This window comes from Escherichia sp. E14S1 (assembly GCF_004211995.1).
In the GTDB taxonomy this organism is placed as follows: Bacteria; Pseudomonadota; Gammaproteobacteria; order Enterobacterales; family Enterobacteriaceae; genus Escherichia.
In genome coordinates this window covers 1-230,686 of record NZ_RHJQ01000012.1, presented here as the reverse complement: position 1 = coordinate 230,686, position 230,686 = coordinate 1, and the positions used below count along the sequence as shown (strand labels likewise).

Annotated in this window: 231 protein-coding genes, 2 tRNA genes, 1 other RNA gene, 2 pseudogenes and 1 other annotated feature (1 of these 237 cut by a window edge); of the genes and pseudogenes, 125 read left to right on the top strand and 111 right to left on the bottom strand. The window is 49.9% G+C overall.

Going from position 1 to position 230,686, the window contains the following annotated elements; translation table 11 throughout:
• Both mepM and lpxM read left to right on the top strand, forming a co-directional pair.
• A protein-coding gene (mepM, locus tag D9734_RS14850; RefSeq protein ID WP_130208492.1) for a murein DD-endopeptidase MepM crosses the window boundary here: on the top strand, positions 1–502 show its 3' portion. 821 nt of this gene lie to the left of the window's left edge; 502 of the gene's 1,323 nt are visible here — the last part of the coding sequence; its start codon lies beyond the left edge, outside the window; its stop codon occupies positions 500–502.
• A gap of 118 nt (positions 503–620) precedes the next feature.
• Positions 621–1,592 carry a lauroyl-Kdo(2)-lipid IV(A) myristoyltransferase gene (lpxM, locus tag D9734_RS14845; protein ID WP_130208491.1) on the top strand — a complete coding sequence of 324 codons (972 nt, stop codon included), beginning with the start codon at positions 621–623 and terminating at the stop codon, positions 1,590–1,592.
• A 154-nt stretch (positions 1,593–1,746) separates the two neighbouring features.
• On the opposite strand, the gene pyk is transcribed toward lpxM, so the two are convergent.
• Positions 1,747–3,189 carry a pyruvate kinase gene (pyk, locus tag D9734_RS14840; RefSeq protein WP_130208490.1) on the bottom strand — a complete coding sequence of 481 codons (1,443 nt, stop codon included), beginning with the start codon at positions 3,187–3,189 and terminating at the stop codon, positions 1,747–1,749.
• A 125-nt stretch (positions 3,190–3,314) separates the two neighbouring features.
• Positions 3,315–4,184 carry a DNA-binding transcriptional regulator HexR gene (gene hexR, locus D9734_RS14835; protein ID WP_105289041.1) on the bottom strand — a complete coding sequence of 290 codons (870 nt, stop codon included), beginning with the start codon at positions 4,182–4,184 and terminating at the stop codon, positions 3,315–3,317.
• A gap of 336 nt (positions 4,185–4,520) precedes the next feature.
• Here hexR and zwf point away from each other — a divergent pair, with 336 nt between their 5' ends.
• The 3 genes from zwf to kdgA all read left to right on the top strand — a co-directional run bounded on the left by zwf (position 4,521) and on the right by kdgA (position 8,721).
• Entirely contained in the window at positions 4,521–5,996 is a 1,476-nt protein-coding gene (zwf, locus tag D9734_RS14830; RefSeq protein ID WP_130208489.1) for a glucose-6-phosphate dehydrogenase, read from the top strand.
• Positions 5,997–6,230: 234 nt separating this feature from the next.
• Positions 6,231–8,042, top strand: a complete 1,812-nt coding sequence (gene edd, locus D9734_RS14825; protein ID WP_130208487.1) for a phosphogluconate dehydratase — start codon at positions 6,231–6,233, stop codon at positions 8,040–8,042.
• Positions 8,043–8,079: 37 nt separating this feature from the next.
• Positions 8,080–8,721 (top strand): bifunctional 4-hydroxy-2-oxoglutarate aldolase/2-dehydro-3-deoxy-phosphogluconate aldolase, encoded by a 642-nt coding sequence (gene kdgA, locus D9734_RS14820; RefSeq protein WP_064529269.1) that lies wholly within the window; start codon positions 8,080–8,082, stop codon positions 8,719–8,721.
• 53 nt (positions 8,722–8,774) lie between these two features.
• Here kdgA and purT read toward each other — a convergent pair whose 3' ends face one another.
• Entirely contained in the window at positions 8,775–9,953 is a 1,179-nt protein-coding gene (gene purT / locus D9734_RS14815) for a formate-dependent phosphoribosylglycinamide formyltransferase (protein ID WP_130208485.1), read from the bottom strand.
• Between the two features lie 141 nt (positions 9,954–10,094).
• Between purT and yebG the strand changes: the two genes are divergently transcribed.
• From yebG to ptrB, 4 genes are all read left to right on the top strand, one after another.
• On the top strand, positions 10,095–10,385 hold the full coding sequence (gene yebG / locus D9734_RS14810; RefSeq protein WP_130208483.1) for a DNA damage-inducible protein YebG: 291 nt from the start codon (positions 10,095–10,097) through the stop codon (positions 10,383–10,385).
• 66 nt (positions 10,386–10,451) lie between these two features.
• Positions 10,452–10,808: a protein YebF gene (gene yebF, locus D9734_RS14805; protein ID WP_130208481.1), complete on the top strand. Its 357-nt coding sequence runs from the start codon at positions 10,452–10,454 to the stop codon at positions 10,806–10,808.
• 294 nt (positions 10,809–11,102) lie between these two features.
• Positions 11,103–11,759 (top strand): tellurite resistance TerB family protein, encoded by a 657-nt coding sequence (locus D9734_RS14800; protein WP_130208479.1) that lies wholly within the window; start codon positions 11,103–11,105, stop codon positions 11,757–11,759.
• 208 nt (positions 11,760–11,967) lie between these two features.
• Positions 11,968–14,028: an oligopeptidase B gene (gene ptrB, locus D9734_RS14795; RefSeq protein WP_130208477.1), complete on the top strand. Its 2,061-nt coding sequence runs from the start codon at positions 11,968–11,970 to the stop codon at positions 14,026–14,028.
• Here the strand turns inward: ptrB and exoX are convergent.
• The 3 genes from exoX to holE form a co-directional block, all read right to left on the bottom strand.
• On the bottom strand, positions 14,025–14,687 hold the full coding sequence (gene exoX / locus D9734_RS14790; RefSeq protein ID WP_130208475.1) for an exodeoxyribonuclease X: 663 nt from the start codon (positions 14,685–14,687) through the stop codon (positions 14,025–14,027). The two genes, ptrB and exoX, sit on opposite strands and share 4 nt — an antisense overlap.
• 24 nt (positions 14,688–14,711) lie before the next feature.
• Positions 14,712–15,368, bottom strand: coding sequence for a carbon-nitrogen hydrolase family protein YobB (gene yobB, locus D9734_RS14785; RefSeq protein ID WP_130208473.1), 657 nt, complete (start codon positions 15,366–15,368; stop codon positions 14,712–14,714).
• Between the two features lie 100 nt (positions 15,369–15,468).
• Entirely contained in the window at positions 15,469–15,699 is a 231-nt protein-coding gene (holE, locus tag D9734_RS14780; RefSeq protein ID WP_000916758.1) for a DNA polymerase III subunit theta, read from the bottom strand.
• 138 nt (positions 15,700–15,837) lie between these two features.
• Between holE and yobA the strand changes: the two genes are divergently transcribed.
• The 4 genes from yobA to pphA all read left to right on the top strand — a co-directional run bounded on the left by yobA (position 15,838) and on the right by pphA (position 18,507).
• Complete coding sequence (gene yobA, locus D9734_RS14775) at positions 15,838–16,212, top strand: CopC domain-containing protein YobA (protein ID WP_130208471.1); 375 nt, start codon at positions 15,838–15,840, stop codon at positions 16,210–16,212.
• 3 nt (positions 16,213–16,215) lie between these two features.
• On the top strand, positions 16,216–17,088 hold the full coding sequence (gene copD / locus D9734_RS14770) for a copper homeostasis membrane protein CopD (protein ID WP_130208469.1): 873 nt from the start codon (positions 16,216–16,218) through the stop codon (positions 17,086–17,088).
• A 13-nt stretch (positions 17,089–17,101) separates the two neighbouring features.
• Positions 17,102–17,443: a YebY family protein gene (locus D9734_RS14765; RefSeq protein WP_130208467.1), complete on the top strand. Its 342-nt coding sequence runs from the start codon at positions 17,102–17,104 to the stop codon at positions 17,441–17,443.
• A 407-nt stretch (positions 17,444–17,850) separates the two neighbouring features.
• Entirely contained in the window at positions 17,851–18,507 is a 657-nt protein-coding gene (gene pphA, locus D9734_RS14760; RefSeq protein ID WP_130208465.1) for a protein-serine/threonine phosphatase, read from the top strand.
• On the opposite strand, the gene D9734_RS14755 is transcribed toward pphA, so the two are convergent.
• From D9734_RS14755 to yebS, 5 genes are all read right to left on the bottom strand, one after another.
• On the bottom strand, positions 18,508–18,699 hold the full coding sequence (locus tag D9734_RS14755; protein WP_130208463.1) for a YebW family protein: 192 nt from the start codon (positions 18,697–18,699) through the stop codon (positions 18,508–18,510).
• Between the two features lie 105 nt (positions 18,700–18,804).
• Positions 18,805–19,041 carry a YebV family protein gene (locus tag D9734_RS14750; protein ID WP_002431586.1) on the bottom strand — a complete coding sequence of 79 codons (237 nt, stop codon included), beginning with the start codon at positions 19,039–19,041 and terminating at the stop codon, positions 18,805–18,807.
• A gap of 117 nt (positions 19,042–19,158) precedes the next feature.
• Positions 19,159–20,598 (bottom strand): 16S rRNA (cytosine(1407)-C(5))-methyltransferase RsmF, encoded by a 1,440-nt coding sequence (rsmF, locus tag D9734_RS14745; RefSeq protein WP_130208461.1) that lies wholly within the window; start codon positions 20,596–20,598, stop codon positions 19,159–19,161.
• 79 nt (positions 20,599–20,677) lie between these two features.
• Positions 20,678–23,311 (bottom strand): lipid-binding membrane homeostasis protein YebT, encoded by a 2,634-nt coding sequence (yebT, locus tag D9734_RS14740; RefSeq protein WP_130208459.1) that lies wholly within the window; start codon positions 23,309–23,311, stop codon positions 20,678–20,680.
• Positions 23,280–24,563, bottom strand: a complete 1,284-nt coding sequence (gene yebS, locus D9734_RS14735) for a membrane integrity lipid transport subunit YebS (protein WP_130208457.1) — start codon at positions 24,561–24,563, stop codon at positions 23,280–23,282. Before yebS ends, yebT begins: the two co-directional genes overlap by 32 nt.
• A gap of 129 nt (positions 24,564–24,692) precedes the next feature.
• Here yebS and msrC point away from each other — a divergent pair, with 129 nt between their 5' ends.
• From msrC to htpX, 4 genes are all read left to right on the top strand, one after another.
• A complete protein-coding gene (msrC, locus tag D9734_RS14730) occupies positions 24,693–25,190 on the top strand; it encodes an L-methionine (R)-S-oxide reductase (protein WP_130208455.1) in 498 nt (165 codons plus the stop codon).
• A 96-nt stretch (positions 25,191–25,286) separates the two neighbouring features.
• Positions 25,287–25,985: an RNA chaperone ProQ gene (proQ, locus tag D9734_RS14725; protein WP_000431365.1), complete on the top strand. Its 699-nt coding sequence runs from the start codon at positions 25,287–25,289 to the stop codon at positions 25,983–25,985.
• A 19-nt stretch (positions 25,986–26,004) separates the two neighbouring features.
• Complete coding sequence (gene prc / locus D9734_RS14720) at positions 26,005–28,053, top strand: carboxy terminal-processing peptidase (protein WP_130208453.1); 2,049 nt, start codon at positions 26,005–26,007, stop codon at positions 28,051–28,053.
• A 191-nt stretch (positions 28,054–28,244) separates the two neighbouring features.
• Positions 28,245–29,126, top strand: coding sequence for a protease HtpX (htpX, locus tag D9734_RS14715; protein WP_000984517.1), 882 nt, complete (start codon positions 28,245–28,247; stop codon positions 29,124–29,126).
• A gap of 47 nt (positions 29,127–29,173) precedes the next feature.
• On the opposite strand, the gene D9734_RS14710 is transcribed toward htpX, so the two are convergent.
• The gene (locus D9734_RS14710; protein WP_130208451.1) at positions 29,174–30,547 is read right to left on the bottom strand and encodes an MFS transporter; all 1,374 of its coding nucleotides are present in this window, start codon (positions 30,545–30,547) and stop codon (positions 29,174–29,176) included.
• Between the two features lie 176 nt (positions 30,548–30,723).
• Here D9734_RS14710 and kdgR point away from each other — a divergent pair, with 176 nt between their 5' ends.
• Positions 30,724–31,515, top strand: a complete 792-nt coding sequence (gene kdgR, locus D9734_RS14705; RefSeq protein ID WP_096849880.1) for a DNA-binding transcriptional regulator KdgR — start codon at positions 30,724–30,726, stop codon at positions 31,513–31,515.
• Positions 31,516–31,661: 146 nt separating this feature from the next.
• Here the strand turns inward: kdgR and D9734_RS14700 are convergent, their stop codons facing one another.
• The gene (locus D9734_RS14700) at positions 31,662–31,901 is read right to left on the bottom strand and encodes a YobH family protein (RefSeq protein WP_130208729.1); all 240 of its coding nucleotides are present in this window, start codon (positions 31,899–31,901) and stop codon (positions 31,662–31,664) included.
• A gap of 156 nt (positions 31,902–32,057) precedes the next feature.
• Here D9734_RS14700 and mgrB point away from each other — a divergent pair, with 156 nt between their 5' ends.
• The 5 genes from mgrB to rlmA all read left to right on the top strand — a co-directional run bounded on the left by mgrB (position 32,058) and on the right by rlmA (position 34,570).
• The gene (gene mgrB / locus D9734_RS14695; protein ID WP_130208449.1) at positions 32,058–32,201 is read left to right on the top strand and encodes a PhoP/PhoQ regulator MgrB; all 144 of its coding nucleotides are present in this window, start codon (positions 32,058–32,060) and stop codon (positions 32,199–32,201) included.
• A gap of 74 nt (positions 32,202–32,275) precedes the next feature.
• A complete protein-coding gene (locus D9734_RS14690) occupies positions 32,276–32,563 on the top strand; it encodes a YebO family protein (RefSeq protein WP_130208447.1) in 288 nt (95 codons plus the stop codon).
• A gap of 664 nt (positions 32,564–33,227) precedes the next feature.
• The gene (locus D9734_RS14685; RefSeq protein ID WP_064529246.1) at positions 33,228–33,344 is read left to right on the top strand and encodes a DUF2627 domain-containing protein; all 117 of its coding nucleotides are present in this window, start codon (positions 33,228–33,230) and stop codon (positions 33,342–33,344) included.
• 39 nt (positions 33,345–33,383) lie between these two features.
• Entirely contained in the window at positions 33,384–33,593 is a 210-nt protein-coding gene (gene cspE, locus D9734_RS14680) for a transcription antiterminator/RNA stability regulator CspE (protein ID WP_001062678.1), read from the top strand.
• A gap of 167 nt (positions 33,594–33,760) precedes the next feature.
• Positions 33,761–34,570 carry a 23S rRNA (guanine(745)-N(1))-methyltransferase gene (gene rlmA / locus D9734_RS14675; protein ID WP_130208445.1) on the top strand — a complete coding sequence of 270 codons (810 nt, stop codon included), beginning with the start codon at positions 33,761–33,763 and terminating at the stop codon, positions 34,568–34,570.
• On the opposite strand, the gene mntP is transcribed toward rlmA, so the two are convergent.
• From mntP to manX, 5 genes are all read right to left on the bottom strand, one after another.
• Positions 34,567–35,133 carry a manganese efflux pump MntP gene (mntP, locus tag D9734_RS14670; RefSeq protein ID WP_001353153.1) on the bottom strand — a complete coding sequence of 189 codons (567 nt, stop codon included), beginning with the start codon at positions 35,131–35,133 and terminating at the stop codon, positions 34,567–34,569. The two genes, rlmA and mntP, sit on opposite strands and share 4 nt — an antisense overlap.
• Positions 35,134–35,549: 416 nt before the next feature.
• Positions 35,550–36,008, bottom strand: coding sequence for a DUF986 family protein (locus tag D9734_RS14665; protein ID WP_130208443.1), 459 nt, complete (start codon positions 36,006–36,008; stop codon positions 35,550–35,552).
• Positions 36,009–36,062: 54 nt separating this feature from the next.
• Complete coding sequence (gene manZ / locus D9734_RS14660; protein ID WP_130208438.1) at positions 36,063–36,914, bottom strand: PTS mannose transporter subunit IID; 852 nt, start codon at positions 36,912–36,914, stop codon at positions 36,063–36,065.
• 12 nt (positions 36,915–36,926) lie between these two features.
• Entirely contained in the window at positions 36,927–37,727 is an 801-nt protein-coding gene (gene manY, locus D9734_RS14655) for a PTS mannose transporter subunit IIC (RefSeq protein WP_064529241.1), read from the bottom strand.
• 62 nt (positions 37,728–37,789) lie between these two features.
• Positions 37,790–38,761 carry a PTS mannose transporter subunit IIAB gene (gene manX / locus D9734_RS14650; protein WP_130208436.1) on the bottom strand — a complete coding sequence of 324 codons (972 nt, stop codon included), beginning with the start codon at positions 38,759–38,761 and terminating at the stop codon, positions 37,790–37,792.
• Between the two features lie 314 nt (positions 38,762–39,075).
• On the opposite strand from manX, the gene D9734_RS23745 reads away from it, so the two are divergent.
• Positions 39,076–39,234, top strand: a complete 159-nt coding sequence (locus tag D9734_RS23745; protein ID WP_276319693.1) for a hypothetical protein — start codon at positions 39,076–39,078, stop codon at positions 39,232–39,234.
• Positions 39,222–40,778 carry a CNNM family cation transport protein YoaE gene (gene yoaE, locus D9734_RS14645; RefSeq protein ID WP_130208434.1) on the top strand — a complete coding sequence of 519 codons (1,557 nt, stop codon included), beginning with the start codon at positions 39,222–39,224 and terminating at the stop codon, positions 40,776–40,778. The genes D9734_RS23745 and yoaE overlap by 13 nt, the downstream gene beginning before the upstream one ends.
• A gap of 3 nt (positions 40,779–40,781) precedes the next feature.
• On the opposite strand, the gene D9734_RS14640 is transcribed toward yoaE, so the two are convergent.
• The 4 genes from D9734_RS14640 to pabB all read right to left on the bottom strand — a co-directional run bounded on the left by D9734_RS14640 (position 40,782) and on the right by pabB (position 46,002).
• A complete protein-coding gene (locus D9734_RS14640) occupies positions 40,782–42,380 on the bottom strand; it encodes a cyclic diguanylate phosphodiesterase (protein ID WP_130208432.1) in 1,599 nt (532 codons plus the stop codon).
• Positions 42,381–42,510: 130 nt separating this feature from the next.
• Positions 42,511–43,875 carry an L-serine ammonia-lyase gene (sdaA, locus tag D9734_RS14635; RefSeq protein WP_130208430.1) on the bottom strand — a complete coding sequence of 455 codons (1,365 nt, stop codon included), beginning with the start codon at positions 43,873–43,875 and terminating at the stop codon, positions 42,511–42,513.
• Between the two features lie 183 nt (positions 43,876–44,058).
• Entirely contained in the window at positions 44,059–44,637 is a 579-nt protein-coding gene (locus D9734_RS14630) for a CoA pyrophosphatase (RefSeq protein WP_064529235.1), read from the bottom strand.
• Positions 44,638–44,640: 3 nt separating this feature from the next.
• Positions 44,641–46,002, bottom strand: a complete 1,362-nt coding sequence (gene pabB, locus D9734_RS14625; protein WP_130208428.1) for an aminodeoxychorismate synthase component 1 — start codon at positions 46,000–46,002, stop codon at positions 44,641–44,643.
• 73 nt (positions 46,003–46,075) lie between these two features.
• Here pabB and D9734_RS14620 point away from each other — a divergent pair, with 73 nt between their 5' ends.
• Together D9734_RS14620 and D9734_RS14615 are read left to right on the top strand one after the other, a co-directional pair.
• Positions 46,076–46,255 carry a YoaH family protein gene (locus D9734_RS14620; RefSeq protein WP_000457334.1) on the top strand — a complete coding sequence of 60 codons (180 nt, stop codon included), beginning with the start codon at positions 46,076–46,078 and terminating at the stop codon, positions 46,253–46,255.
• A gap of 6 nt (positions 46,256–46,261) precedes the next feature.
• Complete coding sequence (locus D9734_RS14615; RefSeq protein ID WP_240780543.1) at positions 46,262–46,414, top strand: hypothetical protein; 153 nt, start codon at positions 46,262–46,264, stop codon at positions 46,412–46,414.
• A gap of 124 nt (positions 46,415–46,538) precedes the next feature.
• Here D9734_RS14615 and D9734_RS14610 read toward each other — a convergent pair whose 3' ends face one another.
• The gene (locus D9734_RS14610; protein ID WP_130208426.1) at positions 46,539–46,838 is read right to left on the bottom strand and encodes a DUF1889 family protein; all 300 of its coding nucleotides are present in this window, start codon (positions 46,836–46,838) and stop codon (positions 46,539–46,541) included.
• A 433-nt stretch (positions 46,839–47,271) separates the two neighbouring features.
• Positions 47,272–47,616 (bottom strand): RidA family protein, encoded by a 345-nt coding sequence (locus D9734_RS14605; protein ID WP_010376144.1) that lies wholly within the window; start codon positions 47,614–47,616, stop codon positions 47,272–47,274.
• A 131-nt stretch (positions 47,617–47,747) separates the two neighbouring features.
• On the opposite strand from D9734_RS14605, the gene D9734_RS14600 reads away from it, so the two are divergent.
• From D9734_RS14600 to rnd, 5 genes are all read left to right on the top strand, one after another.
• Entirely contained in the window at positions 47,748–49,658 is a 1,911-nt protein-coding gene (locus tag D9734_RS14600; RefSeq protein ID WP_130208424.1) for an ATP-dependent DNA helicase, read from the top strand.
• Positions 49,659–49,715: 57 nt separating this feature from the next.
• Positions 49,716–50,411 (top strand): tRNA (adenosine(37)-N6)-threonylcarbamoyltransferase complex dimerization subunit type 1 TsaB, encoded by a 696-nt coding sequence (gene tsaB, locus D9734_RS14595; RefSeq protein WP_130208422.1) that lies wholly within the window; start codon positions 49,716–49,718, stop codon positions 50,409–50,411.
• A gap of 38 nt (positions 50,412–50,449) precedes the next feature.
• Positions 50,450–51,031: a Slp family lipoprotein YeaY gene (yeaY, locus tag D9734_RS14590; protein ID WP_130208420.1), complete on the top strand. Its 582-nt coding sequence runs from the start codon at positions 50,450–50,452 to the stop codon at positions 51,029–51,031.
• Positions 51,032–51,235: 204 nt separating this feature from the next.
• On the top strand, positions 51,236–52,921 hold the full coding sequence (fadD, locus tag D9734_RS14585; protein ID WP_130208418.1) for a long-chain-fatty-acid--CoA ligase FadD: 1,686 nt from the start codon (positions 51,236–51,238) through the stop codon (positions 52,919–52,921).
• Positions 52,922–53,002: 81 nt separating this feature from the next.
• Positions 53,003–54,118, top strand: a complete 1,116-nt coding sequence (rnd, locus tag D9734_RS14580) for a ribonuclease D (RefSeq protein WP_130208416.1) — start codon at positions 53,003–53,005, stop codon at positions 54,116–54,118.
• Positions 54,119–54,159: 41 nt separating this feature from the next.
• On the opposite strand, the gene yeaX is transcribed toward rnd, so the two are convergent.
• The 4 genes from yeaX to dmlA form a co-directional block, all read right to left on the bottom strand.
• Entirely contained in the window at positions 54,160–55,125 is a 966-nt protein-coding gene (yeaX, locus tag D9734_RS14575) for a carnitine monooxygenase reductase subunit YeaX (RefSeq protein WP_130208414.1), read from the bottom strand.
• A gap of 55 nt (positions 55,126–55,180) precedes the next feature.
• Positions 55,181–56,305, bottom strand: coding sequence for a carnitine monooxygenase, oxygenase subunit YeaW (gene yeaW / locus D9734_RS14570; protein WP_130208412.1), 1,125 nt, complete (start codon positions 56,303–56,305; stop codon positions 55,181–55,183).
• Positions 56,306–56,336: 31 nt separating this feature from the next.
• Complete coding sequence (gene yeaV / locus D9734_RS14565; protein ID WP_130208410.1) at positions 56,337–57,947, bottom strand: BCCT family transporter YeaV; 1,611 nt, start codon at positions 57,945–57,947, stop codon at positions 56,337–56,339.
• Between the two features lie 250 nt (positions 57,948–58,197).
• Positions 58,198–59,283 carry a multifunctional D-malate/3-isopropylmalate/tartarate dehydrogenase gene (gene dmlA / locus D9734_RS14560; RefSeq protein WP_130208408.1) on the bottom strand — a complete coding sequence of 362 codons (1,086 nt, stop codon included), beginning with the start codon at positions 59,281–59,283 and terminating at the stop codon, positions 58,198–58,200.
• A gap of 102 nt (positions 59,284–59,385) precedes the next feature.
• Between dmlA and dmlR the strand changes: the two genes are divergently transcribed.
• The 5 genes from dmlR (at position 59,386) to D9734_RS14535 (ending at position 62,189) form a co-directional block, all read left to right on the top strand.
• Entirely contained in the window at positions 59,386–60,309 is a 924-nt protein-coding gene (gene dmlR, locus D9734_RS14555; RefSeq protein ID WP_130208406.1) for a DNA-binding transcriptional regulator DmlR, read from the top strand.
• 126 nt (positions 60,310–60,435) lie between these two features.
• A complete protein-coding gene (gene leuE / locus D9734_RS14550) occupies positions 60,436–61,074 on the top strand; it encodes a leucine efflux protein LeuE (RefSeq protein ID WP_130208404.1) in 639 nt (212 codons plus the stop codon).
• A 181-nt stretch (positions 61,075–61,255) separates the two neighbouring features.
• Entirely contained in the window at positions 61,256–61,606 is a 351-nt protein-coding gene (gene yeaR, locus D9734_RS14545) for a DUF1971 domain-containing protein YeaR (RefSeq protein ID WP_240725503.1), read from the top strand.
• A 3-nt stretch (positions 61,607–61,609) separates the two neighbouring features.
• Positions 61,610–61,792 carry a DUF1869 domain-containing protein gene (locus D9734_RS14540; protein ID WP_064529220.1) on the top strand — a complete coding sequence of 61 codons (183 nt, stop codon included), beginning with the start codon at positions 61,610–61,612 and terminating at the stop codon, positions 61,790–61,792.
• Between the two features lie 148 nt (positions 61,793–61,940).
• Positions 61,941–62,189: a GlsB/YeaQ/YmgE family stress response membrane protein gene (locus tag D9734_RS14535; protein ID WP_064529219.1), complete on the top strand. Its 249-nt coding sequence runs from the start codon at positions 61,941–61,943 to the stop codon at positions 62,187–62,189.
• Between the two features lie 59 nt (positions 62,190–62,248).
• Here the strand turns inward: D9734_RS14535 and yoaJ are convergent, their stop codons facing one another.
• From yoaJ to D9734_RS14520, 3 genes are read right to left on the bottom strand one after another with little or no spacing between them, the layout of a single operon-like run.
• Positions 62,249–62,323 carry a protein YoaJ gene (gene yoaJ, locus D9734_RS14530; RefSeq protein ID WP_001386836.1) on the bottom strand — a complete coding sequence of 25 codons (75 nt, stop codon included), beginning with the start codon at positions 62,321–62,323 and terminating at the stop codon, positions 62,249–62,251.
• A 2-nt stretch (positions 62,324–62,325) separates the two neighbouring features.
• The gene (locus D9734_RS14525; RefSeq protein ID WP_001219350.1) at positions 62,326–62,424 is read right to left on the bottom strand and encodes a YoaK family small membrane protein; all 99 of its coding nucleotides are present in this window, start codon (positions 62,422–62,424) and stop codon (positions 62,326–62,328) included.
• A gap of 32 nt (positions 62,425–62,456) precedes the next feature.
• Positions 62,457–63,482: a sensor domain-containing diguanylate cyclase gene (locus tag D9734_RS14520; protein WP_130208400.1), complete on the bottom strand. Its 1,026-nt coding sequence runs from the start codon at positions 63,480–63,482 to the stop codon at positions 62,457–62,459.
• A gap of 184 nt (positions 63,483–63,666) precedes the next feature.
• Between D9734_RS14520 and D9734_RS14515 the strand changes: the two genes are divergently transcribed.
• Positions 63,667–63,921, top strand: coding sequence for a DUF333 domain-containing protein (locus D9734_RS14515; RefSeq protein WP_130208398.1), 255 nt, complete (start codon positions 63,667–63,669; stop codon positions 63,919–63,921).
• A gap of 21 nt (positions 63,922–63,942) precedes the next feature.
• On the opposite strand, the gene D9734_RS14510 is transcribed toward D9734_RS14515, so the two are convergent.
• The gene (locus D9734_RS14510; protein WP_064529217.1) at positions 63,943–64,290 is read right to left on the bottom strand and encodes a DUF488 domain-containing protein; all 348 of its coding nucleotides are present in this window, start codon (positions 64,288–64,290) and stop codon (positions 63,943–63,945) included.
• Between the two features lie 81 nt (positions 64,291–64,371).
• The gene (locus D9734_RS14505; RefSeq protein WP_130208396.1) at positions 64,372–64,818 is read right to left on the bottom strand and encodes a DUF441 domain-containing protein; all 447 of its coding nucleotides are present in this window, start codon (positions 64,816–64,818) and stop codon (positions 64,372–64,374) included.
• A 169-nt stretch (positions 64,819–64,987) separates the two neighbouring features.
• Between D9734_RS14505 and yoaI the strand changes: the two genes are divergently transcribed.
• Positions 64,988–65,092: a small membrane protein YoaI gene (gene yoaI, locus D9734_RS14500; protein ID WP_130208394.1), complete on the top strand. Its 105-nt coding sequence runs from the start codon at positions 64,988–64,990 to the stop codon at positions 65,090–65,092.
• On the opposite strand, the gene yeaK is transcribed toward yoaI, so the two are convergent.
• From yeaK to yeaG, 5 genes are all read right to left on the bottom strand, one after another.
• Positions 65,093–65,596 carry a mischarged aminoacyl-tRNA deacylase gene (gene yeaK, locus D9734_RS14495; RefSeq protein WP_130208392.1) on the bottom strand — a complete coding sequence of 168 codons (504 nt, stop codon included), beginning with the start codon at positions 65,594–65,596 and terminating at the stop codon, positions 65,093–65,095. It abuts the gene before it with no gap.
• Positions 65,597–65,638: 42 nt separating this feature from the next.
• Positions 65,639–67,129, bottom strand: coding sequence for a diguanylate cyclase DgcJ (dgcJ, locus tag D9734_RS14490; protein ID WP_130208727.1), 1,491 nt, complete (start codon positions 67,127–67,129; stop codon positions 65,639–65,641).
• Positions 67,130–67,309: 180 nt separating this feature from the next.
• Positions 67,310–68,785, bottom strand: a complete 1,476-nt coding sequence (locus tag D9734_RS14485) for a GGDEF domain-containing protein (protein ID WP_165383288.1) — start codon at positions 68,783–68,785, stop codon at positions 67,310–67,312.
• Positions 68,786–68,931: 146 nt separating this feature from the next.
• A complete protein-coding gene (locus D9734_RS14480; protein WP_130208390.1) occupies positions 68,932–70,215 on the bottom strand; it encodes a YeaH/YhbH family protein in 1,284 nt (427 codons plus the stop codon).
• Between the two features lie 111 nt (positions 70,216–70,326).
• Positions 70,327–72,261 (bottom strand): protein kinase YeaG, encoded by a 1,935-nt coding sequence (yeaG, locus tag D9734_RS14475; RefSeq protein WP_064529211.1) that lies wholly within the window; start codon positions 72,259–72,261, stop codon positions 70,327–70,329.
• A 435-nt stretch (positions 72,262–72,696) separates the two neighbouring features.
• Between yeaG and mipA the strand changes: the two genes are divergently transcribed.
• Both mipA and D9734_RS14465 read left to right on the top strand, forming a co-directional pair.
• Positions 72,697–73,443, top strand: coding sequence for a scaffolding protein MipA (gene mipA / locus D9734_RS14470; protein WP_130208388.1), 747 nt, complete (start codon positions 72,697–72,699; stop codon positions 73,441–73,443).
• An 89-nt stretch (positions 73,444–73,532) separates the two neighbouring features.
• A complete protein-coding gene (locus D9734_RS14465; RefSeq protein WP_130208386.1) occupies positions 73,533–74,387 on the top strand; it encodes an aldo/keto reductase in 855 nt (284 codons plus the stop codon).
• A gap of 48 nt (positions 74,388–74,435) precedes the next feature.
• On the opposite strand, the gene D9734_RS14460 is transcribed toward D9734_RS14465, so the two are convergent.
• Complete coding sequence (locus D9734_RS14460; RefSeq protein ID WP_130208384.1) at positions 74,436–75,320, bottom strand: D-hexose-6-phosphate mutarotase; 885 nt, start codon at positions 75,318–75,320, stop codon at positions 74,436–74,438.
• A gap of 83 nt (positions 75,321–75,403) precedes the next feature.
• Positions 75,404–76,399 carry a glyceraldehyde-3-phosphate dehydrogenase gene (gene gapA / locus D9734_RS14455; RefSeq protein ID WP_000153502.1) on the bottom strand — a complete coding sequence of 332 codons (996 nt, stop codon included), beginning with the start codon at positions 76,397–76,399 and terminating at the stop codon, positions 75,404–75,406.
• A 341-nt stretch (positions 76,400–76,740) separates the two neighbouring features.
• On the opposite strand from gapA, the gene msrB reads away from it, so the two are divergent.
• The 10 genes from msrB (at position 76,741) to D9734_RS14405 (ending at position 86,544) form a co-directional block, all read left to right on the top strand.
• On the top strand, positions 76,741–77,154 hold the full coding sequence (msrB, locus tag D9734_RS14450; protein ID WP_130208382.1) for a peptide-methionine (R)-S-oxide reductase MsrB: 414 nt from the start codon (positions 76,741–76,743) through the stop codon (positions 77,152–77,154).
• A 41-nt stretch (positions 77,155–77,195) separates the two neighbouring features.
• Positions 77,196–77,468, top strand: a complete 273-nt coding sequence (locus D9734_RS14445) for a YeaC family protein (RefSeq protein WP_130208380.1) — start codon at positions 77,196–77,198, stop codon at positions 77,466–77,468.
• Positions 77,469–77,829: 361 nt separating this feature from the next.
• Positions 77,830–78,906 carry a zinc-binding dehydrogenase gene (locus D9734_RS14440; protein WP_130208378.1) on the top strand — a complete coding sequence of 359 codons (1,077 nt, stop codon included), beginning with the start codon at positions 77,830–77,832 and terminating at the stop codon, positions 78,904–78,906.
• Positions 78,907–78,932: 26 nt separating this feature from the next.
• Positions 78,933–80,312: an MFS transporter gene (locus D9734_RS14435; protein WP_130208376.1), complete on the top strand. Its 1,380-nt coding sequence runs from the start codon at positions 78,933–78,935 to the stop codon at positions 80,310–80,312.
• A gap of 16 nt (positions 80,313–80,328) precedes the next feature.
• A complete protein-coding gene (locus D9734_RS14430; protein WP_130208374.1) occupies positions 80,329–81,372 on the top strand; it encodes an NAD(P)-dependent alcohol dehydrogenase in 1,044 nt (347 codons plus the stop codon).
• Positions 81,373–81,392: 20 nt separating this feature from the next.
• The gene (locus tag D9734_RS14425; protein WP_130208372.1) at positions 81,393–82,229 is read left to right on the top strand and encodes a ketose-bisphosphate aldolase; all 837 of its coding nucleotides are present in this window, start codon (positions 81,393–81,395) and stop codon (positions 82,227–82,229) included.
• 4 nt (positions 82,230–82,233) lie between these two features.
• Positions 82,234–83,181 (top strand): sugar kinase, encoded by a 948-nt coding sequence (locus tag D9734_RS14420; protein ID WP_130208370.1) that lies wholly within the window; start codon positions 82,234–82,236, stop codon positions 83,179–83,181.
• 9 nt (positions 83,182–83,190) lie between these two features.
• Positions 83,191–84,171 (top strand): NADH-dependent methylglyoxal reductase, encoded by a 981-nt coding sequence (gene ydjG / locus D9734_RS14415; protein ID WP_130208368.1) that lies wholly within the window; start codon positions 83,191–83,193, stop codon positions 84,169–84,171.
• 136 nt (positions 84,172–84,307) lie between these two features.
• Positions 84,308–85,066, top strand: coding sequence for a DeoR/GlpR family DNA-binding transcription regulator (locus tag D9734_RS14410; RefSeq protein ID WP_130208366.1), 759 nt, complete (start codon positions 84,308–84,310; stop codon positions 85,064–85,066).
• Positions 85,067–85,185: 119 nt separating this feature from the next.
• Positions 85,186–86,544, top strand: a complete 1,359-nt coding sequence (locus tag D9734_RS14405) for an MFS transporter (RefSeq protein ID WP_130208364.1) — start codon at positions 85,186–85,188, stop codon at positions 86,542–86,544.
• A 101-nt stretch (positions 86,545–86,645) separates the two neighbouring features.
• Here the strand turns inward: D9734_RS14405 and pncA are convergent, their stop codons facing one another.
• From pncA to sppA, 4 genes are all read right to left on the bottom strand, one after another.
• Complete coding sequence (gene pncA, locus D9734_RS14400; RefSeq protein WP_130208362.1) at positions 86,646–87,287, bottom strand: bifunctional nicotinamidase/pyrazinamidase; 642 nt, start codon at positions 87,285–87,287, stop codon at positions 86,646–86,648.
• Positions 87,288–87,297: 10 nt separating this feature from the next.
• The gene (gene ansA / locus D9734_RS14395) at positions 87,298–88,314 is read right to left on the bottom strand and encodes an asparaginase (protein WP_130208360.1); all 1,017 of its coding nucleotides are present in this window, start codon (positions 88,312–88,314) and stop codon (positions 87,298–87,300) included.
• A 131-nt stretch (positions 88,315–88,445) separates the two neighbouring features.
• The gene (locus tag D9734_RS14390) at positions 88,446–89,156 is read right to left on the bottom strand and encodes an SIMPL domain-containing protein (RefSeq protein WP_130208358.1); all 711 of its coding nucleotides are present in this window, start codon (positions 89,154–89,156) and stop codon (positions 88,446–88,448) included.
• Between the two features lie 115 nt (positions 89,157–89,271).
• A complete protein-coding gene (gene sppA / locus D9734_RS14385; protein ID WP_130208356.1) occupies positions 89,272–91,128 on the bottom strand; it encodes a signal peptide peptidase SppA in 1,857 nt (618 codons plus the stop codon).
• Between the two features lie 161 nt (positions 91,129–91,289).
• Here sppA and D9734_RS14380 point away from each other — a divergent pair, with 161 nt between their 5' ends.
• The 3 genes from D9734_RS14380 (at position 91,290) to topB (ending at position 94,967) form a co-directional block, all read left to right on the top strand.
• A complete protein-coding gene (locus tag D9734_RS14380) occupies positions 91,290–91,841 on the top strand; it encodes an NAD(P)H nitroreductase (protein WP_130208354.1) in 552 nt (183 codons plus the stop codon).
• A 116-nt stretch (positions 91,842–91,957) separates the two neighbouring features.
• The gene (selD, locus tag D9734_RS14375; protein ID WP_053881872.1) at positions 91,958–93,001 is read left to right on the top strand and encodes a selenide, water dikinase SelD; all 1,044 of its coding nucleotides are present in this window, start codon (positions 91,958–91,960) and stop codon (positions 92,999–93,001) included.
• Positions 93,002–93,005: 4 nt separating this feature from the next.
• On the top strand, positions 93,006–94,967 hold the full coding sequence (gene topB, locus D9734_RS14370; RefSeq protein ID WP_130208352.1) for a DNA topoisomerase III: 1,962 nt from the start codon (positions 93,006–93,008) through the stop codon (positions 94,965–94,967).
• 102 nt (positions 94,968–95,069) lie between these two features.
• On the opposite strand, the gene gdhA is transcribed toward topB, so the two are convergent.
• A complete protein-coding gene (gdhA, locus tag D9734_RS14365; protein ID WP_130208350.1) occupies positions 95,070–96,413 on the bottom strand; it encodes an NADP-specific glutamate dehydrogenase in 1,344 nt (447 codons plus the stop codon).
• 296 nt (positions 96,414–96,709) lie between these two features.
• Here gdhA and D9734_RS14360 point away from each other — a divergent pair, with 296 nt between their 5' ends.
• Positions 96,710–96,982 carry a YnjH family protein gene (locus D9734_RS14360; RefSeq protein ID WP_130208347.1) on the top strand — a complete coding sequence of 91 codons (273 nt, stop codon included), beginning with the start codon at positions 96,710–96,712 and terminating at the stop codon, positions 96,980–96,982.
• On the opposite strand, the gene D9734_RS14355 is transcribed toward D9734_RS14360, so the two are convergent.
• The gene (locus D9734_RS14355; protein WP_130208345.1) at positions 96,948–97,355 is read right to left on the bottom strand and encodes a pyrimidine (deoxy)nucleoside triphosphate diphosphatase; all 408 of its coding nucleotides are present in this window, start codon (positions 97,353–97,355) and stop codon (positions 96,948–96,950) included. The two genes, D9734_RS14360 and D9734_RS14355, sit on opposite strands and share 35 nt — an antisense overlap.
• An 87-nt stretch (positions 97,356–97,442) precedes the next feature.
• Here D9734_RS14355 and D9734_RS14350 point away from each other — a divergent pair, with 87 nt between their 5' ends.
• Entirely contained in the window at positions 97,443–98,063 is a 621-nt protein-coding gene (locus D9734_RS14350; protein ID WP_130208343.1) for a CDP-alcohol phosphatidyltransferase family protein, read from the top strand.
• 8 nt (positions 98,064–98,071) lie between these two features.
• Here D9734_RS14350 and ynjE read toward each other — a convergent pair whose 3' ends face one another.
• The 9 genes from ynjE to xthA all read right to left on the bottom strand — a co-directional run bounded on the left by ynjE (position 98,072) and on the right by xthA (position 106,418).
• Positions 98,072–99,379, bottom strand: a complete 1,308-nt coding sequence (gene ynjE / locus D9734_RS14345) for a thiosulfate sulfurtransferase YnjE (RefSeq protein ID WP_130208341.1) — start codon at positions 99,377–99,379, stop codon at positions 98,072–98,074.
• A gap of 66 nt (positions 99,380–99,445) precedes the next feature.
• Positions 99,446–100,099: an ATP-binding cassette domain-containing protein gene (locus D9734_RS14340; RefSeq protein WP_130208339.1), complete on the bottom strand. Its 654-nt coding sequence runs from the start codon at positions 100,097–100,099 to the stop codon at positions 99,446–99,448.
• Entirely contained in the window at positions 100,099–101,634 is a 1,536-nt protein-coding gene (locus D9734_RS14335; protein WP_130208337.1) for a thiamine ABC transporter permease, read from the bottom strand. Before D9734_RS14335 ends, D9734_RS14340 begins: the two co-directional genes overlap by 1 nt.
• A complete protein-coding gene (locus D9734_RS14330; RefSeq protein ID WP_130208723.1) occupies positions 101,607–102,773 on the bottom strand; it encodes an ABC transporter substrate-binding protein in 1,167 nt (388 codons plus the stop codon). Before D9734_RS14330 ends, D9734_RS14335 begins: the two co-directional genes overlap by 28 nt.
• A 9-nt stretch (positions 102,774–102,782) precedes the next feature.
• On the bottom strand, positions 102,783–103,331 hold the full coding sequence (locus D9734_RS14325; protein WP_130208335.1) for a carboxymuconolactone decarboxylase family protein: 549 nt from the start codon (positions 103,329–103,331) through the stop codon (positions 102,783–102,785).
• Positions 103,331–104,038, bottom strand: a complete 708-nt coding sequence (locus D9734_RS14320) for a TVP38/TMEM64 family protein (protein WP_130208333.1) — start codon at positions 104,036–104,038, stop codon at positions 103,331–103,333. Before D9734_RS14320 ends, D9734_RS14325 begins: the two co-directional genes overlap by 1 nt.
• 13 nt (positions 104,039–104,051) lie before the next feature.
• Entirely contained in the window at positions 104,052–104,729 is a 678-nt protein-coding gene (gene ydjY / locus D9734_RS14315; RefSeq protein ID WP_130208331.1) for a lipoprotein YdjY, read from the bottom strand.
• Between the two features lie 4 nt (positions 104,730–104,733).
• The gene (locus tag D9734_RS14310) at positions 104,734–105,444 is read right to left on the bottom strand and encodes a TVP38/TMEM64 family protein (protein ID WP_130208329.1); all 711 of its coding nucleotides are present in this window, start codon (positions 105,442–105,444) and stop codon (positions 104,734–104,736) included.
• A 167-nt stretch (positions 105,445–105,611) separates the two neighbouring features.
• Positions 105,612–106,418 (bottom strand): exodeoxyribonuclease III, encoded by an 807-nt coding sequence (gene xthA, locus D9734_RS14305; protein WP_130208327.1) that lies wholly within the window; start codon positions 106,416–106,418, stop codon positions 105,612–105,614.
• A 445-nt stretch (positions 106,419–106,863) separates the two neighbouring features.
• Between xthA and astC the strand changes: the two genes are divergently transcribed.
• The 7 genes from astC (at position 106,864) to ves (ending at position 114,478) form a co-directional block, all read left to right on the top strand.
• Positions 106,864–108,084, top strand: coding sequence for a succinylornithine/acetylornithine transaminase (astC, locus tag D9734_RS14300; protein ID WP_130208324.1), 1,221 nt, complete (start codon positions 106,864–106,866; stop codon positions 108,082–108,084).
• Complete coding sequence (astA, locus tag D9734_RS14295; protein ID WP_130208322.1) at positions 108,081–109,115, top strand: arginine N-succinyltransferase; 1,035 nt, start codon at positions 108,081–108,083, stop codon at positions 109,113–109,115. The genes astC and astA overlap by 4 nt, the downstream gene beginning before the upstream one ends.
• On the top strand, positions 109,112–110,590 hold the full coding sequence (astD, locus tag D9734_RS14290; protein WP_130208320.1) for a succinylglutamate-semialdehyde dehydrogenase: 1,479 nt from the start codon (positions 109,112–109,114) through the stop codon (positions 110,588–110,590). Before astA ends, astD begins: the two co-directional genes overlap by 4 nt.
• The gene (gene astB / locus D9734_RS14285; RefSeq protein ID WP_130208318.1) at positions 110,587–111,930 is read left to right on the top strand and encodes an N-succinylarginine dihydrolase; all 1,344 of its coding nucleotides are present in this window, start codon (positions 110,587–110,589) and stop codon (positions 111,928–111,930) included. The genes astD and astB overlap by 4 nt, the downstream gene beginning before the upstream one ends.
• Positions 111,923–112,891: a succinylglutamate desuccinylase gene (gene astE, locus D9734_RS14280; protein WP_130208316.1), complete on the top strand. Its 969-nt coding sequence runs from the start codon at positions 111,923–111,925 to the stop codon at positions 112,889–112,891. The genes astB and astE overlap by 8 nt, the downstream gene beginning before the upstream one ends.
• A gap of 328 nt (positions 112,892–113,219) precedes the next feature.
• Positions 113,220–113,705: an ATP-independent periplasmic protein-refolding chaperone Spy gene (spy, locus tag D9734_RS14275; RefSeq protein ID WP_130208314.1), complete on the top strand. Its 486-nt coding sequence runs from the start codon at positions 113,220–113,222 to the stop codon at positions 113,703–113,705.
• Between the two features lie 197 nt (positions 113,706–113,902).
• The gene (gene ves / locus D9734_RS14270) at positions 113,903–114,478 is read left to right on the top strand and encodes an environmental stress-induced protein Ves (RefSeq protein WP_130208312.1); all 576 of its coding nucleotides are present in this window, start codon (positions 113,903–113,905) and stop codon (positions 114,476–114,478) included.
• On the opposite strand, the gene cho is transcribed toward ves, so the two are convergent.
• Together cho and nadE are read right to left on the bottom strand one after the other, a co-directional pair.
• Positions 114,438–115,325, bottom strand: coding sequence for an excinuclease Cho (gene cho, locus D9734_RS14265; protein WP_130208310.1), 888 nt, complete (start codon positions 115,323–115,325; stop codon positions 114,438–114,440). The two genes, ves and cho, sit on opposite strands and share 41 nt — an antisense overlap.
• A 234-nt stretch (positions 115,326–115,559) precedes the next feature.
• Positions 115,560–116,387, bottom strand: coding sequence for an ammonia-dependent NAD(+) synthetase (gene nadE / locus D9734_RS14260; protein WP_064529168.1), 828 nt, complete (start codon positions 116,385–116,387; stop codon positions 115,560–115,562).
• Positions 116,388–116,587: 200 nt separating this feature from the next.
• Between nadE and osmE the strand changes: the two genes are divergently transcribed.
• The 7 genes from osmE to chbG all read left to right on the top strand — a co-directional run bounded on the left by osmE (position 116,588) and on the right by chbG (position 122,483).
• Positions 116,588–116,926 carry an osmotically-inducible lipoprotein OsmE gene (gene osmE, locus D9734_RS14255; RefSeq protein WP_064529167.1) on the top strand — a complete coding sequence of 113 codons (339 nt, stop codon included), beginning with the start codon at positions 116,588–116,590 and terminating at the stop codon, positions 116,924–116,926.
• A 299-nt stretch (positions 116,927–117,225) separates the two neighbouring features.
• Entirely contained in the window at positions 117,226–117,546 is a 321-nt protein-coding gene (chbB, locus tag D9734_RS14245; RefSeq protein ID WP_000412160.1) for a PTS N,N'-diacetylchitobiose transporter subunit IIB, read from the top strand.
• Between the two features lie 81 nt (positions 117,547–117,627).
• The gene (gene chbC, locus D9734_RS14240; protein ID WP_130208308.1) at positions 117,628–118,986 is read left to right on the top strand and encodes a PTS N,N'-diacetylchitobiose transporter subunit IIC; all 1,359 of its coding nucleotides are present in this window, start codon (positions 117,628–117,630) and stop codon (positions 118,984–118,986) included.
• A gap of 53 nt (positions 118,987–119,039) precedes the next feature.
• On the top strand, positions 119,040–119,390 hold the full coding sequence (chbA, locus tag D9734_RS14235) for a PTS N,N'-diacetylchitobiose transporter subunit IIA (RefSeq protein WP_064529165.1): 351 nt from the start codon (positions 119,040–119,042) through the stop codon (positions 119,388–119,390).
• A gap of 7 nt (positions 119,391–119,397) precedes the next feature.
• The gene (gene chbR / locus D9734_RS14230) at positions 119,398–120,240 is read left to right on the top strand and encodes a transcriptional regulator ChbR (protein WP_171021378.1); all 843 of its coding nucleotides are present in this window, start codon (positions 119,398–119,400) and stop codon (positions 120,238–120,240) included.
• Positions 120,241–120,359: 119 nt separating this feature from the next.
• A complete protein-coding gene (celF, locus tag D9734_RS14225; RefSeq protein WP_130208306.1) occupies positions 120,360–121,712 on the top strand; it encodes a 6-phospho-beta-glucosidase in 1,353 nt (450 codons plus the stop codon).
• Positions 121,713–121,724: 12 nt separating this feature from the next.
• On the top strand, positions 121,725–122,483 hold the full coding sequence (gene chbG / locus D9734_RS14220) for a chitin disaccharide deacetylase (protein WP_130208304.1): 759 nt from the start codon (positions 121,725–121,727) through the stop codon (positions 122,481–122,483).
• A 139-nt stretch (positions 122,484–122,622) separates the two neighbouring features.
• On the opposite strand, the gene katE is transcribed toward chbG, so the two are convergent.
• A complete protein-coding gene (katE, locus tag D9734_RS14215) occupies positions 122,623–124,884 on the bottom strand; it encodes a catalase HPII (RefSeq protein ID WP_130208302.1) in 2,262 nt (753 codons plus the stop codon).
• A 182-nt stretch (positions 124,885–125,066) separates the two neighbouring features.
• Between katE and cedA the strand changes: the two genes are divergently transcribed.
• A complete protein-coding gene (gene cedA, locus D9734_RS14210) occupies positions 125,067–125,330 on the top strand; it encodes a cell division activator CedA (RefSeq protein WP_130208300.1) in 264 nt (87 codons plus the stop codon).
• A 46-nt stretch (positions 125,331–125,376) separates the two neighbouring features.
• On the opposite strand, the gene tcyP is transcribed toward cedA, so the two are convergent.
• From tcyP to hxpB, 3 genes are all read right to left on the bottom strand, one after another.
• Entirely contained in the window at positions 125,377–126,768 is a 1,392-nt protein-coding gene (gene tcyP, locus D9734_RS14205) for a cystine/sulfocysteine:cation symporter (RefSeq protein WP_064529160.1), read from the bottom strand.
• Positions 126,769–126,900: 132 nt separating this feature from the next.
• The gene (locus tag D9734_RS14200; RefSeq protein ID WP_130208298.1) at positions 126,901–127,491 is read right to left on the bottom strand and encodes a metal-dependent hydrolase; all 591 of its coding nucleotides are present in this window, start codon (positions 127,489–127,491) and stop codon (positions 126,901–126,903) included.
• A gap of 161 nt (positions 127,492–127,652) precedes the next feature.
• Positions 127,653–128,321: a hexitol phosphatase HxpB gene (hxpB, locus tag D9734_RS14195; RefSeq protein ID WP_130208296.1), complete on the bottom strand. Its 669-nt coding sequence runs from the start codon at positions 128,319–128,321 to the stop codon at positions 127,653–127,655.
• Between the two features lie 146 nt (positions 128,322–128,467).
• Here hxpB and D9734_RS14190 point away from each other — a divergent pair, with 146 nt between their 5' ends.
• Positions 128,468–129,004 carry a YniB family protein gene (locus tag D9734_RS14190; protein ID WP_130208294.1) on the top strand — a complete coding sequence of 179 codons (537 nt, stop codon included), beginning with the start codon at positions 128,468–128,470 and terminating at the stop codon, positions 129,002–129,004.
• 40 nt (positions 129,005–129,044) lie between these two features.
• Here the strand turns inward: D9734_RS14190 and D9734_RS14185 are convergent, their stop codons facing one another.
• The 3 genes from D9734_RS14185 to pfkB form a co-directional block, all read right to left on the bottom strand.
• Positions 129,045–129,905, bottom strand: coding sequence for a fructosamine kinase family protein (locus tag D9734_RS14185; RefSeq protein ID WP_130208292.1), 861 nt, complete (start codon positions 129,903–129,905; stop codon positions 129,045–129,047).
• A gap of 104 nt (positions 129,906–130,009) precedes the next feature.
• Positions 130,010–130,297 carry a type V toxin-antitoxin system endoribonuclease antitoxin GhoS gene (ghoS, locus tag D9734_RS14180; RefSeq protein ID WP_130208290.1) on the bottom strand — a complete coding sequence of 96 codons (288 nt, stop codon included), beginning with the start codon at positions 130,295–130,297 and terminating at the stop codon, positions 130,010–130,012.
• Between the two features lie 101 nt (positions 130,298–130,398).
• Positions 130,399–131,328 carry a 6-phosphofructokinase II gene (pfkB, locus tag D9734_RS14175; RefSeq protein ID WP_130208719.1) on the bottom strand — a complete coding sequence of 310 codons (930 nt, stop codon included), beginning with the start codon at positions 131,326–131,328 and terminating at the stop codon, positions 130,399–130,401.
• Between the two features lie 286 nt (positions 131,329–131,614).
• On the opposite strand from pfkB, the gene D9734_RS14170 reads away from it, so the two are divergent.
• Entirely contained in the window at positions 131,615–132,373 is a 759-nt protein-coding gene (locus D9734_RS14170; protein ID WP_130208288.1) for a YdiY family protein, read from the top strand.
• Positions 132,374–132,433: 60 nt separating this feature from the next.
• On the opposite strand, the gene yniD is transcribed toward D9734_RS14170, so the two are convergent.
• Positions 132,434–132,541: a small membrane protein YniD gene (gene yniD, locus D9734_RS14165; RefSeq protein WP_064529152.1), complete on the bottom strand. Its 108-nt coding sequence runs from the start codon at positions 132,539–132,541 to the stop codon at positions 132,434–132,436.
• Between the two features lie 301 nt (positions 132,542–132,842).
• On the opposite strand from yniD, the gene thrS reads away from it, so the two are divergent.
• The 14 genes from thrS to selO all read left to right on the top strand — a co-directional run bounded on the left by thrS (position 132,843) and on the right by selO (position 145,603).
• Positions 132,843–134,771 (top strand): threonine--tRNA ligase, encoded by a 1,929-nt coding sequence (gene thrS / locus D9734_RS14160; RefSeq protein WP_130208286.1) that lies wholly within the window; start codon positions 132,843–132,845, stop codon positions 134,769–134,771.
• Between the two features lie 3 nt (positions 134,772–134,774).
• Positions 134,775–135,317, top strand: coding sequence for a translation initiation factor IF-3 (gene infC, locus D9734_RS14155; protein WP_001700733.1), 543 nt, complete (start codon positions 134,775–134,777; stop codon positions 135,315–135,317).
• 92 nt (positions 135,318–135,409) lie between these two features.
• On the top strand, positions 135,410–135,607 hold the full coding sequence (gene rpmI / locus D9734_RS14150) for a 50S ribosomal protein L35 (protein ID WP_001124225.1): 198 nt from the start codon (positions 135,410–135,412) through the stop codon (positions 135,605–135,607).
• Between the two features lie 53 nt (positions 135,608–135,660).
• Positions 135,661–136,017 carry a 50S ribosomal protein L20 gene (gene rplT / locus D9734_RS14145; protein WP_000124850.1) on the top strand — a complete coding sequence of 119 codons (357 nt, stop codon included), beginning with the start codon at positions 135,661–135,663 and terminating at the stop codon, positions 136,015–136,017.
• Between the two features lie 116 nt (positions 136,018–136,133).
• Positions 136,134–136,258 (top strand) — a sequence feature (Phe leader region).
• On the top strand, positions 136,140–136,184 hold the full coding sequence (gene pheM / locus D9734_RS14140; RefSeq protein WP_001386830.1) for a pheST operon leader peptide PheM: 45 nt from the start codon (positions 136,140–136,142) through the stop codon (positions 136,182–136,184). It overlaps the preceding feature by 45 nt.
• A 209-nt stretch (positions 136,259–136,467) precedes the next feature.
• Positions 136,468–137,451 carry a phenylalanine--tRNA ligase subunit alpha gene (pheS, locus tag D9734_RS14135; RefSeq protein WP_000018588.1) on the top strand — a complete coding sequence of 328 codons (984 nt, stop codon included), beginning with the start codon at positions 136,468–136,470 and terminating at the stop codon, positions 137,449–137,451.
• A 14-nt stretch (positions 137,452–137,465) separates the two neighbouring features.
• On the top strand, positions 137,466–139,853 hold the full coding sequence (gene pheT / locus D9734_RS14130; protein WP_130208284.1) for a phenylalanine--tRNA ligase subunit beta: 2,388 nt from the start codon (positions 137,466–137,468) through the stop codon (positions 139,851–139,853).
• A gap of 4 nt (positions 139,854–139,857) precedes the next feature.
• Positions 139,858–140,157, top strand: a complete 300-nt coding sequence (gene ihfA / locus D9734_RS14125; RefSeq protein ID WP_002440155.1) for an integration host factor subunit alpha — start codon at positions 139,858–139,860, stop codon at positions 140,155–140,157.
• A gap of 100 nt (positions 140,158–140,257) precedes the next feature.
• The gene (gene btuC / locus D9734_RS14120) at positions 140,258–141,238 is read left to right on the top strand and encodes a vitamin B12 ABC transporter permease BtuC (protein WP_130208282.1); all 981 of its coding nucleotides are present in this window, start codon (positions 140,258–140,260) and stop codon (positions 141,236–141,238) included.
• Positions 141,239–141,301: 63 nt separating this feature from the next.
• Positions 141,302–141,853, top strand: coding sequence for a bifunctional thioredoxin/glutathione peroxidase (btuE, locus tag D9734_RS14115; RefSeq protein WP_130208280.1), 552 nt, complete (start codon positions 141,302–141,304; stop codon positions 141,851–141,853).
• Positions 141,853–142,602, top strand: a complete 750-nt coding sequence (gene btuD, locus D9734_RS14110) for a vitamin B12 ABC transporter ATP-binding protein BtuD (RefSeq protein ID WP_130208278.1) — start codon at positions 141,853–141,855, stop codon at positions 142,600–142,602. Before btuE ends, btuD begins: the two co-directional genes overlap by 1 nt.
• 77 nt (positions 142,603–142,679) lie before the next feature.
• Entirely contained in the window at positions 142,680–143,144 is a 465-nt protein-coding gene (locus tag D9734_RS14105; RefSeq protein ID WP_130208276.1) for an NlpC/P60 family protein, read from the top strand.
• Positions 143,145–143,390: 246 nt separating this feature from the next.
• A complete protein-coding gene (locus tag D9734_RS14100) occupies positions 143,391–144,104 on the top strand; it encodes an EAL domain-containing protein (RefSeq protein ID WP_130208274.1) in 714 nt (237 codons plus the stop codon).
• Between the two features lie 62 nt (positions 144,105–144,166).
• A complete protein-coding gene (selO, locus tag D9734_RS14095) occupies positions 144,167–145,603 on the top strand; it encodes a protein adenylyltransferase SelO (protein WP_130208272.1) in 1,437 nt (478 codons plus the stop codon).
• A 3-nt stretch (positions 145,604–145,606) separates the two neighbouring features.
• Here selO and hemP read toward each other — a convergent pair whose 3' ends face one another.
• The 3 genes from hemP to ppsR all read right to left on the bottom strand — a co-directional run bounded on the left by hemP (position 145,607) and on the right by ppsR (position 147,966).
• Positions 145,607–145,798 (bottom strand): hemin uptake protein HemP, encoded by a 192-nt coding sequence (gene hemP, locus D9734_RS14090; protein ID WP_130208717.1) that lies wholly within the window; start codon positions 145,796–145,798, stop codon positions 145,607–145,609.
• Between the two features lie 131 nt (positions 145,799–145,929).
• The gene (aroH, locus tag D9734_RS14085; RefSeq protein WP_130208270.1) at positions 145,930–146,976 is read right to left on the bottom strand and encodes a 3-deoxy-7-phosphoheptulonate synthase AroH; all 1,047 of its coding nucleotides are present in this window, start codon (positions 146,974–146,976) and stop codon (positions 145,930–145,932) included.
• A 156-nt stretch (positions 146,977–147,132) separates the two neighbouring features.
• Positions 147,133–147,966, bottom strand: a complete 834-nt coding sequence (ppsR, locus tag D9734_RS14080) for a posphoenolpyruvate synthetase regulatory kinase/phosphorylase PpsR (RefSeq protein ID WP_000368046.1) — start codon at positions 147,964–147,966, stop codon at positions 147,133–147,135.
• Positions 147,967–148,298: 332 nt separating this feature from the next.
• Here ppsR and ppsA point away from each other — a divergent pair, with 332 nt between their 5' ends.
• The 5 genes from ppsA (at position 148,299) to D9734_RS14055 (ending at position 154,808) form a co-directional block, all read left to right on the top strand.
• Entirely contained in the window at positions 148,299–150,677 is a 2,379-nt protein-coding gene (gene ppsA / locus D9734_RS14075) for a phosphoenolpyruvate synthase (RefSeq protein ID WP_130208268.1), read from the top strand.
• Positions 150,678–151,166: 489 nt separating this feature from the next.
• Entirely contained in the window at positions 151,167–152,567 is a 1,401-nt protein-coding gene (locus D9734_RS14070; RefSeq protein ID WP_001278076.1) for an anion permease, read from the top strand.
• Positions 152,568–152,602: 35 nt separating this feature from the next.
• The gene (locus D9734_RS14065) at positions 152,603–153,562 is read left to right on the top strand and encodes a 2-hydroxyacid dehydrogenase (RefSeq protein WP_130208266.1); all 960 of its coding nucleotides are present in this window, start codon (positions 152,603–152,605) and stop codon (positions 153,560–153,562) included.
• 10 nt (positions 153,563–153,572) lie between these two features.
• Positions 153,573–154,052 (top strand): YhcH/YjgK/YiaL family protein, encoded by a 480-nt coding sequence (locus D9734_RS14060; RefSeq protein ID WP_130208264.1) that lies wholly within the window; start codon positions 153,573–153,575, stop codon positions 154,050–154,052.
• Positions 154,053–154,064: 12 nt separating this feature from the next.
• On the top strand, positions 154,065–154,808 hold the full coding sequence (locus D9734_RS14055) for an SDR family oxidoreductase (RefSeq protein WP_130208262.1): 744 nt from the start codon (positions 154,065–154,067) through the stop codon (positions 154,806–154,808).
• Between the two features lie 50 nt (positions 154,809–154,858).
• On the opposite strand, the gene fadK is transcribed toward D9734_RS14055, so the two are convergent.
• The 5 genes from fadK to D9734_RS14030 are packed head-to-tail and all read right to left on the bottom strand — an operon-like array spanning position 154,859 to position 159,912.
• Entirely contained in the window at positions 154,859–156,499 is a 1,641-nt protein-coding gene (gene fadK, locus D9734_RS14050; protein ID WP_130208260.1) for a medium-chain fatty-acid--CoA ligase, read from the bottom strand.
• A gap of 56 nt (positions 156,500–156,555) precedes the next feature.
• The gene (locus D9734_RS14045; RefSeq protein WP_000081086.1) at positions 156,556–156,849 is read right to left on the bottom strand and encodes a ferredoxin family protein; all 294 of its coding nucleotides are present in this window, start codon (positions 156,847–156,849) and stop codon (positions 156,556–156,558) included.
• Positions 156,846–158,135 carry an FAD-dependent oxidoreductase gene (locus D9734_RS14040; RefSeq protein ID WP_130208258.1) on the bottom strand — a complete coding sequence of 430 codons (1,290 nt, stop codon included), beginning with the start codon at positions 158,133–158,135 and terminating at the stop codon, positions 156,846–156,848. The genes D9734_RS14045 and D9734_RS14040 overlap by 4 nt, the downstream gene beginning before the upstream one ends.
• 54 nt (positions 158,136–158,189) lie before the next feature.
• Positions 158,190–159,128: an electron transfer flavoprotein subunit alpha gene (locus tag D9734_RS14035; protein WP_130208256.1), complete on the bottom strand. Its 939-nt coding sequence runs from the start codon at positions 159,126–159,128 to the stop codon at positions 158,190–158,192.
• A gap of 19 nt (positions 159,129–159,147) precedes the next feature.
• A complete protein-coding gene (locus D9734_RS14030) occupies positions 159,148–159,912 on the bottom strand; it encodes an electron transfer flavoprotein (RefSeq protein ID WP_130208254.1) in 765 nt (254 codons plus the stop codon).
• 315 nt (positions 159,913–160,227) lie between these two features.
• Between D9734_RS14030 and D9734_RS14025 the strand changes: the two genes are divergently transcribed.
• Entirely contained in the window at positions 160,228–161,139 is a 912-nt protein-coding gene (locus D9734_RS14025) for an AraC family transcriptional regulator (protein ID WP_130208252.1), read from the top strand.
• A gap of 43 nt (positions 161,140–161,182) precedes the next feature.
• Here the strand turns inward: D9734_RS14025 and D9734_RS14020 are convergent, their stop codons facing one another.
• From D9734_RS14020 to ydiK, 9 genes and pseudogenes are all read right to left on the bottom strand, one after another.
• Positions 161,183–162,334, bottom strand: coding sequence for an acyl-CoA dehydrogenase (locus D9734_RS14020; protein WP_000347861.1), 1,152 nt, complete (start codon positions 162,332–162,334; stop codon positions 161,183–161,185).
• Between the two features lie 13 nt (positions 162,335–162,347).
• On the bottom strand, positions 162,348–163,943 hold the full coding sequence (locus tag D9734_RS14015) for an acyl CoA:acetate/3-ketoacid CoA transferase (RefSeq protein ID WP_130208250.1): 1,596 nt from the start codon (positions 163,941–163,943) through the stop codon (positions 162,348–162,350).
• A gap of 145 nt (positions 163,944–164,088) precedes the next feature.
• Positions 164,089–164,847, bottom strand: coding sequence for a type I 3-dehydroquinate dehydratase (gene aroD / locus D9734_RS14010; protein WP_130208248.1), 759 nt, complete (start codon positions 164,845–164,847; stop codon positions 164,089–164,091).
• Positions 164,848–164,877: 30 nt separating this feature from the next.
• Positions 164,878–165,744, bottom strand: coding sequence for a quinate/shikimate dehydrogenase (ydiB, locus tag D9734_RS14005; RefSeq protein WP_130208246.1), 867 nt, complete (start codon positions 165,742–165,744; stop codon positions 164,878–164,880).
• An 11-nt stretch (positions 165,745–165,755) separates the two neighbouring features.
• Positions 165,756–167,022, bottom strand: a pseudogene (locus tag D9734_RS14000) (MFS transporter).
• Positions 167,023–167,248: 226 nt separating this feature from the next.
• Positions 167,249–168,463: an MFS transporter gene (locus D9734_RS13995; RefSeq protein WP_130208242.1), complete on the bottom strand. Its 1,215-nt coding sequence runs from the start codon at positions 168,461–168,463 to the stop codon at positions 167,249–167,251.
• A 97-nt stretch (positions 168,464–168,560) separates the two neighbouring features.
• A complete protein-coding gene (locus D9734_RS13990; protein ID WP_130208240.1) occupies positions 168,561–168,917 on the bottom strand; it encodes a YdiL family protein in 357 nt (118 codons plus the stop codon).
• A gap of 134 nt (positions 168,918–169,051) precedes the next feature.
• Positions 169,052–169,159, bottom strand: an RNA gene (gene rprA, locus D9734_RS13985) — antisense sRNA RprA.
• Between the two features lie 186 nt (positions 169,160–169,345).
• Positions 169,346–170,458, bottom strand: a complete 1,113-nt coding sequence (gene ydiK / locus D9734_RS13980; protein ID WP_000248636.1) for an AI-2E family transporter YdiK — start codon at positions 170,456–170,458, stop codon at positions 169,346–169,348.
• Positions 170,459–170,846: 388 nt separating this feature from the next.
• Here ydiK and D9734_RS13975 point away from each other — a divergent pair, with 388 nt between their 5' ends.
• The 10 genes from D9734_RS13975 (at position 170,847) to ldtE (ending at position 181,816) form a co-directional block, all read left to right on the top strand.
• Positions 170,847–173,903, top strand: a complete 3,057-nt coding sequence (locus tag D9734_RS13975; RefSeq protein WP_130208238.1) for an FAD-binding and (Fe-S)-binding domain-containing protein — start codon at positions 170,847–170,849, stop codon at positions 173,901–173,903.
• The gene (gene menI / locus D9734_RS13970) at positions 173,900–174,310 is read left to right on the top strand and encodes a 1,4-dihydroxy-2-naphthoyl-CoA hydrolase (protein WP_130208236.1); all 411 of its coding nucleotides are present in this window, start codon (positions 173,900–173,902) and stop codon (positions 174,308–174,310) included. The genes D9734_RS13975 and menI overlap by 4 nt, the downstream gene beginning before the upstream one ends.
• Before the next feature lie 98 nt (positions 174,311–174,408).
• Positions 174,409–174,597: a YdiH family protein gene (locus tag D9734_RS13965; protein WP_088376204.1), complete on the top strand. Its 189-nt coding sequence runs from the start codon at positions 174,409–174,411 to the stop codon at positions 174,595–174,597.
• 553 nt (positions 174,598–175,150) lie between these two features.
• Positions 175,151–175,519, top strand: coding sequence for a Fe-S cluster assembly scaffold SufA (sufA, locus tag D9734_RS13960; protein WP_130208234.1), 369 nt, complete (start codon positions 175,151–175,153; stop codon positions 175,517–175,519).
• Between the two features lie 8 nt (positions 175,520–175,527).
• Entirely contained in the window at positions 175,528–177,015 is a 1,488-nt protein-coding gene (sufB, locus tag D9734_RS13955) for a Fe-S cluster assembly protein SufB (protein WP_000089364.1), read from the top strand.
• 9 nt (positions 177,016–177,024) lie between these two features.
• Entirely contained in the window at positions 177,025–177,771 is a 747-nt protein-coding gene (sufC, locus tag D9734_RS13950) for a Fe-S cluster assembly ATPase SufC (protein ID WP_000948872.1), read from the top strand.
• On the top strand, positions 177,746–179,017 hold the full coding sequence (gene sufD, locus D9734_RS13945; protein ID WP_130208232.1) for a Fe-S cluster assembly protein SufD: 1,272 nt from the start codon (positions 177,746–177,748) through the stop codon (positions 179,015–179,017). The genes sufC and sufD overlap by 26 nt, the downstream gene beginning before the upstream one ends.
• Entirely contained in the window at positions 179,014–180,234 is a 1,221-nt protein-coding gene (gene sufS, locus D9734_RS13940) for a cysteine desulfurase SufS (RefSeq protein WP_130208230.1), read from the top strand. Before sufD ends, sufS begins: the two co-directional genes overlap by 4 nt.
• A 12-nt stretch (positions 180,235–180,246) precedes the next feature.
• Positions 180,247–180,663 carry a cysteine desulfuration protein SufE gene (gene sufE, locus D9734_RS13935; RefSeq protein ID WP_130208228.1) on the top strand — a complete coding sequence of 139 codons (417 nt, stop codon included), beginning with the start codon at positions 180,247–180,249 and terminating at the stop codon, positions 180,661–180,663.
• 148 nt (positions 180,664–180,811) lie between these two features.
• Complete coding sequence (ldtE, locus tag D9734_RS13930; protein ID WP_130208226.1) at positions 180,812–181,816, top strand: L,D-transpeptidase LdtE; 1,005 nt, start codon at positions 180,812–180,814, stop codon at positions 181,814–181,816.
• A 63-nt stretch (positions 181,817–181,879) separates the two neighbouring features.
• Here the strand turns inward: ldtE and lpp are convergent, their stop codons facing one another.
• The 3 genes from lpp to D9734_RS23740 all read right to left on the bottom strand — a co-directional run bounded on the left by lpp (position 181,880) and on the right by D9734_RS23740 (position 184,041).
• Positions 181,880–182,116 (bottom strand): murein lipoprotein Lpp, encoded by a 237-nt coding sequence (gene lpp, locus D9734_RS13925; RefSeq protein WP_000648420.1) that lies wholly within the window; start codon positions 182,114–182,116, stop codon positions 181,880–181,882.
• 310 nt (positions 182,117–182,426) lie between these two features.
• Positions 182,427–183,839 carry a pyruvate kinase PykF gene (gene pykF / locus D9734_RS13920; protein ID WP_064530058.1) on the bottom strand — a complete coding sequence of 471 codons (1,413 nt, stop codon included), beginning with the start codon at positions 183,837–183,839 and terminating at the stop codon, positions 182,427–182,429.
• A gap of 7 nt (positions 183,840–183,846) precedes the next feature.
• A complete protein-coding gene (locus tag D9734_RS23740; RefSeq protein WP_242664678.1) occupies positions 183,847–184,041 on the bottom strand; it encodes a hypothetical protein in 195 nt (64 codons plus the stop codon).
• Positions 184,042–184,391: 350 nt separating this feature from the next.
• On the opposite strand from D9734_RS23740, the gene fumD reads away from it, so the two are divergent.
• From fumD to ydhT, 7 genes are all read left to right on the top strand, one after another.
• Positions 184,392–184,601: a fumarate hydratase FumD gene (gene fumD / locus D9734_RS13915; RefSeq protein ID WP_000528337.1), complete on the top strand. Its 210-nt coding sequence runs from the start codon at positions 184,392–184,394 to the stop codon at positions 184,599–184,601.
• Positions 184,602–185,060: 459 nt separating this feature from the next.
• The gene (locus tag D9734_RS13910) at positions 185,061–185,687 is read left to right on the top strand and encodes a ferredoxin-like protein (protein WP_130208224.1); all 627 of its coding nucleotides are present in this window, start codon (positions 185,061–185,063) and stop codon (positions 185,685–185,687) included.
• Complete coding sequence (locus tag D9734_RS13905; RefSeq protein WP_240780542.1) at positions 185,624–187,810, top strand: aldehyde ferredoxin oxidoreductase; 2,187 nt, start codon at positions 185,624–185,626, stop codon at positions 187,808–187,810. The genes D9734_RS13910 and D9734_RS13905 overlap by 64 nt, the downstream gene beginning before the upstream one ends.
• A 12-nt stretch (positions 187,811–187,822) precedes the next feature.
• Complete coding sequence (locus tag D9734_RS13900; RefSeq protein WP_130208220.1) at positions 187,823–188,473, top strand: YdhW family putative oxidoreductase system protein; 651 nt, start codon at positions 187,823–187,825, stop codon at positions 188,471–188,473.
• Between the two features lie 63 nt (positions 188,474–188,536).
• The gene (locus tag D9734_RS13895; RefSeq protein ID WP_130208218.1) at positions 188,537–189,205 is read left to right on the top strand and encodes a 4Fe-4S dicluster domain-containing protein; all 669 of its coding nucleotides are present in this window, start codon (positions 188,537–188,539) and stop codon (positions 189,203–189,205) included.
• Positions 189,202–189,987: a thiosulfate reductase cytochrome B subunit gene (gene phsC, locus D9734_RS13890; protein WP_130208216.1), complete on the top strand. Its 786-nt coding sequence runs from the start codon at positions 189,202–189,204 to the stop codon at positions 189,985–189,987. The genes D9734_RS13895 and phsC overlap by 4 nt, the downstream gene beginning before the upstream one ends.
• A gap of 3 nt (positions 189,988–189,990) precedes the next feature.
• Positions 189,991–190,803 carry a protein YdhT gene (ydhT, locus tag D9734_RS13885; protein WP_130208214.1) on the top strand — a complete coding sequence of 271 codons (813 nt, stop codon included), beginning with the start codon at positions 189,991–189,993 and terminating at the stop codon, positions 190,801–190,803.
• Between the two features lie 10 nt (positions 190,804–190,813).
• Here the strand turns inward: ydhT and D9734_RS13880 are convergent, their stop codons facing one another.
• The 4 genes from D9734_RS13880 to D9734_RS13865 all read right to left on the bottom strand — a co-directional run bounded on the left by D9734_RS13880 (position 190,814) and on the right by D9734_RS13865 (position 193,120).
• Positions 190,814–192,418 (bottom strand): FAD-NAD(P)-binding protein, encoded by a 1,605-nt coding sequence (locus tag D9734_RS13880; protein WP_130208212.1) that lies wholly within the window; start codon positions 192,416–192,418, stop codon positions 190,814–190,816.
• 125 nt (positions 192,419–192,543) lie between these two features.
• Positions 192,544–192,849, bottom strand: a complete 306-nt coding sequence (locus tag D9734_RS13875) for a monooxygenase (RefSeq protein WP_130208210.1) — start codon at positions 192,847–192,849, stop codon at positions 192,544–192,546.
• Positions 192,850–192,962: 113 nt separating this feature from the next.
• Positions 192,963–193,039 (bottom strand) — tRNA-Val (locus tag D9734_RS13870).
• Positions 193,040–193,043: 4 nt separating this feature from the next.
• Positions 193,044–193,120 (bottom strand) — tRNA-Val (locus D9734_RS13865).
• Positions 193,121–193,428: 308 nt separating this feature from the next.
• Here D9734_RS13865 and D9734_RS13860 point away from each other — a divergent pair.
• Complete coding sequence (locus D9734_RS13860) at positions 193,429–194,685, top strand: AIDA repeat-containing protein (RefSeq protein WP_130208208.1); 1,257 nt, start codon at positions 193,429–193,431, stop codon at positions 194,683–194,685.
• 38 nt (positions 194,686–194,723) lie between these two features.
• Here D9734_RS13860 and mdtK read toward each other — a convergent pair whose 3' ends face one another.
• Complete coding sequence (gene mdtK, locus D9734_RS13855; protein ID WP_130208206.1) at positions 194,724–196,097, bottom strand: multidrug efflux MATE transporter MdtK; 1,374 nt, start codon at positions 196,095–196,097, stop codon at positions 194,724–194,726.
• Between the two features lie 215 nt (positions 196,098–196,312).
• Here mdtK and D9734_RS13850 point away from each other — a divergent pair, with 215 nt between their 5' ends.
• Positions 196,313–196,930 (top strand): riboflavin synthase, encoded by a 618-nt coding sequence (locus tag D9734_RS13850; protein ID WP_064530047.1) that lies wholly within the window; start codon positions 196,313–196,315, stop codon positions 196,928–196,930.
• A gap of 51 nt (positions 196,931–196,981) precedes the next feature.
• On the opposite strand, the gene cfa is transcribed toward D9734_RS13850, so the two are convergent.
• Both cfa and punC read right to left on the bottom strand, forming a co-directional pair.
• Complete coding sequence (gene cfa / locus D9734_RS13845) at positions 196,982–198,130, bottom strand: cyclopropane fatty acyl phospholipid synthase (protein WP_130208204.1); 1,149 nt, start codon at positions 198,128–198,130, stop codon at positions 196,982–196,984.
• A 288-nt stretch (positions 198,131–198,418) separates the two neighbouring features.
• Positions 198,419–199,630 carry a purine nucleoside transporter PunC gene (gene punC / locus D9734_RS13840; protein WP_130208202.1) on the bottom strand — a complete coding sequence of 404 codons (1,212 nt, stop codon included), beginning with the start codon at positions 199,628–199,630 and terminating at the stop codon, positions 198,419–198,421.
• A gap of 112 nt (positions 199,631–199,742) precedes the next feature.
• Here punC and punR point away from each other — a divergent pair, with 112 nt between their 5' ends.
• Positions 199,743–200,675 carry a DNA-binding transcriptional activator PunR gene (gene punR, locus D9734_RS13835; protein ID WP_130208200.1) on the top strand — a complete coding sequence of 311 codons (933 nt, stop codon included), beginning with the start codon at positions 199,743–199,745 and terminating at the stop codon, positions 200,673–200,675.
• Here the strand turns inward: punR and purR are convergent.
• Entirely contained in the window at positions 200,672–201,697 is a 1,026-nt protein-coding gene (gene purR / locus D9734_RS13830; RefSeq protein ID WP_000190978.1) for an HTH-type transcriptional repressor PurR, read from the bottom strand. The genes punR and purR overlap by 4 nt on opposite strands.
• Before the next feature lie 298 nt (positions 201,698–201,995).
• Here purR and cydH point away from each other — a divergent pair, with 298 nt between their 5' ends.
• Positions 201,996–202,085, top strand: coding sequence for a cytochrome bd-I accessory subunit CydH (gene cydH / locus D9734_RS13825; RefSeq protein WP_000102278.1), 90 nt, complete (start codon positions 201,996–201,998; stop codon positions 202,083–202,085).
• Between the two features lie 165 nt (positions 202,086–202,250).
• Positions 202,251–203,420 carry an MFS transporter gene (locus tag D9734_RS13820; RefSeq protein ID WP_130208198.1) on the top strand — a complete coding sequence of 390 codons (1,170 nt, stop codon included), beginning with the start codon at positions 202,251–202,253 and terminating at the stop codon, positions 203,418–203,420.
• Between the two features lie 145 nt (positions 203,421–203,565).
• Here the strand turns inward: D9734_RS13820 and sodB are convergent, their stop codons facing one another.
• On the bottom strand, positions 203,566–204,147 hold the full coding sequence (gene sodB, locus D9734_RS13815; RefSeq protein WP_130208196.1) for a superoxide dismutase [Fe]: 582 nt from the start codon (positions 204,145–204,147) through the stop codon (positions 203,566–203,568).
• Between the two features lie 127 nt (positions 204,148–204,274).
• Entirely contained in the window at positions 204,275–205,105 is an 831-nt protein-coding gene (mepH, locus tag D9734_RS13810) for a peptidoglycan DD-endopeptidase MepH (protein WP_130208194.1), read from the bottom strand.
• Positions 205,106–205,439: 334 nt separating this feature from the next.
• Here mepH and grxD point away from each other — a divergent pair, with 334 nt between their 5' ends.
• Positions 205,440–205,787: a monothiol glutaredoxin 4 gene (grxD, locus tag D9734_RS13805; protein WP_000108172.1), complete on the top strand. Its 348-nt coding sequence runs from the start codon at positions 205,440–205,442 to the stop codon at positions 205,785–205,787.
• Between the two features lie 48 nt (positions 205,788–205,835).
• Here grxD and D9734_RS13800 read toward each other — a convergent pair whose 3' ends face one another.
• The 5 genes from D9734_RS13800 to D9734_RS13780 form a co-directional block, all read right to left on the bottom strand.
• On the bottom strand, positions 205,836–210,440 hold the full coding sequence (locus tag D9734_RS13800) for an ATP-dependent helicase (RefSeq protein ID WP_130208192.1): 4,605 nt from the start codon (positions 210,438–210,440) through the stop codon (positions 205,836–205,838).
• A gap of 92 nt (positions 210,441–210,532) precedes the next feature.
• Positions 210,533–211,180: a ribonuclease T gene (gene rnt / locus D9734_RS13795; protein WP_001282281.1), complete on the bottom strand. Its 648-nt coding sequence runs from the start codon at positions 211,178–211,180 to the stop codon at positions 210,533–210,535.
• A gap of 102 nt (positions 211,181–211,282) precedes the next feature.
• The gene (gene gloA / locus D9734_RS13790) at positions 211,283–211,690 is read right to left on the bottom strand and encodes a lactoylglutathione lyase (protein WP_001237796.1); all 408 of its coding nucleotides are present in this window, start codon (positions 211,688–211,690) and stop codon (positions 211,283–211,285) included.
• A gap of 80 nt (positions 211,691–211,770) precedes the next feature.
• Positions 211,771–212,868, bottom strand: coding sequence for an alkene reductase (locus D9734_RS13785; protein WP_130208190.1), 1,098 nt, complete (start codon positions 212,866–212,868; stop codon positions 211,771–211,773).
• A 51-nt stretch (positions 212,869–212,919) separates the two neighbouring features.
• On the bottom strand, positions 212,920–213,519 hold the full coding sequence (locus D9734_RS13780; RefSeq protein WP_130208188.1) for a TetR/AcrR family transcriptional regulator: 600 nt from the start codon (positions 213,517–213,519) through the stop codon (positions 212,920–212,922).
• A gap of 130 nt (positions 213,520–213,649) precedes the next feature.
• Between D9734_RS13780 and D9734_RS13775 the strand changes: the two genes are divergently transcribed.
• From D9734_RS13775 to sodC, 3 genes are all read left to right on the top strand, one after another.
• Entirely contained in the window at positions 213,650–213,889 is a 240-nt protein-coding gene (locus D9734_RS13775) for a DUF1289 domain-containing protein (protein ID WP_024258169.1), read from the top strand.
• Positions 213,890–213,937: 48 nt separating this feature from the next.
• Complete coding sequence (locus D9734_RS13770) at positions 213,938–214,834, top strand: aldo/keto reductase family oxidoreductase (RefSeq protein ID WP_130208186.1); 897 nt, start codon at positions 213,938–213,940, stop codon at positions 214,832–214,834.
• Positions 214,835–214,913: 79 nt separating this feature from the next.
• Positions 214,914–215,435: a superoxide dismutase [Cu-Zn] SodC gene (sodC, locus tag D9734_RS13765; RefSeq protein ID WP_130208184.1), complete on the top strand. Its 522-nt coding sequence runs from the start codon at positions 214,914–214,916 to the stop codon at positions 215,433–215,435.
• On the opposite strand, the gene D9734_RS13760 is transcribed toward sodC, so the two are convergent.
• Genes D9734_RS13760 through D9734_RS13750 form a run of 3 tightly spaced genes read right to left on the bottom strand, consistent with a single transcriptional unit; the run spans position 215,436 to position 218,544 of the window.
• The gene (locus tag D9734_RS13760; RefSeq protein ID WP_130208182.1) at positions 215,436–217,448 is read right to left on the bottom strand and encodes an FUSC family protein; all 2,013 of its coding nucleotides are present in this window, start codon (positions 217,446–217,448) and stop codon (positions 215,436–215,438) included.
• Positions 217,448–218,305 carry an HlyD family secretion protein gene (locus D9734_RS13755; RefSeq protein ID WP_130208180.1) on the bottom strand — a complete coding sequence of 286 codons (858 nt, stop codon included), beginning with the start codon at positions 218,303–218,305 and terminating at the stop codon, positions 217,448–217,450. Before D9734_RS13755 ends, D9734_RS13760 begins: the two co-directional genes overlap by 1 nt.
• 2 nt (positions 218,306–218,307) lie before the next feature.
• Complete coding sequence (locus D9734_RS13750) at positions 218,308–218,544, bottom strand: DUF1656 domain-containing protein (RefSeq protein WP_130208178.1); 237 nt, start codon at positions 218,542–218,544, stop codon at positions 218,308–218,310.
• Between the two features lie 200 nt (positions 218,545–218,744).
• Here D9734_RS13750 and slyA point away from each other — a divergent pair, with 200 nt between their 5' ends.
• Positions 218,745–219,179: a transcriptional regulator SlyA gene (gene slyA, locus D9734_RS13745; protein ID WP_064530079.1), complete on the top strand. Its 435-nt coding sequence runs from the start codon at positions 218,745–218,747 to the stop codon at positions 219,177–219,179.
• Positions 219,180–219,225: 46 nt separating this feature from the next.
• On the opposite strand, the gene slyB is transcribed toward slyA, so the two are convergent.
• A complete protein-coding gene (gene slyB, locus D9734_RS13740; protein ID WP_064530029.1) occupies positions 219,226–219,693 on the bottom strand; it encodes an outer membrane lipoprotein SlyB in 468 nt (155 codons plus the stop codon).
• Between the two features lie 274 nt (positions 219,694–219,967).
• On the opposite strand from slyB, the gene anmK reads away from it, so the two are divergent.
• From anmK to pdxY, 5 genes are all read left to right on the top strand, one after another.
• Complete coding sequence (gene anmK, locus D9734_RS13735; RefSeq protein WP_130208176.1) at positions 219,968–221,089, top strand: anhydro-N-acetylmuramic acid kinase; 1,122 nt, start codon at positions 219,968–219,970, stop codon at positions 221,087–221,089.
• 85 nt (positions 221,090–221,174) lie between these two features.
• Positions 221,175–221,504 carry a C-type lysozyme inhibitor gene (mliC, locus tag D9734_RS13730; protein ID WP_130208174.1) on the top strand — a complete coding sequence of 110 codons (330 nt, stop codon included), beginning with the start codon at positions 221,175–221,177 and terminating at the stop codon, positions 221,502–221,504.
• Between the two features lie 58 nt (positions 221,505–221,562).
• Complete coding sequence (gene pdxH / locus D9734_RS13725) at positions 221,563–222,219, top strand: pyridoxamine 5'-phosphate oxidase (protein ID WP_064530026.1); 657 nt, start codon at positions 221,563–221,565, stop codon at positions 222,217–222,219.
• 128 nt (positions 222,220–222,347) lie between these two features.
• Positions 222,348–223,622, top strand: a complete 1,275-nt coding sequence (gene tyrS / locus D9734_RS13720) for a tyrosine--tRNA ligase (protein WP_053264059.1) — start codon at positions 222,348–222,350, stop codon at positions 223,620–223,622.
• Between the two features lie 61 nt (positions 223,623–223,683).
• Positions 223,684–224,544, top strand: coding sequence for a pyridoxal kinase PdxY (gene pdxY, locus D9734_RS13715; protein WP_130208172.1), 861 nt, complete (start codon positions 223,684–223,686; stop codon positions 224,542–224,544).
• A 43-nt stretch (positions 224,545–224,587) separates the two neighbouring features.
• On the opposite strand, the gene gstA is transcribed toward pdxY, so the two are convergent.
• From gstA to D9734_RS13680, 7 genes and pseudogenes are all read right to left on the bottom strand, one after another.
• Entirely contained in the window at positions 224,588–225,193 is a 606-nt protein-coding gene (gstA, locus tag D9734_RS13710; RefSeq protein ID WP_130208170.1) for a glutathione transferase GstA, read from the bottom strand.
• A 105-nt stretch (positions 225,194–225,298) separates the two neighbouring features.
• Positions 225,299–226,801: a dipeptide/tripeptide permease DtpA gene (gene dtpA / locus D9734_RS13705; RefSeq protein ID WP_064530078.1), complete on the bottom strand. Its 1,503-nt coding sequence runs from the start codon at positions 226,799–226,801 to the stop codon at positions 225,299–225,301.
• Between the two features lie 609 nt (positions 226,802–227,410).
• Positions 227,411–228,046 carry an endonuclease III gene (gene nth, locus D9734_RS13700; RefSeq protein ID WP_001030332.1) on the bottom strand — a complete coding sequence of 212 codons (636 nt, stop codon included), beginning with the start codon at positions 228,044–228,046 and terminating at the stop codon, positions 227,411–227,413.
• A complete protein-coding gene (gene rsxE, locus D9734_RS13695) occupies positions 228,046–228,741 on the bottom strand; it encodes an electron transport complex subunit RsxE (protein ID WP_130208168.1) in 696 nt (231 codons plus the stop codon). The genes nth and rsxE overlap by 1 nt, the downstream gene beginning before the upstream one ends.
• Before the next feature lie 3 nt (positions 228,742–228,744).
• Positions 228,745–229,365, bottom strand: coding sequence for an electron transport complex subunit RsxG (gene rsxG / locus D9734_RS13690; RefSeq protein ID WP_130208166.1), 621 nt, complete (start codon positions 229,363–229,365; stop codon positions 228,745–228,747).
• Positions 229,366–229,368: 3 nt separating this feature from the next.
• Complete coding sequence (gene rsxD, locus D9734_RS13685; protein ID WP_130208164.1) at positions 229,369–230,427, bottom strand: electron transport complex subunit RsxD; 1,059 nt, start codon at positions 230,425–230,427, stop codon at positions 229,369–229,371.
• Positions 230,428–230,686, bottom strand: a pseudogene (locus D9734_RS13680) (electron transport complex subunit RsxC); the annotation flags it as partial.

Sequence of the window (230,686 nt, the reverse complement as noted above, 5' to 3'; positions counted from 1 at the left end):
CCGCAACGGTACGGGCCTGGCGAAGGGATTCTTACGATTCCCGACGGCAAAACAGTTCCGCATTTCGTCTAACTTTAACCCGCGTCGTCTGAACCCGGTAACCGCTCGCATTGCGCCGCACAGAGGCGTTGATTTTGCGATGCCGCAGGGTACGCCGGTGCTTTCGGTGGGGGACGGTGAAGTGGTCGTTGCTAAACGCAGTGGCGCCGCTGGTTATTATGTCGCGATTCGTCATGGTCGCAGCTACACCACGCGTTATATGCATCTGCGTAAGATTCTGGTTAAACCGGGGCAGAAGGTGAAGCGTGGCGATCGTATCGCGCTTTCCGGTAACACCGGGCGTTCAACTGGGCCACATCTGCACTATGAAGTATGGATTAACCAACAGGCTGTGAACCCGTTGACAGCGAAACTGCCGCGTACTGAAGGGCTGACCGGTTCAGATCGTACCGATTTCCTGGCGAAGGCCAAGGAGATTGTACCGCAGCTACAGTTTGATTAATTAATACCCATTGGCAGCCGGTACGCAGTCAGTGCCGGCTTTTTTATTTGGTGCGGGGCAAGTTGCGCCGTTACACTACCACCAGATTGATTATTGCCTTATCCAAAACTGGAAAAGCATGGAAACGAAAAAAAATAATAGCGAATATATTCCTGAGTTTGATAAATCCTTTCGTCACCCTCGTTACTGGGGAGCCTGGTTGGGCGTGGCGGCAATGGCCGGTATTGCCTTAACACCAGCGAAATTCCGTGATCCCATCCTTGCGCGGTTGGGGCGTTTTGCCGGAAGACTGGGTAAAAGCTCACGTCGTCGGGCGTTGATCAATCTGTCTCTCTGCTTTCCAGAACGTAGCGAAGCCGAACGCGAAGCGATTGTTGATGAGATGTTTGCCACCGCGCCACAAGCGATGGCAATGATGGCTGAACTGGCGATACGTGGGCCGGAGAAAATCCAACCTCGCGTCGACTGGCAGGGGCTGGAGATCATCGAAGAGATGCGGCGTAACAACGAGAAAGTGATCTTTCTGGTACCGCACGGCTGGGCAGTTGATATCCCCGCTATGCTGATGGCCTCACAAGGGCAGAAAATGGCAGCGATGTTCCATAATCAGGGCAACCCGGTTTTTGATTATGTCTGGAACACGGTGCGTCGTCGTTTTGGCGGTCGTCTGCACGCGAGAAATGATGGTATTAAACCTTTCATCCAGTCGGTTCGTCAGGGCTACTGGGGCTATTATTTACCGGATCAGGATCATGGACCTGAACACAGCGAATTTGTTGATTTTTTCGCAACCTATAAAGCGACGCTGCCAGCAATTGGTCGCCTGATGAAAGTGTGTCGCGCGCGTGTCGTTCCGTTGTTCCCAATCTATGATGGCAAAACCCATCGTCTGACGATTCAGGTTCGTCCACCGATGGATGACCTGTTAGAGGCGGATGACGCTACCATTGCGCGGCGTATGAATGAAGAAGTTGAGATTTTTGTTGGTCCGCGACCAGAGCAGTACACCTGGATTTTAAAATTGCTGAAAACGCGCAAACCGGGCGAAATCCAGCCGTATAAGCGTAAAGATCTTTATCCCATCAAATAAAAAAAGCCTCTCGTGAGGAGAGGCTCTCGTCTAATGTTAAGTGCGCATTTGTTCTATGCGCATGCTTATCGGGCCTACAGGTTGATCGTAATTTATTGAATTATCACGGTCCTGTAGGCCGGATATGGCATTTATGCCGCATCCGGCAACTAACTTACTCTACCGTTAAAATACGCGTGGTATTCGTCGAACCCACGGTACTCATCACGTCGCCCTGGGTGACAATCACCAGATCACCAGACATCAGGTAGCCTTTATCGCGCAGCAGATTTACTGCTTCGCTGGCAGCAACTACGCCATCATTTGTACTGTCAAAATAGACCGGCGTAACACCACGATAAAGCGCAGTCAGGTTCAGCGTGCGTTCATGACGAGACATGGCGAAAATCGGCAGACCGGAGCTGATACGAGAAGTCATCAGCGCGGTACGACCAGATTCGGTCATGGTGATGATCGCGGTAACGCCTTTCAGGTGGTTAGCTGCGTACATTGCGGACATCGCGATAGCTTCTTCCACATTGTCGAACTGAACGTCCAGGCGGTGTTTAGACACATTGATGCTCGGGATTTTTTCGGCACCCAGGCAAACACGCGCCATTGCAGCAACGGTTTCAGATGGATATTGACCAGCGGCGGTTTCCGCAGACAACATTACGGCGTCAGTACCATCCAGAACGGCGTTCGCCACGTCCATGACTTCTGCACGCGTCGGCATTGGATTGGTAATCATCGATTCCATCATCTGGGTAGCAGTAATGACTGCGCGGTTCAGCTGACGCGCGCGACGAATCAGCGCTTTCTGAATCCCAACCAGTTCGGGATCGCCAATCTCTACGCCGAGGTCGCCACGTGCGACCATCACCACGTCAGAAGCGAGGATAATGTCGTCCATTGCATCCTGGCTACAAACGGCTTCCGCACGTTCAACTTTGGCGACAATTTTCGCATCACAACCCGCATCGCGCGCCAGGCGACGAGCATAATTCAGATCTTCGCCGCAGCGTGGGAAAGAGACAGCCAAATAATCTACGCCAATCAATGCCGCAGTTTTAATGTCTGCTTTGTCTTTCTCAGTCAGCGCTTCAGCCGACAGACCGCCGCCGAGTTTGTTGATCCCTTTATTGTTGGAGAGAGGGCCGCCGACGGTCACTTCGGTGAACACTTTCATGCCCTGAACTTCCAGCACTTTTAACTGTACGCGACCGTCGTCCAGCAGCAGAATGTCGCCAGGCACGACGTCAGAAGGCAGACCTTTATAGTCGATACCGACTTTTTCTTTATCGCCTTCACCTTTGCCCAGGTTGGCATCCAGCAGGAATTTATCCCCAATATTGAGGAAAACCTTACCTTCTTTAAAGGTAGATACGCGAATCTTTGGCCCCTGAAGGTCACCGAGAATAGCCACATGACGACCCAGTTTTGCGGCAATTTCACGAACTTTATCCGCGCGCATTTTATGGTCTTCAGGCGAGCCATGAGAAAAGTTCATTCGTACGACGTTTGCACCCGCTGCGATGACCTTTTCAAGGTTATTATCGCGATCGGTAGCCGGGCCTAACGTGGTAACGATTTTGGTTCTGCGAAGCCTTCTGGACATGTAATACTCCGTTGACTGAAACAACCAGGTGTTGCTTGAACATGAATTCGCATAAACTAAAACCATTATGGTTGTAATTTAAACACATGCGAATATCGTATAAAGATAGAACAGTGATAATCGATTTAGCGATCGTCACTCAATTTAAGTAACTGCTTATCAAAGCGCGATTCCTTGAGCGCTTCCTTGACCCGCTTCAAGTTATCTCTGAATTTTGTGCCGCGTCGCAAAGTAAATCCTGTTGCCAGCACATCTATCACGGTCAACTGCGCAAGTCGAGACACCATGGGCATATAAATGTCAGTATCTTCAGGTACGTCGAGGGTAATTGCCAGCGTTGCTTCCCGGGCGAGTGGCGTACCGGCGGAGGTGAGGGCAATTACCATCGCGTCGTTTTCCCGTGCTAACTGCGCCAGTTCAACCAGATTTTTGGTTCTTCCGGTGTGAGAAATCAGCACAACCACGTCTCCGTCGCTACAATTCATACAACTCATGCGTTGCAGCACGATATCGTCGGAGTAAACCACTGGAACATTAAAGCGAAAAAACTTATTCATCGCATCGTGGGCGACGGCGGCAGAAGAGCCCAGACCGAAAAAGGCGATTTTTTTGGCCTGAGTCAGGAGATCGACGGCACGATTGACGGCAGATTTGTCCAGCGAGTGACGGACGTGATCGAGCGTGGCCATTGCCGACTCAAATATTTTCCCCGTGTATGATTCAACGCTGTCATCTTCATTAACGTTGCGATTAACATAGGGCGTGCCATTTGCCAGGCTTTGTGCCAGATGAAGTTTGAAATCAGGAAAACCGCGGGTGTCCATGCTGCGACAGAAACGATTCACCGTTGGTTCGCTAACATTGGCCTCAAGCGCCAGAGCAGCAATACTCGAATGGATCGCGTTGTCAGGCGAAGCAAGAATGACCTCGGCGACTTTTCGTTCTGATTTGCTCAAATGTTCCAGTTGAGACTGGATTTTTTCCAGCATATTCATGATGTAAAGAGACTCACGGTAATGACGATTTCCACACTGAAAGAAATCGAAATGCAGTTTGGTCTGATATTACGCCTGTGTGTCGTATTAATGACAAAAGCGGATAAAAAAGTTGTCATTTTTTTTCATAACATGATCAGTGTCAGATTTTTACCCAATGGAAAACGATGATTTTTTTATCAGTTTTGCCGCACATTGCGCGCTTTTGCCGTAATCGCACGGGTGGATAAGCGTTTACAGTTTTCGCAAGCTCGTAAAAGCAGTACAGTGCACCGTAAGAAAATTACAAGTATACCCAGGCTTAAGTACCGGGTTAGTTAACTTAAGGAGAATGACATGGCGGTAACGCAAACAGCCCAGGCTTGTGACCTGGTCATTTTCGGCGCGAAAGGCGACCTTGCGCGTCGTAAATTGCTGCCTTCCCTGTATCAACTGGAAAAAGCCGGTCAGCTCAACCCGGATACCCGTATTATCGGCGTAGGGCGTGCTGACTGGGACAAAGCGGCATATACCAAAGTAGTCCGCGAAGCGCTGGAAACTTTCATGAAAGAAACTATTGATGAAGGTTTATGGGACACCCTGAGTGCACGTCTGGATTTTTGTAATCTCGATGTCAATGACACCGCTGCATTCAGCCGTCTTGGTGCGATGCTGGATCAAAAAAATCGTATCACCATTAACTACTTTGCCATGCCGCCAGGCACTTTTGGCGCAATCTGCAAAGGGCTTGGTGAGGCGAAACTGAACGGCAAACCGGCGCGCGTGGTGATGGAAAAACCGCTGGGTACGTCGCTGGCGACCTCGCAGGAAATCAACGATCAGGTTGGCGAATACTTCGAGGAGTGCCAAGTATACCGTATCGACCATTACCTTGGTAAAGAAACGGTGCTGAACCTGTTGGCGCTGCGTTTTGCTAACTCTCTGTTTGTGAACAACTGGGACAACCGCACTATTGATCATGTTGAGATTACCGTGGCAGAAGAAGTGGGGATCGAAGGGCGCTGGGGCTATTTTGATAAAGCCGGTCAGATGCGCGACATGATCCAGAATCACCTGTTACAAATTCTCTGCATGATTGCGATGTCTCCGCCGTCTGATCTAAGCGCAGACAGCATCCGCGATGAAAAAGTGAAAGTACTGAAGTCTCTGCGCCGCATTGACCGCTCCAACGTACGCGAAAAAACCGTACGCGGGCAATACACTGCGGGCTTCGCCCAAGGCAAAAAAGTGCCGGGCTACCTGGAAGAAGAGGGCGCAAACAAAAGCAGTAACACGGAAACCTTCGTGGCTATCCGTGTCGATATCGACAACTGGCGCTGGGCTGGCGTACCGTTCTACCTGCGTACCGGTAAACGTTTGCCGACCAAATGCTCTGAAGTGGTGGTCTATTTCAAAACGCCAGAGCTCAATCTGTTTAAAGAGTCGTGGCAGGACCTGCCACAGAACAAACTGACTATCCGTCTGCAACCTGATGAAGGCGTGGATATTCAAGTGTTGAACAAGGTCCCGGGTCTTGATCACAAACATAACCTGCAAATCACCAAGCTGGATCTGAGCTATTCAGAAACCTTTAATCAGACGCATCTGGCAGATGCCTATGAACGCCTGCTGCTGGAAACCATGCGCGGTATTCAGGCGCTGTTTGTACGTCGTGATGAAGTGGAAGAAGCGTGGAAATGGGTGGACTCCATTACCGAAGCATGGGCGATGGATAACGATGCGCCGAAACCGTATCAGGCCGGAACCTGGGGACCGGTTGCTTCGGTGGCGATGATTACCCGTGATGGCCGTTCCTGGAATGAGTTTGAGTAATAACTGCACTCATCCTTTATGGTTATTTTACCGGTAACATGATCTTGCACAGATTGTAGAACAATTTTTACACTTTCAGGCCTCGTGCGGATTCACCCGCGAGGCTTTTTTTATTACACTGACTGAAACGTTTCTGCCCTATGAGCTCCGGTTACAGGCGTTTCACTCATAAATCCTCTGAATGAAACGCGTTGTGAATCATCCTGCTCTGACAACTCAATTTCAGGAGCCTTTATGAATCCACAATTGTTACGCGTAACAAATCGAATCATTGAACGTTCGCGCGAGACTCGCTCTGCTTACCTCGCCCGGATCGAACAAGCGAAAACTTCGACCGTTCATCGTTCGCAGTTGGCATGCGGTAACCTGGCTCACGGTTTCGCAGCTTGCCAGCCAGAAGACAAAGCCTCCCTGAAAAGCATGTTGCGTAACAATATCGCTATCATCACCTCCTACAACGACATGCTCTCCGCTCACCAGCCTTATGAACATTATCCAGAGATTATTCGTAAAGCACTGCATGAAGCTAATGCGGTTGGCCAGGTTGCGGGTGGTGTTCCGGCGATGTGTGATGGTGTCACCCAGGGGCAGGATGGTATGGAACTGTCTCTGTTAAGCCGTGAAGTGATTGCGATGTCTGCGGCGGTGGGGCTGTCCCATAACATGTTTGATGGCGCGCTGTTCCTCGGCGTGTGCGATAAGATTGTCCCAGGGCTGACGATGGCCGCGCTGTCGTTCGGTCATCTGCCTGCGGTATTTGTGCCGTCAGGTCCGATGGCAAGCGGGTTGCCAAATAAAGAAAAAGTGCGCATTCGCCAGCTTTATGCCGAAGGGAAGGTGGATCGAATGGCACTGCTGGAGTCAGAGGCTGCGTCTTATCATGCCCCTGGTACATGTACTTTCTACGGTACTGCCAACACCAACCAGATGGTGGTGGAGTTTATGGGGATGCAGTTGCCGGGCTCTTCTTTTGTTCATCCAGACTCCCCGTTACGTGATGCATTAACCGCAGCCGCTGCGCGCCAGGTAACACGCATGACTGGCAACGGTAATGAATGGATGCCGATCGGTAAGATGATCGACGAGAAAGTGGTGGTGAACGGTATTGTTGCGCTGTTGGCGACCGGTGGCTCCACTAACCACACGATGCACCTGGTGGCGATGGCGCGAGCGGCGGGTATTCAGATCAACTGGGATGACTTCTCTGATCTTTCTGATGTTGTACCTCTGATGGCGCGTTTGTATCCAAACGGCCCGGCTGATATTAACCACTTCCAGGCGGCGGGTGGTGTACCGGTTCTGGTGCGTGAGCTGCTCAAGGCTGGCCTGTTGCATGAAGATGTCAATACGGTGGCGGGCTTTGGTCTTTCGCGCTATACCCTCGAACCATGGCTGAATAACGGCGAGCTGGACTGGCGCGAAGGTGCAGACAAATCGCTCGACAGCAATGTGATTGCTTCCTTTGAACAACCTTTCTCGCATCATGGCGGGACAAAAGTGTTAAGCGGCAACCTGGGCCGTGCCGTCATGAAAACCTCTGCAGTGCCGGTTGAAAACCAGGTGATTGAAGCGCCTGCTGTTGTTTTTGAGAGCCAGCATGACGTTATGCCTGCTTTTGAAGCGGGTATGCTGGACCGTGATTGTGTGGTTGTTGTCCGCCATCAGGGGCCAAAAGCGAACGGAATGCCAGAATTACATAAACTCATGCCGCCACTTGGTGTATTATTGGACCGGCGTTTCAAAATTGCGTTAGTTACCGATGGACGACTCTCTGGTGCTTCAGGTAAAGTGCCGTCAGCTATCCACGTAACACCAGAAGCCTACGATGGTGGGCTGCTGGCAAAAGTGCGCGATGGGGACATCATTCGTGTGAATGGACAGACAGGCGAACTGACGCTGCTGGTAGACGAAGCTGAACTGGCTGCTCGCGAACCGCACATTCCTGACCTGAGCGCGTCACGCGTGGGAACAGGACGTGAATTATTCAGCGCCTTGCGCGAAAAACTGTCCGGTGCCGAACAGGGCGCAACCTGTATCACTTTTTAAGACGACAAAATTTGTAATCAGGCGAGAGAAAACTCTGATGAAAAACTGGAAAACAAGTGCAGAATCAATCCTGACCACCGGCCCGGTTGTACCGGTTATCGTGGTAAATAAACTGGAACACGCGGTGCCAATGGCAAAAGCGTTGGTTGCTGGTGGGGTGCGCGTTCTGGAAGTGACTCTGCGTACGGCGTGTGCAGTTGATGCTATCCGCGCTATCGCCAAAGAAGTGCCGGAAGCGATTGTGGGTGCCGGTACGGTACTGAATCCGCAGCAACTGGCAGAAGTGACTGAAGCGGGCGCACAGTTCGCAATCAGCCCAGGTCTGACTGAACCACTGCTGAAAGCGGCGACAGAAGGGACTATTCCTCTGATTCCAGGTATCAGCACTGTTTCCGAACTGATGCTGGGTATGGACTACGGCCTGAAAGAATTCAAATTCTTCCCGGCAGAAGCTAATGGCGGCGTGAAAGCACTGCAGGCAATTGCGGGTCCGTTCTCTCAGGTTCGTTTCTGCCCGACTGGCGGTATTTCTCCGGCTAATTACCGTGATTACCTGGCGCTGAAAAGCGTACTGTGCATTGGTGGTTCCTGGCTGGTTCCGGCAGATGCGCTGGAAGCAGGCGATTACGACCGCATTACTAAGCTGGCGCGTGAAGCAGTAGAAGGCGCGAAGCTGTAACAGTCAAAATGCCCGATCGTGAATCGGGCATTTTTGTCGCGTTTTTGCCAGATTTAACCTTGTACTTTTACCTGTGCGGCGGCGTGCTTCGCGCGTTCAATCGCTTCATCAACACTTTCTGCTGTAGCCAGCGCAACCCCCAAACGACGGCTACCATCAATTTCCGGCTTACCAAATAAACGAATCTGCAAACCTGCGCCAACGGCCTCCTGCACGTTGTCAAACGTGACATTCTGGCTGGTCAGTTGCGGCAGGATAACGGCTGAAGCGGCAGGACCATACTGGCGAATCCCGCCCACCGGCAGTCCCAGGAAAGCACGCACATGCAGGGCAAACTCAGAAAGATCCTGAGAAATTAACGTCACCATCCCGGTGTCATGCGGGCGAGGGGAGACTTCACTAAAAATCACCTCATCCCCACAGACAAACAACTCGACACCAAACAGCCCATAACCACCCAGTGCAAGCACCACCTTGCGGGCAATCTCCTGCGCACGTTCGAGGGCCAGTGGGCTCATTTGCTGCGGTTGCCAGGATTCACGATAGTCACCATCTTCCTGGCGATGACCTACAGGCGCACAGAAATGAACACCATCCACCGCGCTGACGGTCAGCAGGGTAATTTCGAAATCAAACTTAACGACGCCTTCAACAATCACGCGACCCGCTCCGGCGCGACCACCTTGCTGGGCGTACTCCCATGCCTGAGCCAGTTGTTCGGCAGAGCGAATAAACGTCTGTCCCTTGCCGGAAGAACTCATCACCGGTTTAACAATGCAAGGATAGCCAATGGCGGCGACCGCCTCGCGGAAAAGGTCTTCGCTATCAGCGAAACGATAAGTTGAAGTGGGAAGCTGAAGCTCTTCCGCAGCCAGACGACGAATACCTTCGCGGTTCATCGTCAATTGTGTTGCTCGCGCGCAGGGGACAACATTTAGCCCTTCCTCTTCAAGCTGGATCAGCATATCGGTAGCAATAGCTTCGATCTCTGGCACGATATAATGTGGTTTTTCCAGTTCAACAACACGGCGCAATGCGTCGCCATCCAGCATATTAATGACATGGGCGCGATGCGCGACATGCATGGCGGGCGCGTCGGCATAGCGATCGACCGCAATCACCTCTACGCCGAGGCGTTGGCATTCGATAGCCACTTCTTTACCCAGTTCACCGGAGCCCAATAACATCACGCGAGTTGCTGCCGGACGCAGCGCAGTGCCTAATAACGTCATAACGAATATCCCCTGATTAATTCCGCGTGAAGTATAAACGAAAACGTTTGCGCATGTCTTTATTGCTTGATTGCTTGCGTTGATTTCTCGACTGAAAAGCAATATACTGTATAAAATTACAGTTATGGTGAGAGGCTGCAAATGGCGGTTGAAATTAAATACGTAGTCATTCGTGAGGGCGAAGAGAAGATGTCGTTTACCAGCAAAAAGGAAGCCGATGCTTATGACAAAATGCTCGATACAGCGGATCTACTCGACACATGGTTGGCGAATTCTCCGGTGACAATGGAAGACGAGCAGCGTGAGGCGCTTTCTTTGTGGTTGGCGGAACAGAAAGATGTGCTTAGTACCATTCTGAAAACCGGTAAATTACCTTCTCCCCAGGTGGTCGATACTGACACGGATGGGGAAGGTGAAACCCACGCCGCCTGAAGCAACTTGCGCTCCTGATAATTTGTACCATGCTTTCTCCTGAATCATTGTGCTATGGAGAAAAACATGAAAAAAAGAGGAGCGTTGTTGGGGCTGTTGTTGGTTTCCGCCTGTACATCAGTTTTCGCTGCCAATAACGAAACCAGCAAGTCGGTAACTTTCCCCAAATGTGAAGGTTTAGATGCAGCCGGAATCGCTGCGAGTGTAAAACGTGATTATCAGCAAAACCGCGTGGCGCGCTGGGCAGACGATCAAAAAATCGTCGGTCAGGCCGATCCGGTGGCGTGGGTTAGTTTGCAGGACATTCAGGGGAAAGATGATAAATGGTCGGTACCGCTGACCGTGCGTGGTAAAAGTGCCGATATTCATTATCTGGTTAATGTGGATTGTAAAGCGGGAATGGCGGAATATCAGCGGCGCTAATGGCTTCTGATAATTCGGCTGACCGTTGGCGGATGCGGCGCGAGCGCCTTATCCGCCCAACAATGTACCAGCCCCCACAAGCCTGATAAGAAGCGCCAGGTTCGCATCAGGCAATTACAATCAAATCTACAAGTTTCAAATTAATCACATCACCCGGCACCTTACATGACGCGAATTTCTTGTGAGGACTGCCTTCGGTTCTGCTTATTTGCGCATCTTTTGTCTCTATATACATTTTCTGACATCCTCATTCGCTATGCTGTTGCCATTAAAATAGTGAATCGAGGAGTAAATATGGCTAACTGGTTAAATCAACTGCAATCCCTTCTTGGGCAAAGCAGCGCTTCCTCTTCGTCTACAGATCAGGGATTGGGCAAACTTTTAGTACCCGGCGCATTAGGCGGGTTGGCAGGACTGCTGGTTGCCAATAAATCAGCACGTAAACTATTAACGAAATACGGCACAAACGCGTTGCTGGTTGGCGGCGGAGCGGTCGCCGGTACCGTACTGTGGAACAAATACAAAGATAAAATTCGTGCGGCGCATCAGAACGAACCGCAATTCGGCACCCAAAGTACGCCGCTGGATGAACGTACAGAACGTTTAATCCTCGCCCTGGTTTTTGCTGCCAAAAGCGATGGTCATATCGATAGTAAAGAACGCGCGGCTATCGACCAGCAATTGCGTGAAGCTGGTGTTGAAGAGCAGGGGCGTGTACTTATCGAACAGGCAATCGAGCAACCATTGGATCCGCAGCGCCTGGCCCAGGGGATTCGCAACGAAGAAGAGGCACTGGAGATCTATTTCCTGAGCTGTGCGGCTATTGATATTGACCATTTTATGGAGCGCAGTTACCTGAATGCACTGGGGGATGCGCTGAAAATTCCCCAGGAAGTCCGTGAAGGAATTGAACGCGATCTCGAACAGCAAAAACGCACTTTGTCTGAATAATATCTCACTCCGTATAGCCTGATATGCCTGTTTATCGGGCTATACAAAACCGCACAGCTATTTGAGCGAATTAATTTTCGCTGGCGACATCCTTTCGATTTTCACACCATTACCTGTCATCATCTATACAATGACCGCCCTGTTTCGCTTGCATCCCGGGTGAGTTTTGCCACCCTTATAAGATGTTTCAACCAGAAAGAACAATAACATGCTACCAAAAGCCGCCCGCATCCCCCATGCCATGACGCTTCATGGCGACACGCGCATCGATAATTACTACTGGCTGCGGGACGACACACGCTCGCAGCCGGAAGTGCTGGATTACCTGCAACAAGAAAATAGCTACGGTCATCAGGTCATGGCGTCGCAACAAGCTTTGCAGGATCGGATATTAAAAGAAATCATTGACCGCATACCGCAAAGAGAAGTCTCTGCACCTTACGTCAAAAATGGCTATCGCTACCGGCAAATTTATGAACCTGGTTGTGAATATGCAATCTACCAGCGTCAGTCGGCGTTCAGTGAAGAGTGGGACGAATGGGAGACTCTGCTCGATGCGAACAAACGGGCGGCGCACAGTGAATTTTATTCAATGGGCGGAATGGCGATTACGCCCGATAACACGATCATGGCACTTGCAGAAGATTTTCTTTCCCGACGCCAGTACGGTATCCGTTTTCGCAATCTGGAAACGGGCAACTGGTATCCCGAACTGTTGGATAACGTGGAACCCAGCTTTGTCTGGGCGAATGACTCCTGGACATTTTATTATGTTCGCAAGCATCCAGTGACGTTGTTGCCGTATCAGGTCTGGCGGCATGCCATTGGCACTCCAGCATCTGAAGACAAACTGATTTACGAAGAAAAAGACGATACCTTTTACGTCAGCCTACATAAAACGACGTCGAAACACTATGTGGTTATTCATCTTGCCAGCGCTACTACCAGTGAAGTTCGGCTGCTGGATGCAGAGCTGGCCGATGCCGAGCCGTTTGTCTTTTTACCGCGTCGCAAAGATCACGAATACAGTCTTGATCACTACCAGCATCGGTTTTATCTGCGCTCCAACCGCAACGGCAAAAATTTTGGCTTATACCGTACCCGTATGCGTGATGAGCAAGAGTGGGAAGAGTTAATCCCACCGCGCGATAACATCATGCTCGAAGGCTTTACGCTGTTTACTGACTGGTTGGTGGTTGAAGAGCGTCAGCGTGGGTTAACCAGTCTGCGGCAAATCAACCGCAAAACGCGGGAGGTTATCGGCATTGCCTTTGATGATCCGGCTTACGTTACCTGGATTGCCTATAACCCGGAACCTGAAACCTCACGATTGCGTTATGGCTATTCCTCCATGACTACGCCAGATACATTGTTTGAACTGGATATGGATACTGGAGAGCGTCGGGTATTAAAACAAACGGAAGTCCCCGGTTTCGATGCGGCGAATTACCGCAGCGAACACTTGTGGATCACTGCCCGTGATGGCGTCGAAGTGCCTGTTTCGCTGGTCTATCATCGCAAGCATTTCCAGAAAGGCCACAACCCGCTGCTGGTATATGGATATGGCTCTTACGGCGCAAGCATTGATGCCGATTTTAGTTTTAGCCGCCTGAGTTTGTTGGATCGCGGTTTTGTCTACGCCATTGTCCATGTCCGTGGTGGCGGCGAACTGGGGCAGCAATGGTACGAAGACGGTAAATTCCTGAAAAAGAAAAATACCTTTAATGACTATCTTGATGCCTGCGACGCATTGTTAAAACTGGGCTACGGTTCACCTTCACTCTGTTATGCGATGGGGGGCAGTGCTGGCGGTATGTTGATGGGCGTTGCAATTAATGAGCGCCCCGAGTTATTCCACGGCGTGATTGCCCAGGTACCGTTTGTTGATGTTGTAACAACGATGCTTGATGAGTCGATTCCTCTTACTACCGGCGAATTTGAAGAGTGGGGAAATCCGCAGGATCCGCAATATTATGAGTATATGAAAAGCTACAGCCCGTATGACAATGTCACGGCTCAGGCTTATCCGCATCTGCTGGTAACGACCGGATTACACGATTCACAGGTGCAATACTGGGAACCGGCAAAATGGGTGGCTAAGCTGCGCGAGCTTAAAACTGATAACCATCTATTATTGCTTTGTACCGACATGGATTCAGGGCATGGCGGTAAATCCGGACGTTTTAAATCCTACGAAGGTGTGGCGATGGAATATGCTTTTCTGATAGCCCTGGCGCAGGGGACATTACCAGGCCAATCAGCGGGTTAAACACTCTCCAGATAATGCTTCAAGGTTAAACGTAACTCCGGGCTCATACTGTCAAGGTTGTTAAACAACCAGCGCAGATAGCCCGGATCGCGCTTTGCAACGTCTGATACGGCTTTACCGCGATACTTGCCAAACGTGAACGTCGTCAACAACGACGGCCGCCCGGTGATATCCGCCATCTGCTCCGCCGTCCAGCCTGACGTGTTCATAATATCGATAAGCAGGGCTGCGGTAATATAGCAATCATACAGCGCGCGGTGGTGATGCAGACCCGATGGTGTCTGGACATTCAGCTTGCGCGATTTATACAGTGCCATATTGCTGTACTTGATTCCTGGCCACAAACGACGAGCCAGTTTCATGGTGCAAATCCACTCACCGGGCATTTCTGGCAACACCCGGCGGTCAAAGCTGGCATTGTGGGCGACATACCATTCGCTACCGTAATAGTGCGGGATAACTTCTTCAATCCACGGTTTGTCAGCAACCATGGACTCTGTAATACGGTGAATCGCCATGGCTTGTGGACTGATGGGACGGTCGGGACGCACCAGGTGGCTCATAGGGTTGACGATTTTCCCGTTAACAACATCAACAGAGGCAATTTCAACGATCCCTCCCTGCAAACCGCAGGTTTCTGTATCGATAATGCGCAACATGGTCATGCTCCAGGAAGAAAACGCCTAGCGTAATGGAATGATATCGCCTTGCCAACCCTGCGAAGAGCGCTGACCAACCAACAAAAGAGAACCGCGATCGGCGCGAACAATAAGGCGGCCATGTTCATCCCACAGTGCGCTGTTACCACGGGCGTTCGCCATTAGCACAGCGATGGAGTATTGATGTGAGAAAAACTCTAAACGTCGGGTCGAAGCCAATAGGTCAGGTTCACCGATGCATTGCCCGGTTGTAAAAAGTGAACAAGTCGGGTCCATATCAATACCTTCCGGTTGGCCATCCACTACAGTGATGGTTTCGGAACGTTGACCCAGGCATGCACCATGACTTTGATGATAAATTCCTGGCGTTTTCATCCAGGGGGCGAATACTGCAATACCGCGAATAAACCGCTCATTATATTCAACGGGAAGGCCAGCAATAATGGTCATTCGCGAGGTTGTTGCTGCATAACAAAGCGGGTCTAAAAGCGAGAGATCGGGCGGAGACGGAAGCGGACGACGTTTGTAATCGCATCCCAGTAGAGAAAGTGAGGGAAAAACCAACAGTTCGCACTGGTGCTTGGCGGCAGCCCTCACGAACTCCAGATGATGGGCTACCTGTTCAGTGAGTGAAGCATTACGAGGCTCATATTGTGCTGCTGCAACTTTCCAGTACGACATGATGACTTCCTTTTCATAGTGTCTGCGAATAATGGCGTGTATGAGAAAATACTTATAATTTAGCAGGCACCATGTAAGAAAGTGTAACTTAATATAAGGTTTATTTAAGTTTGGGCTCGTAAGGTAAACGTGACAGATTTACAGAGGCGAGACGGTGGGCGATAAGGCGCTCACGAAACCAGCCACGCAAGTGCTCCGGTTGTTCACGTTCAACCGCTTCAGCAATCACCGGCATATTGTACCGTTCTTTAAATGCCACTCCGGCAGCGGCCAGATCGACATTTACTTTATCCATTTCAGTTTGATCCAGTTTGGCCAGATTCTTCAGCATACGGTGTCTCCTCGTTAATTGCGGGCAAAAGTTACTAAGAGTCAGCCAGGATGGCAAGCCTGAATTGATGATCCTCGACTCTCTCATTAGACAAGGTTATGCTCTGTAAAAAACTCATTACAAAAAGGAATAGATAATATGGTTTCAACTGCGCGTTCTCTTCGTTATACACTGGCAATAATTGCCGGTTCGCTGGCGGCCCCTTCCGTCTGGGCTCATGCGCACCTGACTCACCAGTATCCTGCGGCGAATGCGGCGGTCACCGCTGCCCCACAGGCCATTACTTTAAATTTCTCTGAAGGTATTGAACCTGGATTCAGTGGGGCCAAAATCATCGGCCCGAAGAATGAAAATGTTAAAACATTACCCGCGAAACGTAATGAACAAGACAAAAAGCAATTGATCGTTCCGCTTGCCGATGCCCTGAATCCCGGAAGTTATACCGTTGACTGGCATGTTGTTTCGGTGGACGGACATAAAACCAAAGGGCAGTACACCTTTACAGTGAAATAAAGCATGCTAGCGCTTACCTGGGTCACACTGCGATTTATCCATTTTATCTCTCTGATGCTGGTTTTTGGCTTCGCGATGTACGGGGCATGGTTGGCACCAGTGACGATTCGTCGATTATTGACGAAGCGTTTTTTGCGTTTACAACAGCACGTAGCCGCATGGAGTTTGATCAGTGCCGCAGCGATGTTCGCCGTTCAGGGTGGGTTGATGGGCGCGGGATGGCCAGATGTCGTTTCGCTGAGCATCTGGCAGTCGGTGTTACAAACGCACTTCGGAGGCGTCTGGATCTGGCAAATCGTTCTCGCTCTCGTTACGTTGACCGTCGTTCTGATGCAACCACGGAATATGTTGCGGTTACTGTTCATGCTGACTACCGCGCAATTTATCCTGATGGCGGGTATGGGACACGCGACATTAAATGAAGGATTAACCGCAAAAATTCATCAGACCAATCATGCCGTACATCTTATCTGTGCTGCAGCATGGTTTGGAGGGCTACTGCCGGTTGTCTGGTGTATGCGGCTGGTGAAAGGGCGCTGGAGACGCCCGGCCATTCATGCGCTGATGCGTTTTTCCTGGTGCGGACATTTTGCTGTCATTGGCGTGCTAGTAAGTGGTGTGCTCAATGCATTACTAATCACGGGATTTCCCCCCACGCTTGCCACTTACTGGGGCCAGCTCTTATTGCTCAAAGTCATACTGGTAATGATTATGGTGGTTATCGCGCTGGCAAATCGTTATGTTCTGGTCCCGAGAATGCGGCATGATGAAGTCCGGGCTGTTCCCTGGTTTGTATGGATGACTCAACTCGAATGGGCGATAGGCGCGGTGGTACTGGTGATTATCAGCCTGCTAGCGACTCTGGAACCGTTTTGATGGATTACGATAAATGATGAAAAAAAGTATATTGGCGTTTTTGTTGCTCACCAGTTCCACTGCGGCGCTGGCGGCTCCTCAGGTGATTACCGTCAGCCGTTTTGAAATTGGCAAAGACAAATGGGCGTTTAATCGCGAAGAAGTGATGTTGACATGCCGACCAGGTAATGCGCTGTATGTCATTAACCCCAGCACCCTGGTGCAATACCCTTTGAACGATGTTGCGCAAAAAGAGGTTTCCAGTGGGAAGACTAAGGCCCAGCCTATTTCAGTGATCCAGATTGAAGATCCCAACAAACCCGGTGAAAAAATGAGCCTGATGCCATTTATAGAACGAGCTGAAAAACTTTGCTGATTACCTGAATTAGTCTTTTGATTTGCCAAAAAAAACGCCCAGGATCTTTTATCAGATTGGGCGTTTTTTTTACTTTTAAAACGATGATTAAGACGCTTTTTTCTGACCACTTTTCGTGTGGACTGGAAAACCTGGCGTCGTCATCTATTCTTAAAGGGCTAGGCAACTAAGCCTGCATTAATGCCAACTTTTAGCGCACGGCTCTCTCCCAAGAGCCATTTCCCTGGACCGAATACAGGAATCGTATTCGGTCTCTTTTTATCTATTAAGCCAGCGGATGAATACATCACTGTTTTCCCTGTGCTGACTTCACAATCAACCATAACACACACTCTACTGCTTCAGTCCAGCCTTTTTTAACATTTATGTTAAAATAATGTGACCTTCTGCGCGGGAGTAAAAAATTGATGAAAGAGGCAGGCCGCACCTATCAGAAAATTGATGGCAGCCATTGGCGACATATCTGGTTGGTGGGGGATATTCATGGCTGCCTTGGGCTACTGCGTATCAAATTATGGCATTGCCGTTTTGACCCGTGGCAAGACTTATTGATCTCGGTAGGAGATGTTATTGATCGTGGTCCGGAGAGTTTACGTTGTCTTCAACTACTGGAGCAACGCTGGGTCAGAGCGGTAAGAGGCAATCATGAGCAGATGGCGATAGATGCGCTGGCCGTGCAGCAGATGTCTTTATGGTATATGAACGGTGGCGACTGGTTTGCTGCGCTGGCAGATAAGCAACAGAAGCAAGCAGAAAGGGCGCTCAGCAAATGCCAGCATTTGCCTTTTATTCTTGAATTAAACAGTCGCACTGGCAAACACGTTATTGCCCATGCTGATTATCCTGACGACGTTTATCAATGGCAAAAGGACGTCGATTTGCACCAGGTATTGTGGAGTCGTTCGCGATTACGTGAAGGCCAAAAAGGGCAGGGAATTACCGGTGCTGACCATTTCTGGTTTGGACATACGCCGTTACCTCATCGAGTAGATATTGGAAACTTGCATTATATAGACACCGGCGCCGTCTTCGGAGGGACACTCACAATGGAACAACTCCAGTAATTAAAAGTCACTGTACTCCTGCGCGGGCCGCCAGAACCCATCAATAAAATCCTCAACAGGAAAGCAGCCGCCGTGGCGGATCCGTTGATCGTCCATTGAGTAGACGCACTGCTGTTCCGTGTTGTAAACATCAACAACAATATCTTCACAGCCAGCGTCCAGATAGCAAACAAAAAGTACCAGCGCGAACATTTCATCCTCGAAGTGTGGTGCCGTACCGTTAAGTTTAGGAGAGGATTTTACTTCGGGGAAATAACCAGAATAAATAACCCGTCATGCCGACGGGTTCTTTTTGGATCAGGCAAGACGCATAATCCAGGCATCAGACTTTTGATCGTAGCGGGTACGGTACAGGACAGAGTGTTCGCCGTTTAGTAGAGCTGGAATGCTGGTTTCGGCGTCCCAGGCATCCAGTTGCATACACAAATCGGGGTCAGATTTACAAGGAATTGTTAATGTTCGATCACCTGGCGATTCGCCGTGTAACTCGCCGTCATCGATTTCAAAAGCGCCTATGCGCACACTGGTTTTCATCTTCGTGCTCTCCATTTATCTGCCGGTTGTGGTACGACCAGTCCGATCGCACCATTTTTCAGCGTAGTTGAGGCAGGCGAATGTGCCAGTCAAAAAGTGCGCTTTTTTTGTGCGCTATCAGGCGTTACCGGTAAAAAGTTTCCCATCGCGCACCAGTTCACGCGGGTAACTGTTTTTCAGTCGCGAGCCAATACGTTTGGCTAAACCTATTGGCTGATGCTGGAAGGTTACCAGCACATCATCCGTAGTTGGCACGGTTTGCGGGTAAACATCGCGCCCGCGATACCACTCTTCCGCTTCCTGAGGCGTCAGTTCGAAAGCGTTCGTATGGTTGGGGGAGGCCAGGGCAATAACCGCTTCATGCTGCCAGCGATAACCTTTGTTATGCGTTTCAGCAAGCTTAATTCCCAGACGGGAAAATCGGACTTTACCGATCAGGGCTTCAATACCCGCAGGGAACAGCCAGAGTTCTTTATCGCGCTGCCAGAGGCGCAGATTTTCATCCCACTGTAAGCCAACGGCAGTCGCCGCCTGGCGAATTTGTGCGGCTTCGCGATCTTTGATTGGGCTAAACGGGAAATTACCCACTTTGTATTTCGGTGCGGGTAAGGCGGGAATCGACTGTGTTTTGCGTAACCGGGCAACGAAGAAGCCTTCGCAGTCGTAAATTTGCGGGAAAACGTGCAAAAAGCCTTCTTCGGTGAGTGCCTTGTCCGCACCAGGGAAGAGATCGCCCAGCGGTAAAAACTCTACTGCATCGGGGTAAGTCTCTTTCAGCCACAAGCAAACGGCTTCGTTTTCTTCCTTGTTTAAGGTACAGGTCGAGTAAACCAGCGTACCGCCAGGGCGTAATGCATGAAAGGCACTGTCGATCAGTTCCCGTTGGGTGGCAGCAATTTCCTGATTGCTTTCTGGTGACCAGTTTTTCAGTGCGTCGGGATCTTTACGCACCACGCCTTCGCCAGAGCAGGGGGCGTCCAGTAAAATGGCGTCGAACATTTCTGGTAACGCCGCACCAAAGACGCGGCCATCAAAATGAGTCAGAGACACGTTACGGATACCGCAGCGACTGATATTGGCATGTAACACTTTTACCCGGCTGGCGGAAAACTCATTGGCAAGAATCGCCCCTTCGTTATTCATGCGAGCGGCAATTTGTGTGGTTTTTGAACCAGGCGCGGCGGCGACATCCATCACCCGCTGTGGGGTATTATCGTCGGCAAACAATGCGGCAACGGGCAACATTGAACTGGCTTCCTGAATATAAAACAGGCCGCTTAAATGCTCGGCGGTACTGCCCAACGGCAAGGTTTCTTCATCATCGCGTTCAATCCAGAAACCTTCTTCACACCACGGAATCGGCGTTAGCGTCCAGCCGTAAGGGGCGGTTAATTGCAGGAAATCAGCAACGGAGATTTTCAGGGTATTTACGCGAATGCTGCGGCGCAACGGGCGCTGACAGGCGGCGAGAAAATCATCAAAAGAGAGCGTCGAAGGCATGGCTTCGCGCATTTGTGTCAGAAAGGCGTCCGGGAAATAAACGGTGTGTTGGGCCACGAGCATGTACCACTGGCAAAAAAACAGGCGCGCAGTTTAGCATAAACGCTCCGGCGCAGGCACGCCGGAGCAATGTGGCTTATCGGGGGAGTGCTGTTCCCCATTCACGCCACTCTTTCGGTTCACTTTCCTGCAACAGGAAGTGTTTGCCTTCCTGGGCTTTCGGTGCCAGCGGTGTACCTGGAGGCGTGGCGAAGGCGATACCCCCACGGATAAACTGGTTAAAGGTACCGGTTTTCACCACGCCGCCCGTCAGACCGAAGTCCAGACTGTAGCCCGAAGCTAGCCAGAAGACGGAATTGTTACGTACCAGGTGCTGGTAACGTTTACTGATGCGCATCGCAATCATCACGCGATCTGACAATGTCCCCAGCGTCATTCCGGTGACTGTACCTACTTCCAGACCACGGAACAGTACTGGCGTACCAACACCTAACGAACCGGCTTCCGGCGCTTCAACAATAATGCTTAAGCCATCAAGGTAACGCGAATCAGTAATGGTAGCTTCTTGCAATTCAAAGTCACGGCGAGGATTCCCCCGACCTGGTTCGACGTTGATATACGGCTGGAGGATCGTATCAAGATGCTCAACGCCTGCTGCCGAAATTTGCGGTGTGACCACTGAGAAGCGTGTACCACCGCGCGCAAAGGTCTGGACATATTCAGGATAGAGCACCGCCTTTGCCTGTACTTCATTGCGCGCGGTGATCAGATCCAGAGTCTGGATTTGCCCGATATCAATACCGAGATAGCGAATTGGCATACCGACCGCCAGTTTTCCGGCATCGAAAGCGTGGAGTGTAATCTGCCCGCCAACCGCACGAGCTGCTGTTTCGGAAGCATACAAAATCCGCTTATCGCCTTTACGTTGGCTGGCGCTGGCACCGCTGAGATTATCGAAGCTGATGGCTCCCTTTAACGCCCGCGAAAGCGGTGACGCCTGAACGGTCAGGCCGCTGCCGTTAAGTTGAACTTTCGCGCCACCTTCAGCCCAGAACACGCTGTTGCTGGTCAGCAGGTTGCGATATTCCGGTTTAATGTGCAGATCGATATCGAACGCATTGGCCCGTGGACGTACGGTAATCACTTCACCGACCTCAAATTTACGGTACAGCACTACCGACCCTGCCTGCACATCCGGCAGTGTCTCCGCACTTAAACTCACGGTCGTGGTAGGTAAATCGCTAAGACTATTTTCGAGGGCTTTTTCCAGATTGGCGTACAGTGGGTAACTGGTTTTCATCTCACCTTTGTCGCCTGGCAGAATACGGATCCCGCCGTTGAGCCATTCTGAGGCGCTGGCACCGAGAAACTCGACACCATCCAGACCCACTTTCACGTCGACACGACTATTAACGACAAATTTGCTGTCGCCTTTTACCAGTTCGCGATGCTGGGGTTCGATAGCGACGGTAAATGTCACGCCTTTGCTGGTGAGTTTACGGTCGATAACCTGACCTACCTGTACGCCGTGAAGAATGAGCGGCTGACCGGCATCAATTCCATAGCTTTCTGGTGCTGTCAGGGTTAGCGTCAGAACATCGGGTTCATGCAGTAAAGCTTTCTCGCCTGGCACAACGACAAACTCTTTGCGTGGTTCGCCATCACCCGGTACCAGTTCGAACGTTTTGCCGGTCAGCAGGGCGCTGAGATTGGCGTCGCTGAGGGATAACTTCGGGTTACGTAATTCGATGCGGGTGTTTTCACGAAGCAGAGTGACGACGCTGGGATCAACGGTCATTTCTCCGGTGACTTTGCCACCTGGGTTTAAATTCAGTTTGGTCAGTTGCCCGACTTCCAGTCCCTGGTACATGAGCGGCGTTGAATCGGCGTTTAATCCGGCTCCACCTGGTAGATCCAGCTTTATGATCACCCCACGCTGGCTGTGGGCGAGATCCTCATACAGACCAAAGGTATCTTCCGGATCGGCAGGTTTCGACTCTTCTGGTGAATCGAAGGCAATCGCACCGTTAACCAGGGCAGCCAGACTTTCCAGTTTTACCTTCGCGCCACTGATACTGACATTGGCATCAACGCCGGAAACGTTCCAGAAGCGGCTGCCTTTTTTCACCAAATCGGTGAAACGCCGCTCAATCAGGACATCAATCACTACGCCTTGCTTATTGGAATTGATCGCATAGTCATAGACGCGTCCCACCGGAATTTTACGGAAATAGACCAGCGAACCGCTGTTCAATGAACCGAGATCGGGGGCTTGCAGGTGGATCATCAGATCACCATTATCCAGCCGATACTTTGGCTGGGTATCGAGCGCCACAAAGTGATCCTGCTCTTTACCTTTACCCGGCATCATGCCGATATAGTTACCGCCGACCAGCGCATCCAGCCCGGAAACACCTGCCAGTGAGGCTTTCGGCGTCACCAGCCAGAACTGTGTCTCTTCGCGCAGGGCATCTTTCATATCGGACTTGATGCTGACCTTGACTTCAATCTTTCGTAGATCGTCGCTGAGGCTGACATCCTGCACCGTGCCGACTTCAACGCCTTGATAACGAACAGGCGTGCGACCCGGAACAATGCCGTCTGCCGACATAAAGTCGATGGTGACGGTATTGCCTCTATCCTGATAACTACCCCAAATCAGCCAACCGGCAATCATTAGCGCGATGAACGGCAACAGCCAGAAAGGTGAGATACGGCGTTTAGTTTTAATTTGCGCTTCAGTCGTCGAAGCGGGCGTTTCCTGACTCATGTGCATCCCAAAGTAAGCGGCTGTCCAGCCATTCCACAGCAAGAATAGTCAAAATAACCGCTGCGCCGAAATAAAACGCAGCGGGTCCCATAGTAAAAGCGAGGATCTGATCGCGATTAATCAGCGACATGGTTAATGAAATGACAAACAGATCGAGCATCGACCAACGGCCAATCCAGGTCACCATCCGCAACAGCAAAATCCGCGTGCGTAAGCCTTGCTGGCAGTTAAAATGAATGCTTACCAGTAAAGTAAACATGACGATCACTTTGGTGAACGGCACCAGGATACTGGCGATAAAAACAATTCCGGCAACAGCAATATTGCTGTTCGCCAGCGACATAATTCCGGAAAGAATCGTATCTTCTTGTCGTCCACCGTTCAGGTAGATGATCGAAATAGGCAGCAGGTTGGCAGGTAACAATAAGACAATTGAAGCCAAAAGAGCAGCCCAGCATTTTTGAATACTATGATGGCGACGCAAGCGAAGTGGGATATGGCAACGGGGACAACGACCGCGCGGATCGGGATAGCCGGTAAAGTGACAACCCAGGCAAACGCGTAATTTCTCGTCCCTACGCGTGGCAGGGTGCTGCGGATAAAATCGCTCCCACAGCTGTTCAACATTAAGATGTGACAATGTCACTGTTGTTAAAATCACCAGCGCGAAAAAAGAGAATAGCCCGACGCCCGCCTGGATATGGGCGTAATCCTGTACCTTTATAGAAGCAACGCCAATGCCGACCAGATAGATATCCAGCATTACCCACTCTTTTAGTCGCTCCAGCATCAGCAATACCGGGCGTAAATTCATTCCCAGCCGATTGCCAAACCATAAATAAGCAATAGAGGTCACCAGTATGAGAGGTGCACCTATAACGCAGAAAAACACCATTGCGCCGGTTATCGCATCGCCCTGTTTGGTCATTTGCCAGATGCCTTGCACTACATTGGCGTCGATACGGATACCTAACAGCCAGATATGTAATAGAGGTTCGCCCCAGGCAAACGGCATAAGCAACAACATAGTAAAAGCCATTGCAGCCAGCCTTGTGAGCGACCAGTCACGGCCATCGCGAATTTTTGCCTGACAGCGCGGGCAATAGGCACTCTGGTGAGAATTTATCTCGGGCAGGCTAAACAGCATGTCACATTGCGGGCAACGTTGATAATCACCACGCGGTAGTTCCTCGCCAATTGCGCTCACTGTTATCTTTTTTGTCGGCGTAATTTGTGGGGTGTTAAGAGCCATGACATGCCAAATGTAATAAGAATTAACATTTATCTTAACCCATGATGGGAATGATCTTGAGCATTAACGCATTTAATGCTTATTTTAATAGGCTGGCAGTTCCAGGTAAGACAACCAAGTGATTATATAATGAACAAAACAGAATTTTACGCGGACTTAAACCGTGACTTTAATGCGTTGATGGCGGGAGAAACCAGCTTTCTGGCAACGCTGGCGAATACCAGTGCTTTGTTATACGAGCGTCTGACTGACGTAAACTGGGCTGGGTTTTATTTACTTGAGGACGATACGCTGGTACTCGGGCCGTTTCAGGGCAAAATTGCCTGCGTACGGATCCCGGTAGGGCGTGGCGTGTGTGGCACTGCAGTTGCCCGCAATGAAGTACAGCGAATCGAGGATGTTCACGCCTTTGATGGGCATATCGCCTGTGATGCGGCGAGTAATTCTGAAATCGTTCTGCCGTTGGTGGTGAAAAATCAGATTATTGGCGTTCTCGATATCGACAGTACTGTCTTCGGTCGCTTTACAGACGAGGACGAGCAAGGCTTACGTCAGCTTGTGGCACAGCTTGAAAAGGTGCTTGCAACGACGGATTACAAAAAATTCTTTGCGAGCGTCGCAGGATAATCAACGGATAACGTAGCATTTACTGATGACGTCATTATAATGACGCCTGTTCATGCCTGCGCTTGTTGGCTACGTCCGTTGTAATCAGGAAATTTCATGGAAAATCAACCTAAGTTGAATAGCAGTAAAGAAGTAATCGCGTTTCTGGCCGAACGTTTTCCCCACTGTTTCAGTGCGGAAGGTGAAGCGCGTCCGCTGAAAATCGGTATTTTTCAGGATTTGGTCGATCGCGTTGCTGGGGAAATGAACCTTAGCAAAACGCAACTGCGATCCGCTTTACGTCTCTACACTTCGAGCTGGCGCTATCTGTATGGCGTTAAACCAGGCGCGACGCGTGTCGATCTCGACGGCAACCCATGCGGTGAGCTGGACGAGCAGCATGTAGAACATGCTCGCAAGCAGCTTGAAGAAGCGAAAGCGCGCGTCCAGGCGCAGCGTGCCGAACAGCAGGCGAAAAAACGCGAAGCTGCCGCAGCTGCAGGTGAGAAAGAAGACGCACCACGCCGCGAACGCAAGCCACGTCCTGCCGCGCAACGCCGTAAAGAAGGCGCCGAGCGCAAACCTCGCGCGCAGAAACCGGCTGAGAAAGCGCCAAAAACAGTAAAAGCACCTCGCGAAGAACAGCACACCCCAGTTTCTGACATATCAGCTCTGACTGTCGGACAAGCCCTGAAGGTGAAAGCTGGTCAAAATGCGATGGATGCCACCGTATTAGAAATCACCAAAGACGGCGTCCGCGTCCAGCTGAATTCGGGTATGTCTTTGATTGTGCGCGCAGAACACCTGGTGTTCTGAAACGGAGGCCGGGCCAGGCATGAACATGTTTTTTAGGCTTACCGCGTTAGCTGGCCTGCTTGCAATAGCAGGCCAGACCTTCGCAGTAGAAGATATTACGCGTGCTGATCAGATTCCGGTATTAAAGGAAGAGACGCAGCATGCGACGGTGAGTGAGCGCGTAACGTCGCGCTTTACCCGCTCCCATTATCGCCAGTTCGACCTCGATCAGGCATTCTCGGCCAAAATCTTTGACCGCTACCTGAACCTGCTTGATTACAGCCACAATGTGCTGCTGGCAAGCGATGTTGAACAGTTCGCGAAAAAGAAAAATGAGCTGGGCGATGAACTGCGCTCCGGTAAACTTGACGTTTTCTACGATCTTTACAATCTGGCGCAAAAACGCCGTTTTGAACGTTACCAGTACGCCTTATCGGTACTGGAAAAACCGATGGATTTTACCGGCAACGACACTTATAACCTGGACCGCAGCAAAGCGCCCTGGCCGAAAAACGAGGCCGAGTTGAACGCGCTGTGGGACAGCAAAGTCAAATTCGACGAGTTAAGTCTGAAGCTGACAGGAAAAACGGATAAAGAAATTCGTGAAACCCTGACTCGGCGCTACAAATTTGCCATTCGCCGTCTGGCACAAACTAACAGCGAAGATGTGTTCTCGCTGGCAATGACGGCGTTTGCGCGCGAAATTGATCCGCATACCAACTACCTTTCCCCGCGTAATACCGAACAGTTCAATACTGAAATGAGCTTGTCGTTGGAAGGTATTGGAGCGGTGCTGCAAATGGATGATGACTACACCGTTATCAATTCGATGGTGGCAGGTGGTCCGGCAGCGAAGAGTAAAGCTATCAGCGTTGGTGACAAAATTGTCGGTGTTGGTCAAACCGGCAAGCCGATGGTTGACGTGATTGGCTGGCGTCTTGATGATGTCGTCGCCTTAATCAAAGGGCCGAAAGGCAGTAAAGTTCGTTTAGAAATTTTACCTGCCGGTAAAGGGACTAAAACTCGTACGGTAACACTGACGCGTGAACGCATTCGTCTGGAAGACCGCGCAGTTAAAATGTCCGTGAAGACCGTCGGCAAAGAAAAAGTGGGCGTACTGGATATTCCAGGCTTCTATGTTGGCTTGACAGACGATGTCAAAGTTCAGTTGCAGAAGCTGGAAAAACAGAATGTCAGCAGCGTCGTCATCGACCTGCGTAGCAATGGCGGCGGGGCGCTGACCGAGGCAGTATCGCTCTCTGGTTTGTTCATTCCTTCCGGTCCGATTGTTCAGGTCCGTGATAACAATGGTAAAGTCCGCGAGGACAGTGATACCGACGGCCAGGTGTTCTATAAAGGCCCGCTGGTGGTATTGGTTGACCGATTCAGTGCTTCGGCTTCAGAAATCTTTGCCGCCGCGATGCAGGATTACGGTCGCGCGCTGGTTGTGGGCGAACCAACATTCGGCAAAGGCACTGTCCAGCAGTATCGTTCTCTGAATCGTATCTACGATCAGATGTTACGTCCTGAATGGCCGGCGCTGGGGTCAGTGCAGTATACAATCCAGAAATTCTATCGCGTTAACGGTGGCAGTACCCAACGTAAGGGGGTGACGCCTGATATCATCATGCCGACGGGCAATGAAGAGACGGAAACGGGAGAGAAATTCGAAGATAACGCGCTGCCGTGGGATAGCATTGATGCTGCAACCTATGTGAAATCAGGCGATTTATCGGCGTTTGAGCCGGAATTGCTGAAGGAACATAATGCGCGCATCGCGAAGGATCCTGAATTCCAGAACATCATGAAGGATATTGCTCGTTTCAATGCCATGAAGGACAAACGCAATATTGTTTCTCTGAATTACGCTGTGCGTGAGAAAGAGAACAATGAAGATGATGCGATGCGTCTGGCGCGCTTGAACGATCGCTTTAAACGCGAAGGCAAACCGGAGTTAAAGAAACTGGATGATTTGCCAAAAGATTACAAGGAGCCAGATCCGTATCTGGACGAGACAGTGAATATCGCACTCGATCTGGCGAAGCTGGAAAAATCCAGACCAGCGGAACAGCCCGCTCCCGTCAAGTAACATCAATCAGGCACAAGAAATTGTGCCTGATTTTTTAACAGTGGCAAGATGCCGTAAATCAGATGCTACAAAATGTAAAGTTGTGTCTTTCTGGTGACTTACGCTCTATCCAGACTTGAAAATAGTCGCGTAACCCATACGATGTGGGTATCGCATATTGCGTTTTGTTAAACTGAGGTAAAAAGAAAATTATGATGCGAATCGCGCTCTTCCTGCTAACGAACCTGGCCGTCATGGTCGTTTTCGGGCTGGTACTGAGCCTGACAGGGATACAGTCGAGCAGCGTTCAGGGGCTGATGATTATGGCCTTGCTGTTCGGTTTTGGTGGTTCCTTCGTTTCGCTTCTGATGTCCAAATGGATGGCATTACGATCTGTTGGCGGGGAAGTGATCGAGCAACCGCGTAACGAAAGGGAACGTTGGCTGGTCAATACTGTAGCAACCCAGGCCCGTCAGGCGGGGATTGCTATGCCGCAAGTAGCTATCTACCATGCGCCGGATATCAACGCCTTTGCGACAGGTGCTCGTCGTGATGCCTCTCTGGTTGCTGTCAGCACCGGTTTGCTGCAGAACATGAGCCCGGATGAAGCCGAGGCGGTAATTGCCCACGAAATTAGCCACATTGCGAATGGTGACATGGTTACCATGACGCTGATTCAGGGCGTGGTAAACACCTTCGTTATCTTTATTTCACGTATTCTGGCGCAGCTTGCCGCGGGCTTTATGGGCGGTAACCGTGATGAAGGTGAAGAGAGCAACGGTAACCCGCTGATCTACTTTGCGGTTGCGACGGTTCTGGAGCTGGTATTTGGTATTCTGGCGAGCATTATCACCATGTGGTTCTCGCGTCACCGTGAATTCCATGCCGATGCAGGTTCAGCCAAACTGGTTGGTCGTGAGAAAATGATTGCTGCGCTGCAGCGTCTGAAAACCAGCTATGAGCCGCAGGAAGCAACCAGCATGATGGCATTTTGTATCAATGGTAAGTCCAAATCGCTGAGTGAGCTGTTCATGACTCACCCACCGCTGGATAAACGTATTGAAGCCCTGCGTACCGGTGAATACCTGAAGTAATTTGCAGTAAATTATAAAAAAGCGCGTCCTGGTTGACGCGCTTTTTTTTAGCCTTGTGCGCGCGGTTGGGTAATGCGTAAACCACTGACACAGGCGGCGATCACTGCCAGAATAGCCGCAGCCGTCAGCGAGACGTGCGTACCATTATCACCAAACTGATTCAACATCAGCGCCACCAGAGCTGCACCGCTACTCTGACCAAGCAGACGCGCTGTACCCAACATTCCACTGGCGCCACCGCTACGCTCACGCGGGGCGGAGGTAATAATGGTGTGATTATTGGGGGACTGGAATAACCCAAAGCCTGCACCGCATAAGATCATCGGCCAGATGATATTGATATCGGCAGGCGAAGCTGGCAACAGGACCAGAGAAAAAAGTCCCGCGGCCATGATGAACAGCCCTAAAGCACCAAGCAATCCTGCATGGACGCGCTCTATCAAATAACCTGCCAGCGGAGCCATTACCATCGTTGCCAACGGCCACGGGGTCAGGAGCAAACCTGTCTCAACTTCACTACGTCCAAGTACGGTTTGCAGATAAAAAGGCAGGGAAACCATCGCCAGCATTTGCGCGCAGAAAGAACAAATGGAGGTACAAATTGATAGTGTAAACAGCGGAATACGCAGTAAATCCACCGGTAGCAGTGGAACAGGAAGGGAAAGCTGGCGGCGAATAAAGAAAATACCAACAATAATCATTACCGCCAGTTCAGCACCGATCAGCGTCAGTGATTGCCCCTGAGCAAAACCACTCAATGCGGTAATAAGCAGGCCAAATGTCAGCGCATTCATCACGGCGCTGGGCAGGTCAAACCGCGGCTTACTGGCACGAGAACCATTTGGCGGCAGAAAACGCATTGCCAGGAGTAGGGCGATAATACCCAACGGTACGTTAATTAAAAATAACCACTTCCAGGACGCAATTGAAAGGATTGCGGCGGCGATCGTCGGCCCGGCAGCGGAGGAGACGGCGACGATAAAAGAGTTAATTCCCATCCCTCGCCCCAGAAAACGTTGTGGGTAGATTAAGCGGATGAGTGCAGTATTGACGCTCATTAACGCCGCGCCGCCAAAACCTTGTATTACACGCGCCAGGGTTAGCATTTGCAGTGAATCAGAAAGAGCGCAGAACAACGATGAGAGCAGAAAAACCACCAGACCGAATTTATAAATTCGTCGATAGCCAAACATATCGCCCAAAAAAGAGAACGAGAGTAAGGAGATAACAATCGCGATTTGGTAGGCATTCACCACCCAGATGGAACTGGCTGGTGTGGCGTGGAGATCGGTTGCAATGGTTGGCAAGGCGACATTAGCGATAGCGCCGTCGAGAACCGCCATCGAAATACCAATAATAATGGTTAATATTGCGCCGTACCGCTGAGGCAACGGCAGGCCATCGGCCTGAACTTTTGGCATAGGAATTTTATATCTTTTGGTAATAATCAACAGGGGTATGATTTTAGCACTGATATTCACGGTGAATGTCGCAGAATTGTAACTAACCGGCAAAAGATGGATTGCGACCACCCTGGCGCGAAATTATAATAAAAAACAGTTCTAATTTTTATAAAACACTCGCAATGAGGTGATAAATGGCTAACGCAGATCTGGATAAACAACCTGATTCTGTATCTTCTGTACTGAAGGTTTTTGGCATTTTGCAGGCGCTGGGCGAAGAGCGCGAAATAGGGATAACCGAGCTGTCACAGCGCGTCATGATGTCAAAAAGCACCGTTTATCGCTTTTTACAGACCATGAAAACCTTGGGCTATGTCGCGCAGGAAGGGGAGTCGGAGAAATACTCTCTGACCCTGAAATTATTTGAGCTGGGCGCTCGTGCGCTACAAAACGTCGATCTTATTCGCAGTGCTGATATCCAGATGCGTGAGATCTCCCGTTTGACCAAAGAAACCATTCATCTTGGCGCACTGGATGAAGACAGTATCGTTTACATCCACAAAATTGACTCTATGTACAATTTGCGCATGTATTCACGGATTGGCCGTCGTAATCCGCTGTACAGCACTGCGATTGGTAAGGTGCTGCTGGCATGGCGCGATCGCGATGAAGTGAAGCAAATTCTTGAGGGCGTGGAATATAAACGCAGCACCGATCGGACCATCACTAGCACAGAGGCGTTATTACCCGTGTTAGATCAGGTCCGTGAGCAGGGATACGGCGAAGATAACGAAGAACAGGAAGAAGGACTGCGCTGCATCGCCGTTCCGGTGTTTGACCGCTTTGGTGTCGTGATTGCCGGCTTGAGTATTTCCTTCCCGACGCTGCGTTTTTCTGAAGAACGTTTGCAGGAGTATGTGGCTATGTTGCATACGGCAGCGCGCAAAATATCCGCACAAATGGGGTATCACGACTATCCATTCTGATTAAAATAAGAACCTGTCTGCATAAAATTCAGACAGGTTCTTCATTTAGCGTGGATTAAATAATGTTAATAGTGATATCGTTCGGGCAGAAGATGAAAGTACTTTATATCCATTAGTTTTGATGTGGATATTTGTACCGTTATCTATCAATCATTATCGACGACGATATTGCTTTTACGTAGCAGCGGGCAATCTGTAATCCCCAAAAATCCACTTTTAGTATGCAGATATTGCACCGTGCTTGTGCTTCGGGCGGTGAGATATGTGCATTGCAGCCCTAACCCGGCAGCATTTTCCTTGCTTCCAATCAGAACGCCATATCCGCTGAGTAATAATCCTGTCCATACCAGTGCTATCAAGATAATTGTGCGAATGATGAATCGCATTACGACCTCTTCTCTTTTTGTTTGCTTAATCGTAGCGGCAATATGGACTGAAGCAAGCGTATCATTCCGAAAAAGCACGAATATCGACATGGTTAGACGTTGTTTAACTAACGCATGATAGTTTAAAGGCAGAAGATAGGTTAAACGGAGATTGGAGTGAAAAAGTTTCGATGGGTCGTTCTGGTTGCCGCTGTGCTGGCTTTCTTGCTGCTATGGATGCAGGTATTCAACATAATGTGCGATCAGGATGTGCAATTTTTCAGCGGAATTTGTGCCATCAATCAGTTCATCCCATGGTGATATCATTTTTTCATCAGTAGATTTCCTTCCTGCGTAGCAGTGGTAAAATGGCGCCTCTACTTAGAGGTGGTTAAATGAACGAAGTTGTAAATTCAGGCGTGATGAACATTGCGTCTTTGGTTGTATCGGTAGTAGTTCTTATTATTGGGCTCATCTTGTGGTTTTTCATCAACCGTGCCAGTTCCCGGACTAACGAACAGATTGAACTGCTTGAGGCATTGCTGGATCAGCAAAAACGGCAGAATGTACTGTTACGCCGCTTGTGCGAAGCTAACGAACCTGAAAAAGCCGATGAAAAGGTTACTGAGAACCAAAAAACGGGTGAAGATGAAGATATTATTCGTCTGGTAGCAGAACGGTAATCCTTCCTGCAATTTGAGTAACCCTGTGTTGATGGGTTACTCATCTCATCATTCTTACATGCACTATAATGATGCAATTGATTAAAATTAATCCTTTATTGGATTTTGATTATTTTATCTGTTATTTATTCATTTATTTTGACATCAGAAAAAGTTATTTTTTGTACTTGCTGATTGGGATGTTTGCATCGGAATATTGATTAATTACAGCATTGTTTATAAGCGAAACGTTTCTCTTCTCATTTTTTATCATTCATCATTTTTTCTTATTTTACATTATTAATATGCTTTGAGTATGGCATCGGCATTGCATCTATGTATGTTGTTAACTGACTGTTTTATGAGATAAAGTTATATAACACTTTATCATTACATAGTATAAAAAGTGATATCACACACATTGTGGAATTAAATTGTATTTCTGAACTGGAAGATTAGAACTTATTGAACTATGTTAGAAACCACATCAGTTCAGGCATCTGTTTGTACTGGTATGCTTAAGTGTCTCGATATATCGACACGCAGTTCGTTGCATAAATGTGCAAAAAAAGTGGAAGGCGCATCGAGATTTGTGCAGCTGATCGAGACATGTTTAAAAATGGCTTGCCATAATTAACGTTGTATGTGATAACAGCTTTGGGTTAAACGAGGTACAGTTCTGTTTATGTGTGGCATTTTCAGTAAAGAAGTCCTGAGTAAACACGTTGTCGTTGAATACCGCTTCTCTGCCGAACCTTATATTAGTGCCTCAAGCAGTAATGTGTCAGTTTTATCTCTGTAATGCCTGCGGGCGAAGAAAACAATCTAAGGAATTTTTCAAATGGCAAAGATTAAAGGTCAGGTTAAGTGGTTCAACGAGTCTAAAGGTTTTGGCTTCATTACTCCGGCTGATGGCAGCAAAGATGTGTTCGTACACTTCTCCGCTATCCAGGGTAATGGCTTCAAAACTCTGGCCGAAGGCCAGAACGTTGAGTTCGAAATTCAGGACGGCCAGAAAGGTCCGGCAGCTGTTAACGTAACCGCTATCTGATCGAATTCACTGATCTGAAGTGTTAACGCACTTCAATCTCGCTATAAAGCCTCGTCGAAAAAGCGAGGCTTTTTACTTTGTTTAATGCTCCCTTACGATCTTCGAATATTTGCCCGCAGCGCGATTCGCGTTACACTTGCGGCATTTAGTATCCCGCCGGAGTTTTCATGTCGTTTTCCTGTCCACTTTGCCACCAGCCTCTATCTCTTGAAAAAAATAGCTATATCTGTCCGCAGCGGCATCAATTTGATATGGCGAAAGAGGGATATGTCAATCTGCTACCCGTTCAATATAAACGATCCCGCGATCCTGGAGACAGCGCGGAAATGATGCAGGCGCGACGTGCGTTTTTAGATGCCGGTCATTACCAGCCGCTTCGTGATGCGATAGTCGCTCAATTGCGTGGATGTCTTAATGAGCACGCAACAGCGGTACTGGATATTGGCTGTGGGGAAGGGTATTACACTCATGCTTTTGCCGATGCCTTGCCAGTAGTGACAACCTTTGGTCTTGATGTCTCTAAGGTCGCAATTAAAGCTGCGGCGAAACGCTATAAGCAGGTTACCTTTTGTGTCGCTTCCAGCCACCGTCTGCCTTTTGCCGATGCCAGTATGGATGCCATTATTCGCATCTACGCGCCATGTAAAGCAGAAGAGTTAGCGCGTGTCGTCAAACCAGGAGGGTGGGTAATTACCGTTACTCCAGGGCCACGACATTTAATGGAGTTGAAAGGGCTGATTTACGACGAAGTACTTCTGCATGCCCCCCATACTGAACAACTGGAAGGTTTTGCATTACAGCAGAGCGATGAACTGCGGTATCCGATGCGTCTTCGCGGCGATGAAGCTGTTGCATTGTTGCAGATGACGCCGTTTGCCTGGCGTGCGAAGCCTGATGTCTGGCAAACGTTGGCGGCAAAAGAAGTATTCGACTGCCAGACGGACTTTAATATTCACCTCTGGCAGCGAACAAATTAACCGTGGTAGTGCGTCCAGAGGATCTGGACGCCGATGCCGATCAGTACCAGCCCGCCGAGAATTTCCGCTTTTTTCCCAATAATTGAGCCGATAAAGCGCCCAACCATCATCCCTAATGTCGACATAATCAAGGTTGCACAACCAATGGCCAATGCGGTCGCGATAATGTTGACCTGCAGGAAGGCAAGACCTACACCAACAGCCATGGCATCCAGGCTGGTGGCAATCGCGGTGGTTACCAGTAGCCAGAAACCGTGTCGACGGCGCGGTTCTTCATCTTCATCATCTGCGCCACGAAAACCCTCAATAATCATTCGCCCGCCGAGGAATATCAGCAGCACAAACGCAATCCAGTGGTTCCATTCGAGGACAAAGCGGCTGGCTAACATGCCCATACCCCAGCCGATCAGCGGCGTCAGGGTTTCGACGGCACCAAAAATAAGGCCGGTTCGCAACGCTTCAGAAAATTTCGGTTTATGGAGGGTGGCACCTTTACCGATTGATGCAGCAAATGCATCCATCGACATACCAAACGCAAGAAGAACAGTAGCAGTGATATTCATGACAACGTCCTGACCGGGGTATCCATAAAACACATCTTCGCCCCCCGCAAACATGCACACATGAACGACAAGAGGCGCTCATGCAGGCATAGCGATTGATGTGCATATGGTCTCGCCTGACTGAAAATGTTCAGTCCGTACGTGCCACGTTTTGCAACGAGTATGTTGACACGTACATTTCCGGAGTCTGGAAATCGGCTACTCCCCAAATGAGGGCGCAACCTTAACATATTTTGAGAATATAAAACAACTGTTGGAATATATTATTTCATTACTTCATTGATAACGATTTTCATTTAGATTTATATATAAATGAAACGTTAAAATAAATAACAAATGATCGAAGAGATAATATAGCCTAAGCTATGTCTGGTTATTAAAAACACACTTAACATAGCTTTGGCTAAAGATATAACCTATTGAGTTGAAACAAGAAGTTTATAAATCTTTTCCAGATCGTCGATATTTCGAACGCGGATTAACAACCGACGCTGTTCTAATTGCATAACCAGGACACCATCTTCCGATAAGTTCATTGCTTTTATCCGGCTATATTCAATCCAGACATTGGCGAAGAAAAAACCTTTCTGTTTAAAGATGATCTTCGGAACGCGGATCCAGAATATATAAAAACCCATCAGCGCCAGAGCACTTAATAACCAGGTGGTAATTTGTGCGCCATGACTGGTCACATTATTGTAGATAAGAATGACAATCAGCCCGACGAAGATAACGCTGTCGATGCGACCGCGCCGCAGCAAAGGAATTGCCAGCAGGGTGGGGCCATTGCGGCGGGGCATAATGAACTGATCGTATATCGCAAAGGCAAGCAGTGCGGCGATGAACAGAATCAGCACCAGTTCCGTGATTGTCATTAATCCTCCAGATAAAAAAACGGGGCCAAAAGGCCCCGGTAGTGTACAACAGTCTTACAGTCCAAGCAGGCCGCAAGCGTAACCAGCGATACCGATGACGAAGAAGCCAACGATGATCCACAGCGGGTTCACTTTTTTGCGCAGCAGCCACATACAGGCGAAGGTCAGCAGCAGCGGTACCAGGCCCGGCATTAACTGGTCAAGAATGGTCTGTACAGTGGTAACGTGCTCTTTACCCGTCTGGTCAGTGATGCGTGAGACGACCAGCGGGATATTGACATGTGTCCACTTGTTAACCAATGCCCCCATGACAAACAGGCCGAGAATAGACGCCCCTTCCGTCAGTTTTTGCAGGAAGCCGCCGCCCATATCTTTAACGATATCGATGCCCTTGGAGTAACCATATGCTACGCCGTAGTAACGCGTTGCCAGACGTACCAGGTTAAACAGGATAAAGAACAGCAACGGACCTAACAGGCTGCCGCTCATCGCGATACCGGCGCCCAGCGCTGCAAATACGGGACGTACCGTACCCCAGAAGATTGGGTCGCCTACACCTGCCAGCGGACCCATCAGACCTACTTTGATACCGTTGATTGCACCATCGTCGATCTCTGCACCGTTAGCACGCTGTTCTTCCAGCGCCAGGGTTACGCCCAGAATTGGCGCCGCCACGAACGGTTGGGTGTTAAAGAATTCGAGGTGACGTTTAATCGCCTGTTTACGGGCATCGTTATTTTCCGGGTAGAGGCGACGAATTGCCGGCACCATAGAGAAGCAGAAGCCCAGCGCCTGCATACGCTCGAAGTTCCATGAACCCTGGAAAAGGTTAGAACGCAGGAAGACGCCACGAATATCACTCTTAGTGAGTTTTTTCTCAGTGGTAGTTTGAGTTGTATCAACCATTTCGCTCACCTGTTAGTCCAGTTCGTTGTCGAGATCGTTGTTACCAGCAGCCTGAACTGGCGCACCGGCGACACGGTTATATTTCGGGCTCAGCTGAATGTAGAGCACCGCCATAACGGTACCGATGACACCCAGAGCAACCAGGTTAAAGTTGGTGAATGCTGCGGTTACGAAGCCGAGGTAGAAGAAAGGCATCAGGTAGCCAGCACGCATCATGTTGATAACCATCGCATAACCAACTACCACGATCATGCCACCGGCAATGTTCAGACCATTGGTCACCACTTCCGGAATGGCGTTCAGCATGTTTTGAACTTCACTGGTACCAACAGAAAGCGCAACGATAACGGCCGGAATAGCCACACGCATAGCTTGCAGGAACAGAGACGAAACGTGGATCCATGAAATCGCCGTCAGGTTACCGTTTTCAGCTGCTTTATCCGCAGCGTGCTGGAAGGCAACGGTAATAGTACGAACGATAATGGTCAGCACCTGGCCTGCTGCTGCCAGAGGGATTGCCAGCGCGATACCGGCACCGATGCTCTGATGACCAGCAATAACCAGAATGGTAGAAATAATAGAAGCCAGGGCGGCGTCAGGTGCAACAGCGGCACCGATGTTCATCCAACCCAGCGCGATCATTTCAAGGGTACCACCGATAATAATACCGGTTTTCATATCCCCAAGAACGATACCCACCAGGGTACACGCGATTAGCGGACGGTGAAACTGAAATTCATCGAGGATTGATCCCATACCTGCGATACAGGCTACGATAAATACCAGCACAATTTGAAGAGCGGTAATCTCCATTGTACTTCTCCTGTTTACGTAAGACTTAAGTGTGAAAACTGAGTGATAATCAACACAATACGTTACTTATCGATTTTGCTGATCAGATCCATCATTTTCAGTTTCTGGTCGGTGGAAACCTTACGGACTTCCAGCTCGATACCGCGCGCATTCAGTTTCTTGAACGCTTCGATATCTTTTTCATCAACCGAAACCGCGTTATTCACCTGAGTTTTGCCCTGACGGAATGCCATACCACCGACGTTGACTGAGGTGATTTTCACGCCGCCTTCAACGAGACGCTCAACATCTGTCGGGTTGGTAAATAACAGCATCACGCGTTCGCCCGCATATTTCGGGTTGTTGTAGACGCGAATCATTTTGGCGACATCAACTACATGCGCTGTTACGCCGGGAGGTGCAACCTGGGTGAGCAGTGTCTTACGAACGGTATCCGCAGCCACTTCGTCACTAACTACGATGATACGGGAGACATTAGTTTCTTTGGTCCAGCGGGTAGCAACCTGACCGTGAATCAAACGATCGTCGATACGCGCGAGGCCAATTACCATATAGTCGTTTGGTCCCATCGGTTTTGCTGGTGCAGGAGCCGCTTTCGGTGCCGCTGCGGCGGGGGCAGGTGCTGCTTTTTCAACTGGTTTCGCTTTCAGTGCTTTCACACCTTCGCGGCCTGTTTCTAGGGCCAGTGCTACCAGTTCGTCAAAGCTTGGGTCATCATCACGAGCCATTAACGTTTCCACTAACATTGGAATGTTAACGCCTGCGATCACTTCATAATGCTCTTTGTCGACGACAATGCGGCTGGCAGCATTGAACGGACTGCCTCCCCATGTATCAACGAGAAACAGCACGCCTTTAGTGGTGTCGAGTTTTGCCAACTGAGCGTTGTACTTTTCGATTAGCGTTTCGGCATTTTCGCCAGGAACAAAATCGATCCAGCCAACGTTTTCCTGCTCGCCTAACAGCATCTCTGCCGTTTTAAGCAACTGCTCTGCAGCCCAACCATGTGTGCCTATAACAATAGCAATGGTCACTTGCTACCTCCTTATTATTGTTAACATCTCAACGTGCCAGATGTATTTTTGAATCGTCGTCCACAATCGAATCGATTCAGATAAGGGCTACAACCAGAAACCCCCTGTGCCTCGCGATTTATTTTAGATATCGAAAAAAATATTTTATGTGATGAAGATCCGTAAATTAACTTTGAATTGACAAAATTCCGAAAGAGTAAAAATGTTGTCACATTCATTTGCAAAGGAAGGTAAATCTTTGCCAAATCAGAGATCTCTCTGATATGTTTAACTCCCGTTTAACAACCAAGGAGTATAGGGCTGCAGCCCGCAGTATGGATCGTCACCGACGTCACTTCAGCATCAGGCCATATAGCGCCTGCCTTACTGGCATTTTTTGCCGCACCTTTTGTTTGTATTTTCTCGTTTCGCCTGCATTATTTCTGGCGCCGATTAGCTATTCCTTAAGCAGGAGCTTGTCATGGAATTCTTAATGGATCCCTCGATTTGGGCGGGGCTGCTCACGCTTGTCGTCCTTGAAATCGTGCTGGGTATCGATAACCTGGTTTTTATCGCCATCCTTGCCGATAAACTGCCGCCGAAACAACGTGATAAAGCGCGTTTGTTGGGGCTGTCACTGGCGTTGATTATGCGCCTGGGGCTGTTATCGCTGATTTCATGGATGGTCACGCTGACCAAACCACTATTTACCGTAATGGATTTTTCTTTCTCCGGGCGCGATCTGATTATGCTGTTCGGGGGGATATTCTTGCTGTTCAAAGCGACAACCGAGTTGCATGAGCGGCTGGAAAACCGCGATCATGACTCTGGTCACGGTAAAGGTTATGCCAGTTTCTGGGTGGTCGTCACACAGATTGTCATCCTTGACGCTGTCTTCTCGCTGGATGCAGTGATTACTGCCGTAGGGATGGTCAACCATCTACCGGTAATGATGGCTGCGGTAGTGATTGCGATGGCAGTTATGTTGCTGGCATCGAAACCGCTGACGCGATTCGTTAACCAGCATCCAACAGTTGTAGTGCTCTGTTTGAGCTTCCTGTTGATGATTGGTCTGAGTCTCGTAGCTGAAGGTTTTGGTTTCCATATTCCAAAAGGCTACCTGTATGCAGCAATTGGTTTCTCGATCATCATCGAAGTGTTTAACCAGATTGCGCGTCGTAACTTTATTCGTCATCAGTCTACCTTACCGCTGCGTGCGCGTACCGCCGATGCCATTCTGCGTTTGATGGGGGGTAAACGTCAGGCAAGCATTCAACACGATGCCGATAACCCAGTGCCAATTCCGGTTCCAGAAGGTGCCTTTGCCGAAGAAGAGCGTTATATGATTAACGGCGTACTGACTTTGGCGTCACGCTCTCTGCGCGGCATTATGACGCCACGCGGTGAGATCAGTTGGGTAGATGCTAACCTTGGCGTTGATGAAATCCGCCAGCAACTGCTCTCTTCACCGCACAGCCTGTTTCCGGTGTGTCGTGGTGAGCTGGATGAAATCATCGGTATCGTGCGTGCCAAAGAACTGCTGGTGGCACTGGAAGTCGGTGTCGACGTGACGGCAATTGCTTCGGCTTCTCCGGCGATAATCGTTCCGGAAACCCTCGACCCGATCAACCTGCTGGGCGTGTTGCGTCGTGCTCGCGGTAGTTTTGTTATCGTCACCAACGAGTTTGGTGTGGTGCAAGGTCTGGTTACGCCGCTGGATGTACTGGAAGCCATTGCTGGTGAGTTCCCGGATGCAGATGAAACGCCGGAAATTGTTATCGATGGCGACGGTTGGCTGGTAAAAGGTGGTACAGACTTACATGCCTTACAGCAGGCGCTTGATGTTGAGCACCTTACCGATGATGATGATATTGCGACGGTTGCAGGTCTGGTAATTTCGGCAAATGGTCACATTCCTCGCGCAGGCGACGTGATCGATGTTGGACCGCTGCATATCACCATCGTAGAAGCCAATGATTATCGTGTTGATCTGGTTCGCATTGTTAAAGAGCAACCGGCGCACGATGAAGACGAGTAAGCGTTAACGTAACGGTATAATGGGTGTGATGCGCCCATTATGCCGGGTGGGCGGCGGTTGGCTGCCCGCCAGCCATTTCGGGAAATCACGCAGCGGCATGGGTTGCGCGTACAAATACCCTTGTAAAATATGCACGCCATGACGGCGCAAATACTTCGCTTGTTCTTGCGTTTCCACACCTTCTGCCACCAGTTCAATATTCAGTCTTTGCCCCAGCGCGATGATGATATCGGTCACCGTTGAGTTAACCGCGTCAGAACCGATAGCTGCGGTAAATGACTTATCAATTTTCAGCACGTCAGGACGTAACGTTTCCAGCCAGGAAAACGAACTGTTGCCGGTGCCGAAGTCATCAATCGCCAGTTTGACGTTTTTACGATGCAGTTCGCGGGCAATCCGATAATCAACATCCAGTAAGGCATCGCGCTCGGTAATTTCGAGGATTAGTGGCTGAATCGGGTTAGCACTAAACCAGTAACGATTGAGATCTTTTAACAATACGCCACGGCGAAAATGGCTGGGGGCGACGTTAATGCCGATGTGGAACTGGCTGCTCATTGGAAAAACGTGGAGTTGACGGATGGTTTCCATCATCACATAACGGGTAAGTGGCACTATCAGGTGATGTTCTTCCGCAATGGGGATAAAAACATCCGGCGAGATCCATCCCTGACGCGGATTATTCCAGCGCAGCAATATCTCTACACCAATACATTGCTGCGAGCGCGCGTTGAGCAGGGGCTGACAAAATAACTCAAATTCGCGCTGCGCCAGCCCGAGATTTATCTCGCGTGAAAAGCTCATTCTATGGGCCGTGGCCAACCATGCGATGTACCCCACCAGTAAACTCAACAGTACCGCTAGTGGAAACTGGCTGGGAAGATATTGCAACGCCAGGGCTGTCGCACCAGGTCCACTAACGCTGATGATAAAAGGAAAATTCTGCGATGAAACCTGGTAACGTTCATTGCCATTAAGCGGAGGTAAAGAATCAACCAGACCATCATCATAGAGTAAATGGCGATCGGCTACCGTCAGGCTGGCCGTTCTTATTTGCGGTAATTGCGGCTCCAGCAACATTGCCATCAACAGGTCGATGTTGATCATCTCCATCACACCATCTCGACCATTGCCCGGTAAAGGTGTCCACTGAATCAATACCGGGCTGTCTTTAATTAATACGCGGTCGGTAGTTAAGCGTAAAAGGGGCTGCGGCGCGGGTAAATCAGCCTGGATATCTTCAGCAGGAACATTGCGATAACCAAAAATGCTGGAACAATAAAGCGAGCCGTCTTGCACCAGGCCAATTGACCGTACAGTTTGCAGTTTTGCCGCCTGTTTGCGTAAGGGGAGATGGGCGACTGAGCAGGGGAGTCCAATCAGGGGAAGCAGTACGTTGTTACCCGCCTGAAGTGGAAGCAGGACTTTGTCTAATTCCTCAACGGCGTGATTGGCAAAGAGCACTACCCGCTGCTGATTTAAGTTCCGCTGTGAAATAAATCGCACGCTCAGTGTTGCCACAAACGTAAAGAGTGCGCAAATCGTACAAACAATCATTCGATTACGGCGATAGGTTTTAATGATCCGTTGTGCTTTTTGCATGCGGGCCACCCGGTAAGCGTATGGCGACAAACGCCTGACGCAACAGTGGAAGTGTAGTGGGGAAAATTACAGCAGACGAGAAAGCGAGGATAAATTCGCCCATCCGTTGCAGATGGGCGAGGATAAAGTATTAGTCACACTGGACTTTAATCGCCAGACCACCGCGTGAGGTTTCGCGATATTTAGCGTTCATATCCTTTCCTGTTTCGTACATCGTTTCGATGACTTTATCCAGTGAGACGCGTGGTGCACTAGTACGACGCAGAGCCATCCGCGCGGCGTTAATCGCCTTCACTGATGCAATAGCGTTACGTTCAATGCACGGAACCTGAACCTGACCTGCAACCGGGTCGCAAGTCAGACCAAGGTTGTGTTCCATGCCAATTTCCGCCGCCACGCAAACCTGTTCAGGGCTACCGCCCAACAGTTCTGCAAGACCCGCCGCAGCCATTGAACAGGCAACGCCCACTTCGCCCTGGCAACCGACTTCCGCACCGGAAATAGACGCGTTCATTTTGTACAGTGCGCCAATCGCTCCGGCCGCCATAAAGTAGCGGGTATAAATATCAGGGCTGACCGATTCAATAAAGTGGTCATAGTATGCCAGCACTGCCGGAACGATGCCGCAAGCACCGTTAGTCGGTGCAGTTACCACACGCCCCCCCGCTGCGTTTTCTTCGTTAACTGCCAGCGCAAACATGTTTACCCAGTCGATGACATTCATCGGATCGTTAGACAGTTTATCGCTGGAAACCAGCATACGGCGCAGGGCAGACGCACGGCGCGGAACACGCAGCGGGCCAGGCAATACGCCTTCGGTGTTCATGCCGCGATCGATACATGCCTGCATGGTTTGCCAGACATGAGCGAAATACTCGTCGATCTCTTTCTTACTGTGCAGCGCCAGTTCGTTCTGCATTGCCAGACCGGAAAGGGAATAACCGGTTTCATTACAGTATGCCAGCAGCTCGGTGGCGGATTTAAACGGATACGGCACACTGACTTCGTTGGCGGCATCGTGACCAAAATGTTCTTCATCGACGATAAAACCGCCGCCGATGGAATAATAAGTTTTGCTGTAAACAACTGTATCGCCGTTATAGGCGTGGATTTGCATGCCGTTTTCATGCAGCGGCAGGTTACCGTTATGAAAACGCATCCCGTTATCGCGTGGGAAATCCACTTCATGCCGTCCCTGTGCCAGCAGCAGACGTTCGCGCTCTTCTACGTCGCGAATAAAACCGGGAATACTGTCGATATCCACGGTGGCAGGTTCGTTACCTGCAAGACCCATAATAATGGCGATATCGGTGTGGTGGCCTTTACCCGTCAGCGACAGTGAACCATAAACGTCCACGGCAACGCGGGTAACGCTATCCAGTAAGCCTTTTTCGACCAGATCATCGACGAACTGTTTACCCGCCTTCATAGGCCCTACAGTATGGGAAGATGAGGGACCAATCCCCACCTTAAACATGTCGAATAGACTAATCACGATAATACTCCTGACAAGGTGACTGGACTTCCAGTAACGAACTAATAACAGCGCATAGTGTAAGAGGGAACGCGGCGACAGGCTTAACTATTCACATGAATTAAACTAATCAAAAACCGCGATTTAACTAATATTGCGATGATTGTCTCAAGTAGTGTTTTGTAGATGTAAAGATAAGTATAGTCAGGGTTTCACACCAATTTGCAGCGCCAGTTCACGAATTATGCCTGCGGTCATTCCCCATACAAAATACTGTTCGTACCAGGAAAGCCATACCCGATGCGAATCGCCACGGCGGTAGATATCCAAAGGATGATAACGGCCCAAATGTAACGCCTGGGCGAGCGGCATTTCAAATACTGCGGAGACTTCATCTTCACTGGCGCGATACGGTAAATCAGGCGGGATAATGCCAACCACGGGAGTGACCTGGTAGCCCGTAACGCTATCGACAGGGGGTAACACGCCGATAACCTCAACGGCTGAAGGCGGTATGGCGACCTCTTCTTCGGCTTCACGCAGCGCAGCGGCGATAACTGACGCGTCCGTGTCATCGACTGCACCTCCAGGGAATGCGACTTGTCCAGCATGTTTGCGCAGATGAATGGAACGCTGAGTCAGCAGCAAGCCTGGTTGCGGTCGGCGGACAATGGGGATTAACACGGCAGCCTGACGATGATTTAAGGTTTCCCGGTTAATTTGCGGACGCAATAGTTGAAATCGCGATAAAAAATCATCAAGCGTCAGGCCACGGTATTCCACGTCTTACTTCTCCAGTTGCTTCAGGATACGATTAACTTTATCAAAAGTTTCCTGATATTCCGCTTCTTCCTGGCTATCAGCAACGATGCCGCCACCAGCGGAACAGTAAATCTGCCCGTTAACCGCCGTTAGCGTGCGGATGGTGATGCTGGTATCCATATTGCCGCAGAAGCTTAAATAGCCAATGCTGCCGCACCAGGCATTGCGTCGCTGCGGTTCCAGTTCATCAATAATTTCCATTGCCCGCACTTTCGGCGCGCCGGTGATTGAACCACCAGGAAAAGCCGCGCGCAGCAGATCGCTGGCGTGTAACTGTTCTGGTAGTTGCGCCGTTATGGTGCTGACCAGATGATGCACGGCAGGGAAGGGTTCTACTACAAACAGTTCAGGCACTTTTACTGAGCCTGGTACAGCAACGCGACCGATGTCATTGCGCATTAAATCGACAATCATCAGGTTTTCGGCGCGATCTTTCGGTGAGTTCGCCAGTTTTTCAGCTTGTTTGCTATCTTCCTGAGGATCGGACAAGCGTGGGAGCGTGCCTTTAATCGGGCGGGTCTGGAGCTCACCACCATCACAAAGAATAAACCGTTCTGGTGAAAGGCTTAAAATCACACCTTGTTCCAGACGCAGGAAGGCACTGAACGGTGCGCGGTTGGCCTGATTAAGCTGAACGAACGCCTGCCATTCATCGCCAGAATAGGTCGCGTGAAAACGCTGGGCGAGATTCACCTGATAGCAATCGCCGCTGTGCAGATATTCCTGTACCTGGCGAAATTTCTCGCCATACTGCTCGCGGTTCATATTGGATTGCCAGGCGGATGTTAACTGGAAATCTTGCTGTGGTGCTATTTGCTGGCTATCCAGCCACGCCAGACGGGCATTGACATCACGATGGCTGAGTAGCGAAATACGCTGGCGCTGGTGATCGACGATCAGCGCCCAGTCGTAGATACCAACCGCCATATCAGGCAGGTCGATATCTCTCAGCGCCACTTCCGGCAGTGACTCAAAACGGCGGCCCAGATCGTAGCCAAACAGCCCCAGTGCGCCGCCCTGAAATGGCAAATCACCATTATGCGACGGGTGAATGTTTGCTCGGTCCAGTGCCTGCTGGAGCGCTTTGAGCGGATCGTCAGTGGTCGTTGTGCTGATTTCTCCTTCACATACCACGGTTTCATTATCGTGAGTGGTTAAAGTGCAAACGGGGTCAGCCACCACAATATCAAAGCGGCTATGCGGATGGTCGGCATAGCCGGAGTGCAACAACATCGCCCACGGCAGGTGGCTTAAGCGGGAGAAATAAAATTCAGCGGCGTCCTGACGCCAGGGTAAAGTAATCACAGCGGGAGATAACGTCTTCATCAGTCCTGACTCTACTGGCTATGTGCCGGGTAGCATGAAATAATTAGCGCCAACAATTTAGCAGGAGTTAACAATGTTTGCAGGTTTACCTTCACTCACCCATGAACAGCAGCAAAAAGCCGTTGAGCGTATTCAGGAACTGATGGCACAGGGTATGAGCAGTGGTCAGGCCATCGCGCTGGTGGCAGAAGAGTTGCGTGCCAACCATTCCGGTGAGCGGATTGTGGCGCGTTTTGAGGATGAAGACGAGTAACACAAAATGATCCGTATCGATTTCGTCACGGATGACGTCCTGTATCTTGATACGGATAGCCTCATCGGCAGAGATTTTTCCGGCATGAACTTACATCGTGCCATTTTTGACGGTATGTGCCTGGACGGCGCGCGTTATGACAATGGTCCGCTGTGTTGAAACAAAAATCACGGGGCCATATCTGTTGGTTAATTTTGGCTGTGTTTATGATGACGAGAAAAAAGGACGCTTTTTTGAGGTCAATGAAAGCGTCCGGATTGATTTTTAAAGCTGGAGTTTTAACTCACACAAGGGCTTTAAGTTCTTCCTGCATATAAGACGAGAAGTATTCAGGGTTTTTAATCACCACGCGTTCGCCAGAATCCATCTTTTTTGCCCATCCCACCATTTTTTCCGTGAATCCAGGATTCCAGCCTTCCTGTTCAGCTCGCGCAGTAATATCGGCGGTACTCGCGGGGACTCCCAGGTCATGCAAATATTTAAATATTCCTTTCGCCGTACTTTCATTCATCGAGCTTGGTGTTGATGCTGATACATCCATGGCACTAATGAAATCCAGGGCTTTATCTATTGCAGCAGGCATATTCTTGTCCTTAAATTAACCACGTTTTCGATAAGGCTATATATGACATTAAATTGCATCTAATATCAAAGGGATTATAACGATATCTCATTAGTTAACCTGTTGACATTCAGGTATTTTAAAGGTAGCAGGTCATGGCGGGTTTTCTAGTGATATGGCAAAAAATTAACGGTAAATCGCCGCGCTCCAGCCAGATTGTTAAGGGCAGAAAAGTCAGAGTAAACGGCTCGGGGAGTTAACAGAATGGTTTAATTTGGGTGATTAATATCATTTTTGTATAGATGCAGTTGAAATCATAAAAATAAGTTACCTGACGGATTTCATTATTTATCTAAAGTATCCTCTTAAACACTGGCCGATTTGTTTATAACCGACCAGTATTTTCGAACAATTATCGTCTGATTTTTACTTTGATAGAATTCTTTTTCAGGAATTAAACCGCAGCGATAATCTTAATTTCAACCTTGTACTGCGGATTCATCAGCCCCGCCTGCACCGTGCAGCGCACCGGCGCGTGACCCGCTACAACCCAGGCATCCCATGCTTTATTCATTGCCGCAAAGTCGTTTTTATCGGCAAGGAAAATGGTGGCATCCAGAATGCTCGATTTATTGCTGCCCTGTTTTTCCAGCACGGCGTCAATTTGCGCCAGCGTGTTGGCGGTTTGTTCAAAAGCATCGGCATCGAGGTTTTCTGGTACGCCAGTGTAGTAGAGCGTGTTGTTGTGGATCACCACATCAGACCAGCGGGCTTCAGCGTCGATACGAACGATAGTCATCATTATGTCCTCATTAACTTTCCATTTTTGTGCTGCAAAGACTGCCACAATGTGAGGTTGCCGTCACCACTTCAACTGGCGAAAACCAGCCTGGCCTGACATAATCCCTGTTCAAATCAACAGGGGGTAGTGTGACGGACGATTTTGCACCAGACGGTCAACTGGCGAAAGCGATACCAGGCTTTAAGCCGCGTGAACCACAGCGACAGATGGCAGTCGCTGTGACCCAGGCGATTGAAAAAAGCCAGCCGCTGGTGGTGGAAGCGGGAACCGGTACGGGTAAAACCTATGCCTACCTTGCTCCTGCACTGCGGGCGAAAAAGAAAGTCATAATTTCAACTGGCTCAAAAGCGTTGCAGGATCAGCTCTACAGCCGCGATTTGCCGACGGTGGCAAAGGCGCTGAAATACACTGGCAACGTGGCGTTGCTGAAAGGGCGCTCAAACTACCTCTGCCTCGAACGACTGGAACAGCAGGCACTGGCGGGCGGAGATTTGCCAGTACAAACCTTAAGCGATGTGATCCTCCTGCGTTCATGGTCAAATCAGACGGTAGATGGCGATATCAGCACCTGCGTTAGCGTGGCGGAAGACTCGCAGGCGTGGCCGCTGGTCACCAGCACCAACGACAACTGTCTTGGCAGCGACTGCCCGATGTATAAAGATTGCTTTGTGGTCAAAGCGCGTAAAAAAGCGATGGATGCTGATGTGGTTGTGGTGAACCATCATCTGTTTCTGGCGGATATGGTGGTTAAAGAAAGTGGATTTGGCGAGTTGATCCCGGAAGCAGACGTGATGATCTTCGACGAAGCCCACCAGCTGCCGGACATTGCCAGCCAGTACTTTGGACAGTCGCTCTCCAGCCGACAACTGCTCGATCTGGCAAAAGACATCACCATCGCCTATCGCACCGAATTAAAAGACACTCAACAGTTACAAAAATGCGCCGACCGTCTTGCCCAGAGCGCGCAGGATTTTCGTCTGCAACTCGGCGAGCCAGGTTATCGCGGTAATCTGCGCGAACTGTTAGCCAACCCACAAATTCAGCGGGCGTTTTTACTGCTCGATGACACCCTTGAACTCTGTTACGACGTGGCGAAACTGTCTTTGGGGCGTTCCGCCTTGCTGGATGCGGCATTTGAACGCGCCACGTTATATCGTACACGTCTGAAGCGGCTGAAAGAGATCAACCAACCAGGCTACAGCTACTGGTACGAATGCACTTCGCGCCATTTTACTTTGGCGCTCACGCCGCTTAGCGTGGCGGATAAATTTAAAGAGCTAATGGCGCAAAAGCCCGGAAGCTGGATCTTTACCTCGGCAACGTTGTCGGTGAATGACGATCTGCATCATTTCACCTCGCGGCTTGGCATCGAACAGGCCGAGTCGTTGCTGTTGCCAAGCCCCTTTGATTACAGCCGCCAGGCGTTACTCTGTGTGCCGCGCAACCTGCCGCAAACCAACCAGCCAGGTTCTGCTCGCCAGTTAGCGGCAATGCTGCGACCGATCATCGAAGCCAACAACGGTCGTTGCTTTATGCTTTGTACCTCGCACGCCATGATGCGCGATCTGGCCGAGCAGTTCCGCGCTACCATGACGCTTCCCGTTTTGTTGCAGGGAGAAACCAGCAAAGGCCAACTGTTGCAGCAGTTTGTCAGTGCCGGTAACGCGCTTCTTGTGGCAACCAGCAGCTTCTGGGAAGGGGTGGACGTTCGTGGCGATACATTGTCATTGGTGATTATCGACAAATTGCCGTTTACCTCGCCGGATGATCCACTGTTAAAAGCGCGCATGGAAGATTGCCGTTTGCGTGGTGGTGACCCGTTCGATGAAGTGCAACTACCAGATGCCGTCATTACTCTCAAACAGGGAGTAGGGCGACTGATTCGCGACGCCGACGATCGCGGCGTGCTGGTGATTTGCGACAATCGGTTGGTGATGCGCCCTTATGGCGCCACTTTCCTTGCCAGCCTGCCGCCCGCGCCGCGTACCCGTGATATTGCCCGTGCGGTTCGTTTCCTTGCGATACCATCCTCCAGGTAATTTGTGATGGAGTATGGTATGATGCGCGCCTTTTTATTGATCTAAGCACGAAGACCCATGCGAATTCTGGCTATCGATACCGCGACAGAGGCCTGCTCTGTCGCCCTGTGGAACGACGGTACTGTCAATGCTCATTTCGAGCTTTGCCCACGTGAACATACTCAACGAATCTTACCGATGGTGCAGGATATCCTGACCGCCAGCGGAACCTCCCTGACTGACATTAACGCTCTGGCTTACGGGCGCGGCCCCGGTAGTTTCACCGGCGTACGCATCGGTATTGGCATCGCGCAAGGACTGGCACTTGGTGCGGAGCTACCGATGATTGGCGTCTCCACGCTAATGACGATGGCGCAAGGGGCGTGGCGCAAAAACGGCGCAACCCGCGTGCTGGCAGCCATTGACGCGCGAATGGGCGAAGTTTACTGGGCCGAATATCAGCGTGATGAAAACGGTGTCTGGCATGGTGAAGAAACCGAAGCCGTACTCAAACCAGAACTCGTTCATGAACGGATGCAACAGCTTTCCGGTGAATGGGCGACCGTGGGTACAGGCTGGCAAGCCTGGCCGGATCTCGGTAAAGAGAGCGGTCTGGTTTTGCGCGATGGCGAAGTGTTACTGCCCGCTGCAGAAGATATGCTGCCGATTGCCTGTCAGATGTTTGCCGAGGGTAAAACGGTGGCAGTGGAACATGCCGAGCCGGTTTATTTGCGTAACAACGTCGCATGGAAGAAACTTCCGGGCAAAGAATGAATCTTAAGAGTATGCCCTGAGAAAAAAGGAGTCGCATCATGGCGGTTCAAAACAATGTTATCAAAGGCATACTGGCAGGTACGTTTGCGCTAATACTGAGCGGTTGTGTCACTGTGCCGGACGCCATTAAAGGCAGTAGCCCAACGCCGCAACAAGATTTAGTTCGGGTGATGAGTGCGCCGCAGCTGTACGTTGGTCAGGAAGCGCGATTTGGCGGTAAAGTGGTTGCGGTGCAAAACCAGCAAGGGAAAACCCGCCTGGAAATTGCCACTGTACCACTCGACAGCGGAGCAAGGCCGACGCTGGGAGAACCGTCGCGTGGGCGCATTTATGCCGATGTGAATGGTTTTCTTGATCCGGTCGATTTCCGAGGACAGCTGGTGACAGTTGTCGGGCCAATCACCGGTACGGTTGACGGAAAAATCGGCAACACGCCATATAAATTTATGGTAATGCAGGCAACGGGTTACAAACGTTGGCATTTAACCCAGCAGGTGATTATGCCGCCACAGCCGATTGATCCCTGGTTTTATGGTGGGCGAGGCTGGCCCTATGGCTACGGCGGATGGGGCTGGTATAATCCCGGCCCCGCGAGAGTACAAACAGTTGTAACTGAATAATTGCTTGTTTTTAAAGAAAAAGAAACAGCGGCTGGTCCGCTGTTTCTGCATTCTTACGGTAAAGATAAAAATAAATAGTGACGCGCTTCGCAACCTTTTCGTTGGGTAATTATCAAGCTGGTAAGATGAGTTAATATTATGTTAACAACATGTTTATCACTTGGGGTTGCGATGACGACGAACACGCATTTTAGAGGTGAAGAATTGAAGAAGGTTTGGCTTAACCGTTATCCCGCGGATGTTCCGACGGAGATCAACCCTGACCGTTATCAATCTCTGGTAGATATGTTTGAGCAGTCGGTCACGCGCTACGCCGATCAGCCCGCGTTTATGAATATGGGGGAGGTAATGACCTTCCGCAAGCTGGAAGAACGCAGTCGCGCGTTTGCCGCTTATTTGCAACAAGGGTTGGGGCTGAAGAAAGGCGATCGCGTTGCGCTGATGATGCCTAACTTATTGCAATATCCAGTGGCGCTGTTCGGCATTTTGCGCGCCGGGATGATTGTCGTAAACGTCAACCCGTTGTATACCCCGCGCGAGCTTGAGCATCAGCTTAACGATAGTGGCGCATCGGCGATTGTTATCGTGTCTAACTTTGCTCACACCCTGGAAAAAGTGGTTGATAAAACTGCAATCCAGCACGTTATTCTGACTCGTATGGGCGATCAACTTTCTACGGCAAAAGGCACGGTAGTCAATTTCGTTGTTAAATACATCAAGCGTCTGGTGCCGAAATACCATCTGCCAGATGCCATTTCATTTCGTAGCGCCCTGCATAACGGCTACCGGATGCAGTACGTCAAACCCGAACTGGTGCCGGAAGATTTAGCCTTCCTGCAATATACCGGCGGCACCACAGGCGTGGCGAAAGGCGCGATGCTGACTCACCGCAATATGCTGGCGAACCTGGAACAGGTCAACGCCACCTATGGGCCGTTGCTGCATCCAGGTAAAGAACTGGTAGTAACGGCACTGCCGCTCTATCACATTTTTGCACTGACCATTAACTGTCTGCTGTTTATTGAACTGGGCGGGCAGAACCTGCTTATTACTAACCCACGTGATATTCCGGGGCTGGTGAAAGAGCTGGCGAAATATCCGTTTACCGCTATCACCGGCGTAAACACCTTGTTCAATGCGTTGCTGAACAATAAAGAGTTCCAGCAACTGGATTTCTCCAGTCTGCACCTTTCCGCAGGCGGTGGGATGCCTGTTCAACAAGTGGTGGCAGAACGCTGGGTGAAACTGACCGGACAGTATCTGCTGGAAGGTTATGGCCTGACCGAGTGCGCGCCGCTGGTCAGCGTTAACCCGTATGATATTGATTATCATAGCGGTAGCATCGGTTTGCCGGTACCGTCGACGGAAGCCAAACTGGTGGATGACGACGACAACGAAGTACCACCGGGTCAACCGGGTGAGCTTTGTGTCAAAGGACCGCAGGTGATGCTGGGGTACTGGCAGCGTCCGGATGCTACCGATGAGATCATCAAAAATGGCTGGTTACACACTGGCGACATCGCGGTGATGGATGAAGAAGGATTCCTGCGTATTGTCGATCGCAAAAAAGACATGATTCTGGTTTCCGGTTTTAACGTTTATCCCAACGAGATTGAAGATGTCGTCATGCAGCATCCTGGCGTACAGGAAGTCGCGGCGGTTGGCGTACCTTCCGGCTCCAGTGGTGAAGCGGTGAAAATCTTCGTAGTGAAAAAAGATCCATCGCTTACCGAAGAGTCACTGGTGACCTTTTGCCGCCGTCAGCTCACGGGCTACAAAGTACCGAAGCTGGTGGAGTTTCGTGATGAGTTACCGAAATCTAACGTCGGAAAAATTTTGCGACGAGAATTACGTGACGAAGCGCGCGGCAAAGTGGACAATAAAGCCTGAGCGTTAAGTCAGTCGTCAGACGCCGGTTAATCCGGCGTTTTTTTTGACGCCCACTAAAGAGAATACAATTTGAATTACCAAATGATTACCACGGACGATGCGCTGGCTTCTTTGTGTGAAGCCGTCCGTGCCTTTCCGGCGATAGCCCTGGATACTGAATTTGTTCGTACGCGCACTTATTACCCGCAGCTGGGGTTGATTCAACTTTTCGATGGCGAGCATCTGGCGCTAATCGATCCGCTCGGGATCACCGACTGGTCACCGCTGAAAGCGATCCTGCGTGATCCGTCCATTACCAAATTTCTCCATGCGGGCAGTGAGGATCTGGAAGTGTTCCTCAATGTCTTTGGCGAATTACCACAACCCCTGATTGACACGCAAATCCTCGCTGCTTTCTGCGGACGCCCGATGTCGTGGGGATTTGCTTCCATGGTGGAAGAGTACACCGGCGTTACGCTCGACAAGAGTGAATCGCGCACCGACTGGGTGGCAAGACCGCTAACCGAACGTCAATGCGAATACGCGGCAGCGGACGTCTGGTATTTGTTACCGATCACCGCAAAGCTAATGGTAGAAACGGAAGCCTCTGGCTGGTTACCTGCGGCCCTGGATGAATGCCGCCTGATGCAAATGCGTCGTCAGGAAGTCGTTGCGCCGGAAGATGCATGGCGTGATATCACCAATGCCTGGCAGTTACGCACACGCCAACTGGCCTGTCTGCAACTGTTAGCCGACTGGCGCCTGCGTAAAGCGCGGGAGCGCGATCTGGCGGTTAACTTTGTCGTGCGTGAAGAGCATTTGTGGTCGGTGGCGCGTTATATGCCGGGGAGTTTGGGCGAGCTGGGCAGTCTGGGTTTATCCGGTAGCGAAATCCGCTTTCACGGTAAAACGCTGCTGGCGCTGGTGGAAAAAGCGCAGGCATTGCCGGAAGAGGCCTTACCGCAGCCGATGCTTAACCTGATGGATATGCCCGGTTATCGCAAAGCGTTTAAAGCGATTAAGTCGCTGATCACTGACGTGAGCGAAATACACAAGATCAGCGTCGAATTGCTGGCATCGCGTCGGCAAATCAACCAACTGCTGAACTGGCACTGGAAACTGAAACCGCAGAACAATTTGCCGGAGCTGATTTCCGGCTGGCGCGGTGAGCTGATGGCAGAAGCATTGCACAATTTATTGCAGGAATATCCGCAGTAAAACCTTCCTGAGCCGGACAGGTGCGTCCGGCTTCAGGCAAACTACAAATCCAACACCAGGCGTTTACCCTTCGCGCGTGAACAACAGATCAACATACTTTGCTGGCTGGCGCGTTCTTCATCGCTAAAATACTGGTCCCGATGGTCAGCTTCACCTTCCAGAATCGCCGTTTCGCAGGTCCCGCATACCCCTTCACGACATAAACATTCCACTTTTGCCGCTTTATTATTTTCAATAACCTGCAAAATGCTCATCTCTTCCGGCACCACAAACTCTTTACCGGAACGGGCGAGCACTAGTGTAAACGCATCGCCGGTTTTGTCTTCAATAGCAAACTGCTCAAAATGCAGCGTATCGGCGGCGATGTCCAGACGTGCAGCTTCACTTCTTACCGCTTCATTTAGCGCCTCGGGGCCACAGGTATAAACGTGTGTGCCAGGTTCGATATCCGCCAATAATCGCGCTAATTCAAGTCGCGTTCCGATCGATGAGTGATGAAAATGGATTTTATCAGTCTGCGGATGCTGGACTAGCTCATCACGAAATGCGCAACTTTCTGGATTTCGCGAGCAGTAATGTAGCTGCCAGTCGACGTCGCTGTGTTGCAACTCTGCCATATGCGACAGGAAAGGGGTGATACCAATACCGCCCGCGATAAACAGATGCTTTCTGGCCGAGGGAATTAGCGCAAACAGATTATTAGGCGTCGAAATGGTCAACCGATCGCCAGCTTTCACCTGCTGATGCAAAAAGCGCGAACCACCGCGCGAGTTTTCTTCCAGTCGAACGGCAATCTGATAATGAGTTGTATCGAGCGGCGAACTCAGCAGCGAATACGCATTGCTGTACTGGTTATCACCATCGCTCATCTGCACAATGACGTGACTTCCTCCGGTGAACGCAGGTAATGGTTTGCCATCGGTTGTCACCAGCGTGAAGCGTTTCACCTGCTCGGTAAGCGGTTCTACCTGACTCACCTGTACTTCAAACATTTGATAGTCTGACATTGCTGTACTCCATCAAAAATCAGCCCGGCGGCGGAATAGACCGCCGCCGATGTCATTAGTCCTTAAATACCTGCGCCAGCAGATTATGGAAATGGGCGATACCGTGTTCGGAAATCCCGCTACCGCTACTGTCGGCCATGATGCGCCCCTGACCACGATAGCCACGCGATTTCAGCCCTTTCTGTACGCTTTCAACCAGACGTAAATCCTCCGGACGGAACACATCGCGATACCACTCAATCAGCGATTTTTGCTCGTCGGTTAACTCTTCATTGGTGAAGTAAATATCGTAGTTTTGCAGGGTGGTTTCAGAATCCACCGGGAATTCATAAATGACCGTCATCATCCCTTTGATCGGTGTGACGTTCAGCATAGTGCACGGCCACAGCCAGAAACCGTGGAATGCCGCATCCGTACCCTCTTCAAATTTAAACGACTGTTCTGACGGTTTGGCGAAACCGTATTGCAGTGTCCAGTTGCCGTGCATGGTGTGCCAGTAACGATCAACCTGAACGGAGTCGGAGAAACCTGGATGCGCCGGACCACAGTGATAGCACTCGAGATAGTTATCGACAATGTTCTTCCAGTTGGCAGGCGTGCGGGTGGTAAAGCGGGCCGCCAGTTTCAGGTCGTGGACTTCCGGGCAGGCTTCCAGCACTTTCGCGCCCAGACCGGGTAACTGATCTTCAACGCTGGTGGCGTTGGGGTCCATGTTGATGAAGACGAATCCGGCATATTCTTCCAGACGCACCGGGACCAGTTGCGCTTTGTCGCTGTCGAAATTAGCGACGTTTTCACAGTTACGTGCGTGGGCCAGGTTGCCATCGAGTTTGAATGCCCATGCGTGATACGGACAGGTAATCACATTTTTTGCTTTTCCTTCACCGCTCAACAACTGATGACCACGGTGCGGACACACGTTATAGAACGCGCGCAAAACCTTATCACGACCGCGTACCAGAACAATGCTTTCGCCAATGATCTCACGCGTCACGTAATCATTCGCATTCGCCAGTTCGCTACTGTGAGCGACGCAAATCCAGCTTTTGGCGAAGACGTTTTCTTTTTCGTGTTCAAAGGCGCTCTGATCGGTATAAAAACGGGCAGGAATGGTCCACGCCTCCTGCGGGTTAGCGCAAAAATTTTCGGGTAGTACAAAGTCAGGGCTCAGATTGCTCATAGGGATACCTTTATCGTTAGGATGATGGCGCTCAGTTGTCGCCTTTGAATACGGTTCCCGCAGGGAGCACTGGCGTTTTTTCCGGGGCTTCAACCGGTGTTTGCGGGAGATAATGTTCAACTTGATGAGCCGGAATGTCGGCGTAATCCTGTTTCAGCCAGCGAAGAAATCCGCCGACTTTCACCAGTAAAATGACGAGGAAGGGAAGGGCTGTGAGCACGACGGTGGTTTTCATTGTTTCCAGCGACGCGCCGGTGAACAGAATTGAAAGCGGGATCAGTGTGATCACCACGCACCAGAAAAGACGCAGCCCACGGTCAGGATCGTCACCTTCCTGGAGATTTCGCGTACTGGTCGCCGCCATGGTGTAGGCCACCGCATCCATATGCGAGGCAAGGAAAATAATCATCACGCCCAGGTATGCGGCGAGGAACAATTTACCGGCTGGCAACGACATCAGAACTTGTTGAACGGCAGTTTCACCGCCCAGTGTTTCCAGCACCTGTGGGACGTTGATTACGCCATTGATAAACTGATGAATGGCATAGCTTTCCATTACACCGAAGAAGAACCAGCAACCGACGGTGCTGCCGAGGATCAAGCCCCAGATAACTTCTTTAATCTTACGACCGCGGGAAACGCGAGTGACAAACATTGCTACGCCAGGGGTGTATGAGATCCACCACAGCCAGTAGAAAACGGTCCAGTTGCGGGTAAATGAACCATCGCCAAGCGGATCGGTAAATAAGCTCATTTGCAGGAAGTTTTGCGTGGTCAGGCCGATGGCATTGATGATGCTGTTGGTAATAAATTCGGTTGGGCCGACAATCAGAACCAGCAATGGCAGCAGGAAGGCGCCCCAGCCAACCATTTTGCTCAGACGTTGCAAACCGTTGTTGATACCAATCCACGAGCTAAGGCAAAAAATGCCGCCGGAAAGCAGGATCACAAATGCCTGCACGGTGAAGTTATCCGGTAAACCGGTCAGCGCGGAAAGCCCACGGGTAAAGGTTGCGGCGGTGACGACCAGGGAAATGGTCAGTGCGCCGACAGTGGCGATCAGGAACATCAAATCGACCAGTTTTCCCCACGTACCTTGCGGGCGAACGCCGGTAATAGCAGCAATAATGCCGGAAAGGCTCAGCCCTTTATTTTTCCGCACATGAAAGTGGTAAGCCATGATTAATGAGGCCAGCGTATAAGTTGCCCAGGCGCTGATGCCCCAATGGAAGAAGGAGTAGGGAACGCTAAATTCGAGTGCCTGTTGTGAACGCGGCGCGATATTTAAACCAGGCGTTTGATAATAATAGGCCCACTCAGCAACCCCCCAATAAAGCGTAGAAGAACCTAAACCGGCACAAATAAACATAAACAGCCAGGAGAGCGTGCTGTATTCCGGTTTTCCTTCGCCAAGACGAATATTGCCGTATTTACTGGTGGCTAAATAAATCACCAGTCCCATTGCCAGCAAAACCAATACCTGTACGGCGGAACCTAACGTACGCGTGACAAAAGTGAATATTGCGTTGGCCGCGTCGGCCGATTGTTGTGGGAAAAGGCTTAATGCAGCTGCGATGAAAAGAATGGCCACCAGGCTGATGCTTATCAGCGGCACATCTTTTTTCTTAACATTGCTCATCATGAGTCATCTCCTGGGCATAAAAGCCCGTCTCTGGCTTTTGCCAGTTGTAATTATGTGCAGGGTAATGAATTGCATGTTGTGTTTAACAAATTGATTATTTGCATGTTACATAAATTAAACAATTAAGAATACGGAAAGCCATAAAACACGAAACGGAAACAATAAAAGGTGAAATGACGCAGGTTATTTACTGAAGAGAATGAATAAAAAAACCGCGTCAGTGACGCGGTTCAAATAAACTGGTTTGACCTTAACGCAAAATAATTTTGCAAATCGCGTCGGCAACCTGTGGCGTGGTGGCATTGCCTTTCATATCGGGTGTTTTCGGCCCGTGAGCAATCACTTCTTCAATCGCTGCCAGAATAGCGTTATGCGCTTGCTGGAAACGCTCATCGCCATTGCCGAGGAAATCGAGCATCATTGCACCGGCCCAAATCGTGGCGATAGGGTTAGCAATATTTTTCCCGTAGATATCCGGCGCGGAACCGTGGACAGGCTCGAAGAGCGACGGGAAAGTACGTTCCGGATTCAGGTTGGCGGATGGGGCAATGCCGATGGTGCCGGTGCAGGCCGGGCCAAGGTCGGAAAGGATATCGCCAAACAAATTGGACGCCACCACCACATCGAAGCGTTCCGGCTGCATCACAAAACGCGCGCAGAGAATATCAATATGCTGTTTGTCCCAGCGGATCCCAGGGTAATTCTCAGCCATTGCTTCCACTCGCTCATCCCAGTACGGCATGCTGATGGCTAAACCGTTCGATTTAGTGGCAGAAGTTAGCGTCTTACGTGGGCGGCTTTGTGCAAGTTCAAAGGCATAACGCAAAATACGGTCGACGCCACGGCGGGTAAATACCGATTCCTGGATGACAACCTCATGCTCCGTTCCTTCGTTTAGCCGTCCACCCAGAGACGAGTATTCGCCTTCCGTGTTCTCGCGCACTACGTAAAAATCGATATCGCCAGGCTGTTTCCCCGCCAGTGGGCAAGGTACGCCTGGAAAGAGGCGGACCGGACGCAGGTTAACGTATTGGTCAAATTCACGGCGAAATTTCAGCAGCGATCCCCATAACGAAATATGGTCCGGAACGGTATCCGGCCAGCCGACGGCACCAAAGTAGATAGCGTCGAAACTGCTGAGTTGTTCATGCCAGTCGTCCGGCATCATTTTGCCGTGATGGCTGTAATATTCACAGCTTGCCCATTCCATCTGCTCAAAGCTTAAGGCAAAGCCCCAGCGTTCAGCGGCTGCCTGTAACACACGAATCCCTTCAGGAAGGACTTCTTTGCCGATTCCATCCCCGGGTATTGCAGCGATCCGAAACGTTTTCATCATTGGGTTCTCACTTCCTGACCATCAAAATTGACAATACCCTCATCCTATAATTGACTGAAAAGGAATTAATCCCCGCAACTGGTGAAACATAAAACACGAATCATGAATAATTTACCGCTGCTGAACGATTTGCGCGTCTTTATGCTGGTGGCTCGCCGGGCTGGTTTTGCTGCTGTAGCAGAAGAAATGGGTGTTTCTCCGGCTTTCGTTAGCAAGCGTATCGCCTTACTGGAACAAACGCTGAACGTGGTGTTATTACACCGCACCACTCGTCGCGTGACGATCACCGAAGAAGGTGAGCGGATTTATGAGTGGGCGCAGCGCATATTGCAGGATGTCGGGCAGATGATGGATGAACTCTCCGACGTGCGCCTCGTGCCACAAGGGATGTTGCGTGTTATCAGTAGTTTTGGGTTTGGACGGCGAGTTGTAGCTCCGGCATTATCGGCGCTGGCAAAGGCTTATCCGCAACTGGAATTACGCTTTGACGTGGAAGACAGACTGGTCGACCTGGTTAATGAAGGCGTCGATCTCGATATTCGTATTGGTGATGACATTGCACCTAACTTAATCGCCCGCAAACTGGCGACCAATTACCGTATCCTCTGCGCGTCGCCGGAATTTATTGCACAACATGGTGCGCCGAAACATTTCACGGACCTTTCAGCATTACCTTGTCTGGTTATAAAAGAGCGCGATCATCCATTTGGCGTCTGGCAATTGCGCAATAAAGAAGGAAACCACGCCATTAAAGTCACCGGCCCGCTATCGTCTAATCATGGTGAAATAGTGCATCAATGGTGTCTCGATGGTCAGGGGATTGCGCTGCGATCCTGGTGGGATGTCAGCGAAAATATTGCCAGTGGTCATTTGGTGCAGGTACTACCGGAGTATTATCAGCCCGCGAATGTCTGGGCGGTGTATGTATCCAGGCTGGCAACATCAGCGAAGGTGCGGATAACGGTAGAGTTTTTACGCCAGTATTTTGCCGAACACTACCCGAGTTTTTCACTGGATCACGCCTGATTAATGATTCAATTATCGGGTTATTATCAGGTTAAAACCTGATTTTCTCCTTTCTAAGCCACTACAGATTGGTTAGCATATTCACCTTTAATCGCGCATTTCCCAAAGAAAATTAAAGAGGTTAACGTGTTCGCTGAATATGGGGTTCTGAATTACTGGACCTATCTGGTTGGGGCCATTTTTATCGTGCTGGTGCCTGGGCCGAATACTTTGTTTGTGCTTAAAAATAGCGTCAGCAGTGGAGTGAAAGGTGGTTATCTTGCAGCCTGCGGCGTATTTATTGGTGATGCGGTATTAATGTTTCTGGCGTGGGCAGGTGTGGCAACGTTGATTAAGACCACACCGATATTATTCAACATCGTACGTTATCTTGGCGCGTTTTATTTGCTCTATCTTGGGGGTAAAATTCTTTACGCCACCCTGAAGGGCAACAATAGCGAGGCCAAATCGGATGAACCGCAATATGGCGCTATTTTCAAGCGCGCACTAATATTGAGCCTGACCAACCCGAAAGCTATTTTATTCTACGTGTCATTTTTCGTGCAATTTATCGACGTTAATGCGCCACATACGGGTATTTCGTTCTTTATTCTGGCGATGACACTTGAGATAGTCAGCTTCTGTTATTTGAGCTTCCTGATTATTTCCGGCGCCTTTGTCACGCAGTACATTCGCACTAAAAAGAAACTGGCAAAACTAGGCAACTCTCTGATTGGTTTGATGTTTGTCGGTTTTGCCGCTCGACTGGCGACGCTGCAATCTTAATGCTTTCCGCCCGCGATCCCGCGGGCTTCCCTCCTGAACGCTACCGCGCCTGGACGTTGACGCAGTGCTAAAAAGTAACCAATAAATGGTATTTAAAATGCAAATTATCAGGCGTACCCTGAAACGGCTGGAATAAACGGTTTTCAGCGCATTTACCGAAGGAGGGAGAAGGATGCTACAAATCCCACAGAATTACATTCATACACGCTCAACACCTTTCTGGAATAAACAAACCGCACCTGCCGGAATATTCGAACGTCATCTTGATAAAGGAACTCGTCCCGGGGTTTACCCTCGATTGTCCGTTATGCATGGGGCGGTCAAATATCTCGGCTATGCTGATGAACACAGCACAGAACCTGATCAGGTGATCCTTATCGAAGCGGGGCAATTTGCGGTGTTCCCGCCGGAAAAATGGCACAACATTGAAGCCATGACTGACGATACTTATTTCAACATCGACTTCTTCGTTGCCCCTGAAGTCCTGATGGAAGGCGCAAAACAACGGAAAGTCATTCATACCGGGAGATGAATTATGGGCAAAGCAACGTATACCGTAACCGTCACCAATAACAGTAATGGTGTCTCTGTTGATTACGAAACAGAGACACCGATGACATTGCTGGTGCCAGAAGTTGCGGCGGAAGTGTTAAAAGATCTTGTGAACACGGTGCGCTCTTATGACACAGAAAACGAACATGATGTTTGTGGCTGGTAATTTTACCTGATAGAAAAATTCGCCATTTTATGCGCCATCGCAAAAAAAATATGCGTGATGCTCATCACAATTTTTACTTCTTTGATGTTGTGCTATGCTTTTTATTAGCGACCAACTCGCTAATACAAAACAGATAAGGAAGGATAAAATGGGCATTCTGTCATGGATTATTTTTGGGCTTATTGCTGGTATTCTGGCGAAGTGGATTATGCCAGGTAAAGATGGTGGTGGATTCTTCATGACTATCCTGTTGGGGATTGTCGGCGCCGTGGTCGGCGGATGGATCAGTACACTGTTTGGTTTTGGTAAAGTCGATGGCTTTAACTTTGGCAGCTTCGTGGTTGCGGTGATCGGTGCGCTTGTCGTGCTGTTTATCTACAGAAAAGTCAAAAGCTAACGCTCAAATAAAACAAAGGCTGCTTTTTCGCAGCCTTTGCTATTTTTACAGATGCAGTGTTACCACCATCCTAACTCGGTACCAAGGACGACAATAATCGCAACACCCATCATAATAATCGTTGTTTTTTTCATCTTTATGCCCCCGGGGCAGCATAGCCGCCAATAAAAAACCACGCTAAAAATACGACTGCCGTAATAAAGATTACGACAGGGAAAATAATACCGATTCGCATGTTATCACCAATCAAAAGGATGTGAATACGCCTCAGGAATCCAGAGCTGAATGCGCGACAAAAGGTTTTTTCTCTTTGTGTTTTTTCTCCTGGTACATTGCAATATCGGCGGCATGCAGGGCGCTGTCGGCATCAGTTGTTTCAGGATCCACTTCAATAATGCCGAGGCTGGCGCCAGGATAAAACAAGTCAACATCACCTAAGTGATATTCACCGCGTATTTGCTGCTGAATACGCTCACGCAATGACGGGATATCGGCATTTTCATCGGCCAGCGACGCGACCAAAAATTCATCACCGCCGAGACGACCAATAATCTCGCTATTCTGATGTAGTGTGTTAAGGCGCTGGCCAACCTGAATAAGAAACAGATCGCCGCTATTATGACCAAAACGGTCATTGATTAATTTGAAGTTATCCAGATCGATAAAGGCAATAATGGCTTTACGTTTCAGATGCCGCGCGAGAGAAAACAGTGTCGTCAGATTATCAAAAATTGCCCTTCGATTCGGCAGTCCCGTCAAAGAGTCAGTATAAGATTGCGCAATCAACGCCGCATTAGCTTCACGCAATTGCTCAACCAGCGCCTCTTTTTGGATGTATTGTGTAATAAGCCCGGCGAATAACTGCAAAACTTGCTCCGCGCGTTCGCTCCACGGGCGTTTCTCGCTGCTGGCGGCGCAAAGCGTGCCGTAGAATGAGCCATCCGGTAAGTGAATCGGCGTGCTCAGAAATGTCGTGATCCCAAGATTGCGTGCCGCAATGCAGTCGCCCCAACGGTCAGGGACTTCATCGCTGAAAAAACAGTTCTCATCAATTGCGCGTTTGCACAATGAGTGATCCCAGGAAACGGTAAAATTCTCCGGGATGTGCATTTTCTGGCTATTACGGGCATACAAAATGTGTTGCAGGCGCGCGTCAATATCCACTTTTGTCAGATACGTCGACTCCATGTCGGTAACCATTTCTAGCATCTCCAGAAGTTGCCGGACCAGACTTTCCAGAGACTGTTCCGAGGCGAGTGACTGCGAGACGCGGGCAATGATCTGATCTGACACGAAAGAACTCCAGGTGGTGGTAGGTAAAATGCTGAATATTTAATCTTTACAGGCATGATAAAACATCATCAACAAAGATGAAACCAGACGTAATATATTTCGAATGAATGTAAAAGAAAGAGTGCTGCAAAACATAACGATACCGCGATACTCTAAAGTGTAGATAAACGAGTGAGATCACTATATGAAAATTATCCGTTTTGTTTTGCCTTGCCTGTTAGTCCTGGCGGGGTGTTCAACTGCTTCTCAACCCGATGCGCCTAAACCGCCACATGTTGGAATGGCTAATCCTGCATCGGTATACTGCCAGCAAAAGGGAGGTACGCTTATTCCGGTACAAACAGCGCAAGGGGTCAGCAACAATTGCAAATTACCGGGCGGCGAAACGATTGATGAATGGGCATTATGGCGCAGGGATCATCCGGCTGATAGAAAATAACAACCGGATGCTGGGCGAGAATTACAAACTGCGTAGCCAATCGGCCAGCACCAGAGCATGGTTTTGCGTGGTATTTTTTGCCGAATAGAGTAGGGTTAGTGTCTGCTGGCGGGCAATATCCGCCAGTCGTTTCCCTTCTTGCTCATGCTGCGCCAGTTCTGCAAGATATTGTTCGCGAAAGGTTTCAAAATCGATCACTTCGCCGTGAAAGGCTTTGCGTAATTCCGTTGAAGGCGTGATGGTTTTGTCCCATTCATCAAGTGCTAAATCTGTTTTTTTGATACCACGCGGCCAGAGACGATCGACCAGTACGCGATAACCATCGCCTTGTTCAGCCGGATCATAGACGCGTTTACACTGAATATTCATCGTGTTTGTTCTCCCTTTCACGCAACGTTGCCACGCCACTATAGCACTTTGCTTTTATGGTTATGGCGGCTGCGGCAAAAACTACTGCTTACCAATAATCAGCGAAACCAGGCCAGCAGCAATAAGCGGGCCGACGGGCACACCGCGAAAAAGCGCTACGCCTAAAACCGTACCCATCAGCAATCCGGCTACCAGTTGTGGCTGACTACCCATTAACGTGACGCCGCGTCCGCCAAGCCAGGAAACAATCACGCCTACGGCAATAGCGACTAATGATTTCCAGTTCAGAAACGAGTGAACAAGTGTCGACGGTGGCAGCGTCCCGCTGGCGATTGGGGCCATAACACCGATGGTGAGAATAATTATCCCGATACTCAACCCTTGTTTTTCAATCCAGGGGAAAAAGGTGCTCAACGGTGTGACGCGGACAATGATCAACACCAGAATTGAAACGGCGACAGTGGTGTTGTGGCTGACAAAGCCCAGCGCAGCTAATCCGAGGAGGATTAACAAAGTGACATCAAACATCGTGGTTTCCTTGCCAAAAAATAATTATCCCCCGTACTTTACGCTTGCTGAGGGCAGGAATCAGACATTAATTACACTTTTTGCATAAAAAATAGGGAGAATTGTCATCAAACTGCCATTTGCGTACGCTAACAATAACGTGAAAACAGTTATCTCCAGGGGTAAAACCATGAACGATCAAATGTTCATTGAGACACTGATTATCACGTCATCGTTTTTTGCCATTGCGGTTGTGCTGGTACTGTCCGTTTTGCTACTTGAACGGGCCAGCTAGTTATACAGTACGGCGGAAATGGACCAGCTCTGGTTGCGCAATGCGTAAATAATCTGCGGTGTTAAGAATAACTGATTTATCCAGCATGCCTGCGTTGAAGGCAATTTCATCGAATCGCTCGAAGAGTAGTGGGTCAGCGACCAGTTTGAGTTTGGGGTGGAAGCTGAAAGGCGGGATGGCGCCAAAAACGCAGCCCGTGAGTTCATCGACCTCCGCCGGGCTGGCAAGCGAGGCGCGTAACCCGCCAATGTGACTGGCGAGTCGGCTCAGATCGGCCTGTTGATCGGCAGGAAGTATCGCTAATACATGTTGATTAACGCCATTACCTTTGACTTTACACACCAGCGCCTTGGCGCCCTGGCCCAAAGCGGTGCCGCGAATTTCTGACACCGCTTCACATTTGCCCACCGCTTCGTGGGTGACGATGCGGAAGTTAGCGCCTTCTTGTGATAATAAAGCGATTAAGCGCTGATGCGTCACGCTTCCTTTAGCCACTTCAGTCATTTCACGCTCCTGGATTTATAACTAAACAACCACAGAAGATTATCATGAACTGCTGTTTTTGTTCTGTTTATTGACATACAGACGTTCATCGGACGCTTTATAAGCATCGTGAATCGTATCGGTTTCTTTCATCGCATAAATGCCGGAAGAGAAGCCGATCTCTTTTTGCGGTGCGATGTGTTGCAGGCGTTTTTCAATACGTTCAGGCAATTGCGCAGCAATTTGTGGCGTCGAATCGACCAGGATGATGCAAAATTCATCACCGCCGAGACGGATAGCATAATCGCTTTTACGAATCGACTGTTTAATCGCCTGTGCCAATAAAGTAATCGCTAAATCACCTTCCTGGTGGCCGAGTGTGTCGTTAATTTGTTTTAACTTGTCCATGTCAATAGCAATGAACATGACTGCAGAACCTGCCTGAACCAGGCGTTGCAAGCGTTGCTGCAATTCAGGAGTCAATATTTTGCGGTTATACAATCCGGTCATCGCATCGCTAATATTTTCGCGAGTCACGTTTTGGTACAAGCGGAAGTGCATGCGCACCATATTCAGTAATATCAATGCCGTCAGCAGCCAGAAGACAACGCTTTTCCATGAAGATGTAATAAAGTAAAGAATATCAATGGATAATGTAACGCGAATTCCGCCAGGTAAGTCATGGACGTAACTGACATACTGAAACAGATTGTCTTCACTCTGGTTGATAATAATGTCCCGACCCGAATCTACATCGGTAAGCGTAACATTGAGAAAACGCCAGAGGAGAGGGCGGTCATGAGTGTAAAAGATATTCCGCAGGTTGTTTTTATTGATATCCAGCAGCACTATCCCTTTAAGTTGACCTGCGAGATAAACCGGCGTCAGCAGGCTCATCACATTCTGTTTGGTACGCTGATCCTGGTAAATGCTCGATAACACGGTGCGACCGGTAAACACCTTTTCAATATCTTTACGGTTAATGCCAATGCTTCCTGATTGCAAAAACGACCAGTTATTCATGGCGAAGTATTCAACATTGACCGGCTCATAAAAATAGACATAGCGGTCATTGAGATCGAGATAATAGTGAAATTTCTCTTCAGCCATCCCAAGACCGGAACCATATTCATCTTGATGGCGATTGCCTTCCACCGCTTGATCAAATGCGGGTAATAGCGCCGCTGCTTCCACAATTGTGTCACAGTCATCGGATGCGCTCTGTAATGTCCCGCGCAAGCCAGAATAAGTATGGGCCGTCAGATTTAATCCATGAGTATTATTGGCCGTTTCAAAAGCCTCGCAGATAGCACGTCGCTGTTCTGGCGACACCTCTGACTGCTCAGCAGCAAGTGCGCGCATGACATGTGCGGCAATACTCTGATTTTGATACTTATCATAGAGAAAGGAGGAATCCGCTTTCTGGACGATATAGCGCAAGTAGGCGCTCATCGCTCTGTCGCTGGCGACAAGTTCAAAAATAAGGAAGGAAGATGTCAGCACAATGACACTTGCGGCGATAAAATGCCGGAGCATTCTATGGTGCAATTTCATGATAAATGGCACTCCTTCGGTTAGTGAAATGAGAAAACCAGTTAAAGTTCGATTGCGGCCTGGCACAGGGGCGCTAATTATACTCATCTCTGTGCCGTTGGGGAGGAGAAATTTAGTGGTATTAGATATTAATTGTATGCAAAAGCCACGCAAAAAGCATGGCTGTGAATATTTTTGCACTCAAAGACGATGAATAATCACTTTGTTGCCTCCCTCGCTTTTCGCCTCACGTAAGGCTTTATCTGCTTCTGTCATGACAAGTGAAAGATTGTGCGTATCTCCGGTGGAAAAAACACTGCCAATGCTGATAGTCATTGGTTCAGGAACAGCATACCTGTTACTAAAGCCGGTCAGGAGTTCGACATTTTTACGCACACGTTCAGCAATAATTTTTGCCTGGGCAGCATTGAGTTCGGTAAATAGCAGGCCAAATACTTCCCCCTCAAGACGGGCTAAAATGTCATCGGGGCGGATACTTTGCTGGATAATATCGACAATTGAAACCAGCACTTTATCACCCACATGATGCCCCCATTGGTCATTGATGCGTTTGAACTGGTTAATATCTACCAGCATGATACAAAAATCCTTCACAACAGGTCGCGACAATAATGACTCTACGCTGTTGAAAAAGTAACGGCGATTATAAATATTGGTCAACACATCATGAACCGCCAGTTTGCTGGAGAGTTGCAGCTCCTGAAAAATGTTATAAATCAGAAAAGCAACAACAAACAGTTTGCTGGAAACTTCGATACCACGACTGATGTACCAAATGGTGTAATTGTATTCATCCAGAGTCAGCAGAAGTAAGTTACAGCAGAGCGATGCCAGACATAATAACGCTATTGACGGCCAAAGTTCGCTTGCTAGTCGTGTGCGCATGATAATAAAGAACAGCAAAAATGCCCACAGACAAACCAAAATTTTTGTGTAGTTAATTCCCCAGCTCGCAGAATTGCTATCCGGACAGTAATCTACGACGTATAAGGAATAGTCAGGATTATAACTGCTCAGGTTGTGTGCCAGTAAGGGAAACAACATGAAAGGTATCAGCGCCAACAACAGGATGCAGGTTTTTTTCTTGTTGTTCGTTAGAATACTTTTTCGGTCATAACAGAAGAGAGCTAACGCTGTTAAGCAAATGAAACTTAGCTGGCGAAACAGATATAATATGGAAACATCATTTGATTTAGCCTGAATAAGCGTACTGTCACTGATAGGTTTATGAATAATGACAATGGTTTCAGTTAAATAGAAAATGCCACTTAAAAATGCAAGGCTTAAAATGAGTGTTGGTAAAATTTCACGGTTAGTGAAATATTTCATTAGCATGAATAGAAAAATGACGGCGTTAAGGAAAAACAAAGCCACAACAACCATCAGGTAATTCATCTGCGGGATGAGTTTTACATTGGTGTTTTCGTTATATAAGGTGGTGATACAAAATAAAATCAATGTCAGCAGCAAACTGAAAATAAAAAAGCTTTGTGCTTTTAGCTTTTGTGTACACATAGAAATCATAAAAAGGAGAGCAATGTGAGTGCTGGATTTTATTGATGCTCGAGATATATAGTTTTGACCAGGATCAATTTTCACTATCAATAAAAAATAATTAAAGAATAACCCCGGGAAAATACGTGTTAACCGAATCATTTTTCCGAATGATTGTTTTCTGGAACTAAATTGTGTAAAGGTTGCGCTGTCATATTTAAAGCAATTGTAAGCTAACGTATGTAGTAAATTAAATAATTTACAGTAAGCTAAAAATCAGCCAGGTAATAATGACCTGGCTGATGGTATTAGTCTTTAGTAGTTGCGTTTTGCTTATGAAACAGTTCACGGAATACCGGATAAATATCATCCTGATCGCGGATATGCTGCATCGCAAAGTTTTCGAAAGTAGATTGCAGGTGCTCATATTCTCGCCACAATGTCTGATGCGCACGGCGGGTAATTTCGATATAGCTGTAATAACGAACAACTGGCAGTAATTTCTTCGCCAGTATCTCATGGCACAGCGGAGAGTCATCAGCCCAGTTGTCGCCGTCCGATGCTTGCGCAGCATAGATATTCCACTGCGCCGGGTTATAACGCTCTTTTACCACATCATCCATCAGTTTCAGTGCGCTGGAAACAATGGTGCCGCCCGTTTCCTGTGAGTAGAAAAACTCATGTTCATCAACTTCTTTCGCCTGGGTATGATGGCGAATGTAAACGACTTCTACGTTCTTGTATGTTCTGCTCAGGAACAGATACAGAAGAATGTAAAAACGTTTGGCCATATCTTTGGTGGACTGATCCATCGAGCCAGAAACGTCCATCAGGCAGAACATTACTGCCTGGCTGGAGGGATCGGGCCGTTTCTCATAATTTTTGTAGCGTAAATCGAAAGTGTCGATGAAAGGAACACGTTCAATTTTAGCTCGCAGTTCGGCAATTTCTTTGCGCAAGCGTTCCTCTTCCAGCAGTTGCGCAGGTTCAGTATTGCTGATTATCGCTAAATTTTCTTCCAGCGCGTGCAGTTCCCGCCGCTTGCCCGCGGTCATCGCGGTACGTCGCGCCAGCGAATTTTGCAATGAGCGTACCACGCTAATATTGGCCGGAACGCCGTTAGCGGTATAACCCGCGCGATGCGTTTTAAATTCGGTCAACTGGCGTTGCTGGTTTTGTTTCAGATTTGGTAAAGCCAAATCTTCAAACAGCAGATCGAGATACTCATCTTTCGAAATCTGAAAGACGAATTCATCCTGACCTTCACCGTCCTGGCTGGCCTGGCCCTGACCGCTACCAGAACCACCGCCGCCGCCTTGAGGCCGCTCAATACGGTCGTTCTGTACGAAATGGTCGTTGCCCGGATGAACGCGATGGCGCAAGCCGCCACGCCCCTGATGAAACATTGGTTCGCTGATATCTTCCGTTGGAATGGAAACGGACTCGCCGCTGTCGACATCGGTCACCGAACGCTTATTAATGGCCTCGGAGATCGACTGTTTAATTTGCGCTTTATAACGGCGTAAAAAACGCTGGCGATTCACCATGCTTTTATTTTTGCCGTTCAGACGCCGGTCAATAAACCAGGTCATATGCCCCCCGTACTGCATTTGCCAACTGTATGCTACGCCTGTGTTGCCGCCTGTCTGGCACACGGTTCGCTGTCGTTGTAGGCCCGGCGCATGCGCACCGGGCCGTTGTTGTTAAGACGATTTACGTACGCGCAAATACCATTCGCACAGTAAACGTACCTGTTTACGGGTGTAGCCTTTTTCCATCATACGGTCGACAAAATCGTCGTGTTTCTTCTGCTCGTCGGTTGAGGTTTTGGCGTTAAACGAAATGACCGGCAACAACTCTTCGGTATTGGAGAACATTTTCTTCTCAATGACCGTGCGCAGTTTTTCGTAACTGGTCCAGTTCGGATTGCGCCCACTGTTATTCGCTCTGGCACGCAGTACAAAGTTGACGATCTCGTTACGGAAATCTTTCGGATTGCTGATCCCCGCCGGTTTTTCGATTTTCTCCAGCTCGGCGTTCAGCGACTCGCGATCAAACAATTGACCAGTATCCGGGTCGCGATACTCCTGATCCTGAATCCAGAAATCCGCATAGGTGACATAACGGTCGAAAATGTTCTGCCCATATTCAGAATAGGATTCAAGGTAGGCCGTCTGAATCTCTTTGCCGATAAACTCGGCATATTTCGGGATCAGATAGCCTTTCAGGAACTCCAGATAGCGTTCGGCCTGTTCTTGCGGGAACTGCTCGCGTTCAATCTGCTGTTCAAGAACGTAGAACAGATGAACCGGGTTAGCCGCCACTTCCACGTGATCGAAGTTGAACACGCGGGAGAGGATCTTAAACGCGAAACGCGTAGACAGACCGTTCATCCCTTCATCGACGCCCGCGTAATCACGATATTCCTGATATGACTTGGCTTTCGGATCGGTATCTTTCAGGCTTTCGCCATCATAAACGCGCATCTTCGAATAAATGCTGGAGTTTTCTGGCTCTTTCAGGCGCGAAAGAATGGAAAAACGTGACAATGTTTCCAGCGTGCCTGGCGCGCATGGCGCGTGAGTCAATTCACTATGATTAAGTAATTTCTCGTAGATTTTGATCTCTTCGGAAATACGCAAGCAATATGGCACCTTCACGATATAGACACGGTCGAGGAAGGCTTCGTTGTTTTTATTATTACGGAAAGTCACCCATTCAGATTCGTTCGAGTGGGCGAGAATAATCCCGTTGAACGGCAGGGCGGAGATACCTTCCGTCCCGTTGTAGTTACCTTCCTGAGTGGCGGTTAACAGGGGATGCAGCACTTTAATCGGTGCTTTGAACATCTCAACAAATTCCATGATCCCCTGGTTGGCGCGGCACAGCGCACCGGAATAGCCGTAGGCATCCGGATCGTTCTGGGCGTGGTGTTCGAGTTTACGAATATCCACTTTCCCCACCAGCGCGGAAATATCCTGGTTGTTCTCATCGCCCGGTTCCGTTTTGGCAATGGCAATCTGTTGCAGAATAGACGGCCACACTTTGACCACGCGGAATTTAGTGATGTCGCCACCAAATTCATGCAGACGTTTTGCCGCCCACGGCGACATAATGGTGCCAAGGTAGCGGCGTGGAATGCCGTACTCTTTTTCAAGGATCTGCGCATCTTCCTGTGGATTGAACAGACAGAACGGATGATCGTTAACCGGGCTTCGCTCACCGTTGGCGCTCAATACATAAATAGGCACGCGTTGCATTAATGATTTCAGTCGTTCAGCAAGTGACGACTTACCCCCACCCACAGGCCCCAGCAGATACAGGATTTGTTTCTTCTCTTCCAGCCCCTGAGCCGCGTGTTTCAGATAAGAGACAATCTGTTCAATCGCGTCTTCCATGCCGTAAAACTCTTCAAATGCCGGATAACGTGCGATGACCCGGTTAGAAAAGAGTCGAGAAAGTCTGGGCTCCTGGGCTGTATCGACCATGACAGGCTCACCAATAGCCATCAATAGCCGCTCTGCCGCGTTGGCATAAGCACTGCGATCTTGCCGACAAATGGTAAGAAACTCCTGCAGTGTGAACTCTTCGTCCTTGGCAGCTTCATATCGCTGGCGATAGTGATCGAATATATTCATGGTATGCCGTCCTTTCGTTTTTTAGCACAGGTTAAGAGCCGTTCATATGAATAGTAGAGGCTCCCGGAAGAGGTAAACTGAACGACGTCTCTTGCTAAAACACAGCAACTCTCATGCCATCCTGCCGACCATGAGAACAACGTGCCCGGTGATACACCTTCAAAATTAAGCGTAGATGGCAATTGAGAAACTTGCCTGCACGGCTTTCTGAATTTCAATGGCATATCAACAACTCATCCATAAAAATTGCATAACTAATGTAAAGAATAATGCCTCCATTAACGCAAAATTCATTCAGCTGTAAGCGCCGCGTCATCAGCGTCAGGAAAATTAAACAGTTACCTTTTGAAATGAAAACGCAAAAAGTTTGGGTTTCGTTGTATTGACGGGTAAACTTTGTCGCCCGCTAAACATTTGTTTAAGGAATAATTAATTGTGACCAAACTCAAACTTCTGGCACTTGGAGTGCTTATCGCAACGTCTGCAGGCGTAGCACACGCTGAAGGTAATTTTTCCCTGGGCGCAGGCGTAGGTGTCGTTGAACACCCTTATAAAGATTACGATACCGATGTTTACCCAGTACCAGTAATCAACTACGAAGGCGATAACTTCTGGTTCCGTGGCTTAGGTGGTGGTTACTACCTGTGGAATGATGCAACGGATAAACTTTCGATTACCGCTTACTGGTCGCCGCTCTACTTCAAAGCCAAAGACAGTGGCGATCACCAAATGCGTCACCTGGATGACCGTAAGAGCACCATGATGGCTGGTCTGTCTTACGCTCACTTTACCCAGTATGGTTACCTGCGTACCACCCTGGCTGGCGATACCCTGGATAACAGCAACGGCATTGTCTGGGATACTGCCTGGTTATACCGTTACACCAATGGTGGTCTGACTCTGACCCCGGGTATCGGTGTTCAGTGGAACAGCGAAAACCATAACGAATACTATTATGGCGTATCGCGTAAAGAGTCCGCTCGCAGCGGCCTGCGTGGCTATAACCCGAATGACAGCTGGAGCCCGTATCTGGAGCTGAGCGCCAGCTACAACTTCCTCGGCGACTGGAACGTTTATGGCACCGCGCGCTATACCCGCCTGTCTGACGAAGTTACCGACAGCCCGATGGTGGATAAATCCTGGACTGGCCTGATTTCTACCGGGATCACCTACAAATTCTGATAATGCATCTTTCCAGGGCATTTTGTGCATAAAAACAGGGCGTAATGCCCTGTTTTGCATTACGGTGGTGCAAAAACTGGGAGGAAGCGATGCAACAGAAAACGATTCAATTTAGTGGCGATGTCTCACTGCCAGCCATAGGGCAGGGAACATGGTATATGGGCGAAGAGGTCAGTCAGCGTAAAACCGAAGTTGATGCACTGCGTGCGGGCATTGATCTTGGTTTAACTCTCATTGATACCGCTGAAATGTATGCCGAAGGCGGTGCCGAAAAGGTGGTTGGTGAAGCATTATCCGGCCTGCGTGATAAGGTTTTCCTCGTCTCCAAAGTCTATCCGTGGAATGCCGGCGGGCAAAAAGCCATTAACGCTTGCGAAGCCAGTTTACGTCGTCTCAATACCGATTATCTCGATCTCTACTTATTGCACTGGTCTGGCAGTTTCGCTTTTGAAGAGACTGTTGCGGCGATGGAAAAACTGATCGCCCAGGGCAAAATTCGTCGCTGGGGCGTTTCTAATCTTGATTATGCCGACATGCAGGAACTCTGGCAGGTGCTAGGGGGAAATCAATGCGCTACCAATCAGGTGCTTTATCATCTCGGTTCGCGCGGTATTGAATATGATCTGCTACCCTGGTGTCAGCAACAACATATGCCAGTGATGGCATACAGTCCATTGGCGCAGGCCGGGCGCTTACGCAATGGCTTGCTAAAAAACGCAGTGGTCAACGAAATTGCTCATGCTCACAATGTCACTGCGGCGCAAGTTCTGCTGGCGTGGGTGATCAGCCATCAGGGCGTGATGGCGATTCCGAAAGCGGCAACTGTCGCACATGTCCAACAAAATGCGGTAGTGTTGGAATTGACGCTTTCAGGGGAAGAACTGGCGATGCTGGAAAAAGCGTACCCGGCACCAAAAGGAAAAACTGCGCTGGATATGGTGTGATTTGCTGCAAGGCCGGATGCATGCATCCGGCACAGTGACTAACGCAAATTAACGTTTGGCAACGCGAATGGATTGCGCCAGATGTGAAGGTTTCTCTTTGGTGACTTTTTGAGTTTCTGAAGCGTAAGCTGTTTCCACACAAACAAATGTTTTGTAGCCATCATCCGGCATATCGCCCATGCTGACAGAAAGCGCCGGTCCTGGGTTCCAGCCAACGACGTTCAGATGATGCTGGTGGCCTACGGCGATAATACGATTTAACGCCTCGTCATTAATCACACTGCAATCCTGGGCATTCAGATACACGCGGTCGGTACGATCCGGGAATGTCTGGACCCCGTCAGTTAGTGCACCTTCTTTTGCATCATTCACTTTATCAATGTAGCGATCGCCCAGACCACTGACGCTCACCCCGGCAATATCGCCAACATTAAAGTAGGTATGCAGGGCAGAGGTGGTTTCAAATTCGCCATGTGATTCAAGATCGATTTCACAGGTTTTACCCACGCGGAAATGCGCTAATAGCGTAAAGTCGTGCGGCCAGAATTTTTTCGTCTCTTCGCTTTGTGTCAGTTCGAAAGTCAGCGCCACGCCATCGGTATCTTCACTATGTGATTTCAGCGTCCACGGCAGGTTACGGGCAAAACCGTGCGCAGGCAGACCTTGTTGTGCAGCCGGACCAAACCACGGCCAGCAAACCGGTACGCCGCCGCGAATGGCTACACCATTTTTAAACGGGGTATTGTTGCTCAACCACAGAACTTCTTCCTCAGCCGCAGGTTTCCACGAGAGAAGATGAGCGCCCTGTAATGCAAAAGAGGCTTTTACCTGGGGATGATCGACCACAATAAGGTCCAGTTCATCCAGTTTACGACGGGAGAGGACAGGGGTAATTTGTTCGATGACCGGAAGGGCAAAAATTTTCTTAATCATGACGCAGTCCTTTAACTTCATTTCATCAGGTAAAAAAAAGAGCGACCGAAGTCGCTCTTTATAGATCACAGTATCATCTCAACTTATTTGGAGATGTGAGCGATCAGGTCCAGAACTTTGTTGGAGTAACCGGTTTCGTTGTCGTACCAGGATACCAGTTTCACGAAGTTGTCGTTCAGAGCGATACCTGCTTTAGCATCGAACACGGAAGTGCAAACTTCGCCGTTGAAATCGGTAGATACTACGTCATCTTCGGTGTAGCCCAGAACGCCTTTCATTTCGCCTTCAGCAGCAGCTTTAACGGCAGCTTTGATCTGCTCGTAAGTTGCAGCTTTTTCCAGACGAACGGTCAGGTCAACTACGGATACGTTCGGAGTCGGAACGCGGAACGCCATACCAGTCAGTTTGCCATTCAGTTCTGGCAGTACTTTACCTACAGCTTTAGCAGCACCGGTAGAGGACGGGATGATGTTCTGAGAAGCGCCACGGCCGCCGCGCCAGTCTTTGTGAGACGGGCCGTCAACGGTTTTCTGAGTAGCGGTGGTAGCGTGAACGGTGGTCATCAGACCTTCGATGATGCCGAAGTTATCGTTGATAACTTTAGCCAGCGGAGCCAGGCAGTTGGTGGTGCAGGAAGCGTTGGAAACGATGTCCTGGCCAGCATATTTGTCGAAGTTAGCGCCTTTAACGAACATCGGAGTGTTGTCTTTAGACGGACCAGTCATAACCACTTTTTTCGCACCAGCGGTGATGTGTTTACGAGCAGTTTCGTCAGTCAGGAACAGACCAGTTGCTTCAGCGACAACGTCAACACCAACTTCGTCCCATTTCAGGTTAGCCGGATCACGTTCAGCGGTAACACGGATTTTTTTACCGTTAACGATCAGATGACCGTCTTTCACTTCAACGGTGCCGTCGAAACGACCGTGAGTGGAGTCATATTTCAGCATGTATGCCATGTAATCAGCGTCTAACAGGTCGTTGATTGCAACGATCTCGATGTCAGAACGTTTCTGAGCAGCACGGAAAACAATGCGACCGATACGGCCAAAACCGTTGATACCTACTTTGATAGTCATATATTCCACCAGCTATTTGTTAGTGAATAAAAGGTTGCCTGTAAAATTACAAAAACCTTACGCAGCGTCAAGCGGAATCGTGTCAATCATTGCGACAAATCAATCCTCTGCCTAAGCATTACGCGACTGACTTGCCCCACTCTTCCTTTGTGCCTGAAACCACATGAGGGCGGCGCCGAGAATTTTAAAGGGCAATTATGATAAAAATGTGATTTTCATCACGATTTAGGCGCTGCCATTTCGCTGAGATCAAGTTTAGGACAAATTTTTGCCAGTTGGTGTTAATGTTTTGTTAGAATTGGTCGCGTAATGTGAGCGTGATTAAAGTGAGATGTGAGCAAATGGCTAACAAACCTTCGGCAGACGAACTGAAAAACAAATTGTCCGAGATGCAGTTTTACGTGACACAGAATCACGGGACCGAGCCGCCATTTACTGGCCGTTTACTGCACAATAAGCGTGACGGCCTTTACCACTGTTTGATCTGCGATGCCCCTCTGTTTCACTCCCAGTCTAAATATGATTCAGGTTGTGGCTGGCCGAGCTTTTACGAACCGGTGAGTGAAGATTCAATTCGTTATATCAAAGACTTGTCACATGGAATGCAGCGCATCGAGATTCGTTGCGGTAACTGTGATGCCCATCTTGGACATGTCTTTCCTGATGGGCCGCAGCCCGCAGGCGAACGTTATTGTGTTAACTCAGCCTCTTTACGTTTCACTGATGGTGAAAATGGCGAAGAAATCAACGGTTGAAAAAACGATTCAGCAACTTATTCCACAGGAGCGGAAAAATCATGAATCTTGATGAAATGATCAACAGCATGACGCCTGAGGTTTATCAGCGTTTATCGACCGCTGTTGAACTGGGAAAATGGCCAGATGGTGTTGCGCTGACCGAACAACAAAAAGAGAACTGCCTGCAACTGGTTATGCTGTGGCAAGCCCGAAACAATACCGACGCGCAGCATATGACCATCGACACCAACGGTCAGATGGTGATGAAGAGCAAGCAGCAACTGAAAGAAGATTTTGGTATTACGGCGAAGCCGATTGCTATGTTTAAGTGATGGAGTTATCCCCTTTACAGGTAATTAATAAAGGGGATTGCCTGAAATTAATTGTCCAATCCCTCGTCGATTTCGTTTGTAGCTTTAAACCTTTCCGGAGCTTCACGTCTGTATTAACCCCCCTGAATTTTTCATCCCTGCATCCTTACTTTCGTTAAGTAGGGATCACTGCTGAATTTCCCTCTTTTGCGTACCGCCTTCCATCAATCTGTAACCCATTCTCAGGTTTTCTGCGTATTTGTGATCTAAGTTTTAAATCGCAGATCAACATCTGTGTTTTAAAGATTTAATGTTGACCTCAAAAATTATGTGGGTAAGTATGATGGTCATCTAAGCAAAACAAAACACAAAGGATGACGCAATGAAAGCACTGGCTCGGTTTGGCAAGGCCTTTGGCGGCTACAAGATGATTGATGTCCCACGGCCCGTTTGTGGCCCGGAAGATGTGGTGATTGAAATTAAAGCCGCAGCTATCTGTGGCGCAGACATGAAACACTACAACGTTGATAGCGGTTCTGATGAGTTTAACTCTATCCGCGGCCATGAGTTTGCAGGTTGTATTGCGCAGGTTGGTGAAAAAGTCAAAGACTGGAAAGTGGGGCAACGCGTCGTGTCGGATAACAGCGGTCACGTTTGCGGCGTTTGTCCGGCCTGTGAACAAGGTGATTTTCTGTGTTGTACAGAAAAAGTAAACCTTGGTCTGGATAACAATACCTGGGGCGGTGGTTTTTCCAAATATTGTCTGGTTCCTGGTGAAATTCTCAAAATTCATCGTCATGCGTTGTGGGAAATCCCTGATGGTGTTGATTATGAGGACGCCGCCGTACTTGACCCTATTTGTAATGCCTACAAATCCATCGCGCAGCAATCGAAATTCCTTCCTGGTCAGGATGTGGTCGTCATCGGCACTGGCCCACTCGGGCTGTTCTCCGTACAAATGGCGCGGATTATGGGGGCGGTAAATATCGTCGTCGTTGGTCTGCAAGAAGATGTGGCGGTCCGCTTCCCGGTTGCAAAAGAACTGGGGGCAACGGCAGTAGTAAATGGTTCTACCGAAGATGTGGTGGCGCGCTGCCAGCAAATTTGTGGCAAAGACAATTTGGGACTGGTGATTGAATGCTCCGGTGCCAATATCGCATTGAAACAAGCCATCGAAATGCTCCGCCCGAATGGGGAAGTGGTACGCGTTGGAATGGGCTTCAAACCTCTTGATTTCTCGATTAATGACATTACCGCCTGGAACAAAAGCATCATTGGACATATGGCCTATGACTCCACCTCCTGGCGTAACGCTATCCGACTATTAGCCAGCGGTGCTATCAACGTCAAACCGATGATCACGCATCGTATTGGCCTTTCGCAATGGTGCGAAGGGTTTGATGCGATGGTCGATAAAACCGCAATCAAAGTGATCATGACTTACGACTTTGATGAATAACTACTCTCCTGAAGGAACGTTATCGCATGGAACAGATAACAAAACCGCATTGTGGTGCACGGCTGGATCGCTTACCGGATTGCCGCTGGCATTCGTCAATGTTTGCCATCGTCGCATTTGGCTTGCTTGTCTGCTGGAGTAATGCCGTTGGTGGCTTGATCCTCGCGCAGCTGAAAGAGTTGGGCTGGACAGATAATTCCGCCACCGCCACATTCTCGGCAATCACGACCGCCGGAATGTTTCTCGGTGCGCTGGTGGGCGGCATCATCGGTGACAAAACCGGTCGCAGAAACGCGTTCATCCTCTATGAGGCCATTCATATTGCCTCGATGGTTGTCGGTGCTTTCTCACCGAATATGGATTTCCTTATTGCCTGCCGTTTTGTGATGGGCGTTGGGTTGGGAGCTTTATTGGTTACACTGTTTGCTGGTTTCACCGAATATATGCCCGGTAGAAATCGTGGAACGTGGTCCAGTCGGGTTTCCTTTATTGGCAACTGGTCATATCCGCTCTGTTCATTGATAGCGATGGGACTCACGCCGTTGATTAGCGCAGAGTGGAACTGGCGGGTACAACTGCTTATTCCTGCAATATTGTCGCTTATCGCTACGGCGCTGGCCTGGCGCTACTTTCCTGAATCCCCGCGCTGGCTGGAATCGCGCGGACGGTATCAGGAAGCCGAGAAAGTCATGCGGAGTATAGAAGAAGGCGTCATACGCCAGACGGGTAAACCCTTACCGCCAGTGGTTATTACTGATGACGGTAAAGCGCCACAAGCGGTGCCGTATTCTGCCTTACTGACGGGAGTATTACTAAGACGCGTTATTTTAGGTTCTTGTGTACTTATTGCCATGAACGTTGTGCAGTACACGTTAATTAACTGGTTGCCAACGATATTCATGACCCAGGGAATTAATTTAAAAGACTCCATTGTCTTAAATACTATGAGTATGTTTGGCGCGCCGTTTGGCATTTTTATTGCTATGTTGGTGATGGATAAAATTCCGCGCAAAACAATGGGTGTTGGGCTATTAATTCTGATTGCGGTGCTCGGGTATATCTATTCACTGCAAACCAGTATGTTGCTCATAACGTTGATTGGTTTCTTCCTGATTACTTTCGTCTATATGTACGTTTGCTATGCCTCAGCAGTGTATGTCCCTGAGATCTGGCCGACAGAGGCCAAACTCCGTGGCTCCGGTCTGGCGAATGCGGTAGGGCGAATCAGTGGTATTGCCGCACCTTATGCCGTTGCAGTGCTGCTCAGTAGTTATGGCGTAACGGGTGTCTTTATTCTTCTGGGGGCGGTTTCGATTATTGTCGCAATTGCTATCGCCACCATTGGAATTGAAACCAAAGGTGTCTCCGTTGAAAGTTTAAGTATTGATGCAGTAGCCAATAAATAATACTGGTGGATTCAAAATGAAAAATTCAAAAGCAATATTGCAGGTACCGGGCACAATGAAAATTATTTCAGCGGAAATACCTGTGCCTAAAGAAGATGAAGTTTTGATTAAAGTAGAATATGTCGGTATTTGTGGTTCAGATGTACATGGTTTTGAATCAGGCCCGTTTATTCCGCCTAAAGACCCAAATCAAGAAATTGGCCTGGGTCATGAATGCGCCGGGACGGTTGTGGCTGTGGGAAGCCGCGTGCGCAAATTTAAACCGGGGGATCGGGTAAATATTGAACCTGGCGTTCCTTGCGGTCACTGTCGTTACTGTCTGGAAGGCAAATATAACATCTGCCCGGACGTTGATTTTATGGCGACACAACCCAACTACCGCGGCGCATTAACGCACTATCTGTGTCATCCGGAGAGCTTTACTTACAAACTGCCCGACAATATGGACACGATGGAAGGGGCGCTGGTGGAGCCTGCGGCGGTCGGGATGCACGCCGCCATGCTGGCAGATGTTAAACCGGGTAAGAAGATAATTATTCTGGGAGCAGGTTGTATTGGGTTGATGACGTTGCAAGCGTGCAAATGTCTGGGAGCAACAGAAATTGCCGTCGTTGATGTGCTGGAAAAACGTCTGGCAATGGCGGAACAGTTTGGCGCGGCAATGGTCATCAATGGCGCTAAACAAGACACTATTGCGTGCAGTCAGCAATTTACCGAAGACATGGGCGCAGATATTGTTTTTGAAACTGCGGGTTCTGCAGTAACGGTAAAACAAGCTCCCTATCTGGTGATGCGCGGTGGAAAAATTATGATTGTCGGCACAGTACCCGGCGATTCGGCCATCAACTTTCTCAAAATCAATCGGGAAGTCACCATCCAGACGGTTTTCCGCTATGCCAACCGTTATCCGGTCACGATTGAAGCTATTTCATCAGGGCGATTCGATGTGAAATCGATGGTAACGCATATTTACGATTACCAGGATGTACAACAGGCATTTGAAGAGTCGGTTAACAACAAATGCGACATTATTAAAAGCGTTATTAAACTTAGCGATTAATTACTACGGGAGAACGGAATATGCTAGCAGATATCAGATTTTGGGAAAATGATGCTACCAATAAACATTATGCTATTGCCCATTTTAATGTATGGAATGCTGAAATGTTAATGGGGGTTATCGACGCAGCAGAAGAAGCAAAATCACCGGTTATTATTTCTTTTGGTACGGGATTTGTCGGAAATACCTCATTCGAAGATTTCTCGCATATGATGGTATCAATAGCACAAAAAGCAACGGTACCGGTAATTACCCACTGGGATCATGGCCGGAGTATGGAAATTATCCATAACGCCTGGACTCATGGAATGAACTCCTTAATGCGCGATGCATCCGCGTTTGATTTCGAAGAAAATATTCGTTTAACCAAAGAGGCTGTTGATTTCTTCCATCCGCTGGGTATTCCGGTAGAGGCGGAATTAGGACATGTCGGTAATGAAACCGTTTATGAGGAAGCGCTGGCGGGCTATCACTATACCGATCCTGACCAGGCAGCAGAATTTGTTGAACGCACGGGCTGTGACTCATTGGCTGTCGCCATTGGCAACCAGCATGGGGTTTATACGTCAGAGCCACAATTGAACTTTGAGGTCGTCAAACGCGTGCGCGATGCCGTTTCTGTTCCGCTGGTTTTACATGGCGCATCGGGGATCAGTGATGCTGATATTAAAACCGCGATTTCATTGGGTATAGCGAAAATCAATATTCATACTGAACTGTGCCAGGCCGCAATGGTGGCAGTGAAAGAAAATCAGGATCAGCCTTTCTTGCACCTGGAGCGAGAAGTCCGTAAAGCCGTTAAAGAAAGGGCATTAGAAAAAATCAAATTATTTGGTTCAGACGGCAAGGCGGAATAATGTAATGGACAATCTTGAAGTTATATGTATAGGTGGCGCTATCGTTGATATTCCATTACAGCCGGTCAGTAAAAAAATTTTTGACGTAGATTCTTATCCGCTTGAAAGAATAGCAATGACCACGGGAGGCGACGCAATCAATGAAGCAACGATTATTTCTCGCCTGGGGCATCGCACGGCATTAATGAGCCGCATTGGTAAAGATGCCGCAGGACAATTTATTCTCGACCATTGTTGCAAAGAGAATATTGATATTCAAAGCCTGAAACAGGACGTCAGCGTAGATACCTCTATTAACGTTGGACTTGTAACGGAGGATGGCGAGCGGACATTTGTCACTAATCGCAACGGCAGTTTGTGGAAATTGAATATTAATGATGTCGACTTTGTACGGTTTTCTCAGGCAAAGTTATTATCGCTAGCAAGTATATTCAACAGTCCACTATTGGATGGTAAAGCGCTAACTGAAATTTTTACGCAAGCGAAAGCCCGGCAGATGATCATTTGTGCCGATATGATCAAGCCTCGTCTGAATGAAACACTGGATGATATTCGCGAAGCATTGAGTTATGTCGATTATCTGTTTCCAAATTTTGCCGAGGCAAAATTACTCACCGGAAAAGAGACGTTGGATGAAATTGCTGACTGCTTTCTTGAGTGTGGTGTAAAAACGGTAGTAATTAAGACGGGTAAAAACGGCTGCTTTATCAAGCGTGGTGAAATGACGATGACGGTACCAGCAGTAGCGGGAATTACGGCCATCGACACCATTGGCGCGGGCGATAACTTTGCTTCTGGTTTTATTGCGGCACTGCTGGAAGGTAAAGAGCTGCGTGAATGCGCGCGCTTTGCCAATGCAACGGCAGCTATATCGGTACTGAGTGTTGGTGCCACCACCGGTGTGAAAAACAGAAAGCTGGTCGAACAATTGCTGGAAGAATATGAAGGGTAATGAAGGCAAATGAAAATGATACCTTTAGGTACAACGGATATAACGCTTTCACGGATGGGGTTGGGGACATGGGCCATTGGCGGTGGTCCTGCATGGAATGGCGATCTCGATCGGCAAATTTGTATTGATACGATTATTGAAGCTCATCGTTGCGGCATTAACCTGATTGATACTGCGCCCGGATATAACTTTGGCAATAGTGAAGTTATTGTCGGTCAGGCGTTAAAACAATTGCCCCGCGAACAAATTGTCGTCGAAACGAAATGCGGTATTGTCTGGGAACGAGAAGGCAGTTTATTCAACAAAGTCGGCGATCGTCAGTTGTACAAAAACCTCTCTCCTGAATCTATCCGCGAAGAAGTCGATGCCAGCTTGCAACGTCTCGGCATTGACTACATCGATATTTACATGACGCACTGGCAGTCGGTGCCGCCTTGTTTTACGCCGATTGCAGAAACCGTAGCAGTACTTAATGAGCTGAAGGCTGAGGGGAAGATTCGTTCGATAGGCGCTGCTAATGTCGAAGCTGATCATATACGCGAATATCTGCGATATGGTGAGCTGGATATTATTCAGGCGAAATATAGCATCCTCGATCGGGCAATGGAAAACGAACTGCTGCCGCTATGTCGGGATAACGGCATTGTGGTTCAGGTCTATTCACCGTTAGAGCAGGGGCTGCTGACAGGTACCATCACTCACGATTATATTCCAGGCGGCGCACGGGCAAATAAAGTTTGGTTCCAGCGTGAAAACATGCTCAAAGTGATTGATATGCTTGAACAGTGGCGGCCACTTTGTGCGCGTTATCAGTGCACAATTCCTACTCTGGCGCTGGCGTGGATATTAAAACAGAGCGATTTAATCTCCATTCTTAGCGGAGCAACTGCGCCTGAACAGGTACGTGAAAATGTGGCTGCCCTGAATATCAACTTATCGGATGCAGACGCAACATTGATGAGGGAAATGGCAGAGGCCCTGGAGCGTTAACTACCCCACACGATCCACCTCTGTTTCTGTGAAAACTGTGATGAAAATCTGTGATTCAAACAGGTTATTTTGAAAGTAAACATCGCTTATGCGATAATCGCGCTAATGTGATGTAAAAAGAGACAGGGGTGTAATCGTGGCGGCAAAAGACAGGATTCAGGCAATTAAACAGATGGTTGCCAACGATAAAAAAGTAACGGTTTCGAATTTGAGCTCGATTTTTCAGGTAACCGAAGAAACTATTCGCCGCGATCTTGAGAAGCTGGAAGATGAAGGCTTTTTGACCAGAACTTATGGTGGCGCTGTTTTAAATACAGCGATGCTGACGGAAAATATCCATTTCTATAAGCGAGCTTCGTCGTTTTATGAAGAGAAGCAGCTTATTGCTCGCAAGGCGCTGCCGTTTATCGACAATAAAACCACCATGGCGGCCGATTCCAGTAGTACCGTTATGGAATTGCTCAAACTGTTGCAAGACCGTAATGACCTGACACTACTAACCAACTCGGCAGAAGCTATTCATGTTCTGGCTCAGTCAGAAATTAAAGTTGTTTCAACCGGTGGGGAACTGAACAAAAACACGCTTTCTCTGCAAGGACGAATTACTAAAGAGATCATCAGTCGTTATCACGTCGATATTATGGTAATGAGTTGTAAAGGTCTTGATATTAACAGCGGCGCACTGGACTCGAACGAAGCTGAAGCGGAGATCAAAAAGACAATGATCCGCCAGGCGACAGAAGTTGCGTTATTAGTCGATCACTCCAAGTTTGATCGCAAAGCTTTTGTTCAGTTAGCTGACTTTAGTCATATTAATTACATAATAACTGATAAATCACCGGGTGCAGAATGGGAAGAGTTTTGCAAAGACAATAATATCCAGCTTGTGTGGTAGCTTAAACACACGTTGTCAATGTTATTTGTTCCAGCGCCCGTGAAATAAAATGATGATAAAAATGCGGCAAGTGAGTTTGCCGCAATTGCTACCTTTTTTAGCAAAATTCGAGGCACCAAATGGAACAATATGATCAAATTGGCGCAAGACTGGACCGCTTGCCTTTGGCCCGGTTTCATTATCGTATATTTGGCATAATCAGCTTTAGTCTGTTATTAACGGGGTTTTTAAGTTATTCAGGCAATGTTGTTTTAGCAAAGCTGGTAAGCAATGGATGGTCAAATAATTTCCTCAATGCTGCTTTTACGTCGGCATTGATGTTTGGTTATTTCATCGGTTCGCTTGCTGGTGGATTCATTGGTGATTACTGTGGACGGCGCCGGGCATTCCGCATGAACCTTCTGATTGTCGGTATTGCGGCGACAGGCGCTTCTTTCGTCCCTGATATGTACTGGCTCATCTTCTTTCGCTTCCTGATGGGGACAGGAATGGGGTCGCTGATTATGGTTGGCTATGCTTCATTTACTGAGTTTATTCCCGCTCTGGTTCGTGGAAAATGGTCCGCGCGACTCTCATTTGTCGGCAACTGGTCGCCCATGTTGTCAGCGGCGATTGGCGTTGTCGTTATCGCTTTCTTCAGTTGGCGCATAATGTTTCTGCTGGGCGGTATTGGGATAATATTAGCATGGTTACTCTCTGGTAAATATTTTATTGAGTCGCCTCGTTGGCTGGCGGGTATTGGACAATTACCGGGAGCAGAAAGGCAACTTCGTGAAGTAGAGCAGCAAATCGAAAAAGAGAAGGGTATTCATCTACCACCACTTGCTTTGAGGCAAAGCGAAAGTCGGAGTCATGAAATCAGTGGTACTTTTTGGTTGCTATTTAAAGGCGAGATGTTGCGGCGCACGTTAGTCGCGATTACGGTTTTAATTGCAATGAATATTTCGCTTTATACTATCACCGTATGGATACCTACCATATTTGTTAATTCTGGTATTGATGTTGATAAATCGATATTAATGACCGCTGTTATTATGATTGGTGCTCCGGTTGGAATATTCATTGCTGCGTTAGTTATTGATCACTTTCCTCGCCGATTATTTGGCTCGTCTTTGCTTATAATTATTGCTGTGTTGGGATATATATATTCAATACAAACTACAGAATGGGCTATTTTAGGCTATGGCCTGGTGATGATCTTCTTTCTTTATATGTATGTTTGTTTCGCGTCGGCGGTGTATATCCCGGAACTTTGGCCAACCCATTTACGCCTGCGCGGCTCGGGATTTGTTAATGCAGTAGGACGAATCGTCGCGGTCTTCACTCCGTATGGCGTCGCGGCGTTATTAACGCATTATGGTTCGATAACGGTCTTTATGGTGCTTGGTGTCATGTTGGTGTTATGTGCGCTGGTCCTCTCCATTTTTGGCATCGAAACGCGGAAGGTGTCGCTGGAACGAATTTCTGGTGTGAATTGAATTTTCGCTGATTGTGTCAATTGTCAGATGCAACGCTGGCGTGTTTATCTGGCCTACGATGTAATTAAGGAATTGTAGGCCAGAGATGGATCTGACTAATTTTATCCCTGCGTCTCTTCCCAGTCTGCCAGCGTGTACAATGTTGCCCCAGCGGCTGACATCTCCATAAACGCGTGCGCACTGTCCTGTGGCTGGATATTCACACCGCGACAGCCATCGGTAATCACGTTCACCTTATAACGTAACTGTAACGCGTCCAGGACGGTAAACTTCACGCAATAGTCCGTAGCCAGCCCCATAATGATCAGTTCATTGATTTCATGGTCGCGCAACCAGCCATCGAGCTCGGTTTTCTGCCGCCGCCCGTTATCAAAAAAGGCACTGTAACTGTCGACTAAAGGATTTTCGCCTTTGTGAAACACGGCATCAATCGACTTTTGCGCCAGCAGAGGGTGCAACGCTGCACCTTCGCTGTGTTGCACACAGTGATCGGGCCAGAAGGTTTGCGGTAGGCCATCAAGCTGACCCTGTGTATAAGGCTCTACACCTTGCTGGCTGGCGAAGCTGCCGTGATTGGCCGGATGCCAGTCCTGACTGGCGACGACCGCTTCACCGCGTGCTTTGCACCAACTTATCAGGGCATTAGCAACATCAACCGTGCTATCGCCTTCGGCAACAGCCAGCGCACCGCCAGCGCAGAAATCATTTTGTAAATCGACCAGTAACAGAGCGCGTTGGGGCATTACAGTCTCCTTAATCATCCGGCGTCAGTTCGCCGCGCAGGTTTTGGCTCATGGCCTTGCGAATGGTTTCGGTATCCAGTCCCTGGCTGAGCAGGTAGTGCAGTTTGGTTAGCGTGGCTTCTACGGTCATATCCGCACCGCCAATAACACCGGCATGGGCGAGGGCGTTACCGGTGGCATAACCGCCCATATTGACTTTACCGGACATGCATTGTGTCAGGTTAACCACCACAATTCCGCGATCGCTGGCTTCTTGTAATTCTTGCAGGAATGCTTTGTTTTGCGGCGCATTACCCACGCCATAAGAGCGCAGAATCAACGCCTTAACCGGTTGACGCAGGAAGTTACGTACGACGTCAGCAGAAATCCCTGGATAAATCGTCACTACGCCGATCGGCTGTGGTGTAATCGGATGAACGATCAGCTCACCAGTGCCGTGTGGGGCGGGCGGTGTATTTAAACGGCGAATATGAATACCCGCTTCCAGTAACGGTGGAAGGTTTGGTGACGCGAAGGCATCAAAACCATCGGCATGGGCTTTGGTGGTGCGGTTGCCGCGATACAGGCGATTATTAAAAAAGAGTGTGACTTCGTTGATGGGATAGTTCGCCGCAACGTACAACGCATTCAGCAAATTGATTTGTCCGTCAGAGCGTAACTCGGCTAATGGGATTTGTGACCCTGTCACAATAACCGGTTTTCCGAGGTTCTCCAGCATGAACGACAGCGCAGAGGCGGTATACGCCATCGTGTCGGTGCCGTGCAGAATGACAAAACCATCGTACTCGTCATAGTGCGCTTTAATATCTTCAGCAATATGCTGCCAGTCCTCTGGCGTCATATCAGAAGAATCCATCAGCGGCGTGTATTCATGAATGGTGAAATCCGGCATCTCCGGGCGATGGAACTCTGGCATCAGCGCCAGCTGGCGTTGTAGATGGCCCGACACCGGAATATATCCCTGCTCGGAACGCTGCATCCCGATGGTCCCGCCCGTGTAGGCAACGTAAATTGATTTCTTTTGCATGATATTGATATGAATGATACCGAAAGAGCAAAAGTATATACGTGAGGGGCAGCAAGCGCACCTGGATACTCTGTGGATATGAGAAAAGCCCGGCGGAACAAAGGGATTAGCGTTCCGCCGGAGAAAAATGGTTAATCCTGCAACGCATAGGTTACGGTCGTGACTACACGCACCGTTTTGTTAATCGCCGAGGGATCATCTTCGTCACTGCCACTGGCGAAAATCTGGAACACGCCTTGTGACGCATCGCTAATGGACCCCACCTGACTACCTGAATCCGTCGCAAACTGTAATGCTGCGTTACGTGCGTCTTTCGTTGCGGCAGCAATCATCTCCGCGCGAACTGCGCCAATACCATTAAAGCGATAGGCGATTTTGCTATCAGCGATCGCGCCATCTGTGGCGATTTGCAGGTCGTTTAGTTTCGCGACGACTTTTTCGACAGCAGCAACGTTATGCGTTTTTATCGTAACAGACCCGTCAGCGTTATAGCGTGGCATCGTCGGATCATCTTTGAGGTAAAAGGCATCCGTTCGCTTACTTGTCCATTGACCCACGTTGATCTCTTTGTCGTTAATCCCCTGAGCGTGGAATTCGGCAACAATCTTTTTCTGCGCATCTTCAAGTTTCGGGAACAGTTCGCCAGGAACATTACCCTTAAAGTTGATAGCAATTGTTAATTCAGCCGTATCTGCGCGAACTTCTTTTTCTGAAAGCCCCCGCACGTTCACATAACGGTTGTTGGTTTTTAGATGTTTAACACCATCGCCAACAAAATAACCACAGGCGCTGATCCCCAGTCCGAGGACAATAGCGGCAATTAAAGAGGGTGCCTTATTCACTGATGACTCCATGACAGATGCTAAATGAGCAAGGGAATGTAGTGGAGAGAGGGAGTGAAAGACAGTCCGGTTCAGGAGTGTGGCCGACAACATATCGGCCACATATTTGCAGGAATTAACGCACGTTGGCGCAGGTCAGGCAAAACGCGTAACGGTTTTGCGGATCGTTAAAGGCCGCCAGCTTGTCGCTTTCGCTTTTAACGGTTGAAGCGACCGAGGCCAGCGGCGCAGGCAGCATGGCCTGGAGCGTATCTGGCAGCATTGTCCGTACTGAACCTGACATGTTGTCCATCACCTTGTCGAAGAAGGTCGGTTCATCGACGTAATATTCCAGATGCCATTGTTTCAGTTTTGCCAGTTCAGCCGCTTTGGCAACCGCATCATCGAAATCACCGAGACTATCGACCAGCCCATTCGCTTTTGCATCCTGACCGGTCCAGACATGGCCCTGGGCGATTTTATCAATCTGCTCTGGCGTCGAATTACGCGAATCAGCAACCAGCGTGATAAAGCGTTTATAGCCGTTCTCAATGCTCAATTGCATCATCTGCTGCACTTCTGGCGGCAGTGATTTAGTGATGGAAACATCTGCCAATGGTGATGTAGACACGCCATCGGTATGTACACCAATCGAATCAAGGCTGTTTTCTACAGTGGTGATCACGCCGAAGATCCCGATAGAACCGGTCAGGGTGCTCGGGTTAGCCACAATGTAATTGGCCGGCGTGGAGATCCAGTAACCACCGGATGCTGCCATACCGCCCATTGACACAACCACAGGCTTGCCAGCGGCTCTGGCAGCTGCCAGTTCAGAGCGAATCACTTCAGAAGCCGTTACGCTTCCGCCAGGGCTGTTTACGCGCAGAACGATCGCTTTCACTTTCGGATCAAGGCGAGCGTCACGGATTTGTGCCGCAGTCGTATCGCCGCCAACATTCCCCTGAGTTTCTTCGCCATCCATAATCGCGCCATTAGCGAAGACGACACCGATGCTGTCGCCGGTATCTGCCGGAGTTTTCAGTGCGTAATCGTAATAACTGATGGCGCGATAATTTTTATCAGCCTTGCTCCAGCCAAACTCTTTGGTCAGGGCTTTTTCAATTTCGGCATTCGTTGCCAGCGCGTCGACCAGTTTGTTGTCCAGCGCGTACTTCGCAGTATCGCCGCCCGTTTCGGTTAAGCCAGCAAGTAGCCCTTGCGCCCCAGGGAATACCTGCTGGGCAGAGATCTGGCGGTTAGCGGCAACGGTGTTGAGATAGTTTTGCCACAGTTCGCCAATCCAACGGCTATCGGCTTCGCGAGCCGCCGGGGACATATCATCACGAATAAACGGTTCAACGGCAGATTTATACGTACCCACGCGGAACACATGGGTGGAAACTTTCAGCTTATCCAGCAACGATTTGTAGTACAGACCGTTGGTGGCAAAACCGTGCAGATCAACCACGCCTTGCGGGGACAGCCAAATTTTGTTGGCGAAACTGGCGAGGTAATATTGCCCCTGGCTATAGTTCTCACCAATGGCATAAACCGGTTTACCGCTGTCACGAAACTCTTTCAGAGCCTTACCAATATATTGCATGGAAGGTTGATCGCCGCCCGCAAAGTTTTTCAGATCCATCACGATACCGGTGATATTCCGGTCATCTTTAGCCTGGCGAATCGTGTTCACGATATCAAACAGCGAATTTTCCTGCAGACGATCGGAACTGGCGCCAAGTAGCTGGCGGCTTAACTTACTAAACCGCTGCGAACTGTCGGGCTTATCGACGATCACGCCTGAAATATCGAGCAGTAATGCGCCACGACCGGCGGTTTCTTTGGTATCGCTACTACTGACCTGCATCCAGATCCCCACGCCAACCAGCACGAGGAAAATAAAGAACAGGTTAAGTACCATTTCACGGACAAAATTGAGCAGACGCCACGTCCATTTAAAAAATCCGGCAATAAATCGCCAAAGGGTTCGCATGTATTCTCCCAGACTAAAGGTCACACCTGTTGCAGGTGCAATAGATGTGGTTATCGTAATGACCCAACCGGCACTTGTCAGCAGGAATCGCGGACTGTGCTGTAACAAAATCCACTCTCGTGTTAATTTTGTGAATAAACATCATGACAGGAGTTAATCAAATGGATGCACTCGAACTATTGATCAACCGCCGAAGCGCCTCACGTCTGGCTGAACCTGCGCCGACTGGCGAACAACTGCAAAATATCCTGCGTGCCGGAATGCGTGCACCGGACCATAAGTCCATGCAACCGTGGCATTTTTTTGTGATTGAAGGGGAAGGCCGCGAACGTTTCAGTATCGTGCTGCAACAGGGTGCAATTGCTGCGGGTAGTGATGATAAAGCTATCGACAAAGCCCGTAATGCCCCGTTCCGTGCGCCGCTCATCATCACCGTGGTGGCGAAATGTGAAGAAAATCATAAAGTCCCGCGTTGGGAGCAGGAGATGTCAGCAGGTTGCGCGGTTATGGCGATGCAAATGGCGGCGGTTGCCCAGGGCTTTGGCGGCATCTGGCGTAGTGGCGGGTTAACCGAAAGTCCGGTGGTGCGCGAGGCGTTCGGTTGTCGGGAGCAGGATAAAATTGTCGGCTTTCTCTATCTCGGCACGCCGCAATTGAAAGCGTCAACGTCGATTAACGTTCCGGATCCGACGCCGTTTGTGACTTATTTTTGATAATTTTCGCAAAACTGTCTGGATTATGAGCAAAGGCGCAGGAATTCAGACACTCTCACTTATCACTTCACGGAATGAAGGTTACCATACCCGGATTGCATTGACAGGAGATGTCCATGAGCGAGAACTCGATTCGTTTGACCCAATACAGCCACGGAGCAGGTTGCGGCTGTAAAATTTCCCCAAAAGTGTTGGAAACCATTCTGCACAGCGAGCAGGCGAAGTTTGTTGATCCGAATTTGCTCGTGGGTAACGAAACCCGCGACGATGCGGCAGTATATGATCTTGGTAATGGCACCAGTGTCATCAGCACCACCGATTTCTTTATGCCGATCGTTGATAATCCTTTCGATTTTGGCCGCATTGCGGCGACTAACGCCATCAGCGATATCTTCGCGATGGGCGGCAAACCGATTATGGCCATTGCGATCCTTGGCTGGCCGATTAACAAACTTTCCCCGGAAATTGCCCGCGAAGTGACCGAAGGTGGCCGCTATGCGTGCCGTCAGGCGGGGATTGCGCTGGCAGGTGGTCACTCCATTGATGCGCCGGAGCCGATTTTTGGTCTGGCGGTTACGGGGATCGTACCGACCGAGCGAGTGAAGAAAAATAGTACCGCACAAGCCGGATGCAAACTGTTCCTGACGAAACCTCTGGGGATTGGCGTTCTCACCACGGCTGAGAAAAAATCACTGCTCAAACCAGAGCATCAGGGGCTGGCGACGGAAGTGATGTGCCGGATGAATATCGCAGGTGCGTCATTTGCCAACATTGAAGGCGTAAAAGCGATGACCGACGTCACCGGTTTTGGTCTGCTGGGCCATTTGAGCGAAATGTGCCAGGGGGCAGGCGTGCAGGCTCGCGTCGACTATGAAGCGATCCCGAAACTGTCGGGCGTGGAAGAGTACATTAAGCTGGGCGCTGTGCCGGGCGGCACCGAACGCAACTTTGCCAGCTACGGACATTTGATGGGCGAAATGCCGCGTGAAGTGCGCGATCTGTTGTGCGATCCGCAAACTTCAGGTGGCTTGCTGCTGGCGGTTATGCCGGAAGCTGAAAATGAAGTCAAAGCTACCGCAGCCGAGTTTGGCATTGAACTGACGGCGATTGGCGAGCTGGTGCCTGCGCGTGGCGGTCGTGCCATGGTTGAGATCCGTTAATTCAATGCGGTTGTTTATAGCCGAAAAACCGAGTCTGGCACGCGCTATTGCTGATGTCCTGCCCAAACCGCACCGTAAAGGCGATGGCTTTATCGAGTGCGGCAATGGTCAGGTGGTGACCTGGTGTATCGGTCACCTGCTTGAGCAGGCGCAGCCAGACGTCTACGACAGCCGCTATGCGCGCTGGAATCTGGCGGATTTGCCGATTGTCCCGGAAAAGTGGCAACTGCAACCGCGCCCCTCCGTAACCAAACAACTTAACGTCATTAAACGCTTTCTGCATGAAGCCAGCGAAATTGTTCATGCCGGTGACCCGGATCGTGAAGGGCAATTGCTGGTGGATGAAGTGCTGGACTACCTGCAACTGGCACCGGAAAAGCGCCAGCAAGTTCAGCGTTGCTTGATCAACGACCTGAACCCGCAGGCGGTTGAGCGGGCGATCGATCGTCTTCGCTCCAATAGCGAGTTTGTACCGCTATGCGTTTCTGCACTGGCGCGAGCGCGTGCCGATTGGCTATACGGTATCAATATGACCCGCGCGTATACCATTCTCGGTCGCAATGCTGGCTATCAGGGTGTGCTTTCTGTTGGGCGCGTACAGACTCCCGTTCTTGGGCTGGTGGTGCGGCGCGATGAAGAAATAGAAAACTTCGTGGCAAAAGATTTCTTTGAAGTCAAAGCGCACATCGTGACGCCTGCCGATGAACGATTTACTGCCATCTGGCAGCCGAGTGAAGCGTGCGAGCCGTACCAGGATGAAGAAGGGCGCTTATTGCATCGCCCGCTGGCGGAGCATGTGGTTAACCGCATCAGCGGTCAACCGGCTATTGTCACCAGCTATAACGATAAACGGGAATCAGAATCCGCGCCGCTGCCGTTTTCGCTTTCGGCGTTGCAGATTGAAGCGGCAAAACGCTTTGGTCTGAGTGCGCAGAACGTGCTTGATATCTGCCAGAAGCTATACGAAACGCACAAGCTAATCACTTATCCGCGTTCCGATTGTCGTTATTTGCCAGAAGAACATTTTGCCGGACGCCACGCGGTGATGAATGCCATCAGCGTTCATGCACCGGGGCTATTGCCGCAGCCGGTGGTTGACCCGAATTTACGCAACCGCTGCTGGGATGACAAAAAGGTCGATGCTCACCACGCCATTATCCCGACCGCGCGTAGTTCTGCCATCAACCTGACGGAGAACGAATCGAAGGTCTATAACCTGATTGCTCGTCAATACCTGATGCAGTTCTGCCCGGATGCGGTGTTCCGCAAGTGTGTTATCGAACTGGAAATAGCCAAAGGCAAATTTGTCGCTAAAGCCCGTTTTCTTGCCGAAGCAGGCTGGCGCACGCTGTTAGGCAGCAAAGAGCGCGATGAAGAAAACGACGGCACACCACTGCCTGTAGTCGCGAAAGGCGATGAGTTGCTGTGTGAAAAAGGTGAAGTGGTAGAGCGGCAAACCCAGCCTCCACGCCATTTTACCGATGCAACACTGCTTTCGGCGATGACCGGGATCGCGCGCTTTGTGCAGGACAAAGATCTGAAAAAGATCCTTCGTGCGACCGATGGTCTGGGGACAGAAGCAACGCGTGCCGGGATTATTGAACTGTTGTTCAAGCGTGGTTTCCTGAGCAAAAAAGGGCGCTATATCCACTCCACCGACGCCGGAAAAGCGTTATTCCATTCGCTGCCAGAAATGGCTACGCGACCGGACATGACCGCACACTGGGAATCGGTGCTGACGCAAATCAGCGAAAAGCAGTGTCGCTACCAGGACTTTATGCAGCCGCTGGTGGGGACGCTATATCAGCTAATTGATCAAGCCAAACGTACGCCGGTGCGGCAGTTTCGCGGCATAGTGGCTCCGGGCAGTGGTGGCAGTGCTGATAAGAAAAAGGCTGCTCCGCGTAAACGTAGTGCGAAAAAAAGTCCGCCAGCAGATGAAGCGGGCAGTGGAGTGATAACATAAAGGTCGGATGCCTGAATCCCAACTCACTGATACAGTACCTTTCGTAGGCCGGATAAGGCGTTCACGCCGCATCCGGCAGATGCCTGATGCGGCGCTAATGATTTAAATCACACCTTGCGCCAGCATCGCATCGGCAACCTTCACAAAACCGGCAATGTTCGCGCCCTGTACGTAGTTGGTTTGCTCACCTTCACCGCCGTGTTCAACACAAGCGTGGTGGATATCCAGCATAATGTGATGCAAACGGGCGTCGACTTTCTCGGCTTTCCAGCCCAGACGCGCAGCGTTTTGCGCCATTTCCAGGCCCGATGTTGCTACACCGCCAGCATTAGCCGCTTTACCCGGAGCAAACAGTACGTCTGCCTGCTGGAACAGTTCAGTCGCTTCGATGGTGGTTGGCATATTTGCCCCTTCGGCGACGGCTTTAACACCATTGGCAATAAGCTGATGCGCAGCGTCTACATCCAGTTCGTTCTGGGTGGCGCAAGGCAGGGCGATATCAACCGGCACAGACCACGGCTGTTGGCCTTCGAGATAGACCAGACCAAACTCTTTGGCGTAATCGGCAACGCGACCATCGCGGCTGGCTTTGATTTCGATAAGACGCGCCAGTTTCTCTTTTGTGAATCCACTTTCATCAACCACTGTGCCGCTGGAGTCTGATGCCGTGACCACGCGAGCGCCAAATTCCATCGCTTTTTCGATAGCATACTGTGCAACGTTGCCGGAGCCAGAAACGGAAACGCGCATTCCTTCAAAACCCATACCGTGGCGTTTCAGCATCGCTTCTGTGAAATAAACCAGACCGTAACCGGTGGCTTCCGGGCGAATAAGACTGCCGCCAAAAGAAAGACCCTTACCGGTGAAGACGCAGGCGGTATTGTTAGACAGCTTTTTCATCATCCCTGCCATAAAGCCCACTTCACGACCACCAACGCCGATATCACCTGCCGGAACGTCGGTATCCGCGCCCAGGTGGCGATACAGTTCAGTCATCAGTGCCTGGCAAAAACGCATCACTTCGCCTTCGCTTTTCCCTTTCGGGTCGAAATCGCTGCCGCCTTTACCACCGCCCATCGGCAGGGTAGTCAGGGCATTTTTGAAGGTTTGCTCGAAGCCAAGGAATTTAAGAATGGAGAGGTTAACTGACGGGTGGAAACGCATACCGCCTTTGTACGGGCCGATGGCGGAGCTGAACTGCACGCGCCATGCGCGGTTGACCTGCACCTGGTTGCGATCGTCAACCCATACCACGCGAAACTGGATCACGCGCTCCGGTTCAACCAGGCGCTCCAGTAATGACATCTGGCGATATTGGGGATTTTGTTCAAGAAAAGGCCAGAGAGTAGTCATTACTTCACGAACGGCCTGCGCGAACTCGGTTTGATTCGGGTCGCGCTTTTGTACATGGTTGAGGAATGACTCCAGAGAATATGTCTGATCCATAGATATAAAACCCTTATATATTAAGACGATTGTGCGTATGTTGTTTGTTTTGCAGTTTTCGACTATACCATCAAGAATGTGACGGTAAGCAAGTAAAAAATGGCACCGGAAAGCAAATTAATAATGTGAGGAATTTATAAACGCCGCCTAATGCCGGATACATCTTCTTCGGCCTACCAAAATGGGGACATTTGGTGGATAAGGCATTCACGTCGCATCCGGCAACCAGACGCTAAAGTTTTCCCGCCAGGTTACCGTTATCAGTAGCAGAGACAACGAAATATAAGGAGTTTCTTGTGAATCGAGCATTGCTCGCCGTAGCGTTGGTATTCCCGTTTTTTGCGCTGGCTAATCAGCATTATCGTCCGGATGTGCAGGTAAATGTGCCGCCGGAAGTGTTTAGTTCTGGTGGGCAGTCAGCGCAGCCCTGTAACCAGTGCTGCGTTTATCAGGATCAAAACTATTCCGAAGGGGCAGTGATTAAAGCAGAGGGAATACTGCTGCAATGCCAGCGGGATGATAAAACCATTAGCACTAATCCGCTGGTCTGGCGGCGCGTAAAGCCATAAAAGCATTTAATAGTGGAATGTCAGCAGGGGCCAGCGGATATTGCATCGCCTCTTCAGGTGAGCACCAGACCAAAGCCTGATGCTCATGTGCCTGTAACGTCCTGTGGAAGTCGGGTACGTGCCAGGCATGAAGATTGATAATACGCCCTGAAACTTCCCGCTGGTGGCTGGCTACATATTTCCCGATGATAGCATCGATACCGAGCTCTTCACGCAGCTCGCGTATCAGCGCCTGCGGCTGGCTTTCCCCTGGTTCGACTTTACCACCAGCAAATTCCCATAATCCCGCTTGATCGCTATGCGCAGGGCGTTGCGCGATTAAAATTTTGCCATCCCGTTCGATAATGGCGGCAACAACATCAATCATTTCCATAAATTACACACGGTCGAATACAGGAAAAATGCCATAATATCCGTAGTGTTGCCCGAGCTGAAGGGTTTTATTTCTTAAGGAGTACCCGTGTTAGACCGCCATCTTCATCCCCGAATTAAGCCTTTGTTGCATCAGTGCGTGCGGGTTCTGGATAAACCTGGCATTACACCTGATGGTTTAACGTTAGTGGGATTTGCCATCGGCGTGCTGGCACTGCCGTTTCTGGCACTGGACTGGTATCTGGCGGCGCTGATTGCCATTTTACTGAACAGGTTGCTTGATGGTCTGGACGGTGCGCTGGCGCGGCGCAGAGGGTTAACCGACGCGGGGGGCTTTCTCGATATTTCGTTGGATTTTCTTTTTTACGCGCTGGTACCGTTCGGGTTTATTCTCGCCGCACCGGAACAAAATGCGCTGGCGGGCGGCTGGCTGCTGTTTGCGTTTATCGGCACGGGCAGCAGTTTTCTCGCATTTGCTGCATTGGCGGCGAAACATCAGATTGATAATCCCGGTTATGCGCACAAATCGTTTTACTATCTGGGCGGGTTAACAGAAGGCAGCGAGACGATTTTGCTATTTGTTTTAAGTTGTCTCTTTCCGGAATATTTCCCGTGGTTTGCATGGATATTTGGCGCGCTTTGTTGGATGACAACATTTACGCGGATTTGGAGTGGATATCTGACGCTGAAGTCGCTTCAGCGTCAGTAATTGCCGTGTTATTGGCTACTGTCCGGGCCGCGTTCACCGGTTGCTACCGGGTTTTTCGGATCGCTGCTCCATTCGTACCAGCCACCGTCATAAACGGAGACGTTATTCCAGCCCATGGCGCGTGCGTACATAAAGGTTTCAGACGCGCGCCAGCCGGTGCCGCAGTAGAATGAAACTTGCTGATCTGGTTTGATATTCCACGCTTCCCACATAGCGGCAATATCATCGGCGCTGCGCATGGTGCCATCCGGGTTATGGAAATCTTCCATATGGGTCGAGTCGCTGCCTGCGTGTCCCCAACGTGCCCCGGCTATTTCACCTTTTGGTTTAATGTAGCTGTAACCGCTGGTCGTACCGATAAATTCTGGCCACGAACGAATGCTCACCAGCGATGCATCCTGGCGATGTAGCAGACCGCGCGCCTGTTCCATATCGATCATCAGTTGCGGTTGTGCCGGGATCTTCACGCCGAAATCCGGTTCCGTTTTCACTTTCGGTGGCGTACCGCGCTCAACGGGCAGACCTGCGTCGGACCAGGTTTGCCAACCGCCGTCCAGAAGGCGGACATCTTTCACGCCAGCGTAGAGCATAATTTGCGCCACGCGCGCTGCGGCGTAAACATCACGCCCGTACAGAATGACCGTGGTGTCATGACGAATGCCGTGCTTCGCCAGCATTGCTTTAAGCTGTTCGTCAGAGACTTTATTCCACAGTGGTTCGCTTTCCACTTCGTTGGTATCGATGTAGTCAGCGCCGGGAATATGGCTGATAAGGTAAAGCTTAGGTGCGCCCCAGGCCGCTTCGATCACTTTCCAGTCACCCGCAGGTTTCGCCGTAACTTCTTTACCTTGTTGCAGGTCATGCAGCCACTGCGGATATACCAGCTGTTCAAAGTGAGGCAGTTTTTGCAGTCGGGAAGGTTCGCTCAGTGCATCACTCAAGATAGAGATATGCGTAAAGCCTGCTTTTTGTAGTCGCGTTTTGACGGCATCGACATCTTTGTCATTACCGTACAGCGCCACCGGGGCATCCGTTTTCAGGTTATGTAGCTTGATCCACTCGTTGAGCTGCTCAGTGCTCATTTTGTCGAGCCAGCTTGCAGAAAGGTTTAAGGCGGCAGGTTCATGACCGGAAGGGCCATTTAGGGTTTGTGGCCAGCCGTTATAAAACGCGCTGGGGCGAGTATCAATCGCTTTGCCATTTTGTTGTTGAAGCTGGTCAAGTGTAAGAGGCTTCGCCAGTTCAGCGGCCCACGAAGAAGCGCAAGCCAGCCCTAAAGCCATTGCCAGCGCGGTCATTTGAGAAACACGTTTCATCGAAAATCCCGACATTGTAGTTTTGAGTGCGCCATTCTGAACTGACACATCGGGAAAAACTTTGCGTTATCGCAGTTTGTTGTAATTTTCTGACCACTGCGTCATATCCATAACGGGACTATCGGCAGGAACATCCTGAAGATCGTGGGTTACCTGAACGACGGGGATCGCCAGCTCGCGAACTTCATTGAATACCCACTGACGAAAATTATCGCGCAGAGCTACGTCAAGACGGCTGAACGGTTCATCAAGCAATAATGCCTTTGGCTGTGCGAGAAGGGCGCGCAGCAGGGCCACCCGCGCTCGCTGACCGCCTGATAATGTCGCAGGATCCTGGTGATAAGTTTCAGCCAGCCCCGCTCGCTCAAGCGCGTCTTTCACGGCATTGCGCCTGTCAGTCCCCTTGAGCGTCGACGGTAGCGCCAGCAGTAAATTTTGTCCGACGCTGAACTGGTCAAATAACAGTGCATCCTGGAAAAGAATGCCAATCTGACGCCGGGCGGTGGGCAGGGTATCGATACGTTGATCATTGAGCCATAGCTCACCTGTACAAGAAAATTGCCCGGCCAGCGCACCAATCATCCATGAAAACAGCGTAGATTTACCGCAGCCTGAGGGACCCATTAACGTGACAATGTCACCTTTATTGACTGTAAAGTTAACGTTTGTCAGCAAGCGGCTTTCTGGTAAACGTAGCGAAACATTTTTCACGCAGAGCATTAGCGGAGTCCTTGTCTGACATAACCTACCCATTTTGCGACTAATGCGGTCAGGGCAAAAATAATAAGCGGCAATAGCAGTTGCCATAAAGCCTGGGCGGCGAGAATACCGTTGCTGCCGCCGCTGCTTAGTGCCACCGCTTCGGTGGTGAGCGTCGAGAAACGTCCGGCTCCCAGCCACAGCGTTGGCATATACTGCGCAATACTGACTGAAAATCCGACAGCGAAGGCAATCAGCGCAGGGCGTAACATCAGCGGACATTTCACGTAAAAGAAGATTTTGACACGCGACCAGCCCAGTGTTTGCGCAATCAAAATTAACCGTGAATCAATGCGCTGCCAGGCGGGTTGCAGGATAAACAGCATCCACGGAATTACCCACAGCAGATGCCCCCACACCACCGCCGTCCAGCTACCATCCAGGTTGAGCCATAGCACCAGCGTGTACTGGCCTGCCACCAGTGGCAAGGCGGGTAATAATATGGGCAACCATAGCCACAACTGGCGACGTTGTGGCCCCCATTCCAGCCACAGCAGCAACAGAACCAAAGCGATGAGTGTCGCCACCAGTCCCATTGTCAGGCTATTGAGCAGCGCCTCGTGATTGATCGTTGATTGATCCGCGAGGATCGCCAGCAGAATCACACACAGCACGCCAGTTAAGGGTAACAACTTCGCCAGCATCTTCCCTGGCAATAAAGGCGTGGATGGCATGCGAATGCCATCTTCCCGGGGGAGCGTGCATCGCCAGGCGCGCCATAGCAGATAACCAAGCAAAACGTAGGCGGTGAGTAACAGCATCAACAGCAGGCTGGCAAGCGCGCCTTTTGTTTGTTGGTCAATGCCGCCCTGGGTTAACCACTGCCAGCTAATTACCGCCAGCGTCGGTGGATTACCAGGCCCAAGAATAATCGCTACATCCACGACCGAAAGCGACCAGGCGACAATCGCCAGCATCGCCATTGCCAGCGCAGGCGCGACGGAGGGCAACAACAACCAGTTCAGACATTGCCAGCGGCTGTAGCCCAGCGAATCCAGTACAATAACTTGCTGCACCAGGCGTTTTTCACTCAGTGCTGCCGATAAGATCCACAGCAGAAATGCGCTTTCTTTCACCGCAAGGGTGAGGCCCAGACCGATACCCAATTTGTCCATCGGCGGAATGAGAAAAGGGAAAAACTGATAAACCAGGCTGCCGTCAGCAAACAGCAGCAGGGCGCTGGTGGCAAAAGCCACGTGGGGGATGGCGAGTAGCCACGGCAGACGGGCGCACATACGCTGCCATTTCGGCCCAGGCCATAGCGCTACTATCACCAGCAGGGCAATAAACAAAGCGCCGACCGCCGCGATGGTTGTCGACACCAGCGTTGCCAGTAATGCCTGTGGTAGCTGCGGATCGGCAAATAACATCTGCCAGTGCGTCAGCGACATGGCAGGTGTTATCAGCGTGAAAGCCGACGGAACCAGCGGTGCGTAAATCACCGCCATCACCACCCACAGCAAAAAAACTAATGCGTACCGTAACGGCGTAGCCATTCTTGTTCCAGCGCATTTACCCAACCAGCATGCGGTTCCGCCAGTACCGGCGGCAGATTCTGCGGCATTCTTGATTGCAATGTTTCACGCTGCCCGGCAGGTAGTTTTTGAGGATCGAGAACCGAAGGATCGCCCCAGACAGCGGGATCCGCTTTACGCAGTTGTGCTTCAGGTGACAACAGGAAGTTGGCGACGACTTTTGCCGCAGCACTGGCAGTTGCGTTGGCTGGAATGGTGACGAAATGCACGTTGCCAATCATTCCCTCGCTAAAGCCAAAGCTGTAACTGCTGGTGGGTAAATCGCCGCTGGATATTTTTTGCTGCGCATGTGCGGGGTTAAAGGTCAGCGACAGGCGCAATGTGCCGGCTTTCAGCAGAGCATCCATCCGCGCGGGCGAAGGCGGGAAATCCTTTCCTTCGCGCCACAAATACGGATGCAGTGCATCAAGATATTGCCACAATGGCGCAGTGACGCGGGCGAAAGTGGCATCGTCCGGCGCTTTTTTTAATGCAGCGGGATCGGGCGTCAGCATAATCAGCAGCTGTTCAAGAAACGCGGTGCCGGTAAAGTCCGGTGGGCGCGGATAGGTAACCGTACCAGGGGTGGCTTTGGCAAATTCCAGCAAGGATTGTGGCGTTTTCGGTGGCTGTGGTGTCTGATCGCGTCGGGCGATAAATGTCAGCTGTGCGGCTCCCCAGGGCGATTCCGCACCTTGTGTCGGCACAGAAAAATCTTCTCGCACCGGCAGCTGTGTGTCGACATAGCGCCAGTTGGGTAGCGTTTCCGCCCAGTCAGTTTGCAGTAAATTAGCCTCTTTTAAGGTGCGGAAGTTTTCGCCATTCACCCAGAGCAGATCCACCGAGCCGCCCGTTTTACGTCCAGCAGTGGCTTCTGTCTGAATGCGCTTCACCGCGTCTGCGGCATCCGCCAGACGAACAATCTTCAGGTTTATAGCGTAATGGGTTTTCATCTCGCCGCTAACCCAGTCGAGATAGCGGTTAATCGCGGTGTCGCCGCCCCAGGCGTTAAACCAGACGGTTTGCCCTTTGGCCTCATTTTTAATTTCCTGCCAGTCACTGGCATGTGTTGCCAAAGAAAACAGCGATAACAACCCCAGCAACCATACACAATGGCGCATCATCTCTCCTTAAGAACGTTTGTCAGGAATACGGCACAGCCCCTGAGCGGGAATGTCCATGGCAGAATTAAAACGGGCTGACAGATTTTGCAAGCCGATCAATGCCGTCAGCTCGGTGAGCGCCTGGGCGTCAAAATGTGTAGTCAGTCGGGTGCGCAGGGCATCATCGACCGTTGGCGGCGTAACGCTTGCCGCTTCGGCGTATTCCAGCGCCAGCCGTTCTTCGTCGCTGAAGAGCGGGCTTTGTCGCCAGTCAGCTACCGCCAGCAATTTATCGGTGCTGCCGGTACGCTCGGCGACTTTCATACTGGTGATATCCACGCAAAACTCACACAGACACATTTGCGCGATACGCGCGCTGACAAGCGATCGCACTACTGGATCGAGCGGTGAGCGTTTGCGCTCCAGCCAGCCAACAAACATCGACACCAGATAAAAGATAAACGGGATCCGCCCCCACCAGCGGATGGGGCTTAGCACCTCGCCGTAATGGCGACGATGCAGCCACGCCTGTGGACGTAAAATTAAAGGGATTTTGCTAAGCGGTGGTAACCCCATCAGGCATTCCTCTTCTGGCGCTCAAGCCATATTTTTTTCGCCATAAAAATCACCACGGTCAGAGCAAACAGAATAAACAGTCCGGTGACAAACCAGAAAGTACCGCCTGTTAACATGCTGCCCGCCCAAGAATAGACAATGGTTGCCGGTAACTGACCAAGCCCGGTGGCGATAAAAAACGAGCGAAAACGTATTGAAGTCAAACCGGCAGCATAGCTGATTGGATCAAAAGGGACAAAAGGCAATAACCGACATACCAGGATGGTGTGTTTGCCGTAGCGAGTGAAAAAGCCGTCCATACTGTCAAGCACGGTTTTACCGGTTAATTTTTCCACCACTTCACGGCCCATTACTCTGGCGATAAAAAAGCACAGCGCCGCGCCTACCATCGAACTGGTCCACGACAGCAAGCCGCCCCAGAACGCACCAAACAGCGACGCATTGGCAAAGGTGATCAAAAACGCAGGTAGCGGTGCAGCAATGGCCTGTAAAATCATCAACAAGAACGAGACAACTGCCGCTAGTGCGCCGTAAGACTGAATAAAGCGTTCTATACCCTGTTGGTCCACGGCGGCAAACGCCGCAACGCTGCGATTGATAAACTCATGGACGCCGGGAAGCAGCGCCCATGCCAGCAGCATCGCGAACAACAGGATGATGAGGGTTATGCGGTAGTACCAGATTTTACGCGATTGCATTTTCATCATCCTTTATCCAGGTTTATTCAGCGATTTTAAAGGTCACCGTTGCCAGCGTGTTATCTGGCGGTAATACCTGCGCATTGCCGGTAAATTTCACTTCGCCGCGTTTTTCCACCGCACCATAAGTGTATGTCGCATTGCTGACAATACCGACCGGGCAACTATCCAGACATACCAGGCAGCCCGTTTTTTTCTCTTCAGCTGCCGTTAAATTACCGCCAAAGCGCATGTCCAGTTTCTTGCCATTACTGTCAACAATCACGTCATCGAAGGAATACGCTTTTGCCGCCCCTTGCCAGTTAACTGAAATATCCAGTTTGCTGCCTGTGACATGAGTCGTTTCTTTATTATCCATCGTCATGTTTTCGCCCGGCATACCACCTGCCTCTTTCAGGGCTTCATAAAATGCTTTCGGCGTGGCATAACCTATAAACAGCGATTTATGTCCGTTGGAGCCATCTTTAAACACAATACCGTGGCGGGTATCGTCGGTGAGGAAACGCCCATTAATTTGTACCAGCATGGTTACCGTATGGTTATTTGCATCGACACGCAGCGGCTGGCTGTCCGAAAGCCCGTCGTATTCCACTTTTGCCGCCGTATTCTCTTTTTGATCACAGCCACTAAGCCCCGCAACGGCCAGTAAACACAGCGCAGCCAGTCCTTTTTTCCATGACACTGAATAATGTTGCAACATCGTTCTATCCTTCATTTTTTGTGTGAGTAAGTGGGCTGCGGCGCGAAGCAGACAGATCCACATGTTTGTGTCGGGCGTAGAGTTTGGCGAGCTGGACGAGAATAAACAGCGCCAGGCCCGCCAGACAGAGTTGTAAAATAAAGCGCAGCGTAATGCCTTCACTGGCAAGATCGCTGGCCATCACGGTATAAATCACTATTCCAGGCAGAGTGGTTAATGCCGAAATAAGGGTATAAGGCCAGAAGGCGATGGCGGTTAATCCGTAAGCGTAATTTTGAATATTGTATGGAAATAGCGGGATTAAGCGGGTCAGAATAAGAAAATCGATACCGTTACGCGTAATGCCTTTTTCAATAGCCTGAAAAGTGTGGCAATGACCGACGTATTTCAACAGTAAATCACGCCCCAGAAAGCGCGCCAACAGGAATGAGCACGATGAGGCCAGCGTGGCGGCAATTAACGAAAGTAGCGTTCCTGTTAGCGGACCAAAAACTATTCCACCGGCGATCACCAGTACGCTACCCGGTAGCAGAAAGAGGGTGGCGATGATGAATAACAGAATATAGAGGCTATAACCGAACAATCCGCTCTGGCGAATGAGTATCTGTAAGTGGGGTAAATCGGTGAGCAGATCGAATAAACCGAAAGCGTGGATAGCGTAAATGACCAGCGCAAAAAACAGACAGGCAAAAAGAAATTTACGCTCAGCGTTCATCGTGGAGTTTCCTATATCAAACTTGATAATAGAGAAGTGGTCAGACAACTAAAAAACGTAGTGACGGTATAACAAAGGACGGCGGGCAACAAATCATTACTGACAGTTTGTTGATTTTTCTCAAGGTTAATTCTCCTGACCCAGTGCGAGCCAGGAGAACGGAGAAATTAGCGGCGGAAGGTGGCCCAGACAGGTGCGTGATCTGACGGTTTTTCCATACTGCGGATTTCATAATCGATGCCGGTTTCTACGCAGCATTCGGCCAGTGGCTGGCTGGCAAGCAGCAGGTCGATACGCAGACCACGGTTATCGTCAAAACCTTTTGAGCGGTAATCAAACCATGAGAAACGATCTGCTGTTTGCGGATTCGCATGGCGGAACGTATCCACTAGCCCCCAGCTCATCAGTCTCTCCATCCATTCGCGTTCTTCCGGCAGGAAAGAACATTTACCCGTACGCAGCCAGCGTTTGCGGTTCTCTTCGCCAATGCCGATATCCAGGTCGGTGGGGCTGATATTCATATCGCCCATAATCAGCACCGGATTATCACGTTTGAGTTCGGTTTCCAGGTAGTTTTGCAGGTTCTGGTAAAACTGTGCTTTAGCCGGGAATTTTATGGGATGGTCGCGGCTTTCGCCCTGCGGGAAGTAGCCGTTGATCACGGTGACATTGCCTAGCGGTGAGGGGATTTCCGCCATAATAATCCGCCGTTGTGCCTCTTCGCCGTCGCCTGGGAAGCCACGACGCACGGCAATCGGCGTCTCTTTGGTCAACAGCGCCACGCCGTAATGGCCTTTCTGCCCGTGATAAAACACGTTGTAGCCGAGCTTTGCCACATCTTCGAGCGGAAACATATCATCATGAACTTTTGTCTCCTGCAGGCCAATCACATCAGGCTGGTGCTTGTCGACGATAGCTTCAAGCTGGTGTGGTCTGGCGCGCAGGCCGTTGATATTAAAAGAGACAAATTTCATAGTCGCTGCCATTTATTCTGATAATGAGTGCGTGGATGTTAGCAGAAATTCGTCTGACTTACTGCCTGTTGTTAAGTGATTTGATCGATGGTTGTTAATGATGTCAACGATGGCGCAGAAAATGCCCGCTTTTGGTGCGGGTTGCGTCAGAATGGCGCAGTAATTTCCAGTAAATTTCGCCAATGATCACAATTCCAGAATTATATTTTACTTCTGCATAACATTGCGTTTTTTATTCTATTTATTCATCCACATGGCAAACATATTCACTTTATATGCACTTAAGGTGCATATCGTTCGGTTGTAACACATTGATTTCCAGTTAGTGACCGTCATTTATGCACTTTTCCCCCTGGCTGGCATGAACCCTGCAATCTACATTTACAGCGTAAACATTACTTATTATTAACATATAAATAACGAATTATTTACTGTAGAGGTCGCTATGTCTCAGCCAATTACGCGTGAAAACTTTGATGAATGGATGATACCTGTTTACGCTCCGGCACCGTTTATACCGGTACGTGGCGAAGGTTCGCGCTTGTGGGATCAGCAGGGGAAAGAGTATATCGACTTCGCGGGTGGCATTGCGGTAAACGCATTGGGTCATGCGCATCCGGAACTGCGCGAGGCGCTGAACGAACAGGCGAGTAAGTTCTGGCATACCGGCAACGGTTACACTAACGAGCCGGTACTGCGACTGGCGAAAAAATTAATCGACGCCACGTTTGCCGATCGCGTCTTCTTTTGTAACTCCGGCGCGGAAGCCAACGAAGCGGCGCTAAAACTGGCGCGTAAATTCGCCCACGACCGCTACGGCAGCCATAAGAGCGGCATCGTGGCGTTTAAAAATGCGTTTCACGGGCGCACGCTGTTTACCGTCAGCGCAGGTGGGCAGCCAGCCTATTCACAGGATTTTGCGCCACTGCCACCGGATATTCGTCATGCTGCATATAACGATATTAACTCTGCCAGCGCGCTGATTGACGACTCTACCTGTGCGGTGATTGTCGAGCCCATCCAGGGGGAAGGCGGTGTGGTACCCGCCAGCAACGCGTTTTTACAAGGTCTGCGTGAATTGTGTGACCGCCACAATGCTTTGCTGATTTTTGATGAAGTACAAACGGGCGTCGGGCGCACCGGGGAACTGTATGCCTATATGCACTACGGCGTGACGCCCGATCTGTTAACCACCGCCAAAGCGCTGGGCGGCGGTTTCCCCGTTGGCGCTCTGTTGGCAACCGAAGAATGCGCCAGCGTGATGACCGTTGGCACCCACGGCACCACCTATGGCGGCAATCCGCTGGCCTCGGCGGTGGCAGGCAAAGTGCTGGATCTCATCAACACGCCAGAAATGCTTAACGGGGTTAAACAGCGTCACGACTGGTTTGTTGAGCGTCTTCATACCATTAATCACCGCTGCGGTTTGTTCAGTGAAATTCGCGGCTTAGGTCTGCTGATTGGCTGTGTGCTGAATGCCGATTACGCCGGGCAAGCGAAACAGATCTCTCAGGAAGCGGCGAAAGCGGGCGTGATGGTACTGATTGCGGGTGGCAACGTGGTGCGTTTTGCGCCTGCACTGAATGTCAGCGAAGAAGAAGTGACGACCGGCCTGGATCGTTTTGCTGCGGCCTGCGAACACTTTGTTAGCCGAGGTTCATCATGATGGTCATCCGTCCCGTTGAGCGCTCAGATGTCTCAGCGCTGATGCAGCTTGCCAGCAAAACGGGCGGCGGCCTGACGTCGCTTCCTGCCAATGAAGCCACGCTTTCGGCACGTATCGAAAGGGCAATCAAAACCTGGCAGGGCGAACTGCCCAAAAGCGAGCAGGGCTATGTGTTTGTGCTGGAAGAAAGTGAAACAGGTACTGTGGCGGGAATTTGCGCCATAGAGGTGGCAGTTGGGCTGAACGATCCCTGGTACAACTATCGCGTCGGCACGCTGGTCCACGCCTCAAAAGAGCTGAATGTTTATAACGCGTTGCCGACGCTGTTTCTCAGTAACGATCACACCGGCAGCAGCGAGCTGTGCACGCTGTTTCTCGACCCAGACTGGCGCAAAGAGGGCAACGGCTATTTGCTGTCGAAATCGCGTTTTATGTTTATGGCGGCTTTTCGCGACAAGTTTAATGACAAAGTTGTCGCGGAAATGCGCGGGGTGATTGACGAACACGGCTATTCACCGTTCTGGCAAAGCCTCGGTAAACGCTTCTTTTCGATGGATTTTAGCCGCGCCGATTTTCTCTGCGGCACCGGGCAAAAGGCATTTATTGCAGAACTGATGCCGAAACATCCGATCTATACGGACTTTTTATCCCAGGAAGCCCAGGACGTCATCGGTCAGGTTCATCCGCAAACTGCGCCCGCGCGGGCGGTGCTGGAAAAAGAGGGCTTTCGCTACCGCAACTATATCGACATTTTCGACGGCGGGCCGACGCTGGAGTGTGACATTGACCGCGTTCGCGCTATCCGCAAAAGTCGGCTGGTGGAAGTAGCGGAAGGACAACCTGCACAGGGCGATTTTCCGGCTTGCCTGGTCGCCAATGAAAATTATCACCATTTCCGCGTGTTGCTGGTGCGAGCCGATCCGGCGACCGAACGTTTGATTTTAACCGCCGCACAACTGGATGCCCTCAAATGCCACGCCGGGGATCGCGTTCGTCTGGTGCGCCTGTGTGCAGAGGAGAAAACAGCATGACTTTATGGATCAACGGTGACTGGGTGACGGGCCAGGGCGCACAGCGCGTGAAGCGTAATCCGGTATCGGGCGAGGTGTTATGGCAGGGCAATGATGCCGATGCTGCTCAGGTTGAGCAGGCTTGTCGGGCTGCTCGTGCAGCGTTTCCGCGTTGGGCGCGGCTCTCTTTTGGCGATCGTCAGGTAAGAGTTGAACGATTTGCTGTACTGCTGGAAAGCAACAAAGCCGAATTAACGGCGATTATTGCCAGAGAAACCGGCAAACCGCGTTGGGAAGCGGCAACCGAAGTGACGGCGATGATCAATAAGATCGCGATATCAATCAAGGCGTATCACGCTCGCACGGGAGAGCAGCGTAGTGAAATGCCGGATGGAGCGGCGAGCTTGCGGCATCGTCCACATGGCGTGCTGGCGGTGTTTGGACCGTACAATTTCCCCGGGCATCTGCCTAACGGGCATATCGTTCCGGCGCTGCTGGCAGGTAACACGATAATCTTTAAACCCAGCGAACTAACCCCCTGGAGCGGCGAGGCAGTCATGCGTTTATGGCAGCAGGCAGGCTTGCCGTCGGGCGTGCTGAACCTAGTGCAAGGTGGGCGCGAAACCGGTCAGGCGCTCAGTGCGCTGGAGGATCTCGACGGCTTGCTGTTTACCGGCAGCGCCAATACCGGCTACCAGTTACATCGCCAGCTTTCCGGTCAGCCGGAAAAAATTCTCGCCCTCGAAATGGGCGGCAATAACCCGCTGATTATTGATGACGTGGTGGATATCGACGCCGCTGTCCATCTGACTATCCAGTCGGCATTTGTCACTGCCGGGCAACGCTGCACCTGCGCCCGCCGTTTATTGGTGAAAAGCGGGGCGCAGGGCGATGCGTTTCTTGCTCGCCTTGTTGCCGTCAGCCAGCGGTTAACGCCGGGGAAATGGGATGACGAATCGCAGCCGTTTATTGGTGGGCTGATTTCTGAACAGGCCGCACAGCAGGTTGTTACTGCCTGGCAGGAACTGGAAGCATTGGGCGGGCAAACGCTGCTTGCGCCACGTTTGCTACAAGCGGGAACATCGCTGCTGACGCCGGGGATCGTTGAAATGACGGGTGTTTCAGGCGTGCAGGATGAAGAAGTGTTTGGGCCGCTACTTCGCGTATGGCGTTATGACACTTTTGATGGGGCGATAAAGATGGCGAATAACACCCGCTTTGGCCTCTCTTGTGGGCTGGTTTCCCCAAAACGGGAAAAGTTCGAGCAGCTATTACTGGAAGCGCGGGCAGGAATTGTTAACTGGAACAAACCGCTTACCGGAGCCGCCAGTACAGCACCATTCGGCGGCATTGGCGCTTCCGGCAACCATCGCCCCAGCGCCTGGTATGCGGCGGATTATTGTGCCTGGCCGATGGCGAGCCTGGAGTCGGACTCGTTAACGTTGCCCGCAACGCTTAACCCCGGGCTTGATTTTTCTGATGAGGTGGCGCGATGAATGCCTGGGAAGTCAATTTCGATGGATTGGTGGGGCTGACGCACCATTACGCTGGCCTGTCGTTTGGTAATGAAGCCTCCACCAGTCATCGTTTTCAGGTATCGAATCCACGACTGGCGGCGAAGCAAGGCTTACTGAAAATGAAAGCCCTTGCCGATGCGGGATTTCCCCAGGCGGTGATCCCGCCGCACGAGCGTCCGTTTATTCCGGTGCTGCGTCAGTTGGGATTCAGCGGCAGCGATGAGCAGGTACTGGAAAAGGTTGCCCGCCAGGCACCACACTGGCTTTCCAGCGTCAGTTCAGCATCGCCAATGTGGGTAGCTAATGCGGCCACGGTAGCGCCATCCGCCGATACGCTGGATGGCAAAGTACATTTCACGGTCGCCAACCTGAACAATAAATTTCACCGTTCGCTGGAAGCCCCCGTCACCGAATCGCTGTTAAACGCCATTTTTAACGATAAAGAGAAATTCACCATCCATTCGGCGTTGCCACAGGTGGCGATGCTCGGTGACGAAGGGGCGGCAAACCACAATCGCCTCGGCGGTCATTACGGCGAACCGGGCATGCAGATTTTTGTTTACGGGCGAGAAGAGGGTAACGGTACGCGGCCTTCCCGATATCCGGCGCGGCAGACCCGCGAAGCCAGCGAGGCGGTAGCCAGGCTGAATCAGGTTAATCCGCAGCAGGTGATTTTCGCCCAGCAAAACCCGGACGTTATCGACCAGGGCGTTTTTCATAATGACGTGATTGCCGTGAGTAACCGTCAGGTGCTGTTTTGCCATCAACAGGCGTTCGCTCGCCAGGCGCAATTACTGGCAAACCTGCGTTCGCGGGTCAACGGCTTTATGGCGATAGAAGTACCGACGTCGCAGGTTTCCGTTCCGGATGCTGTCTCGACCTATCTGTTTAACAGCCAGTTGTTGAGTCGCGATGATGGTTCGATGATGCTGGTGCTGCCACAGGAGTGTCGGGAACACGCCGGAGTATGGCGTTATCTCAATGAACTCCTTGCTGCGGATAACCCGATAAGCTCACTAAAAGTTTTTGATTTGCGCGAAAGCATGGCGAACGGCGGAGGCCCTGCGTGCCTGCGTTTGCGCGTTGTGTTGACGGATGAAGAACGTCAGGCGGTGAATCCGGCGGTGATGATGAACGATACGCTGTTTAATGCGCTCAATGACTGGGTGGATCGTTACTACCGCGATCGTCTGAGTGCTGCCGATCTGGCCGACCCGCAATTGCTGCGCGAAGGGCGGGAAGCACTGGATGCGTTGACTCAATTATTGAATCTCGGTTCGGTTTATCCGTTCCAGCGTGAGGGAGGGGAGAATGGATAATTTTCTCACTCTGACATTAGAGGGTAAAAAACCTGTCATCACCGAGAGAGAAATCAACGGTATTCGCTGGCGCTGGCTGGGGGATGGCGTGCTGGAACTGACGCCATTAATCCCACCGCAAGGCGCGTTGGTAATTTCGGCGGGGATCCACGGTAATGAAACGGCGCCTGTAGAAATGCTGGACGCCTTACTTGGCGCAATTTATCACGGTGAAATTAAGTTAAGCTGGCGCTTGTTGGCAATCCTCGGAAATCCCCCTGCGCTCAAGCAAGGAAAGCGCTATTGCCATAGCGATATGAACCGGATGTTTGGCGGACGCTGGCAGCAATTTGCCGAAAGCAGCGAAACCTGCCGCGCCCGCGAGCTGGAACAGTGCCTGGAAGATTTTTATCAGCAGGGGAAGGAGTCATTTCGCTGGCATCTTGATCTGCATACAGCCATCCGCGGCTCGTACCACCAGCGGTTTGGTGTTTTACCGCAACGAGAAATTCCCTGGGACGAAAGTTTTCTGACATGGCTGGGCGCGGCAGGGCTAGAGGCGTTGGTATTTCATCAGGCGCCCGGCGGCACGTTTACCCATTTCAGCTGCCAACATTTTGGCGCACTGGCGTGTACGCTGGAGCTAGGCAAAGCACTGCCGTTTGGGCAAAACGATCTTCGTCAGTTTGCGCCAACCACCAATGCAATTGCTGCGCTGTTAGCAGGGGCAAGTGTCGGTATAGAGAGAAAACTGCCCCAGCGTTACCGGGTGGTTTCGCAGATTACCCGTCACACTGCTGCCTTCGAGTTGCATATGGCGAGCGAGACGCTGAATTTCACGCCGTTTAAGAAAGGAACGTTATTGGCGCAGGATGATGAGGAACGTTTTACCGTGACTCATGATATTGAATATGTGCTATTCCCCAATCCATTGGTGGCGTTGGGATTACGCGCGGGATTAATGCTGGAAAAAATAACCTAGCACTTGCCCGCAGAAAGGTTTCTGCGGGTATTTAATAACGACTTTCGGAATAATACGGATTAATCCTGGATGTTTGCTTTATTTATCGCCATTTATCAGGTATAGTCCTTCATAATTTCTGCAAAATCATTGTCTTGTAATATTTATTCATCACTTTCCTTCAATTTTTCTTTTTTTCTCCATAATTGGCGAAAAAATGTTTTTTATACTTTCATTGATTTACCGTTGCTCTGATTAATTGACGCTAAACTCAGTAAAGTTAATCTCGTCAACACGGCACGTTACTTAAGAAAGCCGTAACAAATAACTGAAAGGAAGGATATAGAATATGCGTAAATTAACTGCACTGTTTGTTGCCTCTACCCTGGCTCTTGGCGCGGCTAACCTGGCCCACGCCGCTGACACCACTACCGCAGCACCGGCTGACGCGAAGCCGATGATGCACCATAAAGGCAAGTTCGGTCCGCATCAGGACATGATGTTCAAAGACCTGAACCTGACCGACGCGCAGAAACAGCAGATTCGTGAAATTATGAAAGGCCAGCGTGACCAGATGAAACGTCCGCCGCTGGAAGAACGCCGCGCAATGCATGACATCATCGCCAGCGATACTTTCGACAAAGCAAAAGCTGAAGCGCAGATTGCTAAAATGGAAGAACAGCGCAAAGCTAACATGCTGGCGCATATGGAAACCCAGAACAAGATTTACAACATCCTGACGCCGGAGCAGAAAAAGCAATTTAATGCTAATTTTGAGAAGCGTCTGACAGAACGCCCAGCGGGAAAAGGTAAAATGCCTGCAACTGCTGAATAATCTTTCAGCCAAAAAACTTAAGACCGCCGGTCTTGTCCACTACCTTGCAGTAAGGCGGTGGACAGGATCGGCGGTTTTCTTTTATGCGCCTGTGCCTGTCATTTTTGCGAAAACGTTAAGGTAAATCATACGAGTTGCCGATAACAATCCACGGTTGCCTGAGCGATAACAATGAAAAGAGCATGCCCGGAGCGAGTATGGAATACTTTGATATGCGTAAAATGTCGGTGAACCTGTGGCGAAACGCTGCCGGTGAAACTCGTGAGATCTGTAGTTTTCCCCCTGCGAAACGTGATTTTTACTGGCGTGCCAGCATTGCGTCCATTGCGGCCAATGGTGAATTTTCTTTATTTCCTGGGATGGAAAGAAGTGTGACTCTGCTGGAAGGCGGTGAGATGCTTCTTGAAAGCGCAGACCGTTTTAGCCATACCTTAAAGCCGTTACAGCCTTTTGCTTTTGCGGCGGACCAGGTGGTAAAAGCGAAACTGACGGAAGGGCAGATGTCGATGGATTTCAACATTATGACGCGCATGGATGCCTGTAAGGCGAAAGTCAGAATTGCCGATCGCACGTTCACCACTTTTGGCTCACGCGGCGGGGTGGTGTTTGTGATTAGCGGGGCATGGCAACTGGGCGAAAAATTGTTAACCACCGACCAGGGCGCGTGCTGGTACGATGGCAAACACACCCTGCGGCTTTTGCAACCGCAAGGCAAACTGCTGTTCAGTGAAATTAACTGGCTTGCAGGCCATTCACCGGATCAAGTTCAGTAATTTCATAGCGACCGGAAAGTAGTGGTTTACAAAGAATTTTATAACCATCGTGATCGAATCCGGCAGGCGTACGGATCAACGTTGCCGCCTCTTCCAGCGAATTAACTGCCCCCAGCCACAGCCAGTTATGAATAATATGGTATTGGGTCATTTCCGGGTGCTGTTCTTTCAACGCAACCGCACCTTGCCACGGCCAGCAGATCACCCGCAAACGTTCCAGCGACTGGAGCAGACGTTGAGCATGATCTTCATGGCTCTCTTTTCCGCAGCACGCTCCGGCGCAACGTTTTAGCGCCGACCGAAAGCAAGCACGACCGCGGCTTAACGGTTCCAGCCCGAGCAGGCCATAACAGAGCTTTTGTTCATCGGCGATTGTCTGTAATGCCTGTAATGCCGAGCGGCGATTGGCAAACAGGCCAAACAGGTTTGGCGCAGTAGAAAAATCCACGTCTTTGGCGTACACCACATCTACGCGTTTTTCATTCAGTTGCAGGGCGCAGAGCTGACGATTGCGGCGCAACCGTTTATTAAACAAAGGCTGTTGCTCTTTGATTAGACGCGCTTCAAGGAGCAGAGCGCCGATTTCGCCCGCGGTACATATCCAGCTAATGCGTCGGGATTGTCGCAGCATGGCCGCTTCATCCGGGGTACGTAAATGGGAAAGGACGCGGCTGCGGATGTTAACGCTTTTGCCGATATAGAGCGGCATAGTGTTACTTTCGCCATGAAACAGATACACACCGGGTCGGGTGGGTAAGTCAGTAAGAAATGAACGTAAATGTTCGGGATATTCATAAATTGCCGCCGCTTCAAATTCGAGCCGCGGGGAAGTTAAACGCCGTACCACTGTTTACTCCGAGTGCTGGTCATTTATCCAGTATAGCGGGTGGGTGGCGATTAAAAAAGAGGCAAGGCCGATGACAAATTTAAACTGCCAGATGCGCTACGCTTATCAGGCCTACTCGATTCCTGCAATGTATTGAATTTGCAAAGTTTTGCAGGCCGGATAAGGCGGTTACGCCACATCCGGCATGAATAAAGTATTTGGTGTCGACAATCTCAGGCGGGGAGGCAGCACTGTTTATTTTTTCCAGAAATCATCGAAAACCGTAATGGGTGGGCGGCGTTTATGCTCGGTTTTCAGATACCAGTTCTCAATCGTTCTGGCGACCTGTTCCGGGACATTTTTCCCTTCCAGATAGTCATCGATATTTTCATACGTTACGCCGAGCGCGACTTCATCTGGCAGTGACGGGCGGTCATCTTCCAGGTCGGCTGTTGGGGCCTTCTTATAGAGATGCTCAGGGCAACCTAACGCCGCCAGTAACTGTTTACCCTGACGTTTGTTCAGACGATACAGAGGGTTAATGTCTGTGCCACCATCACCATATTTAGTGAAGAATCCAGTAATGGCTTCTGCCGCATGATCGGTGCCAACTACGACGCCATTAGTCATACCCGCAATGCTGTATTGCGCTTTCATCCGCTCACGTGCTTTTTCATTGCCACGCACAAAATCGCTCAGTTCGATACCCGCTTCCCGCAATGCCTGTTCACTGGCGAGTACCGCGCCCTTGATATTGACGGTTAATACGCGATCCGGCTGAATAAAGGCAATGGCGTCCTGGCAATCTTGTTCGTCGGCCTGAACACCGTAGGGCAGGCGCACGGCGATAAATTGCAGTGATTCATTACCGGTTTCCTGGCGCAGTTCATTAATTGCCATCTGACACAACTTACCGGCAAGGGTAGAGTCCTGACCACCGCTAATGCCGAGTACCAGTGATTTAATGAACGGGTAGGTTTGTAGATAGCTTTTCAGAAAATCGACGCTACGACGAATTTCCTCTTCAGCATTAATCTGCGGTTTTGCGCCCAGCGCCTTTATTATTTGTTGCTGCAATGTCATTGAACCCCTCCAGACAGAAAAATAAAACTTCCTTAAAGCTAACCCGTTGCTACAGAAACGACAAGCGACAGCAGGTTGAATGGTGGTTAAAACGTCATACAGGAATCCTCTGAAAGCGAAACCGTTTCGCTCTCAGGCTTGAAAAAGCCCCCGATGTATTCCAGGCTTATCTAACACGCTGATAAACAAGAGGACGGAATATGAACAAGAATATGGCAGGAATTCTGGGTGCAGCGGCGGTATTAACCATGCTGGCAGGTTGTACGGCGTATGATCGTACCAAAGACCAGTTTGTACAGCCTGTGGTGAAAGACGTCAAAAAAGGCATGAGCCGGGCGCAGGTTGCACAAATTGCGGGTAAACCTTCGTCTGAAGTGAGCATGATCCATGCTCGTGGTACTTGCCAGACCTACATTCTGGGTCAACGTGATGGTAAAGCAGAAACCTATTTTGTCGCGTTAGATGATACCGGGCATGTGATCAATACCGGCTATCAGACCTGTGCCGAATACGACACTGATCCGCAGGCTGCGAAGTAATTCCTTCATCTGAAAGCTTGAGTCACAACGAAAACCGGTCATTGTGCCGGTTTTTTTATGCGCGTGTTCTTATTTGTTGACGCGAATTATTTAACCGAAATGTGAAGGTGGTCATAACAGCAGGTCAAGGAGAGACAATTTGTATAGTCAAAGAAATACTATTGCTCAGGTCAATACCGTATACTCTTTTCAGCCACCAAAAAAAGTCATGTTGGTTTCGCAAGTTACCCAGAGCATGGAAGCAGGTGAAGGCTTGCGGAGTGTCTGGCTGACAGATAATCGTTGATGAGGGCAGTTTTATGGAAAAGAAACACATTTATCTGTTTTGTTCTGCGGGCATGTCTACCTCTTTACTGGTATCAAAAATGCGCGCTCAGGCAGAAAAATATGAAGTTCCGGTCATTATTGAAGCATTTCCAGAAACGCTGGCTGGTGAAAAAGGGCTGAATGCCGATGTCGTTTTATTAGGGCCACAGATTGCTTATATGTTGCCCGAAATTCAGCGTTTGTTACCCAATAAACCGGTGGAAGTAATTGACTCGCTGTTATATGGCAAAGTCGATGGTTTAGGCGTGCTTAAGGCTGCAGTTGCAGCAATTAAAAAAGCCGCAGCAAATTAATTTTTAAATTTTCCCGTCAAAGAGTTATTTCATAAATCTATACCGCAATATTTAATTTGCGGTTTTTAAGGGTATTTTTCTATGAGTAATGTTATTGCATCGCTTGAAAAGGTACTCCTCCCTTTTGCAGTTAAAATAGGAAAGCAGCCGCACGTTAATGCAATCAAAAACGGTTTTATTCGCTTAATGCCGTTAACCCTCGCAGGGGCGATGTTTGTATTAATTAATAACGTTTTCCTTAGCTTTGGGGAGGGGTCGTTTTTTTATTCCTTAGGTATTCGCCTCGACGCCTCGACCATTGAAACACTCAATGGTCTGAAAGGTATTGGCGGAAATGTTTATAACGGAACATTGGGGATTATGTCTTTAATGGCACCGTTCTTTATCGGCATGGCGCTGGCAGAAGAGCGTAAAGTCGATGCGCTGGCAGCGGGATTGTTATCCGTTGCGGCGTTTATGACCGTCACGCCTTATAGCGTCGGCGAGGCTTATGCCGTCGGCGCTAATTGGTTAGGCGGCGCGAATATCATCTCCGGGATTATTATCGGCCTGGTGGTGGCAGAAATGTTTACCTTTATTGTCCGCCGCAACTGGGTAATTAGACTGCCCGATAGCGTACCTGCGTCGGTATCGCGTTCTTTCTCTGCATTGATTCCCGGCTTTATTATTCTTTCCGTGATGGGGATTATTGCCTGGGCGCTGACGACCTGGGGCACAAACTTCCATCAGATCATTATGGATACTATCTCGACGCCGCTGGCATCGTTGGGCAGTGTGGTCGGCTGGGCGTATGTGATTTTTGTTCCACTGCTGTGGTTCTTCGGTATTCACGGCGCGCTGGCGCTGACTGCACTGGACAACGGCATCATGACGCCGTGGGCGTTGGAAAACATTGCGACCTACCAGCAATATGGTTCCGTCGAAGCGGCATTAGCTGCCGGTAAGACCTTCCATATCTGGGCCAAGCCGATGCTGGACTCCTTTATTTTCCTCGGTGGTAGTGGCGCGACCCTGGGCCTGATTTTGGCTATCTTTATTGCTTCTCGCCGTGCTGATTATCGTCAGGTGGCAAAACTGGCTCTGCCGTCCGGCATCTTCCAGATTAACGAACCGATTCTGTTTGGTCTGCCGATTATTATGAACCCGGTGATGTTTATCCCGTTTGTGCTGGTACAACCGATTCTGGCGGCAATTACCCTGGCGGCATATTACATGGGCATTATTCCACCAGTGACCAACATTGCGCCGTGGACCATGCCAACCGGTCTGGGAGCCTTCTTTAACACCAACGGTAGCGTCGCCGCCTTACTGGTCGCACTCTTCAACCTCGGTATCGCCACGCTGATTTATCTGCCATTTGTTGTGGTGGCTAACAAAGCACAAAACGTGATTGATAAAGAAGAGAGTGAAGAAGATATTGCTAACGCGCTGAAATTTTAATCGATATCGGCACAGGTAACGCTGTGCCGGGTAAGGAAAGTGAGGAACTGAGTATGATGGATCTCGACAATATCCCGGATACGCAAACCGAAGCCGAAGAACTGGAAGAAGTGGTGATGGGGCTTATCATCAACTCCGGGCAGGCGCGCAGTCTGGCGTATGCGGCGCTGAAACAGGCAAAGCAGGGCGATTTTGCGGCAGCAAAAGCGATGATGGATCAGTCACGAATGGCGTTGAATGAAGCGCATCTGGTACAGACGAAACTGATTGAAGGCGATGCGGGCGAAGGTAAGATGAAAGTGAGTCTGGTGCTGGTCCACGCTCAGGATCATTTAATGACCTCAATGCTTGCACGTGAACTAATTAGCGAATTAATTGAGCTTCATGAAAAATTGAAGGCATAAGGAGTTGATGATGCAGTCAGTGATTAACGCGCCGGAAATTGCCACAGCCCGTGAACAACAACTGTTTAATGGCAAAAACTTCCATGTGTTTATCTACAACAAAACTGAGAGTATCAGTGGGCTGCATCAACACGACTATTATGAATTCACCCTGGTGTTAACTGGTCGTTATTACCAGGAGATAAACGGTAAACGCGTGTTGCTGGAGCGGGGCGATTTTGTCTTTATTCCGTTGGGCTCGCACCATCAAAGTTTTTATGAGTTTGGCGCCACGCGTATATTAAATGTTGGGATCAGCAAACGTTTTTTTGAGCAGCATTATCTGCCGTTGTTGCCTTATTGCTTTGTCGCATCACAGGTATACCGGACCAATAGCGCTTTTCTCACCTATGTGGAAACGGTCATCTCTTCACTGAATTTCCGTGAAACCGGGCTGGAAGAGTTTGTTGAGACAGTGACTTTTTATGTTATCAACCGCTTACGTCATTACCGTGAAGAACAGGTAATTGATGATGTGCCTCAGTGGCTGAAAAGCACGGTTGAAAAGATGCATGATAAAGAGCAGTTTAGTGAAAATGCGTTGGAAAATATGGTGATACTGTCGGCGAAATCGCAGGAATATTTGACGCGTGCGACCCAGCGATATTATGGCAAAACGCCAATGCAAATTATTAATGAAATTCGCATTAATTTTGCCAAAAAACAACTGGAAATGACCAACTATTCGGTAACAGATATTGCATTTGAAGCCGGTTATAGTAGCCCCAGTCTGTTTATTAAAACGTTTAAGAAATTGACCTCGTTTACACCCAATAGCTATCGTAAAAAATTGACTGAATTTAATCAGTAGCCATTGTATCAGAACACTAAATTTACATGCTTGCTCTGTATAACCTGGTGTTTCCGGGTTATTCCTGACTTAGCGGCAGGCACGACGAATATCAGTATTTCCTAATGAAGGGAGAAATTATGAGCCAGAAATTAAAAGTCGTCACTATTGGTGGCGGGAGCAGCTATACCCCGGAATTACTGGAAGGGTTTATTAAACGTTATCACGAATTGCCGGTGAGTGAATTATGGCTGGTGGACATCGAAGAGGGTAAAGCGAAGCTGGATATTATTTTCGATCTCTGCCAGCGGATGATTGATAACGCTGGTGTACCAATGAAGCTTTATAAAACGCTTGGTCGCCGCGAAGCATTGAAAGATGCCGATTTCGTCACCACCCAGCTGCGCGTAGGTCAATTACCAGCACGCGAACTCGATGAACGTATTCCGTTAAGTCATGGTTATCTCGGCCAGGAAACCAACGGTGCAGGTGGCCTGTTTAAAGGTCTGCGTACTATTCCGGTGATTTTTGACATAGTCAAAGATGTTGAAGAACTCTGCCCCAATGCCTGGGTGATTAACTTTACGAACCCAGCGGGAATGGTCACCGAAGCCGTTTATCGTCATACCGGATTTAAACGCTTTATCGGCGTGTGTAATATTCCGATTGGCATGAAGATGTTTATCAGCGATGTTTTAGCATTGAATGAGAACGATGATTTATCTATCGATCTGTTCGGGCTGAACCACATGGTGTTTATTAAAGATGTTCTGGTAAATGGCAAGTCTCGCTTTGCCGAATTGCTTGATGGTGTGGCATCCGGGCAGTTAAAAGCGTCTGGCGTAAAAAATATTTTCGATCTGCCGTTTAGCGAAGGCTTAATTCGCTCACTGAATCTGTTGCCGTGCTCGTATCTGCTTTATTACTTCAAGCAAAAAGAGATGCTGGCGATTGAAATGGGTGAGTATTATAAAGGCGGCGCACGTGCACAGGTGGTACAGAAAGTCGAGAAACAACTCTTTGACCTGTATAAAAACCCGGACCTGAAAGTTAAGCCGAAAGAACTGGAACAGCGCGGCGGGGCATATTACTCAGATGCGGCGTGTGAAGTGATTAATGCTATCTACAACGACAAGCAAGCGGAACATTACGTTAATATCCCGCATCATGGGCATATTGATAATATTCCGGCAGACTGGGCGGTAGAAATGACCTGTACACTGGGGCGCGATGGCGCGACGCCACATCCACGCATTACACACTTCGATGACAAAGTGATGGGCTTGATTCATACCATCAAAGGTTTTGAGATTGCCGCCAGTCACGCAGCCCTTAGCGGTGAATTTAACGATGTGTTACTGGCGCTCAACCTTAGCCCGCTGGTGCATTCCGATCGTGACGCGGAACTGCTGGCAAGAGAGATGATTCTGGCGCATGAGAAGTGGTTGCCAAACTTTGCTGACTGCATTGCAGAACTCAAAAAAGCACATTAACTGAGGCTGATTATGGAACGCTTACTGATTGTTAATGCCGATGACTTTGGCTTAAGTAAAGGCCAGAACTACGGCATTATCGAGGCCTGTCGTAATGGTATTGTCACCTCAACGACGGCGCTGGTGAATGGGGAAGCTATCGACCATGCGGTGCGGTTAAGTCGTGATGAGCCGAGTCTGGCAGTTGGGATGCACTTTGTCCTTACACTGGGTAAGCCGCTGACTGAGATGCCTGGGCTGACCCGGCAAGGTGTGTTGGGGAAATGGATCTGGCAGCTGGCAGAAGATGATGCCTTACCACTGGAAGAAATTTCCCAGGAACTCGCCAGCCAGTATCTGCGATTCATTGAATTGTTTGGCCGCAAGCCAACACATCTTGATAGTCATCATCATGTGCATATGTTCCCGCAGATTTTCCCGATTGTGGCGAAGTTTGCGGCTGAAGAGGGGATTGCGTTGCGTATTGATCGCCAGCCAGTATTTAACGACGGTGATTTACCCGCTAATCTGCGCAGTTCACAGGGCTTCAGTAGTGCATTCTATGGTGAAGAGATCAGTGAATCACTGTTCCTGCAAGTGTTGGATGATTCCAGTCATCGCGGTGAACGCTCACTGGAAGTGATGTGCCATCCTGCGTTTGTCGATAATACAATTCGCCAGAGTGCTTACTGTTTCCCACGGTTAGCTGAACTGGATGTGTTAACGTCGGCGTCGTTGAAGTATGCCATTGCCGAGCGTGGTTATCGGTTGGGTAGTTATCTGGATGTGTAGGTAAGGCTGTTTTGCCGGATGCGGCGTAAACACCTTGTTCGGCATGCAATATATTGAAATTTCAAAGCATTATGAGCATCCGGTAAGCCTGATAAGCGCAGCGCATCAGGCAAAGGTGGCGCAATTGCGCCACCCATATTTACGCCGGAATTTTGTCAATCTTAGGCATACGTGACCAGACGCGGTGCGCCGCCATTAGCGTTAACAGTTCATCCATAAAACTACCGTCGGCGCTGTCGGCTTCCACAACCCCTTCTTCACTTTTGTCATCCACCTTAATTGTCGCTTTGAACTTGCGGGCCTCTCCCGCCAGCGCAATCGGTTTAAGGTGTTTGTAGGCTTCCATCAGGTAATAGTTCGCATCGCCGTTGTCTGCGATATCCGCAATATTACCGCAAGGGACAATGACCGCATCCACCGTCAGCGAAGGCGCTCCGGCAAAGGTAGCAGCAATTGGCAATACTGTGCCGTCATCGGTGGTCACTTCGCCCATCCGTGAATAAAGCAGTTTGGCATGAACGCCTTTGGCTTTCAGCGCCTTGAGAATGGCCAGCAGGTCTGCCGATCTCACTTCATCATTAAGCAAAATCGCTACCACACGGCCTTTGACATCACCGTCAGGAATGGCATACAGGCTTAATGTTGGGGCATTTTTCAGACCGTTGATGTCTGGTGGTGGGGTAATATTCAGTTGTTCATCAGTCAGTTCGATACCGAGATTTTCAGCCACAGCCTGCGCCAGAGTGAGATCGATATGTGCCAGTTGATCAACGACGCGTTCACGAATATACGGACGAGCAACTTTGCTCAATTCAAAGCTGAAAGCGTCGATAATGTGGCGCTGTTCAAACGGCGTCTGGCTTAGCCAGAACAGACGCGGATGGGAATAATATTCACCAAACGATGGGCTACGCTCGCGGACTTTGTTGCCTTCTACACGTTCCTGGTATGATTCAAATCCGCCGCGTTTCGGCCCCGGCGGTGTTTCGCGCGGCCAGTTGTCGTTGATCGAGTTCGGTTCGTAGTTTGCCGGATTGGTGTCGATTCCCATGCGGTGCATGCCGTCACGCTGGAAATTATGGTAAGGGCAGGTCGGGCGGTTAATCGGAATTTCATGGAAATTGGGCCCACCAAGACGACTAATTTGTGTATCGGTATAAGAGAACAAACGCCCCTGCAATAACGGGTCGTTGGTGAAATCCAGACCGGGGACAATATGCCCTGGATGGAAAGCTACCTGTTCGTTTTCGGCAAAGAAGTTATCCGGGTTGCGGTTAAGCACCATTTTGCCGACGCGCTGTACTGGCACCAGTTCTTCCGGAATAAGTTTGGTTGGATCAAGAAGGTCGAAATCAAACTTGAATTCGTCTTCTTCCGGGATTAACTGGAAGCCCAGTTCGTATTCCGGGAAATCGCCTGCTTCAATGGCTTCCCACAGCTCACGGCGGTGGAAGTCCGGGTCACGTCCGGTGAGTTTCTGCGCTTCATCCCATACCAGCGAGGCTTTACCTGCCAGTGGTTTCCAGTGGAAACGCACAAACGTCGCTTTCCCTTCGGCGTTAATCAGGCGGAAAGTGTGGATGCCGAAACCTTCCATCGTACGGTAGCTGCGCGGGATCCCGCGATCCGACATCGCCCATATCACGTTATGCAGCGTTTCCGGTTGCAGGGAAACATAATCCCAGAATGTGTCGTGGGCGCTACCTCCCTGTGGGATCGCCCAGTGCGGTTCCGGTTTTACCGCATGAACAAAATCGGGGAATTTATGCGCATCCTGAATAAAGAAGATCGGCGTGTTGTTGCCGACAAGGTCAAAAATACCCTCTTCAGTATAGAATTTGGTGGCAAAACCGCGGATATCACGCACGGTATCTGCCGAGCCAGCACCACCCTGAACGGTAGAGAAACGGACAAATACTGGGGTGATTTTGTTCGGGTCAGACAGGAAGTCGGCTTTGGTAATATCGCTTAAGTTTTTATACGGCTGGAAATAACCATGAGCCGCAGATCCTCGCGCATGAACAATACGCTCCGGGATACGCTCATGGTCAAAGTGAGTGATCTTCTCGCGCAGAATAAAATCTTCCAGCAGCGTTGGACCACGGCTACCGGCACGCAGTGAGTTTTGATCGTCAGCGATGCGCACGCCCTGATTGGTGGTCAGCGCATAATTTTCACTACCTTTACGTACATCTTGCAGGGAATTGAGTTTTTCATTACGCGTATCAGGGGCTTTCAGACTGCCTGGCGCGGTCGGCTGCGTGCCTGGCGGGGTCGGTTCAGCCGCTGGGCGATGAGAGCCGTCCTCAGGTGCCAGTGAGTCCATTCCTGGTTTCGCTTCGTTCGAGTCGTGCAGGGGGGACTGGTGCTGATGTGGGGTCTTTTCGTTATGTTGCGACATTGAACTCGTCTCCTTATTTCATTGCTGAAAGGGCCGCTTTTTTGGTCAAAAAACCCTCTAACTATAGACCATCGGGGATGTCTCGCTCTGGAGGTGGTGTCGGCGAAAGTATTTGAAGATGTACGCAAAGCAGGACGGACGTGGGCTAAATCGGCTAAACTACATTTTTTCTGATTTTTAATATGCGTTTAGTGAAGCCAGTAATGAAGAAACCGCTACGTCAGCAAAACCGCCCGATTATTAGCTATGTCCCGCGCACGGAACCTGCGCCGCCGGAGCATGCGATTAAAATGGATTCGTTTCGTGATGTCTGGATATTACGTGGCAAATATGTAGCGTTTGTTCTGGTGGGGGAGTCATTCTTGCGCTCACCGGCGTTTAGTGTGCCGGAGGCGGCCCAGCGCTGGGCGAATCAGATTCGACAAGAGAATGAGGTCGAAGAGTAAAAAAACGCCTGTCGGGATGACAGGCGTTTTGCGTTATAAGCCAGGGTTAACGGTGAGCCAGTTCGGCGTCATCTTCGCTATCCAGAATGGATTTATCGGTCTGCTTCAGCCACTGGCTGGTCAGTGTACCTGCGGTCATAGAACCGCTGACGTTCAGTGCCGTACGGCCCATATCGATAAGTGGTTCAACGGAAATTAACAATGCCACCAGCGTTACCGGCAAGCCCATTGCAGGGAGTACAATCAGTGCGGCGAATGTTGCACCGCCACCAACGCCTGCAACACCTGCTGAACTCACAGTGACGATACCAACGAGTGTCGCAATCCACATTGGGTCCAGCGGATTAATGCCAACCGTAGGCGCAACCATCACTGCCAGCATTGCCGGATACAGCCCGGCACAGCCGTTTTGACCAATGGTCGCGCCGAAAGATGCGGCGAAACTGGCGATGGATTCAGGAACACCCAGACGACGCGTTTGTGCTTCTACATTCAGCGGAATAGACGCAGCACTGGAGCGACTGGTGAAGGCAAACGTCAGCACTGGCCAGACTTTACGGAAGTATTTCAGTGGGCTTACGCCATTAATACCCAGCAGAATGCCATGCACTGCAAACATAATGATAAGACCGAGGTAGGACGCGACAACGAAGCTACCCAGTTTAATGATGTCTTGCAGGTTGGAGCCAGCAACGACTTTGGTCATCAGTGCCAGAACGCCGTATGGCGTCAGTTGCATGACCAGGCGAACCAGTTTCATCACCCAGCTTTGCAGCGTATCGATAGCGGTTAAGACTCGTTCACCTTTCGGCGCATCATCTTTCAGCAGTTTCAGTGCTGCAACGCCCAGGAAAGCCGCAAAAATTACCACGCTGATAATTGACGTCGGATTGGCACCGGTCAGATCGGCAAACGGGTTTTTCGGGATAAAGGACAAGACAAGCTGCGGAACGCTCAGGTCAGAGACTTTACCGACATAGTTGCTTTCGATAGCGTTCAGACGCGCAGTTTCAGCGCCACCCTGAACCAGCCCCTCAGCTGTCAGACCAAACAGATTAGTGACCAGTACACCGACCAGCGCCGCAATCAGCGTGGTAAACAGTAGCGTACCAATAGTCAGAAAACTGATTTTGCCTAGTTGAGACGCGTTATGCAGACGGGCAACCGCACTTAAAATGGAGGCAAATACCAGCGGCATGACGATCATTTGCAGTAGCTGAACATAGCCGTTACCGACAATGTTAAACCACTGAACAGAATCTTTAAGTACCTGGCTGTCAGAACCATAAATGGTATGCAGGGCAAGGCCAAAAACCACACCCATCACCAGACCTACCAGCACTTTTTTGGCCAGACTCCACTGTTTGTGGCGGGTTTGGGCCAGCGCAAACAGCAGCACAACGAACACTATGATGTTCGCAATTAATGGAAAGTTCATCCCCGTTCTCCTGATCTTATTATTTCTATCGCTACGCAGTAGCCATAGTGTTGAAGCAAGATTAACAGAACTGTGAGCTGGCTCTTATATTCAAATGGAATGGCTTATTCCAGAAAAGCGATTTTTGTTTTTTTAGTATTCAACCTGATGCTTAATAAGGCGATGAAACTCGAGCTGCAAGGTATTAATCATTTGCGATGACCAACGCACGGCACTGTTTTCGGGCAGTGAATGGGGCATCCACACTGACCAGACAAACAACGCCATGCAGAGAAAACGTTCTAACTGGTTGCCTTTTTGTGGAACCAGAATTGGTAGACGGAAACGCCATCGGCACGGCCAGAGTAGGGGAACGCCAGCAGGGGTCAGCATATCAGCAAGGATATGACTCAAATAACCGAGAACCATACCTTGCAGAGCATCAGCTGGAATAAACCAGCTTTCCGGAACTTTCAGATAAAAGGTCGCCAGTAGAGCAAACACCGCCAGCAGACTGTGGGTGAAGCCACGGTGACCAAAAGCGCGGGCAATGGGTTTTGATATCCACTTTAATCGCTGCCCAAGAAACGACTTTGGATGGTCAATATCCGGTAACAGACAAGTTAATATTGCAGAAGGGACAATATGCCACCAGTCACCCTGTGCCAGCACGGGTGTAAGCTCGGCATTTTTAGCAAACACCGCACAAGCAATAGAAAAGAGGAGGTGACCTTCCGCCGTCATGATAAAACTCACTAAACTGTCGATACGTACAGTATAGGGTTTTTATACAGTGCGCGGAAGTGGTGACGGTGTAACTCTTCATCATAATATGATGATAAAATCATCAGTTGAACGTGATTTCAGATAAGCAACCAGGGGCCGTGTCACCACGCCCCTTTTTATTAGCCGAGGAGGTCTTTCGTGGTGAGTTCTGTCAAGGATGAAAGTTTTACATTCGCCAACACAAAACGTGGATCATTTTGCGCTTCTGGTGCTGGAACGACGATGGAGCGCATTCGTGCTGCCTTCGAGGCGATCATGCCATTAACAGAGTCTTCCAGCGCCACGCAGGCGATTGGGTCAACGCCCAGTTTTGCTGCGCAGTCGAGATAAACCTGCGGATGTGGCTTGCTATAAGGCAATTTTTCGGCGGAGGCGAGGGCATCGAAACTGTCACGTAGGTCAAACATGGCCAGCACTTTTTCAAGCATATGCAGCGGTGACGCTGAGGCCAGGCCGACCAATAAGCCCTGCGCTTTACATAAAGCAACGGCTTCACGCACGCCAGGCAGTAATGGACGCGTCTCTTCAACCAGCGAAATGGCACGGGCAATTACCCGATCGACCACTTCCTGACGACTCGGTCCATTCCACGGTTGCCGGGCATACCACAGATCAACCACCATATCGATGCGTAAACCTAAGGTGTCCGGTAGCTCATTACGACGGGAGATGTCCACCCCCAGGCTTGCCATCACATCCAGTTCGGCCCGATCCCATAATGGTTCGGAATCGATAAGTAATCCATCCATATCAAAAATTGCAGCAAGAATCTGTCGTGGGGTTGACATTACAACCTCTCCTTTAGAGCATTATGTGTAAGGTATTAAGCAGTGCTTATGATTAAGCGCCTATCATATCGCCTTTAAAGAATGGGCGAAAACAGATATCTACAGGTAAACTAAGTGAATCGACGCGTCTTAATCAAGGAGAACTCATGACGTATCAACAAGCTGGACGCATTGCTATTTTGAAAAGGATTTTCGGTTGGGTGATTTTTATACCAACACTTGTTTCCACGTTGATTTCCTTGCTGAAGTTTATGAATATCCGGCAAGAAACCCAGGAAGGCATTAATGCGGTAATGCTCGACTTTGCCCATGTCATGATCGATATGATGCAAGCGAATACGCCTTTTTTGAATCTGTTCTGGTATAACTCGCCGACGCCCAATTTTAATGGTGGTGTGAACGTTATGTTCTGGGTGATCTTTATCCTGATTTTTGTCGGTCTGGCGTTGCAAGACTCTGGAGCACGCATGAGTCGTCAGGTGCGCTTCTTGCGCGAAGGCGTTGAAGATCAACTCATTCTGGAGAAGGCTAAAGGGGAAGAGGGGTTAACGCGTGAACAGATCGAGTCGCGCATTGTCGTTCCACGCCATACTATCTTCACGCAGTTTTTTTCACTCTATATCCTGCCGGTCATTTGTATTGCTGCGGGATACGTGTTCTTTTCTCTGCTCGGTTTCATTTAATACAAAGGCCGCGCGGTGCGGCCATTATCATCGACTCCCGTCACGCGGCTAACAATCTATCCAATGATTGTTGAGCAATAACCAGATGTTGACCACCAAACAACCTTGCACGGTTTAGCAAAGTGTAAAGCTGGTAAATCGGTTGGCGTTCGAGGAAATCGGTCGGTAGCGGTGACACTGATTGATAACCATCATAGATTTGCGGAGGCTGTTCGGTATGTAGCGGCAACATCGCCAGATCGCACTCTCTGTCGCCCCAGTAACAAGCAGGGTCGAAAATATACGGACCATTCGGACCTAGCGCACAATTCCCTGACCATAGATCGCCGTGTAACAGTGATGGTTGCGGCTGATGTGAGGCCAGGCGCTGCTGGATATGCTCGACGATGGCGTCGATATTGCCGAAGGCGATCCCTTTTTCTGCTGCCAGCTCCAGTTGCCAACCAATCCGTTGTTCAGCAAAAAACGTTGACCAACGGCGTTGCCAGGTATTGGGTTGAGGGGTAGTAGAAAGGGCGTTATCGAAATCGAGGCCAAATTGTGGCTGGTCGCTCCATTGATGTAGATGCGCAATTTGCTGCCCTAAAATAAAGGCGTTATGTGCATCCAACGGCCGAGGAGGGAGATAATCCATCACTAGAAAACTGTAGTCACGGTCAGCGCCAACTGCCCACACCCGGGGTACGGTGACGGTTTTACTGCGAGACAATAACTCCAGTTGGTCGGCTTCGGCGGTAAAACCGGGAAGCAATTCTCTTTCATCACATTTGACGAAAAAGTCACGTCCTGCATAGCGCAAATGCCATGCGGCATGGACTTCCCCGCCAGGCAGTTCATTACGCAGTTCGATTTCGCCTTCACCTAACTGCTCGCTCAAAAGACGACTGATTACCTGCCACATGATGTCTCTCCCATGCTGTCTGCCAGATCATAAGGTTAGCGCAAGAATAAGGTGTAAAAACACGAGCTAACGCACACCACAGACTGATTATTGCCCAAAAATCTTTATTTGTTGCTATTCCATTCCTCCCAGGTGGTGATCCTTATCTCGGGGTCTTTGCCTGTAGCACTCTGGGCGAGTCCGGCAACGAGTTCTCTTATCTCATCTTCGTTTTGCATACTGATAAGTCCAAAGGTATTCGTCCCGAGTTCATGGATATTCCCATCATCGTCTGTCATGGTCAGTGAAAAGCCATCGCGTGTCAGAAAGTTATTTAACTCATTAATTTCAGTTAATGTATCTTCATGCAACATGACGGTAATGACATAACGGACAAGATCGCCACCAGCCATAATTCACCTCTTTGTTATCACGTGATTTTTTAGCATAGTCGCAGAAACGCATTGCCGACAGGTTTGTGGTGATTCCCCCAACCGAGGGGGGAATGTCTCGATTAGCGGGAAAGGTAAGCGTAAATTTTTTGTGTATCGTCATGGGAGCACAGGCGTGTTCCTTGATTGAGTGTTGCGGCACTACCGGCAGCCACGCCAAAACGAACCATTTCATCAAGCGAGGCATTTTCTGCCAGCTTCAGCGTCATAGCCCCAACCATGCTGTCGCCAGCACCGACTGTACTTTGGCTTTTTAGCGGCGGTGGCACAACCTGAATGCAGTTTTCGCTATCTACCCCCAACGCTCCTTGTGGACCAAGGGAAACGACGACCCGTTTGGCCTTACCACTATTAACAATTTCCTGCGCGGCTTTACGCACATCATCGGGTTGAGTGAGTTCGCGACCTACCAGTGCGCTGAGTTCTTTTTGGTTAGGTTTAACTAACTCGATATTGCCAATCGCCAGTGCTGCGCTTAAGGCTTCGCCGGAACTGTCGACGATGCAGCGTATTCCTTGTTTTTGCGCAGCAGAAATAAGCTGCGTTAACTTTTCCAGTTTCACGCCTGGTGGCAGGCTTCCACTAATAACCAGAATAGCCCCTGACTCGATTTCCAGAACTTGTTCTTCAAGTTGACGAAATTCATCTTCGCTTAAAGCTGCGCCGGGCATGACAAAGCGATACTGCTCACCGCTGGATTCCACATGTACATGCAGATTCTGGCGGGTCCAGTCCTTCGCTTCGACAGTGGCAACAGGGACATTTTCATCGGCCAGCAGAGCGACGAGATGTTCGCCGGTCGCGCCGCCGGCCGGGAATATAGCCGTCGCGCTCCCGCCCAGATGAGCAATAGCGCGAGCGACATTAATACCGCCACCACCTGGTTCAAACACGGGGGCAGTACAGCGCAGTTTTCCTTCGGGGTAAATTTGCGGGGTAATTGTTGCGCTATCGAGAGAGGGCGCAAGTGTCAACGTATAGATACGTACCATCATTTCCTCCTATAGGCTGATTTCAGTCTGGCACTGAATCAGTGGAAAGTGAAGGAATTAACAATATGATTTATTAGATATTTATATAAAATTAATAAGGTAAAGATATATAAATAAATATCTGTTTTCGCAACGCGCTTATTCAAAAAATGAAATAAGAAGTCATTGCTAAGTTTTTCACTCCTTTTTATAATTTGTCACCTTTCCAGGGACGCTACTCTTTGATCCTTAAGAAAGTTTCCGGGACCGCGATGGTCTCTTTTTTTGTTGTACGGACTTTTAATAAATGAAGCTTTTGAAGACAGTTCCTGCCATCGTTATGTTGGCGGGGGGTATGTTTGCGTCTCTGACTGCAACTGCCGATGATTCCGTTTTTACTGTCATGGACGATCCTGCCAGCGCAAAAAAACCTTTCGAAGGTAATCTGAATGCAGGTTACCTTGCACAATCAGGCAACACGAAAAGTTCCTCACTGACGGCTGATACCACTATGACTTGGTATGGGCAGACGACTGCCTGGTCGCTGTGGGGAAATGCCAGCAATACTTCTTCTAATGATGAGCGTTCTTCGGAAAAATATGCAGTTGGTGGGCGTAGCCGTTTTAATTTAACTGATTATGACTATCTGTTTGGTCAGGCAAGTTGGCTGACAGACCGTTATAACGGCTATCGGGAACGAGATGTATTGACTGCGGGTTATGGTCGCCAGTTTTTAAATGGCCCGGTACACAGCTTCCGCTTTGAATTCGGTCCTGGCGTGCGTTACGACAAATATACCGATAATGCCAGTGAAACGCAGCCGCTGGGGTATGCCTCCGGAGCCTATGCGTGGCAGTTGACCGACAACGCTAAATTTACCCAGGGTGTATCGGTTTTTGGTGCTGAAGACACTACGCTGAACTCGGAAAGTGCATTAAATGTTGCCATCAATGAACATTTTGGTCTGAAGGTGGCCTACAACGTTACATGGAACTCTGAACCGCCTGAGTCTGCGCCGGAACATACCGATCGCCGCACCACGTTATCGCTGGGCTACAGGATGTAATAATGTGCCGGGCCGTGTTCTGCGGTCTGGCTGCATTGTTTGTTGATAGCGCCTCACCGTTCAGCCCCAAATCATCGCTGCCCAGCGCAGCAACAGCATCGCGCCGCAAATAGACAGCAGGACGACCACCATCTTCCAGTGTTTTTTGTTGAAACGTTTTGTCGGCATGCGTTTTTCCAGGGGATTTCCAGTCTTCAATAATCGAGTGTAACAAAAGGGTCAGGTGTTGCCTGTATTGATTTATATCATATCAAACATGATGATTGTCGCTTTGCCCGATAACAATTACCGTGTAAACTGCCAAGCGGTATTATCAGAAAGTGGGTGTAGGTCTGGCATCGCCAATCAGCATGCTGTGACATATTTCGCAGAGTGAAGCGGGAATCAGCCCAAACCTTTTTGATAAATTTCATATGAATCTTTGTATGTGATCTTTCGTGTGGGTCACCACTGCAAATAAGGATATAACATGCCTGTTATTACTCTTCCTGATGGCAGCCAACGCCATTACGACCACGCTGTAAGCCCCATGGATGTTGCGCTGGACATTGGTCCAGGTCTGGCGAAAGCCTGTATCGCAGGGCGCGTTAATGGCGAACTGGTAGATGCGTGCGATTTGATTGAAAACGACGCTAAACTGGCGATCATTACCGCTAAAGACGAAGAAGGTCTGGAGATCATTCGTCACTCCTGCGCGCACCTGTTAGGGCACGCAATTAAACAACTTTGGCCGCATACCAAAATGGCAATCGGCCCGGTTATTGACAACGGTTTCTATTACGACGTTGATCTTGACCGCACGTTAACCCAGGAAGATGTCGAAGCACTCGAGAAGCGGATGCATGAGCTTGCTGAGAAAAACTACGACGTCATTAAGAAGAAAGTCAGCTGGCACGAAGCGCGTGAAACGTTCGTTAAACGCGGCGAGAGCTATAAAGTCTCCATCCTGGACGAAAACATCGCCCATGATGACCAGCCTGGCCTCTATTTCCACGAAGAATATGTCGATATGTGCCGCGGTCCGCACGTACCGAATATGCGTTTCTGCCACCATTTCAAACTGATGAAAACGGCAGGGGCCTACTGGCGCGGCGACAGCAACAACAAAATGTTGCAACGTATTTATGGTACTGCGTGGGCAGATAAAAAAGCCCTCAACGCGTATCTGCAGCGTCTGGAAGAAGCCGCTAAACGCGACCACCGTAAAATCGGTAAACAGCTCGACCTGTACCATATGCAGGAAGAAGCGCCGGGTATGGTGTTCTGGCACAATGACGGCTGGACCATCTTCCGTGAACTGGAAGTGTTCGTTCGCTCTAAACTGAAAGAGTACCAGTATCAGGAAGTTAAAGGTCCGTTTATGATGGACCGCGTCCTGTGGGAAAAAACCGGTCACTGGGAAAACTATAAAGATGCAATGTTCACCACCTCTTCTGAGAACCGTGAATACTGCATTAAGCCGATGAACTGTCCGGGTCACGTACAAATCTTTAACCAGGGGCTGAAGTCGTATCGCGATCTGCCGCTGCGTATGGCCGAGTTCGGTAGCTGCCACCGTAACGAGCCGTCAGGATCCCTGCACGGCCTGATGCGCGTGCGTGGTTTTACCCAGGATGACGCGCATATCTTCTGTACTGAAGAACAAATTCGCGATGAAGTTAACGGATGTATCCGTTTAGTCTATGATATGTACAGCACTTTTGGCTTCGAGAAGATCGTGGTCAAGCTTTCCACTCGTCCTGAAAAACGTATTGGCAGTGACGAAATGTGGGATCGTGCTGAGGCGGACCTGGCAGTTGCGCTGGAAGAAAACAACATCCCGTTTGAGTATCAACTGGGTGAAGGCGCGTTCTACGGTCCGAAAATTGAATTTACCCTGTATGACTGCCTCGATCGTGCATGGCAGTGCGGTACAGTACAGCTGGACTTCTCCTTACCGTCTCGTCTGAGCGCTTCCTATGTAGGCGAAGACAACGAGCGTAAGGTTCCGGTAATGATTCACCGTGCAATTCTTGGGTCGATGGAACGTTTCATCGGTATCCTGACCGAAGAGTTCGCTGGTTTCTTCCCGACCTGGCTTGCGCCGGTTCAGGTTGTTATCATGAACATTACGGATTCACAGTCTGAATACGTTAACGAATTGACGCAAAAACTATCAAATGCGGGCATTCGTGTTAAAGCAGACTTGAGAAATGAGAAGATTGGCTTTAAAATCCGCGAGCACACTTTGCGTCGCGTCCCATATATGCTGGTCTGTGGTGATAAAGAGGTGGAATCTGGCAAAGTTGCCGTTCGCACCCGCCGTGGTAAAGACCTGGGAAGCATGGACGTAAATGAAGTGATCGAGAAGCTGCAACAAGAGATTCGCAGCCGCAGTCTTAAACAATTGGAGGAATAAGGTATTAAAGGCGGAAAACGAGTTCAAACGGCGCGTCCTAACCGTATCAATGGCGAAATTCGCGCCCAGGAAGTTCGCTTAACAGGTTTGGAAGGCGAGCAGCTTGGTATTGTGAGTCTGAGAGAAGCTCTGGAGAAAGCTGAAGAAGCCGGAGTAGACTTAGTCGAGATCAGCCCTAACGCCGAGCCGCCGGTTTGTCGTATAATGGATTACGGCAAATTCCTCTATGAAAAGAGCAAGTCTTCTAAGGAACAGAAGAAAAAGCAAAAAGTTATCCAGGTTAAGGAAATTAAATTCCGTCCTGGTACAGATGAAGGCGACTATCAGGTAAAACTCCGCAGCCTGATTCGCTTTCTCGAAGAGGGTGATAAAGCCAAAATCACGCTGCGTTTCCGCGGTCGTGAGATGGCGCACCAGCAAATCGGTATGGAAGTGCTTAATCGCGTGAAAGACGATTTGCAAGAACTGGCAGTGGTCGAATCCTTCCCAACGAAGATCGAAGGCCGCCAGATGATCATGGTGCTCGCTCCTAAGAAGAAACAGTAAGGCCATCAAGTAATCATTCCTGTGGGCCTCGGCTCACAGGGTGATTCGCCTTTGTTTCTGTTTATCAACAATGCGAAGTGGAAGTTATTAAAATGCCAAAAATTAAGACCGTACGCGGTGCTGCTAAGCGCTTCAAAAAAACCGGTAAAGGTGGTTTTAAGCACAAGCACGCTAACCTGCGTCACATTCTGACCAAAAAAGCGACCAAACGTAAACGTCACCTGCGTCCGAAAGCCATGGTTTCCAAAGGCGATCTGGGCTTGGTAATCGCGTGCCTGCCGTACGCATAAGCCGTTAACGTTTTTTAACTTTTTAATTAGAATATAGATACAGGAGAGCACATATGGCTCGCGTAAAACGTGGTGTTATTGCACGCGCACGTCACAAGAAAATTTTGAAACAAGCTAAAGGCTACTACGGTGCGCGTTCTCGCGTATACCGCGTTGCCTTCCAGGCTGTTATCAAAGCTGGTCAGTATGCTTACCGTGACCGTCGTCAACGTAAGCGTCAGTTCCGTCAACTGTGGATTGCGCGTATCAACGCAGCAGCACGTCAGAACGGTATTTCTTACAGCAAATTCATCAATGGCCTGAAAAAAGCCTCTGTTGAAATCGACCGTAAGATCCTTGCTGATATCGCAGTATTCGACAAAGTAGCGTTCACCGCTCTGGTTGAAAAAGCGAAAGCAGCTCTGGCATAAGCCAGTTGAAAGAGGGAGCTAGTCTCCCTCTTTTCGTTTCAACGCCATCAAAACATTGACTTTTATCGCTGTAGCCTTTTCAATAAAGGTCTTTTGAAAAGTACCAAAAGGTAACGCAAGCAATGAATGCTGCTATTTTCCGCTTCTTTTTTTACTTTAGCACCTGACTCCAGGAGGCTAGCGCGTGAGAAGAGAAACGGAAAACAGCGCCTGAAAGCCTCCCAGTGGAGGCTTTTTTTGTATGCGCGTTTTGAAAAATAAAAAGCCTGTCTCATCAGGCGTAATTGTCGCAGCCAGTCTGGACACGGCCAGCGCGGAGAAACCGGAGCGTACTTAAGTACGTGAGGATTTCGAGCACTGCCCGGGACCAAAATGGCAAGTAAAATAGCCTGATGGGATAGGCTCTAAGTCCAACGAACCAGTGTCACCACTGACACAATGAGGAAAACCATGTCACATCTCGCAGAACTGGTTGCCAGTGCGAAGGCGGCCATTAGCCAGGCGTCAGATGTTGCCGCGTTAGACAATGTGCGCGTCGAATATTTGGGTAAAAAAGGGCACTTAACCCTTCAGATGACGACCCTGCGTGAGCTGCCGCCAGAAGAGCGTCCGGCAGCTGGTGCGGTTATCAACGAAGCGAAAGAGCAAGTTCAGCAGGCGCTGAATGCGCGTAAAGCTGAACTGGAAAGCGCAGCGCTGAATGCGCGTCTGGCTGCGGAAACTATCGATGTTTCCCTCCCTGGTCGTCGTATCGAAAACGGTGGCCTGCACCCGGTTACCCGCACTATCGACCGTATCGAAAGTTTCTTCGGTGAGCTTGGCTTTACCGTGGCAACCGGGCCGGAAATCGAAGACGATTATCATAACTTCGATGCTCTGAACATTCCTGGTCACCACCCGGCGCGCGCTGACCACGACACTTTCTGGTTTGACGCTACCCGCCTGCTGCGTACCCAGACCTCTGGCGTACAGATCCGCACCATGAAAGCCCAGCAGCCGCCGATTCGTATTATCGCGCCTGGCCGCGTTTACCGTAACGACTACGACCAGACTCACACGCCGATGTTCCATCAGATGGAAGGTCTGATTGTTGATACCAACATCAGCTTTACCAACCTGAAAGGCACGCTGCACGACTTCCTGCGTAACTTCTTTGAAGAAGATTTGCAGATTCGCTTCCGTCCTTCCTACTTCCCGTTCACCGAACCTTCTGCAGAAGTGGACGTCATGGGTAAAAACGGTAAATGGCTGGAAGTACTGGGCTGCGGGATGGTGCATCCGAACGTGCTGCGTAATGTTGGCATCGATCCGGAAGTTTACTCCGGTTTCGCCTTCGGTATGGGGATGGAGCGTCTGACCATGTTGCGTTACGGCGTCACCGACCTGCGTTCATTCTTCGAAAACGATCTGCGTTTCCTCAAACAGTTTAAATAAGGCAGGAATAGATTATGAAATTCAGTGAACTGTGGTTACGCGAATGGGTGAACCCGGCGATCGATAGTGATGCGCTGGCGAATCAAATCACGATGGCGGGCCTGGAAGTTGACGGTGTAGAACCGGTTGCCGGTAGCTTCCACGGCGTGGTCGTTGGTGAAGTGGTTGAATGTGCGCAGCATCCGAATGCTGACAAACTGCGAGTGACCAAAGTCAATGTCGGTGGCGATCGCCTGCTGGACATCGTCTGCGGCGCGCCAAACTGTCGTCAGGGCCTGCGTGTGGCGGTAGCAACTATTGGTGCTGTACTGCCGGGCGATTTCAAAATTAAAGCCGCGAAACTGCGCGGTGAACCGTCTGAAGGGATGCTGTGCTCCTTCTCTGAGCTGGGTATTTCTGACGATCATAACGGTATTATCGAACTGCCTGCGGATGCGCCAATTGGCACCGACATCCGTGAATACCTGAAACTTGATGACAACACCATCGAAATCAGTGTGACGCCAAACCGTGCCGACTGCTTAGGCATTATCGGCGTAGCGCGTGATGTTGCCGTGCTGAACCAGCTTCCGCTGGTTGAACCGGAAATTGTCCCGGTTGGTGCAACCATCGATGACACGCTGCCGATTGCGGTAGAATCGCCGGAAGCCTGCCCGCGTTATCTTGGCCGCGTAGTAAAAGGCATTAACGTTAAAGCGCCAACTCCGCTGTGGATGAAAGAAAAACTGCGTCGTTGCGGGATTCGTTCTATCGATGCAGTGGTTGACGTCACCAACTACGTGCTGCTCGAACTGGGTCAGCCGATGCACGCTTTCGACAAAGATCGCATTGAAGGCGGCATTGTGGTGCGGATGGCGAAAGAGGGCGAAACGCTGGTACTGCTCGACGGTACCGAAGCGAAGCTGAACGCTGACACCCTGGTCATCGCCGACCACAACAAGGCGCTGGCGATGGGCGGTATCTTCGGTGGCGAACACTCTGGAGTGAATGACGAAACGCAAAACGTCCTGCTGGAATGCGCGTTCTTCAGCCCGCTGTCTATCACCGGTCGTGCTCGTCGTCATGGCCTGCATACTGATGCTTCTCACCGTTATGAGCGTGGTGTTGATCCGGCACTGCAGCACAAAGCAATGGAACGTGCGACCCGTCTGCTGATCGATATCTGCGGCGGTGAAGCTGGCCCGGTTATCGATATCACTAACGAAGCAACGTTGCCGAAGCGTGCGACCATCACTCTGCGTCGTAGCAAATTGGATCGTCTGATCGGCCATCATATTGCCGATGCACAGGTGACTGACATTCTGCGTCGTCTCGGCTGTGAAGTGACCGAAGGCAAGGACGAGTGGCAGGCTGTTGCACCGAGCTGGCGTTTCGACATGGAGATTGAAGAAGATCTGGTCGAAGAAGTGGCGCGTGTTTACGGCTACAACAACATCCCGGATGAACCGGTGCAGGCGAGCCTGATTATGGGGACTCACCGTGAAGCCGATTTGTCACTCAAGCGCGTGAAAACGCTGCTCAACGACAAAGGCTATCAGGAAGTGATCACCTATAGCTTCGTTGATCCGAAAGTGCAGCAGATGATCCACCCGGGCGTTGAAGCCTTACTGCTGCCAAGCCCGATTTCCGTTGAAATGTCGGCAATGCGTCTTTCTCTGTGGACCGGTCTGCTGGCAACTGTAGTGTACAACCAGAACCGTCAGCAAAACCGTGTGCGCATTTTTGAAAGCGGTCTGCGCTTCGAGCCAGATACGCAGGCGCCATTGGGCATTCGTCAGGATCTGATGTTAGCCGGTGTGATTTGCGGTAACCGTTACGAAGAGCACTGGAACCTGGCAAAAGAGACTGTTGATTTCTATGATTTGAAAGGCGATCTTGAATCCGTTCTCGACCTGACCGGTAAACTGGCTGATGTTGAGTTCCGTGCAGAAGCGAATCCGGCACTGCATCCGGGACAATCCGCAGCGATTTATCTGAAAGGTGAACGTATTGGTTTTGTTGGGGTTGTTCATCCTGAACTGGAACGTAAACTGGATCTTAACGGTCGCACTCTGGTGTTTGAACTGGAGTGGAACAAGCTCGCAGACCGTGTGGTGCCTCAAGCGCGCGAGATTTCGCGCTTCCCGGCGAACCGTCGTGACATCGCGGTTGTGGTTGCAGAAAACGTTCCCGCAGCGGATATTTTATCCGAATGTAAGAAAGTTGGCGTAAATCAGGTAGTTGGCGTAAACTTGTTTGACGTGTACCGCGGTAAGGGTGTTGCGGAGGGGTATAAGAGCCTCGCCATAAGCCTGATCCTGCAAGATACCAGCCGTACACTCGAAGAAGAGGAGATTGCCGCTACCGTCGCCAAATGTGTAGAGGCATTAAAAGAGCGATTCCAGGCATCATTGAGGGATTGAACCTATGGCGCTTACAAAAGCTGAAATGTCAGAATATCTGTTTGATAAGCTTGGGCTTAGCAAGCGGGATGCCAAAGAACTGGTTGAACTGTTTTTCGAAGAGATCCGTCGCGCTCTGGAAAACGGCGAGCAGGTGAAACTCTCTGGTTTTGGTAACTTCGATCTGCGTGATAAGAATCAACGCCCGGGACGTAACCCGAAAACGGGCGAGGATATTCCCATTACAGCACGGCGCGTGGTGACCTTCAGACCCGGGCAGAAGTTAAAAAGCCGGGTCGAAAACGCCACACCCAAAGACGAGTAATCTGATCTAACTAAAAAGGCCGCTCTGCGGCCTTTTTTCTTTTCACTGTCGAAGAGTCACCGTAAAATCAACGGAATGACACTTCAGCAGAACGGATACCATGCTGACACTTGCCCGCCAACAACAGCGACAAAATATTCGCTGGTTATTATGCCTGTCAGTTTTGATGCTGCTGGCGCTTCTCTTAAGCCTTTGCGCTGGTGAACAATGGATTTCACCTGCCGACTGGTTCACTCCTCGTGGCGAACTGTTCGTCTGGCAAATTCGCCTGCCACGTACCTTGGCTGTATTGCTGGTTGGCGCGGCGCTGGCGTTATCAGGCGCGGTCATGCAGGCGCTGTTTGAAAACCCTCTTGCGGAGCCGGGGCTGCTTGGCGTCTCTAACGGCGCTGGAGTGGGGCTTATCGCCGCTGTATTGCTCGGACAAGGGCAGTTACCGAACTGGGCGCTGGGGCTGTGTGCGATTGCTGGCGCGCTTATTATCACCTTAATTCTCTTGCGTTTTGCCCGCCGTCATCTTTCAACCAGCCGATTACTGCTGGCTGGTGTTGCGCTGGGTATCATCTGTAGCGCGTTAATGACGTGGGCCATCTACTTTTCCACGTCTGTTGATTTACGCCAACTGATGTACTGGATGATGGGCGGCTTTGGGGGTGTAGACTGGCGGCAAAGTTGGCTGATGGTGGCCTTGATTCCGGTGTTGTTGTGGATTTGCTGTCAGTCCCGCCCAATGAATATGTTAGCTCTGGGTGAAATTTCGGCGCGACAACTGGGGTTACCACTGTGGCTCTGGCGCAATGTGCTGGTCGCGGCTACCGGTTGGATGGTCGGTGTCAGTGTGGCGTTGGCTGGCGCTATTGGGTTTATTGGCCTGGTTATCCCGCATATTCTGCGGCTGTGCGGATTAACCGATCACCGGGTATTACTTCCCGGCTGCGCGCTGGCAGGTGCTACTGCGTTGCTGCTTGCCGATATTGTTGCTCGACTGGCGCTGGCTTCCGCAGAGTTACCGATTGGTGTGGTCACCGCCACCCTGGGGGCGCCGGTGTTTATCTGGTTATTGTTAAAAGCAGGACGTTAGCCGCATAAAGACGGTCTATGATTAAAAGCTAAGATTTTTTACTGACCTTTTCCAGGAGACACGATGCAAGATCCCATTCTGACCACCGTAGTGAAGACGATTGACGGGGAAGTGACCACGCTGGAGAAATATGCCGGTAATGTGCTGCTGATTGTCAATGTCGCTTCAAAGTGTGGCTTAACGCCGCAATATGAACAGTTGGAGAACATCCAGAAAGCCTGGGCCGATCGTGGTTTCGTCGTGCTGGGATTTCCGTGCAACCAGTTCCTTGAACAAGAACCAGGTAGTGATGAAGAAATTAAAACTTATTGCACCACCACCTGGGGCGTGACGTTCCCAATGTTCAGTAAAATTGAGGTCAATGGCGAAGGTCGTCATCCGCTATATCAAAAATTGATTGCCGCAGCGCCGACGGCGGTGGCACCGGAAGAGAGCGGTTTCTACGCGCGAATGGCCAGCAAAGGCCGTGCGCCACTGTACCCTGATGATATTTTGTGGAATTTTGAAAAGTTTCTGGTGGGTAGAGACGGAAAGGTCATCCAGCGTTTTTCCCCGGATATGACGCCGGAAGATCCTATTGTAATGGAAAGCATTAAACTGGCGTTGGCAAAATAATGTCTATTGTGATGCAGTTACAGGATGTAGCGGAATCAACCCGCCTGGGGCCGCTTTCTGGCGAGGTCCGGGCAGGGGAGATCCTGCATCTGGTGGGTCCGAACGGCGCGGGCAAGAGCACCTTGCTGGCGCGAATGGCGGGGATGACCAGTGGTCAGGGAAGCATTCAGTTTGCAGGTAAACCACTGGATACCTGGCCCGCAACAAAACTCGCCCTGCATCGCGCCTATCTTGCACAACAACAGACACCGCCGTTTGCTATGCCGGTCTGGCATTACCTGACCATGCACCAGCACGATAAAACGCGAACCGATCTGCTAAATGATGTCGCAGGGGCGTTGGCCCTTGATGACAAACTCGGTCGAAGCACCAATCAACTATCCGGTGGTGAATGGCAACGTGTCCGTCTTGCTGCTGTGGTGCTACAAATCACGCCGCAAGCGAATCCGGCAGGTCAATTGCTTCTCCTTGATGAACCCATGAACAGCCTTGATGTTGCCCAGCAAAGCGCGTTAGATAAAATTTTGAGCGCGCTCTGTCAGCAAGGCGTGGCGATTGTGATGAGCAGTCACGATCTTAACCACACATTGCGTCACGCGCATCGGGCGTGGTTACTTAAACAAGGAAAACTGCTTGCCAGTGGGCGGAGAGATGAAGTACTAACGCCGCCGAATCTGGCCCAGGCTTATGGCATGAGCTTCCGTCGTCTGGACATTGAAGGTCACCGAATGCTGATTTCGACCACCTGATTTCATTAGCATCTTGAAAAACGGGTAATTTCGACGCTAAATTAATGCAAGAATAAAAAACAGAGGATTCGTACGGAATGCGTTTCTGCCTAATTTTAATTACAGCACTGTTTCTGGCCGGGTGTAGCCATCATAAAGCGCCGCCGCCAAACGCCAGGCTTTCTGACTCCATTACTGTCATTGCCGGTTTGAACGATCAACTACAGAGCTGGCATGGTACGCCGTATCGTTATGGCGGCATGACTCGACGTGGAGTGGACTGTTCTGGTTTCGTGGTTGTGACGATGCGTGACCGTTTCGACTTACAGTTGCCACGCGAAACAAAACAACAGGCCGCTATCGGTACCCAAATTGATAAAGAAGAATTGCTGCCAGGCGATCTGGTCTTTTTCAAAACAGGTTCCGGGCAAAATGGTTTACACGTGGGTATTTACGATACCAACAATCAATTCATTCACGCCTCTACCAGCAAGGGGGTGATGCGTTCTTCCCTCGATAATGTCTACTGGCAGAAAAATTTCTGGCAGGCGAGACGAATCTAGTATCTCAATAAATGGACGGTGCTGATACCGCACCGTCTGTTAACTCCTGAATACAGTAGTATTTTGCAGACAAAAATACCGCAAATGGAATATTCGTTTATACTCAGGATAATCTAAAAAAAGGACCCCTGAAAAAGTGGTTAACATGGAACAAATGAAAGTTATTCCCTCTGTATTTGTTATGCCTTATGGCCTCAAACTTTTTATCTGGATGTTGAAAAAAATCCGAAGAGAGGGGCTGTTACCATGAAGGGCCTACTGGAGAATCTTTATCATTCTGATTACTATTTTCTACCGATAAGAGACAGCCAACAAAATCTTGTTGGGGTTGAGTTAATAACCCATTTCTCCAGTGACGACGGTACGGTTCGCATCCCGACGACACGGGTTATTGCACAACTTTCAGAGGAGCAGCATTGGCAATTATTTGCCGAAAAGTTGGAATTACTAAAATCATGCCAACATTTTTTCATTCAACATAAACTCTTTGCCTGGATTAATTTAACGCCACAAGTAGCAAAGTTATTATTAGATAGGGATAATTACGCAAGCAAACTATTAAAAATTCCCTTTGCTGAATTGATGATTAATGAAAATTATCCTCATCTTAATGAGGGAAAAGATAATTATGAACTTTTGCACTTATCGCAAATTTTTCCATTGGTTTTGGGAAATTTGGGTGCGGGCAACAGTACAATGAAGGCTGTTTTTGATGGGCTTTTCACTCGCGTCATGCTGGATAAAGGTTTTATTCAGCAACAAATAGTCCATAAATCTTTCGCGCCTTTTATTCGTGCGCTCCATGCGCAAATTTCACCTTGTTGCAATTGTATTATTGCTGCTGGTATTAATACACCGGAGATGTTGGCGCAGATGGTGCCGTTTGGTTTCCATGCTTTTCAGGGATGCTTGTGGCCCGCAGTTCCCGTAAGCCAGATAACAACGCTGGTCCAGCGATAACCCTCTTGTTTGCTGGTGTTTAAGACGAGAGTAACCGTCTACACTATCAAACAGGAGGATCTATGACCCTGTCTTTTATTACCCGCTGGCGTGATGAATTGCCGGCAACATATACATCGCTTTCCCCTACGCCTTTAAATAATGCCCGGTTGATTTGGTATAACGCCGAACTGGCTAATACGCTGGGTGTTCCATCGTCGCTGTTTGAAAGTGGCGCGGGTGTCTGGGGCGGCGAAACTTTACTGCCAGGCATGTCGCCACTGGCCCAGGTCTACAGTGGCCACCAGTTTGGTGTCTGGGCGGGGCAGCTTGGCGACGGGCGCGGTATTTTACTCGGCGAGCAACAGTTTGCCGACGGCACCACCATGGACTGGCATCTGAAAGGTGCGGGGCTGACGCCTTATTCGCGGATGGGCGACGGACGTGCGGTTTTACGTTCAACAATTCGCGAAAGTCTTGCCAGTGAGGCAATGCATCACCTTGGCATTCCGACGACACGCGCCTTAAGCATTGTTACCAGCGATACGCCGGTTTACCGGGAGACGGTCGAATCAGGAGCGATGCTGATGCGCGTAGCGCAGAGTCATTTGCGATTTGGCCACTTTGAACACTTTTACTATCGTCGGGAACCGGAAAAAGTTCGCCAGCTGGCTGACTTCGCCATTCGCTATTACTGGCCGCATCTTCAGGATGAAGAGGATAAATACCGCCTCTGGTTTACCGATATTGTCGCACGTACGGCTTCGTTAATCGCCAGCTGGCAGACAGTCGGTTTTGCTCACGGGGTGATGAACACGGATAACATGTCGATTCTCGGGCTGACGCTGGATTATGGTCCATTTGCTTTCCTCGATGATTATGAACCGGGCTTTATTTGTAATCACTCTGATCATCAGGGACGTTACAGCTTTGATAATCAACCTGCCGTTGCGTTGTGGAATTTACAGCGTCTGGCGCAGACATTGTCGCCGTTTATCACTGTCGACGCGTTAAACGAGGCACTGGAAAGCTATCAACAGGTTTTGTTGACGCATTATGGAAAACGTATGCGGCAGAAGCTGGGCTTTATGACGGAGCAAAAAGAGGATAATGCGCTACTGAATGAATTGTTCAGTCTGATGGCGCAAGAGCGCAGTGATTATACTCGCACATTCCGCATGTTAAGCCTGACCGAGCAGCACAGTGCGGCTTCACCGCTGCGCGATGAGTTTATTGACCGCGAGGCGTTTGATGACTGGTTTACGCGTTATCGGGCGCGCTTGCAACAAGACGGAGTTGCCGATAGTGAACGTCAGCAACTGATGCAGAGCGTCAATCCTGCGCTGGTATTGCGAAACTGGCTGGCACAACGCGCTATTGAGGCGGCAGAAAAGGGCGATATGACAGAATTACAACGTCTGCATGAAGCGTTGCGAAATCCTTTCAGCGACAGGGATGATGACTATGTCAGTCGTCCACCTGACTGGGGTAAACGGCTGGAAGTCAGCTGCTCGAGTTAAAGGCTACTTGGTCAACAGCAGCTTGCCAGCCTGAGTTTTACGGAGCAGATATTCTTGCCCGTCATGATCGATAATCAGTTTGCCATTAGGACCTAACAGTGTCTGGCTGGTAATTCGCCGAATGGGCTGCGGGGAAGCGGTCTTGTGATTGGCATCCGTTTCAGGCGTGAGTTTTCTGCTATCCGTATAACGCATAAAAATTAATAATAATTGATATAACAATGATTCTTATTATCAATATTATGGCAAACCAGAGCAAGCAGTAATTTGTTGAGAAGACAACAAGTTGCGCAGAAATGCCCATTCCGTCAGGAATGGGCACGCATTCAGAAGCGGGAATCTACCGCAGAGGCGAGTTTTTCGACCAGGCGTTCAGTATCTTCCCAACCTAAACAAGGATCGGTAATCGACTGACCGTAGGTGAGCGGCTGACCGCTGACGATTTTTTGTGTACCTTCGCGCAGGAAACTTTCTGCCATAATTCCGGCAATTGCCGTGGAGCCATTGCGGATTTGCTGGCAAACATCTTCACAGACTTCTAACTGACGGCGGTGCTGCTTCTGGCAGTTACCGTGGCTGAAATCAACCACCAGATGTTCAGGTAAATCAAACTCGTGAAGCGTATCGCAGGCTGCGGCGATATCATCGGCATGGTAGTTCGGTTTTTTGCCGCCACGCATAATAATATGGCCGTATGGGTTGCCGCTGGTCTGATAGATGGTCATCTGACCGTTTTTGTCTGGCGAGAGGAACATATGGCTGGCACGGGCTGCGCGGATAGCATCCATGGCAATCCGCGTGTTGCCATCGGTACCATTTTTAAAACCTACCGGACAGGAGAGCGCTGACGCCATTTCACGGTGGATTTGGCTCTCGGTGGTACGTGCGCCAATTGCGCCCCAGCTAATTAAGTCAGCAATAAACTGACCGGTCACCATATCGAGGAACTCGGTCGCGGTGGGAACGCCCAGTTCATTTACCTGCAACAGCAACTTACGTGCCATTTCAAGGCCGTGATTAACGCGATAGCTGCCGTTTAAATCCGGATCGGAGATGAGTCCTTTCCAGCCAACAACGGTACGCGGTTTTTCAAAATAGGTGCGCATTACAATTTCCAGTCGTGACTGGTACTGGTTGCGCAACGCCTGCAGACGGGTGGCATACTCCATGGCAGCGGTCAGATCGTGGATCGAGCAGGGCCCAATAATGACCAATAGCCGCTTGTCTTCACCGTTCAGTATTTTTTCAATTCTGCGGCGGGAATCAATGACATGGTTGGCGACGCCAGGCGTTACGGGATACCGTAGCGCGAGTTCGGCGGGCGTTACCAGGCTCTCGATACGCGCAGTACGGAGTTCGTCAGTTCTGTTCATTACAAGTCTCAGAAATTTGTTGCTTCAACGGCAGGACTACCGGGAAGTGATGCGCATCACGATAAACCAATCGCAGCTGATTTCAAGTGCGAGGTGTGTCACACCTCGCCGGGTGGTTAGCATGATAACAAAAAAATAGGCTAATGCACTAGTTCTCTAGTACATTCGACGGCTTAGGCCCATGATATCGAGGATCTTGGTGGCAATCTCTTCTACCGAATAATTGGTACTGTTAATCCACGGGATCTGATTTTTACGGTACAACGCTTCCACTTCCGCAACCTCCATCCTGCACTGGCGAAGCGAGGCATAGCGACTGTTCTCCCGACGCTCTTCGCGAATCGCCGCCAGACGCTCAGGGTCGATAGTCAGTCCGAACAATTTATGCTGAAGCGGTTTGAGCGACGCGGGCAGCACCAGATTATCCATGTCATCGGCAATAAAGGGATAGTTTGCCGCGCGGATACCAAACTGCATCGCCAGATACAGGCTGGTGGGGGTTTTACCACAACGAGAAACGCCGAGCAGGATCACCTGAGCCTGGTCCAGATTGCGCAACGAAATGCCGTCGTCATGGGCGAGGGTGTAATCAATCGCCGCAATGCGCGCATCATATTTATTGAGATTATTAGGGTTCAGGCCATGGGTACGATGAGCAATCGGCGTCGGGTCCAGTTTCATCTCTTGTTGTAGCGGGGCAACCAGCGCCTGCACAATATCCTGGCAAAAACCTTCGCTTTGCAAAATGATGGCGCGGATTTCCGGTAGCACAATGGAGTAAAAAACCAGCGGGCGCACACCTGTCTGGTGATAAATTGCGTCAATCTGATCTTTCACCGCCCGAGCACGGCTCTCATTTTCGACAAACGGCAGCGTAATGCTGCTGATAGTAACGGGAAATTGTGACATCACTGCGTGTCCTAATACCTCCGCAGTTATAGCCGTACCATCAGAAATATAAAAAACGTGGCGATCAACAGCATTATCCATTTTGTTCTTCCCGTGATGCAGACATAATTCTATGAAAGCATAAATTAAAAACGTACAGAAGCGTAGAAGGTTATGCCTGGTTTATAAAATGAACCTTCAATTTTATATTTTATGAAAACAGTATTTCATTTTTACGCTTTCGTTTATACCGATGGTTTATGTGGAAATTACTGAAGATAGCGGATTTGCGCAACGCTGGGATCTGTCTTAAAAAGTAAAAAAATATATTTGCTTGAACGATTCACCGTTTTTTTCATCCGGTTAAATATGCAAAGATAAATACGCAGAAATGTGTTTCTCAAACCGTTCATTTATCACAAAAGGATTGTTCGATGTCCAACAATGGCTCGTCACCGCTGGTGCTTTGGTATAACCAACTCGGCATGAATGATGTAGACAGGGTTGGGGGCAAAAATGCCTCCCTGGGTGAAATGATTACTAACCTTTCCGGAATGGGCGTTTCCGTTCCGAATGGTTTCGCCACAACCGCCGACGCGTTTAACCAGTTTCTGGACCAAAGCGGCGTAAACCAGCGCATCTATGAACTGCTGGATAAAACGGATATTGACGATGTTACCCAGCTTGCGAAAGCGGGCGCGCAAATCCGCCAGTGGATTATCGACACTCCCTTCCAGCCTGAGCTGGAAAACGCCATCCGCGAAGCCTATGCACAGCTTTCCGCCGATGACGAAAATGCCTCTTTTGCGGTGCGTTCCTCCGCCACCGCAGAAGATATGCCGGACGCCTCTTTTGCCGGTCAGCAGGAAACCTTCCTCAACGTTCAGGGTTTTGACGCCGTTCTCGTGGCAGTGAAACATGTCTTTGCTTCTCTGTTTAACGATCGCGCCATCTCTTATCGTGTGCATCAGGGTTACGATCACCGTGGCGTGGCACTCTCCGCCGGTGTTCAGCGGATGGTGCGCTCCGACCTCGCATCTTCTGGGGTGATGTTCTCCATTGATACCGAATCCGGCTTTGACCAGGTGGTGTTTATCACTTCCGCATGGGGCCTGGGTGAAATGGTCGTGCAGGGCGCGGTTAACCCGGATGAGTTTTACGTGCATAAACCGACACTGGCAGCGAATCGCCCGGCTATCGTGCGCCGCACCATGGGGTCGAAAAAAATCCGCATGGTCTACGCGCCGACCCAGGAGCACGGCAAGCAGGTTAAAATTGAAGATGTACCGCAGGAACAGCGTGACATCTTCTCGTTGACCAACGAAGAAGTGCAGGAACTGGCAAAACAGGCCGTACAAATTGAGAAACACTACGGTCGCCCGATGGATATTGAGTGGGCGAAAGATGGCCACACCGGTAAATTGTTTATCGTGCAGGCGCGTCCAGAAACTGTACGTTCTCGCGGTCAGGTGATGGAACGTTATACGTTGCATTCACAGGGCAAGATTATCGCCGAAGGCCGCGCTATCGGTCATCGCATCGGCGCGGGTCCGGTGAAAGTCATTCATGACATCAGCGAAATGAACCGCATCGAACCTGGCGACGTGCTGGTTACTGACATGACCGACCCGGACTGGGAACCGATCATGAAGAAAGCGTCTGCCATCGTCACCAACCGTGGCGGTCGTACCTGTCACGCGGCAATTATCGCTCGTGAACTGGGTATTCCGGCGGTAGTGGGCTGCGGTGATGCGACCGAACGGATGAAAGACGGTGAGAACGTCACCGTTTCTTGTGCCGAAGGCGATACCGGTTACGTCTATGCGGAGTTGCTTGAATTCAGTGTGAAAAGCTCCAGCGTGGAAACCATGCCGGACCTGCCACTGAAAGTGATGATGAACGTCGGTAACCCTGACCGTGCGTTTGACTTTGCCTGCCTGCCGAACGAAGGCGTGGGCCTTGCGCGTCTGGAATTTATCATCAACCGCATGATTGGCGTTCACCCCCGCGCACTGCTTGAGTTTGATGACCAGGAACCACAGTTACAAAATGAAATTCGCGAGATGATGAAAGGCTTCGATTCTCCGCGCGAATTTTACGTTGGCCGTCTGACCGAAGGGATCGCGACGCTGGGTGCCGCGTTTTATCCGAAACGCGTGATTGTCCGTCTTTCTGATTTTAAATCCAATGAATACGCCAATCTGGTGGGTGGTGAGCGTTACGAGCCGCATGAGGAGAACCCGATGCTGGGCTTCCGTGGCGCGGGCCGCTACGTTTCTGACAGCTTCCGCGACTGCTTCGCACTGGAGTGTGAAGCGGTGAAACGTGTGCGCAACGACATGGGACTGACCAACGTAGAGATCATGATCCCGTTCGTGCGTACCGTAGACCAGGCGAAAGCAGTGGTTGAAGAACTGGCGCGTCAGGGGCTGAAACGTGGCGAGAACGGGCTGAAAATCATCATGATGTGCGAAATTCCGTCCAACGCCTTGCTGGCTGAACAGTTCCTCGAATATTTCGACGGTTTCTCTATCGGCTCAAACGACATGACACAGCTGGCGCTCGGTCTGGACCGCGACTCCGGCGTGGTGTCTGAACTGTTCGATGAGCGCAACGACGCCGTGAAAGCACTGCTGTCGATGGCGATCCGTGCTGCGAAGAAACAGGGCAAATATGTCGGCATTTGCGGTCAGGGACCGTCTGACCACGAAGACTTTGCTGCATGGCTGATGGAAGAGGGGATCGATAGCCTGTCTCTGAACCCGGACACCGTGGTGCAAACCTGGTTAAGCCTGGCTGAACTGAAGAAATAAAATAAATACCCGGCGGCGTTTTGTCTCCGGGTCCATTTCTATATCCCCACCTTTTATCAACCTACTTCGGGCAAACGCGCTCGTGCAATATAAAAAGCTTCCGGGCATCATCTGAATAATTGGCTGGTGTTCTTTCTGATTTTAATTCGTTTGCGATCCTCTCCACAGAATAATTCTCGATACTGTTTTTTCTCAAAGCCGAATGTGACCACTCGTCAATTTCCTTAAGCATATGCGTAATTTTTTCGTCCAGAGTTCGTTGGATTGCACGAAGTCACTGGCGAGTCCCGTTTTTATACTGTCTTCAACCACAGCATAAAAAGGGATATGGATATGAAAAATTACCGCACCGTTATTCAGACATAAGCGCAGATTATGTAATTCAGAGAATTTATTCGAACTAAAACCGATTTTCTGATTTGTCTGGCTGTACAGAAAACAGGATAAATTCCCTCCGCGAGCGGAGGGAAACAGCTACAGGGATTGCATATGAGTTGCTATTTGAAAGTCCTGATTTGTGCGATTGTCGCACTCGCTATATGGTTTTCCCCCGTCCCTGACGGATTAACACCCTTAACCTGGCACATTCTGGCCATATTCATCACCACTGTGGTGGCGTTTATTCTGCAACCGTTGCCGGTAGGCGCTATCGCGTTAATAGCCATCAGTTTTATTATGCTGACCGGCATGATGAAAACCAGCGAAGCCTTAAAAGGTTTCAGCAGCACCACGGTATGGCTTATTGTCGCCGCATTCCTGTACGCGAAAGGATTCATCAAAACGGGGTTGGGGCGGCGTATCGCCTATTTGCTGATTCGCGGATTTGGCGGCAGCTCGTTACGTCTGGGTTATACATTGGCGCTAAGCGATATGATTATCGCGCCCGCAACGCCATCAAACACAGCGCGAGCAGGGGGAATTTTGTTCCCGATTGTTCGCAGTGTCTCTAACAGCTTTGGATCTGAACCGGATCAAGGGCCGCGTAAAATTGGCGCTTATCTGATGCAGACGGTGTTCCATTCCAACTGTCTCTCATCCTCGATGTTTATGACGGCCAGCGCGCCAAATGCACTCATTGTATCTCTGGCGGCCAGCACCTTATTTGTCGATATCTCATGGGGGATGTGGACGCTAAGCGCACTGGTGCCGGGCATTATCGCTTTTATCACTATGCCGTTGGTCATTTACAAACTCTACCCGCCAGAGATCAAAAAGACGCCAGAAGCCAAAGCGTTGGCACAGGAAGAACTTATCAAAATGGGGCCGGTAACCCGAGATGAGCGCGTGACGATTGGCATTTTCCTGCTTTCATTATTGGCCTGGAGTACATCGAAATGGACTGGTCTGGATGCGACCGCTGTCGCGCTTTCCGGCGTCTGTTTAATGTTGATGACCCGGATTATCACCTGGCAGGATGTGCAGTCAGAGAAGGGGGCCTGGGACATTCTGGTCTGGCTGGGCGTCATGATTTGTATGGCAGATAAGCTCAATCAGCTTGGCCTGTTCAAATGGTTCGCCGTCACAACCTCGGCTCTGTTCACCGGCATTCCCTGGGAAATAACACTGACGGTTTTGCTGATAGTTTACTGCTATTCCCACTATTTCTTTGCCGGAAGTACGCCGCATGTAGTGGCGATGTATGCCGCTTTTGGCAGCGTCTCGGTTGCTGCAGGCGCGCCGCCGATGATGGCTGCTCTGTCACTGGCGTTCGTCACTAACCTGATGAGCGGCATTTCGCATTATGGCAACGGACCCGCAGTCATCTATTACGGCGCTGGCTATGTCTCGCAACGAGAATGGTGGCGGCTGGGCTTTATCGTCATGTTGTTGAACATTGTCATCTGGTTCGGACTGGGGGCGGTGTGGTGGAAAATTCTTGGCCTATGGTAAGTGGCCTGCGGCAAACATCAATCAAGGAATAGTGTATGAACTTAAAAGATATTCAGGTGGCGATCGTCGGCAAATTAAGCGACCGCTTAATGGCTAAAGTTGAATCTACCTTCACCGCATATCGCCTGTGGGAACTGACCGACGCAGACGCTTTTTACACGCAGATCGCGCCGGATATTAAGGCGCTGGTGACCAGTGGTAATCCGGTAATGGGAGCTTCTCGGGCGCTAATTGAAAAATTTCCGAATCTGAAGATTATTGCCAGCAATGGTGTGGGCTATGACCCTATTGATATCGTGGCAGCCAGGGAGCATGGCGTTATCGTCACCAACACCCCTGGCGTGCTTAATGACTGTGTTGCAGACATTGGCATGGCGTTGTTACTCAATGTTGCCCGACGTATTAACATTGCCGATCGTTATGTTCGTGACGGTCGTTGGCCAAACGAAGGGCGTTTCCCGATGGCGACGAAAGTGAGTGGTAAACGTTGCGGAATTGTTGGTCTGGGGAACATTGGTAATGCTGTAGCCCGCCGTGCAGCAGCATTTGAAATGGAAATTCACTATTTCGACCCAAAACCGCATAACAAACCTGAATGGACGGCGCATGATTCGCTGGTTTCTCTGGCGCAAGCGGTGGACTTCCTCGTTCTGACGCTGCCAGGCGGGGTAAGTACACGCGGCGTTATCGACAAAACTGTGCTGCAGGCTCTGGGGAAAACCGGACATTTGATCAGTATTTCCCGGGGATCAGTGGTGAACGAAACCGATCTGATTGATGCTCTGCAAAATAACATCATTGCTGGTGCGGCACTGGACGTTTATGCCAACGAACCACATGTGCCAGAACAATTAATGTCGCTGGATAACGTTGTCCTGACGCCACATATCGCCAGTGGTACGAGCGAAACGTTTAATGCAATGGCAGATTTGGTTTTTGATAACTTACAGGCTTTCTTTAGCGGACAGCCAGTTATTACCCCTGTTACTCAATAAGGCGGAAAATATGATTTATGGTGATATCGCGTATCTTAGTGAACAACAAAAGCGGACATTTCATCCTGTCATCGCTCGTGTCATTGAGTATCTTTCACAACATGATCTGAATAGTGTTCCTGTGGGGGAGAAGGTTTTTATTCAGGATGACTCAATTTTTTATACCGTGGTTGAACCGATGACTAAACCACTACATGAATGCCGACCAGAAGTTCATCGTAAATATCTTGATGTCCATTTCTTAATTGCCGGAGAAGAGCGGATTTGTGTGGATTTTGATGATGGAGAAAACTCGGTTGTAGAAAGCCACCTGGGCGACCGTGACGTTATTTTTTATGCTGATGAACGTATTAATGATCGGATAATCACGTTGACACCAGGACAGTTTGTGGTGGTCTTCCCGGAAGAGGTACATCGGGCATGTTATAAAGTCGATAACGTGGAGAAAATCAAAAAAACAGTCGTGAAAATCGACATGAGTTTATTATAGGCGGAGCTGGCTATGACAAAAATTGCCCTGGTGACAGGGGGAAGTAAAGGTATCGGCTACGCGGCAGCAAAGGCACTCTATGACATTGGATATACTGTTATTGTTGCCGCGCGTAACGAAGAAACCTTACAGCAATGTGCACAAGGTTTAGCCAAGGAACGCTTTATTCCTCTGGTTGCTGATGTCACGGATGAGTCCGCTGTCGTTGCACTATTTGCCGAGATTAAGGCTCGTTTTGGTCGACTGGATCTCTTGTTCAATAATGCGGGCAATAATAGTCCGGCAAAAAGTATTGAAGAGGTTGAGTTTACTGAGTGGACTCGCGTGTTTAACGCCAATATTCACTCGACATTTTTGTGTTCGAAAGAAGCGATTAAAATCATGAAAGCGCAGCAGCCAATGGGAGGACGCATTATTAACAATGCGTCGATTTCCGCACTGACACCGCGCCTTTATACTGCGGCATACACGGCGTCGAAACATGCTGTTACCGGGTTGACCAAGGCCATTTCCCTGGATTGTCGCAAATTTAATATCGCTTGCGGGCAAATTAATATCGGCAATGCGGAAACGACATTATCGAATCGGATGCGTAAGGGCGTTTATCAGGCAGATGGCGCTATTAAAGCGGAAGATATGATGAATGTTGCTGATGTTGCAGCAGCCATTCAGATGATGGCCCAGTTGCCAGTAACCACGAATGTGCTGGAAATAACGATTATGGCAAATAATATGCCATATGTCGGACGTGGTTAATCGGGATTTAATAAAGCACCTTGCGTATAAGGTGCTTTATTATTTATGAATTATGCCTCAACGCATGTTTGTTCCAGCCGTTGAAGAATATCTTTGCGTAACAAAAATTTTTGTATTTTACCGGAGGCCGTGCGCGGCAGTTTTTCGATCACCACGATATGTTCAGGGTATTTATATTTCGCGACCCGTTTACGGCTAAAAAATGCCACTACATCTTCCAGCGATAATGAATGATGCGGCGCTTTCAGCACGACATAAGCGCATGAACGTTCACCTAAACGTTCATCGGGCATCGCAACCACACAGGCATCGTGAATTTTAGGATGCTGCAATAGAATATCTTCCACCTCACGGCTGCTAATATTTTCGCCGCCGCGAACAATAATATCTTTCTTGCGTCCGGTAATTTTTATATAGCCAGCTTCATCCATGCGGCAGAGATCGCCACTGTAATACCAGCCTTCTTCATCCAGCGCACGAGCGGTTAATTCAGGTTCATCAAAATAACCCATAAACACATTAGGGCCACGCGAAGCCTCTTCACCTTCGCAACCTGGCGGTAAGGTCTTGCGTGCATCATCGACCACTTTAATTTCCACCCCAGCGGCAGCGTAACCATCGGTGTGCATAAAGCGCGACAAAGGATCGTCGAGATTCACCACTGCATGTGGCGAGCTTTCCGTGGAACCATAAACGCTTAATAATTTAATGCCGCGTTGCTGGCATTCACGCGCCACTTTTTTGGGGATCGTGGTGCCGCCGCAAAGAAAGAAACGCAGCGCTGAAAGGTCGGCAGGCTGTTTCTCAAGTAGATTCAAAAGGTCATAAACAAACGGCGTTGCGCCGAGCATACAGGTACAACGTTGTTGCTCAAGCAGCGAGAGACAGGCTTCCGGGGTAAAAATATCTAACAACACGCTGCGGGCGCCAATCAAAAACGGCGCTGTTACACCATGCAGAAACCCCGTCGCGTGACCGAGTGGTGCAGGCATCATAAAGACATCCAGCCAGGTCAGATTCAGCCGCGCGCAATAAGCCCGCTCGCTGGCGAGAATATTATTATGCGTTAGCATCACGCCCTTTGGCATGCCCTCAGTTCCGGAGGTAAATAGCACCGCCGCTAATTCATCGCCGTGGACCGATGTTGCGACGGCCAGCGGGGGATTGTCGGCAATAATCTGACTTAACGAGAGAGACGAGGTGGCGGGGGCCAGCTTATCCACGCCGACGATCTGTTGTAGTTGTGGAAGCTGATTTTGCAGTGGCAGGATTAAATCTACCGGACGCGTTTGTTTAAACAATGTCGGTGCAAAAAACATTTTTGCCTGACACTTATTGAGCACCCACACCAGTTCAGCTTCTCGCCAGGAAGGCAACAACGGCACGGAAACTGCACCGATTTTCAGGCAGGCAAGATAGATAACGGTAAATTCACACCAGCCAGGCAATTGAAAAGCGATACGATCGCCCGATTCAATACCGTTAGCCAGTAACCAGCTTGCCAGACAGTTCGCAGCGTGATCGAGTGCGCTATAGGTGTACGATTCGCCATGATTATCGACAACGGCTATTTTGTCTGGCATCGCGCATGCAGTCTGCCGCCAGTAGTCGGCCAGCGAAGCATCGCCCCACAATCCTTGTTGTCGATAGGCTGCACGACGCTGCGCGTTAAACGTTAATGTCACTTTCATTTTGAACTCTCGAAACAGAACGTCAGGCCCGAGGTGCGGGCCTGTGGGAAGCGTAATTAGCCGTAACGGAAATCAATACCGAAGGTGCCTGCGGGGTATTGCCATTGTTCGAGAATAGTGTTGCCACACAGCACCCGGCAGGTGCCGCACTCCAGACAACCGGCGGAATCAAAATGAATGTTTCCCGCGTCATCCTGCTTATACAGTCCGGCAGGGCAGGCTTTCATTAATTTTTGAAATTCATTGATGTCGGGATTTGCCGCCAGAATGATATGTGGGTGGCCCTCATCAACATGGAATTTGTTGACGCCTAATTTGACGTCAACGTTGACCGTAGCGTTCTGGCTCATAGCGCGGTTGCTCCCTTAATGCCATCTTTCAGCAGATTAATCAGCCCGATTTTCTTCGCATGTCCGAGAATCATTTTTCGTACCGGCTGGTTTGGTTTGCCGTCAATAGTGAACATATCGTTCATGATATCGGCGACCATGCGCGGATACTGACTAAACAGGCGCGGGTTTTCCATCAGCGCTGGGATCTTGCGAAAATGCTGCATATCGCGCATAACACAGCTTTGTTCCAGCTCGCGTTTGTATTGCGCCAGACTAGTGGCAGAAAAATCCGCGCGTTCTTTGGCGGCAATCACCGTTGTGGCAGCCGCCTGGGCCGATGCGATGGCTAAATCCATTCCGCGAACCGTAAAGCCCAGATTGAGGCAGAAGCCTGCGGCGTCACCGACGATCATCACACCATCGTTAACCAGTTGCGGCACCATTGCCAGACCGCCTTCCGGCACCATATGCGCGGAATATTCAAGCAGTTTGCCACCGCTAATCAGTGGGCGAATGGCGGGGTGCTGTTTAAAATCCTCCAGCATTTGCGGCACGCTTTTTTGCGCATGGGCGATATCACCCAATCCACAAACCAGACCCAACGATACGGAATCGTGATTGGTGTAGATGAATCCGCCGCCCATCAGACCGTCAGAAGGGGAACCGGCAAACAGCCAGGCGGCACCTTCATCGTCAGTGACGTTAAAGCGATCGTTGATTTGCTCCGGCGTGAGGCCAATGACTTCTTTAACGCCAACAGCGTAATGATGCGGATCGGAGGCGGGAACCATTCCCTGCGAACGACCAAGCATTGAATTAACGCCATCAGCCAGAATCACCACATTGGCTTCGAGAATATCATCCCCGGCCTGGACGCCAGTGACCTTGTTACCTTCACGAACCAGCGCATCGACGCGAACGCCCGGGATAAACTGCGCACCCGCCTGTTCGGCTTGTTCCATCAACCACGGGTCGAGACGATTGCGCAATACGGTATAAGAAGCGTGTTGCGGAACATCTGGCTGCTCGCGGTGAAAATCGAGGGTAACGGCGCTCTCTTCGGTTAAGAAGGAGATTTTCTCGCGTGTGACTTTGCGTTCTACCGGCGCTGATGCAGCAAAGCCTGGAATGATCGCTTCAAGCGTGTGGGCATAAAGACGCCCGCCGGTCATATTTTTGCATCCGGCACTGTCGCCGCGTTCTATCACCAGGACATCCAGTCCGGCTCGTGCCATGACCAGTGCGGCAACGCTACCGGCAACGCCCGCACCGACCACAATGGCATCAAATTTGTCATCCGACATGCGTTATGCTCCCTTCCCGCTGCGTTTACAGCGGGAGATGTAGTTGAAAGGGAATTAGCGACTCAACTGGCTAATCAGGGCAGGGACGACTTTGTAGATATCGCCCACCAGACCGTAGTCGGCATAGTTGAAGATTGGCGCATTTTTATCTTTATTGATGGCGACAATCACTTTTGCGCCATTGCCGCCAACCATATGTTGGATCTGCCCGGAGATCCCCAGCGTCAGGTAGAGGTCGGATTTCAGCAACACGCCGGAGACACCGATATAACGTTCACGCTCCATCCAGTTCTCGCCTTCGGCAATCGGGCGTGAACAACCGACTTCAGCATTGAGTGCCGCTGCCAGTTCGTGGACCATTTTCAGGTCATCCTGTGCTGCCAGACCACGACCGACGCCGACCACGCGTTTTGCTTTGCTCAGGTCCACGCTGCTTGCCGCTTTCGCACGGCGTTCGCGACTAAGAATTTCATGACGCGGAGCAACGTAAGGCACAGTTTCAATCGGACACTGATGCGAGGCGTCACTGGTGCAAGGTTCCTGAACACCGGGCGCAAGGGTAATGATCGCCAGCGGGCTATTGATCTTTTCCTGGGCGAACGCGAGCCCGCCATACATACGGTGCTCGGCGCAAACGTGACCATCGACCACATCAACCGCAGTGGCATCGTTCACCAGCGCCGCATTCAGTTGCACACTTAACCGTGCAGCCAGCGCTTTACCGCGTTTTGTCGCGGCCAGCAGCAACATAGAGGGGTGTTTATCTTTCAGCAGGACAGCAATGCTTTCAGCGTAATTTTCAGTGCGTTGCAGAGCATCGTTTTGCTCAAGAACATAAATACATTTTGGACCATAAGGCATAACGGCCTGTGCCTGGTCGGTATTTTGTACAATGGCATACACCTGTTGGCCCCATTGCTGCGCGCCGCCAAACAGTTCGGCATAACGTTCAGGATTATCGCTAAAGACCCAGACGTTGTTTAATTGACTCATCGTTTCTTCTCCGTAGGCTTTAGTTCAGGGCTTTCTTCAGATGTTCCGCCAGCTCGGCAATGGCTTCCGGCGAATCGTTATCGAGAATGATGTGTTTGCGTTCTGTTTGCGGCGGTACGCGAACGCCGATCAGTTCAGCAAGCGGCGTGGCCTGGCTCCAGCCGATATCACTCGCCTGCCACTGATGTACCGTTTTTTTGCCCGCGCCGAGAATGGCTTTCATCGATGGAATGCGTGGCACGTTAATATCTGACGTGACGCACAGCACGGCTGGAACAGAGAGTTCGATCACTTCAACTTCATCTTCAAGCGTGCGTTCAATCCCCAGTGTATTGCCCTGACGCTGAATAGCACTCACAGCATTAATCACCGGAAGTTGCAGAATTTCTCCGACCAGCAAGCCAACCTGCTGGGCATAAAGATCGCCGGAACCTTCACCAAAGATCAGTAAATCGAAGCCGATTTTTTCAACTGCTGCCGCCAGCGCCTTTGCGGTATCGAGAGGCAGTGCATGCTCAAGCTGGGCATCCTGCACCATGTACAGACAGTGCGGTCCGCGGGATAACACGTCTTTACGCACTTTTGAGTTCTGCAACAATGAACCGCCAACGGTCAGCGCGGCTATCTCATCATCATCCGTTGCAAGCTGGCTTGCGGCTTCAATGGCATTGAGATCGAACTGGCTAATTTTGGCGTCGGCATTGTCGAAATTGAGGGTGTACTCGGGAGTGACAACAATGTCCTGTTCTTCAGGCACCAGCTTAAAGCAGGTTATTATTTTCATGATTTCTCCTGTGGGTCGCATACGGAACCATCTCCGATGGAAGGTAAAAATGGCCTGAAAATAGTGTGCGATAGCAGGGCGGGGTTTTCGACGGAGCAATCTGTTTTCCTTGCAAACAATCTTGCAAAAAAAATGAGATCGTTAAAACAAAAGCACAATAAGTGGCAATATTATGCCATCGTTTACGTACTATCTTGCATTCAATGTAAATAATCTTGTTTAGCTCTCGCTAAATGCGGTTGTATAACCGCAATACACGCCGTATTTTATCCGGCATATATTGTTTTTGCTTGCTCATGGAATAGGGAGGTTGTCATGTATCAACGCTGTTTTGATAATGCCAGCGAAACGCTGTTTGTCGCCGGTAAAACGCCACGACTTTCGCGCTTTGCGTTTAGTGACGATCCTAAATGGGAGTCGGGACATCACGTTCATGACAATGAAACCGAGCTGATTTATGTTAAGAAAGGGGTGGCAAGGTTTACCATTGATTCTTCGCTCTATGTGGCACATGCCGATGACATTGTGGTGATAGAGCGTGGCAGACTGCACGCGGTGGCCTCAGATGCTAACGACCCGGCAACGACTTGTACCTGTGCGCTTTACGGTTTTCAGTTTCAGGGCGCAGAAGAAAATCAGTTACTGCAACCGCATTCTTGTCCGGTAATTGCCGCAGGGCAGGGAAAAGAGGTCATCAAAACGCTTTTTAATGAATTAAGTGTGATTTTACCGCAAAGTAAAAATGGCAACACATCTTCAGTGTGGGATGCATTTTCCTATACGTTAGCGATTCTCTATTACGAAAACTTTAAAAATGCCTATCGTTCGGAGCAGGGATATATTAAAAAAGATGTCCTGATAAAAGATATTCTCTTTTATCTTAATAATAATTACCGCGAAAAAATCACTTTAGAACAGTTATCGAAAAAATTTCGTGCCAGCGTCAGTTATATTTGTCATGAATTTACTAAAGAGTATCGAATTTCTCCCATTAACTACGTCATTCAACGGCGTATGACGGAAGCGAAATGGTTGCTGACCAATACCGATTTGTCGCAGGCAGAAATCTCCTGGCGCGTGGGTTATGAAAATGTCGATCATTTTGCCAAACTGTTTTTGCGCCATGTTGGCTGTTCTCCCAGTGATTACCGCAAACAATTTAAAAATTGTTTTGCTGAACAAGAAATCTTATCTGAATTTTCTGAACCTGTAAGTCTTGCCGGATAAATCTGACGGCGCAGTTTTTGTCAGAAGCTGCGCCGCCTGAAGATTATTTATTCTGGTAATCTTTCAGGATCTGCCGACCTGCGACGTAAATCATAATCTCGTCAGTACCACCGCCAATCCGTTCACAGCGGACATCACGCCAGAAGCGGGAGACGCGTGCCTCATCGGTGTAGCCCAACCCGCCCATGATTTGAATTGCATCATCAATGACTTCCATTGCAGTGCGTGCGCAGTACAGTTTTGCCAGCGCCGCGCTGGTGCGCAGTGACTGATGCTGATCGGCTTGCCATGCCACTTTCAACACCATGTTGCGCATGTTGTCGATCTTAATCGCCATCAGCGCCAGTTTTTCCTGGATCATCTGGTTATGACCAATTGGCTTACCAAAAGCGATACGCTGGTTGGCATAGCGGGCGGCATCTTCGAATGCGCATTCGGCAAAGCCAGTGCTGCGCGCGGCGTTGATCAGGCGCTCCATCTCAAAGTTGTACATCACATTGAGGAAACCCATTCCTTCTTCGCCTACCATGTCGCTCTCTTCAACTTCCACGTTGTCGAGATAAACTTCGCAGGTGCTAAGCATATGCCAGCCGATTTTATGCAGCGGATTGATCTTAATGCCGGGCTTACTGGACTCAACCCACCACAGGGTGAAGGCTTTTTTCGGATCTTTCGGTTCTGGATCGCGCGCCAACACCAGCATATACGGGTACTCTTTCGCACCGGTGATGAAGGTTTTCTGTCCGTTGATGTAAACCTTGCCATTTTTACGCGTGTAAGTGGTGGTGGCGCTGTTGTTATCTGAGCCAGCGCCTGGTTCCGTCAACGCCAGGGCATAGGCAGGGTCGCCGGTTTCCAGGGTACTTTCTGCCGTTTTACGTAGCTGCTCCTCAGAACCAAAACGGCGCATGCTGTGAATACACTGACCGTTGGTAATCAAAAACGCCGGAGCACCGCATTTTGACACTTCCATCAGCGCCAGCATCTGGGTGACGTAATCCGCAGGGATGCCGCCGAACTCTTCCGGTACGCCAAGCATAGAAATGCCGTTATCTGCCAGCGCCCGCATAAACTCACGCGGATATGTACCGTTTTGATCGCAGGTGCGGAAATACTCTTCCGGAAAGTTAGTCGTAATCAGTTCGCGAATACTGGCCAGCAGCAGTTCTTGTTCTTCAGTTAAAGAAAAATCCATCGTGATACTCCTGTTAATGAGCCGCTTCAGGTAGGACAAAACCCATCGCCGCATCGATAAATAATCTTTCGTCCATCATTCTCAGTTCTGGTGAAATAGCTGGGGTGAAATCCATTTTGTCGAGAATATCTTTTTGCAAATCGACGCCAGGGGCAATTTCGATTAAATGCAAACCGTCTTCTTTCAGGGTGAATACAGCGCGTTCGGTGATGTAACGAACATCCAGTCCCCGTTCGAGCGCGATTTTTCCGCTAAAAGTAATTTCCGGAAGTTCACGGATAAATTTATTTACCCGTCCTTCCTGGACGATATTTAATTTACCATCGGTAATTTCTGTTTTTAAACTGCCCGCAGTTAACGTGCCGCAGAAAATGATTTTCTTCGAGGTGGCACTGATATCAATAAATCCACCTGTACCCATGATTTTGCCATTGAATTTATGCACCCCGACGTTACCGTGCTGGTCGACTTCGGCAAAACTCAAATAACAGACATCCAGACCACCGCCGTGGTAAAAATCGAACTGGGAAGTCATATCCAGAATGGCGCGGGTATTCACGTTCGCGCCAAAGGCGATACCTTGCGAAGTAATACCGCCAATTGGGCCTGTTTCCACCGTCAGAATAAAGTCATCAGCACAACCTTCTTCCCGGGCGACCAGACCAATACCGTCGGCAATACCGACACCGACATTACCCACTGCACCTTTGCGCATTTCAAACAATGCGCGCCGCGCGACTAATTTACGCTGATTAAGAGGCAAGCTAAGTTGGGTACTGTCATCCAGGGTGAAGTCACCAGAAATAAAACGATTAACTGGCGCACCGCCATACAGTTGGGTTTGGTCCGGATCGACCACCACAATATCCACCAGATAACCTGGAATACGGACAGCTTTAGGATGCAGCGTGGCTTTCTTAACCATCTTCTGCACCTGCATCATCACGATACCGCCGTTATTGTGCACCGCCTGGGCAATAACCAATGCGTCGAGATACATCACTTCATCTTCAAAGGTTGCGTAGCCTTCGCTGTCGCAGGTTGTAGCGCGAATAAAAGCAATATCTGGCGCGATCGCTTTGTAATAGAGATATTCTTTATTATCAAACTCGACCAGTTTAATCAGATCTTCTTTAGTCACTTCATTCAGTTTGCCGCCTTGTTGGCGAGGGTCGACAAACGTTCCGATACCAATATCGCTAATAATTCCTGGCTGGTGGGCAGCAGCAGCGCGCAATGTTTGAGTGAGCACACCTTGTGGATAGTTATAGGCAACAATTTTATTTTGTTCTGCGAGTTCAGAAATACGCGGTGATTGTCCCCAATGGCCGCATAAGGCCCATTTCACCAGACCTTCTTGCGCCAGCGGACTAATACCACGATCGGCGCGATCGCCAAGCCCTGTTGGACTAATAATCGCTAAATTACGCGGTGTCTGGGTTTGTTTATATTTGTCAGCAAGAGCGGTAATTAATGTGGTGGCTTCCAGAATACCACCACCTGCACCTAATACACAAAGTGTTGCTTCGTCGGGAATATAACTTACCGCTTCCTGTGCCGACAGGACCGGCACTCGTCCATTAATACGAGGTGGTTTTACAGGTTTCATTATTTTTTCCTGATTCAGGTGTGGATTTCTCTGCGCAAGCATTAAAAATAGCGCACAGATACCCACAGAATATTTTTATCAAATACTCTTTAAAAATATTTTTTTAATACGGCGGGGAAGGTTACTCCCGCCGGTACGTTATTTATTACGCCTGGTGCAAAATAGTTAATACTGTGCGCAAATCATTCACCGATATTTGCCCAGGCGCAGAGGCTTTTTTTACTGCACCAAACGTTGCGGCTGAACCAAATACTTCACCAGCCAAACGGGAAATTACGCCAGTTTTTGCCATCGACATCGTGATGATTGGACGATCGGCATACTGCTCCTGCATCTCCAGGGTAGCGGCAAGCAACGTCAGGACATCACTGGTGCTTTGCGGCATCAACGCAATTTTAGGAATATCAGCGTCGAAGGACTGCATTTTACGCAAACGGGCAATAATCTCTTCGGCTTCCGGCGTTTTGTGGAAGTCATGGTTGGACATGACAACCTTCACATCATGCGCATGTGCATAGGCGACGGTTTCTTTAACCTGATCGTCGCCGGTAAATAACTCCAGATCGATCATATCGACCAGACCGCTGTCGATGGCTGCGCGATTGAGTGCAATATAAGCCTCAGTAGAAATTGCCTGCTCGCCGCCTTCTTTAGCGCTACGGAAGGTAAACAGCAGCGGTTTTTCTGGCATTACCTCACGGAGGATTTTTGCCGCGGTCATGACAGACTCCACGCTGGAGAGGTCGGCAAAGTGGTCCACACGCCATTCCAGAATATCAAAGTCCGCTTCACGATAGGCGAGAGCTTCGGATTTCACGCTGGCGATATCTTTCGCCATCAGCGAGACGATGATTTTTGGTGCGCCCGTACCAATGACGAGATCTTTTACAGTTACGGTTTTCATTTTTTACCCTTTCTGCACGCGGTCAGCCTGTCAGGCGCCGAACCCCATGACCTGTTTAACGTATTCCAGAGGGAAATCTTTGCCAGTCCATAACGTGAACTGTTCAGCCCCTTGCCACAACAACATGCCGTATCCATCAATCGTTTTGCAACCTGCTTGTTGCGCCTGCTGCAATAACTTCGTCATATGCGGGTTATACACGCATTCAGTGACCAGCAGTCCTGGATGTAACAAACTGATATCGTTAACTAATGATTCATTTTCAAGAGGCTTCATACCCACTTTTGTGCCGTTGGTTAAAATGTCGGCGGAAGCCAGGGCTTCAGCAAAGGCTTGCTGATCGGCGAGATCGGTCACGGTGACGACACAATCGGTGTTTTCGTTGACCCGTTGTGCGAAGGCGAGGGCTTTATCGAAGAATTCATCCCGACGGTTGAAGATTTTAATCTCTTTTAAACCTTCAATCGCGCCTTGCGCGCCAATCGCCGTTGAGGCACCACCGGCACCTAGCAGCACCATCGTTTTGCCTTTGATATCAAAACCGCTCTCTTTAATGGCGCGAATATGGCCCGTGCCGTCGGTGTTATAGCCGCGCAGGTAGCCGTCATCATTGACGATGGTATTGATAGCGCCAACCAGTTTGGCCGCTGGTGTTAATTCATCAACATATTCACACGCCAGTTGTTTGTTAGGCATCGACACACCGGTTCCGCGCATTTTTAAGGCTTTTAAGCCTTCAATTGCTCCGGCAAAGCTATCGTTATCCACTTCAAAGGCCATATAGGTAAATGGCAATCCCGCTTTTTCTAAGGCTTTGTTTTGCATTTCAGGCGATAAACTGTGGCGGATAGGATAGGCCATCAGGCCAATCAATTCGTATTTAGCGGTAACATCCATAATTAACTCCTCTAATTTCTTTGCTTAATTGTGTTTAACCGGGGTGCTAAGATTGCGTTCGCCAAACCGGACATCATTTTCAGGAATAATGAAAACGCGGTAATAGCGGATGAAAACAATAATTGCGGTAATCAGGGCCAGAAGCGCGAAAGTAAAATCGAGAACGATGATGTATTGCAGGCCGATATTCGACAGATAACCGGTAATCAACGGAATAACAAAGTTGGCCAGACCACCCATCATCATATAAATACTGGTGACTTTGGCTTTGCTTTTTGGAAAAAACTCGGACATGACTGAAACACCAAGCTGTAAAATACCGCCAGCAGCAGAGAAACCGATGACAAAAGCCCCGGCATTACAGACTAGTGGAGAAGGGTACAGGTAAATGATAGCGGCGGTTACCGTTGCCAGTGCTGAGTTAAACACGTTAGCCCAGATGGGACGCACCATTTTTTTCAATAGTGCGGCAAAAATAAAGACACAGACCAGCGAACCCATACTGTAATAAGAGATGGTTTTTAATGCCTCAGCTTCCGACATACCGGCAAACGCCATCGCATATTTGGGCATCCACACGACAATTACATAAAAGGTCGAGAATGCGGCAACACCGAACAACACCGATGAAACACCTTCCAGCCAGACTAACGGCTTACTGTTCATTTGCGGTAGTTCACCAGCTACGCTGGCATCCACCAACTGGCCTGGGAATTTACTTTTCAATAGCATCAGCGTGATCAGCACAAATACGATGCCTGGGATAATCAGCCCATAACCGTACCAGATGTTATTCAACAGCATATAACTCACCAGCATCGGATAGAGCATTTGCCCGAACGATATCATCGCCTTAACCAATATTACGGCTGAACCCGAGGCTTTCGGGAAGCATTCCATCAACGCCGGATATCCACCGGTATCCAGGGCTGAGTTGGCGATACCAACGCACACTGCCAGACCGTAAGCGAGAGCTAAACTTGGGCAGGCCGGAATACCAAAGAAAAACAGCATATACATGGCAACGGCCATGAATATTACTGCTCGTCGACCAAATTTATCGGAGATTACACCGAAGAATAAAATACTTATCAGACGGCCCAGACCGATACCAGAAATTAAATAGGCGATACCGGCGTTATCGGTAGAAAACTTTTCTGCCAGAGATGACATGTTTTGTGCAAGCGTAATAACACTAATGCCATGTAGGAAATAGCTGAAGTATACACAAAGGACAGCCAGGATAAATGGCGTGCTGAAAGCCTTATTTTGAGACATTTTCACAGCTCCTTGCTGAAAGATAATTTTGTTACCGTCCGTGTTGTATTTCGACGGTTTTCATAATCACTATACTGAAGATGATTTTCTCTGGGTACATGGCATAAAGTTTATGTTTCCAGGAATATTGCATGTAATAGTTTGTTTTTGATCGCGATTTTCCTTAATTAGCGCAGGAAGAATAATTTATCCGTAATATCTTGCATGACCTTATAAGAATATTGCATTACGCACCAGTAGCGACATTTTCCGTTAATGATGGATGTTGTGCTTCTTTTCGACTGCGTACGCCAATAAACAGCGCCAGTAAAAAGCCGATAGCAGCGATGGCGGTATCGAACCACATAATATCGGCAATACTTCTTTGCGAAAGATGAGCCGTAATCAACGGAATGGTAAATGTTGCAATGCTGCCCGCACTGTAATAGATCCCCGTTGCTTTTCCTTTGGCATGGGGAAAACGTTCCGCCATTAACGTCAGGCCAATTTGTACAACACCACCTGCGGAGGTAAAACCGATGACGAAAGCAAATATTATCACCACATAAAATGTGGGATGCAGGCAGACGGTGAGCAGGGCGATAAATGAGATAAAAGTGTACAGCATCAACAATGTTGTTGAACGAACCGCTTTGCTAATGAGTGGCGCGGTGATAAATACACAAAGTAGCGACCCTACAGTGTAGATACTGAGTAATTTGATCGACATGGTGTAAGACATACCGGCGACAAATTGTCCGTATTGTGCCAGCCACTGACTTACCAGATAAAAGGTTGCCATTGAGATATAGCCATATAAGGTATAGCTGGCTAAATCGATAATTGAGCAACGATGCTTCGCGGCGGTGGTGGGTTTCTTTACTTCAGGTAAGCGACGTCCCGGATGTGGTGGAAAGGTACAGCGATATAAAAACAGACCGTTAACGATCATAATTGCTGCGGCAATCATAAAAGACCAACCGAACCACAGTTCAGCCCACACTAACAGGCTGATAATTAGCGGCAATAAAAATTGTCCGCTGGAGACAAAGGCTTTAATTAAAATATTGGCTGTGCCAGGCGAGCGAGGAAAAGCTTCCATCAGGCTGGGGTAGGTGCCTGCATCAAGAAAACTATTTGCCATACCGGCGAGAAAACCAAATACATACGCGATGATAATGTTATTTGCATGCAGAATGCCGAAAAAGAACATCAGATAGCAGCATATCCCCATGATGATAAAAGGACGTCGGCCAAAACGATCGGATAGTAATCCTGCAAAAAATAAGACACTTAATCGACCAATGCCTAATGATGAGATGACAATTGAGACGCCCGCAGCATTGGTCTGCCAGAGCGTCTCCAGCGAGGCCATATTTAAAGTCATCAAAATGACACCCATACCATGCACCAGGTAATTGAGATACAACCCAAGCGCGGTAGGGAGGTAGGGATTTTTCATAAGATCTACTTAGCAATATTGCTTAAAAAGTTGCTGTTGTTATGTCAGCATCCGTTTATTATTTTTGTCATGACGTCCGTTGTATCCCGTTAAAATATCAACACAGGCGTTCCAGATCGTGCGCATATAATTCAGCTGCGACAGACTGGTAAATCTTCCAGTCAATAAAATTACCTTCAGGGTAGATATGTTGAAATGCGATTAAATTGGGGAAAAAACGCATGGTGTTGTTGCCGATGCGGTTGTTTATTTTTTCTATGATGGCGTGAAGATGCCTTTTTCTTTGCTGGCGCATTGCCAGAAGTTTTTCAACTATCTCGTCAGGAATATCCGTTTTGCCTTTCTCCCATTGTTGCCAGCTTTCACTGTCGCCCGTCAGGGCAATCCAGGTCGCGCATTCATCAATGGTCATAGCAAAAATATGGCGTAGTGCCTGGAGTTCATAAGCGTTCATCGTGTAATGGCTGCATGAATAAAAGAATAAAATATAAATAACATTATCAGCCTTCTTACGGCTTGAAGAGAGTCACAGTATCTTGTGCAACATTATTGGAAAGAACGAGAGGCAGGGTAATGAAGCAAAAAATGTTAAAAAAAAGCCCATCGTGGGAGATGGGCAAAGACTACACACAGCAATTCGTTGTTTCACTCAGGGGATTTCCATGCTTATAAATCAATATGTTGATTTATAACCGTGTGCTAATAGTAGGCATACGGACTTTTTGCGTCGATCAGATTCGTCTCATTAGTTTAAAAACTGTAAAGGATTTGCGACAGGAACTACCAGCTGAATGGCGGTAAGCAGGAAAATACGGACTGGAGGAATGAAATATCAATTAGCAGTGATTAACAATCAGGCGGCAAAGCCGCCTGATAAGTGATTTACTTATTCGGTTTCTCGATTTCGCCCAGCTCTTCGAGAATTTCCTCCGGCTGGTCAGTCGGCGGCGGAACTTCTTCAACCCACGCGGCAAACAGACGCCAGGAAACAGCCAGTAGTACCGGACCAATAAACAGACCGATCATACCGAAAGCAATCAAACCACCAATAACCCCGGAGAGGATCAGAATCAGCGGTAAATCTGCGCCCATGCGAATTAGCATTGGGCGGATGACGTTATCCAGAGTGCCAACCACACCACTCCACACTAACAATACCGTTCCCCAGGTGGTATCGCCGGTCCAGTAGAGCCAGATAATCGCCGGAATCAACACTGGCAGCGGGCCTAGCTGAACAAGGCAGGAGAGGATCATTAATACCGTTAGCAGCGTTGCGTAAGGCACACCAGAAACGGCCAGACCGATACCGCCAAGCACTGCCTGCACTAACGCAGTCACCACAACGCCCAGCGCCACTGCGCGGATAGCTTGTGCCGCCAGCAGTACAGCAGCATCACCGCGAACGCCCGCCAGACGGGTCGCAAAATGGCGGATGCCTTGCGCCACCTGTTCACCGCGCCAGTACAACAGGGCACTGAAGAGCAGCATCAAGGCACAATGCACCATAAAGCGCCCGATATGCGCGGCTTGCCCGACGAACCAGGTGGTAGTGGTGCCAATATAAGGACGGACTTTCGCCATAATTGCCGTGCCGCCCATATCCAGCAAATTGTGCCAGCCTGCGTACAGCTTCGCGCCAATCACCGGAATGGTATTAAGCCACGCTAAATCCGGTAATGTCATATCGCCACTGGAGATGGCCTTAATTAACGGGCCACTGCCGTCGACGATACTGTTAACCAGTAAGGCGATAGGGATGATAAACACCATCACCAGGAGCAACGTCATTACCAGAACGGCGAGAGAGCGGCGGCCAAACATGATCTTTTGCAAACGTAACAATACCGGCCAGGTGGCGATAACCACCGTACCGGCCCATGCGAAGCCGAGAATAAAGGGTTGAACGATCCACAGACATGCCACAATCATGATGGCTAAAAACAGCACCGAAAGCAGAATTTGTGCGACATCCCTGGGCTGACGAACATTTACCATAACTACTTTTCACCTTTTTTGTGCGTCAAATCGTCGACGCGACGTGAACACGCGAAACTCACCTGCATAATGATGAGCAATTTCAGCGGTTTTTAACAGGCCGATTCTGCCCTTAATTCTAATGGGCGTGTTAGAAAAAAATGTGGTACAACAACTCAGGCAACACGCAAACGATTTACTCGTCGTATTTCAAGTTGCATGTGCTGCGGCTACGTTCGTTCACCCCAGTCACTTACTTTTGTAAGCTCCTGGAGTTCACTCGCTTGCCGCCTTCCTGCAACTCGAAATCCATAGAGTAAACAAACATCACCTTTCAGTGCGCTATTGCAGCAGCCTGAAAGAACAGTGTATCGACCTACATCACAGACCGCAGGAAAGGGTCAATATAATGATTCCACAGATTTCCCAGGCACCTGGCGTCGTTCAACTGGTGCTTAATTTTTTGCAAGAGCTGGAGCAACAGGGTTTTACTGGCGATACGGCGACAAGTTATGCCGATCGTCTGACAATGTCGACCGACAACAGTATTTACCAACTTCTCCCCGATGCGGTGGTATTTCCGCGTTCAACCGCAGATGTGGCGTTAATTGCCCGTCTGGCCGCGCAGGAACGCTATTCATCGCTGATCTTTACCCCCCGCGGCGGCGGTACTGGCACTAACGGTCAGGCGCTCAACCAGGGGATTATTGTTGATATGTCCCGCCATATGAACCGCATCATCGAAATTAACCCTGAAGAGGGCTGGGTGCGCGTTGAGGCCGGGGTGATAAAAGACCAACTCAATCAGTACCTGAAACCATTTGGCTACTTTTTTGCGCCAGAACTTTCGACCAGTAACCGGGCAACGCTCGGCGGGATGATTAATACTGATGCTTCCGGCCAGGGATCGCTGGTCTATGGGAAAACGTCAGATCACGTGTTGGGCGTGCGGGCGGTGTTGTTGGGGGGGGATATTCTCGATACCCAACCTTTACCCGTCGAACTTGCGGAAACGTTGGGTAAAACCAATACCGCTATCGGGCGGATCTACAATACTGTCTATCAACGTTGCCGCCAGCAACGCCAGTTAATCATCGACAAATTCCCCAAACTTAACCGTTTTCTTACCGGTTACGATCTGCGCCATGTCTTTAACGATGAAATGACCGAGTTTGACCTGACGCGCATTCTGACCGGATCAGAAGGGACGCTGGCCTTTATTACCGAAGCGCGGCTGGATATTACGCGCTTGCCTAAAGTACGCCGTCTGGTGAACGTCAAATATGACTCTTTTGACTCCGCGCTGCGTAATGCGCCGTTTATGGTTGAGGCGCGTGCGCTTTCGGTAGAGACGGTAGACTCAAAAGTGCTGAATCTGGCGCGGGAAGATATTGTCTGGCATTCCGTCAGCGAACTGATTACCAATGTGCCTGACAAAGAGATGCTTGGGCTGAACATTGTTGAATTTGCCGGAGATGATGAGGCGCTGATTGACGAGCGGGTAAATTCACTCTGTGCGCGGCTAGATGAACTGATTGCCAGCCAGCAGGCAGGGGTGATCGGCTGGCAGGTGTGCAGTGAGCTGGCAGGTGTTGAACGTATTTATGCAATGCGAAAAAAAGCCGTCGGCCTGCTCGGCAATGCCAAAGGTGCAGCCAAACCGATTCCATTTGCCGAAGATACCTGCGTGCCGCCGGAACATCTGGCAGATTATATTGCTGAATTTCGCGCACTGCTCGATAGCCACGGTTTAAGTTATGGCATGTTTGGCCACGTCGACGCTGGTGTTTTGCACGTCCGTCCGGCACTGGATATGTGCGATCCGCAACAAGAGATGTTGATGAAGCAAATCTCTGATGACGTGGTGGCGCTGACTGCAAAATACGGTGGCTTGTTGTGGGGCGAGCACGGTAAAGGTTTTCGTGCCGAATACAGTCCGGCGTTTTTCGGTGAAGAGCTTTTCGCAGAGCTACGCAAGGTTAAAGCGGCGTTTGATCCGCATAACCGACTAAACCCTGGGAAAATCTGCCCGCCAGAAGGTATTGACGCGCCAATGATGAAAGTGGACGCGGTAAAGCGTGGCACGTATGACCGACAAATCCCCATCGCGGTACGCCAGCAGTGGCGCGGCGCTATGGAATGTAATGGCAACGGTTTGTGCTTCAACTTTGATGCCCGCAGCCCGATGTGTCCGTCGATGAAGATTACTCAGAACCGGATTCATTCACCGAAAGGGCGCGCAACGCTGGTGCGTGAATGGTTACGTTTGCTGGCGGATCGCGGCGTTGATCCTCTAAAACTGGAGCAAGAGCTGCCAGAGTCTGGCGTCAGCTTGCGCACGTTAATTGCCCGTATGCGCAATAGCTGGCATGCAAATAAAGGCGAATATGACTTCTCGCACGAAGTCAAAGAGGCAATGTCGGGCTGCCTGGCCTGTAAAGCGTGTTCGACTCAGTGTCCGATCAAAATTGACGTACCGGAGTTTCGCTCTCGTTTCTTGCAACTCTATCACACGCGTTATCTACGCCCATTGCGCGATCATCTGGTAGCAACGGTCGAAAGTTACGCACCGCTGATGGCGCGTGCGCCAAAGACTTTTAACTTCTTCATTAACCAGCCGCTGATGCGAAAACTCTCGGAAAAACACATCGGTATGGTCGATTTGCCGCTGCTTTCAGTGCCGTCGCTGCAACAACAAATGGTGGGGCATCGCTCGGCAAACATGACGCTGGAACAGCTTGAAACGCTCAGTTCAGAGCAGAAAGCACGCACGGTTCTGGTAGTGCAGGATCCTTTCACCAGTTATTACGATGCGCACGTGGTGGCGGATTTTGTTCGTCTGGTCGAAAAATTAGGTTTCCAGCCGGTGCTGTTGCCATTCTCACCGAATGGTAAAGCGCAGCATATCAAAGGCTTTCTTAATCGGTTTGCGAAGACGGCGAAAAAGACGGCGGATTTCCTTAACCGCATGGCGAAACTGGGGATGCCAATGGTGGGTGTCGATCCGGCTCTGGTGCTCTGTTATCGCGATGAATATAAACTGGTTCTGGGCGAGGCGCGTGGCGAGTTTAACGTCTTACTGGCGAATGAATGGCTGGCAAGCGCGCTTCAGTCACAGCCAGTGACAGCAGTCAGCGGTGAATCATGGTATTTCTTTGGTCACTGTACTGAGGTCACTGCTCTGCCGGGCGCGCCAGCACAATGGGCCGCGATATTTGCCCGTTTTGGCGCGAAACTGGAAAATGTCAGCGTGGGTTGCTGCGGCATGGCAGGAACTTACGGACATGAGGCGAAAAACCATAAACACTCGCTCGGGATCTATGAGTTATCCTGGCATCAGGCAATGCAGCGTCTGCCGCGTAATCGCTGTTTGGCGACCGGGTATTCTTGCCGCAGCCAGGTTAAACGGGTTGAAGGGACGGGGGTACGCCATCCCGTGCAGGCATTACTGGAGATTATTAAATGATATGGAAACGTAAAATCACCCTTGAAGCACTGAATGCCATGGGTGAAGGAAACATGGTGGGGCTGCTGGATATTCGTTTTGAACATATTGGTGATGAAACGCTGGAAGCAACAATGCCGGTAGACTCGCGGACAAAGCAGCCTTTTGGGCTGCTACATGGCGGGGCGTCCGTAGTATTGGCTGAGAGTATCGGCTCCGTTGCCGGTTATTTATGTACCGAAGGCGAGCAAAAAGTGGTTGGCCTGGAAGTCAATGCTAACCATGTTCGCTCAGCACGAGAAGGGCGGGTACGCGGCGTTTGTAAACCGCTGCATCTCGGTTCACGGCATCAGGTCTGGCAGATCGAAATCTTCGATGAGAAAGGGCGTTTGTGTTGTTCATCACGATTGACGACCGCCATTTTGTGACGTTGTCACCAGAAAAGTGTGATGCATATTGCTTTTGGTTATTATCTGCACAGTAAACGGTGGTATACTGTGCAGGTCTTGTCTAAAGCGAGGATGCTATGTCTACTCAACTTAATCCCACCCAGCTGGCCATCGAATTTTTACGCCGTGACCAAAGCAATCTTTCACCCGCTCAATATCTCAAGCGTCTGAAACAACTCGAACTTGAATTTGCTGACCTGCTTACCCTCTCTTCTACGGAGCTGAAAGAAGAAATCTACTTCGCCTGGCGTCTGGGCGTGCATTAATCTCTACTGAACATAGTCTGAACGCCCATCGACCTGGATTAACATCTGTCCAGGTCTGGCGATTATTTTCTGACCGTCCTCCTGTTGTTACCTGCTTGATTTTGCTCAAAAATAATACAAATCGCAGTTTGTGTTAAAACGGCGATGCAGTCTTATGAGATTATTCTTATCGCCCCTTCAAGAGCTAAGCCACTTTGAGTGCCGGAGATAAGCGCCGGATGGGGTAGAAACCCTTAAGCCTGTGATGCACAGACTTAAGGGTTTTCTTATTTCAGAACTCGCCACTTTTTTACCTATCTCTTAAATAGTCATTTTCGATACAACTTTTTCTTTTCCATCACAGCCTTAACACCCACTCGATAATAATCATTATCTAACAATGAGATACCTAATTCTTAGCATGCCTGTTAACCCTCTCATCAGGGTCTATGCTTATTAAATACAGGCAAAAAGCATGTTTTACGCTAAAGCCCCTGCGTTTGCTGGGTTGAACTGATAATCATTATCACTAACATGCTGTTATCCGCTGAAAGCGATGAAGTGAGGTAAATCGATGGACATGCATTCAGGAACGTTTAATCCACAGGATTTCGCCTGGCAAGGCTTAACGTTAACACCCGCAGCCGCGGCGCATATACGTGAGTTAGTCGCGAAGCAGTCGGGCATGGTTGGCGTGCGTTTAGGCGTCAAACAAACAGGCTGCGCGGGCTTTGGCTATGTGCTCGACAGCGTCAGCGAGCCAGAGAAAGATGATCTGCAGTTTGAACTCGACGGCGCGAAGCTGTTCGTCCCGCTGCAAGCGATGCCGTTTATTGATGGCACGGAAGTCGATTTCGTTCGCGAAGGACTCAATCAGATATTCAAATTTCACAACCCGAAAGCCCAGAATGAATGTGGCTGTGGCGAAAGCTTTGGGGTATAGGCGGTACTATGTCTCGTAATACTGAAGCAACTGACGATGTCAAAACATGGACCGGCGGCCCGCTGAATTATAAAGAAGGATTCTTCACCCAGTTAGCCACCGATGAGCTGGCAAAGGGGATAAACGAAGAGGTGGTGCGCGCAATTTCGGCGAAGCGTAATGAGCCGGAGTGGATGCTGGAGTTTCGTCTTAACGCCTATCGCGCATGGCTGGAGATGGAAGAACCGCACTGGCTGAAAGCGCACTACGACAAGCTGAATTATCAGGATTACAGCTATTATTCGGCACCGTCGTGCGGTAATTGTGACGATACCTGTGCGTCTGAACCCGGCGCGGTGCAGCAAACTGGCGCGAACGCCTTTTTAAGTAAAGAGGTGGAGGCGGCGTTTGAGCAGTTGGGCGTTCCCGTGCGGGAAGGCAAAGAGGTGGCGGTGGATGCCATTTTCGACTCTGTTTCGGTTGCCACCACTTATCGCGAAAAGCTGGCGGAGCAGGGAATTATCTTCTGTTCCTTTGGCGAGGCGATTCACGATCACCCGGAACTGGTGCGTAAATATCTCGGCACCGTGGTGCCGGGGAATGACAACTTCTTTGCCGCGCTTAATGCGGCAGTGGCCTCTGACGGTACGTTTATTTATGTGCCTAAAGGCGTGCGCTGCCCGATGGAACTCTCCACCTATTTCCGCATTAACGCGGAAAAAACCGGGCAGTTTGAGCGCACCATTCTGGTGGCCGATGAAGACAGCTACGTCAGCTACATTGAAGGCTGTTCCGCTCCGGTGCGTGACAGCTATCAGCTACACGCTGCGGTGGTGGAAGTCATCATCCATAAGAACGCCGAGGTGAAATATTCCACGGTACAAAACTGGTTCCCTGGCGATAACAACACCGGCGGTATTCTCAATTTCGTCACCAAGCGTGCTTTGTGCGAAGGCGAAAACAGCAAAATGTCATGGACGCAATCAGAAACTGGTTCAGCCATTACGTGGAAATATCCCAGCTGCATTCTGCGCGGCGATAACTCCATTGGTGAGTTTTACTCAGTGGCACTGACCAGCGGTCATCAGCAAGCGGATACCGGCACGAAGATGATCCACATCGGTAAAAACACCAAATCAACCATTATCTCGAAAGGGATCTCTGCCGGACATAGTCAGAACAGTTATCGCGGCTTAGTGAAAATCATGCCGACGGCAACCAATGCGCGCAATTTCACTCAGTGCGACTCAATGCTGATTGGCGCTAATTGTGGGGCGCATACCTTCCCGTATGTCGAATGTCGCAATAACAGCGCACAACTGGAGCACGAGGCAACGACATCACGTATTGGTGAAGATCAACTGTTTTACTGCCTGCAACGCGGGATCAGCGAAGAAGACGCCATCTCGATGATTGTTAACGGTTTCTGCAAAGACGTGTTCTCAGAACTGCCGCTGGAATTTGCCGTTGAAGCACAAAAACTCCTCGCCATCAGCCTTGAACACAGCGTCGGATAAGGAATAAACATGTTAAGTATTAAAGATTTACACGTCAGCGTGGAAGATAAAGCTATCCTGCGTGGATTAAGCCTCGACGTTCGTCCCGGCGAAGTTCACGCCATTATGGGGCCAAACGGTTCTGGCAAAAGTACCTTATCGGCAACGCTTGCCGGGCGCGAAGATTATGAAGTGACGGGCGGCACGGTTGAGTTTAAAGGCAAAGATTTACTTGCGCTGTCGCCGGAAGATCGTGCAGGCGAAGGCATTTTTATGGCCTTCCAGTATCCGGTGGAAATTCCCGGCGTCAGTAACCAGTTTTTCCTGCAAACGGCACTTAATGCGGTGCGCAGCTATCGCGGCCAGGAAACGCTCGACCGCTTTGATTTTCAGGATTTGATGGAAGAAAAAATTGCTCTTCTGAAGATGCCGGAAGATTTACTAACCCGTTCGGTAAACGTTGGTTTTTCTGGTGGTGAGAAAAAGCGCAACGATATTTTGCAAATGGCGGTGCTGGAACCGGAGTTATGCATTCTTGATGAGTCGGACTCCGGGCTGGATATTGACGCATTAAAAGTGGTCGCCGATGGTGTGAACTCGCTGCGTGACGGCAAGCGTTCATTCATCATTGTTACGCACTACCAACGCATTCTTGACTACATCAAGCCTGATTACGTCCATGTTCTGTATCAGGGGCGAATTGTGAAATCCGGTGATTTCACGTTGGTCAAACAACTGGAGGAGCAGGGTTATGGCTGGCTTACCGAACAGCAGTAACGCGCTGCAACAGTGGCATCACTTGTTTGAAGCTGAAGGGGCGAAACGTTCTCCAGAAGCACAGCAGCATTTACAACAATTGCTGCGTACCGGCCTGCCGACACGTAAACATGAGCACTGGAAATATACGCCGCTGGAAGGGCTGACCAATAGCCAGTTCGTCAGCATTGCGGGTGAGATATCCCCGCAACAACGCGATGCCTTAGCGTTAACGTTAGACGCCGTGCGGCTGGTGTTTGTCGATGGACGTTACATGCCAGCGCTTAGCGATGCAACTGAAGGCAGCGGGTATGATGTAAGCGTTAACGACAACCGTCAGGGATTGCCCGATGCCATTCAGGCAGAAGTCTTTTTACATTTGACGGAAAGTCTGGCGCAAAGCGTTACGCATATTGCCGTCAAGCGCGGTCAACGGCCTGCAAAGCCATTGCTGTTAATGCATATTACCCAGGGCGTGGCAGGTGAAGAGGTGAACACCGTCCATTACCGGCATCATCTGGATCTGGCGGAAGGTGCCGAAGCAACGGTGATTGAACATTTTGTCAGTCTTAATGATGCTCGTCATTTCACCGGCGCGCGGTTCACCATCAACGTCGCAGCGAACGCCCACTTGCAGCATATCAAGCTGGCGTTTGAAAACCCGGTCAGTCACCACTTTGCCCATAACGATTTGTTGCTGGCAGACGATGCCACCGCATTTAGCCACAGTTTCCTGCTGGGTGGCGCTGTGTTACGGCACAACACCAGTACGCAACTCAATGGCGAAAACAGCACGCTGCGCATCAATAGCCTGGCGATGCCGGTGAAAAACGAAGTGTGTGATACCCGCACCTGGCTGGAACACAATAAAGGTTTTTGTAATAGCCGCCAGTTGCACAAAACTATCGTCAGCGACAAAGGTCGCGCGGTGTTTAACGGTTTGATCAACGTCGCGCAGCACGCCATCAAGACTGACGGCCAGATGACCAATAATAATCTGCTGATGGGTAAACTGGCGGAAGTGGATACCAAACCACAGCTGGAAATCTATGCTGATGATGTGAAATGCAGCCACGGCGCGACGGTGGGGCGTATTGATAACGAACAGATGTTCTATCTGCGTTCGCGCGGGATCAATCAACAGGATGCCCAGCAGATGATCATTTACGCCTTTGCCGCCGAACTGACGGAAGCACTGCGTGATGAAGGGCTTAAACAGCAGGTGCTGGCCCGAATCGGTCAACGACTGCCGGGAGGTGCAAGATGACTTTTTCCGTCGACAAAGTGCGGGCCGACTTTCCGGTGCTTTCTCGTGAGGTAAACGGTTTGCCACTGGCTTATCTCGACAGCGCCGCCAGTGCGCAGAAACCGAGCCAGGTGATTGACGCCGAGGCCGAGTTTTATCGTCACGGCTACGCCGCGGTGCATCGCGGTATTCATACCTTAAGCGCCCAGGCGACCGAGAAAATGGAGAACGTGCGCAAGCGGGCATCGTTGTTTATCAACGCCCGTTCGGCGGAAGAGCTGGTGTTCGTCCGCGGCACGACGGAAGGAATCAATCTGGTCGCCAATAGCTGGGGCAACAGCAACGTGAGATCAGGCGACAATATCATCATTAGTCAAATGGAACATCATGCCAATATTGTTCCCTGGCAAATGCTTTGCGCGCGCGTTGGCGCAGAGCTGCGTGTGATCCCTCTCAATCCCGACGGTACGCTGCAACTGGATACGCTGCCTACGCTGTTTGATGAGAAAACTCGTTTGCTGGCAATTACTCATGTCTCCAACGTGCTTGGGACAGAAAATCCGCTGGCGGAGATGATCACGCTTGCGCACCAGCATGGCGCAAAAGTGCTGGTGGATGGCGCTCAGGCAGTGATGCATCATCCGGTGGATGTTCAGGCACTGGATTGCGATTTCTACGTTTTCTCCGGGCATAAACTGTATGGTCCCACCGGCATTGGCGTGCTGTATGTCAAAGAAGCCTTGTTGCAGGAGATGCCGCCGTGGGAAGGCGGCGGTTCAATGATCGCCACCGTCAGCCTGAGTGAAGGCACTACCTGGACCAAAGCGCCGTGGCGGTTTGAAGCCGGTACGCCCAATACGGGCGGTATTATTGGCCTTGGCGCGGCGCTGGAGTATGTTTCGGCGCTTGGGCTTAACAACATTGCCGAGTATGAACAAAATCTGATGCATTACGCATTGTCGCAGTTGGCAGCGGTGCCGGATCTTACGCTCTATGGTCCGCCGGACAGACTTGGCGTTATTGCCTTTAATCTCGGTAAACACCACGCCTATGACGTCGGCAGTTTTCTTGATAACTACGGTATTGCTGTGCGTACCGGACATCACTGCGCAATGCCATTAATGGCCTATTACAACGTCCCCGCGATGTGTCGGGCGTCGCTGGCAATGTACAACACCCATGAAGAAGTGGATCGTCTGGTAACTGGATTGCAACGTATTCATCGTCTATTGGGGTAAAAGGGAGGCTCTATGGCTGTATTGCCGGATAAAGAAAAATTGCTGCGTAACTTTTTACGCTGCACCAACTGGGAAGAGAAATATCTCTACATTATTGAACTGGGACAGCGTCTGCCGGAATTAGGCGATGAAGAAAGAAGTCCGCAAAATAGCATTCAGGGCTGTCAGAGTCAGGTGTGGATTGTGATGCGTCAGAATGCGCAGGGAATTATTGAATTGCAGGGCGACAGCGATGCGGCCATTGTGAAAGGGCTTATTGCGGTCGTTTTTATTCTCTACGATCAAATGACGCCGCAGGATATTGTCAATTTCGATGTGCGTCCGTGGTTTGAAAAAATGGCGCTCACCCAACATCTCACCCCATCTCGTTCACAAGGTCTGGAAGCGATGATTCGCGCAATTCGCGCCAAAGCCGCTGCACTTAGCTAAACTAAAGGAACAGCTTTCATCCGGTAGGCTCACTTTGCCGGGTGGTCGATGTTTACACTGGCCTGCACAGGAGTGTTTCGGTTTCAGGTAAACATAAGCGCCATCCGTCGTTTCAGCGTGAGCCACCGGCAAATACAGGAGGTTTACAATGAAACGCGCGTCTTTACTAACACTGACTCTTATCGGCGCTTTCAGCGCCATTCAGGCAGCCTGGGCGGTAGATTACCCGCTCCCACCAACCGGAAGCCGACTGGTTGGGCAAAATCAAACCTATACGGTGCAAGAGGGGGATAAAAACCTTCAGGCTATTGCCCGTCGTTTTGATACTGCGGCAATGTTGATCCTTGAAGCCAATAACACAATTGCTCCGGTGCCAAAACCAGGCACGACAATAACCATTCCTTCGCAACTGTTATTACCTGATGCACCGCGCCAGGGGATAATTGTGAACCTTGCGGAACTGCGTCTTTATTATTATCCGCCGGGAGAAAATATCGTGCAGGTCTACCCGATAGGTATTGGCTTGCAGGGGCTGGAAACGCCAGTGATGGAAACACGGGTAGGGCAGAAAATCCCCAATCCTACCTGGACGCCCACGGCGGGTATTCGTCAGCGTTCACTGGAGCGAGGCATCAAATTACCGCCAGTTGTTCCAGCCGGGCCGAATAACCCTCTGGGACGCTACGCACTGCGCCTGGCGCACGGCAACGGCGAATACCTCATTCATGGCACCAGTGCGCCGGACAGCGTCGGTTTGCGCGTCAGTTCAGGCTGTATGCGAATGAACGCTCCGGACATTAAAGCACTGTTCTCCAGTGTGAGAACGGGAACGCCGGTAAGAGTGATCAACGAACCGGTAAAATACTCTGTAGAACCGAACGGGATGCGTTATGTTGAAGTGCATCGACCGCTATCGGCAGAAGAACAGCAGAACGTTCAGACAATGCCGTACGCACTGCCTGCAGGCTTCACGCAATTTAAAGACAATAAGGCTGTAGATCAGAAGTTAGTCGATAAAGCATTGTATCGTCGGGCAGGGTATCCGGTTGCGGTAAGCAGTGGAGCAACTCCAGTAGCCAGCAATGCGTCTGCAGTAGAGTCAGCGCAGAATGGTGAACCAGAGCAAGGAAATATGTTACGCGCGACGCAATAGGCGTAATGAGCAGGCAAAAAAAATGGCGCACAATGTGCGCCATTTTTCACTTCACAGGTACTATTACTTGCGGTATTTAGTAGCCATGTTGTCCAGACGCTGGTTAGCACGAGCTGCGTCATCTTTAGCAGCCTGAACGTCGGAACGCATTGCGTTCACGTCGTTGCTCAGCTGGTCAACTTTAGCGTTCAGAGTCTGAACGTCAGAAGACAGCTGATCGATTTTAGCGTTGCTGGAGCAACCTGCCAGCAGAGTAGAACCCAGGATTACCGCGCCCAGTACCAGTTTAGTAGCTTTCATTATTAATACCCTCTAGATTGAGTTAATCTCCATGTAGCGTTACAAGTATTACACAAAGTTTTTTATGTTGAGAATATTTTTTTGATGGGAAGGCACTTATTTTTGATCGTTCGCTCAAAGAAACATCGAACGCATGGTTTTAGATAAAAAAAATGAGAGAAAACAGGATGGTTCCATCGGATTCATCTTAGATAAAGTGAGATTATATAGTGAAATCCGATTTGATTTTTTATTGCTTCTGGTTATCGATTAAATAAAAAAAGCGCCCATCAGGGCGCTTCGATATACAAATTAATTCACAAAAGCAATATTACAGGACGTGAACAGATGCGGTGTTAGTCGTGCCGCTCGGTACCAGCGCGCCAGAAACCATGACTACGACGTCGCCTTTGTGCGCCAGACCGCTCTGCAGCGCCAGTTCTTTACCCAGACGATAGAAATCATCAGTAGAGGTAATTTCTTTAACCAGCTGCGGTACAACGCCTTTGCTCAGTACCAGCTGATGAGCTGTTTTTTCGTTGGTGGTCAGCGCCAGAATGGTTGCATCCGGGAAGTATTTACGTACTGCACGAGCAGATTTACCGCCCTGGGTCGCTACGACGATCAGCGGAGCATCCAGTTTTTCAGCAGTTTCAACTGCGCCACGGCAAACCGCTTCGGTGATACGCAGTTTACGGTTGTCGTTGTTGAACTCGAGACGGCTGTTCATCACGCGGTCGGTACGTTCACAGATGGTCGCCATGATAGAAACAGCTTCCAGCGGATATTTACCTTTTGCGGATTCACCAGACAGCATTACTGCGTCGGTGCCGTCGAGGATGGCGTTGGCTACGTCACCAGCTTCTGCGCGAGTCGGACGTGGGTTTTTGATCATGGAATCCAGCATCTGGGTCGCAGTGATAACGACTTTACGTGCACGGATACATTTTTCGATCATCATCTTCTGGGCGAAGATAACTTCTTCAACCGGAATTTCTACACCCAGGTCGCCACGTGCAACCATGATGCCATCAGATGCCTCGAGGATTTCGTCGAAGTTATTGAGGCCTTCCTGGTTTTCGATTTTGGAGATGATTTGGATGTTTTCGCCGCCGTGCGCTTTCAGGTGTTCACGGATTTCGACAACGTCAGAACGTTTACGGATAAAGGAAGCAGCAACAAAGTCTACACCTTGTTCGCAACCGAAGATCAGGTCCTGTTTGTCTTTTTCTGCCAGTGCCGGCAGGGCGATGGAAACGCCTGGCAGGTTCACACCTTTGTTCTCGCCCAGGTCACCGTTGTTCAGTACTTTACAGATAACTTTGTTACCTTCGATAGCAGTAACTTCCATACCGATCAGACCATCGTCAACCAGTACGGTGTTGCCGACGGACAGGTCGGTGGTGAAACCTTCATAAGTTACCGCAACCATTTCGCTGTTGCCGATAACAGATTTGTCAGTGGTGAAAGTAAAGGTCTGGCCTGCTTTCAGAGAAACGTCGTTACCGCCTTCCAGTTTCATGGTGCGGATTTCCGGACCTTTGGTATCGAGCAGGATAGCGGCAGTTTTACCGGTTTTGCTCATCACGTTGCGCAGGTTCTGAATGCGCTGACCGTGTTCTGCATAGTCACCATGAGAGAAGTTCAGACGCATGACGTTCATGCCCGCGTCCAGCATTTTAGCTAACATCTCTTCAGATTCGGTTTTTGGGCCGATGGTGCAAACAATTTTGGTCTTTTTCATGACAGTCTTAGTCTTTAAGTTGAGAAGGATAGGAGAAACTTGCTTTCTGGGCGCACTGCCGGAAAGCGAATCCGGTATTACGAAAGTGATGGTGCCTCGCTCTAAGGATAGGTGACATCGAAAAAGCGTGCAGAGGAATGTGTGCTTGTGTCTCAGCCCAACGTGAGTGCCTGTTTTTGAGTCGTTGAGTTCTACAGTCCAAAGTGCTGAAACCATTCAAGAGTCAATTGGCGCGGATTATACGCTGAATTTAATCAAAAAGGAAAACAAAAACAGCGTTTCAAAAACATTCATGCATATACACAATAAACTGTTATCAAAGATTTAACGTCCTCGATAGCAGATTACGCAAAATCATCGCTGCTTGCGCAACGGGAAGGCGATGCCTGGAAGGCGGAGGATGACTGGAGTAAAGACAGAGTGCATACCTTCGTTACACAACAGATGCAATTATAATAATTTATCGAGTTATTTGTTTGATTTTGTTTGTTTTTTGTTTAAGTAATGAGATTGATATATGCTGATAACTGGCATGATAAATGGGTGTTAATAATGGGCAACCGGACAAAAGATGATGAGCTGTACCGCGAAATGTGCAGAGTGGTAGGGAAAGTGGTGTTGGAGATGCGTGACCTGGGCCAGGAGCCAAAACACATCGTCATCGCTGGTGTGCTGCGTACAGCATTAGCAAATAAACGTATCCAACGCAGCGAATTAGAAAAGCAGGCGATGGAAACAGTCATTAATGCACTGGTGAAATAATTGTTCGGGGATAGCGCGTAACGCCTTATCCCCTCTGTTTTATTATATTGTCACATGTAAGTTTATTTTTATAAATTGATGTAAGCCAACTATATTAATTGCGATATGTGTTTAATTTTATAGCGAATTAACTATTTCTATATTCTGGAATGTATATCACAAATTATTGTAGAGTAAATGAAATTCATTTCAAATGATAACAAATATCACTCCGCTTTTAATCTTCTGCTTTCCATTTTTAATTGATAACGATCAATGTTAAGGGCTAGGAATAATCACATTATTTTTTCTCCTAACCATAAAGGATTAGTTTGCTTGCGTTAAATCATGTCTCATACGCTATCGGGTTAGGACAAAAATATCTGGTGTTGGAGGCATAGTCAGCAGCGTATTAGTTGAATGCTTAATATCAGGCTGCTGAATTGTCAGCACTGTGTTTGCGAAGAGGATGCGAAATAAATGAACCCGGTTGAACGTCCACTATTAGATATTGGCTTAACGCGATTAGAGTTCTTGCGTATATCAGGAAAAGGTCTTGCTGGTTTAACAATAGCCCCTGCGTTATTGTCACTTTTGGGCTGTAAACAGGAAGATGTCGATAGCGGCACGGTGGGGCTGATAAACACGCCCAAAGGAGTGTTAGTTACCCAGCGTGCGCGTTGCACCGGCTGCCACCGCTGTGAAATCTCCTGTACCAACTATAACGATGGCGCCGTTGGTACTTTTTTCTCCCGCATCAAAATCCATCGTAATTATTTCTTTGGCGACAAGGGCGTAGGTTCCGGTGGCGGCTTATACGGCGATCTGAATTATACCGCCGACACCTGCCGCCAGTGTAAAGATCCTCAATGCCTGAAGGTCTGCCCGATTGGCGCGATTACCTGGCAGCAGGAAGAGGGATGTATAACCGTCGATCATAAACGTTGCATTGGTTGTAGCGCCTGTACCACTGCGTGTCCGTGGATGATGGCCACCGTAAATACTGAAACTAAAAAATCCTCGAAATGTGTGTTGTGCGGTGAATGCGCAAACGCCTGCCCGACAGGGGCGTTAAAAATTATCGAGTGGAAAGATATTACTGTGTGAATCTTGCAAAGGAAAAAATCATGGCTAACGGTTGGACTGGTAATATATTAAGAGTCAATCTTACGACAGGAAATATTACCCTCGAAGATTCCAGTAAGTTTAAAGATTTTGTCGGTGGTATGGGCTTTGGCTACAAAATTATGTATGACGAAGTACCTCCAGGCACCAAACCTTTCGATGAAGCAAATAAATTAGTTTTTGCTACGGGGCCGTTGACAGGGTCTGGTGCACCCTGTAGTTCTCGCGTAAATATCACATCACTTTCCACATTTACCAAAGGAAATTTAGTCGTCGACGCCCATATGGGCGGTTTTTTTGCTGCACAAATGAAATTCGCCGGATACGACGTCATTATTATCGAGGGTAAAGCGAAATCACCGGTCTGGCTAAATATAAAAGATGACAAAGTTAGCCTGGAGAAAGCCGATTTCTTGTGGGGAAAAGGGACGCGTGCAACCACGGAAGAAATTTGCCGTTTAACCAGCCCTGAAACCTGTGTAGCGGCTATTGGTCAGGCGGGTGAAAATCTTGTGCCTCTCTCTGGCATGCTGAATAGTCGTAACCACAGTGGCGGCGCGGGAACTGGCGCAATAATGGGCTCCAAAAACCTGAAAGCGATTGCGGTTGAAGGGACAAAAGGAGTCAACATTGCCGATCGCCAGGAGATGAAACGGCTCAATGACTATATGATGACCGAACTTATTGGCGCTAATAACAATCATGTCGTGCCAAGTACGCCGCAATCGTGGGCAGAGTACTCTGATCCCAAGTCGCGCTGGACAGCTCGTAAAGGGCTGTTTTGGGGCGCAGCGGAAGGCGGCCCGATTGAAACAGGAGAAATCCCGCCTGGCAATCAAAACACGGTCGGTTTCCGCACCTATAAATCTGTCTTTGATTTAGGTCCGGCAGCAGAGAAATACACCGTCAAAATGAGTGGCTGCCACTCATGTCCAATTCGTTGTATGACCCAGATGAACATTCCTCGGGTTAAAGAGTTTGGTGTACCCAGTACAGGTGGCAACACCTGTGTCGCTAACTTTGTCCACACCACCATCTTCCCGAACGGGCCGAAAGATTTTGAAGATAAAGATGATGGCCGGGTGATTGGTAATCTGGTCGGTCTGAATCTGTTCGATGACTACGGGCTGTGGTGTAACTACGGGCAGTTGCATCGCGACTTTACCTATTGTTACAGCAAAGGCGTGTTTAAGCGCGTTCTGCCTGCTGAAGAGTATGCGGAAATTCGTTGGGATCAACTGGAAGCTGGCGACGTTAATTTCATTAAAGATTTTTACTATCGTCTGGCGCACCGCGTGGGTGAGTTGAGTCACCTGGCTGATGGCTCGTATGCCATTGCTGAACGCTGGAATTTGGGTGAAGAGTACTGGGGCTACGCAAAAAATAAACTCTGGTCGCCGTTTGGTTATCCGGTTCACCATGCCAATGAAGCATCGGCACAGGTCGGCTCTATCGTTAACTGCATGTTCAACCGTGACTGTATGACGCATACGCACATCAACTTTATCGGCTCCGGTTTGCCGTTGAAACTGCAGCGTGAAGTGGCAAAAGAGCTTTTTGGCTCTGAAGATGCTTACGATGAAACCAAAAACTACACGCCGATCAATGACGCAAAAATTAAATATGCCAAATGGTCGCTGTTGCGGGTTTGTTTGCATAACGCCGTCACCCTGTGCAACTGGGTCTGGCCAATGACCGTTTCGCCACTGAAAAGCCGCAATTATCGTGGCGACCTTGCGCTAGAAGCCAAATTCTTTAAAGCAATCACTGGCGAAGATATGACGCAGGAAAAATTAGATTTAGCTGCTGAGCGTATCTTTACGTTACATCGTGCCTACACGGTAAAACTGATGCGAACCAAAGATATGCGTAATGAGCATGACCTGATCTGCTCCTGGGTATTTGATAAAGATCCGCAGATTCCGGTCTTCAGTGAAGGTACTGACAAAATGGATCGCGATGATATGCACCAGTCACTCACGCTTTTCTACAAGGAAATGGGCTGGGACCCACAGCTTGGTTGTCCAACGCGAGAAACGCTTCATCGACTCGGGCTGGAAGATATTGCCGCCGATCTGGCGACACATAACCTGCTACCAGCATAAGGAACCGGCGTAATGAGCCAGCAGGAGGAAATGACACAACTGGAAGCGCCTGATATTGACGTGACTAAGCGTCACTGGTTGCACAGTATGCGTCAGCCCGATGACACTGCGAACGATGCGGTTACAGGGCCTGAACCGGCTGAAATTCTGGCGGAGTTTATCCGCCAGCATTCGACGGCGGGTCAACTGGTTGCACGCGCCGTGTTCCTGTCGCCGCCATATACGGTTGCTGAAGAGGATCTTTCTGCATTGCTGGAAAGCATACGGCAGAGTTCAGACTTCGCAGATATCGCCTGTATGACGGGCATTAAAGATGATTATTACTACTCAACGCAAACTATGAGCGAAAACTATGCCGCTATGTCTTTGCAGGTTGTTGAGCAGGACATCTGTCGGGCCATTGCACATGCCGTTCGCTTCGAATGCCAGACGTATCCCCGACCTTATAAGGTCGCCATGCTGACGCAAGCGCCATATTACTACCTGGAAGCGCAGATTGAAGCCGCGCTCGCCGCGATGGATATCGCTCCTGAGTATGCCGATATACGCCAGGTGACGTCATCGACGGCTGTGTTGTACCTGTTTAGCGAGCGTTTTATGAGCTATGGCAAAGCTTATGGCTTATGTGAATGGTTCGAGGTTGAGCAGTTTCAGAATCCCTGAAGTTTCAGGGAGATATCATGGATAGGGTGGACAGTCGCAGCCACAGCATTAGAGGATAATAAGATGTCCTTCACTCGACGCAAATTTGTTCTGGGGATGGGAACGGTAATCTTTTTTACCGGTTCAGCACCTTCTTTGTTAGCGAACACCAGACAAGGAAAGGAAGTTCGATATGCCATGATTCACGATGAATCACGGTGCAATGGCTGTAATATTTGCGCCAGAGCATGCCGTAAAACTAACCATGTACCGGCACAGGGAAGTCGTTTGTCTATCGCGCATATCCCGGTCACCGATAACAATAACGAAACGCTGTATCACTTTTTTCGCCAGTCATGCCAGCACTGTGAAGATGCTCCTTGCATCGACGTTTGCCCCACAGGGGCATCGTGGCGTGATGAACAGGGGATCGTGCGGGTAGAAAAATCACAATGCATTGGCTGTAGCTACTGCATCGGCGCATGCCCGTATCAGGTTCGTTACCTTAATCCACTGACCAAAGTGGCGGATAAATGTGATTTCTGTGCTGAGTCACGGCTGGCAAAAGGTTTTCCGCCCATCTGCGTTAGCGCCTGTCCGGAACATGCGTTGATCTTTGGTCGCGAAGATAGCCCAGAAATTCAGGCGTGGTTACAGGAAAATAAATACTATCAATATCAGCTGCCTGGTGCCGGGAAACCGCATCTGTATCGCCGGTTCGGTCAACATTTGATTAAAAAGGAAAATGTATGAACCCGTCGCAAAATGCTGAACAATTTCATAACCAGTTGGCGAACTATGTACCGCAGTTTTCTCCCGAATTTTGGCCTGTGTGGTTGGTCATTGCCGGGCTGTTGCTGGTCGGGATGTGGTTAGTGTTGGGGCTTCACGCCTTGCTTCGCGCTCGTGGTATAAAGAAATCCACCACTGGTCATGGCGAGAAGGTTTATCTCTACAGCAAGGCGGTGAGATTATGGCACTGGTCGAATGCGTTACTCTTTGTCTTGTTGCTGGCAAGTGGGCTAATCAATCACTTTGCGCTGGTGAGCGTTGCTGCAGTCAAAAGTCTGGTTGCCGTACATGAAGTTTGTGGATTCCTGCTACTGGCATGCTGGCTTGGCTTTGTTCTCATTAATGCCGTTGGGGGTAATGGTCATCACTACATTATCCGTCGTCAGGGCTGGCTGGGGCGAGCGGCTAAACAAACGCGGTTTTATCTGCTTGGAATTATGCAAGGGGAAGATCATCCATTTCCTGCAACAACACAGTCTAAATTCAATCCATTGCAGCAGGCAGCTTATGTTGGTGTGATGTATGGATTGCTGCCGCTGTTATTGTTGACGGGGCTGCTATGCCTTTACCCGCAAACCGTGGGGGACGTGTTCCCTGGCGTAAGATACTGGTTATTGCAGGCGCATTTTGCTCTGGCAGTTATAAGCCTCTTTTTTATCTTCGGCCATCTCTATCTTTGCACCACGGGGCGTACTCCGCACGAAACTTTTAAATGTATGGTCGATGGCTATCACCGGCATTAACGAATGATCATTACACGAGCTGATCTGCGAGAGTGGCGTGTAGGCGCGGTTATGTACCGCTGGTTTCTGCGCCGTTTTCCGCAAGGTGGAATTTATGCCGATATTCACCACGCCCTGATTGGCGAAGGGTTTACCGACTGGGCGGAAAGTCTGGTTGAGTACGCCTGGAAAAAATGGCTGGCAGACGAAAATTTCGCCCGTCAGGAAGTTTCCTCAATGCAAAAACTGGCCAAAGGCCCCGTAGAGATACCCTTTTGCAGTCAGTTCGCCCGGGCCGACGATCACGCACGCGTCGGCTGTTGTGAGGATAACGCCAGAATCGCTACCGTGGGGTATGCTGCGCAAATTGCCAGCATGGGTTATAGCGTGCGGATTGGCAGTGTCGGCTTTAACAGCCATATCGGTAGCTCAGGTGAACGTGCTCGTGTTGCTGTAACCGGTAATTCCTCGCGGATAAGCAGCGCCGGAGACAGCAGTCGTATTGCGAATACCGGAATGCGAGTACGCGTTTGTACATTGGGTGAACGGTGTCATGTCGCCAGTAATGGCGATCTGGTGCAAATCGCCAGCTTTGGCGCAAACGCCAGGATTGCCAACAGCGGCGATAACGTTCATATCATCGCCAGCGGTGAAAATTCAACGGTAGTGAGTGCGGGCGTGGTGGATTCAATTATTCTCGGGCCAGGAGGCAGCGCCGCGCTGGCGTATCATGACGGCGAAAGAGTGCGCTTTGCCGTAGCCGTTGAAGGTGAAAATAATATTCGCGCTGGAGTTCGCTATCGTCTGAATGAGCAGCATCAATTTGTGGAATGCTGACTCTTTTACCTTAATCAAACGACAGACGTCGGCGTGCGCGGGATGCTGGCTTAACGACGGCCTGCGCCATAGCCTCACCAATTTCAGCACAAGCCGTAAGCCCCTGAACGAAAGGCCGATCGTGCATTAACCAAGGCAACGCGCCGAACGCCACGCGACCACGAACTTCTTCCGGTTGCTGTAGCGTATAATCTTCACCGACATCAGGGATTTCATCGCCTGTTTTCTGTAGCTGTGCACGTAGTCCAGGGAAAGGAATGTCTTTCACTTTGAGCGGGCGCTGCCCACGAGCATCAATAAAAACGTCAAACGAGTAGCTGTTGTCCGCTGTTTTCAGCATTGTGTGCGTTTTGTCGATTTCCATATTGTATTCCTCACCGAGAGCGAGAATATGGATAATTCCCGCCTCGCGCAAAGCCAGTAAGCGCTTTATAGATTCAGAAGGAATAGCTGCATAATTGTCGATAAATACTCTGGCAAGGCCTTTACTGAACCGTTTATGGTCGTGCTCATTCAGATGCGGAACAATTTCCTGTACGGCTTCATGCAGGCGAAGAATGACATAACGCCAGGGAACGGTATGTTTTTCACGTTTATTTCGCTCGACTTCTGCTAAGTTTTTTTCTGCCCAGGCAAATGGGTCATGCTGTTTACGGTCAGCAAACCAGGCCAGCGCGAAGGTATCGACATTCAGGTCCTCTATCGCAATATGTTGGCTCCAGTCAGGATCAGCCGCAGTAATCTCTTTCAATATAAGTTTAAATACCCGGTCCAGAAGACCCTGTGTACCTTTTTCAATTTCCGCGTTCAGGGAATGTTCAGTGACAATGCGTAGAGGTTCGTAGGGAATTGGGCAATAGAAATCGGCTTCTGGCAAAATACCTGTGCGTGACATTAATGTAATACTGAGTTTTTCACTGTCGCTATCGCGCTGAAACAGAATGCGTTGATTATCTTTTTCAATAAAGGAACCATGCTGGATAGCAACCGCCATTGCGGCATCCAGCCCGCTCAAGGATGTTCCCATAATGCCCACGCGACAGGCTTCAATTTTCGCTTCCATTAACCCTGACCACGGGCTGGGGAAATATGTTCGGCTTGCTTGTTCTTCGTCAGGCCAGACGTGACCGGTGGCTATTACGGCTAAATCAAACGTCTCAACTGGCAAATCCCGAACTGTGAAGATAAGCACGCCAGAGTCTGTGACTTGCAGATCAGTCACCTGGCAAGATTCATAAACGTTGATTTCAAATTGCTGCTGCCGAGCTTGTTCTACCAACCGTAAAAAGCGATCACGGAAATATTCTCCTAACAAAATCCTCGGCAAAAACTGGCGATCGTGCAAGCTTTCCTTTTTAACGCCATAACGTTGCAGATGGCTGGCATCTTGCTCTTGCAACCATTCCAGATAAGTACAATAAATCGGCGGTATTTCAATGCTGGCAATATTTGCCAGCATCATTTTAGAGTTTTCTTCATCATTGTACGGCATACCGACACCAGCCTCGTCGGCTTGCTCGAAGAGAGAAATGGAGAGTGGCGTTTGTTGCTGCAAAAGCGAGAGGAAAGTGTAGATCCCTGTTGGTCCGGTACCCACAATGGCAATTTTTTTCATTGTTACTTACCTGTATGCATTTTTTTGAATTTGGTGTTATCAGGTAAGTGTGGTGGAAATATTTAGAAAAGGAGAAATTTCAGACGGGGACGAAAAGGGCGCGTATCGCCCTTCATTAATCTGTGTCAGGCCAGTTTTGCCTGATTGATTTGACTCAGTGACTCATTGACATCGAAAACTTTGGCAATAACTTCTGCGACACCAAGATTTTTCAGGCGGGCAGTATGTTTGTCCAGATAAGCCAGGGCGCTTTTTTCATCGGTAAAAAGGTAGATCCCACCGGCTTCATGGTTCTTTTCACTTTCTGTCCACACCTTCCACAGAAAACCGGGTTCCTGATTAATCGACTCGGCAAGCGGTTTTAGTTGCTCAGCCATTTCGTCGCCAAAGGGGCCATTAAAAGCAAAATGAAGTTGTAATAAAGTTGCCATAGCTATTCTCCTTCTGATAACGCATACGAGGATAGTGTAAAACTTTTAACGTATTGGATACAGAGAAGAAGCAGGAGAAACAAAAGGGAAGAAAAGACCAGATTAAGAAAATCTGGTGCGTCCGAGTGGACTCGAACCACCGACCCCCACCATGTCAAGGTGGTGCTCTAACCAACTGAGCTACGGACGCAGGATGGTGCGTTCAATTGGACTCGAACCAACGACCCCCACCATGTCAAGGTGGTGCTCTAACCAACTGAGCTATGAACGCAACGTTGTAGGTGACAACGGGGACGAATATTAGCGGCAGAGCGTGAAGGTGGCAAGAGGCAAATCGTAATTTTCTGCGCTATTTCTATCGTTTGCAGAGCTTTTAAGCAAATTGGCGATATTTTGTTGATTTGCAAGGGCGATTTTTGGCCAGAGATCATATTTAGATTTGATACAGCCGATTATCCCTCGACTCACAATGTAAAACAGAGACTTTGCCACCATATCAATTCTATCGTGGATAAATCCTTCGTAGCCTTTACACTTAGGTAGCGATAAAGGCACACAGATGCAGCATAGGAATAAGTCATGGGATCTGATGCAAAAAACTTGATTAGCGACGGGAAAGTGCAAATTGTTCATGCTGGAGACGTTATCGGCGCGACTCAACTTACTGATGGCGAGTTGATTGTTGAGGCAGGCGGAAGAGCAGAAAATACCGTGGTCACAGACGCTGGCTGGCTGAAAGTTGAAACTGGTGGAATCGCCAAATGTACACAGTACAGCAACAATGGCACGTTATCAGTCGGTGACGGCGCAATAGCCACTGACATTGTTCAGTCAGACGGTGGAGCGATTAGCCTCTCAACGCTCGCGACTGTTAATGGCCGCCATCCCGAAGGTGAATTTAGCGTTGATCAGGGCTATGCCTGCGGTTTATTGCTGGAGAATGGCGGTAATCTGCGGGTACTGGAGGGCCATCGCGCGGAAAAAATCATTCTGGATCAGGATGGTGGTTTGTTGGTCAACGGAACAGCATCAGCAGTTGTTGTAGATCAAGGTGGTGAACTGTTGGTTTACCCTGGTGGAGAAGCCATCAATGGTGAGATAAACCACGGTGGCGTTTTTATGCTGGCAGGTAAAGCCAGTGATACGCTGATTGCGGGTGGCACCATGAATAATCTCGGCGGCGAAGACATTCATACCATCGTTGAGAATGGCGCCGTTTATCGCCTGGGGACAGACGGTCTGCAACTCTACAGTTCTGGTAAGACTAAAAACCTGACAGTTAAAACCGGTGGGCGGGCTGAAGTGCATGCCGGTACGCTGGAAAATGCAGTGGTACAAAGTGGGACAGTGATTGTGATGTCTCCCACCAGTGCGGATGAAAAATTCGTCGTAGAAGAAGACTGTGCTCCGGTTGAACTTACGGGGAGCGTTGCATTACAGGACGGCGCTTCTATGATTGTTGGCTATGGCGCTGATCTGAAACAATCAACGATTACGGTCCAGCAGGAAGGCATGTTGATCCTCGATGGCAGCACGGTTAAAGGTGACAATGTCACTTTCTATGTTGGCAACCTGAATCTCGATGGTGGAAAAGTGTGGCTGATAACGTCAACAGCAACGTCTGTGCAGTTGAAGGTGAAACGTCTGCGAGGAGAAGGAACGATTTGCCTGCAAACCAGTGCGAAAGAAATTTCTCCAGAATTCATCAGTGTGAAAGGGGAAGTCAGCGGTGATATTCACGTTGAGATAACGGATGCCAGTTGGCAGCCTATTTGCAGCGCACTTAAATTGCAGCCGGACGAAGATGGCATTGGCGCAACGCTCCAGCCAGCCTAAAATTAAGGCGCAATCTTTGCGGATTGCGCCTCATTTTTTTATCGAGATGCACGTTGCAAAATGATAGCCGATGGTAGACGTTGCAAGAAACGCATACGTAGCATCATCATAATGGCAGCAGAAGTCAGACCGATAATAAAGCCTATCCAGAAACCTGCCGGCCCCATCGGCTCAACTACCAGATTGGTCAATGCCAGAATATAGCCACTTGGTAAGCCCAACACCCAATACGCGATAAAGGTAATGTAAAAAATAGATCGCGTATCTTTATAACCACGCAAAATCCCGCTACCGATTACCTGTATCGAGTCAGAAATCTGATACACCGCCGCCAGCAACATGAGGTGAGCAGCCAGTGTCACAACTTCTGGATTATCGTTATACAGAAGAGCGATCTGCTCCCGCAGCGAGATTGTGAAAATTGCCGTCATCGTTGCCATACAGACGCCAACCATAAGCCCGGTTCGTGCAGCAGTTTGCGCATCCAGCGTGGAACCCTGACCCAGACGATAACCCACACGGATAGTCACAGCCGCTGCCAGCGACATCGGAAGAACGAACATCAGCGAACTAAAGTTCAGGGCAATCTGGTGGCCTGCCACATCGACAATACCGAGCGGAGATACCAACAGCGCAACCACCGCAAACAGTGTTACTTCAAAGAACAGGGCCAGCGCGATAGGTAAACCCAGTTGCACAAGTCTTTTCATTACCGCCGGATCTGGTTTAGCGGTGCCTTTTTCGTTGCGGATATCGCGCATAGAACGGGCATGCTTAATATAGGAAACCATAGCAAGGAACATTACCCAGTACACCGCCGCAGTCGCCACACCACAGCCGACGCCACCGAGTTCAGGCATACCGAAGTGACCGTAAATGAAGATATAGTTAACCGGAATGTTCACCAGCAGGCCAATAAAGCCCATTACCATGCCCGGCTTGGTTTTTGCCAAACCTTCACACTGGTTACGAGCGACCTGGAAGAACAGATAGCCCGGAGCCCCCCACAATAGTGCACGCAGATAACCCACTGCTTTATCGGCGAGGGCCGGATCGATATTTTGCATGGAGCGGATGATATAACCCGCATTCCACAGCACCAGCATAATAAGCACGGAGACGAAACCGGCCAGCCAGAAACCTTGTCGCACCTGATGCGCAATACGTTCACGGCGACCGGAACCATTCAATTGCGCGATGACTGGCGTCATTGCCAGCAGCAGTCCGTGACCGAAAAGAATCGCCGGGAGCCAGATAGAAGTACCAATGGCGACTGCCGCCATGTCGGTGGCGCTATAGCCGCCCGCCATGACGGTATCGACAAAACCCATAGCTGTTTGGGCGATTTGCGCGAGAATCACCGGGATTGCTAATGCTAATAACAGACGCGCTTCACTAATGTATTTCTGCACGTGAACACCTTTTATATTGTTGTTATATGAGAGACTAAAAAACCGCCTGAATGGGCAGCAAAAAGAAGAAGCAGGGGAAATTCAGTCTATTGTAGCGAGGATTTATTAATTCTCCAGTGAAAAAATAACCACTCAACCCCCTTTACTGGTAAGGACGTTTCCCACCTGCTATTGTGCTGAACAGAATGTCCTAACTGATTTCAGGAGTTGTAAGTATGTTTACGGGGATAGTGCAGGGCACCGCGAAGTTGGTGTCGATTGACGAGAAAGCAAATTTTCGAACCCATGTAGTGGAATTACCTGATTACATGTTGGATGGTCTGGAGACAGGTGCTTCAGTCGCGCATAACGGTTGCTGCCTGACCGTAACGGAAATTAACGGCAACCGTATCAGTTTTGATCTGATGAAAGAAACGTTACGAATAACAAACCTTGGCGATTTAAACGTTGGGGATTGGGTAAACGTAGAACGCGCGGCGAAATTCAGCGATGAAATCGGCGGACATTTAATGTCAGGTCATATTATGACCACCGCAGAAGTATCGAAAATAATAACATCAGAAAATAACCACCAGATCTGGTTCAAAGTACAGGATGAGCAGTTAATGAAATATATCCTGTATAAAGGGTTTATTGGTATTGATGGCATCAGTCTGACGGTTGGTGAAGTGACAGCGACCCGCTTTTGTGTGCATTTAATTCCGGAAACGCTGGAACGTACCACTCTCGGTAAGAAAAAACTCGGTGCACGCGTCAATATCGAAATCGATCCGCAAACTCAGGCCGTGGTAGATACTGTTGAACGTGTGTTGGCGGCACGGGAAAAGAAATAAAGCTGCGTTTGAAATGACATCGCCCCCAAAATGGGGGCGATGAAATAATACTTAACGCGCCACGCGAAGGCCGCTTTCGACCCCACGTGAGAACACCACTTGCCAGAGCTGGATATCACGGGCGCGGAAGGCACCAGCGCAAGCATTCAGATAATACGTAAACATCCGTTTAAAGCGTTCACTGTAGTTATCGGCAATTTCCGGCCAGGCGGCGAGGAATCGTTCATACCAGGCCATCAACGTAGTGTCATAGTCAGCGCCAAAGTTATGCCAGTCTTCCATCACAAAGTGTGGTTCACTGGATTGCGCAATCTGGCGTACAGAAGGCAGGCAACCATTCGGGAAAATATATTTGTTAATCCACGGGTCAACATTCAGATCGGTTTTTTTCGAGCCGATAGTATGTAGCAGGAAAATCCCTTCTGGCTTCAGATTACGATCCACCACCTCAAAATAGGTATCGTAATTTTTCGGTCCGACGTGCTCGAACATACCAACCGAAACAATACGGTCAAACTGGTCGTTCAGGTCACGGTAATCCTGTAGCAAAATGGTGACATCCAGACCTGCGCAGCGTTCCTGGGCCATTTTCTGTTGTTCGGCAGAAATCGTGACACCAACCACACTTACGTCATAATTAGACGCCATGTAATGCGCCAGCCCGCCCCAACCGCAGCCGATATCCAGAACCCGCATGCCCGGTTTTAACTGCAACTTTTCACAAATCATTTTGAGCTTCGCTTGTTGGGCAGATTCCAGATTATAGGCATCTTTCCAGTAAGCGCAGGAATACTGCATGAAGGGATCCAGCATACGGCTGAACAGGTCATTACCAAGGTCGTAATGCTCTTTACCTACTATCCAGGCACGTTTTTTACTTTGCAGATTGAAGAGCCGTGCGCCAGCAATGCGCAGTGTGTCTTTAAAATGATGGGGGAGTTGGTTTTCAAGCCCAGCGCGTAAGACTTTGCTAAAAAACATATCCAGTCGGTCACATTCCCACCAGCCATCCATATAACTTTCGCCTAACCCCAACGATCCTTCCTGTAGAACGCGTTTAAAAAAATCGGGGTTTTTAACTCGAATATCTGCCGGGGCAGAGCCATTAATGGCGATGCCTGCACGGCTAAGTAATTCGTTGGCGATACGGTACCAGTTGTCATCCGGTACGCTGACTTCTTCTATACACGATGAACTCATAGTTTCTCCATCACTGGTCGGTGATCAGAACCTTAAAACAGCGTAGACGCTTTTTGGGCTTTGTGAGAAATCTCGCAGGAAAACCGCGAGTCTATAATCCGACGTAGAACAGAGGAAAGGAGGAACCCTTGCCGAAATGACCATCCATAGTGACCCGGGAACGCTCCTGTCCCCGTAAAAACATAATATTTATCGTAATATTAACAACTGGAACTCAGTATAGGCTGCTAATCTCAATCATACAACAAAATTTTGTTAGCAGCCTAAGTATAACGATATCGCTATAGATCAATGTGATTCACTATGTGCGACTTCCGTCTCGCCATGATTCTGGCAGTGAGATTCAGGTTGATGTTGCATCTTATAGCCGATAGCAACCAGCACCACGGTCGATAACATCACGCTGGTGGTGGTGAACAGTGGCGTGCTGACGCTGATGAGCCAGGAAACCCCCAGGCTTGCGAGGAAGCACAGACCCAATTGCAGGGTATTCTGCAATGCAGCAGCGCGGCCAGTCGCATGCGGGAAGGGGCGTAGCGCCTGGGCGACCACAATCGGGTAGATTGCCCCGTTGGCAATGGCCATCACACAGAATGGGATCAGAATTTCGGCCAGCGACACATGGCTAATGAAGCCCGCAGCCCAGGTTGCTACCACGCTGACGGCAAACAGCGCCAGCAGCCACGGTAACAACTGCTTACCCTGCCATTTCTGCAATGCGGCGCGACAGCCGTAACCACCAATAAGAAACGCGATGGTTTGCGGAACATAACTTAATCCGATTACTGCCGGACTGTAGCCCATTTCGCTGAGGATAAACGGTGAACCGGTTAGCCAGGCAAAGAAACTGGCTGAACAGGCCGCATAAATCAGCACATTCCCGCGATAGGTTTTTGAACGCAGCAGATCGGTAAAGGTCAGTCCATCCTGACTATCATTGCGTGCTTTCGTGGTGGGTTTAAGCCAGAAAATGGGCAGAATCAGCACTACGGCAATGGCAAACAGAGTGGCGAAAATCGCCTGCCAGGAAAAATGGACCAGCAGCCAGCTACCTAACAGCGGAGCAAGCGCCGGAGAAAGCCCCACTAAAGGCATAATGGTCGCAAAAATACGGTTAACTTTTTGTGAAGGATAGTAATCCGTCACCAATGCCTGCCAGATAACGGCCGCGGCACAGACACCAACAGCTTGCACAAAACGCAATACCAGCAGCGTGGCAGCGTTTTCCACCCATAACATTCCCAGACTACCCAGCGCAAAAATTGTCAGGCCGATCAATAACACAGGTTTACGACCATAACGATCGGAGAGCGGCCCCCACAGGAGCTGGGCAGCGGCAAAACCGGCAAGGAACAGACTAAGGCTGGCACTGACAGCAGACGCAGGCGTTTGCAGGTCGGCCTGAATGGCGGCGAAAGCGGGCAGATACATATCGGTTGCCAGAAAACCGAGTACGCTCAAACCCGCCAGCCAGACTAAAAATCTTTTCCCAGGTTGCATGTATATTCTCTAAATTCCTCAATTAAACACCGTCGCAAAGTGTAGGGAGTGAAATTCCTGTTGTGAAACGGTAATATTTGATGACTGGTTTCAAAAATTTTGCAGGCAAACTATGTGGTCTGAGTATTCTCTCGAAGTGGTTGATGCAGTGGCGCGAAATGGCAGCTTCAGCGCTGCAGCCCAGGAGTTGCATCGCGTTCCTTCTGCGGTCAGCTATACCGTACGTCAGCTGGAAGAGTGGCTGGCGGTACCGCTTTTTGAACGGCGTCATCGTGACGTGGAACTGACCGCTGCCGGGGCGTGGTTTCTCAAAGAAGGGCGATCTGTTGTCAAAAAAATGCAGATCACTCGCCAACAATGTCAGCAGATAGCGAACGGCTGGCGCGGTCAGTTAGCCATCGCGGTAGATAATATTGTCAGGCCAGAACGCACGCGGCAGATGATTGTTGATTTCTATCGCCATTTTGATGACGTCGAACTTCTGGTTTTTCAGGAAGTGTTCAACGGCGTCTGGGATGCGCTTTCCGATGGGCGCGTGGAACTGGCGATTGGCGCGACACGAGCGATTCCGGTTGGGGGCCGTTACGCCTTCCGTGATATGGGGATGTTGAGCTGGAGTTGTGTTGTTGCCCGCCACCATCCGCTTGCGTCGATGAATGGGCCGCTCAGCGATGACACGTTGCGCAACTGGCCGTCGCTGGTGCGCGAAGACACGTCGCGGACGTTACCAAAACGAATTACCTGGCTGCTGGATAACCAAAAAAGGCTTGTCGTACCTGACTGGGAATCATCGGCAACCTGTATCTCGGCCGGTTTATGCATAGGCATGGTGCCGACGCATTTCGCCAAACCATGGCTTAATGAGGGAAAATGGGTGGCGTTAGAACTGGAAAATCCATTCCCTGATTCGGCATGTTGTCTGACATGGCAGCAGAATGATATGTCGCCAGCGTTAACCTGGTTGCTGGAGTATCTTGGCGATAGTGAGACGCTGAATAAGGAGTGGCTGCGGGAGCCGGAAGAGACTCCCGCAACGGATAATTAACGACGATAGTCGCGGAACGGACCGTCAGCTACGGAGCGGCGTTCAATAAGCCGCGGATGAACTTCGATAGACTGCGGTTCTTCGCGTTTGTTGACGATACGGTCCAACAGCATGTTGAACGCCGTTTCGCCCAGCGAATCTTTTGGCTGATGGATAGTGGTCAGCGCCGGGGTAAAGTAGCGGGCGTTGCGCACATTATCATAACCGATCAGCGAAACATCCTGCGGTACGCGCAGACCCATTTCATCAGCAGCGCAAAGTGCACCCATTGCCATGATATCGCCGCCACAGAAGACCGCAGTAGGGCGGTGTGGCTGCGACAGGATTTGTTGCATGGCGCGATAACCCGATTCAGGTTCAAAGTCACCCTGCACAATCCAGTTTTCCGGCACCTTGATCATCGCTTCTTCCATCGCCTTCATAAACCCTGCCAGACGACCCGCGCCGGTATTACGTTCCAGAGGACCAGGGATAACGCCGATTTCGCGATGACCGCGTTCAATCAGATAGCGTCCGGCCATGTAGCCGCCTTCAAACGCGTTATCGATGACCGCATCGGTAAAGTCGGCTTTTGCTTCGCCCCAGTCCATTACCACCATCGGGATATGGCGATACTCTTCCAGCATCGCCAGCAACGGTTCTGGATACTCAGAACACATGACCAGCAGGCCATCGACGCGTTTTTGCGCCATCATCGACAGATAGGCTCTCTGTTTCTCAAGATTGTTCCACGCGTTTCCGAGGATCAGCGTGTAACCTTTCTGGAAGCAATTTTTTTCAACCGCTTCGATGATCTCCGCGAAATAGGCTGCTTCGCTGCTGGTCGCCAGCAAGCCGATAGACTTGGTATGGTTAACCTTCAGGCTACGCGCTACCGCGCTAGGGGAGTAGTGTAATTCTTTAATCGCTGCCCACACGGCGTTGCGCGTTTCTTCAGCGACGAAACGAGTTTTGTTTATAACGTGTGACACAGTTGTAGTGGAAACGTTTGCTCGCTTCGCTACATCTTTTATTGTTGCCATTCCATTTCACTCCAGACCCTAACTTCAGCTCCTGCAAAATCGCAAGGTAAACGTTTGCCTTTACACACCTTACGCGCAACAAAAGTGTTGCGGTACGCCGGAAAAACGACACAGAGCGTCAGGAAGGGGTCAATGGCCAGTACGCAAATAGTGTAAGCGTGGAATTTTGGCCGATCTTGATGAAAAGGGGAAGTGGTAAAAACACTTATCATTATAAATGGCGGGAGATTTTTTCTTCACAGTGTGTAAAAATGCGTAATATCACTTTTTGTAGGGTAATAAAAAAGGAGAAAACTTGATGAGTACCGATCTTAAATTTTCACTGGTAACAACCATTATTGTCCTCGGTTTGATCGTGGCCGTAGGTTTGACTGCCGCGCTGCACTGACTTCCCTTCGAGGGAGCGCATCCTCCCTCGCACTCTCTTCCCTTTTGTTAGCAAAATGGCAAAAGTGTTTTCCCTTTTTGTTATTTTCAATTTTTTGTGATTGCTGTCATGCTTTCGCCACTTTGATGAATATCGTGTAATGACGCGAAGAGGTGGAGATTAGGCATGAAAATTAACTATCCGTTGTTGGCGCTGGCAGTTGGCGCGTTTGGTATCGGGACAACGGAGTTCTCGCCAATGGGCCTGTTACCCGTCATTGCGCGCGGTGTGGATGTCTCGATTCCTGCTGCGGGCATGTTAATCAGCGCCTATGCGGTTGGCGTGATGGTTGGCGCGCCGCTGATGACATTACTGCTGTCTCATCGCGCCAGGCGCAGTGCGCTTATTTTCCTGATGGCCATTTTCACTCTTGGCAACGTGCTTTCCGCCATCGCGCCGGATTATATGACGCTGATGCTTTCACGCATTTTGACCAGTCTGAATCACGGGGCATTCTTTGGTTTGGGTTCAGTCGTGGCCGCAAGCGTTGTGCCTAAACACAAACAGGCCAGCGCCGTCGCCACTATGTTTATGGGCTTAACTCTGGCAAATATTGGCGGTGTTCCTGCGGCGACCTGGCTTGGCGAAACTATTGGCTGGCGGATGTCGTTTCTGGCAACGGCGGGGCTGGGCGTGATTTCAATGGTTAGCCTGTTCTTCTCGTTACCGAAAGGCGGCGCAGGTGCGCGTCCGGAAGTGAAAAAAGAGCTGGCGGTATTGATGCGTCCGCAGGTGTTATCAGCCTTGCTGACGACGGTACTGGGGGCAGGGGCAATGTTTACGCTCTACACCTATATTTCACCAGTACTGCAAAGTATCACCCACGCAACGCCGGTGTTCGTAACAGCCATGCTGGTGCTGATTGGCGTTGGGTTTTCTATCGGTAACTATTTAGGCGGTAAACTGGCGGACCGTTCGGTCAACGGCACGCTGAAAGGCTTTTTGTTGCTGCTGATGGTGATTATGCTGGCGATCCCGTTCCTGGCGCGTAATGAGTTTGGTGCGGCTATCAGCATGGTGGTGTGGGGCGCAGCAACCTTTGCGGTGGTACCGCCGTTACAGATGCGTGTGATGCGAGTTGCCAGCGAAGCGCCAGGGCTGTCTTCCTCAGTGAATATCGGTGCCTTTAACCTGGGCAATGCTCTGGGTGCCGCGGCAGGTGGCGCAGTGATTTCGGGTGGTCTGGGGTACAGTTTTGTGCCGGTGATGGGGGCAATTGTCGCAGGACTGGCATTGTTGCTGGTGTTTATGTCAGCCAGAAAACAACCTGAAGCAGTTTGCGTTGCCAACAGTTAATAAACGAAACGCAGAAGGGGATACCTTCTGCGTTACAGTTTGCAGGCAAAGTGCGATTTATCTTGCCGGATGCGGTGTTAACGCCTCATCCGGATAGACCCGATAAGCGTAGCGCATCAGGCAATGTTGCATTTGCCATCAGTTATTATGCAGCGAGATTTTTCGCTACGAATTCCCAGTTCACCAGCGCCCAGAAGTGCTCCAGATAGCCAGGACGCGCATTGCGATAGTCGATGTAATAAGCGTGTTCCCAGACATCAACGGTCAGCAGCGGGGTCGCATCGGTGGTCAGCGGAGTACCAGCATTAGAGGTAGAAACGATAGCCAGTTTGCCATCGCTGTTTTTCACCAGCCAGGTCCAGCCAGAACCAAAGTTTTTGATCGCAGCGTCAGTAAACTGTGCTTTGAAATCGGCAAAGCTACCGAAAGATGCGGCGATAGCTTCAGCGACTTTGCCAGTCGGTTCGCCACCGGCGTTCGGTGCCAGGCAGTTCCAGTAGAAAGTGTGGTTCCAGACCTGAGCTGCGTTGTTGAATACGCCACCTTCAGAGCTGCGAATAATCTCTTCCAGTGATTTACCTTCAAACTCGGTGCCTTTAATCAGGTTGTTCAGGTTAGTGACATAAGTCTGATGATGTTTGCCGTAGTGATACTCAATGGTTTCCGCAGAAATGTGCGGAACCAGAGCGTCTTTAGCATATGGTAGTGCAGGTAATTCGAATGACATTGCTACTCTCCTTTATTATTCATTGGTATACGCACAATAGCCTTATTGTGAGTACGGATAGGGTAGCAAATTAAAAGGTGATACAAAAGATGAACTTACCCTGTTGTCGTAACAACAGGGTAAAGTTTTAGCGAAGTGTTTTTGGGGTCATTACCCGACGAGCGCCAACATAGTGACGTTGCCAGTAATCTTCACTTAACGACGTGATTTGAATTTCCTGACCACTGCGTGGTGACTGAATAAATTTACCATTGCCAACGTACACGCCTACGTGATCGGCAGTCCCACGCCCTTGCGTGCGGAAGAAGACCAGGTCGCCGTTTTTCAGTTCACTGCGATCGATAGGTGCCGCATCGCGCAGGTGATACATTTCGTTGGCCGTGCGCGGAATACGGATCTTAACCAGGTCTTTATAAGCGTAATAAACCAGTCCACTGCAATCAAAACCGGTACGCGGTGAACTCCCGCCCCAACGATATGGCTTGCCAATTTGCTGCATCAGTTTATTCATCGCCACTTTAGTGGCTTTCTGAACTTTGGCTTTGTGCGCATCGGCAATAGTGCCAGGGGCGGCATTTTTGACTTTCACGCAATGTGACTTATTGCCCTTACGTTTGGTGCACTTTTCCGTAAAGCTGGCAGACGCCGTTTTAGTGACAACATTTTTGCTTCGAGTTTTAGCGTTTTTAGAAGCGGTAATGGAGGATTTTTTAACGGAAGAAGCGGTTTTGCTTTTGGTCGTACTTTTACTGGCGACTTTTTTGGCGGTTTTCTGACTGGCTTTATTATTGGTCTTTTTGGTGGTTGCCGTGCTTTTCTTTTTATCTGCTTTTTTGGTGATATGAGTGGTAGCAGAACTCTCCCTGGCTTGCTTGGAAGCATAGGCCATAGGCATTAAAGGCAGGGTGGTAAAAAGTAAAGCACAGAGCGTGATCGAAATACGGTTTATCCGCGCCACTGAGCGTCCCTCTGTTAAGGCAGGTCTATCATGCCTGCGTCTGATTTACAAAACTTGATGATTCTAATGCATAGAAGAAGGGAAAGTTAATAGCTTTTATTGTTAAAAAATACGTTTCGTCGGCGAGCGCAAAAAAAAGCAGCAGTGAAAGCTAAAAATGGTCACAAATACGCCAGCTTGCAGCGTGGCAGAGTAGAAACGAATATTTGAAATGCAACAAATAGAGCAAAGGGATAAAATAGCAAAAGCATGATGAAAATGTTATTTTCCGATGCCGCACTGACCCGCTACAATGTCAGATTACTGCCGTAAAGAAGTTTGAGGAAGCAAGACAATGAGCACCACTATCGAAAAAATCCAACGCCAGATTGCTGAAAACCCGATCCTGCTGTACATGAAAGGTTCACCGAAACTGCCGAGCTGCGGTTTTTCTGCTCAGGCAGTCCAGGCGCTTGCCGCTTGTGGCGAACGTTTTGCCTACGTTGATATCCTGCAAAATCCGGACATTCGTGCGGAACTGCCGAAATATGCTAACTGGCCGACTTTCCCGCAACTGTGGGTTGACGGCGAGCTGGTAGGCGGTTGTGATATCGTGATTGAAATGTATCAGCGTGGCGAACTGCAGCAGCTGATCAAAGAAACTGCTGCTAAATACAAGTCTGAAGAGCCGGATGCTGAATAATCCGTTTCGCAATACTGACGGATGCTAACCGGCATCCGTCAGTGCTTTTTATCCCCAATCCAGCCCTTGTGGCGAACTTGAAAATCCCGCTTCACGCAGTAGCGTAAACATCGGCGTTTGCCGTACCGGTTGGTCATTCACTTCTGTCAACGTAAAGCGTAGCCGTGGTTCTCGCCGTAACGCGGTGGTTAGCGCCAGGAAAACCTCCGGTGGTAATAATTCATCTTTTTCCTGCCAGACCAGCATTTTTTTGCCACCTTGCGCAAGATAAATCAATAATTTGCCGCCAGAAATGACCACCAGCGCGCCTGCCCGACGAGTCGGAACCAGCGTCGCCGGATGTGCAGGCCAGGGTAGTAGATTCCCCCACAAATTGGCCGGATCGTTGGCACTAAGGGCCACGGGCATATATTGTCGCGTCTGCGTGGCATGGGGCGCCAGGTCGCGCAGACGGTCAATGGTCTGGCGATCAGCAAATTGTGCACCACCCAAACCTTCAACAAATCGACCCCGCATAATTCGCCCGGAATCTTCCATACTGCGGCAAAGCGTTTGCATCGACGGAAATCCGCCAGGAATATTTTCAGCAATCACCGCCTGACGGCTGATGATTCCGTAGCGGTCGAGCATATTTTCCGCCAGCGCCAGCATCCTTTCGGTATCGTTTAGTGGCTCCACCTGCAATAACGACCAGCGTCCAGCCAGCTTTGGTGTGTTGTAAGATACCGACGGCATAGCTGACGGTGCATAAACCGGACGTCCACGACGAGCCCGGCTACTGCGGCGAGTGGTCGGACTGCTTCGGGTGAGGGCGCGCAACGGTGCCCAAATATCACAGGTGATGACGCCTTGCCAGGCCAGTTCCCAAAGCGCCTCTTGCAGGGCTGAAGGCTCTACGGGCTCGCCGATTATCTCGCCTGTTCGTTGGCTGATTTGTTGCGCAAACCATGCGCCCCCGTCAGCCAGAACCACGATAATTGCCAGCTGAAGCGCTGAACGTTTCGCCTGATCCTGTTCTGCGGGAATGAACGATTCGGCGGCAAATTCCCGTAAATGCAGTGCCACCAGACCGTCATCCTCACCGAGCTTTTTTTGCCCCGACCAGATAACCGTACCGGTTGCCAGCAGTTCATCGAGCATTTCTGGCGAGTAATCGCGTACGCGGGCGGGCAGGATCTGGCTTTCCCACAGTGAGGCGGGTAAACCGACACCAGCAAGCTGTTCGATAACTCGCATGACGCCATCCACGCCTTCATAAACGCCTGGCGATGTTGAGGCAAAGAGCGCCGGGCTACCATCGGTGGCGGGGAGCACGCCCTGATGTTCCAGCAGCAATCGTGCATAGGCAATGGCGGGTACCGGACGCGTAGCTTCTCTGGCAGCCTGCAGGGAACGTAAACGCAAACGACGAAAAACTTCATCGCTCACCCAGATGTCTTGTTGCAAATTCATCACCAGCCCCTGTTCGCGCAATTGATGAAGTTGCTCTTCGACAATGGCAATACCGAGGCTAAACTCATGAGCCAGTTGTTCAGCCGTGACCAGAGCATGAGCCCGGAGATAGCGCAGAAAGAGATCGCGAAGCGGGTAATTGACACGGTGCAAGTAAATATCAGGCAGCGAGTCCGGCAGTTGCACTCCGAGAGTATCGCGTAATTTGGCCGCATCGTCCATACAGGCCAGATGCTCCTGAGCTGCCATGATCACCGGGAAGATTCTTTTTTCCGCCAGAAGATTTTCTACATATGTCTCAATCTCTTCACGACGGCCTGTATGCCGTTGCGCCAGATCCTCAACGGTCATTGGCCCCAGTTCGCGCAACAGGTCGAAAAGACCTTCTTCACCTTTCGCTTTTCTGCCAGGGGCCAGTCGCTGTAACTCTTCTTCCACCTGACGAATGACCTGCGGGTCGAGTAACTCACCAGGATCAACCTGACCGAGTAGATTGCGCAACAATTCGCTGTCCAGAGACAGCACTGAAGCTCGCCGTTCTGCCAGCGGGGCGTCGCTCTGATACATAAATTCCGCCACATAACCGAACAATAAACTGGCGGCGAAAGGCGAGGGCGTAGCGGTCGTTACATCGGATATTTGAATTTCGCCACCGTTCAGGCGACGCATCAAACGTTCCAGCGCGGGAAGGTCATACACATCCTGCAGGCATTCACGCAGAGTTTCGAGAATGACAGGAAAATCCGGATATCCCTGGGCGATTTCCAGTAACTGGCTGGCACGCAGCCGTTGTTGCCAGAGCGGGGTGCGATGGCCCGGTGTTCGGCTAGGCATTAATAATGCCCGCGCGGCGCATTCGCGAAAACGGGCTGCGAAAAGCGCTGAGCTGCCCACCGCCTCGCGGACAATTTGCAGCAACTTTTCCGGTTCAAACAAAAATATCGCGGCGTCAGGCAATTTGCCGTCGGTATCTGGAATGCGGGCGACAATACCGTCATCGCTGGCGACTACCGAGGCATCAGCGCCCCATAGCGCATGCAGTCGTCCGGCAATCGCCAGCGCCCACGGTTCATGCACTCGTCTTCCATAGGGAGAGTGTAAAATAATGCGCCAGTCGCCAATTTCATCACGGCAGCGTTCGAGAACCAGGTGGCGGCTTCCAGGGACAACGCCCGTAGCGTTACGCTGTTCGTCAATCAGCCCCTGAATATTGGCGAGAGTATTTTCTTCTGCCAGCCACGGCGGGATATTTCCGGAAAAGAACGCGCCATCTGCCAGCAAATGGAGAAAATCGCCGATCATTTCCCCCAATTCAGCGGGGCGTCCATTACCTTCGCCACGCCAGAAGGGAAGTCGGGCAGAGCGACCTGGTGCAGGTGTCACAATGACCTGATCGCGGGTGATTTGTTGGATCCGCCATGAGGTAGCGCCGAGAGTGATGATGTCATTCACTCGCGATTCATACACCATCTCTTCATCCAGTTCGCCCACCCGCCGCGAGCCTGTCTGTTCTTCACCTTCGGGTAATAACACACTGTACATGCCACGATCCGGAATGGTGCCACCGCTGGTAACAGCCAACAGCTGAGCGCCAGGTCGGGCGGTCAATATCCCCGTCTCCCTGTTCCAGACCAGTTTTGGTCGAAAAGCAGAAAAATCGCCTGAGGGATAGCGCCCGGAAAGCATATCCAGCGTGGCGTCAAAAACTCGTCTTGGCAGATCTTTCCACGGTGCGGCACGGCGTACGCGGGAGTACCATTCGTCTACCTGTAATGCATCCATCGCCGCGGCGGCAACGGTTTGCTGCGCAAGGACGTCGAGTGGATTATGCGGTGGCGTCAGGTTTTCCAGCCTGCCTGCAAACATACACTCGACAATGACGGCGGAATCGACTAAATCACGCCGGGTACGGGGGAAAAACAGCCCTTTAGATACACCGCCAACCTGATGTCCGGCGCGACCAATGCGCTGTAGTCCGCTGGCGACAGAAAGCGGCGTCGCCACCTGAATCACCAGATCCACCGCGCCCATATCAATCCCCAGTTCGAGACTGGAAGTCGCGACCACACAGCGCAATTCGCCTGATTTCAGTGCTTGTTCGGTTATCGCCCGTTGTTCTTTAGAGACGGAACCGTGGTGCGAGCGGGCAATGAAAACGTCGCTACTTTGTACGCGGTTAGAGGTTGCGCCGGAGGTAGACTCGAAATGAGCGGCGTCTATGGCGATGGCCGGGGAGCGCTGTAATCGTGCGGCGTAAAGCTCATTCAGCCGTGCCGTCAGTTTTTCCGCCAGGCCGCGAGAATTGGTGAAGACGATGGTTGAGCGATGGCGCAACACTTCATCAAGAATGCCGCTTTCAATATACGGCCAGATTGAGCCTTCTCTGCCCGCATGGCTGTCTTCCCCGGTGCTGCTGGCGACCGACGAGATATCATCCATATTGGCGACCGGTACGACAATCCGTATCTGCGGATGGCGCATTGCGGGCGGGTTGACTACAGTAACCGGACGATCGCCACCAAGAAATGCGGCCACATCGCTGGCTGAGCGTACAGTCGCGGAAAGTCCAATTCTCTGTGCTGAGGTGTGTAGCAGCGCATCGAGCCGTTCCAGGCTTAACGCCAGATGCGCACCGCGTTTGCTGCCCGCTACCGCGTGGACTTCATCAATAATTACCGTCTCGACGCCGCGTAGCGTTTCGCGCGCGCGGGAGGTCAGCATCAGATAGAGTGATTCGGGCGTGGTTATCAGAATATCCGGCGGATTGCGGGTCAGTTTGCTGCGTTCCTGCGCGGGCGTATCGCCAGTACGGATGCCCACGCGAAGATTGACTTCCGTTTCGCCGCGCCGCCGCCGTTCCTCTGCAATGCCTTGTAACGGGATCTGCAAATTGTGCTGAACGTCGGTGCCTAAGGCTTTAATTGGTGAAATGTAGAGGATGCGTGAGGTTTTGCGTTTATGCGCCTCGCTGGCATGCTCGCCACCTTCGCGGATGAGCTGATCCAGTGCGTAGAGAAATGCTGCCAGCGTTTTCCCTGAGCCAGTCGGTGCAATCACCAGCGCATGTTCGCCTCGTGCCGCCACATGCCAGGTTTGCGACTGGACAGCGGTCGGCTGTTTAAAGGCGCGAAGAAACCAGTCGCGGGTCGCCGGTGAAAACACGTCCGGCAGGGGCGATGAAGAGTTTGGGTTATCTGCCATTAACGCTATTCCCCGTGAATATCATGCATGATGCGTGGAATAGCCTCACTATAGATGCCTGAATCATTGCATGTCATCAGGCATCGACTCGATTACACCTCTTCGGCGGCAGGCAGCGGCCAGCCTCCCAGACGTTTCCAGCGATTGACGATTTCACAAAACAGCACAGCAGTGCGTTCGGTGTCGTACAGCGCGGAGTGCGCCTGGGTGCTGTCGAAGTCCATACCCGCGGTCTGGCAGGCTTTTGATAATACGGTTTGTCCGAGTGCCAGCCCGGCCAGTGCCGCGGTGTCAAAAGTGGCGAAAGGGTGGAATGGGTTACGTTTCAGTGAGGCGCGTTCTGCGGCGGCCATCATAAAGCTGTGATCAAAATTGGCGTTGTGCGCCACCATAATGGCCCGGTTACAGCCGCTCGCTTTAATGCCTTTACGTACAACTTTAAAAATTTCGTGCAGCGCCTCGTATTCGCTGACCGCGCCGCGATCGGGATCGTTCGGGTCAATGCCGTTGAAGGCGAGGGCCTCTGGCTGCAAATTTGCGCCGACAAATGGTTCGACGTGGAAATGTAATGTGGTGTCCGGCATCAGCCAGCCTTGTTCATCCATTTTCAGGGTGATGGCGGCAATCTCAAGCAGCGCATCGGTTTTGGCGTTAAATCCGGCTGTTTCAACATCGATCACAACAGGATAAAAACCACGAAAACGGTCGCACAGACCGGTAAGTTGAGCGTTATCGGACATCTGATTCTCTTAATACGGATAAATTGCAGCGCGCATTATGACAAATATTACTTGTCGATGCAGTAAAGATGCGGGCGCGATGAGTTCGCGCCCGGCAGGAGATTAGTTGCCCAGACCGCGACCGGCGTCTTTCTCTTCGATTAATTCAATTTTGTAACCGTCCGGATCTTCCACAAACGCGATAACCGTAGTACCGCCTTTTACCGGACCCGCTTCACGGGTCACGTTACCCCCGTTTTGACGGATTTTTTCGCACGCTTCAGCGGCGTTATCAACGCTAAGCGCGATATGACCATAAGCAGTGCCGAGTTCGTATTTATCCACGCCCCAGTTGTAGGTCAGTTCAATTACCGCTTCTTCGGTTTCCGGGCCGTAGCCAACAAACGCCAGTGAGTATTTGTATTCCGGGTTTTCGCTGGTGCGCAGCAGTTTCATGCCCAGCACTTTGGTATAAAAATCGATGGAGCGTTGCAGATCGCCAACGCGCAGCATGGTATGAAGAAGACGCATCTTTATATCCTCAAAATGGCTAACAGATTCAAAATGTTGTTTTAGTATAGCGGCGGCTTTACGCCGCTCGCAATGTTGGATTATAGCGTAGGGTAATCGGTATAGCCTTCCGCGCCGCCACCGTAGAAACTTTCAGGACGTGGTGGATTAAGTTCGGCTTTACGTTGCAAGCGAGTGACCAGGTCTGGATTCGCAATCCAGTTACGACCAAATGCCACAGCGTCAATTAACCCTTTTTCGATGCGCATCTCTGCTTTTTCTGCTGAATAAGCCCCGGCACCGACAATCGGACCGTGGAAACGGGAACGCACTTTTTCGCGGAAGGCATCGGTATACGGTTCACCGCCAGCCCAGTCCGGTTCGGACAAATGCAGATAAGCAATACCACGTTTACCCAGTTGTTCAATCAGATACAGCGCATCGGCTTCTTCATCTGGACCATTGTCGAGATTGGCAAAAGTACCGATCGGTGAGAGACGGATACCAATGCGATCGGCTCCCCATTCTTTGATCCCGGCATCGACCACTTCCAGCACCAATCGCGCGCGATTTTCCACGCTGCCGCCATACTGATCGGTACGATGGTTAGAGGAGGGGGAGAGGAACTGATGTAGCAGATAACCATGTGCGCCATGCAGTTCGACCAGATCAAAACCTGCTTCGCGGGCATTGGCGATGGCCTGACGAAAATCGTTAACGATGCCAGGGATTTCTTCCAGTGTCAGCGCACGAGGCATGGAGGTTTCGACACGAATCGCTCGACCATTTTCATCACGCAGTGATGTCCGGGTCCCTGCACTAATGGCTGATGGAGCTACCGGAGCCTGACCACCAGGCTGCAAACTGCTGTGTGATACACGCCCGGTATGCCAGAATTGCACGGCCATATGACCGCCTTGTGCATGAACACCCGAGGTGATTTTTTGCCATGCGGCAATTTGTTCGGCACTGTAGAGCCCCGGCGCACCCGCATAGCCTTTTGCCTGGGCGGAAATTTGCGTTGCTTCACTGATGATCAAACCCGCACTGGCGCGCTGGCGATAGTATTCCGCCATCAACGGAGTAGGGATGTCACCCGGTTCTATATTGCGCAAACGCGTCAGTGGGGCCATAAAGATACGGTTTGCTACCGTGATTGCGCCCACTTTAAGCGGGGTATACAGCTTGTCATACGACATGGTGACTCCTGAGTAGACCGGTCGTCTAGCATTTGAGTAAAAAATAACGCCCTATTGTCCGGGCGTTGTGATCATAATTTTTGCGTGAGCCATCGCGCTTTCCAGCGGTGATGAACTTCGGGAAATCTTGGCCTGGAGCCTTGCACCCAACCAAAGAGAATGCAAAACTTCCGCCAGTGTTTGTGCGTCACCTTCAAACGACATACAGCCCTGACGGCGACCGCTCTCCAGTGTGTCCGCCAGCAGTGTGACAACCTGGCGTGTGCCTTTGTCCATTGCGATACGCATATCTTCCGATAAATCACACACTTCAGCCGATAACTTTACAGTCAAACAATCACTGATTTTACCCTGCAAAGAAAACTGGTTAATAGTTTGCTGGTAATAAGCCAGTAAATGGTCGCGGCAACTGCCCTCAGCAGCACTAAAATGTTGTTCCAGACGCTGAAGATGATTCGCAAAATAGCGTTCAAGCATCGCAACGCCAAAGGCTTCTTTGGACCGAAAATAGTGGTAGAAGGAACCTTTCGGAACTTCCGCCGTTTTTAACAGTTCGCTAAGTCCCATCCCAACAAAACCGCGCTGTAAGCAGAGTGCCTCACCGGTTGCCAGAATATGTTCGCGGGTATTGTGTTCAGTATGTTTGCTCATGGCGAGTTAATCTAATAGACCAGTCGGTCTAATGCAATCGCTTTTTATCTGAGATCCGTTTCGGGACAAAGGTTGCGATGTGAATCATTAACGTCTTCAATGAACAGAAGTGAAATGACAGGAGACTAGCGTGGCGGAGCAATTAGAGTTCTTTCCCGTCCAGAGCCCGTGCCGGGGAATTTGCCAGTCTGACGAACGCGGATTTTGTCGCGGCTGTTTTCGAAGCCGGGATGAACGTTTTAACTGGAATAATATGAGCGATGGCGAAAAACAAGAGGTGCTGCGCCTTTGTCGGCAGCGGCTGATGCGCAAATTACGCGCGAATAAACCAACGTCATCAGATGAACCGGAGCAACCATCACTCTTTTGAGCATAATCTTGCGTATACTCCTCTCATATCTGATAAGAGGAAGCGATTATGGTTCAGCGTATTACTATTGCGCCGCAAGGCCCGGAGTTTTCCCGTTTTGTGATGGGCTACTGGCGACTAATGGACTGGAATATGTCTGCCCGTCAGTTGGTTAGCTTTATTGAGGAGCATCTGGATCTCGGCATTACCACCGTGGACCATGCTGATATATATGGCGGCTATCAGTGCGAAGCGGCGTTTGGCGAGGCGCTGAAGCTGGCGCCGCATCTGCGTGAACGGATGGAAATCGTCAGTAAATGTGGCATCGCGACGACTGCTCGTGAAGAAAATGTCATTGGTCATTACATCACTGACCGCGACCATATTATTAAAAGCGCCGAACAGTCGCTGATTAATCTCGCGACCGATCATCTGGATTTGCTGTTAATCCACCGTCCCGACCCGTTGATGGATGCCGATGAAGTGGCGGATGCGTTTAAACATCTGCATCAGAGCGGCAAAGTGCGCCATTTTGGCGTATCCAACTTCACGCCTGCGCAATTTGCCCTGTTGCAATCACGCCTGCCGTTTACTCTTGCGACCAATCAGGTGGAAATATCCCCGGTGCATCAGCCGTTGCTGCTGGATGGTACGCTCGATCAGCTACAACAACTGCGTATTCGTCCAATGGCGTGGTCGTGCCTTGGTGGTGGGCGTCTGTTCAATGATGATTATTTCCAGCCGCTGCGGGATGAACTTGCTGTGATAGCCCAGGAATTAAACGCCGCCACGATTGAGCAGGTTGTTTATGCCTGGATATTACGTCTGCCGTCGCAACCGTTGCCGATCATTGGCTCTGGTAAAATTGAGCGCGTACGGGCTGCTGTAGAGGCAGAAGCCCTGAAAATGACGCGTCAGCAGTGGTTCCGTATCCGTAAAGCTGCATTAGGTTACGACGTACCGTAAGCACTTTTAGGATTAGCCGCCGTTCAAATATGTGTCACTGGTTTACACTTAACGGGTATGCACAATGAACGGAGGTCCTATGAAGCGTTTTAGTCTGGCTATCCTGGCGCTGGTTGTTGCGACCGGCGCACAAGCCGCCAGTGAAAAAGTCGAGATGAACCTCGTTACGTCGCAAGGGGTTGGGCAGTCAATAGGTAGCGTAACTATTACTGAAACCGATAAAGGTCTGGAGTTTTCACCCGATCTGAAAGCATTACCCCCCGGTGAACATGGCTTTCATATTCATGCCAACGGAAGCTGTCAACCAGCAACGAAAGATGGCAAAGCGGCTGCGGCAGAATCTGCAGGCGGGCATCTTGATCCACAAAAAACCAACAAGCATGAAGGGCCGGAAGGTGCGGGACATTTAGGCGATCTGCCTGCGCTGGTGGTCAATAATGACGGCAAGGCGGCCGATGCCGTTATTGCGCCTCGTCTGAAATCACTCGATGAAATCAAAGACAAGGCGCTGATGATCCACGTTGGCGGCGATAATATGTCCGATCAACCTAAACCGCTGGGCGGTGGCGGTGAACGCTATGCCTGTGGTGTTATTAAGTAGTTAAGAGGCCAGCGTACCTTGCGGCGGTGCTTGCTCAAGTTGCGAAAGCGAGCAGTATAGTCGCCAGACAATCGCTGCCAGCTCACGGGCGGCAGGCTGATGATGCCGGGCAAGGCTGTCACAAATCCGCTGTAATTCTTCAAGCGTGGCTGCCAGCGATTTTTGCTGAACGCCACGCTCACTCATCACTCCCCGCAACAGCGAAATACAGTTATCCCGCACTTGTGATAACGGATCAGAACGTGACTCCCACTCGCGTAATTGCCAGACAACATGCGAACAGTTCAGTAGCACCACCCCCCAACGTAATAACCAGCGGCGCGCCAGCGCATCCTGGCTGTTGCTCAACTGACTGACGTGATGATATGTGAGAGATTCAAATTCGTTCTCGCTATGTATCGGGCGACGGCTGAGTTGATCGACAAAATCCCGGCGCAGGGCGCGAATATGGCGACGGCTTTTGCGGGCATCCGACCCAGGCCGCAGAATGGCAAACGCTAACCACGCCAACGCCACGCCAACGATTTTCGCCAGATTATCATTGAGAAAATCGGCAAAATCATACACCGGCGGGTTGGTAACGGCGATAAACGAGCCCATAAAAACAATCAGTTGCCCCCATAATGCGGCATGTTTTGGTATTTGTATCTTGAGTAGCTGCATCGTTGCCAGCAGGGGGAAAAGAAACAGCAAAAATTGCCACAGCTCGCTAATTTGAACCATCAGGCCAAATTTAACCACAAAGCTAAAGAACGACAGCAATACCAGTGTGCGCATCAGCAGCGTCAATGACTTAAACGGCGCTGCAACGGCGGAATAAAGGACGCAGCTAATCGCAGCCAGGGTTAAGGCATTGGCTCCGGCATCCCATTGCGAGGCAATACTCCACGCACCAATCAACATCAACGTACAAAATGTCCGCAGCCCGCTCCACATGGCTTCTGCATTATCGGTATGACGTGCCAGCCCGGACGCGCGAGGGAGTCTGGTTTGATCATCTACGCCGCTTTGCAGACGATGTAATTCCTGACTACTTTGCAGATAAAGGCGGCAAAAATAACGTAGTCGCTGCCAGAAGGCGACGTGCCGGTAGTCAGCTGAGTTCGTCGGGCGTAACGGGGCAATAATGCGTGCGACGGTGTAAAAATCCGTTTGCCCGCTGGCGAGGGCCGTTAGCAACTGTTCAAGAATTTCCCGTATAGCACCAGGGGGTGATGGCCAGTTGAGCAACATACGCCGCAAGCTCGAAATGACGCTGGTCATGCGTAACTGCTGGTGGAGTAACGCATTGAGGCGCGCGTTTTGCTGGCGGAAGCGATAGTGGCTCCAGAAAGCCTGGATACGCAGCAAATTCATGGTCAGTATCTGCCCAATCACCCCTTCATGTGCGGTACGAATGGCATCGGTTGTTTCAGGCTGCCAGAGTAAACTGGCATGTTCCAGTAAACGGGCGTGCATGTTTTTCAATGCGGTTAAAAGGGCAGTGGCATCGGAAGTGCTCGGCAGAATCATCATCATCATCCCACCGCAGAGAATACCGACGATCACTTCGCAAACGCGCGCCTGGGCGATGTCCCACAACTGGCTTGCTTCAGTGATATTGACCATCGGGAAGGCGATAATCGCAGCTGTGTAACCCGCCAGTTGAAACGCATAGGCCACGTTATTCGTGAAATGCGCGCAGGCCCAGGTACAAAAACCAAGCCATGCCGACATGCTCAACAGGAAGAACCACGGTTCGTTAAGAGTATGCCCGGCAAGGATTAGCGCCGCGATAGCCCCCAGCAAACTGCCAGCGATGCGCCCCAGGCTTTTGCTGATGACACCGCCAACTGTCGGAAAGCTCACTACCGCGGCTGACGTCATCGCCCAATAGGGCTCGTCCAGATTTAAATAATAAGCAACAGTCAGAGCCAGACACATGGCAAGGGTATTGCGCAACGCATAGCGCCATTGTGCCAGCGTGGCCTTAAACCAGGGCAGATTGCGCAGAGACCATGACCAGGCGTTCATTACTGACCTACTGCGATACTACAGGTTGTGCCGGATACCAGCGTGACATCGCTGGGAACATTATCAAGGGCAAAGCGAACCGGGACGCGCTGGGCGAGGCGAACCCAGGGAACGTTAGGTTTAACGTCTGGAATCAGGCTGGAATCGTTTTCCACACTCTGATCATAAATTGCCCGACCGATACTGGAGACGTGACCCTGTAACGTTTTGTTGTCGCTATAGAGCGTAATGTGTGCTGGCGCACCGTCGCGGATATGCCGCAATTTGGTTTCTTCAAAATAACCAATGACGTAAAACGAGTGACTGTCCACGAGGGCAAACAGCGGTTTTCCTGTGTCAGCGTAGTCGCCGATGCGGGTAGTGAGGTTGGTGACCCATCCGCTGACCGGGGCGCGAATTTCCGTTTGTGCCAATTGCCATTGTGCTTGTTTCAGCGTTGCTTGTGCGGCATCGACACTGGCCTGCATCGCTTTAACATTGAGGTTTGCCGTATCCAGTTCTTCGGCAGAGATAAAATTTTGCGAGAGATGACGGCGGCGGTTGGCCTCATTATTGGCTCTGGCAAGATCAGATTGCGCTTTCGCCAGTTGGGCCAGGGCATTCAGTTCTGCAATCTGGAAGGGTGTTTTATCGATAGTGAACAGAATATCGCCAGCGTTAACCAACTGGTTGTCTTTTATATTCATCGCAACAATACGTCCGGACACTTGTGGGGTGATAGCGACCTGTTCCGCGCGTATTTTGCCATCCCGCGTCCACGGTGACTGCATGTAATAGTTCCAGAGCCACCATCCGGCGAGAACGGCAACTACTGCTACAATTATTGTTGAGAAATACTTAATGGTTTTAATTGACATAGTTACCACGCAATCAATATTGCCAGGGCGGAGCATACGCAGATCGCAAACAGCGACAAATCCATTAACAAGGGATGCCAGATGTCGCCCGCGTAGATCCAGTCGCGAAGCAGGCGGTGCAGGACAAGCCAGACGACGAATCCAAGCGCGAAGGCTTTGAAAAACGGAGGAAAGTAGACGGATGCACCGAACACCAGATCTTGTAGGGGCAATCCTGTTGCACTATGCATAAACTTCACAAAATAGATTCCTTTGAGGCTGAGTTTATTGCTTTAGATTAATAAATATTGTTTATGTGAGAGAAAATTACTCGCTATTTCTGAAAAGCATGTCTGACGGTAAGCAAATGCAGCAATCCATTTGTTTTAGCAATACAATTGCTGCACACTATTCTAAAAGCCGTATAATATCTTAGCAAGCTAATTATAAGGAGATGAAATTGGAATCGCCACTAGGTTCTGATCTGGCACGGTTGGTGCGCATATGGCGTGCTCTGATAGACCATCGCCTGAAACCCCTGGAGTTAACGCAAACCCATTGGGTGACGTTGCATAATATACATCAGTTACCTCCAGACCAGTCGCAAATTCAACTGGCAAAAGCGATTGGCATTGAGCAGCCATCACTGGTTCGTACGTTGGACCAACTGGAAGAAAAAGGGTTAATTTCGCGTCAAACTTGTCCCAGCGATCGGCGGGCCAAACGTATTAAACTGACGGAAAAGGCGGAGCCGCTGATTAGCGAAATGGAAGCTGTTATTAACAAGACCCGGGCGGAAATTTTGGATGGGATTTCAGCAGAGGAACTGGAACAACTGATTAGGCTCATTGCAAAACTTGAGCATAATATTACTGAGTTACAGGCCAAAGGGTGAAATAAAGGGGGCGTGTGGCCAGGTAGCTGACCACACGTCAACTTGTTTAGCGCGGGGAAACCGTCACCTGGCTGCCGTTGCTAGCCAGAACGACACGTTGTCCCGGAGAGAAATGGGTATTGCCCTGTTTCTGTACCACCATGATGGTGTTGCCATCATCTTTACGAATTTCCAGCTCCACACCCTGTGTTTTGTTCATTGCGCTCTGTACGCCCTGACCGGCTACACCACCCGCGACGGCACCTGCTGCGGTAGCCAAAGAGCGTCCAGTACCGCCACCAACGGTATTACCAAGAAAACCACCGAGAACCGCACCGCCAATTGCGCCGATGACGTTGGAATCATCACCGCCCTGAATCTGTACCTGCCGTACGTTCACGATTGTGCCGTAGCTGACATTCTGCACTTGCTTCGCTTCAGAGGCAGTATAAACATCGCCAGATAGGGTATCGTTGTTAACACAACCAACAAGAGAAAGACCTACCATTGATACAACCAGTACGCGTTTAATCATTGAAAAATCTCCTGATTACCATGAAACGCCTCACAAGCATCCCTAATGGTCAAAGTAAACCGCATTAGTATAACCATGATTACATGTTCCACTAAAACATGATTAAATCATAATTAGAGTAGGGTTAACCAAGTATAAACAAAACATTCATATTAGTTATTGATGTGAATATAATCTTTTACTACCAACGATAAAAATCGGCTCTTATGCATGGAATTCGCGAAAGGTTTGTGTTTGAGTGGAACGCAAACATCAGGTTGAAAAAGGATGAACTATGAAATCAGGCCGCTTTATTGGTGTTATGTCAGGTACTAGCCTGGATGGTGTCGATGTTGTGTTAGCGACGATCGATGAACACCGGGTGGCGCAGCTGGCAAGTTTGAGCTGGCCGATTCCCCCATCACTCAAACAGGCGGTGCTGGATATTTGCCAGGGGCAACAGCTTACGCTCTCCCAGTTTGGTCAACTGGATACCCGACTTGGCTGCTTGTTTGCGGATGCCGTTAATGCACTATTAAAAGCAGAAAATTTACAGCCGAAAGATATCGTAGCTATCGGTTGTCATGGCCAGACCGTCTGGCACGAACCCACGGGCGTCGCGCCACATACGCTACAGATAGGTGATAACAATCAAATTGTTGCGCGGACTGGAATTACCGTCGTCGGGGATTTTCGCCGTCGCGATATCGCCTTAGGTGGCCAGGGCGCACCGCTGGTACCTGCTTTTCATCACGCATTGCTGGCCCATCCAACTGAGCGGCGAATGGTGCTTAATATTGGTGGTATTGCCAATCTGTCACTACTCATACCAGGGATGCCGGTAGGTGGCTACGATACCGGACCGGGCAACATGCTAATGGACGCATGGATCTGGCGTCAGGTCGGTAAACCTTACGATAAAGACGCTGAGTGGGCGCGGGCGGGTAAGGTTATTCTGCCGCTGCTGCAAAAAATGCTTAGCGATCCCTATTTTTCCCAGCCAGCACCCAAAAGCACCGGGCGCGAATACTTTAACTATGCCTGGCTGGAGCGCCATCTACGCGATTTCCCTGGCCTGGATGCGCGAGATGTCCAGGCAACACTGGCGGAACTTACCGCCGTGACCATTTCTGAACAAGTCTTGTTGAGCGGTGGCTGCGATCGATTGATGGTATGTGGTGGTGGAAGTCGCAATCCGCTGCTCATGGCGAGGCTGGCTGCATTACTGCCCGGTACTGAAGTGACCTCCACCGATGCCGTTGGCATTAGTGGCGATGACATGGAAGCGTTAGCCTTCGCATGGCTTGCCTGGCGAACGCTGGCTGGGCTGCCCGGCAATCTACCTTCCGTTACCGGCGCAAGCGAGGAAACGGTATTGGGCGCTATTTTCCCTGCAAACCCGCGATATCAGAGTTAACTGAATTTTTCTTACTGCGTCTGCCGTTACACTTGGAAGTTGAGGAGGGCGTTTTTGCCCTCCGGACCAGGAAAGTCTTCGGGATATGTTTATGAAAAAACTGTTACTACTTTGTCTGCCGCTATTTCTTACCGGCTGTGGCGCGTTTAATCAACTGGTTGAGCGCATGCAAACTGATACGCTGGAATACCAGTGTGATGAAAAACCGTTGACGGTCAAACTGAATAATCCGCGTCAGGAAGTTAGTTTTGTTTATGATAATCAACTGCTGCACCTTAAACAGGGGATTTCAGCGTCTGGCGCACGTTATACCGACGGTATCTACGTTTTCTGGTCAAAAGGTGATGAGGCGACGGTCTATAAACGTGACCGCATCGTCTTGAATAACTGTCAGTTACAAAATCCGCAGCGTTGAGATTTTTCCAGGGGCGGCGCACAATAGCGTCACCCACTGACAATTTGTAAAGAAAACCATGGCTGATAACGACGAATTGCAGCAAATCGCGCATCTGCGCCGCGAATACACAAAAGGCGGTTTACGCCGCCGCGATCTTCCCGCCGATCCTTTAACCCTTTTTGAACGCTGGCTTTCTCAGGCCTGTGAAGCCAAACTGGCCGATCCTACTGCGATGGTCGTCGCCACCGTTGATGAACATGGTCAACCCTATCAGCGCATTGTTTTACTAAAACATTACGATGAAAAAGGGATGGTGTTTTACACCAACCTCGGCAGCCGTAAAGCACACCAAATCGAAAATAATCCGCGCGTTAGCCTGCTTTTCCCATGGCATACCCTGGAACGGCAGGTGATGGTTATCGGTAAAGCGGAACGTCTTTCGACTCTCGAAGTGATGAAATATTTTCATAGCCGCCCGCGTGATAGCCAGATTGGCGCGTGGGTATCGAAGCAGTCCAGCCGTATTTCTGCGCGTGGGATCCTTGAAAGCAAGTTTCTGGAATTGAAGCAGAAGTTTCAGCAGGGCGAAGTGCCGTTGCCGAGTTTTTGGGGCGGTTTTCGCGTCAGCCTTGAACAGATTGAGTTCTGGCAGGGCGGTGAGCATCGGCTGCATGACCGCTTTTTGTACCAGCGTGAAAACGAGGCGTGGAAAATCGATCGCCTCGCACCCTGAAAAGATGCAAAAATCTTGCTTTAATCGCTGGTACTCCTGATTCCGGCACTTTATTCTATGTCTCTTTCGCATCTGGCGAAAAGTCGTGTACCGGCAAAGGTGCAGTCGTTATATACATGGAGATTTTGATGGCAAGCAGTAACTTGATTAAACAATTGCAAGAGCGGGGGCTGGTGGCCCAGGTGACGGACGAAGAAGCGTTAGCAGAGCGACTGGCGCAAGGCCCGATCGCGCTTTATTGCGGCTTCGATCCTACCGCTGACAGCTTGCATTTGGGGCATCTTGTTCCATTGTTATGCCTGAAACGCTTCCAGCAGGCGGGCCACAAGCCGGTTGCGCTGGTAGGCGGCGCCACGGGTCTGATTGGCGACCCGAGCTTCAAAGCTGCCGAGCGTAAGCTGAACACTGAAGAAACTGTTCAGGAGTGGGTGGACAAAATCCGCAAGCAGGTTGCCCCGTTCCTCGATTTCGACTGCGGAGAAAACTCTGCTATCGCAGCGAACAACTATGACTGGTTCGGCAATATGAATGTGCTGACCTTCCTGCGCGATATCGGCAAACACTTCTCCGTTAACCAGATGATCAACAAAGAAGCGGTTAAACAGCGTCTCAACCGTGAAGATCAGGGGATTTCGTTTACCGAGTTTTCCTACAACCTGTTGCAGGGCTATGACTTTGCCTGCCTGAACAAACAGTACGGTGTGGTGCTGCAAATCGGCGGTTCTGACCAGTGGGGTAACATCACCTCTGGTATCGATCTGACCCGTCGTCTGCATCAGAACCAGGTGTTTGGCCTGACCGTTCCTCTTATCACCAAAGCAGACGGCACTAAGTTCGGTAAAACTGAAGGTGGTGCAGTATGGCTGGATCCGAAGAAAACCAGTCCGTACAAGTTCTACCAGTTCTGGATCAATACTGCTGATGCTGACGTTTACCGCTTCCTGAAGTTCTTTACCTTTATGAGCATTGAAGAGATCAATGCCCTCGAAGAAGAAGACAAAAACAGCGGTAAAGCGCCACGCGCTCAGTATGTGCTTGCGGAGCAGGTGACGCGTCTGGTTCACGGTGAAGAAGGTTTGCAAGCTGCGAAACGTATTACCGAGTGCCTGTTCAGCGGTTCTCTGAGTGCGTTGAGTGAAGCGGACTTCGAACAACTGGCGCAGGACGGCGTACCGATGGTAGAGATGGAAAAAGGCGCTGATCTGATGCAGGCGTTGGTTGATTCTGAACTGCAACCTTCCCGTGGTCAGGCGCGTAAAACTATCGCCTCTAATGCCATCACCATTAATGGTGAAAAACAGTCCGATCCAGAATACTTCTTTAAAGAAGAAGATCGTCTGTTTGGTCGTTATACCTTACTTCGTCGCGGCAAAAAGAATTACTGTCTGATTTGCTGGAAATAATGCATTAAGTGGAAAGGGGGGGTGAGAAATCACTCCCCCTGATTTTTATACAGGGAACACGATGAAAAATATTCTCGCTATCCAGTCTCACGTTGTCTATGGTCATGCGGGTAACAGCGCGGCAGAGTTTCCAATGCGCCGCCTGGGCGCGAATGTCTGGCCGCTCAACACCGTTCAATTTTCTAATCACACCCAATACGGCAAATGGACCGGCTGTGTTATGCCGCCCAGCCATTTAACCGAAATTGTGCAAGGCATTGCTGCCATCGATAAGTTGCACACTTGTGATGCTGTATTAAGCGGCTATCTGGGGTCGGCGGAGCAGGGCGAGCATATCCTCGGTATTGTCCGTCAGGTGAAAGCGGCGAACCCGCAGGCGAAATATTTTTGCGATCCGGTAATGGGACACCCCGAAAAAGGCTGTATCGTTGCGCCAGGTGTGGCGGAGTTCCACGTGCGTCACGGTCTTCCTGCCAGCGATATCATCGCGCCAAATCTGGTTGAGCTGGAAATCCTCTGCGAGCATCCGGTACATAACGTCGAAGATGCGGTTAAAGCTGCGCGCGAACTTATTGCTCAGGGGCCTGAAATCGTACTGGTGAAACATCTGGCGCGTGCCGGTTACAGCACAGAACGTTTTGAAATGCTGCTGGTCACTGCCGATGAAGCATGGCATATCGACCGTCCTCTGGTAGATTTTGGCTCGCGTCAGCCAGTAGGCGTCGGTGATGTGACGAGCGGGTTACTGCTGGTGAAACTACTACAGGGCGCAACGTTGCAGCAGGCGCTGGAGCATGTGACCGCGGCGGTATACGAAATTATGGTAACCACCAAAGCAATGCAGGAATATGAGCTGCAAGTTGTAGCAGCCCAGGATCGTATTGCTAAACCAGAACACTACTTCAGTGCGACGAAGCTCTGAAAAGTGTCTTGTCGGCCCACAGTATCCTGCGGGCCGATAACCATTACTGCAAGCCTTCCGCAGTTAGCGCGGCTTTTACCGTCGGACGTTCAGCCATACGCTGCATATAGGCGGCAATATGCTCTAAACCTTCCAGATTCAATTTCACCCCATATGCCCAGCGCAGTACAGTAAACAGATAGGCGTCAGCAATAGTAAAACGTTGCCCGCAAATCCAGTGATCCTCTTTCAGCGCATCGTTAACGTACTGCAGTTTTTTCTCCAGCTGTGCGCGTGCAGTCGGTTTGAACTCTTCCGGTGTAGCCGGGTGAAACAGCGGAGTAAAGCCTTTATGCAACTCAGTGGCGATATAGTTCAGCCATTCGATGGTTTTATAGCGAGAAATACTGTTTACCGGAGCCAGTAACTGGCGGTCGGGGACGCTGTCGGCAAGATACTGCATAATGGCCACGCCTTCCGTGAGCAGAGTGCCATCGTCCAGCAGCAGAGCAGGAACCTGCCCTTTAGGATTAATCGCAAAGTAATCATCGCCGTTTTCCAGACGTTTTTTCATTAAATCCACACTGGTGAGCGTAAAGTCCTTTCCGCTCTCACGCAGGATGATATGGGAAGCAAGAGAGCAGGCGCCCGGTTTGTAGAACAGTTTCATCGGTAACTCCTTTTGGCTGTGGTTTAAAGTATGGTAGTGCGTTGCTGAACAAAAAAAAAGCCGCTAACGAAAAGTTAGCGGCTTGTAAAAGAGTTTCCCTGAAATTTACGCTACGGCAGCTTTCGCCGCTTTATCAGCAGCATCGTCCTGAGTCATACGATGCAGTTTCGGCGCGGTCAGCAGCATCAGCACTGCAATAACAGCAGTAGCAACACCAATCTGTAAGAATACGCGGCCATATACTTCCAGCGACATCAGCGGATCGGTTACGTTATCCGGTACAGCCATCATACCCGCAACATAACCACCAATCAGGTTTGCACCGGCAGTGGTCAGGAACCAGCTACCCATAATAAAGCCCATCAGACGCTGTGGAACGAGCTGAGCAACCATTGCCAGACCCAGGCCGGAGATCATCAGTTCACCGATACTCTGCAGGCCATAGCTTGCGACCAGCCAGCTTACAGACACGATACCGGCGTCAGAGGCGAATTTCGCGCCCAGTGGCAGGATCAGGAACGCGCCAGAACACATCACCATACCGATAGCAAACTTAGTCGGCATCGGCAGGGTATCGCCCATCTTGTTATAGATAGCGGCGAGAATCGGGCTACCAATGATGATCCAGAACGGGTTCAGTGCCTGATACTGTTCAGGTTCTACTGCCAGGCCCAGAATGGTGTGCTCAACGTTACGGATTGCAAAGAAGTTCAGAGACGTCGGCATCTGGCTGTACAGCACGAAGAAGATGATTGCTTCAAGCATCAGGATGAAAGCAACGATCATTTTACGACGTGCAGCACCTTTCATTGCAAAGGCTTCTTTACCGAAGATAACCACGATACCGAAGGCAACAACGCCCAGCGCCATACGCGCAACGTCCTGGTTGTGCAGCAGCCAGGTGGCAATAGCAATCAGCGCGACAACACCAATAATGGTTAACAGCAGATTGCGGTAGTTGATCGGCTCGAAGTCAGGTTTTGAACCGTACTGCTTAACCCAGCGTTGGCAAAAGGCGAAGTTAACGATGGTGATCAACAGACCAACTACGCTAAGGGCGAATGCGACGCTCCAGCCATACTTGGCTGCTAACCACGGCGTTGCAATCATAGAGAAGAATGAACCGATGTTGACGGACATGTAGTACATGGTGAATGCACCGTCCAGACGTGGATCGTTTTTCTCGTAGCAAGTTGACAGCAGTGAAGACGGGTTGGCTTTAAACAGGCCGTTACCGACCGCAATTGCCGCCATACCCATATAGACGATACCGGCATCGTGACCAGACCAGGCAACCAGCGCATAGCCAATAGCCAGCACAATAGCACCAAGCATAATGACGCGTTTTGTACCCAGTACTTTATCGCCTAACCAACCACCAATAGCGACAAGACCATAAACCAGGGCGCTAAAGGAAGAGAAAAGTGTGATTGAATCCGCTTCGGACATACCCAGTTGTTTAACCAGGTAAACAGCCATAATTCCTTGTAGGCCGTAATAACCAAAGCGTTCCCATAACTCGATCGAGAAGATGAGATAGAACGCCTTCGGTTGTTTGAAAGCGTTCAAACTAACGCTTTCTGTTGGTTTTTGGTTTGCAGTGGACACTTTTACCTCTTTTTTTACATCCCATATTAACGGGGGTGCTTTCTCGCGTGATGTCTAATAAACATACGCGCAATTGTTATAGTGGGAGGGGAAACGGCAGGTAATGTTCACTATCTTGCACTTTCAGACAAGTCCTTTGTAATAATATGTTACATATAACTGGCATGGAGAAATCATCGGCCCATTGAAATGTTATCCAGCGTTAAATTTTTCAAAAAACGCAACGGCAGATTTTTTCACTACCAGAAGAGGGGGAATACTGATATTTGGCGATATGTTCTACTGTAAGGTGTTTTATGTAGTGAGATAGTCCATTATCTGAAAAATAGACAGTGTAATGTTTTGTAGGTTTATGCCCTGGTTGAATCAATGCCTTGTCAAATTTAACTTAAATAGAGCAAAATTTTTACATCATGACATCAATGTGATCTTGATCACGAATAGATAGAAAATTTCGCTATTAAAAAAACAATTAACCTGCATTTTTGGTTATTCACAAACGGATTGCCTGACAATGATGCCGCGAGGCGGCATCATTGACGTTAACAAGATGTTTTATAAGAGGATGAGAAATAGTTATGAATGGGATAACGATGTTACCCCTTTTCGTCAGATGTCAACTTTCTCTTTGTATTCACAAAGATCTTCAATAATGCAGGAGCCACAGCGAGGCTTGCGGGCAATACAGGTGTAACGCCCGTGGAGGATTAACCAGTGGTGGCAATCGACTTTGAATTCTGCCGGAACCACTTTGAGTAGTTTTTCTTCAACCTGTTCGACATTTTTCCCCGGTGCAAATTGGGTGCGATTACAGACGCGGAAAATGTGCGTATCTACAGCAATGGTCGGCCAACCGAAAGCAGTATTCAATACCACGTTTGCTGTTTTACGCCCTACACCGGGCAGGGCTTCCAGCGCAGCGCGATCTTCCGGAACTTCGCCATTATGCTGTTCGAGCAAAATACGGCAGGTTTTGATGATATTTTCTGCTTTGCTGTTATATAGCCCAATGGTTTTGATATACGTTTTAACCCCATCAACGCCCAGTTCGAGCATTGCGGCAGGTGTATTGGCCACCGGGTAAAGCTTTGCCGTCGCCTTATTGACGCTGACATCGGTCGCCTGAGCGGAAAGCAGTACAGCAATCAACAATTCAAAAGGCGAACTGAAATTAAGTTCGGTTGTAGGATGAGGGTTGTTCTCACGCAGGCGAGTGAGGATCTCCAGTCGTTTTGCTTTGTTCATCAGACATTCCCTGTTTCACCGTCTGGCAACTCGCGTGTAGCAGCTGCTTCAGCACGGCGCTTTTTCATTCTTTCATCAATCAGATATTTTCCCGCCAGCATCAGCCCCAGACCAATGAATGCGCCTGGCGGTAACATTGCTAACAGGAAGGGAGAATCGGTATGGAAGATCTCTACCCGCAGTACTTTGGCCCAGCTACCTAACAGCGCATCGGCGCCGTCAAACAATGTTCCGTTGCCGATGATTTCGCGTAGTGAACCCAGTACGAACATGGCGCAGGTTGCGCCCATGCCTATCGAAAAACCATCAAGTGCGGAGAGCGCCGGACCTTTTTTTGCGGCGAAAGCTTCCGCACGGCCAACAACGATACAGTTAGTGACAATCAGAGGAATAAAAATCCCTAACGATTGATACAGGCCAAAGGCGTATGCGTTAATCAGCATTTGTACGGCGCTGACCACCGAGGCGATGATCATCACGTAAATCGGGATTCGGATTTCGGCTGGCGTCCAGTGACGCAGCGTCGAGATGGTCAGGTTGGTGAGAGTCAACACCAGCGTTGTCGCAAGCCCTAAACCCAGTGCGTTGGTGGCAGTGGAAGTGACCGCCAGCAGCGGACAGAGGCCAAGTAACTGGACCAGTGCGGAGTTGTTCTTCCATAACCCCTGAACAATAACGTCTTTAATTTCGCTCACGGTTTATTCTCCACAGGCAGGAAGTTGAGAAAGTTGTGCTGGCAACGTTTGGGCAAACAATCCGGCGCGTTTTACCGCATTCACCACCGCGCGAGGCGTAATGGTCGCTCCGGTGAACTGGTCGAAATCACCACCATCTTTCTTCACTGCCCAGTGAGCGTCATCCGCGCCGCTGATATTTTTACCCGCGAAATGGGTGATCCAGTCAGAAAGGCGCAGTTCAATTTTGTCGCCAAGCCCCGGCGTTTCGTGATGTTCTGTCACGCGGGTGCCAAGTACCGTGCCGTTAAAATCGGCCCCAACCAACAACTGAATCGCACCGGAATAACCATCTGGTGCGGTTGCCTCCAGAACGGCAGCTACTGGTTTATCATCCTTTTTCGCGATGTAAATCCGATGCTCGCCTTTTCCTAACGCAGACGCAGTTACTATATAGCAACTTTGGGCCAGCTCGTTGTTATAGCGATCGGCTGGTAACACCTGATCAAATAACGCTTTTTGTTGCAGGCTAGCCTGTTCAGCAATCGTGGCTTTGGTCATCTGGTTGATGGCAGCCGTTAAACCTGTTGAACCAGCGGCGAACAGCGCCAGCGTAATACCGTGTTTTCGGATAGTCTTCAGCATGGTTTATCCTTTGCGATGGCCGTATACGCGTGGACGCGTGTAGTAATCGATCAGAGGAACCGTGATGTTCGCCAGCAGGACAGCAAAGGCAACGCCGTCAGGATAGCCGCCGAAACTGCGGATCAGCCAGACTAATAATCCCGCCAGCGCACCGAAAATCAGACGACCACGATTGGTGGTAGACGCGGTGACTGGATCGGTCAGAATAAAGAATGCACCGAGCATGGTCGCGCCAGACAGCAGATGAATCTGCGGTGAAGCTAGTGTTTCCGGAGAGAACAACCAACCCAGCGTTGCGCACAGGGCCAGTGTCACTAAGAAACTGACGGGAATATGCCAACGAATCGCTTTCTGCCATAGCAGCCACACGCCACCAATCAGCCATGCGAGGTTTACCCATTGCCAGCCAGCGCCCGCGAGAACACCGCTGTAGATTGGATACTGCATAATCTGTTCAACAGAATGACCGGCGCGTACAGATGTTTTGAACGTATCCAGCGGTGTCGCCTGGCTAATGCCATCGATACCTAAGCGAAGTGTGTTCATATCACCACCACTGGCGGTATGACCGCTGAAGATAATCTGTACAGCGTCAATGAATCCAGGGATATTGACCGCAATCTCATGCGGCGGCAACCAGCTGGTCATCTGTACCGGGAAGGAGATCAGTAATACCACATAACCAATCATTGCCGGGTTAAACGGATTTTGCCCCAGACCGCCATACAGCTGTTTAGCGATGATTACGGCAAACACAGTGCCGAGTACCACCATCCACCACGGCGCAAGAGGCGGAATACTTACCGCCAGTAATAAGCCCGTTAGCAATGCTGAGTTATCTTTTAAGGTTGCCGTTACAGATTGCTTGCGCAGTTTGAGTACGAGGGCTTCGGCTAAGAGTGCACTGACCGAGGCCAACAGGAGTTGAACGAGAGTACCCCAGCCAAAAAACCACAGTTGCGCAGCGATTCCTGGGACGGTTGCGACCAGCACCAGCATCATTATGCGCGATGTCTGGCGCTGGTTATGGGTATAAGGGGAGCTAGCTATTCTGAATACCATTTAGTCCTCGTTTACAACCTTTTGCTGAGCGGCTTTTTTTGCCTGAACCCGGGCGATAGCGGCGGCAACTGCAGCTTTGCGGGGATCAACCTGTTCTTCCTGCTCTCCGTTGGCCTGCTGTTGTTCCAGCTTGCGCGCTTTAGCGCGGGCGATAGCAGCTTCAACGGCAGCTTTACGCGGATCAACCTGTTCCTGCGGTTCTTCGTTAGCAGGCTGCTGTTCCAGCTTGCGCGCTTTGGCGCGGGCGATAGCGGCTTCA

Excerpts from the sequence above, each read along its gene's own strand:
- D9734_RS13910 (WP_130208224.1), top strand. The coding sequence starts at position 185,061 with ATGAACCCGGTTGAACGTCCACTATTAGATATTGGCTTAACGCGATTA.
- dmlA (WP_130208408.1), bottom strand. The coding sequence starts at position 59,283 with ATGATGAAAACGTTTCGGATCGCTGCAATACCCGGGGATGGAATCGGC.
- D9734_RS14100 (WP_130208274.1), top strand. The coding sequence starts at position 143,391 with ATGAAGGGCCTACTGGAGAATCTTTATCATTCTGATTACTATTTTCTA.
- pyk (WP_130208490.1), bottom strand. The coding sequence starts at position 3,189 with ATGTCCAGAAGGCTTCGCAGAACCAAAATCGTTACCACGTTAGGCCCG.
- chbB (WP_000412160.1), top strand. The coding sequence starts at position 117,226 with ATGGAAAAGAAACACATTTATCTGTTTTGTTCTGCGGGCATGTCTACC.
- btuD (WP_130208278.1), top strand. The coding sequence starts at position 141,853 with ATGTCTATTGTGATGCAGTTACAGGATGTAGCGGAATCAACCCGCCTG.
- tcyP (WP_064529160.1), bottom strand. The coding sequence starts at position 126,768 with ATGAACTTTCCATTAATTGCGAACATCATAGTGTTCGTTGTGCTGCTG.
- D9734_RS14435 (WP_130208376.1), top strand. The coding sequence starts at position 78,933 with ATGGAACAGATAACAAAACCGCATTGTGGTGCACGGCTGGATCGCTTA.
- D9734_RS13785 (WP_130208190.1), bottom strand. The coding sequence starts at position 212,868 with ATGTCGTATGACAAGCTGTATACCCCGCTTAAAGTGGGCGCAATCACG.
- tsaB (WP_130208422.1), top strand. The coding sequence starts at position 49,716 with ATGCGAATTCTGGCTATCGATACCGCGACAGAGGCCTGCTCTGTCGCC.
- D9734_RS14330 (WP_130208723.1), bottom strand. The coding sequence starts at position 102,773 with ATGCGCCATTGTGTATGGTTGCTGGGGTTGTTATCGCTGTTTTCTTTG.
- sodC (WP_130208184.1), top strand. The coding sequence starts at position 214,914 with ATGAAGCGTTTTAGTCTGGCTATCCTGGCGCTGGTTGTTGCGACCGGC.
- D9734_RS14325 (WP_130208335.1), bottom strand. The coding sequence starts at position 103,331 with ATGGGGTTACCACCGCTTAGCAAAATCCCTTTAATTTTACGTCCACAG.
- holE (WP_000916758.1), bottom strand. The coding sequence starts at position 15,699 with ATGCTGAAGAATCTGGCCAAACTGGATCAAACTGAAATGGATAAAGTA.
- aroH (WP_130208270.1), bottom strand. The coding sequence starts at position 146,976 with ATGAACAGAACTGACGAACTCCGTACTGCGCGTATCGAGAGCCTGGTA.
- yeaW (WP_130208412.1), bottom strand. The coding sequence starts at position 56,305 with ATGAGCAATCTGAGCCCTGACTTTGTACTACCCGAAAATTTTTGCGCT.
- aroD (WP_130208248.1), bottom strand. The coding sequence starts at position 164,847 with ATGAAAACCGTAACTGTAAAAGATCTCGTCATTGGTACGGGCGCACCA.
- fadK (WP_130208260.1), bottom strand. The coding sequence starts at position 156,499 with ATGAAAGTGACATTAACGTTTAACGCGCAGCGTCGTGCAGCCTATCGA.
- manZ (WP_130208438.1), bottom strand. The coding sequence starts at position 36,914 with ATGGTTGATACAACTCAAACTACCACTGAGAAAAAACTCACTAAGAGT.
- ppsA (WP_130208268.1), top strand. The coding sequence starts at position 148,299 with ATGTCCAACAATGGCTCGTCACCGCTGGTGCTTTGGTATAACCAACTC.
- D9734_RS14335 (WP_130208337.1), bottom strand. The coding sequence starts at position 101,634 with ATGGCTACGCCGTTACGGTACGCATTAGTTTTTTTGCTGTGGGTGGTG.
- D9734_RS13780 (WP_130208188.1), bottom strand. The coding sequence starts at position 213,519 with ATGAGCAAACATACTGAACACAATACCCGCGAACATATTCTGGCAACC.
- hemP (WP_130208717.1), bottom strand. The coding sequence starts at position 145,798 with ATGCGTTATACGGATAGCAGAAAACTCACGCCTGAAACGGATGCCAAT.
- pfkB (WP_130208719.1), bottom strand. The coding sequence starts at position 131,328 with ATGGTACGTATCTATACGTTGACACTTGCGCCCTCTCTCGATAGCGCA.
- D9734_RS14665 (WP_130208443.1), bottom strand. The coding sequence starts at position 36,008 with ATGACAATCACGGAACTGGTGCTGATTCTGTTCATCGCCGCACTGCTT.
- D9734_RS14460 (WP_130208384.1), bottom strand. The coding sequence starts at position 75,320 with ATGATTAAGAAAATTTTTGCCCTTCCGGTCATCGAACAAATTACCCCT.
- selO (WP_130208272.1), top strand. The coding sequence starts at position 144,167 with ATGACCCTGTCTTTTATTACCCGCTGGCGTGATGAATTGCCGGCAACA.
- mntP (WP_001353153.1), bottom strand. The coding sequence starts at position 35,133 with ATGAATATCACTGCTACTGTTCTTCTTGCGTTTGGTATGTCGATGGAT.
- nth (WP_001030332.1), bottom strand. The coding sequence starts at position 228,046 with ATGAACAAAGCAAAACGACTGGAGATCCTCACTCGCCTGCGTGAGAAC.
- D9734_RS14615 (WP_240780543.1), top strand. The coding sequence starts at position 46,262 with ATGATCCGTATCGATTTCGTCACGGATGACGTCCTGTATCTTGATACG.
- yobA (WP_130208471.1), top strand. The coding sequence starts at position 15,838 with ATGGTTTCAACTGCGCGTTCTCTTCGTTATACACTGGCAATAATTGCC.
- chbC (WP_130208308.1), top strand. The coding sequence starts at position 117,628 with ATGAGTAATGTTATTGCATCGCTTGAAAAGGTACTCCTCCCTTTTGCA.
- hxpB (WP_130208296.1), bottom strand. The coding sequence starts at position 128,321 with ATGTCAACCCCACGACAGATTCTTGCTGCAATTTTTGATATGGATGGA.
- D9734_RS23745 (WP_276319693.1), top strand. The coding sequence starts at position 39,076 with ATGGATCGTCACCGACGTCACTTCAGCATCAGGCCATATAGCGCCTGC.
- proQ (WP_000431365.1), top strand. The coding sequence starts at position 25,287 with ATGGAAAATCAACCTAAGTTGAATAGCAGTAAAGAAGTAATCGCGTTT.
- astB (WP_130208318.1), top strand. The coding sequence starts at position 110,587 with ATGAATGCCTGGGAAGTCAATTTCGATGGATTGGTGGGGCTGACGCAC.
- lpxM (WP_130208491.1), top strand. The coding sequence starts at position 621 with ATGGAAACGAAAAAAAATAATAGCGAATATATTCCTGAGTTTGATAAA.
- purR (WP_000190978.1), bottom strand. The coding sequence starts at position 201,697 with ATGGCAACAATAAAAGATGTAGCGAAGCGAGCAAACGTTTCCACTACA.
- D9734_RS13875 (WP_130208210.1), bottom strand. The coding sequence starts at position 192,849 with ATGGCAACTTTATTACAACTTCATTTTGCTTTTAATGGCCCCTTTGGC.
- D9734_RS13905 (WP_240780542.1), top strand. The coding sequence starts at position 185,624 with ATGCGCAAACGCCTGCCCGACAGGGGCGTTAAAAATTATCGAGTGGAA.
- yeaK (WP_130208392.1), bottom strand. The coding sequence starts at position 65,596 with ATGACTGAAGTGGCTAAAGGAAGCGTGACGCATCAGCGCTTAATCGCT.
- rnt (WP_001282281.1), bottom strand. The coding sequence starts at position 211,180 with ATGTCCGATAACGCTCAACTTACCGGTCTGTGCGACCGTTTTCGTGGT.
- yniD (WP_064529152.1), bottom strand. The coding sequence starts at position 132,541 with ATGCCGACAAAACGTTTCAACAAAAAACACTGGAAGATGGTGGTCGTC.
- selD (WP_053881872.1), top strand. The coding sequence starts at position 91,958 with ATGAGCGAGAACTCGATTCGTTTGACCCAATACAGCCACGGAGCAGGT.
- dgcJ (WP_130208727.1), bottom strand. The coding sequence starts at position 67,129 with ATGAAATTGCACCATAGAATGCTCCGGCATTTTATCGCCGCAAGTGTC.
- anmK (WP_130208176.1), top strand. The coding sequence starts at position 219,968 with ATGAAATCAGGCCGCTTTATTGGTGTTATGTCAGGTACTAGCCTGGAT.
- chbA (WP_064529165.1), top strand. The coding sequence starts at position 119,040 with ATGATGGATCTCGACAATATCCCGGATACGCAAACCGAAGCCGAAGAA.
- yeaX (WP_130208414.1), bottom strand. The coding sequence starts at position 55,125 with ATGTCAGACTATCAAATGTTTGAAGTACAGGTGAGTCAGGTAGAACCG.
- D9734_RS14310 (WP_130208329.1), bottom strand. The coding sequence starts at position 105,444 with ATGAACGCTGAGCGTAAATTTCTTTTTGCCTGTCTGTTTTTTGCGCTG.
- astA (WP_130208322.1), top strand. The coding sequence starts at position 108,081 with ATGATGGTCATCCGTCCCGTTGAGCGCTCAGATGTCTCAGCGCTGATG.
- edd (WP_130208487.1), top strand. The coding sequence starts at position 6,231 with ATGAATCCACAATTGTTACGCGTAACAAATCGAATCATTGAACGTTCG.
- D9734_RS14030 (WP_130208254.1), bottom strand. The coding sequence starts at position 159,912 with ATGAAAATAATAACCTGCTTTAAGCTGGTGCCTGAAGAACAGGACATT.
- pabB (WP_130208428.1), bottom strand. The coding sequence starts at position 46,002 with ATGAAGACGTTATCTCCCGCTGTGATTACTTTACCCTGGCGTCAGGAC.
- gloA (WP_001237796.1), bottom strand. The coding sequence starts at position 211,690 with ATGCGTCTTCTTCATACCATGCTGCGCGTTGGCGATCTGCAACGCTCC.
- D9734_RS14045 (WP_000081086.1), bottom strand. The coding sequence starts at position 156,849 with ATGAGCCAGAACGCTACGGTCAACGTTGACGTCAAATTAGGCGTCAAC.
- D9734_RS14485 (WP_165383288.1), bottom strand. The coding sequence starts at position 68,785 with ATGATTCGGTTAACACGTATTTTCCCGGGGTTATTCTTTAATTATTTT.
- D9734_RS14540 (WP_064529220.1), top strand. The coding sequence starts at position 61,610 with ATGGGCAAAGCAACGTATACCGTAACCGTCACCAATAACAGTAATGGT.
- menI (WP_130208236.1), top strand. The coding sequence starts at position 173,900 with ATGATATGGAAACGTAAAATCACCCTTGAAGCACTGAATGCCATGGGT.
- D9734_RS13900 (WP_130208220.1), top strand. The coding sequence starts at position 187,823 with ATGAGCCAGCAGGAGGAAATGACACAACTGGAAGCGCCTGATATTGAC.
- sufD (WP_130208232.1), top strand. The coding sequence starts at position 177,746 with ATGGCTGGCTTACCGAACAGCAGTAACGCGCTGCAACAGTGGCATCAC.
- copD (WP_130208469.1), top strand. The coding sequence starts at position 16,216 with ATGCTAGCGCTTACCTGGGTCACACTGCGATTTATCCATTTTATCTCT.
- msrC (WP_130208455.1), top strand. The coding sequence starts at position 24,693 with ATGAACAAAACAGAATTTTACGCGGACTTAAACCGTGACTTTAATGCG.
- ynjE (WP_130208341.1), bottom strand. The coding sequence starts at position 99,379 with ATGAAACGTGTTTCTCAAATGACCGCGCTGGCAATGGCTTTAGGGCTG.
- D9734_RS14035 (WP_130208256.1), bottom strand. The coding sequence starts at position 159,128 with ATGAGTCAATTAAACAACGTCTGGGTCTTTAGCGATAATCCTGAACGT.
- astE (WP_130208316.1), top strand. The coding sequence starts at position 111,923 with ATGGATAATTTTCTCACTCTGACATTAGAGGGTAAAAAACCTGTCATC.
- hexR (WP_105289041.1), bottom strand. The coding sequence starts at position 4,184 with ATGAATATGCTGGAAAAAATCCAGTCTCAACTGGAACATTTGAGCAAA.
- D9734_RS14515 (WP_130208398.1), top strand. The coding sequence starts at position 63,667 with ATGAAAATTATCCGTTTTGTTTTGCCTTGCCTGTTAGTCCTGGCGGGG.
- spy (WP_130208314.1), top strand. The coding sequence starts at position 113,220 with ATGCGTAAATTAACTGCACTGTTTGTTGCCTCTACCCTGGCTCTTGGC.
- yebF (WP_130208481.1), top strand. The coding sequence starts at position 10,452 with ATGAAAAAAAGAGGAGCGTTGTTGGGGCTGTTGTTGGTTTCCGCCTGT.
- punR (WP_130208200.1), top strand. The coding sequence starts at position 199,743 with ATGTGGTCTGAGTATTCTCTCGAAGTGGTTGATGCAGTGGCGCGAAAT.
- topB (WP_130208352.1), top strand. The coding sequence starts at position 93,006 with ATGCGGTTGTTTATAGCCGAAAAACCGAGTCTGGCACGCGCTATTGCT.
- btuC (WP_130208282.1), top strand. The coding sequence starts at position 140,258 with ATGCTGACACTTGCCCGCCAACAACAGCGACAAAATATTCGCTGGTTA.
- D9734_RS14380 (WP_130208354.1), top strand. The coding sequence starts at position 91,290 with ATGGATGCACTCGAACTATTGATCAACCGCCGAAGCGCCTCACGTCTG.
- D9734_RS14440 (WP_130208378.1), top strand. The coding sequence starts at position 77,830 with ATGAAAGCACTGGCTCGGTTTGGCAAGGCCTTTGGCGGCTACAAGATG.
- sufA (WP_130208234.1), top strand. The coding sequence starts at position 175,151 with ATGGACATGCATTCAGGAACGTTTAATCCACAGGATTTCGCCTGGCAA.
- htpX (WP_000984517.1), top strand. The coding sequence starts at position 28,245 with ATGATGCGAATCGCGCTCTTCCTGCTAACGAACCTGGCCGTCATGGTC.
- lpp (WP_000648420.1), bottom strand. The coding sequence starts at position 182,116 with ATGAAAGCTACTAAACTGGTACTGGGCGCGGTAATCCTGGGTTCTACT.
- yeaG (WP_064529211.1), bottom strand. The coding sequence starts at position 72,261 with ATGAATATATTCGATCACTATCGCCAGCGATATGAAGCTGCCAAGGAC.
- msrB (WP_130208382.1), top strand. The coding sequence starts at position 76,741 with ATGGCTAACAAACCTTCGGCAGACGAACTGAAAAACAAATTGTCCGAG.
- ves (WP_130208312.1), top strand. The coding sequence starts at position 113,903 with ATGGAATACTTTGATATGCGTAAAATGTCGGTGAACCTGTGGCGAAAC.
- sufC (WP_000948872.1), top strand. The coding sequence starts at position 177,025 with ATGTTAAGTATTAAAGATTTACACGTCAGCGTGGAAGATAAAGCTATC.
- D9734_RS14430 (WP_130208374.1), top strand. The coding sequence starts at position 80,329 with ATGAAAAATTCAAAAGCAATATTGCAGGTACCGGGCACAATGAAAATT.
- yeaY (WP_130208420.1), top strand. The coding sequence starts at position 50,450 with ATGGCGGTTCAAAACAATGTTATCAAAGGCATACTGGCAGGTACGTTT.
- pphA (WP_130208465.1), top strand. The coding sequence starts at position 17,851 with ATGAAAGAGGCAGGCCGCACCTATCAGAAAATTGATGGCAGCCATTGG.
- sufB (WP_000089364.1), top strand. The coding sequence starts at position 175,528 with ATGTCTCGTAATACTGAAGCAACTGACGATGTCAAAACATGGACCGGC.
- nadE (WP_064529168.1), bottom strand. The coding sequence starts at position 116,387 with ATGACATTGCAGCAACAAATAATAAAGGCGCTGGGCGCAAAACCGCAG.
- D9734_RS14425 (WP_130208372.1), top strand. The coding sequence starts at position 81,393 with ATGCTAGCAGATATCAGATTTTGGGAAAATGATGCTACCAATAAACAT.
- D9734_RS14640 (WP_130208432.1), bottom strand. The coding sequence starts at position 42,380 with ATGCAAAAAGCACAACGGATCATTAAAACCTATCGCCGTAATCGAATG.
- D9734_RS14620 (WP_000457334.1), top strand. The coding sequence starts at position 46,076 with ATGTTTGCAGGTTTACCTTCACTCACCCATGAACAGCAGCAAAAAGCC.
- kdgR (WP_096849880.1), top strand. The coding sequence starts at position 30,724 with ATGGCTAACGCAGATCTGGATAAACAACCTGATTCTGTATCTTCTGTA.
- yebG (WP_130208483.1), top strand. The coding sequence starts at position 10,095 with ATGGCGGTTGAAATTAAATACGTAGTCATTCGTGAGGGCGAAGAGAAG.
- rpmI (WP_001124225.1), top strand. The coding sequence starts at position 135,410 with ATGCCAAAAATTAAGACCGTACGCGGTGCTGCTAAGCGCTTCAAAAAA.
- cedA (WP_130208300.1), top strand. The coding sequence starts at position 125,067 with ATGCGTTTAGTGAAGCCAGTAATGAAGAAACCGCTACGTCAGCAAAAC.
- sufS (WP_130208230.1), top strand. The coding sequence starts at position 179,014 with ATGACTTTTTCCGTCGACAAAGTGCGGGCCGACTTTCCGGTGCTTTCT.
- thrS (WP_130208286.1), top strand. The coding sequence starts at position 132,843 with ATGCCTGTTATTACTCTTCCTGATGGCAGCCAACGCCATTACGACCAC.
- D9734_RS14525 (WP_001219350.1), bottom strand. The coding sequence starts at position 62,424 with ATGCGAATCGGTATTATTTTCCCTGTCGTAATCTTTATTACGGCAGTC.
- D9734_RS14690 (WP_130208447.1), top strand. The coding sequence starts at position 32,276 with ATGAACGAAGTTGTAAATTCAGGCGTGATGAACATTGCGTCTTTGGTT.
- D9734_RS14105 (WP_130208276.1), top strand. The coding sequence starts at position 142,680 with ATGCGTTTCTGCCTAATTTTAATTACAGCACTGTTTCTGGCCGGGTGT.
- D9734_RS14025 (WP_130208252.1), top strand. The coding sequence starts at position 160,228 with ATGTATCAACGCTGTTTTGATAATGCCAGCGAAACGCTGTTTGTCGCC.
- mliC (WP_130208174.1), top strand. The coding sequence starts at position 221,175 with ATGTTTATGAAAAAACTGTTACTACTTTGTCTGCCGCTATTTCTTACC.
- D9734_RS13990 (WP_130208240.1), bottom strand. The coding sequence starts at position 168,917 with ATGAACGCTTATGAACTCCAGGCACTACGCCATATTTTTGCTATGACC.
- cfa (WP_130208204.1), bottom strand. The coding sequence starts at position 198,130 with ATGAGTTCATCGTGTATAGAAGAAGTCAGCGTACCGGATGACAACTGG.
- prc (WP_130208453.1), top strand. The coding sequence starts at position 26,005 with ATGAACATGTTTTTTAGGCTTACCGCGTTAGCTGGCCTGCTTGCAATA.
- ldtE (WP_130208226.1), top strand. The coding sequence starts at position 180,812 with ATGAAACGCGCGTCTTTACTAACACTGACTCTTATCGGCGCTTTCAGC.
- D9734_RS14055 (WP_130208262.1), top strand. The coding sequence starts at position 154,065 with ATGACAAAAATTGCCCTGGTGACAGGGGGAAGTAAAGGTATCGGCTAC.
- yoaI (WP_130208394.1), top strand. The coding sequence starts at position 64,988 with ATGAACGATCAAATGTTCATTGAGACACTGATTATCACGTCATCGTTT.
- D9734_RS14535 (WP_064529219.1), top strand. The coding sequence starts at position 61,941 with ATGGGCATTCTGTCATGGATTATTTTTGGGCTTATTGCTGGTATTCTG.
- D9734_RS14800 (WP_130208479.1), top strand. The coding sequence starts at position 11,103 with ATGGCTAACTGGTTAAATCAACTGCAATCCCTTCTTGGGCAAAGCAGC.
- D9734_RS14420 (WP_130208370.1), top strand. The coding sequence starts at position 82,234 with ATGGACAATCTTGAAGTTATATGTATAGGTGGCGCTATCGTTGATATT.
- D9734_RS13755 (WP_130208180.1), bottom strand. The coding sequence starts at position 218,305 with ATGTCAATTAAAACCATTAAGTATTTCTCAACAATAATTGTAGCAGTA.
- D9734_RS14765 (WP_130208467.1), top strand. The coding sequence starts at position 17,102 with ATGATGAAAAAAAGTATATTGGCGTTTTTGTTGCTCACCAGTTCCACT.
- D9734_RS14185 (WP_130208292.1), bottom strand. The coding sequence starts at position 129,905 with ATGTGGCAGGTAATCAGTCGTCTTTTGAGCGAGCAGTTAGGTGAAGGC.
- D9734_RS14065 (WP_130208266.1), top strand. The coding sequence starts at position 152,603 with ATGAACTTAAAAGATATTCAGGTGGCGATCGTCGGCAAATTAAGCGAC.
- ydiK (WP_000248636.1), bottom strand. The coding sequence starts at position 170,458 with ATGGTAAATGTTCGTCAGCCCAGGGATGTCGCACAAATTCTGCTTTCG.
- pheS (WP_000018588.1), top strand. The coding sequence starts at position 136,468 with ATGTCACATCTCGCAGAACTGGTTGCCAGTGCGAAGGCGGCCATTAGC.
- D9734_RS13820 (WP_130208198.1), top strand. The coding sequence starts at position 202,251 with ATGAAAATTAACTATCCGTTGTTGGCGCTGGCAGTTGGCGCGTTTGGT.
- D9734_RS14700 (WP_130208729.1), bottom strand. The coding sequence starts at position 31,901 with ATGCGATTCATCATTCGCACAATTATCTTGATAGCACTGGTATGGACA.
- D9734_RS13895 (WP_130208218.1), top strand. The coding sequence starts at position 188,537 with ATGTCCTTCACTCGACGCAAATTTGTTCTGGGGATGGGAACGGTAATC.
- pdxY (WP_130208172.1), top strand. The coding sequence starts at position 223,684 with ATGAAAAATATTCTCGCTATCCAGTCTCACGTTGTCTATGGTCATGCG.
- D9734_RS14340 (WP_130208339.1), bottom strand. The coding sequence starts at position 100,099 with ATGCTCTGCGTGAAAAATGTTTCGCTACGTTTACCAGAAAGCCGCTTG.
- yebT (WP_130208459.1), bottom strand. The coding sequence starts at position 23,311 with ATGAGTCAGGAAACGCCCGCTTCGACGACTGAAGCGCAAATTAAAACT.
- phsC (WP_130208216.1), top strand. The coding sequence starts at position 189,202 with ATGAACCCGTCGCAAAATGCTGAACAATTTCATAACCAGTTGGCGAAC.
- D9734_RS13770 (WP_130208186.1), top strand. The coding sequence starts at position 213,938 with ATGGTTCAGCGTATTACTATTGCGCCGCAAGGCCCGGAGTTTTCCCGT.
- zwf (WP_130208489.1), top strand. The coding sequence starts at position 4,521 with ATGGCGGTAACGCAAACAGCCCAGGCTTGTGACCTGGTCATTTTCGGC.
- slyB (WP_064530029.1), bottom strand. The coding sequence starts at position 219,693 with ATGATTAAACGCGTACTGGTTGTATCAATGGTAGGTCTTTCTCTTGTT.
- ghoS (WP_130208290.1), bottom strand. The coding sequence starts at position 130,297 with ATGGCTGGTGGCGATCTTGTCCGTTATGTCATTACCGTCATGTTGCAT.
- D9734_RS14755 (WP_130208463.1), bottom strand. The coding sequence starts at position 18,699 with ATGTTCGCGCTGGTACTTTTTGTTTGCTATCTGGACGCTGGCTGTGAA.
- fumD (WP_000528337.1), top strand. The coding sequence starts at position 184,392 with ATGGGCAACCGGACAAAAGATGATGAGCTGTACCGCGAAATGTGCAGA.
- pheT (WP_130208284.1), top strand. The coding sequence starts at position 137,466 with ATGAAATTCAGTGAACTGTGGTTACGCGAATGGGTGAACCCGGCGATC.
- D9734_RS13995 (WP_130208242.1), bottom strand. The coding sequence starts at position 168,463 with ATGAAAAATCCCTACCTCCCTACCGCGCTTGGGTTGTATCTCAATTAC.
- D9734_RS14405 (WP_130208364.1), top strand. The coding sequence starts at position 85,186 with ATGGAACAATATGATCAAATTGGCGCAAGACTGGACCGCTTGCCTTTG.
- D9734_RS14510 (WP_064529217.1), bottom strand. The coding sequence starts at position 64,290 with ATGAATATTCAGTGTAAACGCGTCTATGATCCGGCTGAACAAGGCGAT.
- cydH (WP_000102278.1), top strand. The coding sequence starts at position 201,996 with ATGAGTACCGATCTTAAATTTTCACTGGTAACAACCATTATTGTCCTC.
- cspE (WP_001062678.1), top strand. The coding sequence starts at position 33,384 with ATGGCAAAGATTAAAGGTCAGGTTAAGTGGTTCAACGAGTCTAAAGGT.
- katE (WP_130208302.1), bottom strand. The coding sequence starts at position 124,884 with ATGTCGCAACATAACGAAAAGACCCCACATCAGCACCAGTCCCCCCTG.
- rlmA (WP_130208445.1), top strand. The coding sequence starts at position 33,761 with ATGTCGTTTTCCTGTCCACTTTGCCACCAGCCTCTATCTCTTGAAAAA.
- sufE (WP_130208228.1), top strand. The coding sequence starts at position 180,247 with ATGGCTGTATTGCCGGATAAAGAAAAATTGCTGCGTAACTTTTTACGC.
- yoaE (WP_130208434.1), top strand. The coding sequence starts at position 39,222 with ATGGAATTCTTAATGGATCCCTCGATTTGGGCGGGGCTGCTCACGCTT.
- chbG (WP_130208304.1), top strand. The coding sequence starts at position 121,725 with ATGGAACGCTTACTGATTGTTAATGCCGATGACTTTGGCTTAAGTAAA.
- D9734_RS14320 (WP_130208333.1), bottom strand. The coding sequence starts at position 104,038 with ATGATGAAAATGCAATCGCGTAAAATCTGGTACTACCGCATAACCCTC.
- D9734_RS14465 (WP_130208386.1), top strand. The coding sequence starts at position 73,533 with ATGCAACAGAAAACGATTCAATTTAGTGGCGATGTCTCACTGCCAGCC.
- rplT (WP_000124850.1), top strand. The coding sequence starts at position 135,661 with ATGGCTCGCGTAAAACGTGGTGTTATTGCACGCGCACGTCACAAGAAA.
- D9734_RS14200 (WP_130208298.1), bottom strand. The coding sequence starts at position 127,491 with ATGACGGCGGAAGGTCACCTCCTCTTTTCTATTGCTTGTGCGGTGTTT.
- D9734_RS14015 (WP_130208250.1), bottom strand. The coding sequence starts at position 163,943 with ATGAAACCTGTAAAACCACCTCGTATTAATGGACGAGTGCCGGTCCTG.
- ydjG (WP_130208368.1), top strand. The coding sequence starts at position 83,191 with ATGAAAATGATACCTTTAGGTACAACGGATATAACGCTTTCACGGATG.
- D9734_RS14750 (WP_002431586.1), bottom strand. The coding sequence starts at position 19,041 with ATGAAAACCAGTGTGCGCATAGGCGCTTTTGAAATCGATGACGGCGAG.
- D9734_RS13860 (WP_130208208.1), top strand. The coding sequence starts at position 193,429 with ATGGGATCTGATGCAAAAAACTTGATTAGCGACGGGAAAGTGCAAATT.
- D9734_RS14685 (WP_064529246.1), top strand. The coding sequence starts at position 33,228 with ATGTGTGGCATTTTCAGTAAAGAAGTCCTGAGTAAACACGTTGTCGTT.
- D9734_RS14190 (WP_130208294.1), top strand. The coding sequence starts at position 128,468 with ATGACGTATCAACAAGCTGGACGCATTGCTATTTTGAAAAGGATTTTC.
- gdhA (WP_130208350.1), bottom strand. The coding sequence starts at position 96,413 with ATGGATCAGACATATTCTCTGGAGTCATTCCTCAACCATGTACAAAAG.
- D9734_RS14480 (WP_130208390.1), bottom strand. The coding sequence starts at position 70,215 with ATGACCTGGTTTATTGACCGGCGTCTGAACGGCAAAAATAAAAGCATG.
- rsxD (WP_130208164.1), bottom strand. The coding sequence starts at position 230,427 with ATGGTATTCAGAATAGCTAGCTCCCCTTATACCCATAACCAGCGCCAG.
- yeaV (WP_130208410.1), bottom strand. The coding sequence starts at position 57,947 with ATGATGAGCAATGTTAAGAAAAAAGATGTGCCGCTGATAAGCATCAGC.
- D9734_RS13975 (WP_130208238.1), top strand. The coding sequence starts at position 170,847 with ATGATTCCACAGATTTCCCAGGCACCTGGCGTCGTTCAACTGGTGCTT.
- D9734_RS13760 (WP_130208182.1), bottom strand. The coding sequence starts at position 217,448 with ATGAACGCCTGGTCATGGTCTCTGCGCAATCTGCCCTGGTTTAAGGCC.
- D9734_RS14020 (WP_000347861.1), bottom strand. The coding sequence starts at position 162,334 with ATGGATTTTTCTTTAACTGAAGAACAAGAACTGCTGCTGGCCAGTATT.
- chbR (WP_171021378.1), top strand. The coding sequence starts at position 119,398 with ATGATGCAGTCAGTGATTAACGCGCCGGAAATTGCCACAGCCCGTGAA.
- D9734_RS14445 (WP_130208380.1), top strand. The coding sequence starts at position 77,196 with ATGAATCTTGATGAAATGATCAACAGCATGACGCCTGAGGTTTATCAG.
- rsxG (WP_130208166.1), bottom strand. The coding sequence starts at position 229,365 with ATGCTGAAGACTATCCGAAAACACGGTATTACGCTGGCGCTGTTCGCC.
- celF (WP_130208306.1), top strand. The coding sequence starts at position 120,360 with ATGAGCCAGAAATTAAAAGTCGTCACTATTGGTGGCGGGAGCAGCTAT.
- D9734_RS13880 (WP_130208212.1), bottom strand. The coding sequence starts at position 192,418 with ATGAAAAAAATTGCCATTGTGGGTACCGGACCAACAGGGATCTACACT.
- astC (WP_130208324.1), top strand. The coding sequence starts at position 106,864 with ATGTCTCAGCCAATTACGCGTGAAAACTTTGATGAATGGATGATACCT.
- dmlR (WP_130208406.1), top strand. The coding sequence starts at position 59,386 with ATGAATAATTTACCGCTGCTGAACGATTTGCGCGTCTTTATGCTGGTG.
- D9734_RS14610 (WP_130208426.1), bottom strand. The coding sequence starts at position 46,838 with ATGCCTGCTGCAATAGATAAAGCCCTGGATTTCATTAGTGCCATGGAT.
- grxD (WP_000108172.1), top strand. The coding sequence starts at position 205,440 with ATGAGCACCACTATCGAAAAAATCCAACGCCAGATTGCTGAAAACCCG.
- D9734_RS14060 (WP_130208264.1), top strand. The coding sequence starts at position 153,573 with ATGATTTATGGTGATATCGCGTATCTTAGTGAACAACAAAAGCGGACA.
- ydhT (WP_130208214.1), top strand. The coding sequence starts at position 189,991 with ATGATCATTACACGAGCTGATCTGCGAGAGTGGCGTGTAGGCGCGGTT.
- rnd (WP_130208416.1), top strand. The coding sequence starts at position 53,003 with ATGATTACCACGGACGATGCGCTGGCTTCTTTGTGTGAAGCCGTCCGT.
- D9734_RS14040 (WP_130208258.1), bottom strand. The coding sequence starts at position 158,135 with ATGTCGGATGACAAATTTGATGCCATTGTGGTCGGTGCGGGCGTTGCC.
- D9734_RS13965 (WP_088376204.1), top strand. The coding sequence starts at position 174,409 with ATGTCTACTCAACTTAATCCCACCCAGCTGGCCATCGAATTTTTACGC.
- ansA (WP_130208360.1), bottom strand. The coding sequence starts at position 88,314 with ATGCAAAAGAAATCAATTTACGTTGCCTACACGGGCGGGACCATCGGG.
- gapA (WP_000153502.1), bottom strand. The coding sequence starts at position 76,399 with ATGACTATCAAAGTAGGTATCAACGGTTTTGGCCGTATCGGTCGCATT.
- osmE (WP_064529167.1), top strand. The coding sequence starts at position 116,588 with ATGAACAAGAATATGGCAGGAATTCTGGGTGCAGCGGCGGTATTAACC.
- D9734_RS14505 (WP_130208396.1), bottom strand. The coding sequence starts at position 64,818 with ATGTTTGATGTCACTTTGTTAATCCTCCTCGGATTAGCTGCGCTGGGC.
- D9734_RS14710 (WP_130208451.1), bottom strand. The coding sequence starts at position 30,547 with ATGCCAAAAGTTCAGGCCGATGGCCTGCCGTTGCCTCAGCGGTACGGC.
- ihfA (WP_002440155.1), top strand. The coding sequence starts at position 139,858 with ATGGCGCTTACAAAAGCTGAAATGTCAGAATATCTGTTTGATAAGCTT.
- kdgA (WP_064529269.1), top strand. The coding sequence starts at position 8,080 with ATGAAAAACTGGAAAACAAGTGCAGAATCAATCCTGACCACCGGCCCG.
- pdxH (WP_064530026.1), top strand. The coding sequence starts at position 221,563 with ATGGCTGATAACGACGAATTGCAGCAAATCGCGCATCTGCGCCGCGAA.
- D9734_RS13850 (WP_064530047.1), top strand. The coding sequence starts at position 196,313 with ATGTTTACGGGGATAGTGCAGGGCACCGCGAAGTTGGTGTCGATTGAC.
- ydiB (WP_130208246.1), bottom strand. The coding sequence starts at position 165,744 with ATGGATGTTACCGCTAAATACGAATTGATTGGCCTGATGGCCTATCCT.
- D9734_RS14605 (WP_010376144.1), bottom strand. The coding sequence starts at position 47,616 with ATGACTATCGTTCGTATCGACGCTGAAGCCCGCTGGTCTGATGTGGTG.
- ppsR (WP_000368046.1), bottom strand. The coding sequence starts at position 147,966 with ATGGATAATGCTGTTGATCGCCACGTTTTTTATATTTCTGATGGTACG.
- D9734_RS14070 (WP_001278076.1), top strand. The coding sequence starts at position 151,167 with ATGAGTTGCTATTTGAAAGTCCTGATTTGTGCGATTGTCGCACTCGCT.
- yobB (WP_130208473.1), bottom strand. The coding sequence starts at position 15,368 with ATGTCGTACTGGAAAGTTGCAGCAGCACAATATGAGCCTCGTAATGCT.
- ptrB (WP_130208477.1), top strand. The coding sequence starts at position 11,968 with ATGCTACCAAAAGCCGCCCGCATCCCCCATGCCATGACGCTTCATGGC.
- ydjY (WP_130208331.1), bottom strand. The coding sequence starts at position 104,729 with ATGTTGCAACATTATTCAGTGTCATGGAAAAAAGGACTGGCTGCGCTG.
- yebS (WP_130208457.1), bottom strand. The coding sequence starts at position 24,563 with ATGGCTCTTAACACCCCACAAATTACGCCGACAAAAAAGATAACAGTG.
- astD (WP_130208320.1), top strand. The coding sequence starts at position 109,112 with ATGACTTTATGGATCAACGGTGACTGGGTGACGGGCCAGGGCGCACAG.
- manY (WP_064529241.1), bottom strand. The coding sequence starts at position 37,727 with ATGGAGATTACCGCTCTTCAAATTGTGCTGGTATTTATCGTAGCCTGT.
- punC (WP_130208202.1), bottom strand. The coding sequence starts at position 199,630 with ATGCAACCTGGGAAAAGATTTTTAGTCTGGCTGGCGGGTTTGAGCGTA.
- pykF (WP_064530058.1), bottom strand. The coding sequence starts at position 183,839 with ATGAAAAAGACCAAAATTGTTTGCACCATCGGCCCAAAAACCGAATCT.
- sodB (WP_130208196.1), bottom strand. The coding sequence starts at position 204,147 with ATGTCATTCGAATTACCTGCACTACCATATGCTAAAGACGCTCTGGTT.
- D9734_RS13800 (WP_130208192.1), bottom strand. The coding sequence starts at position 210,440 with ATGGCAGATAACCCAAACTCTTCATCGCCCCTGCCGGACGTGTTTTCA.
- D9734_RS14170 (WP_130208288.1), top strand. The coding sequence starts at position 131,615 with ATGAAGCTTTTGAAGACAGTTCCTGCCATCGTTATGTTGGCGGGGGGT.
- xthA (WP_130208327.1), bottom strand. The coding sequence starts at position 106,418 with ATGAAATTTGTCTCTTTTAATATCAACGGCCTGCGCGCCAGACCACAC.
- gstA (WP_130208170.1), bottom strand. The coding sequence starts at position 225,193 with ATGAAACTGTTCTACAAACCGGGCGCCTGCTCTCTTGCTTCCCATATC.
- pncA (WP_130208362.1), bottom strand. The coding sequence starts at position 87,287 with ATGCCCCAACGCGCTCTGTTACTGGTCGATTTACAAAATGATTTCTGC.
- sppA (WP_130208356.1), bottom strand. The coding sequence starts at position 91,128 with ATGCGAACCCTTTGGCGATTTATTGCCGGATTTTTTAAATGGACGTGG.
- exoX (WP_130208475.1), bottom strand. The coding sequence starts at position 14,687 with ATGTTGCGCATTATCGATACAGAAACCTGCGGTTTGCAGGGAGGGATC.
- D9734_RS14355 (WP_130208345.1), bottom strand. The coding sequence starts at position 97,355 with ATGGAAATGATTGATGTTGTTGCCGCCATTATCGAACGGGATGGCAAA.
- tyrS (WP_053264059.1), top strand. The coding sequence starts at position 222,348 with ATGGCAAGCAGTAACTTGATTAAACAATTGCAAGAGCGGGGGCTGGTG.
- purT (WP_130208485.1), bottom strand. The coding sequence starts at position 9,953 with ATGACGTTATTAGGCACTGCGCTGCGTCCGGCAGCAACTCGCGTGATG.
- btuE (WP_130208280.1), top strand. The coding sequence starts at position 141,302 with ATGCAAGATCCCATTCTGACCACCGTAGTGAAGACGATTGACGGGGAA.